The 230,686-nt window shown below is 71.6% G+C and carries 196 protein-coding genes and 1 pseudogene (2 of these 197 running past the window's edge); 100 read left to right on the top strand and 97 right to left on the bottom strand.

Going from position 1 to position 230,686, the window contains the following annotated elements; genetic code table 11:
• From HNR40_RS36200 to HNR40_RS36150, 11 genes are all read left to right on the top strand, one after another.
• On the top strand, positions 1-28 hold the final stretch of the coding sequence (locus HNR40_RS36200) for a helix-turn-helix transcriptional regulator (protein ID WP_184969498.1). Its footprint begins 1,448 nt before the window's first position; only the last 28 of its 1,476 coding nucleotides appear in the window; its start codon lies beyond the left edge, outside the window; its stop codon occupies positions 26-28.
• Positions 29-122: 94 nt separating this feature from the next.
• Entirely contained in the window at positions 123-7,967 is a 7,845-nt protein-coding gene (locus HNR40_RS55345) for a type I polyketide synthase (protein WP_184969497.1), read from the top strand.
• 11 nt (positions 7,968-7,978) lie between these two features.
• Positions 7,979-16,186 carry a type I polyketide synthase gene (locus HNR40_RS36190; RefSeq protein ID WP_184969495.1) on the top strand — a complete coding sequence of 2,736 codons (8,208 nt, stop codon included), beginning with the start codon at positions 7,979-7,981 and terminating at the stop codon, positions 16,184-16,186.
• Between the two features lie 21 nt (positions 16,187-16,207).
• A complete protein-coding gene (locus tag HNR40_RS36185) occupies positions 16,208-22,156 on the top strand; it encodes a type I polyketide synthase (RefSeq protein WP_184969493.1) in 5,949 nt (1,982 codons plus the stop codon).
• Complete coding sequence (locus HNR40_RS36180; protein ID WP_184969491.1) at positions 22,153-22,929, top strand: SDR family NAD(P)-dependent oxidoreductase; 777 nt, start codon at positions 22,153-22,155, stop codon at positions 22,927-22,929. The genes HNR40_RS36185 and HNR40_RS36180 overlap by 4 nt, the downstream gene beginning before the upstream one ends.
• Positions 22,930-22,939: 10 nt before the next feature.
• On the top strand, positions 22,940-23,341 hold the full coding sequence (locus HNR40_RS36175) for an ester cyclase (protein WP_184969488.1): 402 nt from the start codon (positions 22,940-22,942) through the stop codon (positions 23,339-23,341).
• Positions 23,342-23,357: 16 nt separating this feature from the next.
• Positions 23,358-23,750: a nuclear transport factor 2 family protein gene (locus tag HNR40_RS36170; protein WP_184969487.1), complete on the top strand. Its 393-nt coding sequence runs from the start codon at positions 23,358-23,360 to the stop codon at positions 23,748-23,750.
• Between the two features lie 130 nt (positions 23,751-23,880).
• Entirely contained in the window at positions 23,881-25,533 is a 1,653-nt protein-coding gene (locus HNR40_RS36165) for an ABC transporter substrate-binding protein (RefSeq protein ID WP_221341256.1), read from the top strand.
• Entirely contained in the window at positions 25,530-26,459 is a 930-nt protein-coding gene (locus HNR40_RS36160; RefSeq protein ID WP_312896649.1) for an ABC transporter permease, read from the top strand. The genes HNR40_RS36165 and HNR40_RS36160 overlap by 4 nt, the downstream gene beginning before the upstream one ends.
• On the top strand, positions 26,456-27,262 hold the full coding sequence (locus tag HNR40_RS55340) for an ABC transporter permease (RefSeq protein ID WP_312896648.1): 807 nt from the start codon (positions 26,456-26,458) through the stop codon (positions 27,260-27,262). The genes HNR40_RS36160 and HNR40_RS55340 overlap by 4 nt, the downstream gene beginning before the upstream one ends.
• On the top strand, positions 27,259-29,019 hold the full coding sequence (locus HNR40_RS36150) for a dipeptide ABC transporter ATP-binding protein (protein ID WP_312896647.1): 1,761 nt from the start codon (positions 27,259-27,261) through the stop codon (positions 29,017-29,019). The genes HNR40_RS55340 and HNR40_RS36150 overlap by 4 nt, the downstream gene beginning before the upstream one ends.
• Here HNR40_RS36150 and HNR40_RS36145 read toward each other — a convergent pair.
• From HNR40_RS36145 to HNR40_RS36100, 10 genes are all read right to left on the bottom strand, one after another.
• Positions 28,938-30,086: a Glu/Leu/Phe/Val dehydrogenase dimerization domain-containing protein gene (locus HNR40_RS36145; protein ID WP_184969481.1), complete on the bottom strand. Its 1,149-nt coding sequence runs from the start codon at positions 30,084-30,086 to the stop codon at positions 28,938-28,940. The two genes, HNR40_RS36150 and HNR40_RS36145, sit on opposite strands and share 82 nt — an antisense overlap.
• Positions 30,083-31,642 (bottom strand): 5-guanidino-2-oxopentanoate decarboxylase, encoded by a 1,560-nt coding sequence (locus HNR40_RS36140; RefSeq protein ID WP_184969479.1) that lies wholly within the window; start codon positions 31,640-31,642, stop codon positions 30,083-30,085. The genes HNR40_RS36145 and HNR40_RS36140 overlap by 4 nt, the downstream gene beginning before the upstream one ends.
• The gene (locus HNR40_RS36135; RefSeq protein ID WP_184969477.1) at positions 31,639-33,633 is read right to left on the bottom strand and encodes an acetate--CoA ligase family protein; all 1,995 of its coding nucleotides are present in this window, start codon (positions 33,631-33,633) and stop codon (positions 31,639-31,641) included. Before HNR40_RS36135 ends, HNR40_RS36140 begins: the two co-directional genes overlap by 4 nt.
• Positions 33,630-34,790: an acyl-CoA dehydrogenase family protein gene (locus HNR40_RS36130; RefSeq protein WP_184969475.1), complete on the bottom strand. Its 1,161-nt coding sequence runs from the start codon at positions 34,788-34,790 to the stop codon at positions 33,630-33,632. The genes HNR40_RS36135 and HNR40_RS36130 overlap by 4 nt, the downstream gene beginning before the upstream one ends.
• Before the next feature lie 7 nt (positions 34,791-34,797).
• On the bottom strand, positions 34,798-35,769 hold the full coding sequence (locus HNR40_RS36125) for an ABC transporter ATP-binding protein (protein WP_184969473.1): 972 nt from the start codon (positions 35,767-35,769) through the stop codon (positions 34,798-34,800).
• Positions 35,766-36,542, bottom strand: a complete 777-nt coding sequence (locus HNR40_RS36120; RefSeq protein WP_184969471.1) for an ABC transporter permease — start codon at positions 36,540-36,542, stop codon at positions 35,766-35,768. The genes HNR40_RS36125 and HNR40_RS36120 overlap by 4 nt, the downstream gene beginning before the upstream one ends.
• Positions 36,539-37,369: an ABC transporter permease gene (locus HNR40_RS36115; RefSeq protein ID WP_221341255.1), complete on the bottom strand. Its 831-nt coding sequence runs from the start codon at positions 37,367-37,369 to the stop codon at positions 36,539-36,541. Before HNR40_RS36115 ends, HNR40_RS36120 begins: the two co-directional genes overlap by 4 nt.
• Entirely contained in the window at positions 37,366-38,412 is a 1,047-nt protein-coding gene (locus HNR40_RS36110; protein ID WP_184969467.1) for an ABC transporter substrate-binding protein, read from the bottom strand. Before HNR40_RS36110 ends, HNR40_RS36115 begins: the two co-directional genes overlap by 4 nt.
• 75 nt (positions 38,413-38,487) lie before the next feature.
• The gene (locus tag HNR40_RS36105) at positions 38,488-39,078 is read right to left on the bottom strand and encodes a TetR/AcrR family transcriptional regulator (protein WP_184969465.1); all 591 of its coding nucleotides are present in this window, start codon (positions 39,076-39,078) and stop codon (positions 38,488-38,490) included.
• Between the two features lie 498 nt (positions 39,079-39,576).
• On the bottom strand, positions 39,577-40,503 hold the full coding sequence (locus HNR40_RS36100) for an SMP-30/gluconolactonase/LRE family protein (RefSeq protein ID WP_184969463.1): 927 nt from the start codon (positions 40,501-40,503) through the stop codon (positions 39,577-39,579).
• A 129-nt stretch (positions 40,504-40,632) separates the two neighbouring features.
• Between HNR40_RS36100 and HNR40_RS36095 the strand changes: the two genes are divergently transcribed.
• A complete protein-coding gene (locus HNR40_RS36095; protein ID WP_184969461.1) occupies positions 40,633-40,917 on the top strand; it encodes a hypothetical protein in 285 nt (94 codons plus the stop codon).
• Positions 40,918-40,967: 50 nt separating this feature from the next.
• Here the strand turns inward: HNR40_RS36095 and HNR40_RS36090 are convergent, their stop codons facing one another.
• The 3 genes from HNR40_RS36090 to HNR40_RS36080 form a co-directional block, all read right to left on the bottom strand.
• On the bottom strand, positions 40,968-41,462 hold the full coding sequence (locus HNR40_RS36090; RefSeq protein ID WP_184969459.1) for a hypothetical protein: 495 nt from the start codon (positions 41,460-41,462) through the stop codon (positions 40,968-40,970).
• 83 nt (positions 41,463-41,545) lie between these two features.
• On the bottom strand, positions 41,546-44,908 hold the full coding sequence (locus tag HNR40_RS36085) for an ATP-binding protein (RefSeq protein WP_184969457.1): 3,363 nt from the start codon (positions 44,906-44,908) through the stop codon (positions 41,546-41,548).
• Positions 44,909-44,980: 72 nt separating this feature from the next.
• Positions 44,981-45,343 carry a winged helix-turn-helix transcriptional regulator gene (locus HNR40_RS36080; RefSeq protein ID WP_184969455.1) on the bottom strand — a complete coding sequence of 121 codons (363 nt, stop codon included), beginning with the start codon at positions 45,341-45,343 and terminating at the stop codon, positions 44,981-44,983.
• Between the two features lie 26 nt (positions 45,344-45,369).
• On the opposite strand from HNR40_RS36080, the gene HNR40_RS36075 reads away from it, so the two are divergent.
• The 13 genes from HNR40_RS36075 (at position 45,370) to HNR40_RS36015 (ending at position 69,446) form a co-directional block, all read left to right on the top strand.
• Positions 45,370-46,095 carry an NADPH-dependent F420 reductase gene (locus tag HNR40_RS36075; RefSeq protein WP_184969453.1) on the top strand — a complete coding sequence of 242 codons (726 nt, stop codon included), beginning with the start codon at positions 45,370-45,372 and terminating at the stop codon, positions 46,093-46,095.
• 118 nt (positions 46,096-46,213) lie between these two features.
• The gene (locus HNR40_RS36070; protein WP_184969451.1) at positions 46,214-46,636 is read left to right on the top strand and encodes a hypothetical protein; all 423 of its coding nucleotides are present in this window, start codon (positions 46,214-46,216) and stop codon (positions 46,634-46,636) included.
• 146 nt (positions 46,637-46,782) lie between these two features.
• Positions 46,783-47,280: a BP74-related protein gene (locus HNR40_RS36065; RefSeq protein WP_246509796.1), complete on the top strand. Its 498-nt coding sequence runs from the start codon at positions 46,783-46,785 to the stop codon at positions 47,278-47,280.
• Between the two features lie 218 nt (positions 47,281-47,498).
• A complete protein-coding gene (locus HNR40_RS36060) occupies positions 47,499-48,833 on the top strand; it encodes a purine-cytosine permease family protein (protein ID WP_184969449.1) in 1,335 nt (444 codons plus the stop codon).
• A 46-nt stretch (positions 48,834-48,879) separates the two neighbouring features.
• Positions 48,880-50,466, top strand: coding sequence for a hydantoinase/oxoprolinase N-terminal domain-containing protein (locus tag HNR40_RS36055; RefSeq protein ID WP_184969447.1), 1,587 nt, complete (start codon positions 48,880-48,882; stop codon positions 50,464-50,466).
• Positions 50,451-51,542 carry an S-methyl thiohydantoin desulfurase family protein gene (locus HNR40_RS36050; RefSeq protein ID WP_184969445.1) on the top strand — a complete coding sequence of 364 codons (1,092 nt, stop codon included), beginning with the start codon at positions 50,451-50,453 and terminating at the stop codon, positions 51,540-51,542. The genes HNR40_RS36055 and HNR40_RS36050 overlap by 16 nt, the downstream gene beginning before the upstream one ends.
• A gap of 146 nt (positions 51,543-51,688) precedes the next feature.
• On the top strand, positions 51,689-52,231 hold the full coding sequence (locus tag HNR40_RS36045; protein ID WP_184969443.1) for a YbhB/YbcL family Raf kinase inhibitor-like protein: 543 nt from the start codon (positions 51,689-51,691) through the stop codon (positions 52,229-52,231).
• 114 nt (positions 52,232-52,345) lie between these two features.
• Positions 52,346-56,779 (top strand): LamG-like jellyroll fold domain-containing protein, encoded by a 4,434-nt coding sequence (locus HNR40_RS36040; protein ID WP_184969442.1) that lies wholly within the window; start codon positions 52,346-52,348, stop codon positions 56,777-56,779.
• Positions 56,780-56,848: 69 nt separating this feature from the next.
• The gene (locus HNR40_RS36035) at positions 56,849-63,667 is read left to right on the top strand and encodes a polymorphic toxin-type HINT domain-containing protein (RefSeq protein WP_184969440.1); all 6,819 of its coding nucleotides are present in this window, start codon (positions 56,849-56,851) and stop codon (positions 63,665-63,667) included.
• 17 nt (positions 63,668-63,684) lie between these two features.
• Positions 63,685-64,047, top strand: a complete 363-nt coding sequence (locus tag HNR40_RS36030) for a DUF6193 family natural product biosynthesis protein (RefSeq protein ID WP_184969438.1) — start codon at positions 63,685-63,687, stop codon at positions 64,045-64,047.
• 146 nt (positions 64,048-64,193) lie between these two features.
• On the top strand, positions 64,194-65,843 hold the full coding sequence (locus HNR40_RS36025; protein WP_184969436.1) for an AfsR/SARP family transcriptional regulator: 1,650 nt from the start codon (positions 64,194-64,196) through the stop codon (positions 65,841-65,843).
• A gap of 80 nt (positions 65,844-65,923) precedes the next feature.
• Entirely contained in the window at positions 65,924-68,290 is a 2,367-nt protein-coding gene (locus HNR40_RS53825; protein WP_221341254.1) for a S8 family peptidase, read from the top strand.
• Between the two features lie 16 nt (positions 68,291-68,306).
• Entirely contained in the window at positions 68,307-69,446 is a 1,140-nt protein-coding gene (locus HNR40_RS36015) for an XRE family transcriptional regulator (RefSeq protein ID WP_184969434.1), read from the top strand.
• Here the strand turns inward: HNR40_RS36015 and HNR40_RS36010 are convergent.
• Positions 69,434-69,997, bottom strand: a complete 564-nt coding sequence (locus HNR40_RS36010) for a VOC family protein (RefSeq protein WP_184969432.1) — start codon at positions 69,995-69,997, stop codon at positions 69,434-69,436. The genes HNR40_RS36015 and HNR40_RS36010 overlap by 13 nt on opposite strands.
• A gap of 114 nt (positions 69,998-70,111) precedes the next feature.
• The gene (locus tag HNR40_RS57955; protein ID WP_221341281.1) at positions 70,112-70,471 is read right to left on the bottom strand and encodes a pyridoxamine 5'-phosphate oxidase family protein; all 360 of its coding nucleotides are present in this window, start codon (positions 70,469-70,471) and stop codon (positions 70,112-70,114) included.
• Between the two features lie 44 nt (positions 70,472-70,515).
• Between HNR40_RS57955 and HNR40_RS53815 the strand changes: the two genes are divergently transcribed.
• Positions 70,516-71,043, top strand: coding sequence for a TetR/AcrR family transcriptional regulator (locus tag HNR40_RS53815; protein ID WP_184969628.1), 528 nt, complete (start codon positions 70,516-70,518; stop codon positions 71,041-71,043).
• 44 nt (positions 71,044-71,087) lie between these two features.
• On the opposite strand, the gene HNR40_RS35995 is transcribed toward HNR40_RS53815, so the two are convergent.
• The 4 genes from HNR40_RS35995 to HNR40_RS35980 form a co-directional block, all read right to left on the bottom strand.
• Positions 71,088-73,055: a hypothetical protein gene (locus tag HNR40_RS35995; protein WP_184969430.1), complete on the bottom strand. Its 1,968-nt coding sequence runs from the start codon at positions 73,053-73,055 to the stop codon at positions 71,088-71,090.
• Between the two features lie 131 nt (positions 73,056-73,186).
• A complete protein-coding gene (locus HNR40_RS35990; RefSeq protein WP_184969428.1) occupies positions 73,187-73,540 on the bottom strand; it encodes a hypothetical protein in 354 nt (117 codons plus the stop codon).
• A gap of 190 nt (positions 73,541-73,730) precedes the next feature.
• Positions 73,731-74,858: a 5'-methylthioadenosine/S-adenosylhomocysteine nucleosidase gene (locus HNR40_RS35985; RefSeq protein ID WP_184969426.1), complete on the bottom strand. Its 1,128-nt coding sequence runs from the start codon at positions 74,856-74,858 to the stop codon at positions 73,731-73,733.
• A complete protein-coding gene (locus tag HNR40_RS35980; RefSeq protein WP_184969424.1) occupies positions 74,855-75,601 on the bottom strand; it encodes an NUDIX hydrolase in 747 nt (248 codons plus the stop codon). The genes HNR40_RS35985 and HNR40_RS35980 overlap by 4 nt, the downstream gene beginning before the upstream one ends.
• 113 nt (positions 75,602-75,714) lie before the next feature.
• Here HNR40_RS35980 and HNR40_RS35975 point away from each other — a divergent pair, with 113 nt between their 5' ends.
• The 4 genes from HNR40_RS35975 to HNR40_RS35960 all read left to right on the top strand — a co-directional run bounded on the left by HNR40_RS35975 (position 75,715) and on the right by HNR40_RS35960 (position 77,305).
• The gene (locus tag HNR40_RS35975; protein WP_184969422.1) at positions 75,715-76,224 is read left to right on the top strand and encodes a PEP/pyruvate-binding domain-containing protein; all 510 of its coding nucleotides are present in this window, start codon (positions 75,715-75,717) and stop codon (positions 76,222-76,224) included.
• Between the two features lie 91 nt (positions 76,225-76,315).
• Positions 76,316-76,780 carry a hypothetical protein gene (locus HNR40_RS35970; RefSeq protein WP_184969420.1) on the top strand — a complete coding sequence of 155 codons (465 nt, stop codon included), beginning with the start codon at positions 76,316-76,318 and terminating at the stop codon, positions 76,778-76,780.
• Positions 76,741-76,911 (top strand): PEP-utilizing enzyme, encoded by a 171-nt coding sequence (locus tag HNR40_RS35965; RefSeq protein ID WP_184969418.1) that lies wholly within the window; start codon positions 76,741-76,743, stop codon positions 76,909-76,911. Before HNR40_RS35970 ends, HNR40_RS35965 begins: the two co-directional genes overlap by 40 nt.
• A gap of 34 nt (positions 76,912-76,945) precedes the next feature.
• The gene (locus tag HNR40_RS35960) at positions 76,946-77,305 is read left to right on the top strand and encodes a MerR family transcriptional regulator (protein ID WP_221341252.1); all 360 of its coding nucleotides are present in this window, start codon (positions 76,946-76,948) and stop codon (positions 77,303-77,305) included.
• Positions 77,306-77,336: 31 nt separating this feature from the next.
• Here the strand turns inward: HNR40_RS35960 and HNR40_RS35955 are convergent, their stop codons facing one another.
• Positions 77,337-78,293: a GlxA family transcriptional regulator gene (locus HNR40_RS35955; RefSeq protein WP_184969413.1), complete on the bottom strand. Its 957-nt coding sequence runs from the start codon at positions 78,291-78,293 to the stop codon at positions 77,337-77,339.
• Positions 78,294-78,408: 115 nt separating this feature from the next.
• Here HNR40_RS35955 and HNR40_RS35950 point away from each other — a divergent pair, with 115 nt between their 5' ends.
• Positions 78,409-79,344: an NADP-dependent oxidoreductase gene (locus HNR40_RS35950; protein ID WP_184969411.1), complete on the top strand. Its 936-nt coding sequence runs from the start codon at positions 78,409-78,411 to the stop codon at positions 79,342-79,344.
• Here HNR40_RS35950 and HNR40_RS35945 read toward each other — a convergent pair whose 3' ends face one another.
• The 6 genes from HNR40_RS35945 to HNR40_RS35920 form a co-directional block, all read right to left on the bottom strand.
• Positions 79,345-80,235: a hypothetical protein gene (locus tag HNR40_RS35945; RefSeq protein WP_312896646.1), complete on the bottom strand. Its 891-nt coding sequence runs from the start codon at positions 80,233-80,235 to the stop codon at positions 79,345-79,347.
• Positions 80,217-80,615 (bottom strand): hypothetical protein, encoded by a 399-nt coding sequence (locus HNR40_RS35940; protein WP_184969409.1) that lies wholly within the window; start codon positions 80,613-80,615, stop codon positions 80,217-80,219. Before HNR40_RS35940 ends, HNR40_RS35945 begins: the two co-directional genes overlap by 19 nt.
• 11 nt (positions 80,616-80,626) lie before the next feature.
• A complete protein-coding gene (locus HNR40_RS35935; RefSeq protein WP_184969407.1) occupies positions 80,627-81,310 on the bottom strand; it encodes a protein kinase family protein in 684 nt (227 codons plus the stop codon).
• Between the two features lie 177 nt (positions 81,311-81,487).
• On the bottom strand, positions 81,488-82,735 hold the full coding sequence (locus tag HNR40_RS35930; RefSeq protein WP_184969405.1) for an FAD-dependent oxidoreductase: 1,248 nt from the start codon (positions 82,733-82,735) through the stop codon (positions 81,488-81,490).
• Positions 82,732-83,109, bottom strand: coding sequence for a hypothetical protein (locus tag HNR40_RS35925; RefSeq protein ID WP_184969403.1), 378 nt, complete (start codon positions 83,107-83,109; stop codon positions 82,732-82,734). Before HNR40_RS35925 ends, HNR40_RS35930 begins: the two co-directional genes overlap by 4 nt.
• Positions 83,106-83,753 carry a sulfotransferase family protein gene (locus HNR40_RS35920; RefSeq protein ID WP_184969401.1) on the bottom strand — a complete coding sequence of 216 codons (648 nt, stop codon included), beginning with the start codon at positions 83,751-83,753 and terminating at the stop codon, positions 83,106-83,108. The genes HNR40_RS35925 and HNR40_RS35920 overlap by 4 nt, the downstream gene beginning before the upstream one ends.
• Positions 83,754-83,854: 101 nt before the next feature.
• On the opposite strand from HNR40_RS35920, the gene HNR40_RS35915 reads away from it, so the two are divergent.
• Positions 83,855-84,628 (top strand): TetR/AcrR family transcriptional regulator, encoded by a 774-nt coding sequence (locus tag HNR40_RS35915; RefSeq protein ID WP_184969400.1) that lies wholly within the window; start codon positions 83,855-83,857, stop codon positions 84,626-84,628.
• An 8-nt stretch (positions 84,629-84,636) separates the two neighbouring features.
• On the opposite strand, the gene HNR40_RS56685 is transcribed toward HNR40_RS35915, so the two are convergent.
• The gene (locus HNR40_RS56685; RefSeq protein ID WP_376773556.1) at positions 84,637-84,843 is read right to left on the bottom strand and encodes an Atu4866 domain-containing protein; all 207 of its coding nucleotides are present in this window, start codon (positions 84,841-84,843) and stop codon (positions 84,637-84,639) included.
• Between HNR40_RS56685 and HNR40_RS35905 the strand changes: the two genes are divergently transcribed.
• From HNR40_RS35905 to HNR40_RS35895, 3 genes are all read left to right on the top strand, one after another.
• Positions 84,781-84,999: an MmyB family transcriptional regulator gene (locus HNR40_RS35905; RefSeq protein WP_184969398.1), complete on the top strand. Its 219-nt coding sequence runs from the start codon at positions 84,781-84,783 to the stop codon at positions 84,997-84,999. The two genes, HNR40_RS56685 and HNR40_RS35905, sit on opposite strands and share 63 nt — an antisense overlap.
• Positions 85,000-85,145: 146 nt before the next feature.
• Positions 85,146-86,579, top strand: a complete 1,434-nt coding sequence (locus tag HNR40_RS35900; protein WP_184969396.1) for an FAD-binding oxidoreductase — start codon at positions 85,146-85,148, stop codon at positions 86,577-86,579.
• A 35-nt stretch (positions 86,580-86,614) separates the two neighbouring features.
• The gene (locus HNR40_RS35895; protein WP_221341251.1) at positions 86,615-88,180 is read left to right on the top strand and encodes a helix-turn-helix domain-containing protein; all 1,566 of its coding nucleotides are present in this window, start codon (positions 86,615-86,617) and stop codon (positions 88,178-88,180) included.
• Positions 88,181-88,302: 122 nt separating this feature from the next.
• Here the strand turns inward: HNR40_RS35895 and HNR40_RS35890 are convergent, their stop codons facing one another.
• On the bottom strand, positions 88,303-89,523 hold the full coding sequence (locus HNR40_RS35890; RefSeq protein WP_312896644.1) for an ROK family protein: 1,221 nt from the start codon (positions 89,521-89,523) through the stop codon (positions 88,303-88,305).
• Positions 89,524-89,806: 283 nt separating this feature from the next.
• Between HNR40_RS35890 and HNR40_RS35885 the strand changes: the two genes are divergently transcribed.
• Positions 89,807-92,593: a carbohydrate-binding protein gene (locus HNR40_RS35885; protein ID WP_184969392.1), complete on the top strand. Its 2,787-nt coding sequence runs from the start codon at positions 89,807-89,809 to the stop codon at positions 92,591-92,593.
• 1 nt (position 92,594) lies between these two features.
• A complete protein-coding gene (locus HNR40_RS35880; protein ID WP_221341250.1) occupies positions 92,595-94,610 on the top strand; it encodes a ThuA domain-containing protein in 2,016 nt (671 codons plus the stop codon).
• On the opposite strand, the gene HNR40_RS35875 is transcribed toward HNR40_RS35880, so the two are convergent.
• Entirely contained in the window at positions 94,597-96,063 is a 1,467-nt protein-coding gene (locus HNR40_RS35875; RefSeq protein WP_221341249.1) for a galactose-binding domain-containing protein, read from the bottom strand. The genes HNR40_RS35880 and HNR40_RS35875 overlap by 14 nt on opposite strands.
• Positions 96,064-96,206: 143 nt before the next feature.
• Between HNR40_RS35875 and HNR40_RS35870 the strand changes: the two genes are divergently transcribed.
• Positions 96,207-97,892 carry a substrate-binding domain-containing protein gene (locus tag HNR40_RS35870; protein ID WP_184969389.1) on the top strand — a complete coding sequence of 562 codons (1,686 nt, stop codon included), beginning with the start codon at positions 96,207-96,209 and terminating at the stop codon, positions 97,890-97,892.
• A 128-nt stretch (positions 97,893-98,020) separates the two neighbouring features.
• Positions 98,021-98,452 carry a hypothetical protein gene (locus tag HNR40_RS35865; protein WP_184969387.1) on the top strand — a complete coding sequence of 144 codons (432 nt, stop codon included), beginning with the start codon at positions 98,021-98,023 and terminating at the stop codon, positions 98,450-98,452.
• A 421-nt stretch (positions 98,453-98,873) separates the two neighbouring features.
• Here HNR40_RS35865 and HNR40_RS35860 read toward each other — a convergent pair whose 3' ends face one another.
• The gene (locus HNR40_RS35860; protein WP_184969385.1) at positions 98,874-99,449 is read right to left on the bottom strand and encodes a GNAT family N-acetyltransferase; all 576 of its coding nucleotides are present in this window, start codon (positions 99,447-99,449) and stop codon (positions 98,874-98,876) included.
• 164 nt (positions 99,450-99,613) lie between these two features.
• On the opposite strand from HNR40_RS35860, the gene HNR40_RS35855 reads away from it, so the two are divergent.
• The 4 genes from HNR40_RS35855 to HNR40_RS58125 all read left to right on the top strand — a co-directional run bounded on the left by HNR40_RS35855 (position 99,614) and on the right by HNR40_RS58125 (position 102,335).
• Positions 99,614-100,198 (top strand): CGNR zinc finger domain-containing protein, encoded by a 585-nt coding sequence (locus HNR40_RS35855; protein WP_184969383.1) that lies wholly within the window; start codon positions 99,614-99,616, stop codon positions 100,196-100,198.
• Between the two features lie 227 nt (positions 100,199-100,425).
• Positions 100,426-101,187 (top strand): quinone oxidoreductase-like protein 1, encoded by a 762-nt coding sequence (locus HNR40_RS35850; protein ID WP_184969380.1) that lies wholly within the window; start codon positions 100,426-100,428, stop codon positions 101,185-101,187.
• 39 nt (positions 101,188-101,226) lie between these two features.
• On the top strand, positions 101,227-101,361 hold the full coding sequence (locus HNR40_RS56680) for a hypothetical protein (protein WP_281395634.1): 135 nt from the start codon (positions 101,227-101,229) through the stop codon (positions 101,359-101,361).
• The gene (locus HNR40_RS58125; protein ID WP_184969378.1) at positions 101,358-102,335 is read left to right on the top strand and encodes a patatin-like phospholipase family protein; all 978 of its coding nucleotides are present in this window, start codon (positions 101,358-101,360) and stop codon (positions 102,333-102,335) included. The genes HNR40_RS56680 and HNR40_RS58125 overlap by 4 nt, the downstream gene beginning before the upstream one ends.
• On the opposite strand, the gene HNR40_RS35840 is transcribed toward HNR40_RS58125, so the two are convergent.
• Entirely contained in the window at positions 102,332-102,904 is a 573-nt protein-coding gene (locus HNR40_RS35840) for a TetR/AcrR family transcriptional regulator (RefSeq protein ID WP_184969375.1), read from the bottom strand. The genes HNR40_RS58125 and HNR40_RS35840 overlap by 4 nt on opposite strands.
• Before the next feature lie 86 nt (positions 102,905-102,990).
• On the opposite strand from HNR40_RS35840, the gene HNR40_RS35835 reads away from it, so the two are divergent.
• The gene (locus tag HNR40_RS35835) at positions 102,991-103,407 is read left to right on the top strand and encodes a hypothetical protein (RefSeq protein WP_184969373.1); all 417 of its coding nucleotides are present in this window, start codon (positions 102,991-102,993) and stop codon (positions 103,405-103,407) included.
• A 62-nt stretch (positions 103,408-103,469) separates the two neighbouring features.
• Here the strand turns inward: HNR40_RS35835 and HNR40_RS35830 are convergent, their stop codons facing one another.
• The 3 genes from HNR40_RS35830 to HNR40_RS35825 form a co-directional block, all read right to left on the bottom strand.
• Positions 103,470-103,871, bottom strand: coding sequence for an ATP-binding protein (locus tag HNR40_RS35830; protein WP_184969371.1), 402 nt, complete (start codon positions 103,869-103,871; stop codon positions 103,470-103,472).
• A complete protein-coding gene (locus tag HNR40_RS53805) occupies positions 103,868-104,062 on the bottom strand; it encodes a DUF5999 family protein (RefSeq protein WP_221341248.1) in 195 nt (64 codons plus the stop codon). Before HNR40_RS53805 ends, HNR40_RS35830 begins: the two co-directional genes overlap by 4 nt.
• 172 nt (positions 104,063-104,234) lie before the next feature.
• Positions 104,235-105,167 (bottom strand): GNAT family N-acetyltransferase, encoded by a 933-nt coding sequence (locus HNR40_RS35825; protein ID WP_246509794.1) that lies wholly within the window; start codon positions 105,165-105,167, stop codon positions 104,235-104,237.
• A 48-nt stretch (positions 105,168-105,215) separates the two neighbouring features.
• Between HNR40_RS35825 and HNR40_RS35820 the strand changes: the two genes are divergently transcribed.
• Positions 105,216-105,854 carry a TetR/AcrR family transcriptional regulator gene (locus HNR40_RS35820; RefSeq protein WP_184969369.1) on the top strand — a complete coding sequence of 213 codons (639 nt, stop codon included), beginning with the start codon at positions 105,216-105,218 and terminating at the stop codon, positions 105,852-105,854.
• Here HNR40_RS35820 and HNR40_RS35815 read toward each other — a convergent pair.
• The 4 genes from HNR40_RS35815 to HNR40_RS35800 form a co-directional block, all read right to left on the bottom strand.
• Complete coding sequence (locus tag HNR40_RS35815) at positions 105,848-108,280, bottom strand: collagenase (RefSeq protein WP_221341247.1); 2,433 nt, start codon at positions 108,278-108,280, stop codon at positions 105,848-105,850. The two genes, HNR40_RS35820 and HNR40_RS35815, sit on opposite strands and share 7 nt — an antisense overlap.
• A 90-nt stretch (positions 108,281-108,370) precedes the next feature.
• Positions 108,371-109,069 (bottom strand): MerR family transcriptional regulator, encoded by a 699-nt coding sequence (locus HNR40_RS35810; protein WP_184969365.1) that lies wholly within the window; start codon positions 109,067-109,069, stop codon positions 108,371-108,373.
• A 14-nt stretch (positions 109,070-109,083) separates the two neighbouring features.
• On the bottom strand, positions 109,084-109,968 hold the full coding sequence (locus tag HNR40_RS35805) for an alpha/beta fold hydrolase (RefSeq protein ID WP_184969363.1): 885 nt from the start codon (positions 109,966-109,968) through the stop codon (positions 109,084-109,086).
• A 67-nt stretch (positions 109,969-110,035) separates the two neighbouring features.
• Positions 110,036-111,142, bottom strand: a complete 1,107-nt coding sequence (locus HNR40_RS35800; RefSeq protein WP_184969361.1) for an epoxide hydrolase family protein — start codon at positions 111,140-111,142, stop codon at positions 110,036-110,038.
• Positions 111,143-111,326: 184 nt separating this feature from the next.
• On the opposite strand from HNR40_RS35800, the gene HNR40_RS35795 reads away from it, so the two are divergent.
• Positions 111,327-112,232, top strand: a complete 906-nt coding sequence (locus tag HNR40_RS35795) for an AraC family transcriptional regulator (protein ID WP_184969359.1) — start codon at positions 111,327-111,329, stop codon at positions 112,230-112,232.
• A gap of 3 nt (positions 112,233-112,235) precedes the next feature.
• Here HNR40_RS35795 and ybiA read toward each other — a convergent pair whose 3' ends face one another.
• From ybiA to HNR40_RS35780, 3 genes are all read right to left on the bottom strand, one after another.
• Positions 112,236-112,802 carry a riboflavin biosynthesis intermediates N-glycosidase gene (gene ybiA, locus HNR40_RS35790; protein ID WP_376773555.1) on the bottom strand — a complete coding sequence of 189 codons (567 nt, stop codon included), beginning with the start codon at positions 112,800-112,802 and terminating at the stop codon, positions 112,236-112,238.
• 118 nt (positions 112,803-112,920) lie between these two features.
• Positions 112,921-113,751 carry an alpha/beta hydrolase gene (locus tag HNR40_RS35785; protein ID WP_184969357.1) on the bottom strand — a complete coding sequence of 277 codons (831 nt, stop codon included), beginning with the start codon at positions 113,749-113,751 and terminating at the stop codon, positions 112,921-112,923.
• A 132-nt stretch (positions 113,752-113,883) separates the two neighbouring features.
• Positions 113,884-114,393 (bottom strand): GbsR/MarR family transcriptional regulator, encoded by a 510-nt coding sequence (locus HNR40_RS35780; RefSeq protein WP_184969355.1) that lies wholly within the window; start codon positions 114,391-114,393, stop codon positions 113,884-113,886.
• A 70-nt stretch (positions 114,394-114,463) separates the two neighbouring features.
• Between HNR40_RS35780 and HNR40_RS35775 the strand changes: the two genes are divergently transcribed.
• Positions 114,464-115,279: a class I SAM-dependent methyltransferase gene (locus HNR40_RS35775; RefSeq protein ID WP_184969353.1), complete on the top strand. Its 816-nt coding sequence runs from the start codon at positions 114,464-114,466 to the stop codon at positions 115,277-115,279.
• On the opposite strand, the gene HNR40_RS35770 is transcribed toward HNR40_RS35775, so the two are convergent.
• Together HNR40_RS35770 and HNR40_RS35765 are read right to left on the bottom strand one after the other, a co-directional pair.
• Complete coding sequence (locus HNR40_RS35770; protein ID WP_184969351.1) at positions 115,276-117,753, bottom strand: PEP/pyruvate-binding domain-containing protein; 2,478 nt, start codon at positions 117,751-117,753, stop codon at positions 115,276-115,278. The two genes, HNR40_RS35775 and HNR40_RS35770, sit on opposite strands and share 4 nt — an antisense overlap.
• A complete protein-coding gene (locus HNR40_RS35765) occupies positions 117,750-118,457 on the bottom strand; it encodes a TetR/AcrR family transcriptional regulator (RefSeq protein ID WP_184969349.1) in 708 nt (235 codons plus the stop codon). Before HNR40_RS35765 ends, HNR40_RS35770 begins: the two co-directional genes overlap by 4 nt.
• A 190-nt stretch (positions 118,458-118,647) precedes the next feature.
• Between HNR40_RS35765 and HNR40_RS35760 the strand changes: the two genes are divergently transcribed.
• The gene (locus HNR40_RS35760; RefSeq protein WP_184969347.1) at positions 118,648-119,175 is read left to right on the top strand and encodes a P-loop NTPase family protein; all 528 of its coding nucleotides are present in this window, start codon (positions 118,648-118,650) and stop codon (positions 119,173-119,175) included.
• A gap of 71 nt (positions 119,176-119,246) precedes the next feature.
• Here HNR40_RS35760 and HNR40_RS35755 read toward each other — a convergent pair whose 3' ends face one another.
• The 6 genes from HNR40_RS35755 to HNR40_RS35730 all read right to left on the bottom strand — a co-directional run bounded on the left by HNR40_RS35755 (position 119,247) and on the right by HNR40_RS35730 (position 124,470).
• A complete protein-coding gene (locus HNR40_RS35755; RefSeq protein ID WP_184969345.1) occupies positions 119,247-119,729 on the bottom strand; it encodes a Clp protease N-terminal domain-containing protein in 483 nt (160 codons plus the stop codon).
• Positions 119,726-119,959, bottom strand: a complete 234-nt coding sequence (locus HNR40_RS35750) for a winged helix-turn-helix domain-containing protein (RefSeq protein ID WP_184969343.1) — start codon at positions 119,957-119,959, stop codon at positions 119,726-119,728. The genes HNR40_RS35755 and HNR40_RS35750 overlap by 4 nt, the downstream gene beginning before the upstream one ends.
• A gap of 69 nt (positions 119,960-120,028) precedes the next feature.
• Positions 120,029-121,399 carry a GH1 family beta-glucosidase gene (locus HNR40_RS35745; protein WP_312896643.1) on the bottom strand — a complete coding sequence of 457 codons (1,371 nt, stop codon included), beginning with the start codon at positions 121,397-121,399 and terminating at the stop codon, positions 120,029-120,031.
• A 23-nt stretch (positions 121,400-121,422) separates the two neighbouring features.
• On the bottom strand, positions 121,423-122,256 hold the full coding sequence (locus tag HNR40_RS35740; protein ID WP_184969339.1) for a carbohydrate ABC transporter permease: 834 nt from the start codon (positions 122,254-122,256) through the stop codon (positions 121,423-121,425).
• Entirely contained in the window at positions 122,249-123,166 is a 918-nt protein-coding gene (locus HNR40_RS35735) for a carbohydrate ABC transporter permease (RefSeq protein WP_312896642.1), read from the bottom strand. The genes HNR40_RS35740 and HNR40_RS35735 overlap by 8 nt, the downstream gene beginning before the upstream one ends.
• Positions 123,163-124,470: an ABC transporter substrate-binding protein gene (locus tag HNR40_RS35730; RefSeq protein WP_184969336.1), complete on the bottom strand. Its 1,308-nt coding sequence runs from the start codon at positions 124,468-124,470 to the stop codon at positions 123,163-123,165. Before HNR40_RS35730 ends, HNR40_RS35735 begins: the two co-directional genes overlap by 4 nt.
• A 132-nt stretch (positions 124,471-124,602) precedes the next feature.
• On the opposite strand from HNR40_RS35730, the gene HNR40_RS35725 reads away from it, so the two are divergent.
• Entirely contained in the window at positions 124,603-125,928 is a 1,326-nt protein-coding gene (locus tag HNR40_RS35725; RefSeq protein ID WP_184969334.1) for an ROK family protein, read from the top strand.
• Here the strand turns inward: HNR40_RS35725 and HNR40_RS35720 are convergent.
• Both HNR40_RS35720 and HNR40_RS35715 read right to left on the bottom strand, forming a co-directional pair.
• Positions 125,919-128,042 (bottom strand): discoidin domain-containing protein, encoded by a 2,124-nt coding sequence (locus tag HNR40_RS35720; protein WP_184969332.1) that lies wholly within the window; start codon positions 128,040-128,042, stop codon positions 125,919-125,921. The two genes, HNR40_RS35725 and HNR40_RS35720, sit on opposite strands and share 10 nt — an antisense overlap.
• A gap of 15 nt (positions 128,043-128,057) precedes the next feature.
• Entirely contained in the window at positions 128,058-131,003 is a 2,946-nt protein-coding gene (locus HNR40_RS35715) for a discoidin domain-containing protein (RefSeq protein WP_312896641.1), read from the bottom strand.
• 207 nt (positions 131,004-131,210) lie between these two features.
• Here HNR40_RS35715 and HNR40_RS35710 point away from each other — a divergent pair, with 207 nt between their 5' ends.
• The 3 genes from HNR40_RS35710 to HNR40_RS35695 all read left to right on the top strand — a co-directional run bounded on the left by HNR40_RS35710 (position 131,211) and on the right by HNR40_RS35695 (position 135,417).
• Positions 131,211-132,536 carry a DUF1996 domain-containing protein gene (locus tag HNR40_RS35710; protein WP_184969330.1) on the top strand — a complete coding sequence of 442 codons (1,326 nt, stop codon included), beginning with the start codon at positions 131,211-131,213 and terminating at the stop codon, positions 132,534-132,536.
• Between the two features lie 695 nt (positions 132,537-133,231).
• Positions 133,232-133,762 (top strand): DUF305 domain-containing protein, encoded by a 531-nt coding sequence (locus HNR40_RS35705; RefSeq protein WP_184969328.1) that lies wholly within the window; start codon positions 133,232-133,234, stop codon positions 133,760-133,762.
• Positions 133,759-135,417: a LacI family DNA-binding transcriptional regulator gene (locus tag HNR40_RS35695; RefSeq protein ID WP_376773553.1), complete on the top strand. Its 1,659-nt coding sequence runs from the start codon at positions 133,759-133,761 to the stop codon at positions 135,415-135,417. Before HNR40_RS35705 ends, HNR40_RS35695 begins: the two co-directional genes overlap by 4 nt.
• Before the next feature lie 345 nt (positions 135,418-135,762).
• Here HNR40_RS35695 and HNR40_RS35690 read toward each other — a convergent pair whose 3' ends face one another.
• Entirely contained in the window at positions 135,763-137,163 is a 1,401-nt protein-coding gene (locus tag HNR40_RS35690) for an aminotransferase-like domain-containing protein (RefSeq protein WP_184969326.1), read from the bottom strand.
• On the opposite strand from HNR40_RS35690, the gene HNR40_RS35685 reads away from it, so the two are divergent.
• The gene (locus HNR40_RS35685; protein ID WP_184969324.1) at positions 137,162-138,382 is read left to right on the top strand and encodes an aminotransferase class V-fold PLP-dependent enzyme; all 1,221 of its coding nucleotides are present in this window, start codon (positions 137,162-137,164) and stop codon (positions 138,380-138,382) included. The genes HNR40_RS35690 and HNR40_RS35685 overlap by 2 nt on opposite strands.
• On the opposite strand, the gene HNR40_RS57500 is transcribed toward HNR40_RS35685, so the two are convergent.
• Positions 138,375-140,570 (bottom strand): RICIN domain-containing protein, encoded by a 2,196-nt coding sequence (locus tag HNR40_RS57500; RefSeq protein ID WP_221341243.1) that lies wholly within the window; start codon positions 140,568-140,570, stop codon positions 138,375-138,377. The genes HNR40_RS35685 and HNR40_RS57500 overlap by 8 nt on opposite strands.
• 124 nt (positions 140,571-140,694) lie before the next feature.
• Positions 140,695-140,949: an Ig domain-containing protein gene (locus HNR40_RS57940; protein WP_184969611.1), complete on the bottom strand. Its 255-nt coding sequence runs from the start codon at positions 140,947-140,949 to the stop codon at positions 140,695-140,697.
• Here HNR40_RS57940 and HNR40_RS35670 point away from each other — a divergent pair.
• Complete coding sequence (locus HNR40_RS35670; RefSeq protein WP_184969609.1) at positions 140,901-141,281, top strand: ROK family protein; 381 nt, start codon at positions 140,901-140,903, stop codon at positions 141,279-141,281. The genes HNR40_RS57940 and HNR40_RS35670 overlap by 49 nt on opposite strands.
• A gap of 65 nt (positions 141,282-141,346) precedes the next feature.
• Here the strand turns inward: HNR40_RS35670 and HNR40_RS35665 are convergent, their stop codons facing one another.
• Entirely contained in the window at positions 141,347-142,900 is a 1,554-nt protein-coding gene (locus HNR40_RS35665) for a S8 family serine peptidase (RefSeq protein ID WP_221341242.1), read from the bottom strand.
• Positions 142,901-143,162: 262 nt separating this feature from the next.
• Between HNR40_RS35665 and HNR40_RS35660 the strand changes: the two genes are divergently transcribed.
• Complete coding sequence (locus HNR40_RS35660) at positions 143,163-145,952, top strand: helix-turn-helix transcriptional regulator (RefSeq protein WP_184969320.1); 2,790 nt, start codon at positions 143,163-143,165, stop codon at positions 145,950-145,952.
• Positions 145,953-146,078: 126 nt separating this feature from the next.
• A complete protein-coding gene (locus HNR40_RS35655) occupies positions 146,079-147,554 on the top strand; it encodes a trypsin-like serine protease (protein ID WP_221341241.1) in 1,476 nt (491 codons plus the stop codon).
• A gap of 42 nt (positions 147,555-147,596) precedes the next feature.
• Here the strand turns inward: HNR40_RS35655 and HNR40_RS35650 are convergent, their stop codons facing one another.
• Positions 147,597-147,773, bottom strand: coding sequence for a hypothetical protein (locus HNR40_RS35650; RefSeq protein WP_184969318.1), 177 nt, complete (start codon positions 147,771-147,773; stop codon positions 147,597-147,599).
• Positions 147,774-147,861: 88 nt separating this feature from the next.
• Here HNR40_RS35650 and HNR40_RS35645 point away from each other — a divergent pair, with 88 nt between their 5' ends.
• From HNR40_RS35645 to HNR40_RS35635, 3 genes are all read left to right on the top strand, one after another.
• On the top strand, positions 147,862-148,329 hold the full coding sequence (locus HNR40_RS35645) for a MarR family winged helix-turn-helix transcriptional regulator (protein WP_184969316.1): 468 nt from the start codon (positions 147,862-147,864) through the stop codon (positions 148,327-148,329).
• Between the two features lie 114 nt (positions 148,330-148,443).
• Entirely contained in the window at positions 148,444-149,769 is a 1,326-nt protein-coding gene (locus HNR40_RS35640; RefSeq protein WP_184969314.1) for a flavin monoamine oxidase family protein, read from the top strand.
• Between the two features lie 182 nt (positions 149,770-149,951).
• On the top strand, positions 149,952-152,369 hold the full coding sequence (locus HNR40_RS35635; protein ID WP_184969312.1) for an ExeM/NucH family extracellular endonuclease: 2,418 nt from the start codon (positions 149,952-149,954) through the stop codon (positions 152,367-152,369).
• A gap of 64 nt (positions 152,370-152,433) precedes the next feature.
• On the opposite strand, the gene HNR40_RS35630 is transcribed toward HNR40_RS35635, so the two are convergent.
• From HNR40_RS35630 to HNR40_RS35615, 4 genes are all read right to left on the bottom strand, one after another.
• Complete coding sequence (locus HNR40_RS35630) at positions 152,434-153,240, bottom strand: NmrA family NAD(P)-binding protein (protein WP_184969310.1); 807 nt, start codon at positions 153,238-153,240, stop codon at positions 152,434-152,436.
• Between the two features lie 281 nt (positions 153,241-153,521).
• A complete protein-coding gene (locus HNR40_RS35625) occupies positions 153,522-154,730 on the bottom strand; it encodes a cytochrome P450 (RefSeq protein WP_184969308.1) in 1,209 nt (402 codons plus the stop codon).
• 329 nt (positions 154,731-155,059) lie between these two features.
• Positions 155,060-156,283, bottom strand: coding sequence for an FAD-dependent monooxygenase (locus tag HNR40_RS35620; RefSeq protein WP_184969306.1), 1,224 nt, complete (start codon positions 156,281-156,283; stop codon positions 155,060-155,062).
• Between the two features lie 238 nt (positions 156,284-156,521).
• Positions 156,522-157,718 (bottom strand): serine hydrolase domain-containing protein, encoded by a 1,197-nt coding sequence (locus HNR40_RS35615; protein WP_184969304.1) that lies wholly within the window; start codon positions 157,716-157,718, stop codon positions 156,522-156,524.
• Here HNR40_RS35615 and HNR40_RS35610 point away from each other — a divergent pair.
• Positions 157,717-157,875 (top strand): hypothetical protein, encoded by a 159-nt coding sequence (locus HNR40_RS35610; protein WP_184969302.1) that lies wholly within the window; start codon positions 157,717-157,719, stop codon positions 157,873-157,875. The genes HNR40_RS35615 and HNR40_RS35610 overlap by 2 nt on opposite strands.
• 472 nt (positions 157,876-158,347) lie before the next feature.
• Here HNR40_RS35610 and HNR40_RS35605 read toward each other — a convergent pair whose 3' ends face one another.
• The 3 genes from HNR40_RS35605 to HNR40_RS35595 all read right to left on the bottom strand — a co-directional run bounded on the left by HNR40_RS35605 (position 158,348) and on the right by HNR40_RS35595 (position 161,550).
• On the bottom strand, positions 158,348-158,485 hold the full coding sequence (locus HNR40_RS35605) for a hypothetical protein (RefSeq protein ID WP_184969300.1): 138 nt from the start codon (positions 158,483-158,485) through the stop codon (positions 158,348-158,350).
• Between the two features lie 126 nt (positions 158,486-158,611).
• Positions 158,612-159,016 (bottom strand): BP74-related protein, encoded by a 405-nt coding sequence (locus HNR40_RS35600; RefSeq protein WP_184969299.1) that lies wholly within the window; start codon positions 159,014-159,016, stop codon positions 158,612-158,614.
• A gap of 1,049 nt (positions 159,017-160,065) precedes the next feature.
• Complete coding sequence (locus HNR40_RS35595) at positions 160,066-161,550, bottom strand: MFS transporter (RefSeq protein ID WP_246509790.1); 1,485 nt, start codon at positions 161,548-161,550, stop codon at positions 160,066-160,068.
• Between the two features lie 183 nt (positions 161,551-161,733).
• Here HNR40_RS35595 and HNR40_RS35590 point away from each other — a divergent pair, with 183 nt between their 5' ends.
• The 3 genes from HNR40_RS35590 (at position 161,734) to HNR40_RS35580 (ending at position 166,417) form a co-directional block, all read left to right on the top strand.
• The gene (locus tag HNR40_RS35590) at positions 161,734-162,348 is read left to right on the top strand and encodes a TetR/AcrR family transcriptional regulator (protein WP_184969298.1); all 615 of its coding nucleotides are present in this window, start codon (positions 161,734-161,736) and stop codon (positions 162,346-162,348) included.
• Positions 162,349-162,547: 199 nt separating this feature from the next.
• The gene (locus HNR40_RS35585) at positions 162,548-162,877 is read left to right on the top strand and encodes an AraC-like ligand-binding domain-containing protein (RefSeq protein WP_312896639.1); all 330 of its coding nucleotides are present in this window, start codon (positions 162,548-162,550) and stop codon (positions 162,875-162,877) included.
• A gap of 120 nt (positions 162,878-162,997) precedes the next feature.
• Positions 162,998-166,417, top strand: coding sequence for a hypothetical protein (locus HNR40_RS35580; RefSeq protein ID WP_184969296.1), 3,420 nt, complete (start codon positions 162,998-163,000; stop codon positions 166,415-166,417).
• Between the two features lie 513 nt (positions 166,418-166,930).
• Here the strand turns inward: HNR40_RS35580 and HNR40_RS35575 are convergent.
• Together HNR40_RS35575 and HNR40_RS35570 are read right to left on the bottom strand one after the other, a co-directional pair.
• Positions 166,931-167,461 (bottom strand): hypothetical protein, encoded by a 531-nt coding sequence (locus HNR40_RS35575; protein ID WP_184969295.1) that lies wholly within the window; start codon positions 167,459-167,461, stop codon positions 166,931-166,933.
• A gap of 289 nt (positions 167,462-167,750) precedes the next feature.
• Positions 167,751-168,935: a hypothetical protein gene (locus HNR40_RS35570; RefSeq protein WP_184969294.1), complete on the bottom strand. Its 1,185-nt coding sequence runs from the start codon at positions 168,933-168,935 to the stop codon at positions 167,751-167,753.
• Positions 168,936-169,084: 149 nt separating this feature from the next.
• Here HNR40_RS35570 and HNR40_RS35565 point away from each other — a divergent pair, with 149 nt between their 5' ends.
• A complete protein-coding gene (locus HNR40_RS35565; protein ID WP_184969293.1) occupies positions 169,085-169,756 on the top strand; it encodes a formylglycine-generating enzyme family protein in 672 nt (223 codons plus the stop codon).
• A gap of 154 nt (positions 169,757-169,910) precedes the next feature.
• On the opposite strand, the gene HNR40_RS35560 is transcribed toward HNR40_RS35565, so the two are convergent.
• The 3 genes from HNR40_RS35560 to HNR40_RS35550 form a co-directional block, all read right to left on the bottom strand.
• Entirely contained in the window at positions 169,911-171,014 is a 1,104-nt protein-coding gene (locus HNR40_RS35560) for a glycoside hydrolase family 26 protein (RefSeq protein ID WP_184969291.1), read from the bottom strand.
• A 136-nt stretch (positions 171,015-171,150) separates the two neighbouring features.
• Positions 171,151-171,891 (bottom strand): GntR family transcriptional regulator, encoded by a 741-nt coding sequence (locus HNR40_RS35555; RefSeq protein ID WP_184969289.1) that lies wholly within the window; start codon positions 171,889-171,891, stop codon positions 171,151-171,153.
• A gap of 10 nt (positions 171,892-171,901) precedes the next feature.
• Positions 171,902-172,600: an HAD family hydrolase gene (locus HNR40_RS35550; protein WP_184969287.1), complete on the bottom strand. Its 699-nt coding sequence runs from the start codon at positions 172,598-172,600 to the stop codon at positions 171,902-171,904.
• 118 nt (positions 172,601-172,718) lie between these two features.
• Here HNR40_RS35550 and HNR40_RS35545 point away from each other — a divergent pair, with 118 nt between their 5' ends.
• Positions 172,719-172,964 (top strand): SCO4226 family nickel-binding protein, encoded by a 246-nt coding sequence (locus HNR40_RS35545; RefSeq protein ID WP_184969285.1) that lies wholly within the window; start codon positions 172,719-172,721, stop codon positions 172,962-172,964.
• Positions 172,965-172,978: 14 nt separating this feature from the next.
• Positions 172,979-173,341: a cupin domain-containing protein gene (locus HNR40_RS35540; RefSeq protein ID WP_184969283.1), complete on the top strand. Its 363-nt coding sequence runs from the start codon at positions 172,979-172,981 to the stop codon at positions 173,339-173,341.
• Positions 173,342-173,444: 103 nt separating this feature from the next.
• Here HNR40_RS35540 and HNR40_RS35535 read toward each other — a convergent pair whose 3' ends face one another.
• Positions 173,445-174,083, bottom strand: a complete 639-nt coding sequence (locus HNR40_RS35535; protein ID WP_246509789.1) for a TetR/AcrR family transcriptional regulator — start codon at positions 174,081-174,083, stop codon at positions 173,445-173,447.
• A gap of 130 nt (positions 174,084-174,213) precedes the next feature.
• Here HNR40_RS35535 and HNR40_RS35530 point away from each other — a divergent pair, with 130 nt between their 5' ends.
• From HNR40_RS35530 to HNR40_RS35520, 3 genes are read left to right on the top strand one after another with little or no spacing between them, the layout of a single operon-like run.
• A complete protein-coding gene (locus HNR40_RS35530) occupies positions 174,214-175,200 on the top strand; it encodes a sugar ABC transporter substrate-binding protein (RefSeq protein ID WP_184969281.1) in 987 nt (328 codons plus the stop codon).
• Entirely contained in the window at positions 175,197-176,231 is a 1,035-nt protein-coding gene (locus tag HNR40_RS35525) for an ABC transporter permease (RefSeq protein WP_184969279.1), read from the top strand. The genes HNR40_RS35530 and HNR40_RS35525 overlap by 4 nt, the downstream gene beginning before the upstream one ends.
• Positions 176,228-176,986: an ATP-binding cassette domain-containing protein gene (locus HNR40_RS35520; RefSeq protein ID WP_184969277.1), complete on the top strand. Its 759-nt coding sequence runs from the start codon at positions 176,228-176,230 to the stop codon at positions 176,984-176,986. Before HNR40_RS35525 ends, HNR40_RS35520 begins: the two co-directional genes overlap by 4 nt.
• A gap of 2 nt (positions 176,987-176,988) precedes the next feature.
• Here HNR40_RS35520 and HNR40_RS35515 read toward each other — a convergent pair whose 3' ends face one another.
• Positions 176,989-177,225 (bottom strand): hypothetical protein, encoded by a 237-nt coding sequence (locus tag HNR40_RS35515; RefSeq protein ID WP_184969275.1) that lies wholly within the window; start codon positions 177,223-177,225, stop codon positions 176,989-176,991.
• A 61-nt stretch (positions 177,226-177,286) separates the two neighbouring features.
• Positions 177,287-178,144: an LLM class flavin-dependent oxidoreductase gene (locus HNR40_RS35510; RefSeq protein ID WP_184969273.1), complete on the bottom strand. Its 858-nt coding sequence runs from the start codon at positions 178,142-178,144 to the stop codon at positions 177,287-177,289.
• A 50-nt stretch (positions 178,145-178,194) separates the two neighbouring features.
• On the opposite strand from HNR40_RS35510, the gene HNR40_RS35505 reads away from it, so the two are divergent.
• Positions 178,195-178,677 (top strand): MarR family winged helix-turn-helix transcriptional regulator, encoded by a 483-nt coding sequence (locus HNR40_RS35505; protein WP_184969271.1) that lies wholly within the window; start codon positions 178,195-178,197, stop codon positions 178,675-178,677.
• Positions 178,678-178,680: 3 nt separating this feature from the next.
• On the opposite strand, the gene HNR40_RS35500 is transcribed toward HNR40_RS35505, so the two are convergent.
• Positions 178,681-180,318 (bottom strand): serine/threonine-protein kinase, encoded by a 1,638-nt coding sequence (locus tag HNR40_RS35500; protein WP_312896637.1) that lies wholly within the window; start codon positions 180,316-180,318, stop codon positions 178,681-178,683.
• A 126-nt stretch (positions 180,319-180,444) separates the two neighbouring features.
• On the opposite strand from HNR40_RS35500, the gene HNR40_RS35495 reads away from it, so the two are divergent.
• From HNR40_RS35495 to HNR40_RS57495, 5 genes are all read left to right on the top strand, one after another.
• Complete coding sequence (locus HNR40_RS35495) at positions 180,445-180,807, top strand: nuclear transport factor 2 family protein (protein ID WP_184969269.1); 363 nt, start codon at positions 180,445-180,447, stop codon at positions 180,805-180,807.
• Positions 180,808-180,940: 133 nt separating this feature from the next.
• On the top strand, positions 180,941-182,248 hold the full coding sequence (locus HNR40_RS35490; RefSeq protein WP_184969267.1) for an MFS transporter: 1,308 nt from the start codon (positions 180,941-180,943) through the stop codon (positions 182,246-182,248).
• A complete protein-coding gene (locus tag HNR40_RS35485) occupies positions 182,245-183,216 on the top strand; it encodes a hypothetical protein (protein ID WP_184969265.1) in 972 nt (323 codons plus the stop codon). The genes HNR40_RS35490 and HNR40_RS35485 overlap by 4 nt, the downstream gene beginning before the upstream one ends.
• Entirely contained in the window at positions 183,213-184,238 is a 1,026-nt protein-coding gene (locus HNR40_RS35480) for a DUF917 domain-containing protein (protein ID WP_184969264.1), read from the top strand. The genes HNR40_RS35485 and HNR40_RS35480 overlap by 4 nt, the downstream gene beginning before the upstream one ends.
• Positions 184,235-185,845, top strand: a complete 1,611-nt coding sequence (locus tag HNR40_RS57495; RefSeq protein WP_184969262.1) for a PucR family transcriptional regulator — start codon at positions 184,235-184,237, stop codon at positions 185,843-185,845. The genes HNR40_RS35480 and HNR40_RS57495 overlap by 4 nt, the downstream gene beginning before the upstream one ends.
• A 20-nt stretch (positions 185,846-185,865) precedes the next feature.
• Here HNR40_RS57495 and HNR40_RS35470 read toward each other — a convergent pair whose 3' ends face one another.
• Entirely contained in the window at positions 185,866-186,723 is an 858-nt protein-coding gene (locus HNR40_RS35470) for a hypothetical protein (RefSeq protein WP_184969260.1), read from the bottom strand.
• A gap of 155 nt (positions 186,724-186,878) precedes the next feature.
• On the opposite strand from HNR40_RS35470, the gene HNR40_RS56675 reads away from it, so the two are divergent.
• The 5 genes from HNR40_RS56675 (at position 186,879) to HNR40_RS35445 (ending at position 194,532) form a co-directional block, all read left to right on the top strand.
• Positions 186,879-189,173 (top strand): ATP-binding protein, encoded by a 2,295-nt coding sequence (locus tag HNR40_RS56675; protein WP_281395632.1) that lies wholly within the window; start codon positions 186,879-186,881, stop codon positions 189,171-189,173.
• Positions 189,174-189,189: 16 nt separating this feature from the next.
• Positions 189,190-189,600 carry a hypothetical protein gene (locus HNR40_RS35460; protein ID WP_184969259.1) on the top strand — a complete coding sequence of 137 codons (411 nt, stop codon included), beginning with the start codon at positions 189,190-189,192 and terminating at the stop codon, positions 189,598-189,600.
• 88 nt (positions 189,601-189,688) lie between these two features.
• On the top strand, positions 189,689-190,804 hold the full coding sequence (locus tag HNR40_RS35455; protein ID WP_246509788.1) for an epoxide hydrolase family protein: 1,116 nt from the start codon (positions 189,689-189,691) through the stop codon (positions 190,802-190,804).
• A 72-nt stretch (positions 190,805-190,876) separates the two neighbouring features.
• A complete protein-coding gene (locus HNR40_RS35450) occupies positions 190,877-192,904 on the top strand; it encodes a hydantoinase/oxoprolinase family protein (RefSeq protein ID WP_184969255.1) in 2,028 nt (675 codons plus the stop codon).
• The gene (locus HNR40_RS35445) at positions 192,901-194,532 is read left to right on the top strand and encodes a hydantoinase B/oxoprolinase family protein (RefSeq protein WP_184969253.1); all 1,632 of its coding nucleotides are present in this window, start codon (positions 192,901-192,903) and stop codon (positions 194,530-194,532) included. The genes HNR40_RS35450 and HNR40_RS35445 overlap by 4 nt, the downstream gene beginning before the upstream one ends.
• A 16-nt stretch (positions 194,533-194,548) precedes the next feature.
• On the opposite strand, the gene HNR40_RS35440 is transcribed toward HNR40_RS35445, so the two are convergent.
• Positions 194,549-195,139: a TetR/AcrR family transcriptional regulator gene (locus HNR40_RS35440; protein ID WP_184969251.1), complete on the bottom strand. Its 591-nt coding sequence runs from the start codon at positions 195,137-195,139 to the stop codon at positions 194,549-194,551.
• Between the two features lie 155 nt (positions 195,140-195,294).
• On the opposite strand from HNR40_RS35440, the gene HNR40_RS35435 reads away from it, so the two are divergent.
• Positions 195,295-196,095, top strand: a complete 801-nt coding sequence (locus HNR40_RS35435) for a class I SAM-dependent methyltransferase (RefSeq protein WP_184969249.1) — start codon at positions 195,295-195,297, stop codon at positions 196,093-196,095.
• Positions 196,096-196,105: 10 nt separating this feature from the next.
• Here the strand turns inward: HNR40_RS35435 and HNR40_RS35430 are convergent, their stop codons facing one another.
• The gene (locus tag HNR40_RS35430; protein WP_184969247.1) at positions 196,106-197,323 is read right to left on the bottom strand and encodes an alpha/beta hydrolase; all 1,218 of its coding nucleotides are present in this window, start codon (positions 197,321-197,323) and stop codon (positions 196,106-196,108) included.
• A gap of 164 nt (positions 197,324-197,487) precedes the next feature.
• Here HNR40_RS35430 and HNR40_RS35425 point away from each other — a divergent pair, with 164 nt between their 5' ends.
• Together HNR40_RS35425 and HNR40_RS56670 are read left to right on the top strand one after the other, a co-directional pair.
• Positions 197,488-198,108, top strand: a complete 621-nt coding sequence (locus HNR40_RS35425) for a YigZ family protein (RefSeq protein ID WP_184969245.1) — start codon at positions 197,488-197,490, stop codon at positions 198,106-198,108.
• A gap of 101 nt (positions 198,109-198,209) precedes the next feature.
• Positions 198,210-199,187 (top strand): DUF4037 domain-containing protein, encoded by a 978-nt coding sequence (locus HNR40_RS56670; RefSeq protein ID WP_312896636.1) that lies wholly within the window; start codon positions 198,210-198,212, stop codon positions 199,185-199,187.
• A 21-nt stretch (positions 199,188-199,208) separates the two neighbouring features.
• Here HNR40_RS56670 and HNR40_RS56665 read toward each other — a convergent pair whose 3' ends face one another.
• Both HNR40_RS56665 and HNR40_RS35410 read right to left on the bottom strand, forming a co-directional pair.
• On the bottom strand, positions 199,209-199,745 hold the full coding sequence (locus HNR40_RS56665) for a GyrI-like domain-containing protein (protein ID WP_184969242.1): 537 nt from the start codon (positions 199,743-199,745) through the stop codon (positions 199,209-199,211).
• Complete coding sequence (locus tag HNR40_RS35410) at positions 199,742-200,542, bottom strand: MerR family transcriptional regulator (protein WP_312896635.1); 801 nt, start codon at positions 200,540-200,542, stop codon at positions 199,742-199,744. The genes HNR40_RS56665 and HNR40_RS35410 overlap by 4 nt, the downstream gene beginning before the upstream one ends.
• A 91-nt stretch (positions 200,543-200,633) precedes the next feature.
• Here HNR40_RS35410 and HNR40_RS35405 point away from each other — a divergent pair, with 91 nt between their 5' ends.
• Together HNR40_RS35405 and HNR40_RS35400 are read left to right on the top strand one after the other, a co-directional pair.
• The gene (locus HNR40_RS35405) at positions 200,634-200,957 is read left to right on the top strand and encodes an ArsR/SmtB family transcription factor (protein ID WP_184969238.1); all 324 of its coding nucleotides are present in this window, start codon (positions 200,634-200,636) and stop codon (positions 200,955-200,957) included.
• Entirely contained in the window at positions 200,935-201,720 is a 786-nt protein-coding gene (locus tag HNR40_RS35400; RefSeq protein ID WP_184969236.1) for an SRPBCC family protein, read from the top strand. Before HNR40_RS35405 ends, HNR40_RS35400 begins: the two co-directional genes overlap by 23 nt.
• 205 nt (positions 201,721-201,925) lie before the next feature.
• On the opposite strand, the gene HNR40_RS35395 is transcribed toward HNR40_RS35400, so the two are convergent.
• The gene (locus HNR40_RS35395; protein ID WP_184969234.1) at positions 201,926-203,086 is read right to left on the bottom strand and encodes an MFS transporter; all 1,161 of its coding nucleotides are present in this window, start codon (positions 203,084-203,086) and stop codon (positions 201,926-201,928) included.
• Positions 203,087-203,141: 55 nt separating this feature from the next.
• Between HNR40_RS35395 and HNR40_RS35390 the strand changes: the two genes are divergently transcribed.
• Together HNR40_RS35390 and HNR40_RS35385 are read left to right on the top strand one after the other, a co-directional pair.
• A complete protein-coding gene (locus HNR40_RS35390; RefSeq protein WP_184969232.1) occupies positions 203,142-203,501 on the top strand; it encodes a MerR family transcriptional regulator in 360 nt (119 codons plus the stop codon).
• A gap of 61 nt (positions 203,502-203,562) precedes the next feature.
• Positions 203,563-204,525, top strand: coding sequence for a nucleoside/nucleotide kinase family protein (locus HNR40_RS35385; protein WP_184969230.1), 963 nt, complete (start codon positions 203,563-203,565; stop codon positions 204,523-204,525).
• On the opposite strand, the gene HNR40_RS35380 is transcribed toward HNR40_RS35385, so the two are convergent.
• Together HNR40_RS35380 and HNR40_RS35375 are read right to left on the bottom strand one after the other, a co-directional pair.
• Positions 204,467-205,993 (bottom strand): PH domain-containing protein, encoded by a 1,527-nt coding sequence (locus HNR40_RS35380; protein ID WP_184969228.1) that lies wholly within the window; start codon positions 205,991-205,993, stop codon positions 204,467-204,469. The genes HNR40_RS35385 and HNR40_RS35380 overlap by 59 nt on opposite strands.
• Positions 205,990-206,469 (bottom strand): PH domain-containing protein, encoded by a 480-nt coding sequence (locus HNR40_RS35375; RefSeq protein WP_184969226.1) that lies wholly within the window; start codon positions 206,467-206,469, stop codon positions 205,990-205,992. Before HNR40_RS35375 ends, HNR40_RS35380 begins: the two co-directional genes overlap by 4 nt.
• A 135-nt stretch (positions 206,470-206,604) precedes the next feature.
• On the opposite strand from HNR40_RS35375, the gene HNR40_RS35370 reads away from it, so the two are divergent.
• Together HNR40_RS35370 and HNR40_RS35365 are read left to right on the top strand one after the other, a co-directional pair.
• On the top strand, positions 206,605-207,255 hold the full coding sequence (locus HNR40_RS35370; protein ID WP_184969224.1) for a TetR family transcriptional regulator: 651 nt from the start codon (positions 206,605-206,607) through the stop codon (positions 207,253-207,255).
• Positions 207,243-207,527, top strand: coding sequence for a DUF6204 family protein (locus HNR40_RS35365; protein ID WP_184969222.1), 285 nt, complete (start codon positions 207,243-207,245; stop codon positions 207,525-207,527). The genes HNR40_RS35370 and HNR40_RS35365 overlap by 13 nt, the downstream gene beginning before the upstream one ends.
• Here the strand turns inward: HNR40_RS35365 and HNR40_RS35360 are convergent.
• Positions 207,508-207,915 carry a hypothetical protein gene (locus HNR40_RS35360; protein WP_184969220.1) on the bottom strand — a complete coding sequence of 136 codons (408 nt, stop codon included), beginning with the start codon at positions 207,913-207,915 and terminating at the stop codon, positions 207,508-207,510. The two genes, HNR40_RS35365 and HNR40_RS35360, sit on opposite strands and share 20 nt — an antisense overlap.
• A gap of 119 nt (positions 207,916-208,034) precedes the next feature.
• On the opposite strand from HNR40_RS35360, the gene HNR40_RS35355 reads away from it, so the two are divergent.
• On the top strand, positions 208,035-208,832 hold the full coding sequence (locus HNR40_RS35355) for a helix-turn-helix domain-containing protein (RefSeq protein WP_184969218.1): 798 nt from the start codon (positions 208,035-208,037) through the stop codon (positions 208,830-208,832).
• A 224-nt stretch (positions 208,833-209,056) separates the two neighbouring features.
• Here the strand turns inward: HNR40_RS35355 and HNR40_RS35350 are convergent, their stop codons facing one another.
• Complete coding sequence (locus HNR40_RS35350) at positions 209,057-210,103, bottom strand: tyrosine-type recombinase/integrase (protein WP_184969216.1); 1,047 nt, start codon at positions 210,101-210,103, stop codon at positions 209,057-209,059.
• A 31-nt stretch (positions 210,104-210,134) separates the two neighbouring features.
• Here HNR40_RS35350 and HNR40_RS35345 point away from each other — a divergent pair, with 31 nt between their 5' ends.
• Complete coding sequence (locus HNR40_RS35345) at positions 210,135-211,367, top strand: macrolide family glycosyltransferase (protein WP_184969214.1); 1,233 nt, start codon at positions 210,135-210,137, stop codon at positions 211,365-211,367.
• A gap of 111 nt (positions 211,368-211,478) precedes the next feature.
• On the opposite strand, the gene HNR40_RS35340 is transcribed toward HNR40_RS35345, so the two are convergent.
• On the bottom strand, positions 211,479-211,835 hold the full coding sequence (locus HNR40_RS35340) for a 5-carboxymethyl-2-hydroxymuconate Delta-isomerase (RefSeq protein ID WP_184969212.1): 357 nt from the start codon (positions 211,833-211,835) through the stop codon (positions 211,479-211,481).
• 77 nt (positions 211,836-211,912) lie between these two features.
• Positions 211,913-212,509 carry a TetR/AcrR family transcriptional regulator gene (locus tag HNR40_RS35335; protein WP_184969210.1) on the bottom strand — a complete coding sequence of 199 codons (597 nt, stop codon included), beginning with the start codon at positions 212,507-212,509 and terminating at the stop codon, positions 211,913-211,915.
• Positions 212,510-212,564: 55 nt separating this feature from the next.
• Between HNR40_RS35335 and HNR40_RS35330 the strand changes: the two genes are divergently transcribed.
• From HNR40_RS35330 to HNR40_RS35320, 3 genes are all read left to right on the top strand, one after another.
• The gene (locus HNR40_RS35330; protein ID WP_184969208.1) at positions 212,565-213,362 is read left to right on the top strand and encodes an SDR family NAD(P)-dependent oxidoreductase; all 798 of its coding nucleotides are present in this window, start codon (positions 212,565-212,567) and stop codon (positions 213,360-213,362) included.
• 60 nt (positions 213,363-213,422) lie between these two features.
• Positions 213,423-213,560 (top strand): hypothetical protein, encoded by a 138-nt coding sequence (locus HNR40_RS35325; protein WP_184969207.1) that lies wholly within the window; start codon positions 213,423-213,425, stop codon positions 213,558-213,560.
• A gap of 117 nt (positions 213,561-213,677) precedes the next feature.
• Positions 213,678-214,520, top strand: coding sequence for an EamA family transporter (locus tag HNR40_RS35320; RefSeq protein WP_184969205.1), 843 nt, complete (start codon positions 213,678-213,680; stop codon positions 214,518-214,520).
• A gap of 32 nt (positions 214,521-214,552) precedes the next feature.
• Here HNR40_RS35320 and HNR40_RS35315 read toward each other — a convergent pair whose 3' ends face one another.
• Positions 214,553-216,082, bottom strand: coding sequence for a helix-turn-helix domain-containing protein (locus HNR40_RS35315; RefSeq protein ID WP_184969203.1), 1,530 nt, complete (start codon positions 216,080-216,082; stop codon positions 214,553-214,555).
• Between the two features lie 16 nt (positions 216,083-216,098).
• A complete protein-coding gene (locus tag HNR40_RS35310; RefSeq protein ID WP_312896634.1) occupies positions 216,099-217,823 on the bottom strand; it encodes an enoyl-CoA hydratase-related protein in 1,725 nt (574 codons plus the stop codon).
• Positions 217,824-218,099: 276 nt separating this feature from the next.
• Here HNR40_RS35310 and HNR40_RS35305 point away from each other — a divergent pair, with 276 nt between their 5' ends.
• Positions 218,100-218,561, top strand: a complete 462-nt coding sequence (locus HNR40_RS35305) for a hypothetical protein (RefSeq protein WP_184969201.1) — start codon at positions 218,100-218,102, stop codon at positions 218,559-218,561.
• 88 nt (positions 218,562-218,649) lie between these two features.
• Here HNR40_RS35305 and HNR40_RS35300 read toward each other — a convergent pair whose 3' ends face one another.
• The 4 genes and pseudogenes from HNR40_RS35300 to HNR40_RS35290 form a co-directional block, all read right to left on the bottom strand.
• On the bottom strand, positions 218,650-218,889 hold the full coding sequence (locus HNR40_RS35300) for a hypothetical protein (RefSeq protein WP_184969199.1): 240 nt from the start codon (positions 218,887-218,889) through the stop codon (positions 218,650-218,652).
• 1,478 nt (positions 218,890-220,367) lie between these two features.
• Positions 220,368-220,721 carry a nuclear transport factor 2 family protein gene (locus tag HNR40_RS35295; RefSeq protein WP_184969197.1) on the bottom strand — a complete coding sequence of 118 codons (354 nt, stop codon included), beginning with the start codon at positions 220,719-220,721 and terminating at the stop codon, positions 220,368-220,370.
• A 38-nt stretch (positions 220,722-220,759) separates the two neighbouring features.
• A pseudogene (locus HNR40_RS57935) lies at positions 220,760-220,918 on the bottom strand (class I SAM-dependent methyltransferase); the annotation flags it as partial.
• A gap of 52 nt (positions 220,919-220,970) precedes the next feature.
• Positions 220,971-221,489: a YceI family protein gene (locus tag HNR40_RS35290; RefSeq protein ID WP_184969195.1), complete on the bottom strand. Its 519-nt coding sequence runs from the start codon at positions 221,487-221,489 to the stop codon at positions 220,971-220,973.
• A gap of 114 nt (positions 221,490-221,603) precedes the next feature.
• Here HNR40_RS35290 and sigJ point away from each other — a divergent pair, with 114 nt between their 5' ends.
• Together sigJ and HNR40_RS35280 are read left to right on the top strand one after the other, a co-directional pair.
• Positions 221,604-222,518 carry an RNA polymerase sigma factor SigJ gene (gene sigJ, locus HNR40_RS35285; protein ID WP_184969193.1) on the top strand — a complete coding sequence of 305 codons (915 nt, stop codon included), beginning with the start codon at positions 221,604-221,606 and terminating at the stop codon, positions 222,516-222,518.
• On the top strand, positions 222,451-223,386 hold the full coding sequence (locus tag HNR40_RS35280; protein WP_312896633.1) for an NmrA family NAD(P)-binding protein: 936 nt from the start codon (positions 222,451-222,453) through the stop codon (positions 223,384-223,386). Before sigJ ends, HNR40_RS35280 begins: the two co-directional genes overlap by 68 nt.
• Before the next feature lie 383 nt (positions 223,387-223,769).
• Here the strand turns inward: HNR40_RS35280 and HNR40_RS35275 are convergent, their stop codons facing one another.
• Genes HNR40_RS35275 through HNR40_RS35255 form a run of 5 tightly spaced genes read right to left on the bottom strand, consistent with a single transcriptional unit; the run spans position 223,770 to position 226,508 of the window.
• On the bottom strand, positions 223,770-224,072 hold the full coding sequence (locus HNR40_RS35275) for a DUF952 domain-containing protein (protein ID WP_184969189.1): 303 nt from the start codon (positions 224,070-224,072) through the stop codon (positions 223,770-223,772).
• Positions 224,069-225,079 (bottom strand): aminotransferase class V-fold PLP-dependent enzyme, encoded by a 1,011-nt coding sequence (locus tag HNR40_RS35270; protein WP_184969187.1) that lies wholly within the window; start codon positions 225,077-225,079, stop codon positions 224,069-224,071. Before HNR40_RS35270 ends, HNR40_RS35275 begins: the two co-directional genes overlap by 4 nt.
• Complete coding sequence (locus HNR40_RS35265) at positions 225,076-225,633, bottom strand: GNAT family N-acetyltransferase (RefSeq protein ID WP_184969185.1); 558 nt, start codon at positions 225,631-225,633, stop codon at positions 225,076-225,078. Before HNR40_RS35265 ends, HNR40_RS35270 begins: the two co-directional genes overlap by 4 nt.
• A 21-nt stretch (positions 225,634-225,654) precedes the next feature.
• Entirely contained in the window at positions 225,655-226,188 is a 534-nt protein-coding gene (locus HNR40_RS56660) for a TetR/AcrR family transcriptional regulator (RefSeq protein WP_221341238.1), read from the bottom strand.
• Positions 226,185-226,508: a DMT family transporter gene (locus HNR40_RS35255; protein WP_184969183.1), complete on the bottom strand. Its 324-nt coding sequence runs from the start codon at positions 226,506-226,508 to the stop codon at positions 226,185-226,187. The genes HNR40_RS56660 and HNR40_RS35255 overlap by 4 nt, the downstream gene beginning before the upstream one ends.
• Before the next feature lie 77 nt (positions 226,509-226,585).
• Between HNR40_RS35255 and HNR40_RS35250 the strand changes: the two genes are divergently transcribed.
• On the top strand, positions 226,586-227,563 hold the full coding sequence (locus tag HNR40_RS35250) for a radical SAM protein (RefSeq protein WP_221341237.1): 978 nt from the start codon (positions 226,586-226,588) through the stop codon (positions 227,561-227,563).
• Between the two features lie 11 nt (positions 227,564-227,574).
• Here HNR40_RS35250 and HNR40_RS35245 read toward each other — a convergent pair whose 3' ends face one another.
• Together HNR40_RS35245 and HNR40_RS35240 are read right to left on the bottom strand one after the other, a co-directional pair.
• The gene (locus tag HNR40_RS35245) at positions 227,575-229,041 is read right to left on the bottom strand and encodes an AAA family ATPase (protein WP_221341236.1); all 1,467 of its coding nucleotides are present in this window, start codon (positions 229,039-229,041) and stop codon (positions 227,575-227,577) included.
• Positions 229,042-229,059: 18 nt separating this feature from the next.
• A complete protein-coding gene (locus tag HNR40_RS35240; RefSeq protein ID WP_221341235.1) occupies positions 229,060-229,983 on the bottom strand; it encodes a GNAT family N-acetyltransferase in 924 nt (307 codons plus the stop codon).
• A gap of 87 nt (positions 229,984-230,070) precedes the next feature.
• On the opposite strand from HNR40_RS35240, the gene HNR40_RS35235 reads away from it, so the two are divergent.
• Both HNR40_RS35235 and HNR40_RS35230 read left to right on the top strand, forming a co-directional pair.
• A complete protein-coding gene (locus HNR40_RS35235) occupies positions 230,071-230,583 on the top strand; it encodes a hypothetical protein (protein ID WP_184969179.1) in 513 nt (170 codons plus the stop codon).
• A 35-nt stretch (positions 230,584-230,618) separates the two neighbouring features.
• Positions 230,619-230,686: the 5' portion of a DUF4097 family beta strand repeat-containing protein gene (locus HNR40_RS35230; RefSeq protein WP_184969177.1), read on the top strand. The gene runs 841 nt beyond the window's last position; 68 of the gene's 909 nt are visible here — the first part of the coding sequence; it begins with the start codon at positions 230,619-230,621; its stop codon lies beyond the right edge, outside the window.

Raw genomic sequence — 230,686 nt, 5'->3', positions numbered from 1 at the left:
TCTCGACCTGCCCGCCCGCCTCGATTAGATTTCACGTTCTGGGGTCATTAGGGGTACCCCCCTATTTGTGGACTGGCGATGCTTGATCCAGCTTTATCGCCGGTCCACGATAGGGAGCGAAGATGGGTCGCGGCAATTCGCGTGAGTGGGATTATTCCAGCCCGGCGGGCGCGGTGGCCGTCATCGGAATATCCTGCCGGCTGCCCGCCGCCGGCGACCCGGCCGCCCTGTGGGAGTTGCTGCGTACCGGCCGGTCCGCGATCACCGATCCGCCTCCCGGCCGCTGGGCCGGGCTCGGGGGTTACGGCGGGTTCGTGGCGGACGTCGACCGGTTCGACCCCGAGTTCTTCGGCATCTCGCCCCGTGAGGCGGCCGCGATGGACCCGCAGCAACGGCTCGTGCTCGAACTGGCCTGGGAAGCGCTCGAACACGCCAGGATCGTGCCCGCCACCCTGTCAGACACGTCCACGGGCGTCTTCGTCGGCGCGATCGCCGCCGACTACGCCACCCTCACCGCCCAGGCGGGTCCCGAGGCGCTGAGCAGGCACACCATGCCCGGCCTCAACCGCGGCCTCATCGCCAACCGCGTCTCCTACGCCCTGGGCCTGCGCGGGCCGAGCCTGAGCGTCGACTCCGCCCAGTCCTCCTCGCTGGTATCGGTACACCTGGCCGTCGAGAGCCTGCGGCGCGGGGAGGCGGACCTGGCCCTGGCCGGCGGAGTCAACCTCAACCTCGCCCCCGGCGCGACCGAGCAGGCCGAGCGCTTCGGCGGGCTCTCGCCGGACGGGCGCTCCTTCACTTTCGACGCCCGCGCCAACGGCTACGTGCGGGGCGAGGGCGGCGGGCTGGTCGTGCTCAAACCGCTGGAACGTGCCGTGGCCGACGGCGACAGGGTCCTCGCGGTGATCCTCGGCAGCGCCCTGAACCACGACGGCAGGACCGACGGGCTCACCGTGCCCAGCGCGGCCGCGCAGGCCGAGGTGATCCGGCTGGCCACCCGGCGCGCGGGAGTGCCGCCGTCCGCCGTGCAGTACGTGGAACTCCACGGGACCGGCACCAAGGTCGGCGACCCCATCGAGGCCGAGGCGCTCGGTCAGGCCCTGGGCGAAGGCCGCGTGACCGGCCCGCTCGCCGTCGGGTCCGTCAAGACGAACGTCGGGCACCTCGAAGGCGCCGCCGGCATCGCCGGGCTGCTCAAGACCGTGCTGAGCATCGCGCACCGGCAGGTGCCCGCCAGCCTCAACTACGACTCGCCCAACCCGCGCATCCCGCTCGACCGGCTCAACCTGCGCGTCCAGACCACGCTCGGGCCGTGGCCCGCGCCGGAGCGTCCGCTCGTGGCCGGGGTCAGCTCGTTCGGGATGGGCGGCGCCAACTGCCACCTGATCCTGGCCGAACCACCACCGTCCCCCGCCGCGCAGGAGCACCGCCCCGCCGCCGCACGGGCATCATCCGCCGACACTCCAGACGTCGGGGCGCTGCCCGCGAGCGCTTCGGACGTTGTGGCACAGGCGTCGTCAGCGGACGCTTCCGACGTTGTGGAGCAGGCGCTGATCGCGGACGCATCAGGCGTCGTGGCGTGGGCGCCGTCCGCCGACGCACCGGGCGTCGTGGCGTGGGTGCTGTCCGCCGACTCGCAAACGGCGCTGGGCGAGCAGGCCGGGCGGCTGGACGAGGCGGTGGAGCGTGATGGGCTCGACGCCGCGGACGTGGCGTTGTCGCTGGCCACCACGCGGACGGCGTTCAAGCACCGGGCAGTGGTCGTCGGCGCGGCCGAGGAGGCGCGGGCCGCGCTGCGGGCGCTCGCCCAGGGAGGTCAGGCGGCGGGGCTCGTCCGGGGCACGGCCGGGCCGGGCGGGGGCACCGTCTTCGTCTTCCCCGGTCAGGGCTCGCAGTGGCCGGGCATGGCCGCCGGGCTGCTGCGTGAGTCGCCGGTGTTCGCCGCGCACCTGGAGGAGTGCGCCGAGGCCCTGCGGCTGGACTGGTCGCTGCTCGACGTGCTGGCCGGCCGTACCGGATCGCCGTCGCTCGAGCGGGTGGACGTGGTCCAGCCCGCGCTCTTCGCGGTCATGGTGTCGCTGGCGCGGCTGTGGGAGTCGGCGGGGGTGCGTCCGGACGCCGTCATCGGGCACTCTCAGGGCGAGATCGCCGCCGCGCACGTCGCCGGCGCGCTGACTCTCCACGACGCCGCCACCATCGTCGTACGGCGCAGCCGGGCCGTCGCCACGATAGGCGGCGGAGCGATGGCCGCCATCGCCGCACCCGCCACGGACGTCCGCCAGAGGCTCACCCCATGGTCCGACCGGCTAGCCGTGGCCGCCGTCAACGGCCCCTCGGCCACCGTCGTCTCCGGCGAGCCCGGCGCGCTGTCGGAACTCCTGGCCACCTACCGGGCACAGGACGTCCGGGTCCGCGAGATCCCCGTCGACTACGCCTCCCACTCGCCCCAGGTCGAGCCGCTCCGCCAGCGCGTCCTCGACGACCTCTCCGATGTACGCCCCCGTAGCACCGGCATCGCCTTCTACTCCACGGTCACCGGCGGCCCGCTCGACACGGCGGAGCTCACCGCGGACTACTGGTACCGCAACCTCCGCCAGACCGTCGAGCTGGAACGGGCGGTCGCGTCGGCGGCCGCCGACGGCCATCGCTTCTTCGTCGAGACCAGCCCGCATCCCCTGCTCGCCGAGGGCATCGAGCAGAGCGCCCCCGGCGTGCTCAGCGTCAGCACGCTCCGCCGAGACCAGGGCGGCCTGCGGCGCTTCCTCACCTCACTGGCCGGCCTCCACGTGGCCGGCGGCGCGGTGGACTGGCCCGCCACCGTCGCCCCCGGCGCGCGGCCCGTGGACCTGCCCACCTACGCCTTCCAACGCCGCAGACTCTGGCTCGACACCACCCAGGGAGCGACCCCGGACGCACCTGCGGCCCGCCCCGCCCCCACCGCCGCGAAAGCTGGGCTCGACATCCTGGAGGCCCGACGAGACGTCGGGGCGGCAGGGCCAGACGTCCGGGCGGCAGGGCGAGAGGTGCTGCGGGACGCCCGGGAGCTTGGGCGAGACGTCCAGGAATCCGGGCAAGACGCTCTCGACCTGGTCAAGGCCGCTCTCGCCATCGTCCTCGGCCACGCGAGCGGCGACGCGGTCGACGAGACCCGCACCTTCGGCGACCTCGGCCTGGACTCGGCCGGTGCGGTGGAGTTCCGCGACCGGCTGAGCGCCGCCGCGGGCCGGGCGCTGCCCGCCTCCCTCGTCTACGACCACCCGACCCCCTCGGCCGTGGGCGCCTTCCTCACCGGCAACGGCCACGCGCCTGACGCCCGGGCGGAGGCGGCAACCCCGGCGGCCGGGGAGCCCATCGCGATCGTCGCCATGAGCGGACGCTGGCCGGGCGGCGCCGGGACCCCGGAAGAGCTCTGGGACCTGCTGGTCTCCGGTCGCGACGCCATCGGCCCCTTCCCCGGCAACCGGGGCTGGGACCTGGAACGCCTGCGCACCGGCGACGGCCCTGGCGGCTCGGTCACCGGCGAAGGCGGCTTCCTGTACGACGCCGACCGCTTCGACGCCGCCTTCTTCGGGCTGAGCCCGCGCGAGTGCGCCGCCATGGACCCGCAGCAGCGGCTGCTCCTGGAGTCGGCCTGGGAGCTCCACGAACGCGCCGGGATCAACCCGGCGAGCGTGCGCGGCAGCCGTACCGGCACGTTCGTGGGGGTGATGCCGCAGGAGTACGGCCCGCCGCTGCACGAGGCGCCACCGGAGTACGAGGGCCACGTGCTCACCGGCACCCTGGCGAGCGTGGCCTCCGGTCGCCTCGCGTACACGCTGGGCCTGGAAGGGCCGGCCATCACCGTGGACACGGCCTGTTCCTCCTCGCTGGTCGCCCTGCACCTGGCCGTGCAGTCGCTGCGCCTGGGGGAGTGCGAGCGGGCCGTCGCCGGTGGGGCGACGGTGATGGCGGCGCCGGGGATGTTCACGGAGTTCAGCCGCCAGGGCGGGCTGGCCCCGGATGGGAGGTGCAAGCCGTTCGCCGCCTCCGCCGATGGCACGGCCTGGTCGGAGGCGGTCGGGCTGGTGCTGCTCATGCCGCTGACCGCCGCCCGGCGGGAGGGCCGTCCGGTGCTGGCCGTCATCCGGGGCAGCGCCGTCAACCAGGACGGCGCGTCCAACGGGCTGACCGCCCCGAACGGTCCCGCGCAGGAGCGGGTCATCAGGCGGGCGCTGGACAACGCCGGCCTGTCACCCGCCGACGTGGACGCCGTCGAGGCGCACGGGACGGGGACCGCGCTCGGCGACCCGATCGAGGCGCAGGCGGTACTGGCCACCTACGGCCGCGACCGGGAGCGTCCGGTGCTGCTCGGCTCCTCGAAGTCGCAACTCGGCCACACCCAGGCCGCCGCCGGTGTCACCGGTGTCATCGCCATGGTCCAGGCGCTACGCGCGGCGACGCTGCCCGGGACGCTTCACTTGGACCGGCCCACACCGCACGTCGACTGGACGGCAGGGGCCGTGGAACTGCTCGCACAGCCAACGCCGTGGCCGGCCGTCGCGCGCCCACGCCGAGCAGCCGTCTCCTCTTTCGGCATCAGCGGCACCAACGCCCACCTGATCCTCGAACAGGCGCAGGAAGAGGCAGAACCCCCGGCCCGGGGCGACGGCCCCGCCCCATGGGTGGTGACCGCCGTCGGCGAGGACGCACTGGCAGAGCAGGCGGCACGCCTGCGCGACCGGGCCGCCGACCCGTCGGTGCGTGTCAGCGACGTCGCCCACACACTGGCGACCGGCCGGGCCGCGCTGGAGCACCGCGCCGTCATCCTGGGCGACCACCGCGAAGCCCTGCTGGCAGGCCTGGACACGATCGCCGCCCACCAAGAAACGCCAACCGCGCTGGTCAGCGGCCTGGAAACGCCGTCCGCAGTGGTCAGCGGCCACGCAGGCCAGGAAGCGCCGGTGGTCAACGGCCGGGCCGACCAGAAAGTGCCACCTGCGGTGGTCAACGGCGGGGCCAGCCAGGTGGCGCCACCTGTGCGGGTCAACGGCGGGGCCAGCCAGGTGGCGCTGCCCGTGGTGGTCCAGGGGCGGGCTGGGCGGGCGGGGCGGCTGGCTGTGCTGTTCACCGGGCAGGGGAGTCAGCGGCCCGGCATGGGGAGCGGGCTCGGAGAGCGTTTCCCGGTGTTCGCCGACGCCCTCGCCGAAGTCGCCGGCCACCTGGACCCGTACCTCGCCCATCCCCTCCGCGAGGTGATGAGCGGCGCGCACACCGCACTGCTGGACGACACCGCCTACGCCCAGCCCGCGATCTTCGCCCACGAGGTCGCGCTCTTCCGCCTGGCGCAGTCGTTCGGGCTGCGTCCGAGCCACCTGATCGGCCACTCGATCGGCGAGCTGACCGCCGCCCACCTGGCCGGGGTGCTGTCCCTGGCCGACGCGTGCGCGCTGGTCGCCGCGCGCGGCCGGCTGATGGCCGCGGTGACGGCGCGCGGCGCGATGCTCGCCCTGGACGGCGGCGAGCGCGAGGTGCGCGAGCTCATCGCCCCGCACCTGGCCGAGGTGGACGTCGCCGCGGTCAACGGCCCCCGCTCGGTGGTGGTCTCCGGTGCCGCGGCGGTCGTGGACGACCTCGCCGAGACGTGGCGCGCCGCGGGCGGCCGGGCCAAGCGCCTGGCCGTCAGCCACGCCTTCCACTCACCGCACATGGACGAGGTCCTCGACGCCTTCCACCAGGTCGCCGCCGGGCTGGAGTTCGCCGATCCGCGCGTCCCGGTGGTCTCCAACGTGACCGGCCGCCTGGCGACGGCCGGGGAACTGCGCGACCCGGACTACTGGACCAGGCACATCCGCCGGCCGGTCAGGTTCCTGGACGGCGTGACGACCCTGCGTGAGCTGGGTGTTGACGACTACCTGGAACTGGGCCCGAGCGCCGTCCTGAGCGCGCTGGTCCTCGACGGGACGCCCCCGCGCACGGTCGCCGCCAGCGCCCAGCAGGACCGTCCCGAGGCGGAGTCGTTCCTCACCGCCCTGGCCCACCTGTACGTCAACGGGACGGACGTCGACTGGAGCGCCGCGACCGACGGCCAGCTGACCGAGCTGCCCACCTACGCCTTCCAACGGCAACGTCACTGGCTGGACGCCTCCCGCGCCGACACCTGGACCCACCAGCTCGTCTGGCGGCAGGTGCGCGGGCCGGGCGCCGTACTGCGGGGGAGGTGGGCGCTCGTCGCGCCCGAGCACGGCGCGTGGGCGGAGCCCGCCGCACGGGCGCTGCGCGAGCGGGGCGCCGAGGTCGTCACCCTCACGGTACGGCGGGCCGCCCGCGCCGACCTCGCAGCCCATCTGGCCGGGCAGGGCGAGCTCACCGGAGTCCTGTCCCTCCTGGCCGACCACGGCGCGAACGTCGCCCTGGCCCAGGCGCTGGACGACGCGGGCCGCGCCGTACCCCTGTGGCTGGTCACCCGCGAGGCCGTCTCCATCGGCGAGCGGGATCGCCCGCCCGTCCCCGCGCAGGCGCTCACCTGGGGGTTCGGCACGGTCGCCGCCGTCGAGAACCCCGCAGCGTGGGGCGGCCTCATCGACCTGCCCGCCGAGCCGGACGAGCGGCACTGGGAACGGCTGGCCGCCGCGCTCGGCGGCGACGAGCGGGAACTGGCCGTCCGGGAGAGCGGTCTCCACACGCGGCGGCTGGTCCGCGCGGAACCGCCCGCGCGCGCCCACCGCTGGGAGAGCGACGGCACCGTGCTGATCACCGGCGGCACCGGCGCGCTGGGCGGGCACGTGGCCACCTGGCTGGCCGAGCGCGGCGCCCGGCACCTGCTGCTGGTGAGCAGGAGCGGTGAGGCCGCGCCCGGCGCCGCCACGCTGCGGGCCAGGCTCTCGGCCGCGGGCGCGAAGGTGACGTTCGCCGCGGCCGACGCCGGCGACCGGGAGGCGCTGGCCGAGGTGGTCGCGTCGGTGCCGGCGGAGTACCCGCTGACCGCGGTGGTCCACACCGCCGCCGCCCTGGACGACGCCCTCATCGGCGACCTGACCCCGGAGCGGATCGACCGGGCCCTGCGGGCGAAGGCCGGCGGGGCCGAGCACCTGCACGAGCTGACGAAGGACCTCGGGCTGACGGCGTTCGTGCTCTTCTCCTCGGTCGCCGGGCTCTGCGGGGTGCCCGGTCAGGGCAACTACGCGCCCGGCAACGCCTACCTGGACGCGCTCGCCGTGCGCAGGAGGGCGCTCGGGCTGCCCGCCACCTCGATCGCCTGGGGCACCTGGGCGGGCGACGGCCTCATGTCCGCCGCGGCGGAACGCACGCTGGCCGGTCACGGCCTCCGGGCCATGTCGCCGGTCCGGGCGCTCGCCGCGCTGGGCGGGGCGCTGGAGCGCGGCGAGCCGTACCTCGTGATCGCCGACGCGGACTGGACGGCCATGGACGGCGAGCGCCCGCTGCTGCGTGAGCTGCTGCCCGCGAGCGCGCCCGCGGAGACGCGGCCGCTGGACGGCCTGGCGGGCATGACGGAGCCCGAGCGGCGGCGCGCCCTGCTCACCCTCGTCCGCGCCGACGTCGCGGCGGTGCTGGGACACCGCTCTCCCGAGGCGGTCGAGCCCGCCAGGGCCTTCAAGGAGCAGGGGTTCGACTCGCTCGGCGCGGTACGGCTGCGCAACCGGCTGGCCGCCGCGACGGGTCTGCGCCTCCCGCCCTCGGCCGTCTTCGACCATCCCACCCCCGCCGCACTCGCCGATCACCTGTACGCCGAGCTCACCCCCGAGCCGGAGGCGGTCACCATCGACGCGGTCCTGGCCGGGATCGAGGCGCTGGAGACCCTGCTGGCGGAGGCGAGCGAGAGCGTCACCGAAGCCGAACGCGACACCGCAGCCACCCGCCTGGCGCGCCTGGCCGGCGGCTGGCGCCCGGCCGCACCCGAGACCGACCCGCCCCCCGCCGACGACGAGGCGCTGCTCGCCTTCGTCAACAAGACCCTTGGCCTTTTGTGAAAGAGAAGTCGATGAGCGAGGACCAGATCAAGCAGTTGCTCCTGCGGGTCACCACCGAACTCCAGGACACGCGGCGCCAGCTCCAGCGCGTGCGTGACGACAAGACCGAGCCGATCGCCGTCGTCGCGATGTCCTGCCGCTTCCCCGGCGGAGTGCAGTCGCCCGAGGACCTGTGGCGGCTGGTCGCCGACGAGCGCGACGCCATCGCGCCCTTCCCCGATGACCGCGGATGGGACCTGGAGCGGCTCTTCCACCCCGACCCCGACCGGCGCGGCACCTCCACCACCGGGTACGGCGGCTTCCTGGACGGCGCGGCCGACTTCGACGCCGAGTTCTTCGGCATCTCCGCGCGCGAGGCGCTCGCCACCGACCCGCAGCACCGGCTGCTGCTGGAGACGGCGTGGGAGGCGTTCGAGCGGGCCGGGATCGACGTCACGACGCTGAAAGGCAGCAGAACCGGCGTCTTCGCCGGCATGAACGGCCAGGACTACGCCGCCGGGGCCGGCGAGGTTCCGCCCGCCGTGGACGGCTTCCTCATCGTCGGGACCGCGGCGAGCGTGGCCTCCGGCCGCATCGCCTACACCTTCGGGTTCGAGGGCCCGGCGGTGACCGTGGACACCGCGTGCTCCTCCTCGCTGGTCGCGCTGCACCTGGCGGCGCAGTCGCTGCGCGCGGGCGAGTGCGACCTGGCCCTGGCGGGCGGGGTGACCGTGATGACCTCTCCGTTCGGGTTCGTGGAGTTCTCCCGCCAGCGCGGGCTGGCCGCCGACGGGCGGATCAAGGCGTTCGCGGACGCCGCCGACGGCACCGGCTGGGCGGAGGGCGGAGGATTCCTGCTGCTGGAGCGGCTGTCGGAGGCGGTCAGGAACGGGCACCAGGTGCTCGCGGTCGTCAAGGGCTCCGCGGTGAACCAGGACGGCGCGTCCAACGGCCTGACCGCGCCGAACGGCCCCGCCCAGCGCCGCGTGATCCGCCAGGCGCTGAGCGCCGCCGGCCTGTCGGCCGCCGAGGTGGACCTGGTCGAGGCGCACGGCACCGGCACGACGCTGGGCGACCCCATCGAGGCGCACGCCCTGCTGGCCACCTACGGACAGGGCCGCCCGCACGGACGGCCGCTCTGGCTGGGATCGGTGAAGTCGAACATCGGCCACACGCAGGCGGCGGCCGGCCTGGCCGGGGTGATCAAAGCGGTCGAGGCGATCCGGCACGGCGTCCTGCCCAGGACGTTGCACGTGGACGCGCCCACCACGCACGTGGACTGGAGCGCGGGCGCCGTCAGGGTGCTCACCGAGGCCAGGCCATGGCCGGACGGCACCCGGCGGGCGGGCGTCTCCTCCTTCGGCATCAGCGGCACCAACGCCCACGTCATCCTCGAACAACCCCCGGCCGCGCCGGACCTGCTCGACGTGACCGGCGAGCCGGGGGAGGGGCGGGTCGTGCCCTGGGCGGTGTCGGGGCGGACCGAGGCGGGCCTGCGCGCGCAGGCCGCCCGGCTGGCGGCGTTCGCGGCCGGCGCGGCGGCGCCGGGCCCGTTCGACCTCGGCTTCTCCCTGGCCGCGGGCCGGGCGCGGCTGCCCGAGCGCGCCGTCGTGGTCGCCGACACCCGGGAGAGCCTGGTGGCCGGGCTGTCGTCCCTGGCCGCCGGTGAACCCTCAGCGCGGGTGATCCGCGGCGGCGCCGGCGGCGGGCTGGCCTTCCTGTTCACCGGCCAGGGCAGCCAGCGCGCCGGCATGGGCCGCGAGCTGCACGCGCGTTTTCCCGTGTTCGCCGAGGCGTTCGAGGCCGCTGCCGCCGCGCTCGACACGCACCTTCGGGGGCCGTCGGTGCGCGAGGTGGTGTTCGGCGGCCTCGGGCTGCTCGACCAGACCGTCTACACCCAGGCGGGACTGTTCGCGCTGCAGGTGGCGCTGTTCCGCCTGTTCGAGTCCTGGGGCGTGCGGCCCGACTTCGTGGCCGGCCACTCGATCGGCGAACTGGCCGCGGCCCACGTGGCCGGGCTGTGGTCGGCGGCCGACGCCGCGGCGGTCGTGGCGGCGCGCGGCCGGCTGATGCAGGAGCTTCCGCCGGGCGGCGCGATGTTCGCGATCGAGGCCGCCGAGCGGGAGATCACCCTGCCGCCCGGCGTCTCGCTGGCCGCGGTCAACGGCCCCGCCTCCGTGGTGATCTCCGGCGAGGAGGAACCGGCCGCGGCACTGGCCGCCGAGTTCGCCGCGCTCGGCAGGCGTACCCGGCGGCTGACCGTGAGCCACGCCTTCCACTCGGCCCGCATGGAGCCCATGCTCGACGCCTACCGCGAGGTTCTCGCCGACGTCGGCTTCTCCGCGCCGCGCATCCCGCTGATCTCGACGCTCACCGGCCGCGCGGCCACCCAGGACGAGCTGTCCGACCCGGGCTACTGGGTCAGGCAGGTACGCGCCCCCGTCCGCTTCGCCGACGCCGTGACCACCCTGGAGCAACAGGGCGCCACCACCTACCTCGAACTCGGCCCCGACGCCGTCCTGACCGCCCTGGCCCGCGAGTCGCTCACGATCGAGGCCCCGCTCCTGGCGTCCGCCCTGCGTAAGGACCGCCCGGAGGAGACGAGCGTGGTCACCGCGCTCGCCCACGCCCACATTCACGGCAGCCCCGTGGACTGGCCGGCGTTCTTCCCCGGAGCGCGACGGGCCGACCTGCCCACCTACGCGTTCCAGCGGCAGCGCCACTGGCTGGAGACGCGCCCGGCGGCCGCCGATCCAGGCAGGCTGGGCCTCGATTCCCCCGACCACCCGCTGCTCGGCGGCCTGGCCGAGCACGCGGAGACGGACGCCGTCCTGCTGACCGGCAGCCTGTCGGCCCGCTCGCACCCGTGGCTCGCCGACCACGTGATCGCCGGAACCGTCCTGGTGCCGGGCACCGCCTTCGTCGAACTCGCCGTCAGGGCGGGCGAGCAGGTGGGCGCCCCCGTCGTGGACGAGCTGGTCATCGAGACCCCCATGACGCTGGACGGCGCCGCCTACGTGCGGGTCGGCGTCGAACCCCCGGACGGGACCGGCGCACGCGCCGTCACCGTGCACTCCCGGCCCGCAGAAGGCGCCCACTGGACCAGACACGCCACCGGCCGCCTGCTCCCCGAGGTCTCCGAGCAGGGCCAGGAGGCCGGTTCGCTGGAGCTCTGGCCGCCGGTCGGTGCCGTCGCCGTGGACGTCGCGGACCTCTACGACACGCTGGCCCGCACAGGACTCCACTACGGCCCCGCCTTCCAGGGGACCGGCGCGGCCTGGCGGCACGGCGAGTCGCTGCTGGCCGAGGTGGCGCTGGCGCCGGACGAGCGGGAAGAGGCGGCCCGCTTCGGCCTGCACCCGGCCCTCCTGGACGCCGCCCTCCACCTGGCGGCGTACGAGACGCTGCCCGAGGAGGGCAACCGCCTGCCGTTCGCCTGGCGCGGCGTCCGGCTGCACGCCGCCGGCTCGGCCGCCGCCCGGGTACGGCTCACGCCCACCGCCCCGGAGGAGTGGCGCGTCGAGGTGTACGACACCGAAGGCGCCCCTGTCCTCACCGTCGAAGCCCTCCGCCTCCGCGTGGCCAAGCCCGCCGCCCGCCCGGAAGGCCTGTACAGCGTCGCCTGGCGCGAGACCCCCGCCACGGCCCACGACGGCGAGCTGACAGTGATCACCGCCACCCCCGGCTCCGAACCGGACGAGGCGGCCCGTCACGTTCTGGCCGAGCTAACCGCCGAACTCGACGGCACCGCCCGCCTCGTGGTGCTCACCCACCGAGCCGTCGCCGCCGTACCGGAAGACGAAGTGGAGCCGAGCGCCGCCGCAGTGTGGGGGCTGGTGCGCTCGGCGCAGGCCGAACACCCGGGCCGCATCGTCCTGATCGACGGCGAGGCGACGGCACACGAGGCCCGCGCCCTGGCAGGCGGAGAAGGACAGATCGCCGTGCGCGCCGGGCGACCCCTCACACCCCGCCTGACAACAAGGACAGGATCGGGCGCCACCCGCCCGCTGAACCCCGAGGGCACCATCTTGATCACGGGCGGCACCGGCACGCTCGGCACGCTGCTCGCCCGCCACCTGCTCACGACCTACAACGCCCGCCGCGTCCTCCTGCTGAGCCGCCGGGGCGACCAGGCGCCCGGCGCGGCTCAGTTGCGGGAGGAATGGGGCGAACGCGTTGACATCCGGGCCGGAGACGTGGCCGACCGCGCCTTCCTCAGGGAGCTGATCGAGGGCCTGCCCGCCGCGCACCCCCTGACGGCGGTCCTGCACACGGCGGGCGTCACCGACGACGGCGTACTGAGCGCGCTCACCCCCGACCGGCTGCGGACCGTGTTCCGCCCCAAGGCCGAGGGCGCCCGGCACCTGCACGAGCTCACCCAGGACCTGGACCTGGCCTGGTTCGTCCTGTTCTCCTCGGTCGCCGGCGTCCTGGGCAACGCCGGGCAGGCCGGCTACTCCGCCGCCAACGCCTACCTCGACGGCCTGGCCGAGCACCGGCACGCGGCCGGGCTGCCCGCGCTGTCGCTGGCCTGGGGCCTGTGGGAGGGCGGCAGCGGCATCACCGCCCGCCTCGGGGCGCTGGACCGGGCCCGGCTCGCGCGGGGCGGCATTCTGCCGCTGGGCGAGCGGGCGGGTCTGGAGCTGTTCGACGCCGCCCTGGGCGCGGGCCTGCCGGTGGTGGTGCCCGCGGCGCTCGACGCGCGAGCTGTACCGGATGGAGCCGGTGTTTCGCCGCTGCTGCGTGAGCTGGTCCGTCCGGCGCGCAGGACCGCGCGGCGGGCGGGCGGACCGACGGCGGCGCGCCCGGCCGCGCGGGTGGAGGAGGACCTGCTGGCCCTCGTGCGCGCGCAGGCCGCCGCGGTGCTCGGCACCGAGCCCGAGCAGATCCCGGTACGGCGGGCCTTCACCGACCTGGGCCTCGACTCCCTCACCGCCCTCGAACTCCGTAACCGGCTCAACGAGGCCACCGGCCTGAGGCTGCCCGCCACGCTGACCTTCGACCACCCGACCCCGCGCGCCGTGGCCGACCACCTGCGCGCCGAACTGCACGGCGACACCGGCCAGGCGGAAACGGTACGGGCGCCCGCCCCGGCCACGGACGACGACGCGATCGCCATCGTCGGCATGGCGTGCCGGCTGCCCGGCGGCGTGCGCTCGCCGGAGGACCTGTGGCGGCTGGTCGCGGAGGGCGGGGACGCCGTCTCCGAGTTCCCCGACAACAGGGGCTGGGACGTGGAGACGTTGTTCGACCCCGACCCGGCCCGCCCCGGCACCTCCTACACCAGGCACGGCGGCTTCCTGCACGACGCGGCCGACTTCGACGCCGAGTTCTTCGGCATCTCGCCGCGCGAGGCCCTCGCCACCGACCCTCAGCAACGCCTGCTGCTGGAGGCCACGTGGGAGGCGTTCGAGCACGCGGGCATCGACCCGGCCGGGCTGCGCGGCAGCAGGACGGGCGTGTTCGCGGGCGTGATGTACCACGACTACCAGCCTCGGGTGGGTGAGGCCCCGGTCCCGCTGGAAGGGTTCCTGGCCAACGGCAACGCGGGCAGCGTCGCCTCGGGCCGGATCGCCTACACGTTCGGGTTCGAGGGCCCGGCGGTGACCGTGGACACCGCGTGCTCCTCGTCGCTGGTGGCGTTGCACCTGGCCGTGCAGTCGCTGCGTACCGGCGAGTCGGACTTGGCGCTCGCGGGCGGGGTCGCGGTCATGGCGACGCCCACGGTGTTCGTGGAGTTCTCCCGCCAGCGGGGCCTGGCCCCGGACGGCCGGTGCAAGGCGTACGCGGCCTCGGCCGACGGCACCGGCTGGGCGGAGGGCGTGGGCCTGCTCCTGGTCGAACGCCTCGCCGACGCCCGGCGGCTCGGCCACAAGGTGCTGGCCGTGGTCCGCGGCACCGCGGTCAACCAGGACGGCGCCTCCAACGGCCTGACCGCGCCCAGCGGACCCTCGCAGCAGCGCGTGATCCGTCAGGCGCTGGCCGCGTCCGGCCTCGAACCGTCCCAGGTGGACGTGGTCGAGGGACACGGCACCGGCACCACGCTCGGCGACCCGATCGAGGCGCAGGCCATCCTCGCCACCTACGGCCGGGACCGCGAGCACGGCCGGCCGCTGTGGCTGGGCTCGCTAAAGTCCAACCTCGGGCACACCCAGGCCGCGGCCGGGGCGGCGGCGGTCATCAAGATGGTGCAGGCCATCAGGCACGGCGTGCTGCCCAAGACCCTGCACGTGGACGAGCCCAGCCCGCACGTGGACTGGTCGGCCGGAGCCGTCGAACTGCTGACCGAGGCCCGCCCCTGGCCCGAGACGGACGCGCCGCGCCGGGCCGGGATCTCGTCGTTCGGCGTCAGCGGCACCAACGCGCACGCGATCATCGAACAGGCCCGGGAGGAGTCGCCGAGCGAGGTCGAGCCGTCCGACGGGATCGTCCCGTGGCCGGTGAGCGCCCGTAGCCCCGGTGCGCTGCGCGGCCAGGGCGAACGGCTCGCCGCCTTTCTCGCCGAGCACCCCGGCGCGCCGGCCCGCGACGTGGGCCTCGCCCTGGCGGCCACCCGCGCCGCCCACGAGCACCGCGCCGTGCTCCTGCCCGATGAGAGCGGCGGGCACGAGCGCGCGCTGGCGGCACTGAGCGAGGGAACCTCGTCCAGCCGCGTGGTACGCGGCGTCGCGGACGCCGAGGGCAAGGTCGTCTTCGTCTTCCCCGGCCAGGGCTCGCAGTGGGCGGGGATGGCGGTGGAACTGCTGGAATCGGCGCCGGTCTTCGCCGAACGGTTCGCCGCCTGCGAGCGGGCGCTGGAGCCGTACGTGGAATGGTCGCCCTCAGGCGTGCTGCGCGGAGTGCCGGGCGCGCCCGATCCCGAGCGGGTCGACGTGGTGCAGCCGCTGCTGTGGGCGGTGATGGTCGCGCTGGCCGCGCTCTGGGAGTCCTACGGGGTACGCCCGGACGCGGTCGTCGGCCACAGCCAGGGGGAGATCGCCGCCGCCTGCGTCGCGGGCAATCTGTCGATCGAGGACGCCGCGCTGGTCGTGGCCCTGCGCAGCCGCGCCATCACCGGCCTGGCCGGAAGCGGCGCCATGGCCTCGATCGCGTTGCCGCCCGGCCAGGTGGCCGTCAGGGAGGGCCGGGTGGCGATCGCGGCGGTCAACGGCCCCGCCCAGGTCGTGATCTCCGGCGATCCCGAAGAGGTGGCCGCGCTGGTCGCCGGGCACAAGGCCGACGGGGCCCGCGCCCGGCTCATCCCGGTCGACTACGCCTCCCACTCGCCCCACGTCGAACGCATCCGGACCGGCCTGCTCGACGCGCTGGCCCCGGTCGAACCGCGCGCCGGCCGCATCCCGCTGTACTCGACCGTGACCGCCGGCTGGATCGGCGACGCGCCGATGGACGCCGGCTACTGGTACGCCAACCTGCGCGAGCCCGTCCGCTTCGAAGAGGCAGTACGCGGCCTGTCCGAGCAGGGCCACCAGGTGTTCATCGAGATCAGCCCGCACTCCGTGCTCACCTCCGGCATCCAGGAGACGCTCGCGGGCGCCGTCGTCGCCGGCACGCTGCGCAGGGACGAGGGCGGGCTCGACCGCTTCCTCACCTCGCTGGCCGAGGTCCACGTCAGAGGCGTCCAGGTGGACTGGACACCCTGCTTCCCCGGCGCCCGGCCGGCCGAGCTGCCGACCTACGCCTTCCAGCGCCGCAGCTACTGGCTCGACGTCGCGGCCCCCGCCCAGGGACGGGCCGACAGCCTCACCCCTGAGCCGTCAGCGCCGGACCGCTCGCTGGCCACCCTGTCGGGCGCCGACCTGGACGCGGCCCTGACCGAGCTCGTCCGCGTGGAGACCGCCGTCGTCCTGGGCCACGAGGAGCCGGACGCCATCGAGCTCCACAAGGCCTTCCGCGACCTGGGCCTCGACTCGCTGACCGCGGTGGACCTGCGCAACCGGCTGGGCGTCGCCGCCGACCTGAGCCTGCCCGCCACGCTGATCTTCGACTACCCGACACCCGGCGCGGTCGCCGGCTACCTCAGGGACGAGCTGTCCGCCTCGGTGGAGGCCGTGCGGTTCCCGTCCGCCTTCGCCTCGCTCGACTACCTGGAGGCCGCGCTCTCCTCGGGCGCCGGCGAACCGGGCCTGCTCGATCGCATGCGGCGGCTGCTCGACCAGTGGGGGAGCGCCGTGCCCGGCGTCGACCTCGACACCGCCACCGACGAGGAGCTCTTCCGGCTCCTGGACCACGACTCGCTGTGACGCCTCAGGGGAGCACTTGCCATGGCAGATGACGACAAGCTGCGTGAATATCTCAAGCGTGCGATCGCCGACGTGCAGACTCTGCGCGGCCGCCTGCACGAGGTGGAGTCCAGCCGCCGCGAACCCATCGCGATCGTGGGCATGGCCTGCCGGTTCCCGGGAGACGTGAACTCGCCGGAGGACCTCTGGCGGTTGGTGAGCGACGGGCGGGACGCGGTCAGTGAGTTCCCCGCCGACCGTGGGTGGGACCTGGAGCGGCTCTTCCACCCCGACCCCGACCATCGTGGCACCTCCTACACCCGGCACGGCGGCTTCCTGAGCGACGCGGCGGGCTTCGACGCCGAGTTCTTCGGCATCTCGCCGCGCGAGGCCCTGGCCATCGACCCGCAGCAGCGGCAGCTGCTCGAGGTCGCCTGGGAGGCGTTCGAACGGGCCGGCATCGACCCGGGCACGCTGCGCGGCAGCCGTACGGCGGTGTTCGCCGGGCTGGCCGGCGGCGACTACGGCGTCGGCCCCGGCACGCCGCGGGAGCTGGAGGGCCACCTGGGCGTGGGCACGCTGCGCAGCGTCGCCTCGGGCCGGATCGCCTACACCTTCGGGTTCGAGGGCCCGGCGGTGACCGTGGACACCGCCTGCTCCTCGTCGCTGGTGGCGTTGCACCTGGCCGTGCAGTCGCTGCGCTCGGGCGAGTCCGACCTCGCGCTGGCGGGCGGCGTGGCCGTGATGGCGACGCCGGTGGGCTTCGTGGAGTTCTCCCGCCAGCGCGGACTGTCCGTGGACGGCCGGTGCAAGGCGTTCGCCGCCTCGGCCGACGGCACCGGGTGGGCGGAGGGCGTGGGGTTCCTCCTGGTGGAACGCCTGTCGGACGCGCGGCGGCTCGGGCACGAGGTGCTGGCCGTCGTCCGCGGCACCGCGGTCAACCAGGACGGCGCCTCCAACGGCCTGACCGCCCCCAACGGGCCGGCGCAGCAGCGGGTGATCACGCAGGCCCTGGCCGCGGCACGGCTGCGCGGCGCCGACGTCGACCTGATGGAGGCCCACGGCACCGGCACCTCCCTGGGCGACCCGATCGAGGCCCAGGCCATCCTCGCCACCTACGGCCAGGACCGCGACGAGGGCCGGCCGCTGTGGCTGGGCTCGCTGAAGTCCAACCTCGGGCACGCCCAGGCCGCCGCCGGAGTCGGCGGAGTGATCAAGGTCGTGCAGGCGATCAGGAACGGCGTGCTGCCCAGGACCCTGCACGTGGACGAGCCGTCCCCGCACGTGAACTGGTCGGCGGGAGCCGTGGAACTGCTGACCGAGGCCCGCCCGTGGCCCGAGACGGACGGGCCGCGCCGGGCGGGCGTCTCGTCGTTCGGCGTCAGCGGGACCAACGCGCACGCGATCATCGAACAGGCTGAGGAAACCGAACAGCCAGGGGAAATCGCACAGGCCGGGGAAATCGGACGGGCCGGGGAACTCGCACAGGCCCGGGACGTCGCCGCGCCCTATGACGGGGTCGTCGTGTGGCCGTTGAGTGCCCGCTCCCCGGAGGCGCTGGGCGGACAGGCCGGGCGGCTCGCCGCCTTCCTCGCCGACCACCCCGCGACCAAGGCGGCCGACGTGGGCCTGTCGCTGGGCCGTACCCGCGCCCATCTGGACCACCGCGCGACGGTCGTGGCCGCAGACGCCGACGACCTGAAGGCGGGTCTTGCCGCGCTGGCGGCGGGCGAGCCCTCGGCGCACGTGGTCACCGGACGGCCCGGCCGGGCGCTGGCCTGGTTGTTCACCGGGCAGGGCAGCCAGCGCGAGGGCATGGGACGGGCGCTGTACGAGCGGCATCCGGTCTACGCCGCCGCCTTCGACGAGGCCGTCGCCGAGCTCGACCGCCACCTCGAAGGCCCGTCGGTACGGCAGGCCGTCTTCGGCGCCGAAGGCCTTCTCCACCAGACCACCTACACACAGGCGGGGCTGTTCGCGCTCCAGGTGGCCCAGGCCCGCCTCCTGGAGTCGTGGGGAGTGCGCCCCGACCACGTCGCCGGCCACTCGATCGGCGAGTTCGCCGCCGCCCACCTCGCCGGCCTGTGGTCGCTGGCCGACGCCGCGAAGGTGGTGGCCGCCCGGGGCAGGCTGATGGGCGAACTGCCGCCCGGAGGCGCGATGGCCGCCATCGAGGCCGGCGAACAGGACGTCCTCGCGGCGCTGCCCGGCGAGGAAGGCATCGGCGTGGCGGCGGTGAACGGCCCCCGCTCGGTGGTCGTCTCCGGGCAGGAAGAGCTGGTCGACCGACTGGTGGCGGACTTCGGGCGGCGGGGCACGCGTACCCGGCGGCTCCAGGTCAGCCACGCGTTCCACTCGGCCCTGATGGACCCCGTGCTCGACCAGTTCCGCGAGGTCCTGGAAGGCGTGCGGACCGCCGCGACGAAGATCCCGCTGGTGTCCACGCTCACCGGCCGGGTGATGGCGGACGGCGAACTGGCCGATCCCGGCTACTGGGTCAGGCAGCTGCGCGAGCCGGTCCGCTTCGCCGACGCGCTGGCCGTGCTGGAGGCCGCAGGCGTGACCGGCTTCCTGGAGCTGGGCCCGGACGCCGTGCTGTCGGTGCTGGCCGCCGAGGCGCTGCCCGACGCGCACGCCGTCGCCTCGGTGCTCCGCCGCGACCGGCCCGAGGAGCTGTCGGCCGCGCGGGCGCTCGCCCACGCCTACGTCCACGGCAGCCCCGTCGACTGGGACGCGGTGCTGCCGGGCGCGCGCCGCGTCGACCTGCCGACCTACGCCTTCCGCCACCGGCGCTACTGGCTCGACCCCGCCTCGGGCGTCGCGGCGGACGGGCACCCGCTGGCGGCCGCCCCCGTGGTGGCCGCCGACGGCGACCACGTCCTGCTGCCGGGACGGCTGTCGCTGCGCACCCACCCGTGGCTGGCCGACCACGCCGTCATGGGCACCGTGATCGTGCCGGGGGCCGCGCTGGTGGAGCTGGCCGTCAGGGCCGGTGACGAGGCCGGGACGGGCACGCTCGAAGAGCTGGTCCTGGAGGCGCCGTTCGTCGTGCCCGAGCAGGGAGAGGTGGAGTTCCAGGTCTCGGTGGGCGCGGCGGACTCCGGCCGCCGCTCCGTCGCCGTCCACTCGCGCTCCGGCGCGGCACCATGGGTCCGGCACGCCTCGGGGACGCTGACCGAGGACACCCCCGAGCCGCCCGCCCCGCTCGCGGTCTGGCCCCCCGACGGCGCCACACCGGTGGCCACCGAGGACGTCTACCCGGAGCTGGAGGCCGCCGGCCTGACCTACGGCCCCGCCTTCCAGGGCCTGCGGGCGGCCTGGCGCGCGGACGACGTGCTGTTCGCCGAGGTCGAACTGCCCGAGGCGCAGCGTGAACAGGCCGGCCGCTTCGGCGTGCATCCCGCACTGCTCGACGCCGCGCTGCACCTCGCCGCGCACGACGGCCTGCGCGACAGCCCGCCCGGCCACAACCGGCTGCCCTTCGCCTACCGCGGCGTCCGGCTGCACGCCTCCGGCGCCCACACCCTGCGGGTGCGGCTTGACCTGCGCGGCGAGGACGAACTGTCGCTGTACGCCGCCGACGCCTCGGGCGCGCCGGTCCTCACCGTCGGCTCGCTGCGCGCCCGCCTGATCTCCGCGGACCGGCTGCGCTCGGCTGAGCTCTACCACGTGACCTGGACGCCCGTCCCGACCGGCGCGGACTCCGCCGCCGAGGTGCTCCTGGTGCCGCCGACGCCGCAGCCTGTCGAGGAACGGCTGGCCTGGGTGCTGGCCAAACTCCAGGAACAGGGCCGGGAACGGCTGGCCGTCGTCACCACGAACGCCGTGTCCACGACCCAACCCGACCCCGCCATGGCAGCGGTGTGGGGCCTGGTCGGCTCGGCACAGGCCGAACACCCCGGCCGAATCGTCCTGGTGGACGTGACCGACAGCACGGAGACCATCCATGCGGCGGTCAGCGCCGGGGAGCCTCGGGTGGCGATCCGGGATGGACGGGTGCTCGCTCCACGGCTCGCCCGGCTGACATCGGAACCTCTCGACGAGCGGCCGTGGGACGAGCAGGGCACGGTCCTGATCACCGGCGGCACCGGGGTGCTGGCGGGCGAACTGGCCAAGCACCTGGTCGCCACCCGCGGCATCCGCCACCTGCTCCTGGTGAGCAGGAGCGGCGAGCGGGCGGCCGGCGCCGCCGTACTCCGGGAAGAGCTTGAGGCGGCCGGAGCGCACGTCACGGTGGCCGCGGCCGACGTCGCCGATAAAGAGGAGCTCGCGCGGGTGCTCGCCGCGATCCCCGCCGACCACCCGCTCACCGCCGTCGTGCACACCGCGGGCCTCGTCGACGACGGGGTGCTGACCTCGCTCACCCCCGAGCGGGTGGCCGCGGTGCTGCGCCCCAAGGTGCAGGGCGCCCTGAACCTGCACGAGCTGACGAAGGAGCACGACCTGGCCGCCTTCGTCCTGTACTCCTCCATCGCCGGCCTCCTCGGCGCGCCGGGCCAGGGCGCCTACGCGGCGGCCAACGCCTACCTCGACGCGCTGGCCGAGACCAGAAGGGCGGCGGGACTGCCCGCGACCTCGCTGGCCTGGGGCCTGTGGGCGCAGCCGAGCGGGATCACCGCCCACCTCACCGACCTGGACCGGGCGCGGGCGGCGCGCGGCGGCCTGCGCGCCCTGCCCACGCGGGAGGCACTCACCCTGTTCGACGCCGCGCTGGGCGCGGCACCGCCGGTCGTGGTCACCGCCGCGCTCGACCTGGCCGCGATCCAGGACCCGCCCCCCATCCTCCGCTCTCTGGTACGGCCCGCCCGCAGGACCGCCTCCGCCGCGGGACCGGACCTGGCCGCGTTGCCGGAGGACAGGCGGGCCACGGCCGTACTCGAAGCGATCACCGAGCACGTCGCCGCGGTGCTCGGCGTCGCGCCCGCGGCCGTCGCGCCCGACCTGCCCTTCGGCGACCTGGGCCTGGACTCGCTCACCGCGGTCGAGCTGCGCAACAGGCTCGACGCCCGCAGCGGCCTGCGGCTGCCCGCGACCGTCACCTTCGACCACCCCACGCCCGCCGCGCTCACCGCGTTCCTCCTGAAGCAGCTCGCCGCCTCGGGAAAGCCCGCCCCAGCAGACGGGCAGGGACCGCTCGCCGCCCTCTACCGGCGGCTGTGCGACAAGGAGGAGTTCGCCGCCGCCGCCGAGCTGCTCGGCGTCACCTCCCGCCTGCGCGCGAACTTCACCGCTGAAGAACGCGCGGACCAGACGCCCGCGCCGATCCAGCTCGCCTCCGGCGACGGGACCGCGCTGATCTGCTTCCCCGCCGTGAGCGCGATCTCGGGCCCGCACGAGTACGCCCGCTTCGGCCAGGCCATGACCGGGGAGCGGGACGTGCACGTGCTGCGTTCACCCGGCTACGACCCCGCCGACCTGCTGCCCGACAGCCTGGAGACGTACGTGCGGGCGCTGGCCGACGTCGTCGAGCCGCTGGCCGGATCGCGCCCGTACGTCGTGACCGGCCGCTCCATGGGCGGCTGCGTCGCCCACGCGGTCGCGACCGAGCTGGAGGACCGCGGCCTCCCGGCGTCGGGGCTGGTCCTGATCGACTCCTACCCGGTCGACAGCGCCTCGCTGGACGGCATGGCCGAGTGGTGGCTGGCGGCCATGATCAGCGGCATGCTGGAGCGCACCGAGCGCTACCGGATGGTCTGGAGCGACGCCAGCCTGACCACCATGGGCGCCTACGGCCGCCTGCTGGACGGCTGGCAGCCCAAGCCGGTCGCCGCGCCGACGCTGCTCGTCCGCGCCTCGGAGCCGCTGCCCAGAACCGTCGTCGACCCCACCGGCCGGCACGACTGGCGGGCGTTCTGGCCGCTGCCGCACGAGCGCGCCGACGTGCCCGGCGACCATTTCACCGTGCTCGAAGAGCACGCCGACACGACGGTCTCGGCGGTACGCGCCTGGATCGACGCACTGGTTCCCCACTCGGAAAGGAGTCAGGCATGACCGATCAGGTCGTCGCCGTCACCGGCGCCGCCTCCGGCATCGGCAGGGCCACGGTTGAGCTGTTCGCGGAACGCGGCCACAAGGTCGTCGCCGTGGACGTCGCCAAGCGCGGCCTGGACGAGCTCGCCGAACGCGACGGCGTCGTCTCCCTCGTCGGCGACGTGGCGGCGGAGGAGACCAACGCCGAACTCGCCGCGCTGGCCCTGCGCACGTTCGGCCGGCTGGACACCGTCGTCCTCAACGCGGGCATCGGCGGCGCCGGGCCGCTGGAGTCACCGGGCTCGGTCGAACGCTTCGACCGGATCCTCTCGGTCAACGTGCGCGGCGTGGTGCTCGGCATCCGCGCGGCGCTGCCCGCCCTGCGCGCCTCGGGCGGCGGCTCGATCGTGGTCACGTCCTCGGTCTCCGGCCTGCACGGCGACCCGGGCACCTGGGCCTACAACGTCTCCAAGGCCGCCGTCATCAACCTGGTGCGCGCCACCGCGATCGACTACGCCGTGGAGAACATCCGGGTCAACGCCATCGCGCCGGGAGGTACGGCTACCGCCCTGACCGCCGGCGTGATCGCCCATCCGACGCTCGGCCCGGCGGTGACCGAACGCATCCCGCAACGGCGCTGGGCCGATCCCCGCGAACAGGCGGAGGTCATCTGGTTCCTCGCCTCGCCGGCCGCCTCCTACGTCACCGGCGTCACCGTTCCCGTCGACGGGGGGCTGACGGCCAACAGCGGACTGCTGCTGCCGCCCGCCGTACCCGGCGGCGAGCCTCGATAAGGAGATCTCGATGAGCACGGACATCAACAAGAACGTCGCCATACGCCTCTACGAGGAAGTGATCACCCTGCGGCGCCCCGAGGTGCTGACGGAGATCGCCGCCGAGGACCTCGTGGACGAGGCCGTCGTCAACGGGACGGGAGGGAGGGCCGACCTCGTCGCCCACGTCCAGGGCGTATGGGACACCGTCGAGGACGTCAAGGCCACGGTCACGGACCTGGTGGCCGAGGGCGACCGGGTGGTCGTCTTCTGGCGCATCGAGGGCATTCAGCGCCAACCGCTCTTCGGCGCTCCGGCCAGCGGGCGGCACTTCGTCGGGAACAGCATCAGCACGATCACCTTCCGCGACGGCCAGATCATCCGGTACAAGGTCCTTCCCGACCGCCTCGGCATTCTCCAGCAAATTTCATGAAATGACGGTGGATAATATGACTGAGCTTTCGCGAGAGGATATTTCCGATATTCGGGGGACGCTGGCGCTTTTCTCCCACGCGTTCGACAACAAGGACCTCGACGGGCTCGGCCGGGTCTTCGCCGAGGACGGGGTGCTCGAACTGACCAAGGGGGCCGGCCGGGTGGTGCGCGGCCTGCGCGCCATCGGGGAGTTCGCGGTCGGTCTCGGGCCCGAGGCCCCCGACCACCAGACCCTCGACACCCACGTCTTCCTCGACGGCGACGGGGTGGTGCGGGCGCGCAGCCGCTACCTGGCGATTCTTCCGGACGGCAGCGTGCACAACGGCGACTACCTGGACGAGCTCCGGCACACCGGTGAGGGGTGGCGGATCGGGAAACGCGTCTCCATTCCCCGATATCCCCGGTAGGGGGTGTAGGGGTCACTAGGGGTGTCGGCTCGGTAGTGGCATACCTAGTCTTTTCCCGAAGGTCTTTTCACGAAATTTCATTTCTCGTTCGCCGGAGTGGTTCATGTTAATGCCCAGTAATTTCCGGTTTTTGCGTGACAAAGTGGTGACCGTCGCGCTTGCCGTACTTCTGCTGGCGGCCTGCGCCTCTCCGGCGGCGAGTCCGCCGGGCAGCGCCGCCCAGAGCCCGGCCGGACCCGCCAAGGGCGGGTCGCTGACGTTCGCCGCCGACACCGAACCCGTCACCTTCGACGCGCACGTCAGCGCGCAGGACATCACCGGCGCGATCCTGCGCAACGTCTTCGACTCGCTGATCGCCCAGGACGCCGAGGGCGCGTTCCACCCCTGGCTGGCCGAGTCGTGGGAGGTGGCGCCGGACCTGAAGAGCTACACGTTCAAGCTGCGCAAGGACGTCACCTTCCACGACGGCACCCCCTTCGACGCCAAGGCGGTGAAGGCCAACTTCGACCGCATCGCCGATCCGGCCACCAAGTCGCAGCTCGCCTCCAACCTGCTCGGCCCCTACACCGGGACCGAGATCGTGGACACGCACACGGTGAAGGTCGGGTTCTCGGCGCCCTTCGCGCCGTTCCTCCAGGCGGCCAGTACCGCTTACCTGGGCTTCTACTCGCCCAAGACGCTCGCGGCCAACGCCGCCACGCTCGGCTCCGGCGGCCCGGCGGCCGCCGGCACGGGTCCCTTCGTGTTCAGCGGCTACACCAAGGGCCAGCAGGCCACCTTCACCAGGAACGACGCCTACGCCTGGGCGCCGAAGACCAGCGCCCACCCCGGCGCCGCCTACCTCGACAAGCTGACCGTGCGCTTCCTGCCGGAGGCGTCGGTCCGGATCGGCGGGCTGACCAGCAGGCAGGTCGACGTCGCAGCGGCGATACCGTCGGCCCAGGTCAAGGCGGTCGAGGCCAACAAGGCGGTCACCGTGCTCAAGACGGACTACCCGGGCGGCAACTACAGCATCTACCTCAACACCTCCAAGGCCCCGCTGAACGACCCGAAGGTCCGCAAGGCGCTGCAGCGCGGCATCGACGTCGACACCAACGTCAAGGCGGTCTACTTCGGCCAGTTCAAGCGGGCGTGGAGCCCGCTCTCGCCCGCCACGCCCGGCTACCTCGCCGCGCTGGAGAACAGCTGGCCCTACGACCCGGCCCTGGCCGGAAAACTGCTCGACGAAGCCGGCTGGACCGGCCGGGACGCCGAGGGCTACCGCACCAAGGACGGCAAGCGCCTGGTCGTCGACTGGCCGCTGCTGCCCGCGCAGTACCTCAAGGACCAGCGCGACGTGCTCGGCCAGGCCTTCCAGGCCGACCTGAAGAAGCTCGGCGTCGAAGTGCTCCGCCCCCAGGCCGACATCGGCACCTACCTGGAGCGCGTCTACGGCGGCAAGGCCGACCTGGCCGACTACAGCTGGTCGCGCTTCGAGCCCGACGTCCTGTGGCTGCTCTTCAACGGCGCCAGCAAACTGGAGAAGGGCGGCCAGAACGGCACCTTCCTCGACGACCCCGACCTGACGAAGTGGACCGACCAGGGCCGCGCCACCCTCGACGAGGCCGTCAGGAAGGACGTGTACGCCAAGACCCAGCAGCGCGCGCTCGACCTGGCCATCGTCATCCCCGTCTACACCCAGTCGCAGGTGCTCGGCCTCGGCAGGAACGTGCACGGCCTCACGCTCGACGCCAACGCCTGGCCGCTCTTCCACGACGTCTGGCTCGATCGGCCGTCCCGGTGAGGACGCTGCTCAAGCGGCTGGTGGCAGGTCTCGCGGTGCTGTACGGCGCCGCGAGCCTCGCCTTCCTCTCGCTGCACCTCATCCCCGGCGACCCGGTCGCGATCCTGCTCGGCCCGGCCACCACCGCCTCACCCGAGGTCAGACGGCAGATCAGCGCGGAGCTCGGGTTCGACCGGCCGCTGCTCACCCAGTACCTCGGCCACCTCGGCCGGCTGGCCTCCGGCGACCTGGGCTCCTCCTACCAGCTCCAGCGCCCCGTCGGGTGGCTCATCGCCGACCAGCTCGGCCCCACCGTGCAACTGGCCGTCGCCGCGATCGTCGTGGCGCTGGCCCTCGCGCTGATCTCGGCGATCACCACGGCCGGCCGGCACCCGGCGGCCCGCGCGCTCGCCTCCGCGTGGGAGCTGACCGCGGTCTCCCTGCCCTCCTACTGGCTGGGCGTCCTCCTGCTGACCGCCTTCTCCTTCCACCTGCGGCTGTTCCCGATCATCGGCGGCGACGGCCCGGCCGCGCTGGTCCTGCCCGCGGTCACGCTCGCGCTGCCGATCGCCGGGGTGCTCGCGCAGGTCCTGCGCGAAGGGCTGGAGAGCGCGCTGGCGCAGCCGTTCGCGCTCACCGCCAGGGCCCGAGGGCTGAGCCAGACGGCGGTACGGCTGCGCCACGCGCTCAGGCACGCGGCCGGCTCCCTGGCCACGCTCGCGGGCTGGCTCGTGGGCACGCTGCTCGGCGGCGCCGTCCTGGTGGAGACCGTCTTCGGACGGCCGGGGCTCGGGGCGCTCACGCTGCAGGCCGTGCAGAACAGGGACATGCCCGTGGTCATGGGGGTGGTGCTCGTGTCGGCACTGACGTTCGTCGTCATCTCGGCGCTGGTCGACCTGCTCTACCTGGCCATCGACCCTCGGCTCAGGGGCGCGGTGGTCGCGTGAGGCGCTACTGGCCGCTGCTGGTGTCCTGCCTGGTGCTGGTGCCGTTCGGGGTGGCGGCAGCCGTACCGGAGCTGCTGAGTGACGCCTCGCCGATCGCCATCGATCCCGTCAACGCGCTGCTGCCTCCCGGTACGCGGCACTGGTTCGGCACCGACCAGCTCGGCCGCGACCTGTTCACCCGGGTCGTGCACGGCGCGCGGCCCTCGCTGCTGATCGGCGCCGGCGCCACCGCGGCGGCCGTCGTGGCCGGCGGCCTGCTCGGGCTCGCCGCCGCGCTCGGCGGGCGGGCGGCCGACCAGGTGGTCATGCGGGTGGCCGACGTCCTGATGTCGCTGCCACAGCTGCTCGTGGCCCTGGTGGTCATCGCCGTCCTCGGCGCCGGCACCACCAACCTCGTGCTGGCCATCGCCATCGCCTTCACCCCCGGGTACGCCCGCGTCGTGCGAGCGGAGGCGCTGGTCGTGCGCGGCTCCGGCTACGTCGAGTCGGCGAAGGGGCTGGGCCTGCGCCGTTCCGTCCTGATCGTCCGCCACATCCTGCCCAACGCCGTCGGCCCGCTGCTGGTCCTGGCCACCGTCGGCTTCGGCACCGCGCTCATCGCCGGATCCGGGCTCGGCTTCCTCGGCTTCGGCACCCAGCCGCCGGCGCCCGAATGGGGCGCCATGCTCGCCGAGGGCCGCGACTTCCTGGAGACGGCCTGGTGGCTCGGCGTCTTCCCCGGCGCGGCCATCACCGTCACCGTCATCGCCGTGAACGTGCTCGGCCGCGCCGCCCGCGGCCGCTTCGCCGGAGGGAAGCCGTGATCGAGGTCGAAGGGCTCACCGTGGCCTTCGGGCGGGTCCAGGTCGTGCGGGACGTGTCCTTCACCGTGGCTCCCGGCGAGTGCCTGGCCGTCGTCGGCGAATCGGGCTCGGGCAAGAGCGTCACCGCCCGCGCCCTCGTCGGCCTGGCCGGGCCGCGCGCCCACGTCACCGCCCGCCGCCTGGCCTTCGACGGCCAGGACCTGACCGGGCTGGCCGAACGGGACTGGCGGGCCGTGCGCGGCCGCCGTATCGGGCTGATCCTCCAGGACGCCCTGACCTCCCTCGACCCCCTCAGAACGGTCGGCGCGGAGATCGCCGAGTCGCTGCGCACCCATCGTGTCGTCCCCCGCGCCGAGACCGGCGCCCGCGTGCGGAGCCTCCTCACCGACGTCGGCGTCCCAGAACCGGAGCGCCGGGCACGCCAGCATCCGCACGAGCTGTCCGGGGGACTGCGGCAGCGGGCCCTCATCGCCTCCGTCCTCGCGGCCGGGCCGAGGCTGCTCGTGGCCGACGAGCCCACCACCGCGCTCGACGTGACCGTGCAGGCGCAGATCCTGGAGCTGCTGGGGGCGTTGAAGGAGCGGGGCGCCGGGCTCCTGCTGATCAGCCACGACCTCGCCGTCGTCGCCCGCCTGGCGGACCGGGTGGCGGTGATGAAGGAGGGCGCCGTCGTCGAGCAGGACACCACCGCCCAGGTCCTGTCCAACCCGCAGCACGCTTACACCAAGTCCCTGATCGCCGCCGTCCCGATGGAACCGGTGGCGATCCGCGTGTCCGTCCAGGCCACGGAAAGCCCGGCCACGGAAAGCTCGGCCACGGAAAGCTCGGCCGCAGAAGGCCCGGCCACGGCAAGCCTGTTCGCGGGAAGCCCCTCCGCGGCAAGCCTGTTCGTGGGAAGCCCGTTCGCGCTGCAGGCCGAGAATGTCTCCAAACGGTTCCGCGCCCCGGACGGCAGCCTGCGGCACGCGGTCGACGGCGTGTCGTTCCACGTCAGGATGGGTGAGACGCTCGGCATCGTCGGCGAGTCCGGCTCCGGCAAGACCACCGCAGCCCGCATCGCGCTCGGCCTCATCGAACCCGACCAGGGACGGGTCCTGCTGTCCGGCCGCCCGTGGAGCGGCATCCCCGAACGCGACCGCAGAGCCCGCCGCCGCACGATCCAGGCCGTTCACCAGGACCCGCTCAGCTCCTTCGACCCCCGCTACACCGTCGAACGCGTCGTCGCCGAGGCCGCCGCCCTGAGCGGCGTCCGAGGCCGCGACCGCACCCGCCGCGTCACCGAACTGCTCGACCAGGTCGGCCTTCCCGCCACGGTCCTCCGCCGGCACCCGCGCGAACTGTCCGGAGGACAGCGCCAGCGCGTGGCCATAGCCCGCGCACTGGCCCCGGGCCCGGACGTCCTGGTTTGCGACGAGCCCGTCTCCGCCCTGGACGTCTCCATCCAGGCCCAGATCCTCGACCTCCTGGCCGCTCTCCGCCGCGACCTGAACGTCGCCATGATCTTCATCTCGCACGACCTGGGCGTGATCCGGCAGGTCAGCGACCGGGTCGCGGTCATGAAGGACGCCCGCGTCGTGGAGACCGGGCCGGTCGGCGAGGTGTTCACCGCACCCGCGGAGCCGTACACCAAGGCGCTGCTGGCGGCGGTCCCCAGCTTTCCCGGGTACACCCCCGGTCACCCGGAGAAGCGTTCGGCGACCCGGGCGGCGTTGGACTCGGCCAGTCCCAGCGCCGCCTTGCGCAGTGGCAGGTCGTAGCGGGTGACCGAGGCGACCAGGTCCCGCATGACCACGTCGATCTTGGCGAAGGCGGCCTCGGCCGTCGGCTCGATGTCGCCGAACAGCACCCACCACCACCAGGCGTTGGTCATCACGTTGGCCAGGAAGTCGGGCACGACGGGTACGCCGCGACCCAGCAGGACCGACTCGGCCTCCGGCAGCGTGGGCAGGTTGGCCCCCTCGACCACGAGCCGGGCCAGAACCCGGGTGGCCTGCTCGGGCCCGATCACGTACGACATGGCGGCGGGCACCAGCAGGTCGGCCGGCACGTCGAGCCACTCCTCGCGCGCCCCGGTCTGGTCGTCGGGCCGCAGCGCGCGGCGGTCCACGGTGCCATGAAGGTCGCGGGCGGCGAGCATGCGTTCGACGTCCAGGCCGGCCGGGTTGCGCATGAGCCCGTCCCGGTCGGCGACGCCGACGACGGCCACCCCGGCCCGCGCGAGGTAGCGCGCCGCCGCGCCGCCGATCGAGCCGAATCCCTGCACCACCGCCGTCTCCACCCGGATGCCGCGCGCCCCGGCCACCTCCAGGGCGGCCCTGGCCACGCCGTACCCGCCGACCAGGTCCGGCAGCGGCACCCCGTCGACCGTCACCGCCATCGCGGCCCGCAGCCGTTCGCGCGCCTGGCCGGGCTCGTCGAGCAGCGCGAACGCCGCCTCGACCGTGGAGGCCAGGCCAAGGGAGCCGGCGATCTCGTCGAGGGTGTCCTGGCGCAGGCCGAAGTCCTCGCCGGTGTTCCACTGGGCGCGCACCACGGGCAGTACCGCGGTGAAGAAACGCTTCAGCACCGCGTGCGCCTGCGGATCGAGCGGGTCGACGTCGATGCCCCCCTTGGCGCCGCCCAGCGGGACGTACCGGTCGCCGGGCCTATAGACGAGCGCCTCCTTGAGCGACATGCCGCGCGCCAGCCCGCGTACCTCATCCAGCGTGCAGCCCTCGCGCAGCCGCAGCCCGCCGCTGGCCACGCCGCGCACGAGGCTGTCGATGACGACGTAGCCGCGCCGCCCGGTGACGGGGTCGGTCCAGGTGATCTCCAGCAGGCTCATGGGGACTCCTTCACGTGGATGAGCGTGGGCCGGTCGGCGGTGAGCGCCTCCTTGAGCGCCGAGGTCAGCGTCGTCTCGTCGTCGGCGCGCAGGCCGCGGGCGCCGAGCGCGCGGGCGAGCAGCGCGAAGTCGGGGGAGGGCAGGTCCACGGCCTGCCGGGGGTCGTCGCGGGCGGCCATCTCGGCGCGGATCTCGCCGTAGCCGCCGTTGTCGACGACCACGACCGGCAGCGGCAGCCCGAGCTGCACAGCGGCGGCCAGCTCGGCCACCGTGAACATCACCCCGCCGTCGCCCATCAGCGCCGCCACCTCTCGCCCCGGTGCCGCCACCGCCGCGCCGATGGCGGCGGGCAGGCCGTAGCCGAGCGTGCCGTACCCGGTGGGATAGAGGAAACGCGCCCGCAGCCCGGTCAGCGCGCCGTAGTAGCAGACCATGGCGCTGTCCCCGGCCACGACCGCCTCGGGGCCGAGCCCGGAGTTCAGCGCGCGCACGATCCACTCCCACCGCGCGCCCTCCGCCCGGCCCTGCCCGTCCTTGAGCACCCGCCACCGCGCCACTTCCTCATGCGGTACGGCCATGCCGTCCCCCAGCAGCCGGATCAGCCGGTCAAGCGTGACCGGAGCGTCTCCGGCCAGTGCGACGTCCGGAACGGCGTTCGTCACGATCTGGGCCGGGTCCACGTCCACCCTGACCACCGCCCCGGTGAACTCCAGCGGCCCGTTCCACAGATCCGACGGCGCCAGCTCGCACCCGACCACAAGCACCACGTCGGCCCAGGCGGCGAGATCCCGCACGGCGGGCAGATGCAGCCCGGCCCCGAGCGCCAGCGGATGGTCCTCGGACAGGACACCCTTGCCGTTGGCGCTGGTCACGACCGGAGCCCCCAGCCGCTCGGCGAGCTCGCGCACCGCCGCGCCCCGCGCGCCGCCACCCGCTATCACCAACGGCCGGGCGGCGCCCGCGAGCAGCCGGGCCGCCTCGGACAGCTCCGCCGCACCGGGCACCCGCACCGGCGGCAGCACCGGAGACACGTCCGCGACCACCGCCCGCGTGTCCAGGAGGTCCAGCGGGATCTCCAGGTGCACCGGGCGCGGCCGTCCCCCGGTCATCGCCGCGAACGCCGAGGCCACCGCGGCCGGGATCTCCGCCACGCCGCCGACCCGGTGGCTGTAGGCGGCCACGGAGTCCAGGGCGCGGCTCTGGTCACGGGTCTCGTGCAGGTACCCGCTGCCCGCCACGTGCCCGGACGGCATGCCGGGGGAGAGCAGCAGCACGGGCACCGAGTCGGAGTAGGCCTGCCCGATCGCCGCCGCCGCGTTGAGCGTGGCCGGTCCCGAGGTCACCAGCGCCACCCCGGGCCGCCCGCTCACCCGCGCGTACCCGTCCGCGGCATACCCGGCCCCCTGCTCATGCCTGGTCAGCACGTGCCGTACCCCGTAGGCGGGCAGGTGCCGGTAGATCTCCAGGTTGTGGGTGCCCGGAATGCCGAACACGACATCCACCCCGTGCAGGGCCAGCGCCCTGACCAAGGACTCCCCACCCGAGATGGCGGTCATCGGATCACCACCAGCGCGTCCACCGCGAGCACGCCGTCCGGTCCGGCGCGCAGCGGGTTGATCTCGCACTCGGCCACGTGCTCCTGCTCGGCGATCACCCGAGACACCGCCACGACGACCCGCGCCGCAGCCACCTCGTCCACCGGAGGCGCGCCCCGCCAGCCGCGCAGCAGCGGGTAGGCCCGGAGCCGGCGCAGCATCGCCAGCGCCTGCTCCTCGTCCACGGGCGCCAGCGCGACCACGACGTCCTCGTACAACTCGCTCAACGTCCCCCCGGCCCCCACCATCACCACCGGGCCGAACGAGGGGTCGCGCCGCCCGCCCGCGATCAGCTCGACGATCCCGGCCCGCGTGTCCATCTCCTCCAGCACGTACTCGCCCGCCCCCAGCCTCTCGCGCATCCCGGCCAGCGCCGCGCCCACCTGGTCAGGACCGCGCAGCCCCACGGCCACCCCGCCGGACTCGGTCTTGTGCGCGAGCCAACCCGCCTTCAACACGTACGGCCCCGCCACCTCAGCCGCCTCCCCGGAGACCGCGACGGCCCGCGGATACGGCACGCCGTACCACTCGAACAACGCCCGCGCCCCGAGATAGCCAGGCGCGACGGTCCGAGGCGCGGCCGGGACGGCGGCGGGAACCGCGACCGGCCGGGAAGCCAGCTCGGTGGCCAGCCCCAGCGAGCCCACGGCCTGGTCGATGGTCGCGTACGTCGGCACGTTGTGCTCGCGCAGCGCGCGGACGGCGGCCGAGTCGCGGCACATGCTGTGCACCACGACCGTGCGCCCGCGCTCGCGCACCAGCGTGCCGAGCGTGTCGACCACGGCCAGTTCGCGCGCGAGAAGGGACGGCGCGTCCGCGCCGTAGGAGCCGAAGTAGCCGGTGAGCAGCACGCTGTCCACCTCCCCGCTGTCCAGCAGCACTCCGACCAGCTTCGCGTAGGTGGACAGGTCGCGCTCACCCGCCCCCGCCAGGTCGATCGGGTTGCGCACGGCCGCGCCCGGCGGCAGCAACGCGGCGACCCGGGGGGCGGCGGCTTCGAGGGCGGGCACTTCGAGCCCGTGCGCGCTGAGCAGGTCGGCCGCCAGCGCGCCCTGCCCGCCGCTGTCGCCGACGACGGCCACCCGCCGCCCGACCGGCGCGGGCGCGTCGAGCAAGAGCTGGGCCAGGTCGACCGCCTGCGCGGGGGTGCGGGTCAGGATGGCGCCCGCGGCCCGGCAGGCGGCCTCGACCACGGCGGTCCCGGCGGTGAGCGAGCCGGTGTGCGAGCGGGCGGCCGCGCGCCCGGCGTCGCTGGCGCCGACGGTCAGCACGATCACCGGCTTGCCCGCCGAGCGCAGCGCCGCGAGCGTGCGCACCAGGGCCCGCCCGTCGCCGAAGCTCTCCAGGTAGACCACGACCACCCGGGTGGCCGCGTGCCCGGCCAGGTCGTCCAGGACCTCGACCGCGGTGACGTCGGCCTGGTTGCCGACCGAGACGAACCGCGACACCCCGATGCCCGCCTCCCCGGCCAGCCCGGCCAGTTCGAGCCCGAGCTGCCCCGACTGCGAGACGATGCCGAGCGCCCCCGGCGAGAACGTGCCCCAGGCCAGCTCCAGCGCCGCGGACGCGTCGTAGATGCCCAGGCAGTTGGGGCCGATGAGGCGCGCCCCCGCCCGCCGTACCCGCTCGGCCAGTTCCGCCTCCTCGGCGGGCGGCAGACCGGCGGTGATGCCGACGAACCCCTTCACGCCCAGCTCCAGCGCCTCGTCCACGAGCGCCGGCAGCGCCGCGGCCGGCGTGCACAGCACGGCCAGCTCCGGCGGCTCGGCCAGCGCGCGCAGCCCGGGTACGGCCCGCACCCCGTCCACCACCGCGCCCGACCGGCTGACCAGGTGGACCTTGCGCCGGTGTGAGCCGCGCAGCGCGCCTCTGGCCAGCCAGTACCCCCACTTGGCCGGGTCGGCGGAGGCGCCCACGACGGCGACGGAGGCCGGATCGGAGAAGACCCTCATCGGGCCAGCGACCGGGAGATGATGAGCCGCTGGATGTCGGAGGTGCCTTCCTCGATCTCCTCCAGCTTGGCGTCGCGCATCCACTTCTCCAGCAGGAACTCCCGCGAGTACCCCCAGCCGCCGTGCGTCTGCAGGGCGGCCCAGGTGCACCACATGGCGTTCTCCGAGGCGGTCAGCTTGGCGATGGCCGCCTCCTCGGCGCACGGCCGGCCGCTGTCGTGCACGCGGGCGGCCCGCCAGGTGAGCAGCCGGGAGGCGTCCACCTTGGCCGCCATGTCGGCCAGCCGGAAGGCGACCGCCTGGTGCTGGATGATCGGCACGCCGAACTGCTCACGCTCCTTCGCGTAGCCGAGCGCGGCGTCCAGGGCGGCCCGCGACAGGCCGGTGCAGGCCGCCGCGATCAGGATCCGGGAGGCGTCGAAGGTGCGCATCAGACCGTAGAAGCCCTGGCCCTCCTCGCCGAGGCGGTGCTCGGCCGGGACGCGCACGCCGTCCAGGAACACCTCGGCGCTGACGATCGCGCGCTGGCCCATCTTGGGCAGCGCCCGGCCGATGCGCAGGCCGGGCGTGTCACGCTCCACCACGAACGCGCTCACGCCGCGCGAGCGCGAACCCGGCGCGACCGTGGCGAACACGACGATCCAGCGGGCGTAGGGCGCGTTCGAGATCCACGTCTTCTGGCCGGTCAGCACGTAGTCCGAGCCGTCGCGCTCGGCCCTGGTCGTCAGCGCGGCGGCGTCGGAGCCCACGCCCGGCTCGGTCACCGCCAGCGCCGTCATGGGCGGATCGCCGCCGGTCAGCGGGCGCAGCCAGCGTTCCCTCTGCTCGGGGGTGCCGAGCGTCTCGACCGGGCCGGCGAAGAAGCCGTTGGAGGTCAGCAGGTTGCCGATGCCGATGTCGCCGTAACACAGCTCCTCGGTGACCAGCGCCTGGGTGACGAGATCGGTGACGCCGCCCCCGCCGTACTGCTCGGGCAGCATGAACGAGGTCAGCCCGAGCTTGGCCGCCTTCTCCCACAGGTCCAGCGGCGACTCGTGGTCGGCGTCGTCGACCTCGCGGGCCCGCGGCCGGATCTCGCGCAGCGCGAAGTCGCGGGCCAGCGCCACGAAGTCGCGCTGTTCGCCGGTCAGCTCGAAGCCGTCAGTGATGGCACGCATGGCTCTCCTATGCGGGGACGTTGACGCTGTCGTGCTCGCTCCAGTGCGCGACGACCTCGTCGCCTGGGCGTGGCAACTCTTCCGGCCGTACGGTGGTTCGGGCGACCAGGCGCTGCCCGCCGGGCCGTTCGACCTCGATGCGCAGCCCGCCGCCCACGTAGATCACCTCGCGGACCACGGCCCGCAGGCCGGGGCCGTCCGGCGGCCCGATCCGCAGGTGCTGCGGGCGCACCAGCAGCAGGCCGCCGTCCTCGTCCAGCAGGTTGGACTCGCCCAGGAACTCGGCCACGTACCGGGAGGCGGGCGTCTCATAAAGCTCCTGCGGCGTGCCGACCTGCACGATCCGGCCCTCGCGCAGCAGCGCGACCCGGTCGGACATGGTCAGCGCCTCCTCCTGGTCGTGGGTGACGAAGACGAAGGTGATGCCGAGCTCGCGGTGCAGCCGCTTGATCTCCAGCTGGAGCTGCTCGCGCAGGCGCTTGTCCAGCGCGCCGAGCGGCTCGTCCATGAGCAGCACCCGGGGCTGGAAGACGATCGCGCGGGCCAGCGCCACCCGCTGCTGCTGCCCGCCGGACAGCTGGGCGGGCCGCCGCTCGCCGAGCGCGCCCAGCTCGACCACCTCCAGCGCGTCGCCGACCCGGCGGCGCAGCTCCGCGCCCCTGACCTTGCGCCGGCGTAGCGGGAAGGCGACGTTCTCGAAGACGTTCATGTGCGGGAAGAGCGCGTAGTGCTGGAAGACCATGCCGAGCTCGCGCCGGTGCGGCGGCACGCCGGTGATGTCGGCGTCGTCCACGAGCACGCTGCCCGAGGTCGGCTCGGTGAACCCGGCGACCACGTTGAGCAGCGTCGACTTGCCCGACCCGCTGCTGCCCAGCAACGTCATGAACTCGCCCGCCGCCACGTGCAGCGACACCTCGTCCAGCGCGAGCGAGCCCGGATACCGCTTGGTCACGGCCCGCACGTCCACGGCGCCTGTCATGACTTCCTCCGTCTCAAGAGCCCGGCGGTGGCGAACACGGCCAGCGTCACCAGCAGCAACATGGTCGAGACCGCCGCCACCGTCGGATCGATCTGCACGCGCACGCCCGACCACATCTGCACCGGCAGCGTCGTCAGGTCCGGCCCCGACAGGAACACCCCGGTCACCACCTCGTCGAAGGAGGTGACGAAGGCGAACACCGCGCCACCGGCCAGCCCCGGCGCGATCAGCGGCAGCGTCACCCTGGCGAACGTGCTGACCGGCCCCGCGCCCAGGCTCATCGCCGCCTGCTCCAGCCGCCGGTCGAAGGAGACCAGCGACGAGGACACCGTGATCACCACGTACGGCACCGCCAGCGCCGTGTGCACGAGCACGAAGCCGAGCGTGGTCTGGGTCAGCCCCAGCTCCAGGAAGGTCGCGTAGACCGCCAGCCCGACGATCACGTACGGCACCAGCACCGGGGCCATCACCAGCCCGGAGACCAGCGCCCGCAGCCGGTAGCGGCCACGGACCATGCCGAGCGCGGCAGCCGTACCCAGGACCAGGGAGAGCAACGTCACCAGGACGGCCACGCGCAGGCTCGCCAGCGCGCTGTCCAGCCAGACCGGGTCGGTGAAGAAGTTCTCGTACCAGCGCCCCGACCACTCCTTGGGCGGGAACTCCAGGAAGGAGCTGGCCGAGAACGAGGTCGGGATCACGATGAAGACCGGCAGCACCAGGTAGACGGCGGTGAGCGCGGCCAGCACCCACAGCGCGATCCGGCCGGGCCTCACGAGCCGCTGCCGATCATCTTGCGCAGGTCGACGAGCCGCGAGGCGACCAGCAGCAGCGCCCCGGTCACCAGCAGCAGGATGACGGCCAGCGCGGAGGCGAAGCCCCAGCGCAGCACGCCGGACAGCTGTTGCACGATCAGCTCGCCGATCATCACGTCCTTGGGCCCGCCGAGCAGCGCGGGCGTGACGTAGAAGCCGAGCGTGGAGACGAACACCAGCAGCAGCGCGGCGGCCACGCCCGGCAGCGCGAGCGGCGCGTACACCCGCCAGAACGCGAAGACCGGCGTGGCGCCGAGCCCTTCGGCGGCCCGCAGCAGGCGGCGGTCGATGCCGCGCATCGTCGCGTACATCGGCAGCACCGCGAACGGCAGCATCACCTGGACCATGCCGATCGTGATGCCGGCGAGGTTGCGCAGCAGCGGCACCGGCTCGCCGGGGATGAGCGCGTTGACCACGCCGGTGTCGCGCAGTAGCAGCACCCACGCGAACGTGCGCACCAGCAGGCTGGTCCAGAACGGCACCAGCACCGCCGCCATCAGCACGCCCCGCCAGAACGGCCGCGCCACCGTCATCAGGTACGCGTACGGGAACCCGAGCAGCAACGTCACCAGCGTGACCAGCCCGGCGGTGACGAAGGTGTTGCCCAGCACGTCCAGGTAGACGGGCGAGTCGAAGAACGCGGCGTAGTTGCCGAGGCCGGGCTCCGGGTCGGTGAGGCTGCGCGCCAGCACCGAGGCGAGCGGGTAGACGAACACGACCAGCAGGAACGCCGCCAGCGGCAGGACCAGCATCCCCCACCCGTCACCGAGCCTGCGCAGTGCCGTCACCTGGCCATCCACTCGTTGAACCGCTCGGTGACCTTGTCGTAGTTGGCGGCCCAGTAGGTGTAATCGATGATCGCCGCCCGCTTCTTCGCGTTCGCCGGGTCGGTCGGCAGCTCCTTGCGCACCTGGGGATCGACCAGCGGCAGCGCCTTGTCGTTGACCGGCGCGTACGCGGCCTGGTTGGCGTACTGGGCCTGGCCCTTGGTGTCGGACAGGAAGTGGTTGAGCCACTCCATCGCCAGGTCGGCGCGCGGGTATCCGGCGGGGATGACGAGCTGGTCGTAGGACAGGAAGTGCTCGTTCCACTCGTTGGCGACCGGCTGGCCGTCCTTGGCGGCGGCGAAGATCCGGCCGTTCCACGCCTGGATGAGCGGGGTCTCGCCGCTGGAGATGAGCTGTTGCTGCTGCTCGCCGGTCTCGTAGAAGACGATGTCCTTCTTGATGGTGTCGAGCTTGCGGAAGGCGCGGTCGATGTCGAGCGGGTAGAGCTTGTCCCTGGGAACGCCGTCGGCCAGGAGGGCGGCCTCGAAGATGGCGCCGGTGGCGTACTTCCAGAAGCCGCGCTTGCCGGGGAACTTCGCGGTGTCGAAGAACTCGGCCCAGGTCTTGGGGTGGTTCTCGGCGGTGAACGCCTTGGTGTTGTAGGCGATGGTGAAGGCGTACTCCAGCACCGGGGCGGCGCAGTCGCCGACCAGCTCCGGCTTGACCATCGAGGTGTCGACCTTGGCCTTGTCGAGCTTGACCGCCCAGCCGTTCTGGCAGGCGGTGACGGCGAAGTTGGGCTCGACCTCGACCGCGCCCCAGCTGACCTTCTTCGACTCCACCTGCGCCCGGAACTTCGCGTAGTCGGTGGGGGAGTCCTGCTTGACCGTGACGCCCTTGCTCTTGGCCCACGGCTCGATCCACGCGGCGACGGACCTCTTCTGGTCGTCGCCGCCCCACATGACGACCGTGAGCTCCTTGGCGTCCGCACCGCCCGAGCCGCCACCGCACGCGGTGAGCGCCAGCAGGCCGGCCACCGCGGCCACCATAGTCCGACGCGACATGCCGCCTCCATAGTTGACTGGCGAGCCAGTTATTAATGGAGCACTGTGGCGCACGTCACCCGGGATGTCAACGGGTCAGGACTCCAGATCGCGCAGGAAGGCGTCGCAGACCTCGCTCATGCGCGCCACCGTCATGCTCCGCGAGCCCACCAGAACCTGGATCGCCAGGCCGTCGATCATGCCGATGAGCTGATTGGCCAGTTCGACCGCGTCACCGGCGCGCAGCATCCCCTGCGCCTGGCCGTCCCGGATCACCGCGGCCACGATGCGCCGCCACTCGCCGTAGACCCGCTCGTTGAGATCCTGGAGCTCCGGCTCCCGCAGCGCCTCGCTCCAGAGCTCCATCCACACCCGCCACGCCTGTACGGTCTCCGGACTGTCCGGCAGATACGACCGGACGAACGCCCGGAGCCGCGCCTTCGGATCCTCACCGCTGTCGAAGATCGGGCGGCGGCGTTCGATCGAGCGGGTGAAGTTGTCGTCGAAGGCGGCGTGCACCACCTCGCGCTTGTTGGCGAAGTAGTAGTGCACGGTGCCGTTGCTGGTGCCGGCCCGTTTCGCCACGTCGGAGACGCGCAGCGCCCGCAGGCCCACCTCTGCGAGCACCTCGCAGGTGGCCCGCAGGATCTGGGCGCGGCGCTCGGCCTCGACGCTGGGACGTGGCATGGGCATCTCCTGGGAACGTTACGGCGATCACCCGCACCCTAGCCGTTGGGGTGTCATCGCAAAGATAACTGGCCCACTAACCAGTTATTCCCAACCCCTCGTCCCCGGCCCGTTCCCCCGCAAGCCCGGCCCCCCGTTCCACACGCCCAGCACCCGGTTCCCTCGCACGTCCTGCCCCGGTTTCCTCGCACGTCCTGCCCTGGTTTCCCGCACGCCCAGTACCCGTTCCCTCGCACGCCCTGCTACGCCGTTCCCCTCCCGGCGGCGGCAGAGCCACGGTGACCAGCGCCCGCCATCATGGCCGCTTCGGCGCCCCCTCCGCCGAGCGCGGCACCGGGTCTGGCCAAGAGCGGCACGGGGCCCGGTCGAGCGCAGCACCGGGTCTGGCCAAGAGCGGCACCGGGTCCGGCCGAGCGCGGCGCCTCCGACCTCGCATGAGATCGGAGGCGCGTATGTGGACGTGGTGACGTGTGCCGGGGTGTGTTCGCGGTCGGTGGGTCAGGGGCGGGGGATGGAGACGGCGTTGTAGGTCGTGTCGGGGGCGGGCGGGGTGGTGAAGCGGGCGTTGGGCAGGTACAGGCGGGACCCGAACGAGGCCACCGTGGTAGGCACGTCGAACAGAGCGCTGGTCACCCGCTGGACCACCCGGCCCTCGGTCCCGGAAGCGTTTAGCCGCAGGACGGCCACGGTGTTGATCCGGTTCTGCACCGCGTACAGGGTCCGGCCGCGCAGCAGCAGGCCGTCGCCCTGCGGCAGCGCCTCGCCCTGAAGGTCGATCCTGGAGGTGACACCGGAGCCGTCCACGCGGAACAGGCCGCCGGTGTTCGACTGCACGATGATCAGGCCCCGGCCGTCGGGGGTGGCGGCGATGCCGTTGGCGTTGATGCCGGTGCCGTACACCAGATCTCCCGTGAGCGGGACCCGCACCACGTCGGCGGGCAGCCGTCCGCCACGCAGGGACAGCTTGTAGAGCACGGGGTTGGTGGAGTCGGTGAACCACGCGGCGTCGCGGGTGAGGACGACGTCGTTGACGAACGCGGGTGTGGTGGACAGCCGGTAGGAGGCCAGGACCCGGCCGGTGCGGGTGTCGATGACGCGGGCGTCTCCGGCCGTGCCGCCCGCCACGAACAGGCGTCCGCGCTCGTCGAGCTTCATGCCGACGGACGGGGTGCCGGGGCCCTCGCTGAGGATCGAGCCGAGGCCGGTACGCAGGTCGGCGCGGTAGATGGAACCGTTGGCCAGCGAGCCCAGGTAGGCGAACGGGCCGGAGCCGATGGCGATGCCCTCGGGCCGGAAGCCGTTGGGCAGGGAGATCGACTCGGGATACCTCCGGTCAGAAGAGGTCGCCCCGGCGGGACCACCCGTGGCGACGGCCAGGCCGAGCGTGGTGACAATCGCGCAAAGGAGCCTGATGGTTCGCAGCATCTGATGCCCTTTCCAATCGTCTGGGCACCCACGCTAGATCAACGACCGGCGCGCGCAAGTGAGGAACGCACCGGCGGTGATGCGGTACGCCTCTGGCCCGGCCGGGCGCGGCGGCCTAGCGTCCGGTCCATGGCTGCTCTGCAACGTCTCGCTGTGCTGCTCGTCGCCGTCGTGGTGCCGGCCGGGGGCCTGGCCGTCCCCGCCCGGGCGGACGTCTCGTACTTCTGCCTGTCGGTGGCGAGGTTCCCGCCGGTCGGGCTGCGGTACGAGGTGCGGGGCCTGATGTGCCACGGATCGGGCACCACCGACGTCACCATCACCGGGGGCGGCAGCCTGGTGACGCATCTGTGCCACACCGCCACGCTGGCGGGCACCACGCTGACGGGCAAGGACTGCCGCCAGGCGCCCGGCTGAGGTGCCACTGAGGTGCCGGAGGCCGGGGGGCGGCCTCCGGCACATCTGGCCTACTCGTCGGTCACCTTCAGCGTCCCCAGGAAGAGCGTCCGCCGGGTGTCGCTGCACTCGTCGGTGAAGTCCACGGTGACGCCGACGTTGAGCCCGCCGGCGAGGACGCTGGTGCCGAACAGCCTGATCTCGTCGTCGTGGTGGATGACGCCGTTCTTGCGCGCGACCTTGGTCGTCCAGGTCGTGGATGCAGTGCCGGTGAGCTGGTAGACCGCGTTGGTGCCCGGCTCCACGTCGCCGCCGAGGGCGATGTTGGCGAAGTCGGTGGCGAGATCGAACGCGCTGATGAAGATCTCGCCGCCCGGCGCCAGCGTGGTGAGCGAATGGCCGGGGCCGTGCCGGAGGCCGCCGGAGTCGTTGCTCTTCCACATGCCGACGTACGACGGCGCGGGGCAGTCGGCCAGGGCCGGCGAGGACACCGCGCCACCGGTCAGCAGGGCGGTGGTCGTGATCAACGCGAGAGCGGCGGTCCACCGAAGGCGGGTGGGGCGCATGGTTTCAGCTCCTTTGCTCCTCCGAACCCGGGTGGTTCGGTCACGGTCCGGACCGTAGGACGCGGGCGGAGACGGCCGATAGATCAGTGGGGGTGATCCATGCCGAGCAGGGCGGCGAGCTGGGCGCGGTTGCCGATGCCGAGCTTGCCGTACACGCGGGCGAGGTTGTTGTTGACCGTCGCGACCGTCAGTCCGAGGCGCTGGGCGATGGCGCGGCTGCTGTGGCGTGCGGCGAGCAGGGCCACCTCGCGCTCGCGGCGGGTGAGCACGGCGGCGATGCGCTCGTGGCCGAGCAGGGGAGTGACGGCGACGGGGCAGCGCCCGCGCAGGGCGGCGGCCCGCTCCTGGGCCAGCGCCGCCTTGCCGGCCAGGCCGGCGTCGCGGTGGGCGTGGACCGCGCGGGTCGCGGTCTCGGCGGCGAGCAGGCGGTGACCGAGCCGGGCGAAGGCGTCGGCGGCCTGCGAGAGCGCCTGGCCGTCCGCCTGTTTGAGCCCGCGCGCCGCGTCCGCCAGTGCGTGGCTCATTGGGGTGCCGAGGGCGGTGGCGAGCTCGTCGAGCCGGTGGCGTTCGCCGTCTCCGCCGAGGCGCAGCACGTCGTAGCGGGCGGCCGCCTCGACGGAGGGCAGTCCGGTGCCCCGCGCCAGGTCGGCGGCGTATCTCGCGGTGTTCACCGCATCGGTGAGCCGCCCTTCTGCGGCCAGCGTCCAGGCGTTGCCCAGCACGACCCACGGCGCGAACAGCCGGTTGGCCCCGTTGCCGGCCCGGTCCGCGCGGTCCATCCAGGTACGCGCGTCGCCCGCCGACCCACGCAACGCGGCGGAGGTGGCCAGCCCCGCCAGGAACAGATGCGTGAGCCGGAGGGTGTCGCGGCCGTCCAGCGCGTTGATCGCCTCCCGCAGCGACCGGTCGCCGTCGGCCGGTCGGCCCTGCGCACACTCGACCAGACCGCGGAAGCCGACATGCCCGGCCGACATCATCGGGCTCTGGCCGGACAGCACCTGCCGGTACCCCTCGTCCGCGACCTCCCAGGCGGCGTCCGGCTCGCCCAATGCCAGAAAGGCCAGCGACCGGGCGACGCCGAGCTGGACCAGGCCCCACGGCATCTCCGCCTGGTACGCCTCGGCCAGGGCCAGGCCGCGTTCGTAGTAGCCGGTCGCGGGCCGTCCGAGGAAGCCGGTGGCAGCGGTGGCAGCGGCGGCGACCCAGATGCGAGCTTGGGTGCTCGCCGAGGCCGGGTCCGAGCCGAGCAGCCGGTCCGCGCTCTCCAGCACCGCCGCGCAGCGCCCGTCGAACAGCAGGATCCACGACCGGATCCCCTCCGCCAGATCCGCGCCCGGCCGGCCCCGCAGCAGATCCAGCGCCTGCTCGGCGGCGGAGGCGTCGCCGTGGCCCCAATAGCTGGTCTCGGCGCGGGCGAGAGCCCACGGCAGCAGCTCGTCGCCGTCCGGGGGTTCCTCCTGCAGTACGGCCGCCGCCTCGCTGCTGCGCCCCCGGTACTCCAGCACCTCGGCCAGCAGGGCGTCGGCGTCCACGGACGGCTCGGCGTCCCGGGCGGCGCGGGCGAGCCGCTCGGCGAGGGCCAGATCCGCCCGGTTGACGGCTTGGCGGGCGCCGATCCTGACGACGTCGGGGCGTACCACCGCACTGCCTTCGACCTGCCAGAGCGCGGCCCGCAACAGGTCGTCCCTGCGGCGCATCGGGGTGTCCAGCAGCGCGCTCGCCAGCCGCCACCACAGCTGCCTGGCGCGTCCCGCCGGCAGCCGGGCGCGCAGCACCTCGCCGTAGAGCGGGTGCGCCAGCCGTACCTGAACACGGTCGCCCACCCGCTCCGACACGGCCAGCCCGTGGGCCTCGGCCTCGTCGATCGAGGCCGGATCGGCCAGCCGGGCCAGCAGCGTCAGGGGGAGCGGCTCGCCGCACGCCAGCAGTTCGAGCACGACCGGGGTCCGCGGGCCGAGCGGGCGCAGGCGCTCGGCGAGCAGCTGCTGGAGCGCGCCCTGGGGGCGGTAGTCGCCGGACAGGCGCCACACGCCGTGCCGTTGTCGCAGGGTACGGCCGGCGAGTGCGGTCGACAGCAGCTCGCGCAGCGCGAGGGGGTTGCCGTCGGCCAGGTCGCGCAGCCAGCGCCGGGTGACGCCGTCGATGTCCCCGTCGAGCGTGTGGTCGAGCAGCCGGTCCACGGCGGCCGCCGGCAGGCTCACCAGGTCGATCCACGGCGCCTGGCCGTCCTTCCACAGCGCGGTGATCGTGTCGGGCACGGGCGCTCCCGCGCGGCAGGTGACGATCGCGAACGCCAGCCGCTGGGCCACGAGATGCCCGATGAGCGCGGCCGAGCCCGGGTCGAGCAGGTGCGCGTCGTCGACGCCGATGACCACGCGCCGGGCCGGGCCGTGCTCGCGCAGCCGCGCGGCCGCCGCGGCCAGCACCGGCACTCCCCGGTCCTCGGGGACCTGCCCGGCGGGCAGGAGGCCGGCCACCGCGCCGAACGGGATCGAGGCCAGCGCGCCCGTCGCCGCCACCCACTCGGTACGGTGCCCCGAGGCCTGGGCCAGCGCCAGCATCTCCTGGGCCAGCCGGGTCTTGCCGATCCCGGCCGGGCCCGAGACGACCACGCCCCCGGCGGCCCCGAGCCGCAGGCACGCCTGGATGGTGTCCAGCTCGCCGTCCCGCCCCACGAACGGCCAGCGCCTCTGTTCGGCATACCCGGACGGCGCGGCCACGTCGTCGCTCATCAGGATCGCCTGCCGGAGCTCCCGCAGCCGCGGCCCCGGCTCGGACTCCAGGACGCGGCGGGCCCGCTCGTAGGTCTCCAGCGCTTCCGCCCGCCGCCCGCACCGGTCCAGGGCGGTCATCAGCAGGGCCCAGCGCCGTTCCCGCAGCGGGTTCTGCCGCACCAGGCGATCGAGTTCGTCGACGAGGTCGGTGTGGCGGCCCAGCCGTACCCGGGCGCCGGCATGGTCTTCCACGGCACATTGCCGCAGGTGTTCCAGCTCGCTCGCCCGCGCCTCGACCCACCGGGTGGGCGGCACGTCCGCCAGCACCGGCTCGGGGACCTGCCACATCGCCAGCGCCCGGCCGAGCCCCGCGACGGCGCTGTCGAGCCGCCCCGCCTCCAGCTCGCGCCGGCCCGAGGCCACGCCGCGTTCGAACACCAACGCGTCGATGTCGCCGTCGTCACCGACGATCAGCTCGTACCCGCGCCGCCGCCCGGCCAGGGCGTCACCGCCCACCAGCCGCCGCAACCGCGTGACGTAGGCGGCGATCGTGTTGACCGCCGTCCTCGGCGGCCGCTCGCCCCAGACGGCGTCCACCAGCCGGTCCGTGCTCACCACCCGACCGGCCTCGACCAGCAGGACCGCCAGGACCACCCGTTGCTGCTGGGCGGCCACCCGTACCCACCGGCTGTCGCTGCGGACCCGTAGCGGCCCCAGCATCCGAAAGCGCATCGCCGCGTGCCTCCCCATCCGACACCGTCGCGAACTCTTCGTCAGCAGGCGGCGTACGGATGACGGGCGGAGTCATGACCGCGTCATAGCGGACCTCTCCTGGGCGTCGAGAAGCCGGTCGCCGTGCTCGAGCGCCCACTGCCCGAGCGCCTGGATCGGGCCGTCGAACAGGCTCCGTCCCAGGTCGCTCAGGGCGTACTCGACCCTCGGCGGCGCTTCGGCGTGCGCCCGGCGGTCGATCAGCCCGTTGGCGAGCAGGCGATGCAGCGCGTCCGTGAGCACCTTGTCCCTGATGCCGCCGATGGTGAGGCGCAGATCGCGCCGGCGCAGCGGCCCGGAGGCCAGAGCCGCCATGACCACCGGGTCCCAGGTGTGGACGAACAGGTCGGTGACCGCACGCACCCGGCAATCCGCAAGGAACTCATCTTGATCCATGTCCGGACCCCTCCTCCCGCCCACGCATGATCGCCTGTCCATTACACACCCGGCGGTGCGTAACGGCTTCTCTACCGTGGACCTCGCTGAGAGACCGACAGGAGAGGAGTGCGCGGATGCGCATCGGAATTCTGGGCACCGGAACGATGGCGGCGGCGCTCGGCGAAGGCTGGGCACGCGCCGGGCACGAGCTGACCGTCGCGGGGCGATCGCCGTCCAAGGCGCGGGAGCTCGCCGAGCGGCTGGGCGGGGGAGCCCGCGCGGTCCCGCCCCGCCAGGCCGTCGAGGATCGTGACGCCGTGCTGCTCGCGGTGTCCTGGCAGGGCGCCGAGGAGATGCTGCGCGGCGCGGGCGCGGCCGACGGGTCGCTGGCCGGAACCCCGTTGATCGATCCGACGAACGCCGTCGAGCACGGCGTGGGTGTGCTGCTGCCGGGACCCGGCGAGTCGATGGCACAACGGATCGCCGGGCTGTCTCCCGGCGCGCACGTGGTGAAGGCCCTCAACGTCTTTCCCTCGGCCCAGTGGACTCACGCCGGTGGCGAACCCCCTGTCACGGTGGCGATGTGCGGGGACGATCCGGAGGCGCTGCGCGTGGTCGGCGACCTGGTCAGGGATGTCGGCGGAGTCCCGGCCGTGCTGGGGCCGCTGGAGCGTGCGCGCCAGCTTGAGGAGGTCGCGGGCTTCGTCATCGGGCTGGCCTTCGCGGGCACCGACCCCGGCTCCGCCATACCGCGCCTGCCCTCACCGTGAAGGCGCAAGGAAGTTCTCTCGCTATATGTGGATTTGTACGCGGATACCCTCCTGGATCCTTCCTAAGTTTTGCGTTGCCGGACAACACCGGCACCACCACTGATGGGAGTCAGGAATCATGCGTAAGCTTCTCGCCGCCACCGCCATCGCCGGTTCGATCGCCGCCGGTCTGGCCATGGCGCCCGCCGCCAACGCGCAGAGCACGGCCACCGCCACCGCCGCCCAGAGTCAGTCGGGCATCGTGGGCTGGAAGAACCTGTTCTCCAGCGACGGCAAGGCCTACACCCGCGGCGTCGTCCAGAAGACCGGCCCCGGCGCGTGGCGCGTCAGCTGGAAGGGCTTCGACAAGGTCGGCGGCAAGAAGGGCTACGCCTGGTTCCGCTACCAGAAGAACGGCCACTGGAAGAGCCGCGTCACCGCGTGGGACGGCACCACCGGCACCCGCCACTTCGAGCTGCGCGGCATCAAGAAGCTGTTCACCTACACCTGCTGGGCGGGCAAGACCGCCAACTGCGGCCAGAAGCTCTGGCTCATCAAGTAAGCGCCCATCCGAACGGCTACACTCTGTAGTCATTCAGGTGAGAACTGTTACCAAAGGTCTTGGGGATGACCTGGGGAAGAGAGAGGCTGTGCGGTGGTGGGCCCTCATCGTCGAGGGCCCTGATCTGCGAAGGAGCAGCATCCCCGATGACGAAGCTTCTCTCTGCGGCCCGCCGGGCCGGCGTGGCCGTCCTGGCCGCGATGATCGGACTGGCGGTCGTCGCCATCCCCACCACCGCGACGGCCGCGGCCGTGTGTGCCAAGACCCCCGTCCTCGCCAAGCAGTCTCAGGTACGCGCGGCCGCACCGGCCTACTTCGAGATGACGGACGTCACCGGCGCCAGGTTCGTCTTCCAGCTCACCGACCCCGCCAAGATCGCGCACGCCCGCAAGATCCTCAGCGGTGAGGAGACGCACCGGGTCCACGCCATAGGCCGGATCATCAAGCGGCCGGCGCCCTACAACCCGGGCTGGAGCTTCCACTACGACCCCGCCACGATCGACTTCTTCGAGGTGGCCATCGAGGTCTGCGACTCCACGATCCCCTTCACCGAGGACCACCTCGACGAGGCTTGCGGCGCGTTCCTGCCCGGCTGCGTGTGGTGCCCCTGGACCTCCCGGCTGGTCCGCGAACTGCGATCGTGAACCGCCCGGCCGGCCGATAGCCGGTGCGTAGCCCATCGGACGGGCCCGCCGCACACGACTCCGCGACGAGGGCGGCGCCGCGTGGGGCGGGCGTCCCGCACTTTTCCAAAGATCGCCGCCAATCCGGAACGCTCCCGGACGAAGTGCCTCTTTTGATATCGCGATCTCTTCTCTAGCGTCGGCATATCCGCTGGCACATCACCCGGAAGGGATCCCCGATGTCGCACCCCCCAACCGCTGAGGCGGCCTTACCCCCCGACACCGGCCTGGCCCGCGAGGACTACGCCCTCGAGCGCGTCCCCGCGTCGGCCCGCTACGGCTGGATGACCATCGCCGTCCAGCGCTTCGGCCTGCTCAGCGCCCTGTCGCAGTTCTTGCTGGGCGCCACCCTCGGTCTCGGCATGACGTTCTGGCAGGCCGTGCTGGCCGTCACCCTGGGCGCCGCCATCCTGGAACTGGTCGCGATCGCGCTCGGCATCGCCGGGATGCGCGAGGGCCTGTCGACCAGCCTGCTGGCGCGCTGGGCCGGTTTCGGCCGGTACGGCTCCGGCCTGGTCGGCCTGGTCATCGCCACCGCGCTGCTCGGCTGGTTCGGCGTGCAGACCGCCGTGCTCGCCCGGGGCGTCTCCGGCCTGCTCGGCGGCTCACCGGCGTGGATCTGGGCGATCGTCGGCGGCCTGGTCATCACCGCGATCGTGGTGCACGGCTTCGCCGGCATGGCCTGGACCGCCTGGATCACCGTCCCGGCGTTCCTGGCGCTGGCCGGCTGGGCGATCGCGGTCGAACTGGCCCAGCGGCCGCTCGGCGAGCTCATCGCCTCCAGCCCGGCGGGCCCGGCGATGAGCCTGGCCCAGGGCGCGACCCTGGTAGCGGGAGGCTTCATCGTCGGCGCGGTCATCTCGCCGGACATGTGCCGCTTCAACCGCAACGCCGCCGACGTCGTCAAGCAGACTGTGCTCGGCATCTCCCTCGGCGAGTACGTGCTCGCGCTCGTCGGCGTCCTGCTGGCGCACGCGCTGCGTACCGGCGACGTCGTCACCATCGTCACCACGACCTCCGGCACGGTCGGCGTCCTCGTGCTGATCACCGCGACGGCGAAGGTCAACGACTGGAACCTGTACGCCGCCAGTCTGGGCGTCACCAACACCCTCTACACCGCGTTCGGCCTCAAGGCCGGGCGGGCCGCGGTCACCGTCGGGCTCGGCGTGGTCGGCACCGCGCTGGCCGCCCTCGGCATGGCCGACCACCTGGTCGGCTTCCTCATCCTGCTCGGCGTGGCGATCCCGCCGATCGCCGGGATCATGGTGGCCGAGTACTACGTCGTCCGCACCTGGCGGGCCGCCCTCGACACCTCCCGCGAGCAGGGCGTCCTGCCCGCGCGCTCGCCCGGCTGGGTGCCCGCGGCGCTGGCCGTCTGGGTGGCCGCCGCCCTCATCGGCCACTACGTCACCTGGGGCATCCCGGCGCTCAACGCGCTGCTGGCCGCCTTCGTCCTGTACGCCCTGGCCGGCAAGGCAGGGCTGACCGGCTCCAACCGGGCATCCGCGGCATGATCGCGGCGCCGTACCCCGGCCTTCCCACAGACAGGAGCACCGCACCGTGCGCATAGGCATCGACGTGGGCGGCACCCACACCGACGCCGTCCTCCTCGATCCGGCCATGAACGTCGTGGCCACGATCAAGACGGCGACGACCGCCGACGTGACCCGCGGCGTCGTCACGGCCCTGACCGACCTGCTGGACAGCCACAACCTCGACCGCGGCCAGGTCACCGCCGTCATGATCGGCACCACCCACTTCACCAACGCGCTCGTCACCCGCCGCCGCCTGGCCCGCACCGGAGTGGTACGGCTGGCGCTGCCCGCGACCGCCGCGCTGCCACCCACCTCCGACTGGCCGGCCGAGCTGATCGCGGCCATCCGCCCGAGCGTGCACCTGTGTCACGGCGGGCACGAGGTCGACGGCCGGCCCATCTCCCCGCTGGACCCCGACGAGCTCAAGCGGGCCGCCGCCGACCTGGCCGCCCACGACATCACCACGGTGGCGATCAGCTCGGTCTTCTCGCCCGTCACCGCCGAGGCGGAACTGACCGCCGCGGACCTCCTGCGCGCCGAACTGCCGCACCTGCGGGTGAGCCTGTCGCACCAGATCGGCCGCATCCGGCTGCTGGAACGGGAGTCGGCCACGATCGTCAACGCCTGCCTGCTCGACCTGGCCGACGAGATCGTCGACGCCTTCACCGGCGCGCTCACCGCCGTCGGGGTGCGCGCGCCGCTGTTCCTGTCGCAGAACGACGGCACCCTCATGGACGCCGAGTACACGCGCAGATACCCGGTGCGGACCTTCGCCAGCGGCCCCACCAACAGCATGCGGGGCGCCGCCTTCCTGGCCGACGTCACCGACGCCGCCGTGGTCGACATCGGCGGCACCACCGCCGACGTCGGCGTGCTGACCGGCGGCTACCCACGTCAGGCCAGCACCGACGTGGACATCGCGGGGGTACGCACCAACTTCCGCATGCCCGACGTCGTCTCCGTCGGCCTGGGCGGCGGCAGCCGCGTCACCCTCGACCCCGGCCTGCGGATCGGCCCCGACTCGGTCGGCTACCGGCTCACCGAGGAGGCGCTGGTCTTCGGCGGCGGCACCCTCACCGCCACCGACCTGGCCGTCGCCGCGGGACTGGCGGACCTCGGCGACCCGGCGCTGGTCAGCCGGGTGGACCGGGATCTGGTCCGGCGCGGAGTGGCGTGGATGGCCGATCGGGTGGCGGGTCTCGTCGACCAGATGCGGCTGAGCGCCGAGCCGCTGCCCGTCGTGATCGTGGGCGGCGGCAGCATCCTCATGCCGCCGGAACTGCCCGGCGTGCCCGAAGTGCGCATCCCCGAGCACTACGGCGTCGCCAACGCCATCGGCGCCGCCATCGGCCAGATCGGCGGCGAGGTCGACCGCCTGTTCGTCACCGGCCCCCAGCTCACCCGCGAAGACGTTCTCGACCAGGCCCGTGCCGAGGCGATCGAACTGGCCGTCTCGGCCGGAGCCGCACCCGCCAGCGTCCAGGTCGTGCACGTGGACGAGATCCACGTCAACTACCTGCCGGGCAACGCCGTGCGCGTCATCGTCCGCGCCGTCGGCGACCTCGACCTCGGCCGCACCCCGAAGGAGGCGCCCCAGTGGGCTACGACCTGACCCCGCAGGGCCTGCACGACCTGGCCGAAGGCGCCGCCGTCCTGGGCACCGGCGGCGGTGGTGATCCCTACATCGGGCGGCTCCTGGTGGAGAAGGAAATGGCGGCGGGCCGTACCGTGCACATCATCGGCGCCGACGAGCTGCCCGACGGCGCGCTCGTGCTGCCGTCGTCGATGATGGGCGCGCCGACGGTGTTCGTGGAGAAGCTCCCGTCCGGCGACGGCAACGCGGCCGCGTTCCGCGCCCTGGAAGAGCATCTCGGGCGTACGGCGCACGCCGTCATGCCGACCGAGTGCGGCGGCCTGAACAGCATGATCCCGCTCATGCTCGCCGCCCAGCTCGGCCTGCCCGTCGTCGACGCCGACGGCATGGGACGCGCCTTCCCGGAGCTCCAGATGCAGACCTTCGGCGTGCTGGGCGTGTCCGGCTCGCCCATGGCCATCGCCTCCGACCACGGCGACACCGCCATCATCACCGCCGGCGACAACAAGCGCATGGAGCAGCTCGCCCGCGCGCTGACCATCCAGATGGGCGGCGCCTCCTACATCAGCGACTACCCGATGGACACGGCCGACGTCCGGCGTACCTCCGTGCACGGCACGCTGACGCTCTGCCGCCGCATCGGCGAGACGTTGCGCGAGGCCCGCGTCACCCACGCCGACCCCTTCGACGCCCTCACCAAGATGCTCGCCGGCACGATCTACAGCCTCGGCACCGTCCTGTTCCAGGGCAAGGTCGTCGACGTCGAACGCCGCACCGTGGACGGCTTCGCCCGCGGCAGGGCCAGGCTGGAGGCGACCGGCGACCCCGGCGACGTCCTGGAGATCACCTTCCAGAACGAACACCTCGTCGCCCGCCGCAACGGCACGATGGTGGCGATCGTCCCCGACCTCATCTGCACCCTCAACACCGAGTCCGGCGCGCCCATCCCCACCGAATCCCTCGCCTACGGCCAGCGCCTGACCGTCTACGGCATCTCCACCCCGCCGATCATGCGCACCCCGGAAGCCCTGGCCTGCTTCGGCCCGGCCGGATTCGGGCTGCCCGACGCGTACGTCCCGCTGGAAGACCTGTGATCAGCCGCCGGAGCCGCTCCCGCGCGGCTCCGGCGGCCATGCCTTTCATCTCACAAAAGGCGGCGTTATGGAAAAATGAATGGTGGCTGGTGAAAAATGCCATTCATACACTGTGGCGGACGAAAAACCTCCCTTAGGAGGCCTCCATGGCCGTCATCAGAATGGTGTTGTCCGCCCTGCTCGTCATCATGTCGCAGGGCAGTGCCGCGTTCACCTTGACGAGTAGCGCCTTCTCGCCCGGTGGCGTCATCCCGAAGGTCCACGAATGCACCAGCGGAGGCAGCGACCCACGCCAGCGGAACGAGTCCCCGCCGCTGTCCTGGGCCGGCGCGCCCGCCGCCGCCAGGAGCCACGCGATCGTGATGCGCGACCTCGACAACAACAATCTCATTCACTGGGTGATCTATGACATTCCGGTGAACGTGACCTCGCTTCCACAGAATGTCGATCACGCGTATAGACCGTCGATTCCCTCCGGAGCCAGACAGGTCTACTACCGGGGCAGCGCGAGCCTCTTCGGATATCAGGGCCCCTGCTCACCGCGCACGGTGAACACCTACGAGTTCGTGGTCTACGCGCTCAACCGGGCGACGCTGTCCGAGCTGACCTCCAGCTCGTCGACGCAGACCGCGGCGCGGGTCATCAGCGGCGCGTCCCTGGGGTCGGCGAGGCTGTCCGGAGAGTCCTGAACCAGTTCCCACGTTTTCCCAACCGGCGCCGCCGCTCTACCCACCACCCGAGCCCCCGATCGATGCTGAGGCGAATCACATGCCACGGGGAGATCGTGTACCAGGGGAGTACGCATGGGGCTACGAAGGTGGATGGCCGTCCTGACCGCGGCGGCGCTGGTCATGGCGGGCATGGTCGTCACGGTGTGGACGCCGCCCAGGGCGGACGCCAAGGCGCTGGACGTCGCGACCGCGTGGATGGTCAAGCCGCTGTACCGATTACGGGGCACCACCACGAACGACAACACGCTGTTCACCACCTGGGAGACGGAGTACGACAGCGCGGTGACCAAGTGGGGCTACACCCCCGAGGGCCAGGTGCTGCACGTCGCGCGTGAGGCGGTGACCGGCCTGTCTCCGGTGACCGGCATGCGGAAGTCGGGCGGCGACCGCATCTTCACCCTCGACCCGGCCGAGCGCGACCAGGCCGTGGCGCAGGGGTATGTGGACGAGGGCGTCCGCTTCCACGCGCAGGCGGCGGCCGGGGAGGGACTGCTCCCGGTCCATCAGCTCATCAAGGGCCCCTCCCACCGCTACGTCGTCGGCGAGACGGAGAAGGCCCGCGCCCTGGCCGAGGGCTGGACGTACCAGAAGGTCGCCTTCTACGGCCGTGGCTCGTTCAGCAAGAAGCTGCTGGTCAACGGGGAGTTCACCACTGACACCTCGTCCTGGCAGGCGGCCGGACCGACCACGCTCGCGGTCGAGAACGGCGCCGCGAAGATCACCGTGGCCGACGGCACCACCGAACCCGCGCAGGCGCACGTACGCCAGAGCGGCCGGACGTTGCAGGCCAAGCGGACCTACACGCTGTCCTTCGACGCCCACGCCACGGCCGAGGTGGCGATCAGGGCCGTGGTCTGCGAGGAGACCGAGTCCTGCCCGGAGATCTTCGCCACCGACGTGGAGCTGACAGACCAGCCGCAGCGCCACACCTTCACCTTCGACTCCACCGCCGACACCTCGCAGGGCGCGCTCACGTTCCAGTTCGGCGGCAAGGGCGCGCTGACGGCCTTCGTGGACAACGTGTCGCTGACGGAGCAGAAGTGGACCGTCTCGACCGATCCGCGGCCGACCGAGTCCGAGGCGCTGGCCGCCGCGGAGACCTCGGGTCAGCTGGTGGAGGTGCTCGCCGAGCGCGGTGAGGCGCGGGAGGTGTACGCCACCCCCGAGGGCACGATGTACGTCCAGGACCGGCTCACCCCGATCCGGATGAAGCAGGGTGACACGTGGGTCCCCTTGTACAACGCCCTGCGGTTCAAGGACGGGGCGCTCAAGCCGTACACCTCGCTGGTGGACCTGAAGTTGTCGACCGGCGGGACGGGACCGATGGCGACGCTCACCCGTTCCGGCCACACGATGTCGCTGACCTGGCCGAGCGCGCTGCCCGCGCCGACCCTGGACCACGACACCGCCGTGTACGCGGGGGTGATGGGCCCGGACGTGGACCTGCGGGTCAAGGCCACTCCGGACGGCTTCGCGCACACGCTGGTGGTCAAGACCCCGGCCGCGGCGCAGGATCCCCGGCTGGCCGGCCTGACCCTGACGCTGGCCGCGCCGACGCTGACCGTGAGCACGAACGCCGAGGGCACGCAGGAGGCGGTCGATCCGGCCAACGACGCGGTGATCTTCGAGGCGCCCAAGCCGATCATGTGGGACTCGGCGCCTGCCCCCGGAGGCGGCGCGGCCGCGCTGACGACCGGTGAGGACGGCCCGGTGGACCCGCCGACCACCCATGCGACGGACGCGGCGCCGGGCGACGCGTCGAAGATCGCCACGATCGGCACGGAGCTGTCCGGCGGACGGCTGACGCTGGTCCCGGACGCGGCGATGCTGAGCGCGGCCGACACCACGTTCCCGGTCTACATCGACCCGATGTACCGCACGCCGATGAGCTCGGCCAACCTCATGGTGGCCAGCAGCGGGTTCGAGATCTACAACTTCACCAAGGACCAGGGGATGGGCCGGTGCCCGATCGGCCTGCCGTCCAGCGGCCGCAGCTGCGGCTCCCCGCACAAGAAGCGGCTGTTCTACCGCATTCCCACCGGGTGGCTGGCCGGCAAGCAGGTCCTGTCCGCGGAGTTCCACGTGCGGGAGGTGTGGGCGGCCTCGGGCAGCAAGCGGCCGGTGAACATCCACCTGGCCAAGGCGTTCGGCAAGAACTCCACCTGGAACTCGACCTCCGACAACTGGCTGCGCAAGCTGGACAGCCGCAACGTGGCCAAGGGCTGGTCCGGGTGCGCCAACAGCACCTGCCCGGCCGGTGACGTGCTGTTCAACGTGACCTCGGGGGTCAGGGAAGCCGCGAGCAAGGGCTGGCGGGACACCACGTTCGGGCTGCGCGCCGCCGACGAGGGCGATCAGCTGGCCTGGAAGCGGTTCGAGTCGCGCGCCTTTCTGCGCGTGCACTACAACCGGCCGCCGCTGCAGCCGAGGATGAGCCAGCTGGAGATGGAGCCGGGCGGCCCGTGCAAGGGGCCGGGCAACCCGTCGGTGTTCAACTGGTCCACGCCGAAGCTGATCGCCAAGAACCTGCGCGACCCCGACACCTACAACCGCACCGCCGACAAGGTCCGCGCGGAGTTCCTGGTGTCCTGGAACAACGCCGCCGGGCAACCCCGGACCTGGCGTCACTTCACCGACCCGAAGAGCGCGAGGTCGGGCAAGGTGGCCAACAGCTTCATGGCGCACGTCCCGCGCGGGCTGCTGCCGGAGAACACCGTCATCAACTGGCAGGTCAGAGCCTGGGACAGCCGCAAGGGCAAGGGGCCGTGGAGCTCGAACGGCGCGGCGACCGCCTGCTACTTCGTCTTCGACACGAAGGCGCCACCGCTGCCGACGATCACCTCGCCGGGCCCCGAGGGGTACGTCGCGGAGAACCCCCTGGACCCGGCACAGGTGCCGCAGGACGGCATGGGCCGCTATGGCAAGTTCATCGTCACCTTCGACCCGTCGGTGACCGAGTGGGCGTACGCGGTGAACGAGGATCCCACCCAGTTCCGCCGCCGGACCGCGGGCAGCGCCACCGAGACGGTGCAGCTTCTCCCCAAGGTCATCGGCAGCAACAGCCTCTACGTACGCGTCAGGGACCAGGCGGGCAACTACTCCAAGGGCTCGGCCGTCTACCGGTTCCGGGTCGCCCCCGGCCGCGCGCCGAAGGCCCACTGGAAGCTCAACGACCCCGCGGGCTCGACCACCCTGGCCGACAAGCAGGGCCGCTTCCCCGCCCGGGTGTCCGGCACGCCGCAACTGGGCGTGGCCGGTTCGCGCGGCACCGCGATGGCCGGCAACGGCACGAACGCGTTCGCCCGTACCGACGGCGCGGTGCTGGACACCACGCAGAGCTTCACGGTGACCGCGTGGGCCAAGCTGCCTGACACCCTGCCTGCCGGGTACGCGACCGTGGCTGCCCAGGACGGCGTCAACGTGTCGGGCTTCTGCCTGCGCTACGACCCGCAGGCCAAGAAGTGGGTGTTCTGGCGGATGAACTCCGACTCGACGTCAGTCCCGTCCTCCAGCGCCTGGTCGGCGAAACAGGCCAAGCCCGGCGAGTGGACGCACCTGATGGGCGTGTACGACGCCGTCGCCAAGAAGGTGCGCATCTACGTCAACGGCGAGCCCGGCAGCGAGATGGACTACACCACCGCCTGGCGGGCCGGCGGGCCGTTCACGATCGGCCGGGTCCAGTGGGCGGCCACGCCGCTCGACTTCTTCCCCGGGAAGATCGACGACGTGCGCGTCTACGACCGGATCGTCACGGTCGAGGAGGCGGCGGCGCTGTCGAAGGAGATGCTGACGGTGGCGCACAAGTGGCACCTCAACCGCAATCCCGACGACACCGGCGAGGCGATCAGAACCCCGGTCCGCCTGTACGGCGCCGCCCGCTTCGTGCCCAAGACGCCGATGAGCAACAGCGCCGTGCCCGGTTCCCTGTACCTACCCGGTGCGGCGGCCGACTACGCCGGCGTCGCCGCGGCGATCCTGGACCCGAGGGAGAGCTTCACCCTCTCGGCCTGGGTGGAGACCAGCGGCAACGCGCGCAAGGCGATGACCGTGCTCGACCTGCCCACGGCCGGCGGCAGCGCGCTGCGGGTGAAGTTCGATCCCAGCCGCGGCGATCCCGACATGGGGGAGATCGGCCGCTACGTGGTGGAGATCCCGGGCGTCGGCAACGTCGAACACCCGGCCTTCCACACCGGGTTCGGCGACTGGGACCACCTCGCGATCGTCTACAACGCGCGGGAGAAGTCGCTGGAGTTCTGGGTGAACGGCACCCTCGAAGCGGCTCCGGAGGCGGAGGTCAAGTCCTACCGCCACGACGTCGCCCTCACCGGGCCCGTCACCTCGGCGCAGATCGGCCGCGGCGGCCCCTCGGCCAACTGGTCCGGCCACGTCGACGACATCTGGGTGCTGCGCGGCCCCGCCGACGAGACCCTGATCGACCTGCTGTCCCTGTGGTCGGAGATGTCAGTCGTCTCCGAAGACGCGCTCAACGACAACGACTCCGACTGACCTGCCGCGGGGTCGCCGCGCGCCGCCGCGGCGACCCCGTCACCCCCACTCTTCGTTTGGAGGTACGGCATGCGCGTCCATGCCGCACGCCGCCGTCGCGCGTCCTTGTCCCGGATGCTCCGGGCGGTGCTCACCCTGGTGCTCACGGCGGGATTGCTGTTCGTTCCCCCCACCTACCGCTCGGCCGCCGCCGACGCCGAGCGCGACCGGCCCAAGCCCGTGGACCGGGAATGGGTCGTGCCCGGCAAGTCCGCCGCGGTCAAACCCCGGATCAGCGAGCCGAAGGCGCCCGACCCGGTCGTGAACTGGCCCGCGCCGGCCACGGCCGAGGTCGACCTGGCGGCGGCCGCCGTCACGGCCCGCAAGGCGGGCGCGGTGGCTGCCGCACCGGCCGGCCCGTCGTCCACCGGCCGGGTGAAGATCCAGACCCACGACCGCGCCGCCTCACAGCGTGCCGGCGTCAGCGGCCCGGTCATCACCGCGGCCCGCACCGCCGGGCCACCCGGCAAGGTGACGATGACGGTGGACTACGCGCCCTTCGCCGAAGCCTTCGGAGGCGGCTTCGGCTCCCGCATGCGCCTGTCGGCGCTGCCCGCTTGTGCGCTGACCAGCCCGGATCGGGCCGAGTGCCGGCGTGCCGTACCGCTGAAGGGGCGCAACGACAGCGCGGCCAGGACGCTCAGCGCGGACGTGGACCTCGGCGCCGAGCCGATGGTGCTGGCCGTGACGTCCGCCGCGGCGGGCGACAAGGGCGACTTCGGCGTCACCTCGCTGTCGCCGTCCTCGACCTGGCAGGTCAGCGCCCAGTCGGGGGACTTCTCCTGGTCCTACCCGCTCCGGGTGCCGCCGGTGCCGGGCGGGCTGGTGCCGAACCTGGCGGTCAACTACTCCTCGGCGGCCATCGACGGCCGCACCGTGAGCAGCAACAACCAGGCTTCCTGGGTCGGCGACGGCTTCGAGCTGTCGCCCGGGTACATCGAGCGCAAGTACAAGTCCTGCAAGGACGACGGCGTCCCGAAGGACCCGACCTACCAGGTCGAGCCGATGGACCAGTGCTGGGCCTACGACAACGCCACGCTCTCCCTGGGCGGATCGGGCGGCGAGCTCATCCCGACCGGCGCCGACACCTGGGTCCTGGCCAAGGACAACGGGACGAAGGTCCAGCGCCTGACCGGCACCGACGCCGACACCGGCAACGGCGACGACAACAACGAGCACTGGCGGGTGACCACCCCCGACGGCACCCAGTACTACTTCGGCAAGAACCGGCTGCCTGGCTGGAGCTCCGGCAAGCCGCAGACCAACTCCGCCTGGGACGTGCCGGTCTTCGGCAACAACAGCGGCGAGCCGTGCCACAAGGACGCGTTCAAGGACTCCTGGTGCGCGCAGGGCTGGCGCTGGAACCTCGACTACATCGAGGACACCCGCGGCAACGCCGTCACCTTCTACTACGCCAAGGAGAAGAACCACTACGGCCGCAACCTGCGCGCCGCCGACGACACCCCCTACACCCGCGGCGGCTACCTGACCTCCATCCAGTACGGCCTGCGCGGCGGCAACCTCTTCCCGGCCACACCCCCGGCCGAGGTCGCCTTCACCAACGCCGAACGCTGCCTGGCCGGCGAGTGCGGCGACATCGGCGACCACCCGGCCCGCTGGCCGGACGTGCCCTGGGACATGAACTGCAACCCGGGCACCGAGTGCAAGGACGGCAAGGGCACGGCGACGCCGAGCTTCTGGACCCGCAAACGCCTGACGAAGATCACCACCAAGGTCGTCAACCAGGCGGGCAACGGCCACCGCGACGTGGACTCGTGGGAGTTCAAGCACCTGTGGGGCATCGCCGACGTGGACCGGCAGCTCAAACTCACCGACATCACCCACACCGGGCACGCCGGACCCGCGCCGATCACCACGCCGCCGGTCAGCTTCGTCTACCAGCAGCTGGCCAACCGGGTGGACAAGCTCGGCGACGACGTCGGCCCGTTCATCAAGGAACGCGTGGCCGCCATCCAGAACGAGACCGGCGGCAAGCTCGACATCACCTACTCCGAGATGGACTGCACCCCCTCCGACCTGCCGGAACCGGCGACCAATCGGCGTCGGTGCTTCCCCACGTTCTGGCAGAACGCCAACGGCGGGGCCGACCCGAGCCTGGACTGGTTCCACAAGTACGTGGTGCGCGCGCTGATCCAGACCGACCTGACCGGCGGCGGCTCGGACATGGTCACCCGCTACGACTACAGCATCGGCCGGCCCGCCTGGCACTACGCCGACGACGACGGCATCACCCCGCAGAAGTTCAAGACGTGGTCGAACTGGCGCGGCTACGACAAGGTCCGCGTGATCAGCGGCGCGACCAGCGCGGCCAGCGGCGGCACGCCGTCCCAGACCGACTACTGGTTCTTCCAGGGCATGCACGGCGACCGCGCCGGCCCCTCCGGCGGCACCAAGACCGTCACCCTCCCGGACGGCGAGGGCGGCAACCCCACCGACCACGAGTCGCTGCACGGCATGACCCTGCGCACCGTCACCTACGACAAGGTGGACGGCGCGCCGGTCAGCAAGTCCGTCACCAGCCCATGGCACCACCAGACGGCCAGCAAGTCCCGGCCGTGGGGCACGATGACGGCCAACCTCACCGGCACCAAGACGACCCGCACCTTCGCCCAGGCCGGCTCCCCCTGGCAGCAGACCCGCTCCACGGTGACCGACTTCGACCTCACCAACGGCACGGCGCTGGCCATCGACGACGAGGGCGAGGTCGGCGTACCCGGTGACGAGGAATGCACCAGGACCGAGCTGACCGCCGACGGGTCGCGGGTGCTGCGGCTGGCGGCCAGGGTGATCACCGTGGCCCGGCGCTGCGCCGACACGCCGAACCTGACCACCGACCTGGTCGCCGACGTACGCAGCTACTACGACGACAAGGCGTTCAAGGCCGCCCCCACGCACGGCGAGGTGACCAAGACCGAGCGGGCCGTCGCGGCCACCGCGACCGCGATCACCTCCTACCAGGTGATGGCCCGGTCGAGCTACGACGTCCTGGGCCGGCCCAAGACCGTCACCGACGCCGCCGGGCTGATCTCCTCCACCGACTACTCAGAACCGCACGGCGTCACCACCGAGGTGACCTCGACCACCCCGCGGGCCACGGCCAGTGACCCCGAATCGGCCATGAGCACCACACGGGTGCTGGATCCGGCGTGGGGCCTGGCGATCCGGGAGACCAATCCCAGCGGCAAGACGACCATCGCGGACCGCGACGCGCTGGGGCGCACCTCGAAGGTCTGGGGGCCGGGCCGTACGAAGAGCCAGGTTCCCGACAACGAGTACCAGTACCTGATGAACCCCGGCGCGATCGTGGCCGTGGGCGCCAAGACGCTGACCAACGACGGCGGCCAGCAGCTCTCCTACACGCTGTTCGACGGCTGGCTGCGGCCGCGGCAGTCGCAGGCTCCCGGCAAGAGCGGCGGCACCAAGGGCCGGATCATCTCCGACACCGTCTACAACGGCGCCGGGCAGGTCCACTACACCTTCGAGCCCTACTACGCCGACGGCGACCCGCAGCCCAAGCGCTTCGGCGCGGCCGTCGTGGGCGCGGTCGAGAGCCAGGTCTGGAACAACTACGACGGCCGCGGCCGGCTGCTCACCGAACGGCTGCTGTCCGGCAACAGCGACGGCGCGACCAACGAGCTGTGGAACACCCGCTACGAGTACGGCGACAACTGGTCCAAGGTCATCCCGCCGTCCGGCGGCACCCCGGTGACCACCTACACCGACGTGCACGGCCGTACCCGCGAAGTGCACCAGCACCGCGCGGCCGGGCCGGTCGTCACGAAGTTCGGCTACAACCACCGAGGCCAGCCGGATTCGGTGACCGGCCCCGGCAACCAGGTCTGGTCCTACACCTACGACCTGCTCGGCCGCCGGGTGCAGTCCGACGATCCCGACCGCGGCGTGGAAAAGGTCGCCTACGACAACCTCGACCGGCCGGTGCTCACCACCGACGCCCGCAACCACAAGATCGGCATCCAGTACGACGGCCTGGGCCGCCCGATCGCCAAGTACGACGCCACCACCGCCTCACCCGGCACCAAGATCGCCGAATGGGTGTACGACACCGTCCGCAAGGGCCAGCTGACCAGCTCGTCGCGCATCGTCGGCGGCGACAGTTACACCACGCAGGTGGAGGAGTACGACAACCTGGACCGCCCCCAGCGCACCCGGGTGACCCTGCCCGCAGGCGAAGGGGCCCTGGCGCCGGCCGGCGGCTACGTCTTCGACACCAGCTACAACCTCGACGGCAGCGTGGCCGCGAGCAGCAGCCCCGCCGTCGGCGGCCTGCCCGCCGAGAACATCGCCTACACCTACGACGACCTCGGCCGCCTGGTCTCCACCAAGTCGCAGCTGTCCACGTACCTGATCGGCACCGACTACACCAAGACCGGCAGGCTCATCGGCCTGCGCATGCAGTCCGGCGCCGCCGGAAAGCAGATCGACCAGACCTTCGACTACGAGTTCGGCACCGGCCGCCTGGCCAAGGCCACCACCTGGCACTTCGGCATGCCAGGCACCGACCGCAGCACCCAGTACACCTACCAGCCCGCCGGGAACATCACCCAGGTCAAGGACAGCTCCCGCGACGGCGTCGACAACCAGTGCTTCCGCTACGACGAACTGTCACGCCTGTCAGAGGCCTGGACCCAGCCCGACGACACACAATGCGCCGAAACCGGCGCGAACACCACCATCGGCGGCCCCGCCCCCTACCGGGCCACCTACACCTACGACGACACCGGCAACCGCCGCAGCGAATCCCTCTACGGCGCCGGCCCCTCCGGCGGCGCCCAGCAGTCCGACCGCACCTACGTCTACGACCCGGCCAAGGCCCACCGCCTCACCACCGTCTCCGGAGCCGCCTCCTACGCCTACGACGCCTCCGGCAACACCACGGAACGCCACACCCAGGGCAGCAACCAGACCCTGACCTGGGACGCCGAAGGCGAACTCACCAAGGTCACGGACGACAAGAAGGGCGAAACCCGCTTCCTCCACACCGCCGACGGCGAACGCCTCATCCGCCGCGACAAGGACGGCACCACCCTGTACCTGCCCGGCATGGAAGTCCACCTGGCCAAGGGCGCCACCGCCACCACCGCCCGCCGCTTCGTCGGCAACGCCATGCGCACCACCGCCGGGGTCACCTACCTCATCGGCGACCACCAGGGCAGCGCCGAACTGGCCATCAACGCCGAAACCGGAGCCCTGGGCCAGCGCCGCTACGCCCCCTTCGGCCGCCTACGCGGAGCCCAAGGCGAATGGCCCCAGGAACACCAGCGCGGCTTCGTCGGCGGCATCACCGACGCGAGCACGGACCTGACCACCCTCGGCGCCCGCAGCTACGACCCTGTCACCGGCCGCTTCATCTCCGTCGACTCCGTCATCCAGATGGGCGACTCCCAGCAGATGAACGGCTACAACTACGCCAACAACAACCCCGTCACCCTCGCCGACCCGACCGGCCTGGCCCCCTGCTGCAGCGGCATCGCCTGCACGAAGTCCCTGGATCCCCCCTGCACAAAGGACCAACTGGACGACGACGACTGCGAAGGCCCCTGCGACTTCAACACAGCTAAGAAGGGCCTGGAAGGTGGGCGCGACGCCGCGGAGAACGAGCGCCAGCAGCAACAGCAGATCGCCAAGCGGAACGCGGTACTCGAAGCCTTAAAGGCCGCGGGCATCGGCTTCATCAAAGACTTCCTCAAGATCGAAGACATCAAGGGCTGCTTCAGCGGCAGCGTGGGCAAATGCGTCAGCCTGCTCCTCGAAGTGGTGCCGGCCAAGAAGATCGGCGGCCTGATCTGGAAACTCTCCACCAGAGTCCGGATGGGCATCAAGATCTACAAGAAGGTCCAAGGCGCCGTTAAAGCTGCCCGGCAGGCCATCGAACAGCTCGACGCGAAAATCGACGACATCAACAAAAAGATCGCCGCCCTCGACGCGCTGATCGCCCGCGCCGCGAAACGCAGCAAGAATCCCAAGTCCGCAGGCACGTCCTGCAAACTGTCCAACAGCTTCACCCCGGATACCAAGGTCCTGCTCGCCAACGGCTCCGGAAAGCGCATCGACCAGCTGAAACCCGGTGACAAGGTCCTGGCCACCGACCCGGAAACCGGCCGAACCGCAGCCAAGGAGATCCTGGCCACCATCGTCGGTGACGGCACCAAGAACCTCGTCACCATCACCGTGGACACCGGAAAGGCCGCAGGCGACATCATCGCCACCGACGGCCACCCCTTCTGGATAGAAAGCGAAAAGGCCTGGCGCGACGCCAAGGACCTCCGCCCCGGCCAGCTCCTGCGCACCGCCGCGGGCACCTACGTCCAGGTCACCGCCGTCAAGTCCCACACCACCCAGGCCCGCGTCCACAACCTGACCGTCGCCGACATCCACACGTACTACGTGCTGGTGGGCGCCACCCCGGTTCTCGTCCACAACTGCGGCAAAGGCGCGGACGCCGACGACGCGGACAAACCCAAACCGATTCATCTGGCGATGGGCCGTCAAAAGAAGGGCGGTGTCGAACTGTTGGACAACTTCGCGGCCTCGGTAGAGGCTGTGACCTGGAGAGGCGAGCCGTTCCGGGACCTGTTCCCCGGCGTCGGCAGCCCGGCATCCAATCCGCAGCTGACCGCCATGATGGATCGGGTGCTGGAGCGCGGCGGACGCATCAGCTTCAACCTTGAGGAGATGGAGGACGTGCCAGGTGTCTTGGCGGGAAGGGTAGGTATCGGAGGGAGAACGACATTCGAGCTTCAATACGTGTGCGGGAACGCGGCGTTACGCGCCATCACGACATTCCACAATGGAGCCGCGCCATGCTGAATAGAGGCCCCTGACGCATGGAGCCGGAGAGTCACTGGGCGGGGCTGCTCGCGGACTATGCGCCGCCGCACCCGGAGCGGAGCTGGTTCGAACCCCGGCTCTGGCCCCTGCTGCGCGCCGCGGCCGGGCAGCCCGCCCTCCGCCGGGTGTATCCGATCATCTCCCTGAACCGTCTCACGGTGTTCCACAGTCCGGAGGTCTTTCGAAGGGCTCCCGAAGATCGGTGGCCGGCGGTGGTCGTGGGGTCCGACGGTTTGTACGCCGTCGTCTCGGATGTGTGGTCGGACGAGGCTACGATGGTTCTCACGACTGCCGATCCCGGCCTGGCGGCGGAGAAACTGGCGAGCTTGGTCGAGGAGATCCTGGATGACGGAATGTGACCTTCCTTATCGCCGGAAGCGCATTCATCTCGTTCGTATATCGGCTGTGCCTCGGACACGCTAAGGTTTTTTCGTGAAATAGCGGGATTCGTCTCGGTTGGATATCCGTTGACGCCACTCCTCGACGCCCGGTCAATCATGTACAGGTGATCAAGTCACCAAGTGACGGCGTCCGCCTGCTCGGTCCGGTCGAGTTCCGGTGGGCGGGGGCGCCGGTGGCGTTGCCCAGGCGGCAGCAGCGGCTGCTGCTCGGCGTGCTGGCGCTGTCGGCCAACCGCATGGTTCCGCTTCAGCGGCTGGCCGAGGTGTTCTGGCCGGACGGGGCGCCGCCGGGCGGGCGCAGGCAGGTGCAGGTGCTGGTGTCCCGGTTGCGCAGTCTGCTGGCGGGGAGTGATGTGGAGGTTCTTGCCAGCGGGTCCGGTTACGGGTTGCGCATCGATCCCATGGCGGTGGACGCGCACCGGTTCGCTGCCCTGAAGGAGCGGGCGGCGGGCAGCCTTGACGACGAGGAGAAGGCCGGGCTGCTGCGGCAGGCGCTGGATCTGTGGCGCGGGCCGGTCCTCGATGAGGCGGCGGTCGGTGGGGCGCGTGATCTGCTCTGCGTCCGGCTGGAGGAGGCGCGGCGCGAGGCGCTTGAGGAGCATGCCGAGGCGTCGTTGCGGCTCGGGCGGCACCGGCAGGTTCTCGGTGCGCTGGCCGAGGAGGTGGCGGCCGATCCGGCCAGGGAGCGGCTGGCGGGGCTGCTGATGCTGGCCTTGTATCGGTCTGGGCGCATCGCTGAGGCTCTGGATGTTTTCGAGAGGGTTCGTGCGCGGCTGTCGGGGGAGCTTGGGCTTGATCCCGGTCCTGCGCTGGTACGGCTGCGCCAGGACATTCTGCGCGGTGACCCTCGGCTTGGCGGGCGGTCCGGGGGCTCGGAGGTCGTCGGGCGGACGGGTGATCTTGAGGGCGAGGGGCTGGTGATGCTGGGGCTGGGGCGGATCCGGTTCGCCCAGGATCGGTTCGCCGAGTCCGTGGCCGCCTACGAAGAGGCTCGGCATGCCTTCCAGCGGCTTGGCGATCGGCGGCATCTGGCGGCCGCATTGTCCGGGCTGGGGACCGTACGGGCTGAGGGTGGGTGGTTCGGGGAGGGGGAGGCCGATCTGCTGGAGGCGGCGTCGATCTTCGCTTCGCTCGGTGACCTGGCCGGGCACGCGCACGCCATCTACATGCTCGGCTTCGTCGAACGCGAGCGGGGCGACGACGAACTGGCCCTGTGGCTGCTCGGGCGGGCGCTGGACGCGTACCAGAAGATCGGTGACCGGCGCGGTGAGGCCTTGCTGCAGCGCAGCGTCGGTCTTGTGCATCGGGCCAGGGGTGAGTACGCGCCCGCGGCGGCTCGGACGCGGGAGTCGCGCCGGCTGTTCACCGCGCTGGCCGATCCGCACGGCGCGGCCTACGCCGACCAGTCGCTGGCCAAGATCCGGATCCGCGTGGGCGACCTCCCGCAGGCGGAGCGGGCACTCCAGGCGAGCCTGCGCGTCTTCACCGGCCAAGGAGACCGCTTCGGCCGTGCGCTCGGCCTGCGCACGCTCGGCGAGCTCCGCCTGGAGCAGGGCGCGACGGCCGAGGCCAGGGTCGCGCTCTCCGCGTCGCTCAACCTCTGGGAGGCTCTGGAGCTCCCGCTGTGGCGCGCCCGCACGCTCACCGTCCTGGCTCACCTCGAGCACCGGTACGGCCAAGCCGCCCAAGCCGGCGCCGCCCGCCGGGAGTCGACCGCCATCTTCGGCCGGATCGGCAGCCGAGAAGGCCGCTGACGTCGCTGGCAAACGCGTGGCAACAGGGCCCGCTTACAGTGCGCACGGGCATCGTGCCCCGCGCCCGTAAGGAGAGGCTCATGAGGCGATTAGCCATCGTCGCGGTGGCGTTCCTGCTGTCCTCGATCACCGTGGTGGCCGGCAGGCCGGCCGCGGCGGCGGGACCCTGGGTGGAACCCGGACTGGCCGCGCAGCTCGCCACGGGAGCCGAGCTGCGCGTCAACGTGGTGACGAGGGAACGCGCCGACCTGGCCGCCGCGTCCGGCGCGGGGCAGGTGCTGCAGACGTTGTCGCGGCTGCCCGTGGTCACCCTGCGTACCGACCGGGCGGGCCTCCAGCGGCTGACCGGCCAGCCAGGCGTGGTCAGCGTGTCCGAGGACCGGCCGGTGCCTCCGGTTCTCGGGCGGAGCGTTCCGCTGATCGGCGGGGACCGTACCAGGGCGGCGGGGCTGACCGGCGCGGGCGGCGTCGTGGCCGTGCTGGACACCGGGGTCGCCGCCGGGCATCCGTTCCTGGGCGGCCGGGTCGTGGCGGAGGCGTGCTTCTCGCCCGCCGACTTCGACTACTCCGCCTCCAGCCTGTGCCCGAACGGCGCCGCCCGGCAGGAGGGCGCCGGGTCCGCCGACGCCGAGAGCGGCCAGTGCGCCGACGCACTGCTCGACTGCTCGCACGGCACCCACGTGGCCGGGATCATCGCCGGGGACGGCGAAGGGCTCGACGGCGACGACGGCAGCGGTGTCGCGCCCGGAGCCGGCATCGTGGCCATCCAGATCTTCAGCAGGTTCGACTCCGACGACTTCTGCGGCTCCGGCCGCGCGCCGTGCGTGCTGAGTTTCCCCAGCGCCCAGCTCGCCGGACTGGAGAAGGTCCAGGCGCTGAAGCAGACGCTGCCCATCGTGGCGGCCAACCTGAGCCTCGGCGCCGGCAGGCACACCGCGCCCTGCGACAGCGACCCCCGCAAGGCCGTCATCGACACCCTGCTCGCCGCGGGCGTCACCACGGTGGTCGCCGCGGGCAACGACGGCTACCCGGACGCGATCAGCGCTCCGGCCTGCGTGTCCTCGGCGATCGCCGTCGGCAGCACCACCGACGCCGACGCCCTGTCCTCCTTCAGCAACCGCGGCCCGCTGCTGGACCTTCTCGCCCCGGGCAGCGACATCATCTCCTCGGTGCCGGGGAACGGCTATGCGCCGATGAGCGGCACCTCCATGGCCGCCCCGCACGTCTCCGGCGCGCTCGCCGTCATGACCCAGGCCTTCCCCGGGCTCGGCCCCGCCGCGCTGGAGGCCAAGCTGGAGGAGAGCGGGCGGCCCATCAGTTACACGGGCGCGACCACGCCACGCCTCCAGCTCGACGCCGCCGCCCTGGACGCGACCCCCCGGCCCGGGCCCGACCAGTACTTCCACTCCCGCGGCAGGCTCCTGGACAACGTCCAGATCAGCGCGAACTCCGCCATGGCCGTCCAGGTCGCGGGCGTGGCCGGGCTGCCGGCCCAAGGACTGCGGGCCATCTCGCTCAACGTCAGCGCCAAGGGCGAGGGATTCGGGCCGGGGGCGCTGGCCGTACACGCGTCGAACGATCAGGAACCTGACGGAAAGGCCCTCGCCTACGACAACACCCGCTTCGCGTCCACGATGATCATCACCAAGGTCGGCGCGGACGGGAAGCTCAAGATCGTCAACCGCGGCGCGGACGCCGTCAGGGTGACGCTCGACGCGCACGGCCACACCCTCGGCCACGCGGCGGCCGTCGTGGGCGGCACCTACGTCCCGATCACGCCGGCGCGGGTGGCCGACCGCACCGTGATCCCCGCGTGGGGCAACCACCAGCTGTCCACCGCCGCCATGCCCGGCCTGCCCGCGACCGGCGTGGGCCAGGTCGCCCTCACGGTCATCCTGAAGAGCCCCTCGACGGGCACCATGCGCGTGTACGCGGCGGGCGACGTCTACCCGGCCGAGGCCAACGCCGATTACCCGGCGGGTGTCGCCACGCAGTTCCACACGATCGTCAAGCCCGGCCCGGACGGGAAGATCAACGTGCACAACCTCGGCTTCGACAACGCCGAGATCTCCGTGGACGTCACCGGCTACTTCACCGCCGGGCAGCGGGCAGCGGTCGTCAAGGCGATCCGCCCCGCGGCCGCGGCCAGAGCGCTGGTGATTCCGGCGGGCGGCACCAAGACGGTGCGGTTCACCGGCGTGCCCGCCACGGGCGTCACCGCGATCGGGTTCACCGTCGCCGCCAGGGGTGCGGCGGCCGGGGTCGTCTCGGTGCTGCCGCAGAGCGGGCCCACGACCGCGCGCGTGGTCGCGTATCCGGCGGGCAAGGACGCCGTCGGCTTCACCACCGCCGCCGTGCGCGCCGACGGGTCGGTGGTGCTGAAGAACGAGGGCACCGGACAGGTGAGCGTCGACGTCGATGCCTACGCCTACTTCGCGAGGGGCTAGAGGGGGAGGCGGGCACATGAGCGCTATGGCCTTGGACGGGTTGCACGCCCGGAGACTCGCGGCCGAACTGCGAGTTCTCAAGGCCGCCTCCGGATTGGGACTGGTCCAGATGGCGGCGCGTACACACTGCAGCAAGTCCTCGCTGGAGCGCTACCTGAACGGCAAGCTGCTGCCGTCCCGCCAGGCCGTCGAAGCCATCAGCAAGGCGTGCCGAGGGGACACCGCGCGGCTGGTGGCGCTGTGGGAGCTGGCCGTGGCCGATCCGCCCATGTGGCGGCGCCCGGCCCAGCTGCCGCATGACGTGGCCGGCTTCACCGGCCGTTCCGCCGAGCTCGCCCGCCTGGCCGCCCTGGTGCCGGACGCGGACCACGCCGTCGCGATCGCGGTGATCGACGGAGTGGCCGGCGTCGGCAAGAGCGCGCTGGCGGTGCACGTCGCGCACCGCGTGGCCGGCCGGTTCCCGGACGGCCAGCTCCACGTCGACCTGCGCGGCTCCGGCGCGGACCCGATGCCGCCCGCCGAAGCGCAGGCCCGCTTCCTGCGCGCGCTCGCCCCCGACCTCCGGCACCTGCCCGCCGAGGTGGGCGAGCGGGCCGCCCTGCTCCGCAGCCTGATCGGCGACCGGCGCATGCTCATCCTGCTGGACGACGCCGCCACCACCGACCAGGTCCGCGCACTGCTGCCCGGCAACGCCGGATGCCTCGTCCTGGTCACCGGCCGCCACCGCCTGGGCGGTCTGGTCGCCCGCGACGGCGCCCACCACCTCGCCTTGAGCCCCCTCACCCCCGCCGAATCCGCCGACCTGCTGGCCCGAGTCGCCGGTGCCGAACGCGTCGCCGCCGAACCCGAGGCCGCCGCCCGCCTGATCCGGCAGTGCGGATACCTTCCACTGGCCCTGCGCACGGCCGCCGAACGCCTCGTCCTGCACCCGTCGCTCACGCTCACCGACCTCATCGCCCGCGACACGGTACGCACCGAGTGCCGCCGGGCCCAGGCGGCATGGGCGTTCAACCTGCTGGGCCTGCGCGACGGCCCGGCCACCGGGCGCCCGCGCGAAGTCCTGGAAACCCTGGCCATCGCCTACCTGATCGAACACCAGGACCCGAACGTGCACGCGTTGCGAGGGGACCAGGGCTCCACGGGTCACGCCTGGTAGAGCCAGATCCAGTTGCCGCTCGGGTCGCGGACGGCCGAGCAGCGGGGCATGCCGTCGGGGTCGTGCGGGGCGACGGCCTCGGTCGCGCCCGCGGTGATGGCGCGGGCGTGGCGGGTGTCGATGTCGTCGGTCGGCAGGCCGAAGGTCGAGGCGCCGGGGCGGTCCATGTGGTCCGGGGCGGCGATGAGGTGGATCAGGAAGAAGTCGTCCTGGCCGTAGGCGCCGAAGAGGAAGGCGGAGTAGTCGGCTTCCTTGGTACGCCTGGCCACGTCGTACCGGAAGGCGAACGCCTCCACGTAGAACGCCACCGCCGCGTCGAGGTCGTCCACGGCCATCTTGAGCTGGACGGGCCGGCAACCGGTCTGGACCTCGGGCATCGTGAATCCCTCCTGGAGGAAGCGCTGGGTGTCGCCGATCCTGGCGGTCAGCAGGTCTCGCCGGCGTCGGAGAAGGCTCAGGTGCCCGGCCAGGATCTCCCTGGTCACCGCGCCGGTCTCGTCGTCGATGATCTGGCGGATCTGGTCGATGGGCAGGTCGTCCCAGCGCAGCATGCGGATCCGCCGGGCCCGACCGGCTTGCGAGTGGCGGTAGCGGCGGAGGTACGGCCCTGAACCAGCACCAGGCGGCCGTTGACACGCCCCCGCCCGGATCTTGCATTCCCGTTGTCAAACCCTTGTGGTCATGGCTCGATCGCGGTTCTCGGCGGCCTCCCTTCGCTGCGATCGAGGAGTCCTCATGAGTGTCAACAGGCGCGCCCTGCTCACCGCGGGCGTCACCACTGCGGCGACGTCCGGTTCGTCGGTGGGATAGGCGCGGCCGTTCACCCGCAACACCTCCCGCAGCCCGGGGATGACGAACATCAGCCCGATCCCGTCGTTCTCGGCGAGATTGCGGAAGGAGTCCGCGAGCTTGTTGCCCGGCCGGTCGGGGATCGCGAGCGTGCGCTCGTCGAGCACCTTGCCGAATCCCGGGTAGTCGCCCCGCGGCGAGCAGTCGGGCAGGCCGGTCGCGTCCGACGTGGCCATCGCCAGGAACGGGGAGTGGGCGATGAACCGGCGGAAGTGCTCACATTTTCGCCGAGTACGGCTACGCCGCGGGCACCACGAACCGCATCGCCGAGCGGGCGGGAACCTCGATCGGCTCGCTGTATCAGTACTACCCGAACAAGGACGCGATCCTGGCCGAGCTGCTGATCCGCCACCTCGACGGCGACAGGGCGGCCGCGACGCTCCGCCGGTACAAGGAGCTGCCCGAATCGCTCGACACCATCATGCGGGTGTTCGTGCGAACGGTGACCGACAAGCACCTCGACGACCCGCAACTGCTGCGCATCATGATCGAGCAGGCGCCCCGCTCCGGCGAGCTGCTGGAGCGGGTCACCCGGCAGGAGTGGGAGATCATCGGCGATCCGCGGGACCTGTTCGGCCGCCATCCCGAAGTCCGGGTCCAGGACAAGGACACGGCCGCCCGGCTCGTGGCCTCGGCGGTGGAGCTGTCCGTGCACCAGCTCATCGCCGCGCCCGGCTCCATCGACACCACCCGGCTGGAGAACGAGCTGGTGGCGATGCTCACCAGCTACCTCCGAGCCGCCGCCTGAGGCTGAGGCGGGCGACACGGACTACGACGGCGGCACCGGCGGGCTCAGGCTCTCGGCGGGTTGTTGTCCCAGGCGCCGGGCAGGGCCGCTGACGTGGCGTGGGAGCCGACGCCTCCGGGGAACCTCTGGCTCTCCCTGAAGTCGCGCAGCCTGCGGCGGCGGCGGGCGCGTTCGTGGGCGAGCCATTCCCGGCCCTCGGCGGACACCGCTTCCAGGATCCTGAGCGCGCCGGTCACGCCGGAGGTGTCGAGGGCGAGGGCCGTCAGGAACGTGATCGTCTCCCGCGCCCGGTCGAACACGCCTTCCTCGTAGTTGTCGACCAGGACGTCGATGTGCTGCCTGTTCACGAGCGAGAGCCGGAAGGCCCGGCTGTGCACGAGCTTCTGCAGGTCGAGGGGGTGGATGTCTTCGCGGGCCATCACATGCCTGCGGCCGTGGTCGAAGCGTACGCCCACCTCGGTGACTCTGGCCGAGGCGATCATCTCGTACCTGAAGGTGGTCCGCCGCTCGTGGCTGGTGAGGCCCTTGAAGAAGTCGAGGTCGACGGTGACCTGGCGGACGCCGCCCTCGGTGAGGAGGAAGAGCAGCACCACGTAGGCGGAGTAACGCAGCGGGCCGTAGAGGACGCGGGCGCGGCGGCAGCCGGGGGCGCCTTCGGTGAGGGAGAGGTGGGCGATGACGTCGCGATTGCTCAGCCCGTAGTGCTTGAGCGCCAGATTCTTGATCATCATCTTGTCGTAGTCGAGCCACGCGGCCATCTCGGCGTCGGTGGGACGGTCGGCGAGCGCCATGCTCCAGCGCTCGTACTCCTGCTGCTCGGCGGCGAACCGGCGCTGCGCCGCCGCGACGGTCCGCGCGTGCTCGAAGACGTTGGCGAGATGGTCGAGTGCGTCCTTCCACGCCAGCGCGGCGGCCAGGCCCAGCAGAAGCCCGGCGCCCAGCATGCCGAGGAAGCTCGTGGTCGCCGCGCTGACGAGCGCGATGAATCCGGCGATCGCGAGGGCCACGTTGCCCGCAAGGATGGCGCCGGGCAGGCTGTCGGTTCGCAGCGCCCTGCCCTCGGCGAACTGCTGTGCGGTGTCGGCGGCGTGCCATCTGACGAGCCACCTGATCGGGCCCACCCTGACGTGGTCGCCGCCGTACAAGTGGATCAGGTCGGCCTTGAGCTTCTGCCGTACCGGATCGCTGTCCCACTCCCACTGCCGCGCCGCGACGGGATCGCGCGGCGCCGCGCGCTGGAACCAGTGGTCGACGCTGGAGGAGACCGCCGCGGGGAAGCCTCCGGGCCACCAGGTCGGCGGTGCGTGCTTGTCGGCCAGGCGCCTCGGCAGGCCGGCCATGATGGTGGCGGCCAGCCAGGCGCCGACCAGCGCGAGGGCGAGGACTGTGGTGAGCAGATTCGCGCCGGCCATGAGGACCACCAGCCACACGGCGCCGCAGCCGCCGAGCAAGGCGCCGGAGACGAGCTTGACCGCCTTGCCGGTGTCCAGGACCGGTGCGGGCGGGCGGATCTGCCTGGGCGCGGTGGGGGTGGGTTCGAAGAACTTCCACACCCGGTTCTCCCGGTTGCTGCTGAGGCGCATGGTCTGCACATGGTGCGCCTCCAGCTCCTCGACCCGGTCCTGGATCCACCCGTTGAGGATCATTTCGAGGTGGCGGTGGATTTCGTCCCGGCGTTCCTTCGGCAGTGCCTGGTAGGCGGCGAAGGCCGCGGAGAAGCGGGCCAGGTTGGGTATGCCGTTCTCCTCCTCCTCGGTGATGCAGTGGATGAGCTCGATCACCACGTTCAGCGCCCGCCGCCACGCGTCGTGCGGGAACTCCGCGGCCATCGCCGACGCGGCCGACAGATGCGTGAACTCGTCCGGCCCGAGGTGGTCGAAGGAACGATCGCTCAGCGTCGCCAGGACCCAGTAGTAGGCCGCCTCGCTGGATCGGTAACCGGACATCGCCGCGTCCCTGATCAGGGTCTCGGCCCGTCGCGGCATGTCGCCCTTGAGATAGTTGAGCCCCACCTCGTATTTACGTTGCGGATGATCGCCCTCATGAACCGAGTAGATGGTGACGTTTCCATCTACGTATCCGATTTGCGCATCCACGTGTGCTTCATCCGAGGCGACATTGGTGAAGCCCGACCATGCTTCATTCATGAGCGCAGGCCTTCCGCTGCCGCCAGGGCGAGGGTCGCTATCGACGAGAGGGGGGCGACGTCACCCAGCAAGCCCTTGGCCTTCTTGAGGGCCATGAGCATTCCGGTGAATCGCTCCTTATCCTGGTCTATGAGCCAGGTGTCCACCTTGGCCAATTCGGCCTCTACCTCGGCGTGTATCGAGGGAGTGAGCGTTCCGGACTTGATCGCCGAACGTAATTCGGCCAGGTGGCCCCCGAGATCTTTCCGCCGTGAGTGCGCGGTTCCTATGGTGACGCCGCCGAATGCCTTGCCGATCTGTGCGTTGACGTGGGCATTGTCCTTGGCGACATTCGTAAACTTCTCCGGCATGGACTGTCTCCCCCGGGTCGGTGGTGGATGGAGTACGTCAATGAACCACTTCGCAAAGTGGCCCGTTGCGCATATTTCCAACTTGTTATAAATCCATGGACAACAACCGATAAGGTCACTTATCTTGCGCATTGTCCTGAAATAAGGCATGACTGTAGGAACGGCCTGTTCTTTTGCGTCGATAGAGCGCTCAGCGCAGGGCGGCGAGGATGGCGGACACCTGCGACGCGAGGTCGGTCTGGTCCGACAGCAGGCCGTAAGCCCTCTTGAGTGCGATCACCGCCGTGCTTCTGTCGTCCTCGGCGCTCTTCGGCAGGGTCTCCGCCGCGAGCGCGAGCTCCTGCTCAGCCGCGGAGAAGGTGACCTCGTCCACCTCCTGGGCGTTCGCGGCCTGTCTGAGCCGGTTCCGGAGCTCCGCCAGTCGTGCCGCCGGGTCGATCACGGTCACGGGCGGCTGCCCGATGGAGACGTTCCCGTAGAGATGTCCGACCTGTACGCCCACGTGGGCACGATCCCGGGCGATGTTCCGCACGGCTCCCGCCCGCTTGGCCGACCGGTCCGCCGACGGTCCGGACCCCATCTCCCGAGCCAGGTCCTGAGCCAGGGCCACGGCGAAGGCCGCCGCGTGCGCCGCCGCCTTCGACTGCCACCCGGCTCCGTCGCTGCTCACCTTGGTGCCGTCGGCCCGGTCGCTGATGCCGCGGACGACGGTCATGGGCATGGACCGGTTCAGGTGGGCGGCCTGCGCCACGCCGGCTGATTCCATCTCGATGGCGAGGGCGTCGTTGTAGGTCTGCCGCACCCACCGGGCGTGCGCGGAGATCGCGGAGTCCTGTACGACCTCGCCCGCCGCGATCGGCCCGAAACGTACCCGGGGCACCGTCGTCATCTCGGGCAGGCACCGGGTCCACTGCCCGCTCCGATACAGGTGGCGGGCGATCTGATCCGTCTCGTGTGACGCTTCCCAGACGCGCGGCCGGGCCTTGAAGCCGTCGTCCTCGCTGGTGCCGCCGTGGTAGGCGTACACGTGAGTGGCCACGACCACGTCGCCCAGGTCCACGCCGGCCTGCAGCGCCCCCGCCACCCCCACGAACAGCAGCGCGAACGGGGCGAACTCGGTGATCGCCCGCTCCGTGAGCACCGCCGCGGGCTGGTTGCCCTTGCCCACCAGCCCCAAGGCCACGTCGCAGCCACCGTTCGCCAGCCGGCCGACCTCGAAGCGGGTGCCGGCCCGATGGCGGTGCGTCCGGATGCCGGCCAGGTGCGAGCGGACGGCTTGGTACTCCAGATCCAGCGCGGTGAGGAACACAGCCTTCATGACCGCACCCCTCCTTCCCGCGTGACCTGAGCCTCCGGCGGGACCGAGGTCGAACGGGCCATGGGTGGATGCAGCACCCGCACGGGGCCGGCCTTGAACAGCCTGGCCGGCCGGCCGTTCTCCGGCCGCTGCAGCGAGCCGACCGGGATGATGAAGCCGCGCGCGCCCTTGACCTTGCGGTAGAAGTTCCGCGGGTCGAGCCGGACCCCCCACACCGCCTCGTACACCTGCTGGAGGTCGGAGATGGTGAAGGTCTCGCCGCAGAACGCGGTGGCGAGCGCCGTGTGCTCCAGCTTGACGCGGGCCCGCTCGATCCCGTCACCGATGATCCGGTGATGGTCGAACGCCAGCCCGACCCGGCCGGACAACAGGTCCTCCACCGACATCCAGCACGCGTCCGCGGCGTCCGTGCCGGCGATCGGCTCCGGCAGGGACGGCGCGATCGCCAGGTAGGCGACGGACACCACGCGGCCACGCGGGTCACGACCCGGCTCGCCGTAAACGCCCAGCTCCTCAAGGTGCACGTCGGCCAGCCCGGCTTCCTCTGACAGTTCGCGGCGGGCCGCCGCCTCGATGTCTTCGTGCTCGTCGAAGAGGAACCCGCCCGGCAGGGCGTACGCGCCGAGGTAGGGCTCGATGCCGCGTTTGACGAGCAAGACCTGGAGGCGCGTCTCACGGAGGGTAAGGATCACCAGATCGACGGCCAGCAAGATCTTCGGCGGCTCCCACTCATCATCTTCCATGGAGGCAACGTAGCTTTTTGTCAGATCGACAGGAAGGCCCAAACTTGCGCTCAACCCGGGTTGAGGAGACATCGTGATGCCTGCCTGTCGACCAGCGAAGGAGTGGTGACCAGTTGGCTGTCACCGATGCGCGCACCGTGGTGACGCTGCGCGAGCTGACGGCGCGGGACGCCGAACACGCCGGGAACAAGGCGGTGAACCTGGCCGCCATGCTCGGCCGGGGCTTCGATGTCCCCGACGGCTTGGTCATTACCACCACCGCCTACGACTCAGCCTGCGCCGAACCGCCCGGCGGCTCCTCGGCCGAGGAGACTCGCGAGGCGATCCTGGCGACGGAATTGCCCGAGGAGCTGACCCGGGCCGTCGTGCGCGCGTACCGGGAGATGGGGGAGGACGTCAGCGTCGCGGTGCGCTCGTCCTCGCCGAGCGAGGATCTGGCCGAGGCGAGCTTCGCCGGGCAGTACGACACGTTCCTGCACGTCCAAGGACCCGCTTCCCTCCGGCGGAAGCGGGGACCGCGCCGTCCGCGCCGAAGAGGCGCTGGGCGCCGATCGCCTGGCTGTTCCCCCGGTGGGCTCGCGTCCGCGCCCGGCGCCGGGCGGAACGGCACGTGCGGACGCTGACCGGCCCCGGACACGCGGCGCCCGCCGAGCGGCTGCGCTGGATCGAGGCGAACTACCGGACGGTCTGCCACATCGAGGCGGACCTCCCCGCTTGGCGAACACCGCCGGCGGCCTGGCCCAACGGCTGGCCGCCCGCCTGCTCGACGAGATCAACGCCTGCTTCCGTGGCCTGCCGGCCAACCCCACGACGGAGATGGACCTGAGTCTGTGGCGGCTGGCGATGACGGCCAAGGCCGACCCGGAGTCACGTGCCCTCATCTCCGGACGCGACGCCGGTCGGCTGGCGAAGGCGTACCAGGGTGAAGGGCTGCCCGAAGCCCTGCAGACGGGGACGCGCGCCCTTCTCGCACGGTACGGCTGCCGCGTGGCCGCCGAAATGGACCTCGGGCTGCCCCGCTGGGCCGACGACCCCACACCCGTCTTCAGCACGCTGATCAGCTATGCCGACGCGTCGGGACCGGCCAGGATCGTGCACGATCCCGACACCGCCCGGATCGAACCGGGCGAGGTCCTCGTGTGCCCTTCGACGACCCCGGCTGGACCCCGCTCTTCCTGAACGCCGCCGCCCTTGTCACCGAAACGGGTGGAATGATCTCCCACGGCGCGACCACCCGGATCCAGGACGGCCGGCTCATCACCGTGGACGGCTCCCGGGGAACGATCTCGCTGGGCGCGCAGGGCCGATGAACAAGGCGCCAGCCCGTCCCTGAAGATGGGGGTCGTGGATGGGCTGACATCGATCCGGACGGTGGCCGACCACTTCGGCCTGCCGATCTCGACGCTGCACTACTGGGAGCGGCGCGGGCTCGTGGTCCCGCACCGGCGGGCGAGACAGCGCTTCTACGACACCGCGCAGGTCTACCGGGTGGCGTTGATCCAGCCGTGGCGGCGGAGCGGGCTGATGGGGATCGACGAGATCGCGGCGCTGCTGTCGCGGACCGAGAACTGGCGCGACGTCGTGGACTCCCGGATGGCCGACATCGACGCGCAACAGGACCGGCCGGCCGCCGCCAGGCGGTATCTCGGCCACCTGAAGCAGTGCGACCATGGCCCGTCACTGGAGGACTGTCCCCGGTTCTGAGCCGGTATCCAGGTGCCCGAGCCGACGTAGCTCACCCATCGGAGGTGCGGAAGGTCCGCCGGTAGGCCAGAGGCGACACGCCGAGGGTGGCGTGCATGTGCTGGCGTAGCGAGGCCGCCGTGCCGAACCCGGCGCGGCGGGCGATCTGGTCGATGGACAGATCGCTGGCCTCCAGGAGGTGGCGGGCGAGTTCTATGCGCTGCCGGGTGAGCCAGTCGCCCGGGCTCATCCCGACCTCCTGCTGGAAGCGGCGGCTGAGGGTCCGCACGCTCATCCGGGCGTGCCCGGCGAGCTCGCTCAGCGGCAGCGGACGGTCCAGCCGCTCCAGCGCCCACGCCCGCGTGGCGGCGGTCGCGGTGGTGGACGGGCCCGGCACCGGACGTTCGATGTACTGCGCCTGCCCGCCGTCGCGCCAGGGCGGCGTGACGCAGTAGCGAGCCGCCCGGTTCGCGACCGCGCTGCCATGGTCGCGCCGGAGGATGTGCATGCACAGATCGACGCCGGCGGCCACTCCGGCGGAGGTGAGCACGTCGCCGTCGTCCACGAAGAGCACGTCGGCGTCCCACTTCACGTTGGGGAACAGCCGCTGGCAACGCTCGGCCTCGAACCAGTGCGTGGTCGCGGGGCGGCCGTCGAGCAGTCCGGCCGCGGCGAGGAGGACGGCGGCGGTGCAGATCGAGATGACGCGGGTGCCCGGCCGCAGCAGGGCGAAGACGCCGACCGGCAGCTCGCGCACGCCCTCGTCCACCGGATCCCACACGAACGGCGGGATGACCAGGGTGTCGGCGGTCTCGAGCGCTTCGGCGCCGTGTTCGACCATGACGGCGAAGTCGGCGGAGGTGGTGACGGGGCGGCCGTCGGGAGAGCAGGTGATCACCTCGTAGAGCCGCTCGTCAGCGGGCCCCCGGGCGGCGCCCAGGATCCGCCCCGGGATCCCCAGCTCGAACGGATAGACCCGGTCAACGGCGAGAACGACAACGCGGTGCATGACCAGATCCTTGCGCATGATGGCCAAGAGGTCACTTTTGGCCACCGGTTCACTCCGGCACGCTGGTCAAGGCCGTCGCCCGACGGCTCGTACCCGCAAGAAGGGAATGTCGCCGATGCGCGCGATCAGCCAAGAGGTCCTCGGCGGCCCGGAGGTCCTCACCCTCGTCGAGCTCGACCGGCCGGCGCCGGGGCCCTCCGACGTCCTGGTCCGGGTCCACGCCGCCGGCGTCAACCCGACCGACTGGATGCACCGCACGACCGGGCTCTACCTGGGCGCGCCGCCGTTCGTCGTGGGCTGGGACGTGTCCGGCGTCGTCGAGGCCGTCGGAGCGGGCGTGACGCTGTACAAGCCGGGCGACGAGGTCTTCGGCATGCTCGACTACCCGCGCGGCGCCGGCGCCTACGCCGAGTACGTGGCCGCCCCGTCCCGCAACTTCGCCCGCAAGCCGGAGGGCATCGACCACGTGCGGGCCGCGGCGCTGCCGGTCGCCGGGCTCACCGCCTGGCAGGCCCTGGTGGACACCGCGGATGTACGGCCCGGCCAGCGAGTCCTCATCCACGCCGCGGCCGGCGGAGTGGGCCACCTCGCCGTGCAGATCGCCAAGGCCCGCGGCGCGTACGTGATCGGCACCGCCAGCGCCCGCAAGCACGACTTCGTCCGCGGCCTGGGCGCCGACGAGGTCGTCGACTACACCCGGACCGACTTCGCGGAGGTGGTGTCGGACGTCGACGTCGTGCTCAACGCCGTCGGCGGCGACTACGGCCCGCGCTCGCTGCGCACCCTGCGCTCGGGCGGCATTCTCATCTCCATCCTCTTCTCGCACTCGGAGAACATGGAGCCCGCGGCCAAGGCCCGTGACATCCGGCTGGAAAACCTGACCGTCGAAGCCGACCACGCCGGCATGGCGGCGATCGCCGAACTGGCCGCCGAGGGCAGCCTCCGGGTCGAGATCGACGGCGTGCTGCCCTTGGAGCAGGCGGCAGAAGCACACCGGCGCGGCGAAACCGGCCGCACCACCGGCAAGCTCGTCCTCACGGTGGCCGAATAGTCAGCTTTCCAGGTGCCGGAACGCCTCGTGCGCCGAGCTGACACTGTCGCGCAGGGCCTGCTCCAGTCGGCCGGCGTCGTCGGCGAGCTCGGTCAGCTCGGGCACCGCCTGCCCGTCGGCGCCCGACTCGGCCAGCAGTTCCTCGTAGCGGGGCAGCTTGGCGGTGAACTGTTCGATCTGGCTGCGGGCGCGGTAGGCGCGCTCGGCGTCGCGCACGTGCCCCGCGTAACGTTCCAGCGCCTCGACCCGGTCGATCACCGCCCGCTCGCTGCTCTCCAGCACTCGGGACAGCGGCTCGGAGACCGCCAGCACCTCCGGCGTGACACCCTCCGACATCACCTCGCGATGTTCCGAACGCAACCCCGACAGTTTTGACAGCAGCCGGGCGATCTCCCACTCCTGCGCGGGCAACATGACCGCGTTACGCGCCCCGTCCAACAGCCCCTCGGCATTCACCCGCGACTCGGTGACAGTGTCGATCGCGCAGTGCGCCCGCGACATCAACGCCCTGGCCGCTTCGTCGAGATCCTCCCGCAGCACGAACCGGCCCTGATACTTCCGCGCGCACTCGTAGACGTCGAGCTGCTTTTCGGCCTCGGGGTCTCTCTCCGGCATGAGCAGACAAATCAGCATCAAGAGCATGACGCCGACGAAGAGGAAAGCGAACGCGCCATAGGAATAGGCCCGGAAGAGGGCCAGCGCGGCCACACTCACCGATGACCACATCACGACCTGGAAGATCGTGTAAGTGCGGCCCGCCCTGCGTCGCCTGCGCGGCGGAGCCCAGCCGCCGCGTACGCGCACGAGAAGCCTGCGATGAAGCCGTAACAGATCCGCCGCCTGGTCGGGAACGGTCGGGTCGACAACCACTCTTAACTGACGCCCGGACACAGCAATGATCCTATGTCGGCTCCTCGGAAGTGGACTGGAGGTCGGGTGTCCGCTTCGCGAGGTGTCCGTGCGTGCGCTGCCAGGCCGCCGGCCGCCCGGCCCCACGTCCGAAGGTCGGGGTCCCCGGCGAACCTCAGCAGGAACAGGAGCGCCAGGACGAGCCCGACGGCGGTGCCGAAGACCCCGACCGGCACCACCTGCCAGTCCGTGGTCACTCCGGGGATGCCGCTGGCAACCGGTTCCGACGGGTCGTCCAGGTTGAAGGACTCGGTCACCCGCGCCACCTGAGCGCCGGAGGACTTCTCCTTCCAGGTCTCCGACAGGATCGGCAGGGAGGTCGCCCAGGCGAGCGTTCCCGCTGCCAGAAGGATCTTTGTCACATGGGTGGCGATCACGCCGCCCACTGGCACCACGGTGGGCGACGCACGCAGCGTCTCGCCGGAACGCGGGGAATCGAGCTGATCGGGGGAGAGGGCGCGCAGTGCGCTGGTGCGCGCCTGGATCGCCGCGCGGGCACCGGTGATCCCATCCACGCGCCCGGACCGAGCGCGACACCCAGCTCATCCTCACAGCACGTCAGCACCTGTGCCGGCGCCGGGCGCCGGTCGGGGTCCTTGTGCAGGCAGGCGGTGATCAGCCGGCGCAGGGGTGGGGGGAGGGCCGACACGTCCGGGTCGTCCGCGACGACCCGGTGGGCGACGGCCCACTCGTTCTCCGCGGCGAACGCCTCCCGGCCGGTGGCGAGGAAGTACAGGGTGGAGCCGAGGGCGAAGACGTCGGAGGCCGGACCGACGGCGCGGCCCGCGGCCTGCTCGGCCACCAGGTCACGCAGGGTAGGCCCGGCCACGTAGGTCGTGGCCAGCCACGGCCGCTCAGCTTGGGGGTCGGCGTCCGGCAACGGCGCGAGGTGCGCCCCGCGTACCCTCCGCACGGCGCCCACCTCGCTTGCGAACCGCCGCCCGAACTCCGCGTCCCTGGCGAACTCCTGGCGGATCACCTTCACGGCCGCGGGCTGCCCGCCGGGGGAGAGGGCGAGGAACACCTGGCCCATCCCGCCCTCGCCGAGCCGCGCCATTAGCCGGAAGCCGGAAGCCGCCGAGACTGTCCGGATCGGCCGGCCGCAGTGCGGGAAACCGAAACGCGGCACTCGACACGAAGCGCCCCCTCCCCACCGCGCCCATCGCCTTCGCCTCACGAGCGTAGAACCCCGCCTGACGCACCGCCGGAGAAGCCGGAAGTCCGGGAGGCCGGGTCAGGCGTCTCCGGGGGTACGGCGGGCGAAGGCGGGAGCATGCTCAGGGCGAGGACCGAAGCCGACGAAGCGGGCAGGGATCATCCGGAGCCGGGGAAAGCGGCGGGTGAGGGTGAGCAGGACGGGCGGCGGCCCGGAACGTTTGCCGGCGAACTGCTTCTCGAACATCACCCGCTGCAGGATCCGCTGCCCGGTCTGGACGATCGCCGTGGGCCGGTAGCGTCGCCGGCGTACGGCGGCCAGGTCGGCGGGGGTGACCGAACCCCGGCGCAAGGGGCCGGCGAGGATGGTGGCGGCGGCGACGGCATCCTGGATGGCCAGGTTGATGCCCACGCCGCCGGCCGGTGACATGGCGTGCGCGGCGTCGCCGATGAGCAGGAGCCCGTCGCGGTGCCAGCGCTTGAGCCGGTTGAGTTTCACGTCGAGCATGAAGACCTCGTCCATGCTCGCCAGATGCCCGACCTTGTCCGCGAAGTCGGGACGCATGCCGGCGATCCGGGCGCGGAAACGTTCGATCCCCTCGGCGCGCAGCTGGGCGTCGGCGCCCTTGGTGGTGAAGTAGGCCACCTGGTAGAAGTGGTCGCGGGCCAGCGAGATCATCGCCTCGCGACCGCGCGCGACGGGCGTCACGGCGGCCGGCGCCTCGCGGTCGTGCTCGGAGCGGGGCAGCCGGAACCACCACACGTCGAACGGCACCCGGAACTCCTTGGGCACCAGCCGCGCCTCGCGGCGCAGCGTGGAGTGCCTGCCGTCGCAGCCCACGGTCAGCGCTGCCCGGATCTCCCCAGTACGCCCGTCCGCCGTGCGATACCGCACCCCGGTGACCTTGTCGGCTTCCCTGAGCAGCGCGGTCGCCTCGGTGTTCATGCGCAGCGAGAATCCCGGCTCCTGCTCGGCCGCCTTGGCGATGAAGGACAGCAGGTCCCACTGCGGCACCATCGCGATGTAGTTGTACGGCGGCGGCAGCGCCTCGAAGTCGCCCAGCGTGACGAGGCTGCCGTCGGGAGCCGGAAGGGACAGGTTGCCCAGGCGGCTCTGGGGCAGAGCGCGGAAGCCGTCGCCGAGCCCGAGCTCGTCCATGAGGCGTACGGTCGCCGGATGCACGGTGTCGCCCCGGAAGTCGCGCAGGAAGTCGCCGTGCTTCTCCAGCACGGTGACCTCGACGCCCGCTCTGGCCAGGAGCAGGCCCAGCATCATTCCGGCGGGTCCGCCGCCGCACACCAGGACGCCGGTGTTCTCCGTGGTCATGATGATTCCTTCCGGCGCAGGCCGTAGCGGGCGAACAGGGTGATGACGGCCAGGCGCAGGGCGACGTTGGCCCAGATCCCGGCGTGTACGCCGCCGGTGAAGGCGTAGACCTCGACGGCGGCGGTGCAGCCGTGGAACACGATCATGGTCTGGGCCACGAGGCGCGTACCCTCGGCGTGCTGGAGGTTTCTGGCCGCGAACGACAGGAACGACACGGCCAGTTCTGCGGCCCCGAGCAGGTAGCACACCAGGTAGGCGTCGGCGGGCAGGGTGATGCCGACGGCGCTCGGCACCAGGCCCGGCGCGACGACGAGCACGATGCCCGCCGCCAGCGTGACCAGGCCGTGCGCGATGAGCAGAATGCGGAGCTTCATCCCCGCGCCGTCCCGCGCAGCCTGGTCTGGGCGGACTGCCGGTCGTTGAGGCGCGGATAGGGCTCATCCGGTACGGCGACGCCGAGGAAGGCGCACAGCGGCTCCCACCCTTGGCCGCTTTCGTAGACCAGGACACGCTCGGCGGGCAGAGCCGCGGTGACCTCGGCGGTGTGCCGGTTGAAGACGTCGACGGCGTGCCGTTCGGCGGGCATCGGCTCGTCCAGCGTGGTGGCGAACGTGTCGTGCCAGATCCGGTTCAGCACCGGCCGCATGCCGATGACCACGGCCTTGAACTCCTCGGGCGCGGCGCCGGGATTGGACAGCAGCGCGAAGACGGTGTCGCGCATGCTGGCGTACCAGGTGTGCGGGTCGCGTACGGAGAGGATGACCTTGGCGTCGGGATGGGCCCGGGCGAGTGGCCGCCAGAAGTGCGCGCCCGGCCAGTCCACCGCGGCCCGGTAGCCCTCCAGTAACCCGCGCCAGTCCGCCTCGCCGTCGGCGGCCCGCGCCCAGAGCGCCGCTTGTTCGGGGTGGGCGCGCAGCTCCTGCATGTGGTGGCAGGGCCCGAAGCCGAGCCGTTCCAGCGCCGCCTTGAGCGACGTCGTGCCGGTGCGCGGCAGTCCCGCGCCGATGACCTGGATCATGTTCCCGCCTGTCCGCCGGAGATGAATTCATCACTCGATGAACCTCTATCGGAGACGATACACAGATGAGGTTCACCATGGAAGCGATACCATCCGAAGTCATGGACAAGTCCTTGGTGGAGGCCGCCCTGGCCGCCGCCGAACAGCTCGGCAAAGACGTGGCCGAGGTGCCCCTGGGCGCCATCGCGGCGGCGGCGGGCATCTCGCGCAGCACCCTGCTCAGACGGCTCGGCGGATCACGGGCCAAACTCGACGACGCGGTACGGCAGGCCGGCGTGGACCCCGGCGGCCGCCCCCCGGTCAGGGACCGCGCGATCGAGGCGGCGGCCACGCTGATCGCCCGCGACGGCCTGGCCACGATCACGATGGAGGCCGTCGCCACCGCCGCCCAGTGCTCCCCGACCAGCCTGCACGCCGTCTTCGGCAACCGCGACGGCCTGCTCGCCATCATGTTCGACCGCTACGTCCCCGTGCCGGACCTGGAGGCGCTGGCGGCCAACCCGCCGGAACGCCTCGAAGACACCGTCCACGCCGTCTACGCGGCACTCGCCGAAGCGTTCGCCCGCGAGCCCCGGGTGCTGCCCGCCATCTTCGGCGACCTGCTCACCCGCCCCAACGGCACCGCCGCCGGCATGCTGAAGGCCAACCTGCCCAGGATGTTCGCCAGCCTGAGCGCCCTGCTGATGGCCCAGGTCCAGGCCGGCCGTCTGCGCCCGCTCCCGCTGCCCCTGCTCATCCAGCTCATGATCGGCCCGATGGCCGGCCACATGCTGCTGCGCCCGGTCCTGCAGGACGCCCTGGGCGACGTCCTGCCTCCGGTGGAGGAGTCCGCCCGTACCTTCGCCGAGGCCTTCATCCGCGCCACCGCCCCCTGACCAGCCCCTCAGTTCTCGCGGTAGAGCACCAGGTGCTCGTGGTAGAGCACGCCGTCGCGAACGTCGCCGGTGGCGGTGAAGCCCAGGTCGTCGTGGTAGTCGATGTGGGTGCCCGTCACGGTGTAACGGCCGGCGAGCTGTCCATCGCCAGCATGGATTTCCGCAGGCTCTGGGCCGGGCCAGAACCACGCGGCGCGACCCCGTACGGCAGCCACTTCTTCCAGCCCGACGTCGGCGAGTTGCACCTGCGAACCGAGGTGTTCCCGATCGTCAGCAGCCCCGGCCAGCAGCTGATCGCCCAACCCGCCGCCCTGGGATCCCGTTCCGCCGAGGCCCTGGCGCTGCTGAGCACGCTGGCCGTCCGATCGTGAGAGGGACGCACGGAGTGTCACCACGGTGGCGGGAGTGACAGCTGCCTACTCTGGCGCAGCGGGGCGGGGGCCCTCGCGGATCACCAGGTAGCACAGGGGGCGGCATGACGGTCAGCCGACGGGCACTTCTGCGAGCAGGGGCCGCATTGATACCGGGATCCGTCGCCGTCTCGACGCTGCGGGCGGGGCCGGAACCGGAGCCCGCCGCCTGGCGGCACCTGCGACGGAGGCTGAGCCCGGCCGCTCGCCTGTATCGGCCGGGCGCGCCGGAGTACCCCTCCCAGGCAGCGGTGGACAACCAGCGCTACGCCGCCGTACGGCCGGCCGGCGTGCTGGCCTGCGCCACCGAAGCCGACGTGCGGGCCGCGCTGCGCTGGTGCGCCGAGCACCGGGTGCCGTTCGCGGCCCGCTCCGGCGGCCACAACTACGCCGGCTACTCGGCCACCGGAGGCCTGGTCATCAGCGTGCGGGCCCTCAACCGGGTGGAACCGCGCGGGCGGCGGCTCCACCTGGGCGGCGGCGCCACCAACTCCGACGTCTACGCCGCCCGCGCCGCCGGCCTGTACTTCCCCGGCGGCCGCTGCCCCGGCGTCGGCGTGGCCGGCCTCACGCTCGGCGGCGGACTCGGCTTCAACGACCGCAAATGGGGCCTGACCTGCGACCGGCTCGTCGAGACCCGCCTGGTCCTGGCCGACGGCAGCATCGTGCGGGCCGCCGAGGACGAGAACGCCGACCTGCTGTGGGCCTGCCGAGGCGGCGCGGGCGGCAACTTCGGCGTCAACACCGCCTTCGTCTTCGACGCCGTGCCGGTGAACCGCCAGCGCGTCACCGTCTTCGACCTGACCTTCCCTCTGGCCGCCGGGCCGCGCGTGGTCGACGAGCTCCAGCACATCCTGCACGCCGACCACACCGGCGAGTTCGACGCGCGCGTCGGCTTCAAGCACGCCGGCACCGGCGCCACCTCCGTCTGGGTGCTCGGCCAGCGCCTCGGCGACCAGGAAACCCTGCGCCGCCTGCTCGCCCCGCTGCTCCACCCGCACCCGGCCAAGACCCACATCGAGGAGGTCGGCTTCTGGGCCGGCCAGGACTACCTCATGGAACGCCCCGGCGCCAAGGACTGCTACGCCAGCAAATCCCTGGTCCCCGACCGGTGGCTGGGCGCCGAAACCGTCGAGCACATCACCGACTGGACCCGCGCATGGAAACCCGGCCCCGCCCGGGCCAACGGCTACCTCACCCTGTTCGCCATGGGCGCCACCAGCGCCGCGCCCCGCCCCGACGAGACCGCCTACCCGCACCGCGCGGGCACCTTCGTCATCGACATCGGCACCCACTGGCCACCCGGCACCCCCAACGCCCAGGTACGCCACCTCCTCGGCCAGACCCGCGCCCTCCACCACACCCTGCGCCGCCACCTGCACACCGACGCCGCCTACGTCAACTTCCCCGACCCCGACCTGCACGGCTGGCAACACGCCTACTACGGCGACAACTACACCCGCCTGACCGAGATCAAGCACCGCTACGACCCCACCGGCCACTTCCGCCACCCACAAGCCATCGTCCCTTCGGGGACCTGAGCCATCCGCCCCGCGACTCCGGGCGAACATCCTGCATGGGGCAGATGTGGCCGTTCGTCGGCCGTGAGCGCGAGATCCGTGCTCTCGAGGCGATCCATGACAACTCGAAGACCCTCGCCGGAGCCGCGGGCGTGGGCAAGACCCGGCCGGCCAGGGAGGCCGTGGCGCAGGCTGCGGGCCCGCAGCGACGCGCCGCCGACCGGTTGCTTGCCGAAGTCCTGGAGTTCCGTGGCAACAGCGCTGAGGCGGCCGGGGTACTGCCGGGCGTGCCGCCTGCCGCTTGGGCGTTGACCAGCGCCGGGATCAGCCATTGGGGCCTCGCCCAGGACGCCGAGCGGTCCGTGGACGAGATGGCTCACGGCCGGGACCTGGTTGAGGCGAGCCGCTCGTGGATCCTGCTGTTCGACGGCCGCTGTGAGGAGGCGCTCGCCGCGGCCGAGCGGGTGCTGGCGGCCCCCGGCGCCGAGCCGCAGGCGCGGATCTGGGCCGCTGCCTCGGGAGCGGCGGCCGCCGGGCTGCTCGGCCGGGCCGTACGAGCTGCACAGATTCACCAGGACGGACGGGCCTTGGTCGCGAGCACGGGCGACAGGTACCCGTGGGCTGCGGCGCAGGTCGGCTACGGCGGCTGCCTCGCGCTGCTCGCCCTCGGCATGCCCCGTCCGGCCGGGCGGATGGCGGAGGACGGCTACCGCGCGGCGGTGCGGGCCCAGGCGCCGTCCATGGCCGGGGTGTGGGCGGCGTTCATGGGCCTGGCCGCCAGGGCCGCGGGCAGGGTGACCGCCGCCCGGTCGGCGCTGCACGAGGCCGTTGTGCTAATGGAAGGCGAGGACGTCTACCGGCTGCGCCGGCCCTGGATGGCCGAACTCGCCACGACCACCGCGCTGCTCGGCGCCCCCGAGCCGGCCCGGCGCCGGCTGGCTCTGGCCGAGGGGTGCGAGCGGGGCGGCGGCCGGCTGTTCGAACCATGGCTGGAGCTGAGCCGGGCCTGGAACCACGCGGCATCCGGCGCCCTGTCCAAAGCCGCGCGATGCGCGGTGAACGCGGGATCGCTGGCCGAAGATCGCGGCCAGCCGACCTACGCGGCGGTCGCCCTGTATGACGCCGCCCGGCTCGGCGCCGCCGCGGCCGTGCACGAGCGCCTGTCGGAGCTCGCCACCCGGCTGGAGGGCGAACTCGTCCCGGCCATGGCCCTCGCCGCCAAGGGCCTGGCCACGGGCGACGGGTCGCTGATGGAGGAAGCGCTCCCCGTCTTCGCGGACCTGGGCCACAACCTGCTGGCCGCCGAGATCGCGTCGGCCGCCGCCGAAGCACATCGCAAGGCCGGGCTCTGGGCCAGGGCCGGACTTCTCGTGGAGCGCGCCGCCGCGTTCGCCGCCCGCTGCGAAGGGGCGCGGACCCCGCTGCTCGCACCCCGCCTCCTCCATTCCTCGCTCACCCCACGCGAGCGGGAGGTGGCGCTGATGGCGCTCACGCTGTCCAGCCGCGAGATCGCCAAACGGCTCGGCCTGTCACCGCGCACCGTGGACAACTACCTGCAGCGCGCGTACGGCAAGCTCGGCATCTCCGGCAGGCGAGACCTACGCGCCGGCCTGGAGCGGTAGGGCAAAGCTGTGGAGACCCGTCCGTCCGGCCAGGTCGGGGTGGCACCGCCGCCGCGACGCAGAGGTCGGCGCGAACGGCGTCGCGGCGGATTTCCGGAAGGCCGGACGGACGGGAGACGGTGTCAGCGGATCTGGATGAGGGTGGGGTCGGACAGGATGCGTTCGACCACCGTCCCGGCGCCGCCGCGTGAGGCGGCGCCGAAGCCGAGGCCGGAGGCGACGATGGTGCAGCGGCGGGCCGAGCCGGCCATGGCGAGCCGTTCGAGTTCCGCCTGGGCGAGGGGGATGAGCCGGCCGGCGAGCCGGGCGAAGTAGCCGCCGAAGACGATGACACGGGGGTTGAACAGGTTGACGAGCGTGGCCGCGCCCCGGCCCAGCCAGCGGCCGACCGTGGCGATCGCCTGGTCGACCAGCGGGTCTCCGATGGCCTGCTCGATCTGCGCCAGCCGTTCCTCGGGGTCGCGCAGGACGCCGTCGCGCAGGCCGTAGGGATGTTCGGGGGTGACGGTGCGGACCAGCGCCGCGAGACCGACCTTGGTCTCCCAGCAGCCGATACGCCCGCACCCGCAGCGTTCACCGGACGGATCGACCATGACGTGGCCCATCTCCCCGGCGAACCCGTCGGCGCCCTCCAGCAGCCGTCCCCCTGAGATGACGCCGCCGCCCACGCCGACCTCGCCGGTCAGGTAGACGAGGTCGGCGGTGCCGGCGGCGACGCCGGAGGTGTACTCGGCCAGCGCGGCGAGGTTGGCGTCGTTGCCGACGGCGATCGGCACGCCGGGAGCGGCGTCGGTCAGCCGGACGGCGACGGGGGTGCGGTGCCAGCCGAGGTTCGGGGCGACGTCCACGACCCCGCTGTGCGCGTCGATGAGCCCCGGCACGGCCACGGTGATCCCGGCGACCGTCACGCCCGTCGCGCCGAGTTCGGTGACCGCGCGCCGGGTGACCGCGGCCAGTTCGCCGAGGGAGCGCTCGACGCCCGAGCCCATCGCGTCGAAGGTGACCCTGCGGTCGATGAGTACACGGCCGGCCAGGTCGGTGGCGAAGGCGGCGATGTAGTCGACGTTGACCTCCAGCCCCAGCGCGCCGACCCGGGATCCGTCCAGGGCGAGCGCGAGGCCGGGCCGGCCCACCGCGCCGGCGTGTTGCGGGCCGATCTCCCTGACCAGGCCGCGGGCCTGTAACTCGCCGACCAGGCTGGTGACCGTGGTCTTGCTCAGCCCGGTCTCGACCGCCACCACCGCCCTCGACCTGGCCCCGTTCTCGCTCAGGTGGCGCAGCACGAGGGAGAGGTTGGAGCGGCGCACCGAGGCCTGGTCCGCGGGGAGCCGCTGCTGGAGCACGCCGCCCTCCCTCGATTAATTCGCATGGCTGGCCGAATTAAATCCCGCCCGCCCCGACACGGCAAGTAACTTTTCCGACATGACGCTGAAATATCAGGGTGTACGGCAAGCCGGATCTGTGTTAGAAATCAGGAAATTTCTTAACAAATCCCTGTAAGGCGGCGATCTCCCCGGGCCGCCTGAAGGTGGCACCCCTTCTGGCCCGGGACGCCGATGTACTTCGGCAATCAGCGCGGCGGCGCGCGCCTTGCCTGACTGACAGACGAGTCAGGGAAGGAACCCCATGTACCGAAGGCTCTTGTCCGTCCTCCTCTTAGCGGTCGCGACCACCGGCCTGACCGGCGCGGCCATCCCACCGGCCGACTACCAGCACGTGACGCTGGCCGGCGGCTCCGCCGAACTCGGCGAGCCGATGTCGCTGGCCGTACTGCCCAATCGCTCGGTGCTCCACACGGCACGCGACGGCACGATCCGCGTGACCGACGCGTCCGGCGCCACCAAGCAGGCGGCCAAGCTCGACGTCTACACCCACGACGAAGAAGGCCTGCAGGGCATCGCGGCCGATCCGAACTTCGCCGCCAACCGCCACGTCTGGGTGTATTACTCGCCCAAACTCACCACCCCGGCGGGCGACGCTCCGGTCACCGGAACGGCGGCCGACTTCGAGCCCTGGAAGGGGCATCTCAGGCTCTCCCGCTTCACCCTCAAGGCCGACGAGACGCTCGACCTGCCCAGCGAGAAGATCGTCCTCCAGGTGCCCAACGACCGAGGGCAGTGCTGCCACGTGGGCGGTGACATCGACTTCGACGCGGCCGGGAACCTCTACCTGACCACGGGCGACGACACCAACCCGTTCGACTCCAGCGCCTACGCGCCGATCGACGAGCGCACCAACCGCAACCCGCAGTTCGACGCCCAGCGCAGCAGCGCCAACACCAACGACCTACGCGGCAAGGTGCTGCGGATCAAGCCGCAGGCGGACGGCACCTACACCATCCCGTCGGGCAACCTCTTCCCGTCCGGCACCGCGCAGACCAAGCCGGAGATCTGGGCGATGGGGCTGCGCAACCCCTTCCGCATGGCCGTGGACAAGCCCACCGGCATCGTCTACCTCGGCGACTACGGGCCCGACGCGGGTGTCACCGACCCCAACCGGGGGCCGAACGGGCAGGTGGAGTTCAACCGGATGACGGCGCCCGGCAATTACGGCTGGCCGTACTGCACCGGAACGAACACCACCGTCGAGACCTACAACGAGTACACCTTCCCCAGCGGTCCCTCCGGCGCCAAGTACAACTGCGCCGGCGGCCCGGCCAACAACTCCTTCCGCAACACCGGCCTTGCCACGCTGCCCCCGGCCAAGCCGAGCTGGATCAGGTACGGCGGCGACCAGGGCTCGCCGCCCGAGTTCGGCGGCGGCTCGGAGTCGCCGATGGGCGGACCGGTCTACCGCTTCGACCCCAACCTCAGCTCCAGCGTCAAGTTCCCCGCCTCCCTCGACGGCCGCTACTTCGCCGCCGAGTTCGGCCGCCAGTGGATCAAGGCCATCGAGGTGAAGCAGGACGGCACGCCGGGCATCATCGAGGACTTCCCCTGGGACGGCACCCAGATCATCGACCTCACCTTCGGCCCGGACGGCGCCCTCTACGTGCTCGACTACGGCACCGGCGGCAACAACCAGGCGCTCTACCGGATCGAGTACATCGGCGCCGCCAACCGCAACCCGATCGCCAAGGCCGCGGCGGACAGGACCTCGGGACCCAGCCCGCTGACCGTCGCGTTCTCCTCGGCCGGCAGCTCCGACCCCGAGGGCGGCGCGCTCACCTACGCGTGGACCTTCGGCGACGGCGGCACCTCCACCCAGGCCAACCCCACCCACACCTACACCACCAACGGCACCTACACCGCGACCCTGACCGTCCGTGACCCGCAAGGACTGCCGGGCAGCGCGAACGTGATCGTGAGCGTCGGCAACACCGCGCCCTCCGTCACGCTCGCCACCCCGCTGCACGGCCAGCTGTTCTCCTTCGGCGACACCGTGTCCTTCCAGGTCAACGTCAGCGACCCGGAGGACGGCGCCATCGACTGCGCCAAGGTCAAGGTCACCTACCTGCTCGGCCACGACAGCCACACCCACGCCATCACCTCCAAGAACGGCTGCACCGGCTCGATCGCCATTCCCACCGACGGCGAGCACGACGCGGCCGCCAACATCTACGGCGTCTTCGACGCCGAGTACACCGACGCGGGCGGCCTCACCACGCACAGCCTCCGCACCCTGCAGCCCAGGCACCGCCAGGCCGAGCACTTCGGCGCCCAGTCCGGCATCCAGCTGGCCGACCACGCCCCGGCCGAAGGCGGCAAGACCGTGGGCTTCACCGACAACGGCGACTGGATCTCCTTCCAGCCCTACGCGCTGGGGAACGCGACCGGCTTCACCGCCCGCGTCTCCTCGGGCGGCATCGGCGGCACCATCGAGATCCGCGCGGGCTCGGCCACCGGCACCGTGCTCGGCACCGTGGCCGTGCCCAACACCGGCAGCTGGGACACCTTCGTCAACGTCTCGACCGGGCTGAGCGGCGCGCCCGCCGGCACGACCACGCTCGCCCTCGTCTTCAAGGGCCCCACCGGGCAGGGGAACCTCTTCGACGTCGACGCCTTCACCGTCTCCACCTCCGGCGCCGGCACCACGGTCGAGGGCGAGGCCTACACCAGCACCGGCGGTGTGCAGCCGGCCGACCACGCCCCGGCCAGCGGCGGCAGGACCGCCGGCTACATCAACAACGGCGACTGGGCGGGCTACTCATCGGTCAGTACGGCGGGCCGTACCGGCTTCAGCGCCAGGGTCTCCTCCGCCGGCTCGGGCGGCGCCATCCAGATCCGCTCGGGCTCGCAGACCGGCACCCTCCTCGGAACGGTGAACGTCCCGGTCACCGGCAGCTGGGACACCTTCACCACGGTCTCCACCACCCTCAGCGGCTCCGCCGCCGGCCCCGTCTTCCTGGCCTTCACCGGCGGGTCCGGCTTCCTGTTCGACGTCGACACCTTCACCCTCACCGGGGGGCAATGACATGCGCCTGCTCGCGTCCCTCCTCATGCTGATCCCGATGCTGGTCGCGGCCGACCCGGCGTACCAGGTGCTGGTCTTCTCCAAGACCGCCGGCTTCCGCCACGACTCGATCCCGGCCGGCGTCCAGGCCATCCGCGACCTCGGCGCGGCCAACAACTTCACCGTCACCGCCACGGAGACGTGGCCATCCTCCCTGTCCGGCTACCGCGCGGTGATCTTCCTCAACACCACCGGCGACGTGCTCGACAACGCCCAGCAGTCCGCCTTCGAGAGCTACATCAACGGCGGAGGCGGCTACGTGGGCGTTCACGCGGCCGCCGACACCGAGTACAACTGGCCCTTCTACGGCCAGACGGTCGGCGCCTACTTCAGCAGCCATCCGGCGATCCAGCAGGCCACGGTCAGGAACGAGGACCGGGCGCACGCGGCCACCGCCCATCTGGGCGCCACGTGGACCAGAACCGACGAGTGGTACAACTACCGGGCCAACCCCCGCTCCGCCGTACGTGTGCTGCAAAACCTGGACGAAGGCACCTACAGCGGCGGCGACATGGGCGACCACCCCATCACCTGGTGCCACACCCGGGGCTCGGGCCGGGCCTTCTACACCGGGCTCGGGCACACCCAGGAGTCGTACTCCGACCCGGCTTTCCGCGCGCTGCTGCTGGGCGGGATCCGGTACGCCGCGGGCATGGTCAAGGCCGACTGCCGCCCGGAGAGCGGTTACACCCCGCTGATGGGCTCCGGCTGGTCGCAGGCCGGGCCCGGCGGCTTCACCATCGCCGACGGCACGTGGTCGTCCTTCGGCGGGATGGGCCTGCGCTGGCATTCGGCCAAGGAGTTCAGCTCCTACTCGCTGAAGCTCGACTGGCGCATGGCCGGTGACGACAACTCCGGCGTCTTCGTCGGCTTCCCACCCTCCGGAGACCCCAACTCCGCGGTGAACAACGGCTACGAGGTGCAGATCGACGCCACCGACACGCCGGACCGCACCACCGGCTCCATCTACGGCTTCAAGGCGCCCGACACCGCGGCCAGGGACGCGGCGCTCAACCCGCCGGGCGCGTGGAACGCCTTCGAGCTCCTGGTCGAAGGCGAACGCCTGCAGGTCTTCCTCAACGGCGTGAAGGTCAACGACTTCACCAACACCGACCCCAGCCGCTCGCTCCTGCAGGGCCACATCGGGCTGCAGAACCACGGCGAAGGCGACGACGTCGCCTTCCGCAACATCCGCATCAAGGAGCTCGGCGGCGGCGCCGTCGAGGGAGAGTCCTACACCTCCCAGTCGGGCGTGCAGCCCGCCAGCCACGCCGGAGCCAGCGGCGGCCGCACGGTGGGCTACATCGACAACGGCGACTGGGCGGGTTACTCCTCAGTGAGTACGGCCGGCGCCACCGGCTTCACCGCCCGCGTCTCCTCCGGGGGAGCCGGAGGCACCGTCACGGTCAGGTCAGGTTCGCAGACCGGCCCCGTCCTGGGCAGCGTCACGGTGCCCGGCACCGGCGGCTGGGACAACTTCCAGACCGTCTCCACCACGCTCAACGGCTCGGGCACCGGCCCGGTGTTCCTCACCTTCTCCGGCGGATCCGGGTCGTTGTTCGACGTCGACACCTTCTCCCTGACCAGGTCGAACGCGACGACGGCCGAGGGGGAGTCCTGCAGCTCCCAGTCGGGCGTGCAGCCGGCCGACCACGCGAACGCGAGCGCCGGCCGCACGCTCGGCTACATCGAGAACGGCGACTGGGCCGGATACTCCTCAGTGAGCACGGCAGGCGCCACCGGCTTCTCCGCCCGGATCTCCTCGGGCGGTTCCGGTGGCGCCATCCAGATCCGGTCCGGCTCGCAGACGGGAACCCTGCTGGGTCAGGTGACCGTCCCGGTGACCGGCGGCTGGGAGAACTTCCAGACCGTCTCCACCACGCTGACCGGGCCGGCCACCGGGCCGCTGTTCCTGGTGTTCACCGGCGGCGCAGGATTCCTGTTCGACCTCGACACCCTCACGCTCACGCGGGGCTGACGCCGTGGACCTCCAGGTCGTAGACGCGGGCGGCGAAGTCGCCGCTGCTCGTCGGCGTCAGCACCCTGAGCCGGACATACCGGGCCTGGATCTGGTTGACGTCATGGCTGGTCACGCCTGCGGTGTTGCCGCGGGCCGTGACGGCCGTGGTCCAGGCGGAGCCGTCCGTGCTGACCTGGAGGTCGAAGTCGCGGGTGTTCCAGAGGGAGTTCTCCCCGCCCGCCCCCGCGTGCCGCACGACGAACCTGCTGATGACGGAGGTGGCCCGCAGGTCGACCTGGAGCCACCAGCCGCCTTGTTGCACCGAGCACCACTTGTCGGTGTTGCCGCCGGTCCAGCTGCCGTTGACGGCCTTGGCCGGGCCTTCGTCGCTCGCGCACTGGCTGTCGGCGGTGGCCGGCTTGTTCAGCGCCAGGTTGGTCGGCGTCGTGCCGCCGCGCCGCCGCTCGAACTCGGCCGCCCAGAACTGCGTGCGATCCAGGTACGCGCTCTCCGCCGCCGCGCCCGTCTTGCCGTACGCGCCGTCGAAGGACAGGTAGCCCGGCCTGTTCGTCGCCGGCTCGATCGTGCTGCCCTCGTGCCACTCGTTGAAGGAGGTGATGGAGACCCAGCTCGGCAGGCCGCCGGTGGCCGGGTCGAGCGCATTCGACCACTCCTTGTCGTACGTGGCGCCGTTCGCGCGGTCCAGGGTCGGCGTGGTGTTGCCGGGGACGGCCCGGTCGTCGAGGTACCCGGGGCCGACCGAGGGCGCCCAGATCAGGCCGTGCTGTTTGGCGTAGGCGCCGGCCTGCCGCCAGCCGGGGGCGGTCGCGCCGGCGATGGCGTCGTAGGTGTACATCCCGGAGAAGTGGGCGATCTTCGTGGTGTCCGTGGTCTGGGCGAGCACGATGTTCTGCCCGGTCACCTGGTCCAGCGCCGTCCAGTCGGTGATCCGCAGGCTCTCGAAGACGTAGAACGCCGCCTTGCCGCCTTCGCGGAAGAAGGCCGGGTGGTTGCCGTAGGTGGCGTTGATGTACCTGATGTCCTCCACCGTGGAGGCGGCGGTACGGCCCGCGTACGGCTCCAGATGCCAGGCGACCTTGATGCCCTGCTGGGCGGCGGCGTCCATGACGCCCCTGGCCAGCGTGTCCTCGTAGCCGCCCCTGCCCCACCAGCTGTAGACGAGCACACCGGTGCCGGCCTGGCGCAGCCAGGTCATGTGCTGGGCCACAGTGCCCGCGAAGTCGCCGGAGTCGTAGGCGCCGAGCTTGGGGTAGAGGTCCGCGCCGATGTCGGCCGGCGGGGTGTGGCCGCCCTGCTGCCAGTGGCGCCAGTCGCCGCCTCCCTGCGGGCTGCCGTACCAGGAGTAGTAGAAGGCGTGCACGTTGGTGGACAGGACGGGGGCCGCGGCCTGGGCCGGCGGAGCGACGAGACAGGTCAGTAAGAGCAGGAGGGTCGAGAAGATGCTCCTCATGGGCGTCTCCCTTCGGGGAGTGAGGGAGGTGCAAATCGTTAAGACTGAGCCGAAATCTAATCGTGACAGCCGCGTTGTCAAGGCATTATCTTGACCAGAAGTTTTCAGCGAGTGAAATGTCGGCTGTCGCGTAAGATCTGGCCATGCCCCCGGCGAGACGCGAGCGGAAGAAGGCGGACACGCGGCAGGCCATCGTGCGGGAAGCGTGGCGGCTGTTCGCGGAGCGAGGCTTCGACGTGGTCCGCGTCACGGAGATCGCCGAGGCGGCCGACGTTTCGGCCAAGACGGTCTTCAACCATTTCGCGACCAAGGAGCAGCTCTTCTTCCACGGCTTCCCCCTGCTGACCGAAGCCCTGCGCGAGCGCCCGGCCGGCGAGCCGATCGCTCGCGCGATACACCGGGTGATGCCTTCCCTCCTGCTCGACGCCGACCGGGCCCGGCTCTACCTGGGCAGCCGTGCGCTGCGTACGCATGCGCTGGAACTCTTCGCCGCGCAGGAACCCGAACTGGCCGTCATGATCGCCGCCGAGACCCGAGGCTCCGCGAGCTCATCTGCGACCAGGGCTCGGCACTCCGCTAGCTCCGCGAGCCCGGCGGCGCGTCTTGCCGCCGCTGCCCTCCTGGCTCGGCTGCGGACTGTCTGGGAGTCCGCGCTCGAGACGGCGGCAGCCGGGGCGGCGCCGCGTTTCGGCGCCGAACTCGACCTCGCCCTGGAGCCCCTCACCTCGCTCGGCGCCCACAGGGGAGCGGGCGCGTCGGCGAGGCACAAGGGTGCGGAACGGCAGCGCGAAGGCGCACCGGAGCAGCCACAGCCCGACGGTGAGACCCGGGCGGTGGGGCGGCCGAGCATCTCCCGGGTCGCCGCGCTGGCCGGAGTGAGCGCCACGACCGTGTCGCACACGTTGAACGGCCGCCGCCCGGTCGCCGAGCGCACCCGCGGCCGGGTCCTGGCCGCCATCGAAGAACTGGGCTACCGGCCCAACGTCCTGGCCAGGGGCCTGCGCACGAGCAGGAGCCAGACGGTCGGCCTGGTCATCCCGGACCTCACCAACCCCTTCTACCCGGCCCTGGCCAGAGGAGTGCAGGACGTGCTCGGGGCGGCGGGTTACGACCAGATCATCAGCAACACCGACGGCGAACGCGCGATGGAACGCGCTGCGCTGGAGCAGATGATCGCCCGGCAGGTCGACGCCCTGGCCTTCGCGGTGTTCAACACGCACCCGGAAGACCTGCTGCCGGTGCTGGACGCGGGCATCCCGGTGGTACGCCTGGGCGGCCGGCTCACCCAGCCCGGCGTCGACATCGTGCGCAGCGACGACGAGGGCGCCGCCGCCACTGCCACCCGCTACCTGCTGGAACGCGGCCATCGCCGGATAGCCTTCGTCTGCGGACCGGCGGGGGAGGGCCCCGCGGCGGAACGCGTGGCAGGCCACCTGGCAGCACTGGCCGAAGCCGGCCTGCCCGGGGATCCAAAGCTGGTGATCCACACCCAGTTCAGCAGAACCGGCGGCGAGCAGGGCACGGCCCTGCTGCTGGACTCGCCGCAGCCACCCGACGCCGTGCTGTGCGCGAACGACATCATGGCCATCGGCGCACTCGACGCCGCCGCCGCACGAGGCCTGCGAGTTCCGGAAGACCTGGCGGTCATGGGCTTCGACGACATAGAGGCGGCCGGCCTGGTATCTCCCGGTCTGACCACCATGGCCAACCCGGCCAGGGAGATCGGCATGGCGTGCGCCCGTCTCCTGCTCAACCGCCTCTCCGGTACGGCGGAGCCGTACACCGAGATAGTGGTCCCCGCACGCCTGGTACGCCGGACATCCGCCTAGCCAGTCCGGCGGTCTGCGCTCCTGGCCAAGAGGTTCTGCGCTCAGTGCCAACGACATGGGGCGTCCGGCGTCGCGAGAATGCCTGAGCGTCACCTGCTGAACCGCGGCCACTCTCGGAGAAGAGGATCATGAGGCTCGAGAAGACGACGATCAAGGCGGCCGTCGCGGTCACGTTCGGTGTGGCGGTGGTCTCCTTCTCCGCCACCGCGTCGGCCACCGTTTCGGCCGCTCACCGGGCGCCCGAAACGCCGGCCGTCGTCTGCGGCCCGGGCTACAAGGTCCAGCGTCAGGCCGCGTTCAGCGGTGGCGTCGCCTACCTGCTCTACAACGCCGGCAAGCAGAACGCCTGCGCGGTGACGTTCAAGACCACGAAGGTCGGCACGCGCACCCTGGTCTGGTCGGCCGTGGACGTGAAGGGAGCGGGCGTGATGAAGAACGAGGAGATCACCCCCCTGCACACCGTCCCCGTCTACCACGCGGCGCCGACCGGCTCGTGGGTGAAGTTCTCCGGCGGCACCAAGACCGCGGACTCCGGCGGCGGGTACGAGCAGATCAAGTAACAGCTCCGTACCTGCGATCTGCCGTGCGACATCGCCTTGGACAGCCTGCGCCCGGGCGATGTCGCACAGCCAGGCGAAACCAATCCGACCGCCCGCACTAATGCGCCGACTTGTCGCATTTAGTCGGCAGGGTGGCTTGTCGCGGCCAGATGTCAGGAGCCGCCGCGGCCGGGTGGCAGGACGGCCCGCGTGGGGCAGGCGACCATCGCCTCACTGGGTGAGGGCGAGGGCGTCGGCATCGTCCTGGCCGGACCGATCGTGGACATGTCCGGCTATCCGTGGCTGTTCTGGATCCCCGCGCTGGCCGGCGCACTGGCCACGCTCACCGACCACCCGAGTAGCCGTCACCCGCGTGACTCCTACGCCCACCGTCCGAGTAGCCGTCGCTCGCGTGACCCTACGCCGACCACCCGGAGGGCCGTCATGTGTCGGCTACGGTGTGGCGCATCGCCGGGCGGTCCCTCTTGCGGCGCGCCACCTCGGTGAACCCGGCCTCCCGGAAGGCCGATGCGATGCCGGTCATCGCGTTGTCCGAGCCCGCGACCTGTCCCGGCACGGGGTCGACGGGGAAGCCCTCGACGGTGTGTTGCCCGTTCTCGGCGGCGAAGTCGCACGCGGCGGCGATCATCTTCGTCTGCAGCCGCTGGTGGCGGTGGTCGCGCCGGACGAACAAGCAGGTGATCACCCAGGTCGGCGTGTCGTCGAGGGCTTTGGTGACCGGTGAACGCTGCAGCCGCGGGTACTCGGAGCGTTCGCCGATCCCGACCCAGCCCACGGGCTCGTCGCCCAGGTAACACACCAGCCCGGGTGGCGGCTGCTGTTTCGAGCGTTCACGCAGCGCCTTACGGTTGCCGTCGCCCGCCCCGGCGTCCCATTCCTTGAACGAGAGCCGCCAGTGCATGCACCAGCATCCGCGGGCGCCGCCGTTCGAGCCCATGACCTGCTCGAAGTCCTTCCACGTCTCGGGTGTGAGCGGTGCCGTCGTGAAGTCCGTCATGTCGGCGCTTCCTCCTCGCGTGTCGTCACCTTGGGTCAACGATGCCCGCAACACCCCAAGTCATCACCTTCAAAAGGCTTACGATGGTAACGCTAGGCGAGGTTGGCCGTCACCGTCAAGACGCATACGATGGTGGTGAGGGCGCGACCAAGGAGGCTTCAACGGTGAGTAACGACCCCAGTAACGCGGCGCCCGGCGCGCTGGAAGTGGTGCGCAGGTTCGTCGACACGCACGACATCTACAACAGCCATGACGTGCTGAGCGACGTGGAAGCCGCCGTCGCGTGGCTGACCGCCGAGGGGTTGATGGGCAAGGGTCGGCCTATGGCCGCACGTGACCTGTCGGCGCTCCGCGACCTGCGCGGCGCCCTGCGCGAGATGGCGGCGGCCAACACCAGGGGCGAGCAGCCGCCTCGCGCGGTCGTCGATGCGTTCAACGATCTCACCGCGTCGCACGCCGCCTCGGTCCGTCTCGACGTGTCGCACGGCTCCATGGTCGCCTCCGTCCAGCCACGGGAGGACGGGGCCGGGGGCGTTGTGGCGGCGCTCGCGGCAGCCGTACACGAGGCTGTGCTGACGCAGACGTGGACGCGGCTGAAGTCGTGCGACAACCCCGAGTGCCGATGGTTGTTCTACGACGAGTCGCGCAACCGCACGGCCCGCTGGTGCAGCATGCGGGGCTGCGGCAGCATCGTGAAGGCCCGCCGCTACCGGGACAGGCAGCGCCAACGCGCCGCGAATCCCCTCTAGCCACCAGCTCGGGCGCTCGATCCTGGACGTGCCCGCCCTGTCCCGTGTCATGGCCGGAGCGCTGGGACGGCTTTGGGGATGGGTTCTGCTCGTGGCGCCCGCCCTCGGCGGGCTCCGCACCAGAGACCTCGACTCGGCATGGAGAAAATGCAAAGAGTAAACAATCGACACGCTGGGTAATCGTTGGGTGGCAGGTACGAGTCAGCAGGGAGCTGGCCGAGGCGGCGGTGACCGTGCCGATCCCCGCCGGCCTGGGGTTCACCGAGGCCGCGGCCATCCCGCTGGTCTACAGCACCGCCCACTACGCCCTGTACACCCTGGCGGGCCTGACGGAAGGCGAGACGGTCCTGGTGTCGGGTGGCGTCGGCGGGGTGGGGCTGGCGGCGCTGGAACTGGCCCGGCTGCGCGGCGCGCACGTCATCGCGCTGGCCGGCACCGAGGCCAAACGCGCCTACCTGCGCGAACGGGGTGCCCAGCACGTCTTCGACTCCCGTTCGCCCGCCTTCGCCGACGAGGTCCGTGAGGTCACCGGCGGGCGCGGCGTCGACGTCGTGCTCAACTCCCTCACCGCGGCCGCCGCCACCGCCGCCCTGGACCTGCTCGCCCCCGACGGGCGCTTCGTCGACCTGGGCAAGCGCGACCTGTATGGCGATGCCACGATGCGGCTGCGACCCTTTCTGCGAACCCTGTCCTACTTCGCCGTCGACCTCGCGCAGCTCATCCAGCGCCGGCCCGCGATGGCCCGCGACACCCTGAACGCCGTCGCCGGTCTCATCACCACCGGTGCCGTCAGCCCGCCGCCCCATCGCGGCCTGCCCGCCGCGGACGTGCAGGAGGCGCTGGCCGTGCTCAAACGCTCCACCCACATCGGCAAGCTCGTCATCGACCTCGCCACCCCGCCGCCGCCCGGCCGGATCGCCTTCGATCCCGATGCCGGCTACCTGGTGACCGGCGGTACCCGCGGCTTCGGAGCCGCCACCGCGCGCTGACGGGGGTTAGCGAGTTCAGGACTGGCCAGTCTGATCTCCATGACGGAAAAGGTCTGGCTGGTCACAGGGGCTGCGCGCGGTCTCGTGCGCGCCGCCGCCCGGCGTGGCCACCGGGTGGCGGCGACCGAGCCCGAGGACGTCCTCGGGCAACTCGATCAAGGGAGCACGAGATGAAGATCGGTCTCATCCTCGGTGGCGGCGGCGAGGTCGGCATCGCCCGGGAGCTCGGGGTCCTGGCCGCGATCAAGGCCGACACCGGTTTCGGCGCGACCGACTGCGCCGTCGTGGTGGGCACGTCGGCAGGCGCGTACGTCGGGGCACTGACGTCCCATGGCGCCGACCTGGACCAGCTCATGGCCGCAGCCACCACGGGGATGGGGTTGTCGCCCACCCCGGTGGATCCCGGCCGGGGGAGCAGCGTCATCCCCGACGACATCGCGGCGCTGCTGGTCTCCTTCCCGGGGACCGTCAAGGAGCGCGCGGTCGCGATCGGGAAGCTCGCGCTCACGGCTCCGACCGCGCTGGACCGCGCCCAGTTCGTCGGCCTGGCCGGAGCCACGCTCGGCGTCGACACGTGGCCGGAGGTCGACTTCCGCCCGACCTCCGTCAACGCGGAGACCGGCGCCACGGTGCTGTGGAGCCGGCGGTCGGGGGCGGGCCTGGTGCCGGCGGTGGCCTCCTCCTTCGCCATCCCCGGCTTCTTCCCGCCGGTGGAGATCAACGGCGGGCACTACATCGACGTGCCCCGCGCCGCCGGACTCGGTCAGGACGACGGCCACCGGGCCGCCGCCCGCGTGCGCGAACTCCTGGGCGGTCAAGGCAGGGAGTTCAGCGCGTCGCGCAGCGCGTCACGATGCGCCGCGGCCAGATGGCCGATCTCCCCGGAGATCGGCAGAAGCAGCCGATTCAGCGCCGAGAAGCTCAGATCGGTCTCGAACTCCACGCCTGCCGCCGACAGCACCCGGGCGCCGGCTCTCACGGCATGGTCACAGGCGGCCCGCAGCAACGCCGACTTCCCCACTCCCGGCTCACCGGACAGCAGCAGCGATCCGCCCGACTCCATCGCGCCGGCGACGAACGACCGCAGCCGAGCGAGCTCGTCATCACGCCCGAGCAGACGCACGGACCACCACCTCCTGACCTGCTAGGAACCCATCAGCCGCCGCACGGCCTCGACCACCGTCGCCCGGCGCCGGTCCAGGTCGGCCGGATCCGCGGCGTGCGCGGTGATCTCGTCGGGCAGGAAGAACCAGGACAGGGCCACGCTCTGGGTCAGATAGACCACCTGGGCGGCGTCGAAGTGCCCGGGGAGCACTCCGCGGCACTGGGCCTCCCGGACCTGCTCGATCTTCCGGCGGCCGCTCTCGTCGGAACCGACGTCACGCACCGCCGGCCCGCGCCGTTCCAGCTGATTCCAGGCCACCACCCGGGCCACCTCGGGATGGGCGGCGTGGCTGTCGAACAGCCGCGCCGCGTACCCGGGGAGGTCCTCGGGGGTGAACGGCACCTGCGCGACCTTGTCCGCGACGATCCGCTCGAAGACGGCGTCGAACAGGCCGTCCTCGCTCCCGAAGTAGGCGTAGATCAGCCCGGCGCTGCGTCCTGCCCGCTCGGCGATCGCGTCGGTGCGGGTGGCGGCGATGCCGTTCGCGGCGAACTCGGCGAACGCCGCGTCCAGCAGACGGGTCTTCTTGTCGTCGGGGTCGCGCGCCGCCATATCGGCAAGGCAATCGACTGAGCGCTCGTTCACCACGCGCTTCTGGCATACCTGGGATATACCGCCGATCCTTAGGGTCTGGCGACATGAGAACCCTGCGAACCGCGGCCACCATCGGCGCCCTGGGCCTGGCCCTCTCGCTCTCGGCCACTCCGGCCTCGGCTTCCTCCGTCCTCAGTGGACGCTGCAGCAAGGGCGCCTACCAGCTCGCGGCGTCGGTCACGTACGGCACCCCCGGAGGCCAGCACATCTTCACGAAGCTCAGCTGGAACATCATCGGCGACGTGGGCGGCAACAACGACGTCTACTTCGAGTTCTGGAAGAACGGCAGCCCGGACAGCCTGCTCAAGGTCTTCAAGATGAACAACGTCGCCAAGTCCGGCTCCATGAACATCTCGCTCCGCCGGCCGGCCGGTGACGCGATCTACGTGCACGGCGGCGCCGTCTTCGACACGAACCGGGCCACCGACCCGGTCTGCAAGTACTTCACCCGCACGATCTGACTCGTCCGGGGCGCACGGGAAAGGGCCTCCGCCGGGGGCGGGGCCCTTTTCGCGGGCGGACCCTAAGAATGCGTGTGCACCGGCAGTTCGAACCAGATGGCCTTGCCCGCCGACGTGCGGGTGCTTCCCCAGCAGCACGACAGCTGGGCGACCAGGTAGAGCTCCTGCTCACTGCCTCCTTGCGGGGCGTCGTCTTCGACCGCGCAGCGGAGCAGTCCCTCCTCATAGAAGAGCGTGAGCCGGATCGTTCCCCTGGCGTGGGTGACGAGTTCGCCGACGAGGACCTCGAAGACCCGGCCGTGGGATCCCAGGTTCCACTCGAGCAGGCAGTGGCGGGTCAGGTAGAGCGCTCTGTCGGCGGAGATCGCACTGCGGGTGAGCCGCCAGGATCCGGTCCTGGCGATGGCCGGCTTGGTGAGCGACCGGAGGATTCTGCTGAGCCGGCGCCATTGGCGCGCGTTCATGCCGCTTGCTGGGAGGGGCCACGGCGGGCCGGTACGCTCCGTCCATCGGGCAGCAGCTCGCCGGTGTCGTCGAAGATCACCATGCCGTTACAGAGCAGCCACCATCCCTGTTCCGGGTGGAAGGCGACGACCAGCGCCGCTTCGCGATCTCGAGCGTCGGCGGATGGGCACTGCGGCCGATGCGGACACATGATTCCTACCTCCTACAGTAGGCCGTGCCACGAAGTCTGAGCTTCGATTTCCGTTGGATTATGATGATTCGTCCATGATCACTTAGTGGCATCCATCACAATCAAACGTCTTTCATCACATGAAAGTTCGATTGTGTTTAAAAGTCAAGGCTTTTGACACTTAAAGTCGGATTTATCCTGAAGTGTCCTTCTCGTTCTGGTCGTCTGTCCAGGACAGGGCGGAGATCCGCCACCCCTGCGGCGTCCGCAGGAACTGAAGGCACTTCGTCCCCTGCCCCGTGAACGGCACGCCGCCGCGCACACCGCGTTTGCGGTAGCGGCCCGTCCGCAGCGCGATGTCACCGAAGATCTCGGTGTGGTGGGAGGTCTCCTCCTCGGCGAAATCCGTCAGCTCGCCGGAGGTCAGCAGCTCCTGCCGCGGCCGGGCGAAGGAGTCGAGGTCGTAGACCTCCTGCCGGGCGCCGCCCTGGACGATGAGCCCGCCGGGCACGAAGAGCCGATGGACTCCCCAGGCGTCCGGGCGGGCGCCGCCCTCGTTGCCGAACAAGCCGAAGAAGGCGGCGGTGAGCCGGTCGATCTCGGCCGAGTCCGCCGGGACCTCCCGCTCGCGCCAATCCTCGCCCCGCAGCGACCAGAGCTCCACGTCCTCGCGGCGCAGGCCCAGCCGCTCGGCGACGCTGATGCTGCGGGCGTTCGCGGCCTTGGTCCGCCACTCCACCCGCTCGATGCCCCGCTCGTCCACGGCCCACCGGACGAGCCGCTCGACCGCGCGGGTGATCAGCCCGCGTCCCTGCGCGCCCGGTTCCAGCCAGCAGCCCACCTCGCAGACGCCCCGTTCGGTGTCGAACGACACGAACAGGACGCCGCCCACCAGCGTGCCCTCCAGCCAGATGCCCCAGATCCCGCCGGTGTCTGCTGCCCGTTTGTCGGCGTAGCGCTGCAGTACGGCACGCGCCTCGGCGAGGTCGGCGGCGACGAAGGACGGCGACACCCACGGCGCGATGTGCGCGCGTGCCCGATCGAGATGGACCAGGAACTCCTCGGCCAGCCAGGGATCGAGCGAGCGCAGCTCGGAGCCGGCGGTGAGGGGAACGGTGAGCATCATGCCTCCACGAAGTACATAACAAACGTTCGGTATGTACGCTAACAGGCTATGAGCCCCGCTCGCACCGATCACGACGCCCGCCGCCACGACGTCTCCGAGGCCGTCTGGCGGGTCCTGGCCGAACACGGCTTCGCCGGCCTCACCCTGCGCGCGGTCGCCGGGGCCATGGGTGCGTCCACGGGGCTGGTGACCCACTACTTCGGCGGCAAACGCGAGCTCGTGGCCCACGCGCTGGACATCCTGGAAACCCGCACGCAGCGGCGGCCGCGCCTGAAGGCGCCCGCCCCCGGGCTGGCCGCCCTGCGCACGCACGTGCTCAACATCCTCCCGCTGACCCCCGAGGGCATGGCGACGAACCGCGTCTGGGTCTGCTCCTGGGACATCGCGCTGTCCGACCCCGTGCTCTTCGCCGCCCAGACCTCACGGTACGAACGCATCCGCGCCGACCTGCGAGCGGCGATCGACGACGCCCGGCGGCTCGGCGAGCTGGTCACCGGTGCGGACGCCGACGACCTGGCGGCCACCACGCTGTCGTTCACCCACGGCCTGGTCGTCCAGGCGTTGTTCGCGCCCGAGACCTTCCCGCCCGCGCGCCTGACCCGGCTCGCCGACGACTTCCTGGCCGCGACCTTCGGGGGTTCGTGCCCGGGAAGCGCGCCCGGGCACGAACCCCGGTCAGGTCAGTAGGTGGTGGTGACGGTTACGCCGGAGGCGGCGGCGACGCCGTACAGCGAGATGTAGCGATATCCCGCGGCGGGGTTGGCGACGGTGAGGGTGTGCGCGTTGCCGGAGCCCGTCGCGCGCTGGGTGTACGACGAGGTGGTCGCCCACGTGCTCGCGTTGTAGTAGAGGTCGACGTCACCGGTGCCGCCGGAGCTGGCGACGGTCAGGGTGCCGACTCCCGCCGGCAGGTAGATGAACAGGTAGGCGTACTGGCCCTGGCCGACCGAGAGGTTGCCGCGTTTGCAGTTCTTGCCCAGTGCCCTGGTGTCGCCGGTGCACTCGGGGACGGTGCCACCGGCGGCTGGCACGGTCACGGGCTTGAACACGCCCCAGGGCGCGCCCTTGTCGTCGAGCACGACCAGTTTGACCGTGTACGCGCCGGGCGAGCTGTAGCTCTTGACCGGGTTGGCGGTGGTGGAGGTGGTGCCGTCGCCGAAGTCCCAGTAATACTGCGCGAGCGTGCCGTCGGGGTCGGCCGCCGTGCTGGTGAAGGAGAGCGCCGTGCCGCTGGCGGTGACGGTGAAGTCGGCCGTGGGGAGCATGTTCTCGTCGCTCGCCTTGCACGCGCCCGCGGCGCAGGCGGTCAGCCAGGCGTCGAAGTCGGCGTCGTAGTCGAGACCCTTCAGGAAGGTGCGGGCGGCGTTCCAGTCGCCCGTGCGGTAGTAGCCGAGCACTCTGGCGACGTCGGCGGGGTGTTTGTCGAGCATGTAGCGGACCGCGAGGTAGCCCCAGTTGTAGGTGCGGGCGTTGTCGCCGTACACGGTGTCGAAGAGCTGGCTGAGCTTGTACGTGTGCTGTCCCGCCGCGTTGATCGCGGCCGTGTAGGCGAACTTGCGGTAGCCGTAGGAGATGTACTCGGCCAGCCCCTCGACCCACCAGACGGTCGGTGTGGACATGCCCTCGTCGAAGTCGCCGTGCATGTTGTACTTGGCGTCGAGGTAGTGCGTGTACTCGTGGTTGAGGTTCCAGATCTCCCAGTACAGCGGCTTCTCACGGTCCTGCTCGTAGCAGATGAAGCGGGCGACGTTGCCCGGCTGGGAGGGGTCGTACTCCAGCGACATGCCGCCGTTGTCGGTGTCGATGCCGTAGATCCCCCAGGCGTAGAAGGAGTAGTCCCGCTTGGTGTCGAACACCGATATCTCCAGGCGGACCGTGTGGTCGTCGGGCACCGGCTGGCCGTTGTCCTTGACGATGGAGTGGAAGGCGGCGTCCTGGTTGAGAAGGCTCGTGCAGGTGCTGGACAACTGCGCCGGGGTGAGCTCCTGGGCTCTGATCGTCAGCGTCGGCGAGCAGGGGTGACTGATGGGCAGGGCGGCGTCCGTGAGCCTGTTGGTCAGGTCGCAGGTGCCGTAGGAGGAGCAGGCGCCGCCGTCGTACTCGTTGGTGACGAGCGCGGTGGACACCCACAGCGCGGCGGTCGGTCCGGTGATCCGCGAACGGTTCAGCAGGTCTCGGACCAGGGGCGTTACCGTGTTCCTGAGCTGGCCGTACCTCAGGAAGCCGGCCAGTTCCTTGCCCGCGTTCACGACGAGGAAGTAGTTGTCGCCGTTCAGCAGGCCGAAGTTCCTGACGGCGAAGTCGCGGAGGGCCGTGCGGATCGCCGGGTCGCTCTGCGCCATGCTGCCCCGGGTGTGGGAGCGCCAGTACAGCTCGAAGGCCCGGTTGACCGCGTCGCGCATGTTCACGCCGTAGGCAGTGCTGTAGGCGTTGAGCAGGCGGGTGGCCACGCCGATGTTGCGGATCTCGTCCTGGGCGTTGACGATCAGCCAGACGGCTTCCTTCAGCACCGCGCCGTTCTCGTCGGTGTTGGTGTAGGCCCTGGAGCTGGAGAAGAAGGTGTCGAAGACGCCCCGGACCTCGGACAACAGCGTGGGGCCGTAGGGGTTCGCCTGCGTGTAGTAGCCGGCGCGGAGGAACACGATCAGCTGCTGGACGCTGGTGCTGTTGTCGCCGGGGTAGGAGCCGGCGGTGGCGCGGAGGTCCCGGGCGATGGTCAGCATCTGGGATTCGGTGAACGTACGCCGCGCGTCGGCGGGGGTCAGGTCGAACAGCGGGTTCAGGCAGGTCCTGATGTCCGCGGCCTTGACGGCGGTGACGAGCGCGGCGCCGGTCTTGCCGACGATGTCGTCACTGCACGCGGACGCCTTGAGGCTCGGCGTGTCCTTGGGCCGGTGCGCCTCGGCTAAGTCGTCGTCGCCGGTCCCGGTTAACGGCGGATATTGGCTGGGGGACAGGCGCTTGTGCCCGGGGTGGTGGCCCGCGGGCGCCTCGGTGGCGGCGGGGGCGGGTGGGGGCGGCGCGACGCGCTGCCGAGCCTGGGCACCGGGAGCGGTGATCAGGCTGCTGACCATGAGCGCGCCGGCGATGACGCCGGCGAGGGGGATGCGCACGGGCGGGCTCCAGATTGGAGGGAATCTGACATGTGACATGTAAAATTGCATACTTCCTCCAGGGGTACAAGAGCGGTTTGCCCACCGGCTTCACTGCAGTTGCAGGAGTCGTCGCCAGGCCGGGGAGAACTCCAGGGAGCGGGAGAGCATCAGGCTCACCGTGTCGGCCGAGATGGCGTCCTCCTGAGGCCTGCCGGCGGCCCACGCCGCCACGTCGGCGGCGAGCGCGGGCAGACGAGGGTCGCGCGGGTCCCAGTCGATGGCCTCGTCGAGGGCGTGGTAGACGCGGACGAACTCGGGGTCGTCGAGCGCGGCGTTCTTCGTGGCGACGACCGCGGGGATCGACTCCGGGGACAGGGCTTCGATGATGATGAGCACGTCGCGCTCGATGCGTATCATCTGCTCGCTGAAGTTCATGGCGCGTTGCCGGTCGAGGATCTGGGCCATCTCATCGGAGATGAACAGCCGGTCGCCCGCCGCCAGGGCGGCGATGCGCCGGCGGTGCCGGTTGAGCTCGCGGGCCTTCTTCGCCAGCGCCCTGTCGATGTCGGCGACGGCCTGGGCGAACTCCTCGGGTTCCGCGCCGAGCAACTGGTCGATGCGAGCCAGGGGTACGCCCGCGTCGGCCAGCGTCTTGATCCGGATGAGATCCACCACGGCCTGGGCGGTGTAGCGCCGGTAGCCTGAGGCGTCGCGCTCAGGTTCGGCCAGCAGACCGCGCTGGTGATAGTGGCGCACGGCGCGGACCGTCACCCCCGCACGCGCGGCCAGCTGGCCAATGGTGAGCACCGGCCACCCCCTTTTCACGACACGCGCCGCCACAGGTCGTCGATCGCCTGGAGGACGGCGTCCGGAGCGTCGACGCCGATCGTACTGTGGCGCGCGCCGGGCAGAACGCGCGTCTCGCCATCCTTGACGGAGGCGCCGAGAGCCTGGTAGAGACGGCTCTTGCCCTCGGTCATCTCGCGCAGGGCCCGCCTGGACATCAGGAACTTGGCGCCGGTGTCGATGCCGAGCGCCGCCAGTGCGATCAGCGGCTTGTCCGGGACCTCGCCCGCCGCCTTGAGCTCGTCGCGCAGCTCCGGCAGGTTGCCGCGCTCCAGCGCGCCGGCCCGCTGCCACCCGACGGTGGCGTGCCTGGCGATGAGCGCCTGCCCGATCTCCCTCGGCCACGTGGCGAACATCTTCTTGTACAGGCCGCGAGACAGGAAGGCGACGAGGCGCAGCATCAGATCGCCCGGCACCGGTTGCGGCAGGAGCCGCGTCTTCGCGCCGGTCAGGTGGGTGTCCCACTCCTCGTAGAAGGCGTCGAGGTAGACCACGCCCGACACCTCCTCCGGAAACAACTGGAGGAAGCGCCGGGCGTAGGCGCCGCCGAGCGAGTGCGGCACGAGCACGTACGGAGCCGGCACGCCCGCCGCCTTCAGCAGCTCGCGCAGCTCGGTGGCGACTTCGCCTGCGGTACGCGGCAGCGTCACCGGGTCGCTCCAGCCGGTGCCCGCGCGGTCGTACAGGACGGAGGTGGTGAATCCCGCGACCCGCTGGTGCAGGTTCAGATAGTCGAGTCCGACGGCGCCGGCACCGGGCAGGAACACCACGGCGGGACCGCCGGTGCCCGACTTGTGGAGGAAGAGGCGATGGCCCTGAACCGCGTAATGGCGGCCGAGCGGAGGGCTGAGTGAAGTCATGTCCTGATGGTGCGACCCTGACCCTGCGTCAGTGTCAACCCCTGCTGTTCGCCCAGGTCAGGACGGGTTACCTGAGCCCGTCGAAGAAGCCCGACAGGTCCTCGGCGAGCTGCTCGGGCGCCTCCATGGCGGGGAAGTGGCGTCCGCGCTCGTGCTCGACCCAGTGCACACCCTCGGCGGGCTCCAGCAGGCGGGCCACGGTCGGGTCGGCGCCGAAGACCGAGTAGCCCAGCGGCACCGTGGGCGGCGTGCCCCAGTCCGAGGCGTGGTACTGCTCGTACAGGAACCGGGCGGCCGACGGGCCCGTGCCGGTGAACCAGTAGATGCTGACGTTGGTGATCAGCTGCTCGACGTCGATCGGCAGGTCGGTCCAGGCGTCGAAGCTCTCGGCGATCCACGCGAGCTGGAGCACCGGCGAGTCGTTCAGTCCGAAGCCCAGCGTCAGCGGGCGCGTGTTCTGGATGGCCAGATAGCCGGAGTCCTCCTTCCTGAACTCCTCCATGCGGCTCAGAGCCAGCTTGTCGATCTCGTCGTCCGGGTTCAGCCGCTGGGCGACCCACGGCAGGAACGTCGCGGTCGCCGCCGCCGTGTACGGGTCGGTGACCAGATGGATGCCCACCACGTGCTCGCCGTCCAGCGCGCCGAGGGCTCCGGAGATCCCCGCGCCCACGTCTCCGCCGTGCACGCCGTACCGGAAATGGCCGAGTTCGGCCATCAGCGACGCCCACGCTCGCGCGGTGCGGCCCATCGCCCAGCCCGGCCCGCGCACCGGACCCGAGAAGCCGAACCCGGGCAACGACGGGATGACCAGGTCGAAGCCGCGCTCCAGCAGGAGCGGAATGAGCTTCTCGAACTCGGCGAACGAACTCGGATACCCGTGGGTGATCAGCAGCGGCAGCGCGTCGTCGCGGCTGGAGCGCACGTGCGCGTAGTGGATGCGCTGCCCGTCGATCTCCGTGACGAACTGCGGCAACCGGTTCAGCCGCGCCTCGGCCGCCCGCCAGTCGAAGCCGAAGCGCCAGTACTCGGCCAGCTCCCTGACCCGCTCCTGGGCGATGCCGTGCCCCAGTCCCGGCATCGCTTCAGGCCATCGGGTACGGCCGAGCCGTTCGATCAGGTCGTCGACGGCGGCGTCCGGGATGTCGAGGTGGAAGGTCTGAATGTGCGCGCTCATGGCTTTCTCCGTGATGGTCGGTGCGCGAGAGCCCCCGCTTCCCCGCGTGAACCACCCTGCCCGAGCACGACGCGGCGGGGTATCCGCCGCCCGCGTGCGTGTTCGCGCATTCCGGATAGACAACCGGCTTCCCCTCGTGTTCCGGAAACGGCAAGATATGCGCCATCGGCATAAGGGGGGCCACGTGCTGGTCGACGAGATGCATGACCTGGTCACGCGGCATTTCGCGCCGCATCAGCTGAAAGTGCGCGAACTCAGCCCGGACGGCGCGCGCTACCGCCCGCTGCACCGGGGCACGCTCACCATGCAGACACTCGCCTACGGGGCGGAGATCAGCGTGAGCGTGCGCGACCTGGAGGACTTCTACATCCACGTGCCGCTGCGTGGCCACGGGCGGCTGAGCGTGGATCGGCGCGAGCTCTGCACCCCGGTCACCGTCATCGGCCCCGGGCAGCGGCCCGTCATGAACTGGAGCGTCAACCACGAGGTCCTCATCGTCCAGGTCCCGCAGACACAGGTCGAACGGACCCTGGCGGACTACCTCACCGGCCCGTCCCCGCGGGTGCCCGTCTTCGAGCCGGAGATCGGGCTCGACGGCCCGTTCGGCAGCGCGCTGCGCGGACTGGCCGAGGGGGCGCTGTCGTTCACGGCCTCGCCGCTGGCCGCCCACCACATGGAGCAGTTCCTCCTGCACACGATGGTCTCCTCGCACGCCGGCAACTTCGCCGCCGACGTCGCCGAACCCGCCCCGCCCGCCGGCCAGGCGGCCCTTCGGCGAGCCCGTCGTTACTGCGAAGACCACGCGGGGGAGCTCGTGTCGCTGCGTGACATCGCCGCCGCGGCCCGGGTGAGTGTACGCACCCTGCAGACGAGTTTCCGTGAACACCTGCAGACGACCCCGATGGCGTACCTGCGTGAGGTCCGCCTGGCCAAGGCCCACGCCGACCTGCGGACGATCGCCGAGACCGGCGCCCCGACGACCGTCACGGACGTGGCGTTACGGTGGGGCTTCCCCCACCTGAGCCGCTTCGCCGCCCACTACCACCACAGGTACGGCGAGCTGCCCTCCGCCACCCGCCGCGCCTCCTGAGAGTTACGTGGCGGCGGCCGCCAGCCGGCCCCGGGCCTCCATGAGCGCGAACCCGAGCAGGTTGAGCCCCAGCCACTGCGACGGCGAGGCCGCCCGGTCGTCGTCGGCGGCCAGCCCGATACCCCAGATCCGATCCCGGGGACTGGCCTCCACCAAGACCCGCGAGCCGGTGCCGAGCAAGTACTCCCGCAGCGTGGAATCCTGCCCGAACTTGGCGACGTTGCCCGCGGTGACGATCTCGAACCGATGATCGACCCACGTGGCCTCATCGAAGCCGCGCACCTTCTGGCCCAGATCCTTGGCGGCCTTCGGGTGCGGGGCGGCGAGGATCCGGGTGAAGGCCTCCTCGTCGCCGAACAGGCGGGCCTTCTGCGCCATCATCCAGTGCTCAGCCGTGCGAAACGTCACGTCATCGACCGTGAACGGGCTTTCCCACCACTGACTCAGGCAGGCCTGGCCGCCCGGTCCCGGCTGATGCCCCCAGAAGTAGACGTACTTGAGGTGGTGGCCACGCTCCTCAAGAGCGCGGACCTCCTCCACACTGCGCGGCTCGCCGACTGATCCAGACACAGCAGGCACTCTGCCCAGCCCGATGCCCAACGCGCAAGCCGAATTCGCCGTCCGGCCGCCGCCGAGATGGTCGACGGATGGCCCTCGATCGGTCTGATCTGCCGAGGAGCCACGGGCGTCAGCCGGTCTTCGGACAGCTGATGCCGGGGGCGGGGATCTTGTTGCGGAGCAGGTAGTCCTCGACCCGGTCGGTCACGCAAGGGCCGCCGATCGGGTAGGAGCCGTGGTTGTCGCCCTCGTAGGTCAGGGTGACGGCGTCGCCGAGCTTGCGGGCGAGCCGTGCGGCTCCGGCGGGCGGTGCCGCGGTGTCGTTCGTGGCCGTGATCACCAGGATGGGGGCGGGGCCGGTGTAGTGGATCGTGGGCCCGGCGGCCGGCTCGCACCCGGCCTTGACGCATGCCGCCAGAAAACGGTCATAGGAGTCCTGGCTGATGCGGGTGAGCAATGTCCCCACGTCCCGCAGGGACAGGTCGGGGTTGACGCCCGCGTCGAGCACCATCCGTCCGACACCGGGACCGAGGGCCAGGAAACGATCCGCCGCCCGATCGGTTCCACACCGCGGCGGCGCCGACCCGCCGGAGCCGCGCCGGTCGAAGCTGACGAGGTCGTAGCGGGTGCGCAGGGCCGCGTACTGCGGCGCCTGAGCGGCGAAGTCGAGCACGTCGTGGCCGCCGCCACCGAAGTTGAACACCATCGAGCCCGCCCGGCCGCCCGTCGCTCTGGCGCGGATCAACGCGAGCTCGATCGTGCCGCTTCCGGGCTCGGCATAGTCGAGGGGTACGGTCAACGTTCCGCACTCCAGATCCCTGACCGGCTCCGGCAGGCCTGTACATCTTCCCCAGGAGACCGCCGGCGCGGCGGCGGCGACCGGGCTGAGCGCCGTGCCGAGAACGGCGGCGGTGCAGGCCACGACCAGCACGCGACGCCGGAAAAGGGAAGGAAAAGTCATGAACCGACCCTTCCGAACCGGCCCCCGGCCCGTCGTCCTCCTGGTGGAGGACCCGCGCGGTTCCAAGGGGGGATACGATCCTGGCCGAAAGACGCTGGCCGGGGAGTGGCGTTACCGCCCCGGCACGAGCGGTTACGTCGGCGAGGTTCTGCTGGCCGGCTGGGGGGTTTCGCGTTCGGCTGCCTGGAGGCGCCACCACTTCGCCATCGACTGGCTGATTTCCTCGCGGACGAACGCGAAGAACCGGCGGGTCTCGTCCAGGCGTTGCCCGGCGGGGGTGTCGAGGCCCAGCACCGCGACGCCGTCGTCGGCGCCGCCCTGCACCCGGGCCAGCATCGGGTCGGACCGGCTGACGAAGTGGCTCCAGGTGTGCTCGTGGATCCGGCAGAAGTCGTGGCGGGTGCCGGGTTCGCGGCCGCGTTCGACCAGCCGCACCTGCACCAGGTACTTGACCGCTCCCGAGATCGCCGGCGCGCCGGCCTCCAGCCGTTCGGCGAGCTCGGCGGCCGACAGCTTGCCGGAGTCGCTGACCAGCAGTGCGGCGTATACGCGGGCGGCCATCCGCGGCATGCCGTACTCGACCATGATCTGCGCGAACCGTTCGCGGAAGCCCGCGATGTCGCCCTCGTCCGCTCGCGTCACCGAAAGCTGCCTTTCTCGTAGCAATTCCCATACTTCACGAAATTTGTGAAACAAGCGTAGCATCGAGGTCGTGAAGGACACTGAACTCGTCGGTGTGCAGAAGACCCTCAGCCCCGTCCTCAGGGCCAAGGCACTGGACAACCGGCTGCCAGACCCGATCCTCGGTGACGAGTACGCCGAGCAGGCGATGCGCCGCCTCGTCCCCGACTACGACACGCGCAGGTTCGGCACCAGCCAGATGGGCCTCGCCGCCGTGGTGCGCGCCAAGGCCCACGACGACTGGGCCCGGAGCTTCCTCGCCGGCCATCCCGACGCGGTGGTGCTGCATCTCGGCTGCGGCCTTGATGCGCGGGTGTACCGGATCGACCCGCCGGGCACCGTGGACTGGTACGACCTGGACTATCCATCCGTCATCGAGTTGCGGAAGCGGTTCCTGCCGGCGCGCGAGCACTACACGCTGATCGCCTCCAGCGTCACCGACCTGGCCTGGCTGGACGGCATTCCCCGCGGCCGGCCGGTGCTGATGATCGCCGAGGGGCTGGTGCCCTATCTGACCGAGGCCGCCGTCCGGGAGCTGGTGACCAGCGTCGTCGATGCCTTTCCCACCGGCCGGCTACAGTTCGAGACGGTGCCGGTCTGGGCGTGGCGTACCTCGAAATGGGACCCCTCGCTGCGCCACTACGACGCTCAGTTCCACTGCGGGTTCAACGACCCGGCCGCGCTGGCCGACTGGCATCCGAGGCTCGAATTCGTCGACGAGGCGCCCATGTTCGACGCGCCGGAGCTGATGGCCAAGGCGCCCGCGAGAATACGCCGCCTGTATCGCTTCATGCTCCTGCTGCCGGGATTGAAGCGGTCCACCCGTATCGTGCGGTTCCGGTTCTAGCCGCCGGAGGTCAGCACCTCGACCGTGCCGCGCTCGCCGTCCACCCGGATGCGGTCGCCGTCGTGCAGCCGCATCGTGGCGTTGCCGGTGCCGACCACGGCCGGGATGCCCAGCTCGCGCGCCACGATCGAGGCGTGCGACAGCGGCGCGCCCAGGTCGGTGACGACGGCGGCGGCGCGCGGGAACATCGGCGTCCAGCCCACGTTCGTCAGCGTCGTGACCAGGATCTCGCCCGGTTTGAGGCGGTCCCCGTCCTCGGGGCAGGCCAGCACGCGGGCCACGCCCTCCACGACGCCGGGCGCCCCGGGGAAGCCGGTCACGGTGTCGCTCACCGGGACGCCGGCGCCGCGGGCGTGGTAGAGGTCTGATCGCCGGTCGGGGTCCGCGGCCCAGCGCACCGGGTCGAACCGGCCGACGATCAGTGCGGGGTACGGCGGCAGCGCGGCGTAAAGCTCGTAGGTGGCCCGCCGGACCGGCACCCGCTCCAGCGCCGACGCGTTCCCGCGCAGCAGGTCGAGCAGCTCCTCCAGATGGAGGTGGAACACATCGTCGCCGTGCCCGGTCAGCCGCCCCGCGCGGACGACGAACGCGCGCAGCACCCAGAACGCGCGCACGGCCTCCGAACGCGTGCGTTCACGGTCGCGGACGACGGCGCCCCAGCGCCGCACCCGCTCCCGCATCCCCGCCTGTTTACCGGGATAGCGCCGGGCGAACCGGTCCCAGGCCGCCTCCCCGGCCCGCTCCTGCCGGGCGAGTAGTTCCTCGGTGCCAGTAAGCAGGCCGGTGAGCTGGGCATCGATCCAGGCCGGATCCTCGCCGGGCCGGGGGATGGACACCTCGAACTCGTGAGGGCCGCGATGCCCGTACAGACGAGCGAACTCCTCACGGCTGATCTCACCGCGGGCCAGCTGCGACAGGCCCACGACCAGGCCCATGCTGGCCAGGTCGCCGGCCGCGGTGACGCCGGTGAGCATGGCCTCGGCGTCGACGTCGCCCATCATCTTGCGCAGCTTGGAGCGGGTGAGCAGCAGGCTGGTGCCGCCCTGGCGGCCACCGGCCTCCAGCATGCGCCACGCGGTGACGGCGTGCGGCCGGATCTCGCGCTCGTACAGCTCGGCCAGCTCGGCTGCCGAGGTGGTGGCGTCGATCGCGGCGCGCAGGTCCTCGCAGCGTTGCCGGGCCGTGGCCAGGAAGGGGCGCATGCCCTTCAGGTTCTTCCGCGCCCGGAGCCGGACCCGGATCGCCGTCGGCACGCTCTGTTTGACGACCTCCCAGCGCAGGAGCTTCACCGTCGGCACGTCGAGGCCGGGCGGGATCCTGCCGAAGACGTCCTCCATCGTGCCGGACAGGCTCTTCAGCCGGAGGGCCTTGATCACGGAGTACATCGGGGAGAGGTTCATGTAGAAGCGGCCGCCGATGTTGCCCACCATGTCGAGACCCGGCGTGGCCGAGGCGGACATGGCCTCATGGATGAACAGGCGCACGAACGACCAGGTGATCGGGGTCATCACGTCGGGGATGGCCTCGCCGAAGTTGCCCGCCGTCCACAGGTAGTCGCCCTTCAGGCTGTCGTTCCACTCCTCGGTCCGCCGGAGGCCGGTGATCGGGCGGGCCTGGAGGATGGCGTACGCGCCGTCGTGGCGGGCCCACTCGACGTCCATCGGGACGCCGTAAAGCTCTCGCACGCGGGCGCCGAGCGCGGCCAGCTCGACCGCCTCCCGGTGGGTGAGGACGGGGGCGCGGCGAAGCTCGTCGGGTACCGGGCGGTCCCCGGTGCCGGTCGGGGTGCGTACCGTCATCACCGTTTTTTCGGCGGTCGTGGCCCGGGTGACCGCGCCGTGCGTGATCGTGAACGTGTCGGGGGTGACGTGGCCGCCGACGACCGCCTCGCCCAGCCCCCAGGAGGCGTTGATCACCGTCGTGTCGCGGTCGCCGGTGATCGGGTCGGCGGTGAACATGATCCCGGACGCCTCCGCGTCCACGAGCTCCTGCACCACCACCGCCAGCGCCACGTCGTCGTGGGGCACGCCGTGCTGGTCGCGGTAGGCGATCGCGCGGGCGTTCCACAACGAGGCCCAGCAGCGTTTGACCGCCTCCAGCAGGGCATCGCCGCGGACGTTGAGGTAGGAGTCCTGCTGACCCGCGAACGACATGTCCGGCAGGTCCTCCGCGGTGGCCGACGAGCGCACCGCCACCGGCACGTCCTCCCCGAGCGCCGCGTAGGCCTCCCGGACCTCCGCCGCGATCTCCTCCGGTACGGCATGCCGGGCGAACACGCCCGCGACGCGCTCGGGATCGGCCGGATCGAGCTCGTCACGGAAGCCCGCGACGAAGGCGCGGTAGGCGCCGGTCGAGATGTGGAACCCGCCCGGCACCGGCAGCCCGGCCCGGGCCATCCGGGCCAGCGACGCGCCCTTGCCGCCCGCGCTCGCCAGATCGGCCCCGACATCATCGAACGGCAGCACCAGCTTCACCGCGCACGCTCCCCAGCTCCCAGCGAGACCGCCAGCTTGCCGCGGGCGGTCTCGGCCATGGCGTCAAGAAGGTCCAAGGTCGCCTGCGCCACGGCGCGCGCGTCGTCATCCGGCAGGTTCCGGCCGGTGCCGAGGGTGCGCTCGATGGTGTCGGTCACCAGTTCGGCGATGCGCTCGTCGGGCACCTTCTCCGGGAGCATGTCCGACAGGGACACGAACCCGTGCACGATGGCGGCGATCGCGATCATGTTGTCGCCGGCCTGCTCACGTACCGCGCCGTGCTCGATGAGGCGCTCGATGTACGCGTCGAACGCCGGGCCCAGCTCCAGGCCGGTCGTGCTCTGCCGCCGCATGCGCGAGAACTTGCCCAGCACCTCCGAGTCGCCGACCAGGACCGCCCGCATCAGCGGCCGGCCCAGCGCCGCACCCACGAACCCCCCGAACAACTCGCCCGGCGTGGCCGGCCCGCTCGCCCGCATCTCCTCCATCACGCGCAGCCGCTCGCGGCGCAGCAGCGCGACGAACAGGTCGTCACGGGTCTTCCAGTGCAGGTAGATCGTGCCCTTGGCGACACCGGCGCGCTTGGCCACGTCGTCGATGGTCGTCTTGTCGTAGCCCCACCGCACGACCAGCTCCGCGGCGGCGTCGAGGATCCGGTGCGCCCGCTGAACCGGATCCTGCGGCGGCCGTCCAACCCTGGCCATCTACCTCACCCCACAAGTTTCTGACCAGATTAGCCCATTAATTGAAAAATTTCAGATGGGCCATCTCGGGAACAGCCCAGGTAGTGCCCGACCGTGCAGTGCCCGGCCGCCGGACCCCCTCGGCGCTCGCCCACGCCCCCGCCGCCCCCGCACCATGATCCCGTCGCTCCTGGGGGCCTAACCTGTACGGATGCGACGCATCCTCGTGGTCGGCATCAGCGGAGCCGGCAAGTCCACCATGGCTCGGGCGCTGAGTGCCCGGTTCGCCGCGCCGTACCACGAGATGGATGCCTTGTACTTCAACGGTCCCGGGTGGGCCGTCAATGATGACTTCGCCGATCAGGTCGCCGAGATCACCGCCTCGCCGGCGTGGATCTTCGATTCGTTCGGTTACCCGGCGGTCCGGGATCTGCTGTGGGAGCGTGCGGACACGGTGGTCTGGCTGGACTATCGCCGGCGGGTCATCATGCCCAGGATTCTGCGACGGTCACTGCGGAGGACCATTCTGCGCGAGTCGATCTTCGGTGGGAATCGCGAGACTGTGATGGACTGGTTTCGTCGGGATCACCCCGCCTGGTGGGCGTGGTCGCAGCACGCGGCGCGGCGGGCGGATATCCAGCGGCGCGCCGACGACCCACGCTTCGCCCCTTTGCGGGTGCTCCGTTTCGGTACGCCGCGTTCGGCCGCCGAATGGCTCAATGAGCGACCCGCGTCGTAGGCCAGGAGGCTCGAACGGCCCGCGACAACCCGCTCAGGCCGACGTTGGTCATCCAGCCGAGGACACGGGAGCTACCAGGTCTCGTGGGGGAGCGTCCCGCGGACGTGTGCCATCAGCTCTGCCCGGTCGACGCCTGCCAGGGCGAGCGCGCGGGGCACGGTGCCGATCTCGGTGTCCAGCACCCCGAGCAGCAGGTGTGCGGGGCGCAGGTCCTTCTTGCCGGTGGAGGTGGCGAAGCCGCGTTCGATGGCGAGCCGGGCCGAGGCGCCCATCGCCGCCGTGCGCTCGGGGTCGCGGCTGGGGCGGGGGAGGCGGTAGGAGGACAGGGAGACGCCGACGGCGTTCAGGCTGTGCTCGAACTCCCTGTCCAGCGCCTCTCTGATCGCCTGCCGACCAAGGCCGGCCGCGGTCAGGACGCGGTGCGCGGCGGTGTCCTCGAAGGTGGCGAGCGCCAGCAGGAGGTGGTGGGCCTCCGTCGCCGCGGAGCCGTCCTCCAGCGCTTCGGCCCCTCCACGCACGATGATGTCGTTGATGTAGTGGTCGATCGCGCTCACTGTCGTCTCCTCAGCGTCACGCCGGCGGCGATGAGCCGCTTGACGTGCTTCTTGTGGACGGCCTGGCGGGTGACGCCGAGGGCCTCGGCGACATCCGGCCAGCTCCAGCCCGCGCGCATGGCCTGCTCCACGGCCGCGTCCTCCAACTGGTCGGCCAGACGCCGCAGCGCCACCACGGCGGCCAGCGCGTCGGCGGGATCCTGAGGTACGGATAGGTCTTCTGCCGACATGCGAGCAAACCTAGTTGACTCCATCGCGATAGTCAACTGCAGTTGCTTGGAGCCCTCCCGTGTTGGCGGCTAGTCCCGCTCCACAGGGACATGGGTCATCTGGTGGGTGCGGATGATGTCGGCGTAACACCTGCCGCTCTTCTTGATCGTCCGCCGCTGGGTCGCGTAATCCACGTGGACGAGCCCGAAACGTTTGTCGTAGCCGTAGGCCCACTCGAAGTTGTCCAGCAGGGACCAGGCGTAGTACCCGGCCAGCGGAGCGCCGCGGCGCACCGCGCGGGCGCACGCCTCCAGGTGGCGCAGCAGGTAGTCGGCGCGCTGGATGTCGTCGACGCTGCCGTCCGGGCCGACGGTGTCGGGGTAGGCGGAGCCGTTCTCGGTGACGTGGATCCTGCGGGCGCCGTACTCGCCGGTCAGCCGCAGCAGCAGGGTCTCCAGGCCGCCGGCGTCCACTTCCCAGTCCATGCCGGTCCGTGGCACGTCGGCGCGGCGGACCTCGCGGGCGAACGGCGGCGGGCCGGACGGGTCGGCGGTCACCGCGCTCGGGAAGTAGTAGTTGAGGCCGAGCCAGTCGAGCGGCTCGGCGAGGACCGCGTGGTCCCCGGGCCGCTCGGGCAGGGCCACGCCGTACACCTCGATCATGTCGGCGGGGAAGCCGCGGCCGTGGATGGGGTCGAGCCACCAGCGGTTGACGTGCCCGTCCACGCGGACGGCCGCGGCGGCGTCGGCCTCGGACGGGGTGGCGGGCTCGATGGTGGACAGGTTGTTCACGATGCCGATCTCGGCGTACGGCGCGGCCTGCCGTACCGCCTGGACGGCGTGGCCGTGCGCGAGCAGCAGGTGGTAGGAGGCGCGGACGGCGGCGGTGATGTCGGTGTCACCGGGGGCCATCCGGCCTTCGAGGTGGCCGATCCAGGCGCAGCACAGCGGCTCGTTGATGGTGGCCCACTGGTGCACGCGGTCGCCGAGGGCGCCGGCGACGACCGCGGCGTAGTCGGCGAAGTGGCCAGCGGTGTCGCGGGCGGGCCAGCCGCCCCGGTCCTGGAGCGTCTGCGGCAGGTCCCAGTGGTAGAGCGTCACGTTGGGGGTGATCCCGGCCTCCAGCAGGGCATCGACGAGGCGGGAGTAGAAATCGAGCCCCTCGTGGTTGACCGAGCCGCCGCCGTCCGGCATGACGCGGGACCAGGCGATCGAGAACCGGTAGGCGGTGACGCCGAGCTCCTTCATGAGGGCGATGTCACCCGGCCAGCGGTGGTAGTGGTCGCAGGCGACGTCTCCGGTGTCACCGTTGTCGATCGCGCCGGGGGTGTGGCTGAAGGTGTCCCAGATCGACGGCGACCGGCCGCCTTCCGCCACGGCGCCCTCGATCTGGTACGCCGACGTGGCGACGCCCCAGGCGAAGTCCGCGGGCAGGGCGGCGAGATCGATGGGTTGGGTCACGGATGTCCTTTCCGCGGGGAGAGTCATTTGACGGCTCCGGCGGTCAGGCCGGCGACCAGGTAGCGCTGGAGCAGGAGGAACCCGGCGACGATCGGCACGCTGACGACGAGCGAGGCGGCCATGACCTGGTTCCAGTAGACGTCGTTCTGCGTGGCGTACCCCTGCAGGCCGACCGAGAGTGTCCGGGTGCCGTCGTTGGTCATGATGGAGGCGAACAGCACCTCACCCCACGCGGTCATGAAGGCGTAGACGGCGACGGCGACGATGCCGGGCACGGCCGCGGGGATGACGATGCGGAACAACGTGTTCAGGGGTCCGCAGCCGTCCACCCAGGCGGCCTCGTCGAGGGCGCGGGGGATGGAGGCGAAGTACCCGGCCAGCATCCAGATGGAGAACGGCAGCGAGAAGGTCAGATAGGTGAGGATGAGGCCGCCGCGCGAGCCGTACAGGGCGACGCCGGTGGCGTTGCCGATGTTGACGTAGATGAGGAACAACGGCAGCAGGAACAGGATGCCGGGAAACATCTGCGTGGACAGCACGGTCACGGTGAAGACCCGCCGTCCGCGGAAGCGGTACCGGCTGACCGCATACGCGGCGAAGACCGCGATCACCACCGAGCAGACCGTCGCCGCGCCCGCCACGATCACCGAGTTCACGAAGTAGCGCGCCAGCGGGACGGTCTGCCAGATGTCGAGGTACGGCCGGAGCGTCAGCTCGCTCGGCAGCCAGCGAAACTTCCCGGAGACGTCCTGCAACGGCTTCAGCGAACTGCTGATCATCACGTAGATCGGCGTCAGCACGAACAACGTCAGCAGGGTCAGGAAGACGCGCCTGGCCCACACGAAGGATCTAGGCATCGGCGGACCTCCTTCCCCGGGAGGTGACGATCAGGTAGACGGCCGTCACCACGAGCAGGAAGAGCAGCAGCAGGACCGACATGGCCGATCCGGTGCCGAAGTTCCAGGTGACGAAGGAGGCCTGGTAGATGTGGATCGAGATCAGGTCAGCCGGCTCCGGCGCCGACTTGCCGAACAGCACGTAGGGCGTGTTGAAGTCGTTGAACGTCCACAGGAACAGCACGAGGACCAGGACCTGGTTGATCGGCCGCAGCGACGGCAGGGTGATCTTCCGGATCTGCTGCCAGACGCCCGCGCCGTCGATGGCGGCGGCCTCGTAGAGCTCCTTCGGGATGTTCTGCAGGGCCGCCATGACGACCAGGAACGCGAACGGCCACGTCTTCCAGACCGACACCACGACCAGCGCGGTGAAGCTGTTGCCGCCCAGCAGCCAGAAGGGCCGCTCGCCGGTGAGTCCGAGCTGGTCGTGCAGGATGTGGTTCACCATGCCGTTGTCGTGCTGGAACATGAAGGCCCAGGTGATGACGGCGGCGTACACGGGCAGCGCGTAGGGCGTCAGGAAGATGGCCCGCAGCACGGCGCGCCCGCGAAAGCCGTCCTGCATGAAGATCGCCGCGGCCACGCCGATGAGCCAGCACAGCGCGACCGTCAGCACGCTGAACACGCACGTCACGGCGAAGGAGTGCAGCAGGTCCTTGCCCACGGGGGCGCTGAGGTCGACCGAGACGCGGTAGTTGTCCAGGCCGGTCCAGGGGGCGCTGTTCCAGTCGCGGATGTAGAACTGGGTCAGTTCCTTGAAGCTCATCGCGATGCCCACGAGCATCGGCACCAGATGGACGAGGAGCTCCATGACCACGGCGGGAAGCAGCAGCAGGTACGGCAGGCCCGCGCGGCGCAACCGCCCGGTCACTGGGCCGGCATCTGCTGCTGGGCCTTGGTCAGCCGCTCCTTGACGGACTCGGTGGTGACCGGGCGCCCGGCGGCGGCCTCGGCGAACAGGTCCTTGACGGCGGTGCCGACGGCGGTCTCGAACTGCGACTCGCCGGGCACCTGCGGGAGCGGGGCGGCGCTGCCGGCCAGGGTGTCGCGCAGGACCGCGAGGTCGGGAGAGTTGAAGGCGGGATCCTGCTGGGCGGCCTTGACCGGCGGGATGGAGCCGTAGGCCTTGTTGAGGATCTTCTGTTCCTCGTCACCGGTCATGAAACCGACGAACTTCATCGCGCCGTCGAGGTTGTCGCTGTTCTTGAAGACGGCCATGTTGATGCCAGCCACCATGGAGTTGACGGTCGCGCCCCCGCCGGCGGGGAGGGGCACCGGCGCCACGCCCCAGTCGTCGGGGCTCATGCCGTGGGCCTTGAAGGTGTTGGCTGCGGTCTGCCAGAGCACCATCGCGGTCTTGCCCTTGGCGAAGTCCTCCAGCGACTGGTTCTGCGCGTACTCGGCGTTGCCCGGAGCGACGATCTTGTCCTTGGCCATGAAGTCGACGTACTGCTGCACTCCCGCCACCGCGCCGTCGGAGGTGAAGGTCGGCTTGCCGGCGGCGTCGAAGAAGTCGGCGCCGTGCTGTTTGGCCAGCACGAAGATCTGGTGGATGTTGTTGGACAGGTTGGAGCCCTCGACACCGAGTGCCCACTTGCCGTCCTTGGAGAGCTTCTTGCCGTCGGCCACGAGCTGCTCCCAGGTCGCGGGCGGCTTGTCGATGCCCGCGTCGCGCAGCGCCTTCTTGTTGTAGTAGAGGGCGTAGGCCATGGAGTACAGCGGCACGGCGGACGGGTCCTTGCCGGGCGCTCCGGCCGAGCCGAGGGCGGAGTCGACGAAGCGGTCCCGGCCGCCGATCTTGCCGAAGTTCTCCTGGGTCCACGGTACGAGCGCACCGGTGGCCTGGAGCGAGGCCGACCAGGTGTTGCCGATGTTGAGCACGTCGGGCCCCTGGCCGGAGGTGGTGGCGGCGAGGATGCGGTTGAGCAGGTCGGACCAGGGCACCACTTCGAGCTCGACCTTGATCCCGGTCTGCTGCTCGAACTTCTTCAGCTCGGCGCCGAGGATCTGCTTGTCGGCCTCGATGCTGGGCCCCTGGTTGGAGGCCCAGTAGGTCAGCGTTTTCGGGTTCCCGCTCGCGGCGGGGCCGGTCGGGGCGCCTCCGCCACAGGCCGTGGCGGCGAGGGTGAGCGCGGTGAGGGTGGTGACGGCGGTCGCGGCGCGCAGTGTGATCATGGCGGGGTCGTCCCTTTCCGGGGGTCCCATGGGGGGGTGGGAGAGACGCGGCTTCATGACTTAATTTAGAGCTTGAGTTAATACATAAGAGAAGTGCGCGTCAAGATAGGTTGGGCGCTGGAAAGGATCCGCATGCCCGCATCGAACCGGCAGACCATCCGAGACCTGCGGCGAAACAGCCGCAGCGCCGTACTGCAACGGTTGTATTTCGACGGCCCCATGAGCAGGCAGGCGCTGGGGACGGCGACCGGGCTGAGTTCGGGCTCCATCAGCACGATCACCGCCGAGCTGGTCGCCGAAGGGCTGATCGAGGAGGCCGGCACGGTCGGCTCGGACGGCGGCCGCCCCCGCAACCTCCTGCGCGTCCGCGCCGGCTGCGCCTACCTGGTCGGCGTCGACGTGGGCGAGACCCGCGTCCGGGTGGAGCTGTTCGACCTCGACCTGACCGAGCTGGCGCGTTGCGAGCATCCGCTGGAACGCGACGGCCACGACGTCGACACCGTCGTGCGGCACATCAGCGAGGGCGTCGCCGACGTGCTCGGGCAGGCGAGCATCCCGCTGGAGCTGCTGCTCGGCGTGGGCGTCGGCGTGCCGGGCATCGTGGAGCGGCGCTCCCCGGACGGCGCGCTGGTGCACGGGCAGACCATCGGCTGGGACGCGGTCCCGCTGGAGGCCAGGTTGCGCGGTACGGCCGGCCTGCCCGAGGAGACCCCCTTCTTCATCGAGAACGGCGCCCAGACCCTCGGCCGGGCCGAGATGTGGTTCGGCGGCGGCCGGGGGACCGCCGACGCGGCCATCGTCCTGTTCGGCTCCGGCGTCGGCGCCTGCGTCGTCACCGGCGGCACGATCCTGGAGGGCACCCGCAGCAGCGCCTCCGAGTGGGGGCACATGACGGTCCGGGTCGGCGGCCGCCGCTGCCGGTGCGGCTCGCGCGGCTGCCTGGAGGCGTACGCCGGGGCCGAGGCCCTGGTCGAGCGCTGGCGCGAGCAGGGGGCGGCGATCTCGCCCGACACCGACGAGGAGAGCGCGATCGCCGCCCTGATCGCCGCCGCCCATCCCCGTGACCCCGGCACGGCGCCCGACCCGGCGGCGGTCGCCGTGCTCGCCGAGACGGCCGAATACCTGGGCGCCGGCCTGTCCAACCTGATCAACCTCTACAACCCGGAGCGGATCCTGCTCGGCGGCTGGGCCGGGCTGCAGCTCGCGCCGTACATCCTGGAGGAGGTACGGCGGCACGCCGACGCCTACTCCCTTCGCTATCCGGCCGAGCGCGTCACCATCGACGTGGGGCGGCTCGGCCCCGACGCCGTCACGGTCGGCGCCGCGACGCTGCCGCTGGCCCGGTTCTTCGCCAGCGGCGGGCGGCGCAGCGAGCCGGCCGGCGAGGCCGGCCTCACCCCCGGACAGGCGGGCTGGCGGGCCTCGCTCCTGCTTCGCGCCCCGGCGAGTCAGGGGTAGGTCGTGACGGTGGCCGGGATCGTCTCGGGGCCGTGCGCCGGGCCGCCGGTGTCGTTGACGACGTGGTTGTAGCGGCCCTTGCCGCCGAGCGAGACGACCAGGAGGCTGTGGAAGCGCACCCCGGGCTTCACCGGGGTCTCGAAGCCGCGATCCACCTGGATGCTCGCGTCGGTGGTGAAGACGCAGTAGCTGCCCATGCCCCATCCCTCGTGGACGTTCACCGAATCGGCCACCTTGTAGGCCGCGTAACCCTTGACCGTGCCGTTCATCCACGCGGCCTGGCTGGGCGGGTCGTAGGGCAGCTCGTTCTGGAAGAAGATCGTCCGGCCGCGCTCGCCGTACCACTCCACGTTGTACTTCTTGAAGTGCTCGACGAACAGGCCGGTGGCCAGGACGTCGTCACCGTTCACGCGCAGGCCGACGTCGGCCGGGTTGACGTCCCAGCCGACGCCCTCGCCGTGGTCGGCCCGCCAAATCCAGGTGTGGTCGATGAGCGTGTCGTCGGCGTGGACGGCCATGCCGGTGCCCGCCTTGCCGGCGAACTGGCCGCCGACGCGCACGAACACGTCCTGCAGGGAGATGGGGTTGGCGGCGTGGTCGGTGTGGGTGCCCGGCCGGCCGATCTCCAGGAGCACCGGTGAGCTGACCGGGCCGGCGTCGATGAGGATTCCGGCCAGCCGTACGCCGTCCACGTCGGCGACCCGCATCGCGGTGACGCCACCGGTCGGCACCAGCGTCGCCAGTCCGAGGCCCATGACGACGGTGTCGGGCCGGTTGACGTCGATCGTCCGGTCGAGGTGGTAGACGCCAGGCGTGAACAGCAGGTTCAGGCCCTGGGCGAGCGCCTGGTTGAGGGTGGCGGCGGTGACGCCGGGCTTGGCGACGTAGAAGCCGGTCAGGGGGAGTGAGGTGCCGGGGGTCGGGCCGTTGGCCCAGGTGGTGCCGCGGGCGTTCGTCCGCTTGGCCGGTACGAACACGCGGTAACCGGTGCCGTCGAGATAGAGGTAGGGCTTCTCGCGGCTGATCGGGGTGGTGGCCAGCGTGGTGTAGCGCGGCTCGGGGAAGCTGTTGGCCGGGGCGCCCTCGACGCCGGAGAACGTCATGTTCCAGACGCCGTTGGTCCAGCCGCCGACCGTGCTGTCGCGGGTGTACCACTGCTGCTGGGAGTAGGGGCCGACCGTGCCGTCGATCTTGCTGTCGGCGATGTAGCCGCCGGAGGCCCAGCCGTACCCGGTCGGGGCCAGGTTGAGGCCGCCGCGGATGTGCATGCGGCGGAACGGCGCCGCCTGGGCGACCGCCCACCGGTTGGTGCCGTCATAGGGGTCCACGGCCAGGTTCTCGGTGGAGCGCCAGAAGTTCTGCGTCGCGTTGCCGCCGAACCAGCCCGCGTCGACGCTCACCCCCTTGACGGTGACGTCGTCCGGGTTACGCCCGAGGCCGTGCACCGAGGTGTAGAAGCCGGTGTTGACGTTGACCGGGTAGCTGCCCGGCTTGAACATCAGCGCGTAGCGGCCGGTGCCGAACTGGGCCGCCTCCTGCTGCCGGAAAATCTGGTCGATCTCGGCCTGGACCGCCGAGGCCGGCATGGACGGGTCGAACACCTTCACGTTCGGCCCGAGGTCGCCGCCGCCGGGCAGATCGCCGCCCTCGGTGTGCACCGCCACCTCCCACAGGGAGTAGCCCCAGACCGTCCCGCGCGCCGTACCGTGGACGCGCAGGTAGCGGCCGGAACCGCTCACCTCGTAGGAGGCCGTGCCACCGGTGGCGCCGGTGACGGACTTCAGCACGCTCCAGGTGTCGCCGTCGGGCGAGGCCTGGATCGTGAAGTCCCTGCCGTAGGCGGCCTCCCAGGTGAGGTCGACCTTGCAGATGGCCTGGGGCGCGTCGAGGTCGACCCGCAGCCACTGCGGATCGGCGAAGGCGCTGGACCAGCGGGTTCCGGCATTGCCATCGAAGGCGTTGCCGGCGGGCGTGCCGCCGTTCTCCGTCGTCGAGGCGGTGGCGGGCCGGTTCAGCGCGGCGTTGGCGCTCTGGCACGCCGCGGCGTGCGCGGGGACGGCCGGAGCGACCAGCAGCGCGGCCAGGACCGCGAGCGCGGTGGAGAGATGTCTCATGTCTGTTCGCTTTCGTCAGCTGTAGACGCCGAACTCCCACAGGGAGTAGCCGTAGGGCGTGCCGCGCTGGCTGAGGTTCAGCCGGACATAGCGGGCGGAGGTGCTGATGGGGATCTCGTCGAAGCCGCCGTCACCGGCCGTGGTGCCGAAGACGGTCGACCAGCCGGCGCCGTCGGCCGAGACCTGGACCTGGTAGGCCTTGCCGTGGGCGGCCTCCCAGCCGAGCTGGACGTGCTTGAGCGCGGTGACCTGCCCGAGGTCGACCTGGATCCACTGGGCGTCGGACCATTCGCTGGCCCACCGGGTGGTGAAGCTGCCGTCGGCCGCGCGGTCGGGAGTGAACGGGCCGCCGTCGCCGGTCGGCTGGAAGCTGGAGGCCGTGGCCGGCTTGCCGCGCGCCACGTTGGTCCCGTCGACGACCGGCGGCACCACCCGGAGCGAGCGCTGCTCGATGCCGGCGTTGCCCTGGCCGTCGAAGGCGTAGACGTACACCTTCCAGACGCCGAGCTGCTGCGGCGCCGTCACCGTGAACCTGCCGGGGCCGGTCTGGGTGAACACCGCGTGGCGCAGGCCGCGGTTGCCGGTGACGTGCTTGTCGCCGACCATCACGTTGTAGCGGATCGTGTCCCCATCGGGGTCGCTCGCCGCCGTCTCCACCGTGAACGTACGGCCGGCCTGGACCGCCGCCTGCCCGCCCACGGTCATCGAGGTGATCTCCGGCGGGGTGTTGCCGGAGGGCTGACCGGTGTAGGCGCGCTTGAGCGCGTGGTAGCCGTGCCGTCGCCAGCCGCCGGTGAAGGTGTTCAGCCAGACGCCGCCGAAATCGTTCTCCAGCCCGTAGTGGAACATGGTCGCGCCGAGCGCCACGCCCGTGTGGCCCTGGACGGCGTTCCAGCTGGCCGTGTACATGTCACGTTTGGCCAGGTCGGTGGGTTCGGCGGGCACTCCGTTGACGTCGTTGGGAACCTCCCACTCGCCGTCCGGGCCGGCCTCCGTCACGATGTACGGCTTGCCGTACCCGCCGGCGATCCAGTCGCCCCTGATGGTGGCGATGGCTCCGTAGGAGTTGACGGCCAGCAGGTCCAGCGCCGGACTGTGCGCCTTGTAGTAGGACCAGGCGTGGGTGTAGGCGTCGGTGGAGGTCACCGGGTGGTTGGGGTCGGCGGCGTGCACGGCCTCGGCGATCCCGTTGACGAACCGGGCGTAGGCCACCCGCCGCTGCTCCACGACGTCAGCGGGCAGGCCGTGGTCCTGCATGGTGAGGATGACCTCGTTGCCGACGTCCCACATCAGCACGCCCTGCCGGCCCTTCAGCGCGTTGACCCTGGCGACGATCTCGCTCTTCGCCGCGCTCTTGTACGCGCTGTCGTTGACGTAGTCGGCACCCTGGTTGAGCCAGTGGCCGACGATCACCTTGATGCCGTGCCGGGCAGCGGTGTCGAGCAGGACCGGGGTCGCGTCGTCCACCCCCCACGTGCGGATCGTGTTGACGCCCATCGCCGCCAGGTCCCGCATGTACCCGTCGGCCGCGCCCTGCGGCGGGCCGTAGGTCAACCCCTTGATCAGGTACGGCCGGCCGTTCACCTGGAGCTCCCAGGCGCCCGGGAAACCGCTCACCCGCACGACGCTCGGACCGGCGGGGACCGGCGGGTCGGTCATGGGCGCGGGCACGGCGGCCGTCCGGCGTTCGACCGTGACCTGGTCGACGCTGAGCACGCCGCCGGACGTTGTGGTGGCCAGCGGCGTTTTGTATCCGGCGATGGCGTCCGGGAGCGAGCCTCCGATGGCCAGGTCTAGGCGCAGGTAGAAGCCGTGGTGGACCGCTGCCTTCCAGGCGGCCACGCCGACCTGGCTCTCGCGCACCACCCACGTCTGCCTGCCGTCGAGGTAGAAGCGGATCTCCTCGTCGGTCTTGGTCCTGTCGATGACCTGGGCGTATTCGTGGTAGCCCGTCCTGCATCCGCCGCAGGTGGCGAAGCCGCTGGTGCGGCCGTTGTACTCGGCGCAGACGCCGTCCGGGGCGGTGCCGCAGTGCAGGGTGTTGCCCAGTTGGTCGCGGCCGTTGACGTCGGTCATGACGTCGGTCTCGCCGATCGACGGCCAGTTGGTGTGGTTGCCGCGGAAGGCGGCGCCGGTGGCGCGGAAACCCGGCCAGTAGCCTGCGGCGACGGGGATGTCGGGCTGCTTCAGGCGGGCGGTGAAGCGCAGCATCTCGCCCGGTCTCGGTTGGAAGTCCGTGCGCTGGGTTTCGACGCGGCCTGATGTCCAGTTGCCGGCGCCGTCCTTGATCGCCTTGATGTTCAGGTGACCGGTGCCGTCTAGGGAGACGTTGGCCGTCGACGCGCTCATGGTCTCGACCTCGCCGGTGCCCCAGTTCGCCGGGCCGCCCGGGTACTGGGTGCCGGTGCGCAGGATCCAGTCGGCGGACGAGGGTGAGGTGCCCGCCGGGCCGGTGAAGTCGTCCTTCCAGATCGGGGTCCAGGTGTCTTCCGCCTCGCCGGTGCGTACGCGCATCTCCCAGAGGGAGTAGCCGTAGCCGGTGCCCCGGGCGGTGCCGTGCATGCGGACGTACCGGCCAGTGCCGGAGACGTCGAGTGTCTGGGTGCCGCCGGTTCCGGTGGTGGTGGAGTAGAGGTCGGTCCAGGTGCCGCCGTCGGTGGAGGCCTGGATCTTGAACGCCTTGCCGTACGCGGTCTCCCAGACCAGCTCGACCTGGCACAGACGCTGGGCGGAGCCGAGATCCACCTGCAGCCACTGCGGGTCGGCGAAGACGCTGGACCAGCGGGTCGTGGTGGCGTCGCCGTCGAACGCGGCGGTGGCGGGGGTGCCCGCGCCCTCGGCGGACGAGGCGGTGGCCGGCCTGCCCTGGGCGGCGTTGGCGGTGGAGCAGCCCTCGGCCGCCTCCGCCGGCCCGAGGGCGACCAGCAGGGGGAGAAGCAAGGCCGCGATGGGAAATAACACGATCTCTCCTTGACAGGGGAGTGAGGTGGGAGAGCGCTCTCCATCGCGTCTCCAGCGTGCAATCCGAACGGGACGCCGTCAAGACCCATCTTTGACAGCCCGAAAATGGCTGCTCATCAGCCTGCAACATTTCTTGACAAGTCAGCCCCTCCTCGTCAACTCTGTGGGAGAGCGCTCTCCTTGCCGACACCCCCACAAGGAGAGATCATGAAACAGTCCCTGGGCGCGGCCGCTTTGCTGGCCGTCGCCCTCCTCGCCGCGCTGGCGATCGTCGTGCCCGCGAGCGCGGCCAACACACTGCTGTCGATCGGCCGTCCCGCCACCGCCTCCTCCATCGAGGGTGGCGGCTACGGCGCCGGCGCCGCCTTCGACGGTGACGCCGGCACCCGCTGGTCCAGCCAGGCCGCCGACCCGCAATGGGTGCAGGTCGACCTGGGCGGCCCGGCCGCCATCGCCCAGGTCGAGCTGGCCTGGGAAGGGGCGTACGCCCGCGCGTTCAAGATCCAGGCCTCCATCGACGGCGGCACCTGGACCGACCTCTACTCCACCACCACCGGAACCGGCGGCACCCAGACACTCGATGTCTCCGGCACTGGCCGGTACGTCCGCATGCACGGCACCGCCCGGGGCACCGGCTACGGCTACTCGCTGTGGGAGTTCAAGGTCTACGGCACCGGCGGCGCCGGAGGCACACCCCGGCCCCGGCCCACCTTCACCGACCCGGTGACCCACCGGGAGTTCCAGGCCAACTGCTCCCTGACCGCCAACCGGCCTGACGACCCGATCGTCTACCCCGGGCTGCCGGGCGCGTCCCACATGCACACCTTTGTCGGGAACCGGACGACGAACGCGTACAGCACCCCCGCCTCCCTGCTGGCCGGCGGCACCTCCTGCACCAACCCGCACGACCGCTCGGCGTACTGGTTCCCCAGCTTCTACAAGGGTGACCAGCTCATCCCGACGACCGGCCACCAGGTCATCTACTACAAGTCCGGCATCCTGGAGTACTGGCGCGTCCAGCCCTTCCCGCAGGGACTCCGCTTCGTCGTCGGCAGCCCGACCGCGACGCTGCAGCAGTTCCGCGACTCTCCCGGTACGGTCGAGGGCTTCGAATGCGGCGACTCCACCCGCAACTGGGACCTTCCCGCCTCCTGCCCCGCCGGGACCCAGGTGAACGTGCGCTACCAGGCGCCCAGCTGCTGGAACGGCGTCAACCTGGACAGCCCCGACCACAAGAGCCACATGTCCTACCCCGCCGCCGGATACTGCCCGGCCAGCCACCCGGTGGCGGTGCCGATGCTGGAGTTCAAGATCGCCTTCCCGGCTGACGGAGACCTGTCGCAGGCCCGCCTGTCGAGTGGGCGTGGGTACACGTGGCACTACGACTTCTTCAACGCCTGGGACAACGACGCCATCCTCGACGCCCTCGTCACCCACTGCATCAACGGCGGGCTGCAGTGCAACGACCGGGGCTACGACCAGTACAAGCCGCACCGCGGCGCCGCGCTCACCGAGAACTACGAGCTGCCTTGACCCCCACCCGACCGGCTCCGCCTCCCCGGGGGCGGAGCCTCCCAGCAAAGGCCCGCACAGCCCTGGCCTGGTCACTCCTGCTTTGCTCCGCGGCCCTGATCGCCCAATGCCAAGCCCACCCCACCACCCCAGCCCACCACCAAGACCACGCCACCCAAGCCGCGAACAACAAGCTCACCCCACCCCAAGCCCAGCCACCCACCCAACCCGCCCCCACAACCCAGCCACCCACCGAACCCGCCTCCACGACCCAGCCACCCAGCCAAACAACCCCCACAACCCAGCCACCCAGCCAAACAACCCCCACAACCCAGCCACCCAGCCAAACAACCCCCACAACCCTGTCGCCCAGCCAAACAACCCCCACAACCCTGTCGCCCACCCAACCGACCCCCACAACCCAGCCATCCGGCCAACCGACCCCCACGACCCGGCCGTTCAGCCACCCCGGGCACCAGTTGCCTGGCCAACCGGGACCCGCGGACAAGGACCAGCTGTCGGGCCTGCCTGGACCCGTGCGCCAGGGCGAGGTGTCCGGCCAGCCCGAACCCGCGAGCCGGTCGCCGGGCCCGCCCGCGACCCAGCCTGTCGGCCGGCCCGCGACCCAGCCTGCTGGGCCGCCCGGGAAGCGGCCCGTCGGGCAGGCGGATGGCCAGCCGCTCGGTCCACCCGGGAACCGGCCCGTCGGCCCATCCGTGACCCAGCCCGTCGACCAACCCGGGAACCGGCCCGTCGGTCAGACGGGGGGACAGCTGACAGGCCCGCGTGCGGCCGCCGGGTTCAACGCCACCGACATCGCCTGGTTGCAGCTCATGATCGCGATGGACGAGCGGGCGCTGCCCTTGCTTCGGCTCGGCGGGGAGCGCGGGCACGATCCCGCGGTGCGGCGGCTGGCCGGCCGGATGCTGGTCGCCCACCAGGCAGAGCTGGAGCGCCTGCGGGCAGTGCTGCATCGCACCGGGCTGCCTGCGGCGAACGTCCATGCAGGTCATGACATGCCGGGAATGACGACCGCCGTCCAGTTGGCGGCGCTGGAGAGCGCTTCCGGCCCAGCGTTCGACCGGATCCTCAACGCCCGTCTGCGTGAGCACGTCGCGCAGACGGCGCACCTTGCCCGCTCGGCCCGCCTCTCGGGCGCCGACCCCGCGACCAAGGACCTGGCCGCCAGCACCGAGCGCGGCCGGGCAGCGGACCTACTTGTGCTCGGCGGCAAGCCGCGTGGATGACATCCAACCGCTCGGCCTTCCGCCCAGCGCTTTCCAACGCTGGGCGGTGGGACACGGCACACGGAACCGGGCGCCTTTGGCGGTCCTCGCCGGCCGTTCATGCACCGACCGCCCTTTGTCGGTGGGGATCTCTGGAGAGCGCTCTCCAATCCTGCTATAAAGGCGATATGGCCCTCGAAGGAGCTTCCCCGACCCTGGAGGACGTGGCTCGTACGGCGGGTGTCTCCCGCGCCACCGTCTCCCGGGTGATCAACGGCATCCGCAACGTGGACCCGGTGATCCAGCAGACGGTCAGGAAAGCCATCGCCGACATCGGCTACGTCCCCAACTCGGCGGCACGATCCCTCGTCACACGGCGGACCGGATTGATCGCCCTGATCGTCTCCGGCGCAGGTGAGGACGTCAGCGAGGACAGCGGCGAGGACAGCGGCGAGGACCTCGGTGGGGGCTTCGGTGAGGACGACGAGGGTGAAGGCGAAGGTCTTGGCACGTGTGGCCGCGGGGATCAGAGCGACGGCGGAGGCCTTGGCAGGCGTGGCCGCGAGGACCGGAGCGAGGGCGGAGGCCTTGGCAGGCGTGGCCGCGAGGACCGGAGCGAGGGCGGAGGCCTTGGCAGGCGTGGCCGCGGGGAACAGAGCGACGGCGGAAGCCTGGGCAGGCGTGGGGGCGGCGGCCTGGGTGAACGCCGAGACCCGGGTGAACGTGGAGACTTTTTCGAGGTAGGTGGCGGCTCCGAGGTAGGTGGCGGCGGATACCTGGGCGAAGGTGGAGACCTTGACGAGGTCGGCGGCAGGCTGCCGGGTGTAGGCGCCGATGGGCGTATTGGCGAGGGCGTTGGCGGGGGTGTCAGTAGGGGTGCTGGCGGTGGTGGGTCGTTCTTTTCCGACCCCTTCTTCGGGCGCGTGGTGGCGGGTGTTGTCGGGTTCCTGGGCAGGCGTGGCGCGCATCCGACGCTGATGTTCGCCGAGACCGACGCGACCCGCGCGCAGATCGTCACGTACCTGCGCCAGGGCAACGCCGACGGCGCCGTGCTCGTCTCCACCCACGCCGCCGATCCGCTGCCGGCTCTCCTGGTGGAGGCGCGGGTCCCGGCCGTCCTGTTCGCCAGGCCCGCCCAGGCGCTGCCCATCAGCTACATCGACGTCGACCACCGAGCCGGCGCCAAGCTGGCGGCCAGCCGTCTCGTCGCGCTCGGCAGGCAAAACATCGCGACGATCTCCGGCCCGCTCGGCGTGCACGCCAGCCAGGAGCGCCTGGCCGGATTCCGCGACGCCATGGCCGCGTACGGCCGGCCGTACATCCCGAGCGCCGAAGGCGGCTTCACCTACGACAGCGGCGAGGCCGCCATGGAACGGCTCCTGGCCGAGCACCCCGGCCTGGACGGCGTCTTCGTGGCCAACGACCTGATGGCCCAGGGCGCCCTGTACGTCCTGCGCCACCACGGCCGCCGGGTGCCGGACGACGTGGCGGTCATCGGCTTCGACGACAGCAGCGCGGCCACCGCCTGCCGCCCTCCGCTCACCACCGTCCGCCACCCCGTGGAGGACATGGCCGCCGAGGCCGTCCGCCTGCTCCTGAACCGGATCGAGCAGCCGGACCAGCCGCCGACCTCGGTCATCTTCGCCCCAACCCTTGTCGTCCGCCGATCAGCCTGAGCCGCACCAGCCCTCCACCTGGCGCCCACACGGCCACCTGCGCCGAGCTCATGAGCCATCGTGCTGTCAGCTGTCTTGATCGCGACCCTCAGCGTTCCGATGGAGAACGTGGCCGGCGGGCTTCTTGAGGAGGCGTCGCCGAACGGCGGGGATCCCAAAGATCACGCTCATGACGATGATCCACGCCAACATCGAAATTTCCGGGGCCCCTGCCCCCGGAAGGGTGATCATCAAGACCACCCAGGCGACGCGGAGGGCGCGCATGATCCCCGCCTCCAGAGCAGAACTTGCCGCATACCGCTCCGATGTCGCGAAATCGCACAGGCGTCACCAGCGGCAGAAGCGTCAGCTGAGGGCGTGGACGGTCGCGAGCCGGCGGGTGGCTTCGGTGAGTTCGCTCAGGTCGCCGGTGGCGGCGAAGCCGAGGCGGAGGTAGGCGGCCGGGAGTTCGGTGGCGAAGTAGCGGCTCCCGGCGCTGACGGCGACCCCGTGCTGACGGGCCGTGGCGGCGATCACGGTGTCGTCGGCGCCGTACGGCAGCCGGACCCACAGATGGAGCCCGCCCGCGGCGACACGCGTGAGGGTCCAGCCGGGAAGATCGCGCGCGACGGCGCCAGCCAATACAGCGCACCGCTCCCGCAACGCCCCGGCCAGCGAACGCAGATGCCGCTCCCACCCCGGAGAGCTCAGCAGTTCGAGCGCTGTCTCCTGCAGCGGCCGGGTGACGAAGAAGTCGTCGACCAGCCGGATGGCGCGCAGCCGTTCCATCACCGGACCTCGGGCGGTCAGGGCGCCGATGCGCAGGCTGGGCGCCGCGGGCTTGGTGAGCGAGGTCAGGTAGACCACGGTGCCGTCGCGGTCGTCGGTCAGCAGGGGCGGCGGCACCGGCGGGCCGTGGCCGAGGTGACGAGCGAAGTCGTCCTCGATCACGAACGCGCCCGCGGCTCTGGCAGCGTCGATGATCTGCCGGCGGCGTTGCGGGGCCAGGACGGTGCCGGTGGGGTTGTGGTAGGTCGGCTGGCAGTACAGCAGGCGTGCGCGGGTCATGGCGAAGGCGTCGGCCAGGAGTTCGGGTTGCAGGCCGTCGGCGTCCATCGGCACCGGCACCGGGCGCAGGCCGGCCGCCCTGGCGGCGGCGATCGCGCCCGGATAGGTCGGTGATTCCATCAGGACGGGGTCACCCGGCGCGGCGATGGCGCGGAACGCCATGGACAGGGCGCTCTGCCCGCCGGCGGTGATCAGGATGTCGTCCGCGCTGACGCCGTCACGGGCCATGGCGGCGAACACGCTGCGCAGCGCCGCCAGACCGCCGGCGGGAGCGCGGTCCCAGGCGTCGGGGCGGCGTGCCGCGCGGGCCAGCGCCGCGGTCAGGATCTTGCCGGGCTGCAGCGATCGGTGCAGGTAGCCGCCGTCCAGCATGATCGTCCCCTCGGGTGGCGCGCCGAGGGTGTCGGTGAGGACGCGGGTGTCCACGCTCCGGTCGGCGAGGGTGACGGTCTGCCAGGCGGTGTCGGCCACGGCGGTGCGCCGCTGGTGGCGGGCCGCGACGTACGTGCCGCTGCCCGGACGGGTGATCACCACGCCCTCGGCGGCCAGCGTGGCGATCGCCTGCGACACGGTGGCCGGGCCGACCCGGTAGCGCTGGATCAGCTCCCGGCTGCTGGGCAGGCGGTCGCCAGGCGACAGCCGTTCGATCATCGCGCGCATGCTGGTCGCCAGCTCCGCCGAACTGCTACTGTCTGACATGAGAGCCAATAGTAGCGCTTCCATAACTCCGGCAGAATCGCTTCTGGACGTCGCGGCCCTGCGCGCGGACACCCCCGGCGCCGCCGGCGTCGTGCACTTCAACAACGCCGGTTGCGGCCTGCTGGCCACGCCGGTGCTGGCCGCGATGGTCGACCACCTGCACCTGGAGGCGAACATCGGCGGCTACGAGGCCTCCGCCGCCCGCGCCGGCCAGGTCCGCGACTTCTACGCCGAGACCGCCGCATTGATCAACTGCGCTCCCGAGAACATCGCGTTCGCCGGTAGCGCCACCCACGCGTTCTCCACCGCGCTGTCGGCGATCCCGTTCGAGGCCGGTGACGTCATCCTCACCACCCGCAACGACTTCATCTCCAACCAGATCGCCTTCCTGTCGTTGCGCAAGAGGTTCGGGGTTCAGGTCGTGCACGCGCCCGACCTGCCCGAAGGCGGCGTGGACGTGGGCGCGATGGCCGAACTGATGCGCGGCCGCCGCCCGCGGCTCGTGGCCGCCACCCACATCCCCACCAACTCCGGCCTGGTCCAGCCGGTCGCCGAGATCGGCCGGCACTGCCGCGAACTGGACCTCCTGTACCTGGTCGACGCCTGCCAGTCCGTCGGCCAGTACACGATCGACGTCGCGGAGATCGGCTGCGACCTGCTCACCGCCACCTGCCGCAAGTTCCTGCGCGGTCCGCGCGGCTCCGGCTTCCTGTACGTCTCCGACCGGGTGCTGCGCGCGGGCTACGAGCCGCTTTTCATCGACATGTACGGCGCGCGCTGGGTCGAGCCGGGCCGCTACCAGCCCGTCGAGACGGCGGCCAGGTTCGAGGACTGGGAGTTCCCCTACTCCATCGTCCTCGGCTGCGCCGCCGCCGCACGTTATGCCCGCGAGGTCGGCCTGGAGGCCATCGCCCGCCGTACCCCCGCCCTGGCCGCAGACCTGCGCGGCAGGCTCGCCGAGCTGCCCGGAGTCCGGGTGCTGGACCATGGCCGGGAACTGGGCGCCCTGGTCACCTTCGCCGTCGACGGGTGGCGGCCGGAGCCGTTCAAGGCGGCCTTGGACGCACGCCGTATCAACTCGGCGCTCAGCTTCCGCCACTTCGCGCAGTTCGACTTCGGCGACAAGGACGTCGACTGGTGCCTGCGCCTGTCACCGCACTACTACAACACCGAGCAAGAGGTGGACCAGGTCGTCGCGGCCGTCGCCGACCTCAGTTGACGGTCCAGCGCTGCAGGGCCGAGCCGCTGTCGGTTTGCTGCGTGACCAGCGCGCCGTCGGCGGTCGACGCCGTGGTGAGCAGCAGCCCGCTGTGCCGTGCGGCGATCGTGTGGCCGCCGCCGGAGGCCGGGGTGGCGACCCAGCGCTGGTTGCCGGCGCCCGTGCAGGTCCACTGGATCACCTTGGCGCCCGCGGTGGCCGAGCCGCCGCTGACGTCCAGGCACAGCTGGGAGTGGCCGTTGACGATCTGGTAGGAGCCGTCGGGCTGCTGGGTGAAGACCCAGTTCTGGTTGGCTCCGCCGTTCGGTGTCCAGGTGGCCATCTGGGTGCCGGTGCCGGTGGAGTGGTCCGGGTTGTCCAGCGCCTTGCCCGAGGCGACCAGCGTGCGGGTGCCGTTGAGGTTGCCCGGCGGCGCGCCCGTGTCGGTGAAGGTGAGGGTCTGCTCGGCGGCGGTGCGGGTGCCGCCGACCGGGTTGCCGGTCGTGTTCGTCCAGTGGCGGGTCGGCGTGGTCTCGGCCGAGCGGCCGGTGTCGGCCGACAGGCCGAGCACCAGGTTGCTGTGCCGGTTGACCAGGCGGAACGAGTTCGCCGGCGAGCTGTTGCGCACGATGAACCACTGCTGCCCGACCGTGGGGCCGGCGCCGAGCGCGGTGGCGGTGGGCTTGGTGCCCCACGCGCGGGTTGACGTGGCGTTGAAGTCGACGCCGAGCGCCTGCCCGGTGGCGGCGTTGGTGACGCGGTAGGAGCCGTCGCCGTTGCCGGTGAAGCGCCAGCCTTCGCGGGCCGAGCCGGTCGGGGCGACGGCCGCGGTGCCCGTGCCGCTCGCGGCCTGCGCGAGCACGCGTCCCGCGCCGCTGGAGACGGTGTACGTCCTGGACGGGTCGACCGGTGACGTCACCGGCGCGGAAGACGTCATGGTGACGTTGACGTACTCGCCGGAGCGGCCGCCCGAGCAGGCGATCGAGCAGTAGTTACGGAAGGACTTACCCACGATCGTGGAGCTGGTCCTGTTCGCGCCGTCGAGGAACCAGCGGTACCAGGAGGCGGTGCGATAGCCGCCGGTGTTCCCGGCCAGCTGCCACTTCGCGGTGGACAGGTCGTCGGTGACGTAGATTTCCTGCGCCGCGTCGCCGGACTGGTCGACCGCCTGCGGGGTGCCCATGTACAGGCCCAGGTAGGCGTTGTACGTGATGTTCATGACGAACAGCGGCGAGGTCGGCGGGGTCTTCCCGGCGGCGATCTGCTGGCTGACGGTCCCGGTGTTGTTCGGGTTGTACTCCTTGTCCGCCGGGGTGTACCCGTTCGGGTTGGCGGCGGTGACGGGCACCAGGTTGCTCTCCCGGCCACCGACGCCGGCCTGCGACCAGGAGCCGTTGAACCACTTCTGCCACGAGCCGGGAGCCATCTTCGCCGACATCGGCGCCCGCGCCACGTGCGAGTAGAACGCGACCCAACCGCCGCCTTTGTTCACCAGGCGCGAGCCGTAATAGACGTAGAAGTACCCCGAGGCGGTGTCGGCGTAGAGCCGCTGGTCGCCGTCGCCGTAGTGGTAGGTCTGCTGGGGGAAGGCGGTGGTGTCACCGCGCCTGGTGCTGAACGGCGAGGTGATCGCGTGGCCGGTGATCGACCACGTCCTACCCTGGTTGGCCGACACGGCGTAGTCGATCGCGTCGTAGTGCAGGCCGTCGCCGAACGGCTGCGGGGTGAACTCGTTGTGCACCAGGCCGTGCCAGTGGCCGGTGTCCGGATCGACCCACAGGCCGATCAGCCCGCAGAAGTTCTTCTGCGAGTATCCCGAACCGGACGGCGCGGAGGTGGACTCGACGCCGGTGGGGCTGTTGTTGCAGCGCCACGTCGTGTCGTTGTTGCGATCGGCGGAGTTGTTCGGGTTGACCGCGTTGCTGATGGCCGCGGACCGGCCGGCGTTGTCGAAGTTGGCGCCGGTGTAGAAGTCCCAGTATCTCGGCTGCGTCGCGCCGTACAGCGCGGCGGACTGCTGGAAGTAGAACGTGCCGTTCTTGTCGATGTACGGCGTGGCCGGTGTGTCGGTCGGATGCGACCAGGCGCCGGTGCTTCCCACCGAGATCGAGTAGGTGGCCGCCGATGCCGGTGTGGCACCTCCGACCACCGATGCCACGGCCAGCAGGAGCGCGACGGCGCCGAGGCGCCAAGTCCGGGACGGTAACACGGATGTCCTCCTCGCGAGGGCCCGAACAAGCTCTTGATCAGTCACCGTGCCCCATCCGCACCCGGGACTCCATGGACTTTGCGCCCCGCGCTGTTGCACTTTCCGGGCCGCCCGCGAGGACGCTCTAGCGGCGGACCGTCAGTTCGTAGGTGGCCTTCGCTTCGGGAAGCCCGGCGGTGCTGTGGGCGGTGATGGTGAAGGTGGCCTTCCCGGCGTGCCGGGGAGTGCCGATGATGCCGCCCGTGTCCTGGTTGAGGGAGAGCCCCTGGGGCAGGGCGCCGCCGCTGAGCTCGTACCTGATCGTGGCCGGGGTGTTGGTGGTGAGTCTGGCTGCATAGAGCTGGTGACGGGTGGCGGCGGGCAGGCCGGCGGTGGTCAGGCTCGGCCAGGAGCGCCGCCGAGCGGGTCTTCGAGGCCGTCCGCCAGGGTGACCGGGAGGCGGCGACGATCGTCCGCGCCTTCGCCCGGGACCTGGCCAAGGGCATCGGCGCCGCGGTGCTCACCGTCGATCCCGAGCTGGTGGTGGTGGGTGGCGGCATGTCGGGCGCGGGGGAGTTGCTGGCGGCGCCGCTGCGGGCGGAACTGGCCGAGATCTGCCTGTTCCCCCTCCGGGTGGAGGCCTCGACGCTGGGCGCCGAGTCGGTCGCCCTGGGCGCCGTACGGCTGGCCCTTGACCACGTGGAGGACGAACTCTTCGGCGTCCGGGCTTGAGGTCGCGATGGGCCTGAAGACCGCCGCCGAGACGCCACGGGCGTGGTCGATCGGCGGCGGCTGGGTCAGAAGGTGAGGGTCCAGGCGTCGATGGCGCCGGCGTCGTAGGTGTAGACGTCACGGACCCGCAGGTTCCAGGTGCCGTTCTTGGTCTCGGCGGAGGTGTTGACCGCGAACGTCTCGTGCACGCCCCCGGCCGAGCCGACGCCCCCCGGCCTCTTGAGGTTGTAGACCGCCCCGCTGGGCCCGACCAGGTCGATGACGAGGTCGGCCGAATAGGTGTGCACGATGTCCACCCGCACCGAGGTCGCGCTCGTCCCCGCGCCGTCGCAGCCGGTGACCGTCACCGGGCTGCTCACGGCGGCCCCCGCGTCGGGAACGGCCACGTCCGCGCTGTTGCCGCCACCGGCGCAGGTCGGCGGGCCGCCGAGGAAGCCGGTGTAGAGCAGCTTGTTGGGGGAGCCCGCGCCGGGACCGCGCACCACGTCCGGCGTCGCGTTGTCCACGAGCGCCCTGACCACCTGGTCGGGACTGGCCGACGGGTACGCCGACAGGTACAGGGCGGCGGCCCCGGCGATGTGCGGCGCGGCCATCGAGGTGCCGCTCATGGTCGTGGAGCCGCCGGAGCTGGAGGTGGAGGTGACGCCCTCGCCGGGCGCGAACAGGTCCAGGCAGGAACCGTGGTTGGACAACGAGTACTTGTTGTCGGAGCTGTTGGTCGCCCCCGCGGTGATCGCCGTGGGCTCCGAGGCCGGGCTGGTGTCGCAGGCGTTGCCGTTGTTGTTGCCGGCCGCGATGGTGGCGGGGATGCCGGCCGCGACCAGGCGGCGTACCGCCTCGTTCACCGAGGTGTCCTTGGAGCCGGCCAGGCTGAGGTTGGCCACGGCAGGCTTGCGGGCGTTGGCGATCACCCAGTCCAGGCCGGCGATGACGCCGGACCAGGGGCCGTTGCCGGAGCAGTCCAGCACGCGCACGCCCACCAGCGCGACGCCCTTGGCCACGCCGTACGTGGCGCTTCCGACGGTGCCGGAGACGTGGGTGCCGTGCCCGTGGCAGTCCTGGGCGACGGCGTCGTCGTCGATGAAGTCGTAGCCGTCGGCGGCCCGCCCGCCGAAGTCGGTGTGTCCCTTGAAGATGCCGGTGTCCAGGACGTACGCGGTGACGTTCTCGGCCTTGCCGGGGTAGGTGTAGCCGCGGTCCAGGGGGAGGGCGCGCTGGTCGATGCGGTCCAGGCCCCACGTGGGGTTGGGCTGGCGGTCGGCGACGCGGGCCATGCCGTCCTGCTCGACGTAGGCGACGCCGGGTTCGGCGGCCAGGCGCGCGGCGGCCCGCTCGTCCATCCGGGCGGCGAAGCCGCGCAGTCCTGCCGTGTAGACGTGGCTGATCCGGCCGCCGTACTTGCCGGCCAGGGCGTCCGCCCGGTCCCTGGTCGTCCTGGCGACGGCGGTGGCGTCGCGGAAGACGACGATGTAGCTGCCGGGGATCGAGCCGGGGGCGTCGGCGTTGCGGATCGGGTTCTGGAGGGCCTGCGCTGGGGTGACGTCCAGTCCCAGCGCGGCCGTCGCCACCGCCAGGAGTAAGGCCACCGCGCGGCGGCGCGAGGAGGTGCGGTCTGTCACGGGGGGTCTCCGTTTCCTGCGGCCGGGCAGCGCCCGGCTCGGGAACTTGGCCGCCATGGTGAGGCGGCCCCCGGACGCCGGTCATCCGTAGGAGGGTGGGTAGGGGTACGCGACGCACGGTTCCCCGTAGGGCCACCAACCCCTAAACTCGGCATTTCACGGCCTGTTATCCGGCGTTGTCCAACCGAGCACGTGAACGGGACACGACATGACCGCAGCCTTAGGACAGTCGGCGGTAACACGGATACGGACGAGGTCGCCCGTGCTCGTCGGGCGGGAGCAGGAGCTGGGCGACCTGCTCGCGGTCCTGTCGGCCCGGCCCGCGGTGGCGATGATCGAGGGCGAGGCGGGCGTCGGCAAGAGCCGCCTGGCCGGGGAGCTGATCGCCCAGCCGGACCTCGCCGGCTTACGGATCCTGACGGGCTACTGCCAGCCGCTGCGCGAGCCGTTCCCGTTCGGTCCCGTGCTGGAGGCCGTGGACGGCCTGCGCGGCTACACCCACCCCTTCCAGCGCGCCCGGCTCAGCCCCGTCACCGGCATGCTGCGCGACCTGCTGCCCGAGCTGTCGGAGCACCTGCCGCAGTCGCCCGCCCCCACCGGCGACCCCCAGGCCGAGCGCCACCGGCTGTTCCGCGCGGTCCGCGAGGTGCTCGCCGCCGCGGGACCGGCCCTGCTGCTCATCGAGGACCTGCACTGGAGCGACGAAGGCACCCGCAACCTGCTGTCGTTCCTGCTGTCGAACCCGCCGGCCAACCTGGCCGTCGTGCTGAGCTACCGGCGCGAGGAGGTCGCGGGCGGCGTGCCGCTCGGCCGCGCCTACCGCCCGCCGCCCCGCGCAGGCAGCATCGTGGTACGGCTGCGCCCCCTGACCCTGGACCACGTCCGCACCCTGGCCACCTGCATCCTCGGCGGCTCCGTCCCCCTGGACTTCGCCACCCGGCTCTACGAGCGCACGGCCGGCCTGCCGTTCGTCATCGAGGAGACCCTGAGGGCGGTCCGCTCATCGGCGGGCGGTGTGCCCCTGGACGGCGCGGCCGCCCGCCGCCTCCTGGAGAACGCCGAGGTCCCCGTGCTGCTGCGCGAGGCCATGGCCGAGCGGCTGGCGAGCCTGTCCGGCGACGCGATCGCGCTGGCGCAGGCCGTGGCGGTCCTGGGCACCCCCGCGACGCTGGAGCACCTGCGCGAGGTGTCCGGCCTTGGCGACGAGCGCTGCCGGACCGCGCTCGGCGCCGCACTCGACCGGGGAGTCCTGCACGAGCTCGACGAGTGCGTGTACGGCTACCGCCACGCCCTGGCCCGGCAGGCTGTCTACGCGACCATGGCCGGCTACGAACGCCGCCGCCTGCACGTCCGGGTGATCGAGGTGCTGCGCCGCCTCGACCCGCCGCCGCTGGTCCGCCTGGCCGACCACAGCCGTCAGGCCGGCCTGACCGAGGACGCGCTGCGCTACGGCGAAGCCGCGGCCGACGCCGCCGTGCAGGTCGGGGACACCGCCACCGCGACCCACCTGCTCCAGCGCCTGCTCAACGACCCCGGACTGCCCGCCGGAGACGTCGACAGGCTGGCCATCAAGCTCGGCGAGATCGCGCACACCGGCCTGGACCAGCGCGACCCGTCCACCACGCTCAAACGGCTGCTGGACGACCCGCGCCTGTCGGCCGCGGCCAGAGGCGAGGTGCGGCTGTTCCTCGGCTGGATGCTGATCCGCCAGGCCGAAGGGCTGGACGAGGGCCGGGCGGCGATCGCCAAGGCGGTGGACGAGCTGGAGGACCGGCCCGACCTGGTCGCCAGGGCGATCGCCTCGCTCGCCCTGCCCTACCTCGGCACCACGCCGCTGGCGCGGCTGCACCCCTGGACGCAGCGGCTGAAGGTGGCGCTGAAGAGCGTCCCGGAGGGTGAGCTGCGCATGTCGCTCCTGGCCAACTACCTGCCGTCGCTGGTGACCGTCGGCGACCCGGGCCCGCTGCGGGTGCCGGACCAGGCCTCCGGGCCCGGCGCCCAGCGGCACCTGGCCCGGCTGCGCTGCAACCTCGCCGACTCCTGCGTCTGCACCGGCCGCTACGAGCAGGCCGGGCACCTGCTGCGCGACGGGCTGCACCTGGCCGCGCAGGTCGGCGCGACGTTCGTGACCAGCACCGGGCAGGCCACGCAGGCCCGGCTGGACTGGGTGCTCGGCCACTGGGACGGCCTGGACGAGCGCACGCTGCGGCTGCTGGAGGAATACCGCGATTTGCTGCCGGTCGCCAGCGAGCTGTCGCTGGTGCTGGGCTGGCTGGCCACCGCCCGGGGAGAGTGGGAGGAGGCGGAGAGCTGGCTGGCCGGCACCGGCATCGCCGTACCCCAGGAGTCGATCATCCCCGTCGCGCTCAGCGCGTTCGCGGCGCGCGCCAGGGCGCGCCTGGCCAGAGGCGAGCGGGAACTGGCCGTCACCGACGTCGAGCGCGGGCTGCACGTCGCGCGGACCAAGGGCGTGTGGGCGTGGACGGGCGAGCTGGTCCCGGTGGCGGTCGAGGCCCTGCTGGAGAGCGGGCGGGCCGAGGAGGCGCGCAGGCTCCTCGCGGAGCTCGAACGCGGGCTCGCCGGGCGGCACGCGCCGCTGGCCGCCGCGGCCGTGCGGATGGCCGGAGGGCAACTCGCCCAGGCCGACGGCGAACCGGCCGCGGCGCACTTCGAGGAGGCCAGGCGGCTGTATGAGGAGCTGCCCGCGCCCTACTACGCCGCGCTGGCCGCGGAACGGCTCATGCTGTCCGGCGGCGCCGTGGAGGAACTGGCCGAGCTCGGCGACACCTTCGCCGCCCTGGGCGCCACCTACGACGCCGAGCGGTGCCGCCACCACCTGCGCACCCTTGGAGTCTCCGTGCGCCGCGGGCGGCGGGGCTACGGCGACACGCTCTCGCCCCGCGAGCAGGACGTCGCGCGGCTGCTGGCCACCGGCCGCACCAACCGGGAGATCGCCGGCATGCTGTTCCTGTCGCCGCGCACGGTGGAGACGCATGTCGCCCGCATCCTGCAGAAGCTCGGCAAACACTCCAGGACCGAGTTGCTGAAGTAGGTAGCCGCGGGCAAAGGTCGGTACCCCTACCCACCCCGTCCCCGATTGTCAGCCGCACCGGCCCCGGCTGACCGTGGTCCGCAGTATCCCCACCTCCTCCCCCCAGGAGTGCGGAAAGGACCACACGTGACATTTCCCCACCTGCGGGCTCTGCTGCCGCTGGCCGTCGCGGCGGCGCTGATCCCCCTCGGCCAGCCCGCCGCCCACGCCGACCCCGCCACCCCACCGGCCGCCAACTACGAGTCCGACACGGTCCCCACCCCCGGCTCCGGCGGGCAGGTGGCCTTTTACAACGGCCAGAACGCCACCGTCCAGGAGTTCCCCGCCATCATCGCCGGGCTGCGCGAGGGCGGCTCGCGCCCGCAGGGCCAGTCGTGCACCGGCTCGGCGATCGCCCCCCGCAAGATCCTCATCGCCGCCCACTGCGCCGACGCCGCGGGCGAGAAGAGCTTCCTGTACGGCCTGGACGACCTCAACGCCGGCGGCGGCTTCCGCACCCGGGTGATCGAATACAAGAAGCATCCCCGGTACGTCAACTTCGACCAGGGCTACGACGTGGCCGTCGTGACCGTCGCCGACGACATCCCGGTGCCCGGCGGGGTCTACGCCACGGTCGCCACCTCCGCCGACGAGCGGCTGGCCGTACCCGGGCGGGACGGGCTCGGCTTCGGCTACGGCAAGAAGGACTTCAACGACACCGCCCGCGACGTCACCCTCGACAAGGCCACGCTGCCCGTCGTGGACGGCGAACGGCTCTGCCAGGGCGTGGGCGCCGGCTTCAAGACGGCCACCATGATCTGCGCCGGGTACGGCGACGGCCGGGTCACCATCCTGCCCGGCGACAGCGGCGGCCCCCTGATCATCGACGGCAAGATCGTCGGCGTCGCGTCGTGGAGCCGCGCCGACTTCAAGTGGTACAGCGTCTACGGCCGCCTCACCAACGACATGGGCGACTGGGTCAAGGAGCAGATCGGCGGCCAGCAGCCGGGCGAGTTCGGCCTGTCGCTCAATCCGGCGACGGTCAGGACGACCCCCGGCAAGTACGTCTCGACCACCGTCGTCTCGACCGCCACCGGCGCCCCCGAGTCCGTCACCCTGACCGCCGCCGGGCTGCCGGCCGGGGCCAGGGCCGTCTTCCAGCCCACCTCGATCATGACCGGCGACACCGCCAAGCTGACCGTCGAGACCTCGGCCTCGACCCCCGCCGGGACCTCACCGATCACGGTCACCGCCACCAACGCCGCGGGCAAGACCGCCACCGCGACCCTCACGCTCACCGTCGAGGGCGATCCGCCGACGGGCGAGGTGAAGGTGACGCTCAACCCGCCCGCCGCCTCGGTCCGCTCCGGCATGATGGCCACGACCTCCGCCACCGCGACCGGCGGCACGGGGAACCTGACCCTGTCGCTGTCCGGACTGCCCGCGGGGGTTCACCCGCTGATGACGCCTGCGACCATCCCGCAGGGCGGCCGGAGCTCGATCACCCTCCTGACCGGCTTCGGCCAGGCGACCCCGCCCGGCACCTACCCGGTCGTGGTCAGGGCGCGCTCCGCCGACGGCAAGACCGGCACGGCGACCTTCACGCTGACCGTGACAAGGTAGCCGTCCCCGCCGCCCACGCCTCCGGCCCCCGGGGGCGTGGGCTCAGGCGAAGTGCATGACGATGGCCAGGCCGACGACGTGCATGAGCACCACGGCGACCAGCAGCGAGATGAACACGAACTTGGCCGGGCCGTGCTCGAAGTGCTTGCCCTCCTTGAGCGGAGGCAGCTTGGCCTGCCGCTCGGCGATGCGCTCCTCCAGCGGCTTGCGGTGAAACATGCGGGCGTCCCTTTGTGCGGCATTGGTTGGTAGGCTATTAATTTGTACACCAACTAATCTAGCGGCCGTCACCCGGAGGCGTACACACATGGAGTCTGTGACAGACACAACAGATCTCCTGGCCCTGGACCGCCAGGTCTGCTTCGCCCTGAGCATCGCCTCGCGCAGCGTCATCGGCCTGTACCGTCCGCTGCTGCAGCCCATGGGGCTGACCCATCCGCAATACCTGGTCATGCTGGCGCTCTGGCAGCACGAGCCGCTGTCGGTCAAGGAACTGGGCGAACTGCTCCGCCTCGACCCGGGCACCCTGTCGCCCCTGCTCAAGCGGCTCCAGGCCCTCGGCTACCTCAGCCGCGAACGCAACACCAAGGACGAACGCGCCCTGGCGGTGACGCTCACCCCCGCCGGCCGCGCGCTCAGGGCCGAAGCCGAGAAGATCCCCCCGGCCATCGTCGAACGGCTCGGCATGGAGCTCGCCGAGCTCCAGCACCTCCACGGGGCGCTCATGCGGGTGATCGCGGCGACCGACCGCGACCCCGGGAGCCGTAAGGTGTGATCAGTAGGTCGGCGCCATGGTGGTGGTGGGTGCGCTGACGTGTTCGCCGTGCCGTGAACGCGTCCGCTTCCCGCGACGCGTCCGTGGCATGGCATGACGCACCCAAGGAGTGCCATGACCGACCACCACACCCCCGATCGCGCAGACGTTGTCGTCGTCGGCGCCGGAATGGCCGGGCTGACCTGTGCGAACGTCCTGCTCGGGCGGGGCGCCGACGTCCTCGTGCTGGAAGCGCGCGACCATGTCGGCGGGCGTACGCGCACCGTCGAGGCCGGCGGCGAAAGCGTCGATCTCGGCGGCCAGTTCATCGGCCCCGGCCAGGATCGCGCCTATGCCCTCGCCGCGGAGCTCGGCATCGAGGTCTTCGCCACCTACAACGCCGGTGACCACCTGATGGAGACGGCCGCCGGGCGCGTACGGCCCTGGCGGGGGACCGTGCCCCGGCTGAGCGTGCCCGAGACGCTGGATCTGGCGCAGGCGATGGCCAGGTTCGAACGGCTCGCCCGGACGATCGACCCGAGTTCTCCCTGGACCGGGTCCGGCGCCGCCGGGCTCGACGGCCAGACGCTGGGCGGCTGGCTGCGCCGTACCCTCTGGACGACGGGGGGACGCGAGCTGTTCACGGCGGCGAGCAGGCTGCTGTGGGCCTGTGAGCCCGGCGAACTGTCGCTCCTGCACGCGCTGTTCTACGCCAGGGCGGCCGGTGGCCTGCGCGCGGTGATGGCCACCGAGGGCGGCGCGCAGCAGGACCGGCTCGACGGCGGCGCGGGCGAGATGGCGCGGCGGCTGGCCGCCCGGCTCGGAGACCGCGTCCGCCTGGCCACGCCGGTGCGCGCGATCACGCGCGACGCCTCCCACGTCGTCGTCACGACCGGTTCCGGGCGCAGCGTGCGGGCAGGTCAGGTGGTGGTGGCGATCCCGCCGACCCTGGCCGGGCGCATCCATTACGACCCGCCGCTGCCCGCCGCCCGCGACCGCCTGACGCAGCGCCTGCCCATGGGCGGGGCGATCAAATGCGTCCTGGTGTACGGCGGGCCGTTCTGGCGCGCTGCCGGCTTCAGCGGGCAGGCGCTCAGCCTGCGCGGACCCGTCGACGGCGTCGCCGACAGCAGCCCGCGATCAGGCGGACGCGGCGTCCTGGTCGCCGTCATGCACAGGCCCGCGCCGCAGGAGGCGGTCCTGAACCAGCTCACCCGGCTGTTCGGCGCCGAGGCGGCGCGGCCTCTCGCCGCGGTCCGGCACGACTGGAGCGCCGACCCGTTCAGCCGAGGCGGGTACGCGGCGCTCTTCCCCCCGTACACCTGGACCCGGTACGGCCCGGCGGTACGCGAACCGGTGGGCCGCATCCACTGGGCGGGCAGCGAGACGGCGACCCGCTGGTACGGCTACATCGACGGCGCGATCCGCTCCGGCGAAGCCGCCGCCGAGGCGGTCCTGTGAAATAGGGTTCGGCGGTCGCGTCGATTCACGCGGCCGCCGTTCGACCTGGGTCTCGCCCCCACCTGAGCCTGGCCGACAACCTCCAGCCGGAGGCCGCCATGCTCGGCACATCGTGTCAAAGACATAAACAACGATCTACCTGTAGAAATGCTGCGAATCGCTTTTCTACGAGGAGATCTCACATGACCAGACGTGCCAAGGCGGCACTCGTGGCCGCCACGCTGGCGGCCGGAGCCATCACCGGGGCCGCCCCGGCAGGAGCGGTGTCGACCAATGTCGTCATCGCCGAGGTCTACGGCGGCGGAGGCAACTCCGGCGCCACTTGGAGCAACGACTTCATCGAGCTGTACAACCTGGGTTCGGACCCGGTGAGCCTGAGCGGCTGGAGCGTGCAGTACGCCTCGGCCGCGGGCACGACCTGGCAGGTGACGCCGCTCAGCGGCAGTCTGCCTCCCGGCAGACGCCTGCTCGTCCAGGAGGCCGCCGGAACCACCGTCACCGACAAGCCTCTACCGCCCGCCGACGCCACCGGGACCATCCCGATGAGCGCCACCGCGGGCAAGGTCGCCCTGGTCTCCAGCACCACCGCGCTGGTCGGCTCCGACGTGGTCACCGCCCCGGGCGTGATCGACTTCATCGGGTACGGCACGAGCGCCAACGCCTTCGAGGGAGCCCCGGCCCCGGCGCCGTCCAACAGCAACTCCATCAGCCGCGCGGCCACCCCGGTCGACACCGACAACAACGCCGCCGACTTAGCCGCCGGCGCCCCGACGCCCACCAACCTGGCCGGCCAGACCGGCCCCGGCGGCGGAGAACCCACCCCGACGCCGACCCCGACACCGACGACCAACCCGTGCGACACCGCCCCCACACACCAGATCGCCGACGTACAGGGTGCCGCCGCCGCGACCCCGCTGTCCGGCCAGCAGGTCCGCGTCGAAGGCGTCGTCACCCGTACCTTCACCAGCGCCACCGCGCGCTCGGGCTTCTTCGTCCAGGACGACACACCCGACGCGGACCCGGCCACCTCCGACGGCCTGTTCGTCTTCGCCCCGAACTTCGCCTCCACCGCGCTGAGCGTGGGCACGCGGGTGAAGGTCTCCGGCACCGCCACCGAGTTCGGCGGCGCCACCCAGCTGTCCACCGTCACCGCGGTCGACGCCTGCGGCACCGGCACCATCGCCGCCGCCACCCTCACCCTGCCGATCGCCGCAGCCGACACCTTCGAACGCCTGGAAGGCGTCCTGGTGACGGTGCCCGGCAAGCTGACCATCAGCGAGAACTACTGGCACGCCCGCTACGGCCAGCTCCTCGCGGCCACCGGCGGACGCCTCTACATCCCGACCGACCGCCCCGGCGTCGACCCCGCCGCCGACCTGCGCCGCTCCGTCGTCATCGACGACGGCTCCTCCGGCCAGAACCCCAACCCCATGCCGCACTACCCGGCCGGCGACCAGCTCGCCCGCTCCGGTGACGGCGTCAGCGGCCTGACCGGCGTGCTCAACCAGGGCGCGTACGGCTCCACCAGCACGAACGTCAAGTACCTCGTGCACCCGACCGGCTCGCTCACCTTCACCCGCGACAACGCCCGCACCACGGCGCCCGCCAAGGTGGGCGGCGACGTGCGGATCGCCAGCTTCAACACCCTGAACTGGTTCACCACGCTGAACGCCGCGGGCTACCCGAACCCGCCGTACAACCCCGACTTCACCCCGCGCGGCGCCAACACGCTCACCGAGCGCGACCGCCAGCTGGCCAAGGAGGTGGCCACGCTGAAGGCGCTCAACGCCGACGTCGTCAGCCTCATGGAAGTCGAGAACCCCAGGCCCGACCTGGCAGGCACCGGCTTCCAGCCGGCCGCCCTGGAGGCCCTGGTCGACGCGCTCAACACGGCGGTCGGCGCGGGCACGTACAAGCTCATCACCCACCCCGGCCCCGGCACCGACGCCATCGCGGTCGCGATGATCTACAAGCCGGCCGTCGTGAAGCCCGTCGGCTCGCCCAAGACCATCTCCGACCCCCGCTTCTTCAACGCCCGCCCGCCGCTGGCCCAGACCTTCCGCTCCACCAAGCTCCTGCTGTCACTGCGCCCGTTCACCGTGATCGCCAACCACTTCAAGTCCAAGAGCTGCGGCGACGCCAGCGGTGACAACGCCGACCTCGGCCAGGGCTGCTGGAACGCCCAGCGCGTCCTCCAGGCACAGGCCATCCTTGAGATGATCAAGAAGCAGAAGCTCGTCAACCCGCTCATCGTCGGCGACCTCAACGCCTACAGCGAAGAGGACCCGATCCAAACCTTCGCCTCCGCCGGGCTGCGCAGTGTCAGCAAGCAGTTCGTCCCGCTCGCCGGCCGCTACAGCTACGTCTTCGGCGGCGCTTCCGGCGAACTCGACCACATCCTCACCACCAAGCAGGTGATGCGCCGCATCGCCGGAGCCACCATCTGGCACGTCAACGCCGACGAAGACGTTTACTACGACTACAACACCGAGTTCAGGACCGCGGGCGACCTGTACAGCCCCGGCCCGTACCGCGCCTCGGACCACGACCCGCTCCTGCTCGGCCTGGACCTGTTCGGCCTGGTGAGGGACAAGCACTAGCCCCTGGGCGGGCCTCCTTGAGGCCCGCCCTTTTTTGGGGATACGGCGAGCCGCGCTCATGGGCCTAGAAGCGGTCCGCGTGTTCGTCCACCCACTGTGTGAACGTACGCGCCGGACGGCCGGTCACCCGGGTCACCGTGTCGTCCACGGTCGTGGAGGATGCATCGGGCGCCGCATACCAGCCGACGACATACTCGGCATCCGCCCGTGACACACCGGTGGCTGTCAGCCGGTCGATGGCCTGTTCGTGCGTTATCGACTGGAAGGCGATGTCCCGGCCGACAGCCCGGGACAGGATCGCGATCCGCTCACTCGGGGTCAGCGACTCGGGTCCGGTGAGGTTGTACGACCGCCCTGAATGACCGTCATCGAGCAACGCGACCGCCGCCACGGCCGCGATGTCGGCCTCGTGCACCAGGGCGCTGGGAAAGTCGTACGGTTCCCTGACCACACCCTCGGCTCGGATCGAGTCGGCCCAGGTCAACGTGTTGGACATGAACTCCTGTGCTTCCAGCCGTGTCCATTCCACCCCCGAGCCCGCCACCGCCTCCTCAACCGGCCCCACCGCGCCACCCCACACCACGGTGATGCGCCGAACACCCGCACCGACCGCCCGCTCCACCAACTCAGGCCCCACCTCCGCCAGCCCAGCCGTCACCGTGATGTGCAGCCGGCTGACGCCCCGCAGCGGGGCGCCCAGCTTCTCCGGTGCGTTGTGCGTGCCTTGCACCAGTTCCACCTCAGCCGGAAACCTCCCCGCGGTCGCCGCCGGATCCCGCGTCAGCGCCCGGACCCGCTCGCCTCGCCGGACCAGCTCTGCCACAACGTGCCGGCCGGTGTTCCCGGTAGCGCCCGTTACCAAGGTCGTCACAGTCGAGTTCCTTAGATCGTCCTGCTTGGATGAGTCGCCGACGAGCCTAGAATCTCAACCGCACTTAAGGTCAAGAAGCCCGATCGCCCACCCACCCGCGCTCCCCGTCTGCGCGGTCTGGACCGATCGCGTCGTACGTATCTCGGCCTCTCAAGGCGCGTCCGTGTATTGCCGCGTGAGAATTCGACCTGGTTGACCCTGGCGTGGTGCGGGTGTCGTACTGGCGCTGGACGGGGTTGGGAGCGGGCCCTGTGCGGAACGTTCGGCCAGCTCCTCGTCGGCTAGTGGGTTGGGTCTGCTGCGCGGCGGCCTCGGGGTTTGACTGTGGTGGGAAGGGTCACCAGTCCGCGGATGCTGGGGCTGCCCGCCCACCGGACGCCCGCTGGGTCGATGTCGTAGTTGACCTCTACGGCTGAGACGAGCTCCTCCAGCACAACAGCTGCCTCCAGCCGGGCCAGGGAGGCGCCCAGGCAGAAGTGCGGGCCCAGGCCGAACGCCAGTGTCTGGCTGGTGTCCCTGCGCGGGTCATAGCGGTCGGCGTCGGGGAACGCGCGGTCGTCGCGGTTGGCCGCCGCGATCACCAGCAGCACCCGGGCGTCCTGGGGGATCGTGACCCCGTGTAAGGTCAGGGATCTGGTCGTGCGCCGCATGGTGTACTGCGAGGGGCCCTCGAAGCGCAGTGTCTCCTCCGCCCATGCGCGCACCGGGATTCGGCCGGTCCAGATCTGTTCGCGTAGGTCGGGATGTGTCCAGGCCAAGCGCCATGCCGTTCCGATCAACTTGATGGTGGTCTCGTTGCCCGCGACGCCCAGCAGCATGAGCGTGGCCGCTACGTCGGCGTCCTGGAGCCGACGGCCGTCGAGCTCGGCCTCCAGCAGCGCGGTGGCGAGGTCGTCCTGCGGCTGCCGGCGGCGTTCGGTGATGAGCTGCCGATAGTAGGTGTGGAGTTCAAGGTTGGCCTGCCGTACCCCTGCGGTGAGCCGGCCGGTCAGGTCGTCACGCTGGATGATCTGCTGGCTGAGCCGTAGCAGCATCGGCCGGTCGGCGGCCGGGACGCCGATGAGCTCGCTGATCACGTCGACGGGTACGCGGGCTGCGAAGCCGGTGATGAAGTCGAATGAGCCCTGCTCGATCGCGGTGGTCGCGTAGGTGCGGGCCAGTTCGCGGATGCGTGGTTCGAGACGGTGGATGCGTCCGGGGGTGAAGGCTCGGGAGATGAGGCCGCGTACCGCGGTGTGATCGGGCGGGTCCATGGCCAGGAAGCTCATCGACCGGCGGGCGTCGGGGCTCCATTGCTCCAGGGTGACGCCGTGGTCGGAGGAGTAGACGCCTTGGCTGTCGCGCCAGACGGCGGCCACGTCCGCGTGCCGCGACAGCGCGTAGAAGTCCAGGTCGGGGTTGTGGTAGACGGGCTGTTCGTTCCGCAGCGCCTCGTATGTCGGGTACGGGTCGCGCTGCAGCGTGGCGTCGTTCGGGTTGTAGACGACCATGCAGGAACCGCCTCTCCCTGGAAGCAGTCGCCGGGATCCAGCGTGGTCTGGAACCCGCTTTGATCGCGATTCTGGCCGGGTTTCCCCATGAGGCCAATGCGATCGCCGATTTCGAGGGGGATCACTCCTCGACGTCGCTGCCCGGACCCGTTCCGCCACCGGGAGCAACTCGGCGTACAGGCGATGTGCCTTCGTGGCTGGCGTTTATCGCTACGCCACACACCTACAAACCGGGCACGCGCGAAGTGGCTCGCGAAAGTCCGAGCCGGTGGAGCAGGTCGCCACCGACTCGGTCGGGCCCGCGGGTTCACCGCGGCCACGGCGGTGGCCTACGGGTTGGCCGACGAGATCATCGGTTGTCCGGCCGACTCCCCGGAGTCCGGCACCCCTGCGTAGTCGGGCAGCTCGACGCCGTTGAGCGCACGTTCGACCAGTTCGGTGAACCATTCGCCGGCGAAATCGGGGCTCGGCTCGGCATCCGGCCCCGGAACCCCGAGGCTGTGCACGTGCAACCGGCCGATCTCCTGGTTGGCCTCCACGTACGGGCGCATCCGGGCCTCGTAGCCGGCGAACCCGGCCTCCGGGTCCCACCCGGCGGCGGCCAGCTCTCCGGCCAGCAGGTAGGCGCCGACCAGGGCCAGCCCGGTGCCCGCCCCGGACATCGGCGACGCGCTGCACGCCGCGTCCCCGAGCAGCGCCACCCGTCCGCTCGACCAGCGGTCCATCACCACCTGAGCGACCTGGTCCAGATAGAAGTCCGGGGTGTCGTCCACGTGCGCGAGGATGCGCGGGGTCAACCAGCCGAAACCGTCCATCCGCTCGCACAGCAGGCGCTTCTGCGCCGCGACGTCGCGGTAGTCGACGTCGAAGTCGGCCGCGGGGAAGGAGAACATGGCCATCGCCCGGGTGGCGTCCGGGATGGGCCGCAGGCCGGCGGACCGTCCGGCCTCCTGATAGTCGATCATCCAGCGGTCCACGCCGAACTCGTTGGGCACGCTGTAGAAGGCCAGCACGAGCCCGAGATGGCGGATGAGGTGCTCGCGCGGCTCGAAGACCATCGCTCGCAACTGCGAGTGCAGCCCGTCGGCCCCGATCACCAGATCGAAGCGCCGCCGGTCGCCGCCGGCGAAGACCACGTCAACCCCGTCCGCGTCCTGGCTGAGCTCGGCGATCCGGTCACCGAAGACGTACTCGACACCGTCCCGGGTGTCGTCGTAGAGCACTCGGGACAGATCCCCGCGCAGGATCTCGATATCCGCGATGAACCCGTCGCCGTCGTGGTCGTCCGCGCGGTGGGTCTCCAGCACGTTCCCGTCCGTGTCCACGATGTACGCGCCGGCGGTATCGGTGCAGGCGGCGCGTACCGCCGAGTCCAGCCTCATCCGCCGGATGACCTCCTTGGCCACCCCGCGCGCGTCCACCGCCTGCCCTCCGGGGCGCAGCGCCGGGGCGCGCTCCACCACGGTCACCTCGGCCCCCCGCCGGCGCAGCCAGTGGGCCAGCGCCGGCCCCGCGATGCCGGCCCCCGCCACCAATACCCTGATGCCGCTCATATCGCCTCCTGCTTGTCCGATTCGTGTCGATGACGTGAGTGGCCCAGTCCTCGGTCCGCCTCCATCGACAGTCAGACTCGGGCGCGAACAGGAAATCATCGCTGCGCGGTCATCGAATTCAGCGCTGGTGGATCATCGCGGTCCACGGTGCGCGGCCGACGCGATCAGGGTGGACCGCGCTGCGGGGTCATTCGTCCTCGTCGGGTTCGTCTGGGTCACGCGGCGGGCTTGCCGTCGTTCATCGCAGGGCGGCCAGTGCCACGGCCAGGCCGCGCTGGTTCTGGCCGGAGGACTTGGCGTCGGTGGAGTTGATGGAGTACACGAGGGTCCTGCTCAGGTCGCGGGTGGCGCCCACTCCTGCCGAGTAGCCGTAGCGGGCGCCGGTCTTGCCGTAGGCGACGAGGCCGCCGGGCAGGACCATTCTGCTCATGCCTGAGGTGTACGCGGCGGGCTCGCACGTGCCGTAGGTCGTCACGCGGGGGACCGTGAACATCGGCTCCAGCTGCGCTGAGGGCACGATCTTGCCCGAGAACAGCGCGCGGACGAACTTCTCCAGGTCGGCGGTGGTCGAGATGAGGTCGCCCGAGGCCCAGGTGGAGGTGACGCTCATCTTGGTCATGTTCACCACGAAGGCCGCGCCGTAGCGGGTGGAGTCGGGGAAGCCTTCGGGGACGAGCTGGTAGCCCTGGTGGTGGCGGCCGTGGATGCGGACCGAGTCGCCGGGCAGGTAGCTGTCGCGCATGCCGTACGGGCGCAGGATGCGGTTGGTGACCTCGCGCTCGTAAGAGCGGCCGGTGATCTTCTCGATGAGCAGGCCCGCGACGAAGGTGTTGATGTTGGTGTACTGCTGTTTGGTGCCGGGATCGAACTGCACGGGGTTCTCGGTGGCCAGCGCCACGTACTCCCGCGGGGTCCACTTCTTGAATCTGGTCTTGTAGACCTCCGCGAAGGAGGGGTCGATCTTCGGTGCGGGCAGGCCGCTGGTGTGGTTGAGCAGCTGACCGATCTGGATCGGGGGATAGTCGGCGGGGAGCAGGCCGGGCAGGTGGTCCTGGACCGTGTCGTGGAGGGCCAGTTCGCCCTCGGCGTTCAGTTGGAGGACGACCGCGGTGGTGAACATCTTGGTGACGCTGCCCGCGCGGAAGCGCGCGTTCGCGGTGGCGGGTCGTTGGGTGCGCAGGTCGGCGATCCCGCTCACGCCGCGCCACGATCCCCGCGTGCCGCCCACGCGGACGATCGCGGCCGTGGCGTCGGCGGCGGGCAGCCCGGCGATGCTCTTGGCGAGTGCCTGGTCGTTGATCGGCGGTACCTGGATCGGCGGGTCGACGACGGGCGCGGGGACCGGGCAGTCGTCGACGGCGGCCGCGTGGGCGGGGGCGGAGACCGCGAGGGTGGTGACAACGGCGAGGCACAGGGCCGAGGAGAGCTTCTTCATGCCGACCAGCCTGTCGATCACCGTGAAGATCCGGATCGCCGAGGCGAGCGAGTTTCTCCCTCCCTCTGACGAGGGAGTTCCCGGTGCCCTGCTGGCCTCGAACACCCGAAAGCCGATCGCAGCCAGCAGCGGCTCGGTGAGGCCCCATACCGCTTGACCAGCTCGGCCCGCCCTTCAGGGGCCACGTCATTGCCGCTGACCGGCACGACCACCAGCTTCTCCCGCCAGCCAGCGTACCGGGGGTGGGCGGGATCCGGGTCTTGGCCTGCCGGTGGCCGCCTCACCAAGCATCACGGCGGAGTCGACGAGCGAGCATTCGGGTACGCCGGCGTCGCTGGGCAGGCGGCACCGTAGGTTCGGCGGATCGCGTGTAATGCGATAAAGCGGATCGAAAGCAAAGACAAATCGATGCGCTATACCGTAGCCATGAGAACAAGGAGGGTCTGTCACACGGAGCACGGGGGAAGGACCTGACGGAAGCAGTAAGCGGCCAGCGTTAGCGGGGGTCCGCTGAGTGGAGCGTTGGGAACCGGCGCGGGTCACACGTGACCACCTATTCGAACTGCACGCAATGCGCCCCAGCGGCTACGGCAGTGCGCTCTTCGAAAGTCAGGGTAGCGCGCAACATGTCATGCCGGGGCGACAATCTCTTCGCCCGCATCGCCGAGGCTGAACGCGAAGGATGGCTCGGCGAGATCGAAGGACTTCGCCTGAGCCTTGACGGCGCCGGAGACAGACAACCTCGCCCAGCCGGTCGCGTTGACCATTCCAAAGTCTCGCGCATAAGTCCTGCACGACAGACAGGTGCAGGCCGTCATTCACTAGTAACGGCCGGCACCTGCCGCTAGAGCCCTACGCTCCTGCCATGACCTGATAGGTCAATCGTGACGCGGTCAAAGGGGCTGGATATCGACCACCTGCGTTCCCCACGGACAGAAGCGATCTCCGGACAACGTACCGTTCTCCACATCGGACGGTTTGCCGTCGCACAGCTCCATCGACACATCGACGAACTCCAGATCGCCGGGATCCAGGTGCCAGCTCCACCCCGTGTTGACATCGGTCCCCGGCAGGATCTTTCCGTTGATGTGCTGCCGATTTCCTACGCCGGACATGTTGCGGTATGCCGCGTCGACGTCATTGGACTCGACGAGACGCACGCGGAAAGTCTCCCCGCCCGTGTTGATGGTCGCGACGTACTCCGCGGCCGCGGTTCCGGCCTGAACCGGACTTCCCGCGGCAATGAGTCCGATGGCGCTGACCGTGACTGCGGTGGCCATACGAAGAGCGTTGAACACGAGTTCTCCTATCTCTCGGCTCGCCCGTGAGCAAATGGATATCGCCTGTCCATCTAACGGTGATCTTGACGTGATGTGAATGCCTGACGGCATGACAAAGATCACAACACGCAGAGGGTATTCGAGAGCACGAACAGCGATCATGACGGAATGTCACTTGCCCGTTGGCGGCCTGTTTCAGAAGACGCAATGAGTCGGCCGCGCATCCATCAGAAGGAATTCGGGCAGGTTGGTGCGTTCAATGTCAAGCCGCCCACGCCCTTCTCCGTGGTCGTGACCTGGACGCGATACCGCTCCTATGGTCGAACGGCAGGTCGTGGTCGGAAGCGGCGACGATGCTGCGATCAGCCATGCCAGGGATCTAACAGGTGAGGCACTGCCACGACACCGGGTATTGGCCGCCAGGCGTAACTCACCAGGCTCAGTTGATAACCGGACCTGCTGAGCGGGATGACTCCGTCGCATCTGGCGCTTCCGGTTCGCCGGTTGAAAGGCAGAGCTTCCTGAGTTGCGCTCCTCTTCGGAGATGCGGGACTACCCTGTCCGCCAGTTGAATTCGGCACTGCGCCGCCCAGGAATGTATGGCGGAGAACTGAGCATTCGGCTCGTCATCGATCACCTGCTCCACCTCGAGCGCGGCGATGAAGCCTGGGCCGAAGAAGAGCTATCCCTGGAGTCGCGCGGGGCCTGGACTTCGATCGGCGTGTCCGGGGCTTTCCGGGACCTGATCCCCGGCCCATATGAGTCCGGCACTGCCTCCGTCTACTCCGAGTTCGCCCGAGCTCGCGGCTGGCTGGAGGCCGACCGAACACTGACAAGTAGCGAGTACGACCAGATGCGAACACACATCCCCACCTGGGCCACACACGACCACTTCCTCAGTGAGGTGCTCAACACCTTCGGGCCACCTGCTGGGCGGCGGCCACCCCTACTTCGGCAAGACCCTCAGCTACTTCACCGACGCCGCAGACACATCGATGATCTTCTTTCACCTGTGGAACGGCGCCTTCCCCGGCCAACGTCTGCCGGACACAGTGGTGGGTGGTGGGTCAGGCGGTGTGCTCCATGTCGTGGTTGACGGGGGTGGCCGCCCGGACGCCGGCGGTGCGTCGGGTGCGGGCGAAGCCCCAGGTGACGAAGGCGGCCGCGACGAGGGTGAGGGTGAGGCCCGCGATGGTGACGGCCTGGTGGAATTCGCCGGTCTGCCGCGGGCTCCAGGGGGACGCGGTGATGTCGCCGGTGAACAGGAGGGCGAGGATGGTGCCGGTGACGGCGATGCCGGTGCCTGTGGTGACCTGACTGGCGGTGTCGACGAGCGCGGTGCCGATGGTGGTCCGGTTCGCGGGCAGGCCGCGGACCACGTTCAGCCCGGCGACGACGCCTACCACGCGCATTCCGGCCGCCACCAGGATCAGCGCGAGCGCGATCCACGGGTAGCCGAACCGGCCGAGCAGGCCGTAGACGGCGAGGCCGGACACGACGGCCGCGGCGCTGGTCCATGCGGCCCGGTCCAGGCCGACGCGCTGTACGAACGGGTTGACGAAGGGGCTGGCCCCGATGAGGACGACGACCTGCGGCAACATCCCGAGGGCGGCCAGTGCGGGCGGCCAGCCCCAGTCGAGCTGTAGTTGCAGCGTCACCAGGTACGTGAGCCCGGCGGTCGCCAGCCCGGCGGCGGCCTTGTAGGCCAGGCCGCTGGAGACCAGGGGGAGGGCGAGGAGCTTCAGGTCGAGCAGCGGATGGCGGGCCAGGCGCTGGCGCAGGACGAAGCAGGTCAGCGACGCTACGGCCGCGGCGGTGACCGCCCAGGGCGCCCAGGATCCGGCGCCCTGATCCACGAACAGCGTCGGGGCGAGGAGCGTGAGCACGATCGCCGCCGTGCCCAGCAGCATTCCGGGGACGTCGAGGGGGTCGTGGTGGAGGCCTGCCGGGTCGTCGGCGGCGATGCCGTACCGCACGCAGAAGAAGGCGAGCGCGGCGATCGGGACGTTCACCAGCAGCAGGACCTGCCACGGCGCGATCGCCAGCACCAGGCCGCTCGCGGTCGGGCCGATCGCGAGCCCGACCAGGCCGACGGTCGAGATGAGGGTCAGCGCGCGCACCCGCAGGCCGTCCTCGTCGAACAGCCGGAAGGCCAGCGCCATCGACCCCGGGGTCGTCATCGCGGCGGCGACCCCTATCGTCGCCCGGACGGCGATCAGTTGCTCGGCGGTGGTGACCACTGCGGTCGCCAGGCTCGCCAGCCCGAGCAATGCCAGGCCGATCAGCATGATCCGGCGCCGGCCGAACCGGTCGGCGATCGCGCCGAAGGACAGCATCAATCCGCCGAACACGACCGCGTAGGCGCCCGTCACCCACTGCAGCGCGGTGGTCGAGGCGTGCAGCTCGCGTCCGATGACGGGCAGCGCGACGTTCAGGATCGAGTTGTCCAGCATCTCGAAGAGGAACACCGCCGACAGTCCCGCCAGCGCGACCCAGGCCTCCCGCAGCGATCGGGGGCCGCGGCCGGGCATGGCCGCACCTGGCTCATTCATGGAGGTCTCCCGTCAGGTCGTGATCCTGGCGGGGGACAGTGATCCGCCCGGATGGCAGGCGGTGGCGCGCGGCCCGCTGGGGGCCGCTCCGGGGACAATGACACGTGACAGTGGTGGTCTGTTCGAAGGGCATGCCACTAGGCTATGTGACTAAGTTAAGTTGCACAAGGAAGTGAGGTCGGGATGCCCAGGACCAGTGCGCGAGGCGGGCCGCAGACGCGCGCGAAGATTTCGCAGGTCGCTACCCGGCTGTTCCTGGAACGCGGGTTCGACACGGTCACGGTCACCGAGGTCGCGCGGGAGGCCGGGGTCTCGGCCGTGACGGTCTTCAAGCACTTTCCGCGCAAGGAGGACCTTCTGCTGGATCGCCAGGTCGACGCCGTCGAACTTCTGCGTTCGGCGGTACGCGAGCGTGCCCCGGGCACCGGGGTGCTCCAGTCCTTGGGCGACATGGCGTTCGGTCTTCTTGAGGAACGGCATGCCCTGTCCGGGCTCAAGGACGGGTCCGTTCCCTTTTTCCGGACCGTCGTGGCCTCGCCGGCGCTGGTCGCCCGTGCCAGGGAGATCGCTTTCGATCTCCAGGAGACTCTCGCCGGCGAGCTCGAACACGACCCGGCGTTCGATGGCGACGGCCCGCTGCTCGCGGCCTTCTTCGTCGCCGGCTACTCCACCGTGCTGGTGGAGACTGCCCGGCGGATGGTCGCCGGAGAAGCGGCTGACACCGTCGCGGACGACCACCGCGCCCGGCTGGAGCGGCTGTTCGACGCCCTCGGTAGCGGAGTCGTGCCCCGGTCTTGAGGCTCGTCGCCGCGTGTGGCGGGGGCCGTGGGGTAACCGACGCCGAGGCGAGATGTCCACGTCCACATGCGCCGAGTGGATGACACCGGTTGCCGGGGATATGGTCGAGACGCCTGTCAGCACCGGGGAGGCGTTGTGGAGACGGTCAGTACGGCTGAGCTTCCGGCGAAGGAACGGTTCGCCGTCTGGCGCGAGGTGAGTGCGACGCGGTGGCTGCCGGTCGTGGCCGGTCGTGGCCGGTTGTGACCCGCATCCTGAGAGTGCGTTCCAGGTTCGGGCGGACTTCAGCGAGCTCGGCCCGGTGCAGGTGGTTTTGATGACCGCGACGCCGCAGTGGATTCACCGCACGCCCAAGCTGATCCGCCGATCCGATCCCGAGACGTTCCTGGTGACCTGCGCCCTGCATGGCCGGGTATGGACCGAGCAGGACGGCCGGCACGCCGAGCTCCGTGTCTCATCGGCGGGCCTCCATCCGATCTGCGGGTCCTGGTCTGCCACGGATCTGACGAGCATCTCCTGTACGGGCTGATCCTCGGCACGTGCGAGCGGCTGCCGGAGATGAGCGGAGTTGCGCGGCAAGGGGATCTTGGGCCACCATCGTCGGCATGACTAGTGGAAAGGGCGTTCTCCGCCCCGGCCGTTGAGGCCCATGGAGCCGGTCGAAGAGCCGGCCCTCGAGATCGATCTTCCCGCGACCGCGCTGCTGACGCGTCTCGCACCCCTTCCCCACCCGCGACGCGCGCGGGCACTGGCGCTGCATGCGCGCCGCCTGGCCGGGACCTCCCACCTGCGCGTTCTCCTGGACGAACTGTCGGCGCAGGACCACTACGCCCGGCACACGGCACTGCATCTCGCCATGGCCGCCCGCGACCTCGGCTTCATTGAACAGGTTCTCGCCGGACCCGACATGAGGGTGCGGCGCTCGGCCCTGCGCGCCGTACGTACGCTGCCCGTACCGGATCCGGCGGTGCGGGCCGCGCTCGACGACGCGCCCGCCGACCTGCGGCGCGCGCTGTACCGCACGCTGGCGCACAGCCGCCGCCACGCGTTGGCCGAGGCGCTGTTGCCGGACGTCCGCGCCCGATGGGGCGACCGCGAGGCGGCCGCGCTGCTGCCGGCCTGCGGTTCCGCGGCGGTCAAGCGATGGTTGCCGGAACTGGCCCACGCGTCCTGGACGACGATGGCCAAACGGCATGCGGGCGCGATCATGGCGGTGGCCGAGCAAGAACTGTCCACCGGCGTACACCCGTGGACCTGGTGGCGCCGCCGGGGCAAGGGCGTGGAACTCGCCGCGCTCTCCGAACCGGACCGGATGCTGGCCCTTCTGGAACGGTATGACCTACGTGGGGTTCTCGCGCGGCTTCCGGGTGCGGTCGCCAACGCGCTGTTCAGGGCGGACGCCGTTCGCGCCAGAAGGCTGTTCATCGCCCAAGCCTCCCCCTTCTGGGACGAACCGCCGAAAGCATTGCTCCGCCACCTGAGCTCGGCGTCGGACGCCGAGCTGGTGCGGCTCGCCTCGGTCGATCACCGCGTCGACACGATGCTGCGGTGGTTGCCGCCCGCCCGCCGGCCCACGATCTTCGAGGCCGCCGTGCGGGCGCAGGGCAGAGCCGGCCGCGTGTGGACGATGCGGCTGCTGCGATGGCTGCCACCCGAATCGGCGGCGGCCGAGGCCAGGCGCACACTCGACTGGCACGCCTCGGTGTGGCACTCGACCCGCTCCCGCCTGGACAATCCAGACATCCCGCTTGAGCTCGCCAGCCATCTGCCGTACCAGGAAGCGCTCGGCCCGCTACGCGAGGCGGCCGTCGGAGGGGACCCACGGCGGCGCGGCCTGGCCAGGACGCTGCTGATACGGAGCGCGGCGCGCACGCGGAACCGGGCGTTGCTCCGTGACCTCCTGGCCGAGTTGGTCCTGCGCACCGTGAACGAACGGGACCCGCTCCGCCGGGACCTGCTGACCGCGCTGCTGGAGGTCCCGCCCGCGCTGCTCGACGACTCCTTCGCCGCCACGCTGGGCCGCATCGCCACCGCCGTGGCCGGGGCCCAGGACACCTCCTGTGACACCCGGGAGGCGCTGCGCGGCCTGGCCGGCCGGGTGTTGCGGCACCACGATCCGTCCCTCGCGCCCGCGCTGGTCTCGTGGGGGATGGGCGTGTACGCGTCGCTGGTGGCCCGGTACGGCGCGGCGGGGCTCCCAGCGCCCGTGCCCGACCCCGACGCCCATCGGCGATATCGCGCTTTTCCCGATACACCCACGGCTCCGCAACGGCTGGACCGGGTGCTGCGCCTGGGGCAGGAGCACGATCTGCTCGCGCTGCTGCGGCCGCACCTGCGGGCGGCGCGCGGGCGAGGGGACTTCAGCCTGGCCGTGGCCCTCGCCCGCACGCTCGGCCGACGCGCCTGGGCGCTGGCCGAACTGCAGGACGACCTGCGCGCCGCCATCCGCCAGGCGCCGCAGCCACTCGCCCGCGAGGCCGCCGGCCTCTGGTTGTCCCGCCGCCCCGGCCGCCGCCGAAGGCCCCCGGAGCGAGCGGATGAGCGGATGGAGCGGATTGTCGGGCTCGTTCTGGAGGAGCCGTCCGCCGTCACGCTTCCCGCCGTGTGGCGTGCCGTGGCGCGGGTCCGTACCGATCTCCTCCTTCCACTGCTCGACCACGACCCGTCCTGGGTGCCGCCGGTCGCCGCGGGTGAGGCCCGCCGCTGGACCCCGGACCAGCGTGATCGCGTACGCGCCAAGCTGGCCGCCACCGCCGGCGACGAGAGGTTGCCCGCCTCCGTCCGGGCGACGGCGATCCAAGCCGTCGGAAGGGTCGGCGGCGGGCTCGACCACCTCGCCGCCTGGGCGGACCACGAGAACACGGTGCTGGCCGAGGCCGCCGTCATGGCGATGGCGGGCGCCGACGCGATGCCCCTGCTCCTGCGGCACGCCGGCGGCCCGGCCTCCCGTACCGCGGTATACGCCCTGGCACGCGCCTGCCGGTCCAGCCCACCGTCCCGGCTGGGCCCGTTCCTGGAGCAGGCGCTGACCGCCCCAACAAGCAAGATCACCCTGCGTAAGCTGGCCGCCCGCCGCCTCCACCACGACCGCCCGCCCGGCGCGGTGGAGGTGTTGCTGCGGGCATGGGCGGATCCCGGCCTGCATCGGGACGTACGCGCGACCGTGGCCACGGCGCTGCGCGGCATGCCAGAGGATCCACGCGCCCTGGCCGCTGTGATGGAGACCCCCGGCCGGTATGCCGACGAAGTGCTCCTGCGCACGCTCTTCCAAGCCCATCCCCTGGAGTACGCCCCCGCCGCCCGCCCCGGCTACGCGGACCTCGTACGGCGGCTGCTCATGTCCGCCGACCTGCCCGGGCTGCGTTTCCGCGGGTCGAAGGCGTTCAGGGTGTGGGCGCACTGGTACCGCGGCGACCTTGAGGAGATCCTCGAGGCCGTGGGCGACCCGGAGGCCGACGGGCCGATCATGGAGGTGTTCCTGGCGCTGCTGCGGACAGGGACGATCCGGTCCCGGACGCTCGACGTGCTCGCCCGGCTGGCCGCCGCCGTCCCCGGCGAGGACCTGCGGACGCCGGCGCGAAAGCGCGTAAGGGCCATCACCGAAAGCCTGGCCACGATGCTGGACGAGGAGCGGTCATGGGAGCGGCAGCTCGCCCAGGACACGATGGACCTGCTCGCCACCCGGCCGCTGCTGCTCACCGAGGCGGTACGGCTGGCGATAGCCCTGCTCCCCACATCGGAGGCCGACCTGGGCGATGCCCTGCGTACGCTGGCCGACCTTCTGGGGAATCGCCCGATCCTGGCGTCGCAGACAGCCGAGCGGGTAGCTGACGAGCTGTACGACAGCTACCGGAGTCGTCCGCAGGTGCCGCCCGCCGTCACGCTGCCCGCGATCCGGCGGTTGATGGCCGGCGGAGATCTGGCCGGGAGCCTGTTCGCGATCACGCTCACCCAGCGAGGCGGCGTACACACCGACTGGGCGCCCCCATGGAGGGAGATCATCCGAGACCTGCGTGAATCCCCCCACCTCGAGGTACGCCAGCAAGCCTGGGGCATCACCGTCGACTGAAGATCGGCACCGCCCCTGCGGATGGCCTGATCGTTTCTCATGATGCGCTCGATGCTCAGGCGCAGGGGAGAATGCCTCGCCTGACCTGTTCGGGGTTTATCGGCTCGAAGGTGCCGTCGGTGTAGGGCCCTTGCGTGAGCCACGTCTCGGCACCGATAGGTCCGCCGCTGCGTTCCCGCACCCACATTTGAGCAGAAACCGAACGGCGCTATGAGTGGCTGGCCTGGATGATCTGCAATGTCGGGGAACGCCGCCACGACCTGTGCACCAAACCCAAGCTCATGGGCGGGCCGGCCCAGCTCCACCCGGACTACGACCCGATCTCTCTCTGCCTGGAAACCACCGCCAGCGGACATGGCGAAACACAAGGACGCCGTCTCTGAGGAAACCCGCATGTTGCGTTATGTCGTGGTGCGTCACGATCAGAGGCATGTAGTGGATGGCGTGGCCGTGTTCTGCGGTCCGAAAGGTGTGATGACCGACTCCCCAGATGCCTACAGTCCTGGCGAGGAATCACATGCAGGTGGGCAGGTTGCGGCTCGTGGATGGATCGTCGCTGATGCTAATGGAATCGACCGCAGCCAGCCTCGCCGCCTTCTCCGCGGTGAGTGGTGTCGCGCTGGGTCCCGTTGACCAGAGGCGGGAGCGTTTGTCGAGTGGGTTGGTGGTCGCGACGAGAGTACTCCACGAGCTAGCCTTGTTGAACGTCTGCGCGTGCTGGTCATTGCGTTGAATGTCGTAGACCATCTGGCTGCATGCGGGAGCGTCGAACATGACGTAGTAGTCAGGCCCCGGGGTGTCATTGTTATACGTATATCCAATATGGATATGGACGGTGACTGGGAGGGTGTTCCCGTTTCTGACGGTGATTGTTCCGCCGGATCTGAACGGGTCGACGATGAAGAATTCTTCCGGCTTGACGGTGACGCGCTGTGCGAACGCACGCTGATTCGCCCTACTGGACTCCTTTTTCGCCTGCAGTGCATCCGCTTGCTGCCGTTCACTGACTCGCAAAGCGTTCATGGAAACGATGAACGCGGGCACGGACATGAGACTCCCGGTGATTCCCGCGATGGCAGTCCATAGCTGGACCGAGGTGAGCTTACGGCGGAGACGCCGGCCTTTCCGGCGGCGGGCGGCGAGTCGTCTGGTGGTCCGCGCGGGAAGGCGGGGAGCACGGTTGCGTCCAGGCACGTGTCCAGCGTGATGGAGATGCTCTGGGAGTGGAGGTGGATCGGCGCGTTGCGGTGTTCTGCCCTCTATGCCGTGACGTGGGAGGTGAGGTGCCGGACTGCGAATGCGCTTTGACTTCTGATTGGGGGCACCGGTGAGCTCAGAGTCCCTTGGTCAGGAGCAGTAGTTTCGTGTTCGCCGCTTCGTGAATTTCTGGTGTCAGGGGGTCGTCGGCCAGTTCTTGGAGACGGGAGCGGACCGCGGTAGTATCCGGTACTCCTTCACATGCGCGCCGCTGAACTGTCGGTTCGCAATCGTCAAGGGCTTCGGCTGCGACGGCGTCGGCGTTGTGTGGTGCGCATCCCTGGAGCGCTTCCAGGAATGCCTCTCGGGCCGGTGAATGGACAGTGTCTTCCCATGCGGCCATGAGGTCGGTGGCGGCTTCGGGGATTTTCAAGCGGCCCAGGCCTCGGGCCGGGATTTCGGCGGCGCACCAGTTTCCCGCGGTGGTTGCGCGGCGTAGTGCGGACAGCAACTGCGAGGCGTCGCTTCGGTCTCCGACCTCTGCCAGTACGCGCTCGCCTAGCGCGACCAGGGTGTTGTCGTCGCCGGCGATCCAGATGCGGGCGCGGGGTAACGCGGCGGGGCCGAGGTGGTGCAGCGCCTGTGCGATACCGGGGGTCCACCCAGTCGCGTTGCGTAGCGCGGAGTCTTCGGCGAGGTCGAGGACGGTGCGATCTCCGCGCCTGCCCAATTCCTCCAGTGCCTGCCGCCGCTCAGGGCCGCCGGCGGCGACGAGCCTCATCAAGTCTTCGGTCTCGTAGGTGGTGGATTTCTGGCTGTGGTGCGGCCTTGCCTGGCTGGATTTGCGCTGGTCGACGATTCGGCGGATTCGCGGCTGGGATCGTGCGAACGTCGTCCATGGCTCCGTGTCGCACCAGATCGCTGGGAGTTTCATGGCTCCGCTGGTGCTGATCGCCTCCAGCGCCGTGGCCCAGTGGGGGCCCTCGGTCGCGTACCTGCGCAGGACGGCCACCGCGTCGAGGCGGCCGATCATCGGAAGCAGTGCGAGGACCTGCAGGGCGAGCTCGACTGGTTCGTCGTCCTCGTCGTTGTGGCTGGACAGGTGTTGTTCGATGGGTGCCAGGGGGAGGGCGAGCCGGGTGATGAGGCGGGCGAGGTAGCTGTCGCGTTGTTCTACCTGCCGGTCCCAGCGCGTGTCCGTGACCACGCACTCGTATACCGCGTCGGCGGCTCCGGGCTCGGTGGGCGCGCGGCGGGCTGCGGCGCCGCGACCACGCTGGAGCTGGCCGCGGAACGAGGCGGGGTCGTCATATTCGATCATTGACATGCAGTATCGCCGTGGTGGAGGCGCTGAACGAGTGATTAACGGCCGGGAGGTGGTGTTCGCGGACCTTGATCTACGACGCGACCGCACCTGCTCGGATTCCCTATGATGGCCTGGTATGAGGAGGTATAGGGAAGGGGTGGTGGATGGGTGGGGTGGCGCTGCAGAAGATCGCGGCGGGTGAGGTTGTTCTGCGGAACGAGGCGACGCGGGTTGCCTGGACGGTGCGGGTGCCTGCGTTCGAGTTGGGGGTGCATGCGGTTACGCGGGATTTGTACGCGTCCGTTGTTGGCGGTCCGTCGGGGGAGGAGCCGGTGACCGATGTGTCGTGGCGGGACGCTCTGCGCTTCTGCAACCTGCTCTCGGCTGAGGTGGGGTTTACGCCCTGCTATGTCATCGGTGATGACCTTGACGCCTTTGACGTGGTCCGCGACGAGGCCGCCGATGGGTATCGGCTGCCTAGCGAGGCGGAGTGGGAGTACGGCTGCCGCGCCGGCACCACCGGCGAGCGCTATGGCGACCTCGACGCCATCGCCTGGCATCGGGGCAACTCCGGAGGTACGGCCCGCGAGGTGGCCACCCGGCAGCCGAACGCCTGGGGGCTGCACGACACGATCGGCAACGTGTGGGAATGGTGCTGGGACCTGTTCGACCCGGCGGTCTACGGGCCGTATCGGGTGTTCAGGGGCGGCGGCTGGCAGGACACCCCTCGGGGCTGCCGCGCCTCCGCCCGCCGCAAGTCGCACCCGTCCTTCCGCATCGACGACCTCGGCTTCCGTCTGGCCCGTAGCCCCGAAGCCGCCATCACCGCCTCATGACGCGCCGCAGGCCGCCCCGCCGCCGACTGGGTTCAGGGCTCCGTCCGGCCCGTAGCCCGGAAGGCGAACTGGAAAGCGCCGCGGGCGGCACCGCCCGTCCCGCCGCCGCCCGGGTTTGGGGCTTCCGCTCCGCCCACGCCCCCGAACCGGGTCCTCAGCTGGGGGTGCGCTGGTTGAGGTAGGGGTCGCGGCCTACCTCGGCGAACGACTCCACCACCCCCGGCCCCTCCAGCCGGAAATCGCACCCGTCGGGCGACTCGGGGTTCAATACAGCGTTCCATTGCAGCAGTGCCTTGATGTTCGGCATCGTCTTGAGCGCCGCGGGAATGCCGCGGAACCAGTCGGCCTTGGCCGAGGGCTTGCGGGGGTCCACCTCGGTGCCGTACTCGCCGATGATGATCGGTTTGTCGGCGAACCCGTTGGCCTGGAACCAGTCGTAGGTGGGCTTGAGGGTTTCCTCGAAGCTCTTCCACGCCGCCCCACGGCAGGTCGCGAAGTTGTACGGGTCGTAGCTGATCCAGTCCACGTACTGGTGGCCCGGATACAGGCCCTTCCACTGGTCCTTGTACTCCATGAACCCGGTCACGGCCCACACCCAGATCACGTTGGTGACGCCGAGCTTCTGGAAGCGGTCGTGGATGTGCCGGTAGGCGGCCACGTACTCCTGGGGGGTGCCGCTGGTGGTGCGCCGGTCCATCTCGCCGTCGAAACCGATCATGACGGGCTTGCCGTACTTCTTGATGCGCTGGGCCTGTTTGTCGATGACGGAGGCGTCCATGGTGCCGGAGGCGATGTCGCGCCAGAGCAGGGTGCGCTCGGGGCTGCCCCAGATCTTGGCTTCCCAGCTGAGCAGCAGGATGCGGTCGCGGCCGAGGGCGACCTCGTCCTCGCGCATGAACGTTCCATTGTGGCCGGTGGACATGTCGTGGTAGCTGAAGACGATGTCGAGCTTGCGGCCGAGCTGCGACTCCATGTTGCCGACGGCCTGGCCGACGGGGGTGCGGTTGCCCGGCGGGGCGATGTACATGCCCCAGTACGCGCCGCACGGCGGCACCAGCTTGTCGGTGGCGGCGCAGGTGGAGGCCGGGGAGGCGGGTGCGCTCGTGCTCGGAACGGCGGGGGCCGTGCCGGCCGTGCTCGGGGCGGCGGTGGGTGGTGGGGTGGTGCTGCAGCTCGCGGCGAGCAGTACCAGAAGGCTTGCGGAAGCCGTCCATCCGGCTCTCGCGAGGCCGCGCCGTCCCGCGGAAATAGGCGACAAGACCAGCCGCTCCTACTCATCGTAGTAGTTTATTATTCAAGCAAATTGCAGGACTTCAACCCCGTGATGACGACTATAGGAGCGCGCCGGTCCGGACGTACCTGCAGATTTGCTGTGAATCTACGATGATCAACAGTCAGCGCTCGATCAGCGTGACCTCGAGGGAGTAGAGCGAGGCCCGGTAGACGTGCGAGCCGTGCTCGACGGCGCGGCCCTGGTCGTCGTAGGTGGTGCGGACCATCGTCAGCAACGGCGCGCCCCGCCGCTCGTCGAGGAGCTTGGCCTCGGCCGGGTTGGCCGCCCGTGCTCCTATGCGCTGGTTGGCCACCCGCATGCGTACCCCGGCGCCGCGCAGCAGCTCATACAGCCCTCGGCCCTCCAGATCGGCGGCGGTGAGCCGGGCCAGGCCGATCGGCAGCCAGTTGTGCAGGACGGCCAGCGGCTCGCCGGAGGCGAAGCGCAGGCGTTCCAGGTAGAGGACCTCGGTGCCGGCCTCGACGCCGAGGATGGGCGCGATCTCCTCGGCGACCGGCCGTGGCTCCAGGGCCAGGACCTGCGTGGCGGGCTCCTGCCCGGACCTGCGCAGGTCGTCGTAGAGGCTGGTGAGCTCGACCGAGCGCTTGACCTGGCCGTGCACGACCTGGGTGCCGACGCCGCGCTTACGCACCAGCAGGCCCTTGTCGACCAAATACTGGATCGCCTGCCGGATCGTCGGGCGCGACAGGCCGAGCCGGTCGGCGAGCAGGATCTCGTTGTCCAGCCGCGATCCGGGCGCCAGATCCCCGCGCCGGATGGCCTCGGCGATCTGCTCGGCCACCTGGAAATACAGGGGGACGGGGCTGGACCGGTCCAGATCGATCGCCAAGGGTGCGGGCATGCTGATCAGATTATCCGAGGTCAGAATGTCCTGACAAATAGCCGGGAAGCTCGCTCAGTGTGGTGATCCTGGCGAACCCCTCCGGAGCGGTCTCCACGCCCAGGCGATCCAGCCACAGCGAGCGCATCCCGGCCGCCGCCGGGCCGGTGACGTCGTTGACGAGGTCGTCGCCGACGAGCAGGATCGCGCCGGGCTCCAGCCCCAGGCGCTCCGCGGCGGCCAGGTAGGAGGCGGGGGCCGGCTTGAAGTGCCCGTCGAGCACGTCGCCGCTCAGCACCGGCCCGAGCTCGCCGAGCCCGATCGCGCCCATCTTGGCGATCTGCACGGGACTGCTGCCGTTGGTGAGCACGCCGAGCCGGTAGCCGCCGAGGTGCGCGAGGGCCGCGTGCGCGTCGGGGTAGGCGCTCCAGCCCGCGCGATAGTGCCGGGTGAACGCGGCGAACGCCGCGTCGATATCGTCCGGTACGGCCAGCCGCAGCGCCTGGCAGATCCCGCGGATCCGGCGCCGCCGCTGCTCCAGTAGATCGCATTCCCCGGCGTGCCAGGCCGACAGGTGCACGTCCTCCAGCTCCGCCCACACCCGCGCCGCCCGCTCGGGAAGCGGTAAGCCGGGTGAATGGTCGGCGATCCAGGCGGCGATCCCCGCGTCGGCGGCGGCGCGATGGTCCATCAGGGTGCCGTCGAGGTCGAAAAGGATGCCTTTGATCACCCGCCCATCCTTGCGCAGGCACCAGGACCGGTCTCTACCGGGCTTCTTTGGCAAACCATGAGGAACCGGTGCCACGGGTCAGACCTACGCTGGGATGGATCCGTACTCAGGAGGAACCATGAAATTCATGGACGTCCACCACGGTATGCAGGGCATCACGGCAGATCAGCTGCGCGAGGCCCATGACGCCGACCTGGCCATCCAATCGGAGGAGAGGGTCACCTTCGAGCAGGCCTGGGCCGACCCCGACTCGGGGCTCGTCTACTGCCTGTCGGACGCGCCGGACGCCGCCGCCGTTCAGCGGATCCACCAGCGCGCGGGCCATCCGGCCGACGAGATCCACCCCGTGCCGCTGATGATCTGAGGGGGCGAAGGAACATGATCGAAGTCAAGAACGTCGACAAGCCCGACGAGCGCCGGGACTTCCCGCGCGGCCACCTGGAGGTGTGCAACCTCAGCGGGCTCGTCTTCGGCATCGCGACCATGGAGCCCGGGTGGAGGTGGTCGGAGTCCGTCAAGCCGATCGCCGGCACGGAGCTGTGCGAGGTCCACCACAACGGCTACGTCGTCCAGGGCCGCCTGCGCCTGCGCATGGACGACGGGACCGAGGCCGAGGTGGGGCCCGGCGACGTGTTCGTCTGCCCGCCCGGCCACGACGCCTGGGTGGTCGGCGACGAGCAGTTCATCGTCTACGACTTCGCGGGCGGTGCCGCGGAGTACGCCAAACGCGAAGGGAGCTAGTCCGGCCACGGCTGCGGCGGGGCACGGGCCCCGCCGTACCGGCGTGAAAAGGGCCGCCGAGCCCGCCGTATAGGCGCGTAAAAGACAGGCGGGTGAAGGGGGCTCAGGTTTTGGGAACCCAGCGTTCGCGCAGTTCCGGCGGGGTGGGCGGGTTGCCCGGCAGCGGGCGTGCGGCGGAGGGCAGGCGGATGGCGTCCAGCACGAGGGCGAGGTAGCGGCGGCGCAGCTCGGCGGTGCGGGCCTCGTCGCCCAGCCGGACCGAGGCGAGCTGCTCGAACAGCAGGGCCACGTCGGAGTTGGTCACGTCGGGGCGCAGCGCGCCGGCCTCGCGGGCGCGGTCGGGCACGGCGTGGGACAGTTCGCCCCCGCGCACCGACAGTTCGAACAGCTCGGGGGTGGGCTGGAAGGTGCCGGCCAGCGAGATCGTCAGCGAGTGCGTGTCGGCGTCGACCACCTCCTCCATGAAGCGGGCGAAGGCGTCCCACGGGTCGAGGGCCGGGTCGAGGGCGCGCTCGCCGGCCTCGTTGTAGGCGCGCATGCCGTCGGCGCAGAGTTTCTGCAGCAGCGCGTCCTTGCTGGGGTAGCGCCGATAGAGTGCGCTGATGCCCACGCCGGCGCGCTCGGCCACGGCGGCGATCGGAGCGGACGGGTTCGCGGTGAAGACCTCCTTGGCCGCCTGGAGGATCACCTCGTCGTTGCGCGCGGCCTGCTTCTTGCGGCCGCTCATCGGTGTGCTCGTCATCTCTTCACCATAGCATTGGAACGGAGAATTCCGTTCTATCTTATAGGTCTTAATGTCACGACAAATGGTTGACAGTGGAGCGTGGTGGGACTAAAACCGGGGCAAGCCGTTGGTCTTGGAGGTTGAAGCCATGAAGCGAACCCGGATCGTGGTGGCCGTGCTCGGCGCCCTGGCGCTGGCCGGATGTTCCAGTGGAGGCGGGGCGGAGCAGAGCGCCGCGAGCTCACCGGCGGCCGAGGCCCCGGCGGCCGGCGGCGCCGCGGGCACGTACGCGGTGATCACCCATGCCGCCGCCGGCGACAAGTTCTGGGACGTGGTCAAGAAGGGCGCCGAGGCCGCCGGCAAGCAGTACGGCGCGAGCGTCACCTACCAGGGCGACGGCGACGCGGGCAAGCAGTCCCAGCTCATCGACCAGGCGGTCTCGCAGAAGGTCGACGGCATCGTGGTCTCCATGGCCAACCCGGACGCGCTGAAGGAGTCGATCGGCAAGGCGGTCGCCGCGAAGATCCCCGTGGTGACCATCAACTCCGGCGCCGAATCCTCCAAGGCGTTCGGCGCGCTCACCCACATCGGCCAGTCGGAGGACGTGGCCGGGCGCGGCGCGGGCGAGCAGCTGAAGACGGCCGGGGTCTCCAAGCTGCTGTGCGTGATCCACGAGGCCGGCAACGTCGGGCTGGAGCAGCGGTGCAAGGGCGCCGAGCAGAGCCTCGGCGGCACCGTCGAACGCCTGCAGGTGGACGTCAGCAACCTCGCCGACGTCACCTCCAAGGTGGCGGCCAAGCTGCAGTCCGACACCTCCGTCAACGGCGTGCTCGCGCTCAACCCGGCCGTGGCCGTCGCCGCCCGCGACGCGATCAAGGACGCCGGCTCGCAGGCCAAGCTGGCCACCTTCGACCTGTCGCCCGATGTGATCGCCGCGATCAACGCCGGGGAGGTGCTGTTCGCCGTGGACCAGCAGCAATATCTGCAGGGCTGGCTGCCGATCACCTTCCTCAAGCTCTACAAGGACAACCTCAACACCGTGGGCGGCGGGCTGCCGGTCAACACCGGTCCCGGCTTCGTCACCAAGGACAACGCGGCGCAGGTCGAGAAGCTGGCCGGCGAAGGCACCCGATGACCGCGGTCAAGGCCGACGAGCGGCTGGCCGACGTCGGCCGGCTGCGGCGGACGCTGATCCGCCCCGAGCTCGGCGCGGTCGTCGGCGCGATCATCGTCTTCGCCTTCTTCGCCGCGCAGTCGCCGGTCTTCCGCTCGCCCGCCGGCATCGCCAACTGGCTCGATCCCGCCGCCACGCTCGGCATCATGGCGGTCGCGATCGCGCTGCTGATGATCGGCGGCGAGTTCGACCTGTCGGCGGGTGTGCTGACCGGCACCACCGGGCTCATCCTGGTCACGCTGGCCACCGAGTACGGCGTCAACGTCTGGCTGGCCATGCTCATCAGCCTGGCGGTGGCGCTCGGGATCGGCTCACTCAACGGGATCGTGGTGACCCGCACCAAGCTGCCCAGCTTCATCGTGACGCTCGGCTCCTTCCTCATGCTGCAGGGCATCAACCTCGGCGTCACCAAGCTGATCACCGGCACCGTGCAGGTCAGCGGGCTGCGCACGGCCCCGGGCTTCGAGTCGGCGCGGGTGATCTTCGCGGGCACGATCCAGATCGGGCAGGTGCACTTCCGGGTGGCGATCCTGTGGTGGCTGACGGCGACGGCGCTGGCCACGTGGGTGCTCATGCGTACCCGCGCCGGAAACTGGATCTTCGCGGCGGGCGGCAACGAGCAGGCGGCCCGCGCGGTCGGCGTGCCCGCCGCGCGCACGAAGATCGCGCTGTTCATGACGACGGCGTTCGCGGCGTGGCTGGTCGGCTCGATCATGGCGCTGCGCTACACGTCCGTGCAGGCCAACATCGGCATCGGGCAGGAGTTCATCTACATCATCGCCGCCGTCATCGGCGGCTGCCTGCTCACCGGCGGGTACGGCTCGGCCATCGGAGCCGCGATCGGCGCCGTCATCTTCGGCATGGCCGACAAGGGCATCGTGTTCCTCGGCTGGGACGCCGACTGGTTCAAGTTCTTCCTGGGCGCGATGCTGCTGCTGGCCACCCTCGCCAACCGCCTGGTACGGCGCTACGCGGAAGAGGTGAAGCGGTGATCCTGCAGACCAGGGCGATCGGCAAGGCGTTCGGCTCGGTGCTGGCGCTGCGCGAGGTGTCCATGGGCGTGGCCGCGGGCCAGGTCACGTGTGTGCTGGGAGACAACGGCGCGGGCAAGTCCACGCTCATCAAGATCCTTTCGGGGGTGCACCGGCACGACGCGGGCGAACTGCTGCTGGACGGCGTGCCGGTCAGCTTCGCCAGCCCGCGCGCGGCGCTGGACCACGGCATCGCCACCGTCTACCAGGACCTGGCGATGATCCCGCTCATGTCGGTGTGGCGGAACTTCTTCCTCGGCTCCGAGCCGCGCAAGAGCTTCGGCCGCTTCGACGTGGCCACGGCCAGACGCGTGGCCCGCGAGGAGCTGCACGCGATGGGCATCGACATCCGCGACGTCGACCAGCCGGTCGGCACGCTGTCGGGCGGCGAGCGGCAGTCGGTGGCGATCGCGCGGGCGGTCCACCTGGGCGCCCGCGTGCTCATCCTCGACGAGCCGACCTCGGCGCTGGGCGTCAAGCAGGCCGGCGTGGTGCTGCGCTACATCGCCCGCGCCCGCGACCGGGGGCTGGGCGTGGTGTTCATCACCCACAACCCCCACCACGCCTACCCGGTGGGCGACCGTTTCCTGCTGCTCAACCGCGGCACCAGCCTCGGCGAGTACGCCAAGGCCGACATCACCCGCGAGCGGCTGACCTCGCTCATGGCCGGCGGCGCCGAACTGGAGCAACTGGAGCACGAACTGCGCCGCGAGTGAGCTCAGTCCTCGTGGGGCAGGTCCCGGTCCAGGCGCGAGATGGACAGGTCGGAGCCCCACAGCAGCTCGCGGCGGACGGCGCGTTCCGCGTCGCCGGTGTCGTGGACGGGCCGCGGCGGCTCGGGCGCGCTCTCGGCGTCGGCCACGCGGGTGGCGTCGGCGTGGTCGGCCTGTTCCGGCGCACCGCCCGACCTGGCCGTCTTCTCCATCCGCTCGGCGGCCTCGTTCGCATCGCTCATAAGGGCAACGCTAGGGTGCGGCGGTTCAGCGCCAGGCCAACGGCGTGCCAAGAAGAGCGGGTCAGCGCAGGGCGGGGACGACCTCGCGGCCCAGGCGTTCGACCTGCTCGGCCCGGTCGGCGCCGGCGGGCGAGAGGTTGAACGAGGTGAAACCGGCCCGCTCGAAGCCGCGCAGGGCGTCGATGAGGTACGCCGGTGAGCCGGCCAGCGTGCCCGGTTCGTCGCCGGCCTTCTCCTGGACGCGGATGGCGATGTTGTAGGCGCAGGTGATCTCCTCGGGGGCGCGTCCCGCCTCGTGCGCGGCGGCCAGCAGGCGCGTACGCATCGCGGTGACCTCCTCGGGGCCGGCGAAGCCGTAGGAGGGGATCCATCCGTCGGCCAGGCGGCCGGTGACGGCCAGCGCGCGGGGGCCGAAGGTGCCGAGCCAGATGGGGATGGGCCGGGCCGGCTTGGGTTCGAGGTCGGCGGCCTCGGTGTGGTGGTAGCGGCCCCTGAAGGTGAAGCTCGGTTCGCTCCACAGGCCGCGGATGATTTGGACGGCCTCGGCCAGCCCGTCGACCTTCTCGCGGGGGGCGGGGACCCGCATGCCGTACGCGCGGAACTCCTCGTCGGAGTAGCCGCCGCCGAGGCCGAGGATGAGCCGGCCGCCGGACAGGCGGTCGAAGGTCTCGGCCATCTTGGCGACCATGGCGACGTTGCGGTACGGGACGCCGAGCACCCGGGTGGCGACCTTGATCCGCGTGGTGGCGGCGGCGATCCAGGACAGCATCGTCCAGGTCTCGAAGCTGTCGTGGGTGGTGCAGGGGTGGTCGGAGGAGGAGACGTAGTCGAAGCCGAGCTCCTCGGCGCGACGGGCCTCGGCGACCGGGTCGGCGCCGGGCGCGGCCGAGGTGGGGATGTTCAAGCCGAAGGTTGACATGACAACAACCGTAGGCGGGGAGATGGTGACGTGTCAACTACACTGGTGGCATGACGGACGACGCGCGATGGCTCGACGAGACGGAGGCACGGGCGTGGCTCGGCTACCGGAGGATGTTCCTGCTGCTCAACCGGGAGGTCGCGCGCGACCTGGCGCAGGAGTGCGGGCTGTCGGAGGCCGACTACGACGTGCTGTCCAACCTGTCGGGCGCGCCCGGGGACAGCATCCGGCTGACCAAGCTGGCCGCGCACCTGAAGTGGTCGAAGAGCAGGCTGTCGCACCAGCTGACCCGCATGCAGCAGCGTGGCCTGATCTCAAGGGAGGAGCATCCCTCCGACGCGCGCGGCGCGGTCATCGTGCTGACCGAAGAGGGCCGGCGGACCATCGAGGAGGCCGCCCCCAACCACGTCGCCTCGGTGCGCCGGAACTTCATCGACCTGCTGACCCCGCAACAGCTCGCGGCGTTCGGCGACATCGCCTGGTCGGTGGTCGAGCGGCTGAACGAGGCCGCCGCCCCGCAGAAGACCTCCTGAGCCTCAGCGCTGCCAGACGGTGAGGTCCATGGTGAGGTACTGGGCCGAGTCCTCGACGATGTCGGTCACCTTGACCAGGCCGATCGTGGTCTGGGCGAAGACGCACACCAGGCGGCCCTTGGCCGCTTCCGCGCGGATGGAACTGGTGTAGCGGGTGTTGTCGAGACAGGCCTGGTGGGATCCGGACTGGCCGGGTTCGAGCATCGCCATGCGCTCGGCGCACAGCCCGATGGAGCAGTAGGTGACGTCCTCGTCGTCGCCCTCCTTGGGGTGCTTCGGGTCCTCGGTGAAGTTGACCGAGTAGTTGTAGGTGACGTCGATGCCCTTGTACTCGCCGAGCTGGGTGCCGGGCGGCTTGGATCCGGCCACGGCGTCGCCGGTGGGGGTGGCCGTGGGGAAGGGGCTTTCGTCGGCGGTCGGGGGCGTCGCGGCGGTGGGGGCGCTGGTCTGGGTGACGGTCACGGTCGCGGCCGAGGCGGCGGTGTTGCCCGCGGGGCCGGTGGGCCGCATGACCAGCGCGGTGGCGGTGGCCGCGGCGGCGGCCGACACCGCGACGGCGACGGCGGTGGTGACCAGCAGCGCCTTCAGCCGTACGCGGCGCGGGCCGCGCAGGGGCGGCGGGCTCGGGGGCGCGGCGTAGGCGGGCAGCGCCTGGCCGACGGCGGGCGGCAGCCATCCCGCCTGCGGGCCGGCCGCCGCACCGGCCCCGGCCTGGTTCATCCCGGGGTTCGAGCCGGGGTTGGAGCCGGGGTTCATCCCGGGGTGCGTGGCGGGGGCCACACCGGGGGCCACGCCAGGGTTCGCGCTGGGGTGTGTGGCGGGGTTTCTCGCGTACGCGCGCAGCCGGGCGACCAGGTCGCGCGGGGTGGGCCGCTGAACCGGGTCCTTGGCCATGCAGTGGGCGACCAGCTCGCGCACCTGGGGCGGGCAGCCGTCCAGGTGGGGTTCGTCGTGCACGACCCGGTAGAGCACGGCGGCGTCCGGGCCCTCGCCGTAGGCGGTGCGGCCGGTGGCGGCGAAGAAGACCAGGCCGCCCAGGGCGAAGACGTCGACGGCCGGCGTGCTCGGGTGGCCGAGCGCCTGCTCGGGCGCCATGAAGACCGGTGTGCCGACGCGTACGCCGGTGCCGGTCAGCGGGGTGGCGTCGATGGCCTTGGCGATGCCGAAGTCGATGACGCACGGGCCGTCGGCGGCCAGCAGCACGTTGGACGGCTTGAGGTCGCGGTGGATCACCCCGGCGGCGTGGATGGCCTGCAGCGCCTCGGCCACGCCGCAGGCCAGGGTGAGCGCGGTGGCGGGCGGCAGCGGCCCGTGGGCGGCCACGACCCGGTCCAGGGAGGGCCCCGGCACGTACGCGGTGGCCAGCCAGGGCCGCGGCGCGCCGGTGTCGGCGTCGATGACCGGGGCGGTGTAGAGGCTCTGCACCCGCTGGACCGCGGCCACCTCCTGCTGGAAGCGGCGGCGGAACTCGGCGTTGCCCGCGTACTCGGCGTGCACCACCTTGACGGCCAGCCGCCGTCCGCTCTGGGTGGCGGCGAGGTAGACCTGGCCCATGCCGCCGGAGCCGAGCTGGGCGATCAGGCGGTAGCCGCCGATCTCGGGCGGGTCGCCGGGTTCCAGGGGGGTGAAGGGGGAGACCACGACTGCGGATCTTACTGCCAGCACTGACCCCCGGCCATAGAAATCTACAATGTAAAGGCGTCCGCGCGGTGCTTCCGCGTGCTCTAACGTGACAAAGCACGCAAAACTCAACCAAGGAGCTGCATCGTGGCACGCGACGCCGTCTGGGCGGTCATCACCGGCATGTACGACGCCTACACCCGAGGCGACCGGGACGGCATCGACCGCCGCCTGCACCCGGAGGCCACGATCTTCGACTCCGACCACGCCGGCCTGATCACCACCCGCGAGCAGCTCGACAAGGTCCGCGACGCCCGCCCCGACGAGGGCCGGGTCACGCTCTCCGCCTACGACGAGGTCGTCGACGTGTGGGGCGAGACCGCGCTGGCCCGCTACGTGCTGCGCGTCGCCTTCGAGACCGGCGCGCCGCAGATCGTGCGCACCACCTCGGTGCTGCGCCGCGAGGGCGGTGAATGGCGCATCGTGCACGTGCACGAGAACACGCTCTGACCTGCGGGTATGCTAGGGCTCCAGGGCAGGGTGCACACCGCCGGCCGTACCTGACGTGCGGTGTGCACACCGACGCGGACAGGGGGCGTGCCTAAGGTGCGGCAAACGTCGCGCCCCCTTCCGAGGAGCATCCATGACCGCTACCTCCGCGCGAACGCTCCCCATCGGGGCGGCGTTCGACCGGATGCCGTTCACACGCCGGCACGTGCTGATCGCGCTGGCGCTGTTCGTCGCGTTCGTCATCGAGTCGTGGGAGCAGCTCGCGCTGATCTACGTCGCGGGCGATCTGGGCAGCGCCTTCGGCATCGACGAGGCGGGCATCGGCATCGTGCTGTCGGCGGTGGCGTTCGGCATGATCCCCGGCGTGCTCATCTGGGGCCCCGTCGCCGACCGCGTCGGCCGCAAGCCCGCCGCCTTCTGGTCGCTGCTGGCCTACGGCGTCATCGCCTTCGCCTCGGCCTTCGCGCCGAACCTGCCCACGCTCGTCACCCTGCGGGTGGCCTCCGGCCTGGCGCTGGCCGGCGTCTACACCATCACCTTCCCCTACTTCCTGGAACTGCTGCCCACCCGCCACCGCGGCCGCGCCGCCGTCTACCTGTCGATCGGCTGGCCCATCGGCATCCTGGCCGCGATCGGCGCCTCCATCGCCTTCGGCGACATGGGCTGGCACGTGGTCGTCATCGCCAGCGCGGTGGCCGGGCTGTGGGCGTTCGCGATCCGCGCGTGGGTTCCGGAGTCGCCGTACTGGCTGGCCGCCCGCGGCCGCCAGGACGAGGCGCGCGCGGTGCTGCGCCAGCTGTCCAGCCCCGACGCCGACGCCGAGTTCACCGTCGCGGCCCGCCGCCCAGGCAACCCTCTCGACCTGTTCCGCGGCAAGCTGGCGAAGATCACGATCGTCATGCTGCTGCTGAACTTCGCCTTCAACTGGGGCTACTGGGGCCTGCAGACGTGGCTGCCGACCCTGCTGCAGCAGCGCGGCCTCACCCTCGACGCCTCGCTCGGCTTCGCGGCGCTGAGCGCGCTCATGATGATCCCCGGATACGTGAGCGCCTCGCTGCTGACCGGCCGGTTCGGCCGCAAGAAGGTCTTCCTGGTGTACGTCGTGGCCGCCGCGCTGGGCGGGCTGTGGTTCGCGCTGGCCGACAGCACGTGGGAGCTGTATGCGGGCAACTTCGTGCTGTCGTTCTTCAGCCTCGGCGCGTGGGGGGTGTGGAACACCTGGAACGGTGAGTTCTACCCGACCGCGCTGCGCGGAACCGGCTACTCGTGGGCGACCGCCGCCCAGCTCGTCGCCACCACGGCGGCGCCGTCGGCCGTGGGCGCGCTGCTGGCCGGGGCGACCGGGTTCACCACGACCATCCTGATCATCAACGCGTTCATGGTGGTCACGGCGCTGCTGGCCGTACCGCTGCCGGAGACCGAAGGCCGCGAGCTGGAGTGATCGTCGGCGTCGCACCCGGGCGGCCCGCGACCACGGTCGCGGCCGTGCGCGACGGCGCTCTGGTGTTCTCCCGGCAGCTGCCCGCCGCGGCCGGGCCGCCGTTCGGCGGGCTGGCGAAGCTGGCCGGCGGGCTCGGGGCGCGGGCGGTGTGCGTGGCGCTGGACCTGGAGGACGCCGAGCTCGCGCCGGTCGCGGCGATCCGGGTGGGCGGGCCCTGCCCCGAGGTGCTCGCGCCGCACCCGGCCCACCCCGGCGGGGCGACCACGATCGTGCGCGGCGGGCACAGCCTGACCGGCCGCCCGCTGGCGCCGCTGGATGTCGACGCGGTACGCCGCTTCGCCGGTTCGTGCGGGCTGAGCGACTTCGCGGTGACGGCGACCGGCTCGCCCGTGCTGGCCGACCACGAGCTGGCGGTGGCGGAGATCGTGGCCGCCGAGGTGCCGGGGGCGCGGATCACGCTGTCGTATGAGTTCGGGCGGGCGGGGCTGCGCGAACGCGAGGAGGACGCCATGCTCAACGCCGGCCTGGGACCGGCGGCCGTGCGGGTGGCCCGCGAGGTGGGGCAGGCGCTGGAGGGGCTGCCGCCGTACTTCGCCAGGACCGGGCACGGGCTGGTGTCGGCGCACTACTTCCGCCGCTATCCGCTGATCTGCCGGTTCGGGGCGACGGCGAGCCTGGCGCGCGGACTGGCCGTGCTCGGGGGCGAGAGTGAGGAGGGGGCGGCGCGGGCGTTCGGGGCGGCGCTGGGCCAGCCGGTGGCCGAGGTGGAGCGGATCGTGCAGGCGCGGGGGCGGGCGGAGCTGGACCGGGTCCTGCGCGACGCGCGTGACGAGGCGCTGACGCGGGTGGTGAGCGCGGGCGCCGCGCCCGGGTCGGCGTCGATCGCGTCGCTGACGGTCAACCCGCTGTCGTACCTGCCGCACGGGCTCTACCGGGTGCGGGCCTCGGCCGGGGGAGCGACGCCGTGATCGGGGCCGGGGAGCTGGCGCGGTTCGCGGCCGGGTCGCGGTTGTTCGCGACGGGCGCCGCCGAGTCGTCCTACCGGCTGGTGCTGGACTGGGCGGGGTCGGTGATCGGGCCGGGCGTGCCGGTCGTGGCGGCCGAAGCGCTGGCGCCGGAGACGGTGTGCGTGGCGGTCTCGCTGGTGGGCTCGACGACGGCGCTGGGCGAGCAGTTGCCGGCCGGGGACGAGCCGGTGCGTGCGGTGCGGGCCCTGGAGCGGCGGCTGGGCGGCCGGGTGGGCGCGGTGGTGGCGCTGAACCTGGCGGCGGAGAACGCGCTGCTGCCGCTGGTGGCCGCGGCGCTTTTGGAGGTGCCGCTGGTGGACGGCGACGGGACGGGGCGGGTGTTTCCGCTGGTGGAGCAGACCACGTACACGCTGGGCGGGGTGAGCGCGACGCCGCTGGCGCTGGCGGGGGGCGGCGGGGAGCTGGTGGTGCTGGAGACGGCGCCGGACCGGGTGGAGGCGGTGGTGCGTCCCTTGGTGCTGGCGATGGGCGGGTGGGCGGTGGGCGCCTGCTATCCGATGAGCGCGCGGGAGCTGGCCGGGGCGCTGGTGCCGGGGACCGTGGGGCGGCTGCTGGAGGCCGGGGCGCCGGGGGCCGATCGGGCGGTGGCGGCGCCGTACGGGATGAAGACCTTGTGCCGCGGCGTGATCGCCGCGGTGGAGGGGAGCAGCGGGCACGGCGCGGACCTGGAGCTGCCGTCGCTGCCGTCGAGCATCGTGGTGGAGGAGACCGGCGGGCTGCGGCGGCTGGTGCGGCTGGAGGCGCACAACGAGATCGTGCTGGCGCTGGCCGACGGCGCGCCGGTGGCGATGGCGCCCGACCTGATCTGCCTGGTGTCGGCGGCGGATCAGCTGGTGGTGGACGTGGACAAGGCGGCGCCCGGCATGGAGGTCGAGGTCATGGTGGTGCGGGCGGCTCCGGTGTGGCACACCGAGCGGGGGCAGGAGCTGGGCGGGGTGCGGGCGTTCGGGGTGCCGCTGTGAGGGCGCGGGGGTGGGAGTCGCCGGTGACGGTGGCCGAGCTGGTGGACGCGGGTCCGCTGGCTGGGGCGCACATGTACGGCAGTGGCGCCAACCCGGTGCATCAGGTGCGGATCGTGGACGAGCTGGGCGTGTTCGCCGATGTGGTGCCGCACACCGCGGTCGTCCTGATCGGGGCGGCGGCCTCGGGCGGGTGGGCGGTGGAGATGGCGATGCGGCGGGCGTGGGAGCAGGCGGCGGCGTGCGTGATCGCGCCCTCCAGTGCGCTGAGCGCGGGGTCGGGGGAGGTGCTGGCGGAGCGGCTGGGCGTGACGCTGATCTTCGTGGACGGCGATCCGCTGGTGACGGCGGTGGAGGTGGCCTCGGCGGCCTCGCGTCCCGAGGCGGCGCGCACGCAGCTGGTGGCGCGCTGCGCCACGCGGATCGCCGAGGCGGGGGCCTCGGCGCGGCGGGTGCTGGGGGTGCTGAACGCGGAGCTGCCCGGCACGTCCGTCGCTTTTCTCGATCGGTACGGCACGCGTCTGGCAGGCCGGGCGGCCGCCGAGGGTGACTCGGCTTCCGGTGGGGAGCGGGTGCTGGTGGACATGGATCTGCCCGATGGGCTGGGGCGGCTGGTGGCGTCCGGGGCGGTGCGCTCGCCCGGGTGGCCGTCGGTGGTGCGGACCGTGCTGGGGCTGGCGGTGGCGGCGCTGAGCGCGTGGGCGGCGGGGGAGCGGCTGGTGGCCGGGCGGGAGTTCGCGGTGCAGGAGGCGCTGGCCGAGCGGCTGCTGGCGATGCCGGAGGCGCTGCTGGACGCCGAGCCGCTGGACACGGTGCCTGAGCAGGACGTGCCGGGCGGCGTGGGGGCGGGCGCGATGCCGGACGTGAGGGCCGGCGTGGGGGCCGGAGTGGTGGCGGGCGCGGGCACTGAGGCGTTTCCCGGGGCGTTTCCCGGGGCGGTTCCCGGTGTGGTGGGGGATGTGCGGGAGGCGCTGGGGCGGGCGGCGGCGCTGGGGTGGGCGGTGCACGGGCCGGTGAGCGGGTTCGTGGTCAGGCCGGTGGGGTGGCAGCCGGATCCGGCCGAGCACGCGATGGTCAGGGAGCTGCTGGTGGGGGCGCTGGGGGCGGTGCCGGTGATGCGGCGGGGGGAGGGGTGGGCCGGTTGGGCGGAGCTGGGGCCGGGGGCGCTGGCCGTACGGCTGCAGGAGTGCGCTCGGTTGCTGCCGCGGGCGGTCGCGGCGGGGGCGGGGCGGCAGGTGGAGCGGCTCGGCGCGGTGGGGGAGTCGCTGCTGGGTGCCGAGGCCGCGGCGTTCACCGCGCGGGCCGGGGCGGTGGCGCGGGCGGATCGGATGGGTCCGGCGGAGCTACTGGCGGCGCTGCCCGCTGGGGTGCTGCGGGCGCCGGCGGAGGTGGTGCTGGGGCCGTTGCGGGCGGCGGACAAGGACGGGAGCCTGCTGGCGACGCTGGCCGCCGTGCTGGATGGCGGCGGGGCGCTGCGGGCGGCCGAGCGGCTGGGGGTGCACCGCAACACGGTGACGACCCGGCTGGAACGGGTCCGGGCTGCGGGCTACGACCTGGAGGACCCGGCGACGCGCTTGGCCCTGCATCTGGCGGTGCACGTGAGCCGGTGAGAACCGGCCACGCCAGTGATCTACTTTGTAAAGGCGCGGAGGTGGAACGGCATACGGTACCAGCGACCGTCCACCGCGGCCGAGTCGACGAGGACGATGGAACGCTCCACCAGCCTTGCCACCGCCTCGGCGGCGTCGGCGGTGCGGTGGCCGGTCAGCGCGCGTTCGGCCTCCTCCAGGCCGAAGGGGGTGTCGAAGGCGGCCAGCCGTTCCCAGGCCTGCGTGTCGAGCGGGTGGCACTGGCGGTGGCTCCAGGCGGCGGCCGCGCGCATGCTGGCGTGCCGGGCCGGGTGCGCGGGGCCCGCGGGCAGGGTGTGGAAGGCGCCGTTGTCGAGCATCTCGGCGAGCTTGCCGGACTCCAGCAGGTGCTCGGCGGCGATCTCGATGGCCAGGGGCACGCCTTCGAGGCGGGCCAGGACGTCGGGGTCGGCGCGCAGGCCGCCGGAGCGCACGTGGAAGAGGGTGGCGGCGTCGGGTGCCGACAGGGGGGCGGCGACGGTGACGTGCTCGCCGGGGATGCCCAGGACCTCGCGGCCGGTGACCAGGACGCGCAGGCCGGGCAGGCCGCGCAGCAGGCGTTCGACGAGGGCGACGCAGCGGTCGACGACGTGGTCGCAGGTGTCCAGGACGAGCAGGCGGGGTGGTTCGCCGCCGTCCCACGGCAGGCGCTCGCCGCTGAGGATCGTCTCGTGGACGTTGGAGGGGTCGAGGTCGATCAGGCGGGCGGCCGGGTCGAAGCCGGCGGCCACCGCGCGGGCCAGTGCGCTCTTGCCGACGCCTCCGGCTCCGGTGATGGTCACCAGCCGTTCGCGGCCGAGCAGGTGGAGGATCTTGTCCCGGTGTTGATCACGCCCGACGAGGGCGTCGCCCGCACTCACGCTTCGAGTGTTGTGGACGCGGGGGGCGTGGCGCCTCGGGCGGGGGTACCTATCCGCATACCTAAAATCGCGGCTGGATCTTCTAGGTATACCCCCTTACGAATTGTCATCCGGCGCGTACGCTGAGGCAATCGAGGCGGATCCGGGAGGGGTCGATGGCACCGGCGATGGACATGCGGCGCGGGGGCCTTCCCGTGCAGGTGACCGGGTTCGTCGGCCGGCCGCGAGAGCTGGCGATGGTGGCCAGGCTGCTGGATGAGGCCCGGCTGGTGACGCTGGTGGGCCCGGGTGGCGTGGGCAAGACGCGGATCGCGTTACAGGGCGCGCACGAGGCGCGTGAGCGGTTCGCCGACGGGGTGTGCCTGGTGGAGCTGTCGGCGCTGGTGGACGCGGGGCTGCTGGCGCACACGGTGGCGGCGGCGCTGGGGCTGCCGGAGCAGGACGCGCGGCCGGCGCTGGAGCATCTGGTCGACTGTCTGGCGGGGCGGCAGGTGCTGCTGGTGCTGGACACGTGTGAGCATCTGGTCGAGGCGTGCGCGATGCTGGCGGAGGTGCTGCTGCGGGAGGCGCCGGCGGTGACGATCCTGGCCACGACGCGCCAGCCGCTGGACGTGGCGGGGGAGCACACGCTGGCGATCCCGCCGCTGCCGGTGCTCGATCTGGGTTCGGGTGAGGACGCGGTGGCGTTGTTCGCGCAGCGGGCGGCGGCGGTGGTGCCGGGTTTCACGGTGAATGAGGACAATCACGCGTCGGTGGCGGCTCTGTGCCGGCGGCTGGACGGGATTCCGCTGGCGATCGAGCTGGCGACGGTGCGGTTGCGGGCGATTCCGCTGGAGGGGTTGCTGGCGCGGCTGGAGGACCGGTTCAGCCTGCTGACGGCGCGGCGCAGCTCGTTGCCGCGGCATCAGACGCTGCGCACGACGATCACGTGGAGCCATGATCTGTGCGACGGCGACGAGCGGCTGTTGTGGGCGCGGCTGTCGGTGTTCGCGGGGTCGTTCGACCTGGCGGCGGCCGAGGCGGTGTGCCAGGACGAGCAGTTGCCGGTGGGGCGGATCATCGAGCATCTGGTCGGGCTGGTGGACAAGTCGGTGCTGCTGCGGATGGAGGGGCGTCAGGACCGTTACCGGCTGCTGGACACGTTGCGGGAGTTCGGGGCCGAGCAACTGGCGCTGATGGGGCAGCAGGAGAGGGTGCGGCGGCGGCATCTGGACTATTACCGGTCGATGGCGGAGCGGTTCTCGGTGCGGGCGTTCACGGGGGATCAGCTGGCGCTGTATCACGGGCTGGACCGGGAGCGGCCGAACGTGCGGGCGGCGCTGGAGTTCGCGCTGGGTCAGTCGGGCGGGGAGCGGGAGGCTCTGCGGTTCGCGGTGTCGCTGTGGCCGTACTGGTTGTGCGGGGCGCGGCTGGCCGAGGGGCGGGTGTGGCTGGAGCGGGCGCTGGGCCGGGTGCCGGCGTGGGTTCCCGAGCGGGCCGAGGGGCTGGGGCATCTGGGGTTCTTCGCGTTGCAGCAGGGGGCGCAGCGGGTGGCGCTGCCGTGGATCGAGGAGTCGCTGGCGATCGCCAAGGAGCTGGACGATGAGCGGCTGCGGGCGTTGGCGATCCAGCATCTGGCGGTGCACCGGCTGCTGAGCGGGCGGCCGGATGAGGGGTTTCCGCTGTTCGACGACGCGTGTGCGCGGTTGACTGCGCTGGGGGACCGTACGGGGCTGGCGATCGCGCTGATGGAGAAGGGGGCGCTGTACGCGCTGTCGGGTGACGGGCAGACGGCGCTGGCGGTGACCGGCGAGGTGCTGGAGCTGCTGGGCGAGGGGTCGGGGGAGTGCTGGTTGCAGGGGTATGTGCTGTTCCTGCGGGCGCTGGCGCGCTGGACGCTGGGTGATCTGGCGGGTTCGGTGCGGGAGGCGCGGCTGGCGGTGCGGATGAAGTACGCGCTGGGTGATCATCTGGCGGTGGCCGACTGCCTGGAGCTTTTGGCGTGGCAGGCGGCCGATCAGGAGCGGATGGTGCGGGCGTGCTGGCTGCTGGGGGCGGCCGATCGGGTGTGGCAGCAGTTCGCGGCCCCGCTGGCGGGTGCGCCGTCGCTGCTGCGCCATCACGATCGGGCGATCGCGCTGGTGTCGAAGAGCCTGGGTTCCGAGCGGTATGCGGCGATCTTCCGGCAGGGGTCGGGGTTGTCGCTGGGGGACGCGGTGGAGCTGGCGGACATGGACGTGGACGCGATCCCGGTGCAGGCGCCGCGGCGGGCGGCGATGGAGTTGCTGTCGCCGCGTGAGCGTGAGGTGGCGGGGCTGGTGGAGGAGGGGCTGACGAACCGGGAGATCGCCGAGCGGCTGGTGATCTCCAAGCGGACGGCGGACGCGCACGTGGAGCACATCCTGGCGAAGCTGGGGGTGTCGTCGCGGGTGGAGATCGCGGAGCTGGTGGCGGCGGGCAGTGGTTCCTGAAGGGTGGAGGGGTCGGATGGACGTGGCGGCGCTCGCGGGTGACGTGATGCCGTATGTGAGTGCGGCGGTCAGCGCGTACGGCGGGGCGGTGCTGGCCAAGACGCAGGAGGCGGCGGCGCAGTCGACGGTGGGGCTGGGCACGAGGATCTTGCGGCGGCTGTTCGGCGGCGCCGATGCCGTGGGGGCGGGTCCTGCGGCGATCGAGGAGCTGGCGGCGCATCCGGGTGACGCCGACTATGTGGCGGCGTTGCGGCTGGTGATCCGGCGGGCGCTGGAGGCCGAGCCGGGGCTGGCGGCGGAGATCGCGGCGATGGTGCCGGCGGCGCCGTCGGTGACGGCGTCGGGGGAGCGTTCGGTGGCGGTCGGCGGCACGAACGCGGGCCTGATCATCACGGGTGACGAGGCGAAGGTGGAATACCCCCGCTGAAGCAGGTGAAGGCCGGAGATTTCCTTCTTGCGCCCTCCGAACCGTATGGTGTACGGTACAGCGTACCGAAACTATGGAGGATTACGCCTTGACCCTCATCCAGCCCTTCACCCTCGCCGTCCCCGCCGCCGACCTGGACGATCTGCGCACGCGGCTCGACCTGGCCCGCTGGCCCGACGAGGTGCCCGGCCAGGGCTGGCGCCTCGGAGTGCCTTTGGCCGAGCTGAAGGACCTCGTCGCGTACTGGCGTACCGGCTATGACTGGCGCGCCGCCGAGGCCGAACTCAACGCCCACCCGCAGTTCACCACCGAGATCGACGGCCAGAACGTGCACTTCCTGCACGTGCGCTCCCCGCGCCCCGACGCGCTGCCACTGCTGATCACCCACGGCTGGCCCAGCTCGCCGGTGGAGTACCTGGACGTCATCGCGCCGCTGGCGCGCGAGTTCCACCTGGTCATCCCGTCGCTGCCGGGATACGGCCTGTCCGGTCCGACCCGGGAGATGGGCTGGGGCGCCACCCGCATCGCCGGAGCGTGGCTGGAGCTGATGTCGCGCCTGGGCTATGAGAAGTTCGGCGTGCAGGGCGGCGACTGGGGCACGTGGATCTCGCGCGAGGTCGGCGTGCTGGCGCCCGAGAGGGTCGTCGGGATGCACGGCAACGGCCTGATCTGCTTCCCGCTGGGCCTGCCCGGCGAGATGGACGACCTCACCGCGACCGAGACCGAGCGCATGGCCTTCCGCGAGGCCTACCAGCACGAGCAGTACGGCTACAAGCTCATCCAGTCCACCCGCCCGCAGGCGTTCGCCTACGGCATGGCCGACTCCCCCGTGGCGCTGCTGGCCTGGTTCGCCAGCGTCTACCACGAGTGGAGCGACGGCGGCGTCGACCGCGACCGGCTGCTGACCACGACCATGATCTACTGGCTGACGAACACGGCGGGCTCTGCGGCCCGCTCGTTCGTCGAGACGCCCGACACCGAGCAGGACACCACGGTGGAGTGGGAGCTGAAGCCCGCCACGGTGCCGACGGCGATCTCGGTCTTCCCGCGCGACATCCTGCGCCCGATCCGCCGCTTCGCCGAGCGCGACAACAACGTCGTGGCGTGGATCGAGCACGAGCGGGGCGGCACGTTCGCCGCGCTGGAGCAGCCGCAGGCCTACGTCAGCGACGTGCGGGAGTTCTTCACCCAGCTCAGGGCATGACGCCCGGAACCCGGCCCTTCGCTGTGCACCCCGCACAGCGCGCGGGTCCGGGTTCCGCATACGGTGCGGGGCATGACGTATCGAGTCGCGATGGACATCGGCGGCACCTTCACCGACGTTGTCTGCTATGACGAGCGCAGTGGCGCCGTCGTGGCGGCCAAGGCCCCCTCCACCCCCGGCGACCTGGCCGAGGGCGTGTTCAACGCCCTCGGCCGCGTCGTCGCCGAGCCCGCGCGCATCTCCTTCTTCGTCCACGGCACCACGCAGGGCCTGAACGCCCTGCTGGAGCGCAAGGGCGCCCGCGTGCTGCTGCTGACCTCCGGCGGCGCCCGCGACGTCTACCAGATCGCCCGCGGTAACCGCGAGCGCATGTTCGACCTGCGCTACCGCAAGCCCGTCCCGCTGGTGCCGCGCGCCGACATCATGGAGGCCGCCGGCCGGCTGGACTGGCGCGGCGAGGAGCTCACGCCCCTGGACGAGCCCGCGGTACGGCACGCCGCCCGCCGGGCCCGCGAGGAGGGCTTCGACGCGGTGGCGGTGAGCCTGCTGTTCTCCTACGCCAACCCCGCCCACGAGATCCGCGCGGGCCAGATCCTGCGCGAGGAGCTCGGCCCGGACGTGCTGGTCGTGCTCAGCCACGAGGTGGCGCGCGAGTGGCGCGAGTACGAGCGCACCTCCAGCGCCGTTCTGGAGGCCTACACCGGCCCGGTCGTGCGCCGCTACCTGGCCGGCATCCAGGAGCGCTTCGCCGGGCGCGGGCTCGGCGTGCCGGTGCACGTCATGCAGTCCTCCGGCGGGCTGGTCAACGCCGGGTACGCGATGCGCCGCCCGCTGCAGACGCTGCTGTCGGGCCCGGTCGGCGGCACGATGGGCGGGGTGGCGGCGGCGCGGCTGCTGGGCGGCGGGAACGCCATCTGCGTGGACATGGGCGGCACCTCCTTCGACGTCTCCCTGGTGGTGGGCGGGCGGCCCGACGTCAGCGCCGAGGCGCGCATCGAGGGCTACCCGGTGCTGATGCCGATCGTGAACCTGCACACCATCGGCGCGGGCGGCGGTTCGCTGGCCTACGCCGAGGCGGGGGCGCTGCGGGTGGGCCCGGAGTCGGCGGGAGCCGTACCCGGTCCGGCCTGTTACGGCCGTGGCGGCACCCGGGCCACCGTCACCGACGCCAACCTGGTGCTCGGCCGGGTCGATCCGGCCTGGTTCGCGGGCGGCCTGATGACGCTGGACACCGGCGCGGCCGAAAGGGCGATCGCGGACCTGGCCGGTGAGCTCGGCATGGAGCCGCTGCGGCTGGCCGAGGGCGTGTGCGAGGTGGCCAACGCCAAGATGGCCCAGGCGATCCGCACGCTGACGGTCGAGCACGGGGTGGAGCCGAGGGAGTTCACCCTGGTGGCCTTCGGCGGGGCCGGGGCCATGCACGCGGCGTTCATCGCCCGGGAACTGGGCATCACCGACGTGGTGGTGCCGCGCTTTCCGGGGGCGTTCTCGGCGTGGGGGATGTTGGAGGCCGACGTGCGCCGCGACCTCACCCACCCGTTCTTCCGGCCGCAGGCCGGCGTGGACGGCGGCGAGATGGCGGCGCGGCTGCGGGAGCTGGAAGAGCAGGCGCTGACGGCGCTGGCCGGGCAGGGCGTGCCCGAGGACCGGCGGCGGGTCGAGCACGCGGTCGACATGCGCTACGAGGGCCAGGACTACACGCTGACCATCCCCCTGCGCGACGCCGCCGAGCCGGGCGAGCCCGGCTTTCTCGCCGCGCTGGCCGCGCGTTACGCCGAGGCGCACACCGGGCGCTACGGCCATGCCACGCCGGAGGCGCCGGTGGAGCTGGTCATGCTGCGCAGCACCGGGTTCGGCACCTTTCCCAAGACCTCGGCCGCGCCTCAGGTGGCCGGCCGGGCGCAGGCGCCGGCCGTACGAGATGTGATCTTCAACGGCGAGGCGCACCGCACGCCGGTGCTGCGCCGCGCGGACCTGGACGGCGAGCTGGCGGGGCCGGCGATCGTGGTCGAGGAGACCGCGACCACGGTCATCCCGCCCGGCTGCCGGGCCACCGTCGACGTCAACGGCTTCCTCCTGATCAAGGTGAACTCTCTGTGATCGACCCCGTCACCACCGAAATCATCCGCTGCGCCCTGCTGCAGGCGGCTGAGGACATGAACACCACCCTCATCCGCTCCTCCTACACCCCCGTCATCTACGAGGCCAAGGACTGCGCGGTCGCGTTGCTGGACCGCGAGCACCAGGTGCTCGGCCAGTCGTCCGGGCTGCCGATCTTCCTGGGCAACCTGGAGGTGTGCACGCGCGAGACCGAGCGCCTGTATGGGCGGCAGGTGTGGCGCGAGGGCGATGTGTGGGTGCTCAACGACTCCTACATCGGCGGCACCCACCTCAACGACGTCACCGTCTACGGGCCGATCTTCGCCGACGGGGAGCTGGCCGGGTTCGCCGCGTCGCGGGCGCACTGGCTGGACGTGGGCTCGAAGGACCCGGGTGGCAGCATGGACTCCACCTCGATCTTCCAGGAGGGGCTGCGGCTGGGCCCGGTGAAGATCTACGAGGGCGGGCGGCCGTGCCGTGACCTGCACGAGGTCATCGCCCGCAACGTACGCTTCCCGCACGCGACACTCGGCGATATGCGCGCCCAGGTCGCGTGCGCGATGACCGGTCAGCGGCGGCTGTCGGAGATCGTGGCGCGCTGGGGGGTGGAGACGGTGATGGCCGCGCGCGATGAGATCTTCGCCCAGACCGAGCGGCTGGAACGGCAGGCGATCGCCGCCATCCCCGACGGCGTCTACACCGCCGGCGGCCATCTGGACAACGACGGGATCACGCTGGAGCGTCCGCTGCCGGTCAACGTCACCGTGACGGTGGCGGGTGAGCGGATCGCGGTCGACCTGACCGACTGCGCCGACCAGGCGAGCGGCCCGGTCAACTGCGGCGCGGCCCAGGCGGTGGCGGCGGTGCGGGTGGCGTACAAGCTGCTGGTCAGCGGCGAGGTGCCGCTGAACGGCGGCTCGTTCCGCCCGCTGGAGGTGGTGACGCGGCCGGGCAGCATGCTGGCCGCCCGCTCCCCTGCGGCCTGCCAGTACTACTACTCCCATCTGGGGCTGCTCATCGACCTGGTGGTCAAGGCGCTGGCGCCGGTGCTGCCGGAGCGGGCCGCGGCCGCCTCCTACGGCGACTCGCTCATCGTGCAGTTCACCGGGACCGATCCGCGCACCGGCACGATGTACGTCTCGCAGGAGGCGACCGTCGGCGGCTGGGGCGCGTGGGAGGGCGGCGACGGTGAGTCGGCGCTGATCAACAACGTCAACGGGTCGCTGCGGGACATGCCGATCGAGGTGCTGGAGACGTTGTTCCCGGTGCGGGTCACCCGCTACGCGATGCGGCCGGGCACCGGGGGCGCGGGGCAGTGGCGGGGCGGCAACGGCGTGGTGCGCGAGTACGAGTTCCTCGGCGACACCTCGCTGTCGCTGTGGTTCGAGCGCTCGGTCACGCCGGCGTGGGGTCTGGCGGGCGGCGGCGCGGGCGCTCCCCCGCGCGTGGTCCTCAATCCGGGTACGGCCGGCGAGCGTGCCATGCTGAAGGTCAACGCCCTGCCGGTGGCGGCCGGAGACGTGCTGCGGTGCGAGTCGGGTGGTGGCGGCGGCTACGGCCCGCCCGAGCGGCGCGCTCCCTCGGCGCACGCCGAGGACGTGGCCCAGGGCATGGTCGGCGACTCCTGACCGTTTTGCCGCGGGGTTACTCGGTGGTGGCGCCGGTCAGGACGGAGGCCACCATGGCGTGCACGGTCTCGGTCGTGGGCGGGGGGCCGGTGCGGTCGGCGTAGAGCAGGTGGCCGGCGCCGACGAGAGTGGGCGCGAGCGTGCCGGGGTCGGCGCCTTCGGCGATGCGGCCCTGGTCGCGTTCGGCGGCGAGGTAGCCGGCGAGCATGGCGGTGGCCTCGCTGAGCAGCGGCAGCCCGTGCGGGGTGCTCTGGCGCAGGCGGGCGCGCAGGTCGTCGCGGAAGGTGACGAGGCCGACGACGGCGACCGCGACCGGGCCGAACAGCTCGGTGAGCGCGGCGGCGAGGTTGCCGGTGACGGTCGCGGTGCCCGCTGCCGCGCGCAGGGCGGCGGCCTGGGCGTCGAGGCGGGCGATGCGGTCCTGGACGAGGGCGGCCAGGAAGTCGTCGAAGTCGGCGAAGTGACGGTGCAGGACGCCCTTGGCGCAGCCGGCTTCGGTGGTGACGGCGCGGCTGGTCAGCCCGTGCGGGCCGGTGCGCAGCAGGATGCGCTCGGCGGCCTCGAACAGCTGCTCGCGCGCGTCGCGCAGGGCCACTCCGGTGGGCATCGCGGGTCTCCTCTGATGGTGGCGCTGACATCTCTTCGTGGCGCCGGCGTCCCTGGGGTGCCGGCGTCCCTGGGGTGCCGGCGTCCCTGGGGTGCCGGCATCGCTGTGAGTGAACGACGTTGCTTGAGTGGGCGAGCGCCCACTAGTGTGGGCGCATGCCCACTATATCGCCGGGGCGGGAGCCCCATGAGCATCGTGAGATCGCCGAGTCGTTCGGCAACGACGCCGAGCGCTACGACCGCGCCCGGCCCCGCTACCCCGAGGCCCTGGTCGAGCGCGTCGCCGCCGCCGGGCCGGCCGTCCTGGACGTCGGCTGTGGCACCGGGATCGCCTCCCGCCAGTTCCAGGCGGCCGGGCGCCGGGTGCTGGGCGTCGAGCCGGACGCCCGCATGGCCGCCATGGCGCGGCGGCTCGGCGTGGAGGTCGAGGTGGCCACGTTCGAGGACTGGCAGGCCGATGGGCGGGTGTTCGACGCGGTCGCCGCCGCCCAGGCCTGGCACTGGGTCGACCCGGTCGCCGGTGCGGCCAAGGCGGCCGGTGTGCTGCGGCCGGGGGGTGTGCTGGCCGTGTTCTGGAACGTCGCCCAGCCGCCGGCCGAGCTGTCGGAGGCGCTGGCCGACCTGCACGTGCGGCTGGTGCCCGACTCGCCGTTCGACCCTCGGGCCTGGGCCGGCCGGGGCGAGCCGTACGCGCCGATGCTGGCCACCGCGGCCGGGGGCATCGCCGAGGCGGGCGGCTTCGGCGAGCCCGAGCGGTGGCGTCAGGACTGGCAGGCGCCGTGCACCCGCGAGCAGTGGCTGGACCAGTTGCCCACCTCCGGCATGTTCACCCGCCTGCGGCCGGAGCTGGTGGCCGAGCTGCTGGAGGGCGCCGGGGCCGCGGTCGACCGGCTGGGCGGCACGTTCACCATGCGCTACACGAGCGTCGCCGTGCTGGCCACGCGCCTCACCGGGTGAGGGAGCCGCTCTATGGGGTGAGGAAGCCGCGCAGGAGGCGGACGTAGACGGCGGGTTGTTCGTGGGCGATGCCGTGCCCGGCGTTCTGGACCTCGACCAGGCGGGCGGCGGGCAGGGTGTCGCGGTAGGCGGCGGCGATGTGCGGGTGCACGTAGTCGCAGGTGCCGCGCAGGATGAGCGCGGGCACGCGGACCTGGCGCAGGCGCGGCCGGGGGTCGGGCACCCGCAGGGTGTCGGCGACGGTGAACTGGTTGGCGTAGAAGCCGGGCGCGTTGCCGTGCGCGGGGGCGGGCGGGGCGCCGGGGCAGGTGGTGGCGTCCTTGCCGGTCAGGAGTAGTTCGCGCATCCGGGTGTCGGCCTCGCGGTCGGGGACCAGGGCGTGCGCGGCGGCCGGGGAGTTCTCCAGCAGCAGGGACAGGGCGATCATGCGGGGGTCGCCGAGCAGGTCGTCGCGGCGGCGGGCCTGCTCGGGGGTCAGGCGGTTCCACGGCTCGCCGATCTCCCCCGCGGCCGGCGCCCACAGCGCGCCCGGGGAGACGAACACGGCCTTGGCGACCCGGCCGGGGTGGGCGGCCAGGTAGGCGGCGCTCAGCGTGGCGCCCCAGGAACGGCCGACGAGGATCAGCTTCGGCGCGCCGAGCAGGTTCCTGATCGCCTCCAGGTCGGCGACCTGGCGGCCGACGGTGTAGCCGGTGACGTCGGCCAGGCGGCTGGAGCGGCCCGCGCCGAGCTGGTCGTAGGCGTAGACGTCGAAGCCGTCGGCGGCCAGGTCGGCGGCGCCTTCGGGCAGGCCTTCGCCGGCCGTTCCCGGCCCGCCGTGCAGGAAGATCACCGGGTACGGCCGCGCCCCGCCGCGCTGGTGGGCGTAGGCGATGCGGGAGCCGGTGGGCAGGTCCCAGTAGCGCACGTGCGCCGGATCGGCGGCGGCCGGCGGCACCGGCCACGGCCGCAGGACCAGCGCCCAGGCCCCGGCCGCCGACAGGGCGGTGACGGCCAGGGCGAACCAGGCCGCCGCCCGCCAGGCCTTGCGGGTCAGCGGGCGCAGGGCCAGGCGGCCGAGCAGGAACGCGGTGAGCAGGCAGACGGTGGCGGCAGCCGCGTACAGCAGGGGCAGGGACGCGGTGACGGAGGCCGCGGCCAGGAAGGCGAAGGCGGCGGCCGCGACGGCCAGGACGGACGCCAGCAGGGCGGCCAGGACGCCCGCCGCGCGGCGCAGGAAGATGAGCATGGCGACAAAGATCCTCGTCGCGGGGGTGGCGGGGCATCGGGAGCGACCCCGGCCTTGGCCCTGAGAGCGCGCCCGGCGGCTCCTCCGCCAGGACCGGCGTGGTCCCCGCCGTGCGGCGGGGTTCCGGTAGTTGATCTACTTTGTAAAGGCGATAGACTGGGGTGATGGCTCAGCCGTACCTCACCCTCAAAACCCTCATCGAGCATGAGAACGAGGTGCGGCGCTCGCGCTTCCTCTGCGCGATCAGTCCCGCGGCGAGTGTGGAGCAGGCGCAGGCGTTCATCGCCGGGCGGCGGCGGCTGCATCCGTCGGCCACGCACAACTGCACCGCCTATGTGATCGGGCAGAGCGTGCAGAAGGGCGACGACGACGGCGAACCGGGCGGCACGGCGGGCACGCCGATGGTGCAGGCGCTCGTCGGGCGGGGTTTCAGCGACGTGGTGGCGGTGGTGACGCGCTACTTCGGCGGGGTGCTGCTCGGGGCGGGCGGCCTGGTGCGCGCTTACGGTTCGGCGGTGACCGAGACGCTCGACCGCGCCGAGCCGGTGCGGATGGTGCCGGCCCGGCTGATGCGGGTGTCGGTGGCGCACGACCAGGCGGGCCGGGTGGAGAACGATCTGCGTGCTTCGCGGTATGCGGTGGGCGAGGTGGCCTATGGGGCGTCGGTGGTGTTCTCGGTGGCGGTGGGCGCCGATGAGGTGGCGGCGTTCGGCGACTGGGTGGCGGCGCTGACGGCCGGGCGGGCGCTGGTGGAGGCCGGGCAGGCCGTCCACGTGCCGGGCTGAAATATTGGGGTGAGCTTTGGCAGCGGGTCAGGCAGAGTTGACGAATGATGTCCGATTTCGTGCCTGGTCTTGAGTTGTCCCGTGCCTTCTATGGCGAGGTCGTGGCTCCGTTGGTCGGGGCCGTTCCGCACAGTGCCGCGCTGATCGGCCCCGGTTCCGAGGTGCTGGCGTTCGACACCGAACGTTCGGCCGACCATGACTGGGGGCCGAGGGTGCTGGTGTTCGTCGCGGGCGGGGATGTGGCGGCAGTGCGGGCCGCGGTGGCGGCGGGGCTGCCGGAGCGCTTCGGCGGGTATCCGACGGTGTTCGGCTATCGGGGGCGGTCGGGGCCGGGGGTGCGGGTGTGTGAGCTGGGCGGCTGGCTGGAGGAGGTGCTGGGGTTCGATCCGCGTGGCGGGGTGTCGGTGATGGACTGGTTGTCGGTGCCGTGGCAGAGCCTGGCGGAGGTGACGGGCGGGGAGGTCTTCCATGACGGGCTGGGGGAGCTGGAGGCGGCGCGGGCGGCGTTGAGCTGGTATCCGCGGGATGTGTGGCGGTATGTGCTGGCGTGTCAGTGGATGCGGATCGCGCAGGAGGAGCCGTTTCCCGGGCGGTGTGGTGAGGTGGGGGACGAGCTGGGTTCGGCGGTGGTGGGGGCCGGGCTGGTGCGTGAGGTGATGCGGCTGGCGTTGTTGCTGCGGCGGCGGTATCCGCCGTATGCGAAGTGGCTGGGTAGTGCGCTGGCGCGGGTGCCGGGGTCGGCGGAGCTGGGTGAGGCGCTGGCGGTGGCGGTGGGGGCGCGTTCGTGGCGGGAGCGGGAGGCGGGGCTGGCGCGGGCCTATAGCCGGGTGGCGGCGGTGCAGAACCGGATGGGGCTGGCCGAGCCGTTGGACGCGCGGGTGCGGGGGTTTCACGACCGGCCGTTCCTGGTGATCGGCGGGGAGCGGTTCGCGGGGGCGTTGCTCGCGGCGGTGTCGGATCCGCAGGTGGCGGCGTTGCCGGTGGTGGGGTGTGTGGATCAGTTGTCGGATGGGGTGGCGGTGGTGCGTCGTCCCGGGGTGGCGCGGGCGGTGACGGAGGCGGCGTTGCGGGCTGCTTGAGCTTGTCGCGCCTTCAGGCCTTCAGGCTTGGCTGATGGCTGGGTTGTGGGCTGGGCGGACGGGCTGGCGCAGGAGGGTGCGGGGGTGGGGGTGGTCGTGCGGGGTCAGGTAGATCTCGTGGTGGGGGCCGTTGGGGTGGAGGTGGTGTTCGCGCATGTAGGCGGTGATGTGCTGGAGGGTGCGGGGTTCGTCGCTGTAGGGGCCTTCGTGGAGCATTTCGACGCAGTCGCCTTCGGTGTGGGTGGCCAGCCGTACGCGGTCGACGGGGGCGCCTGAGGGGCGGGCGGCTTCGCGGGCGCGTTCGAGTTCTCCCGGTTGTGGTACGGCGGGCAGGCTGATGAGCAGGTGCCAGCGCCACTGGTCGCGGGGGACGGTGAGCGGGGGCCGGTCGTCTTCGACCCACCATTGGCCTTCGAGGGGGCCGTGGCCGGTGGCGAGGGTGATGGCGAGGGTGTGCAGGGCGTGGATGGCGCTGATGTGTTCGGGGCCGCCGGGTGCGCCGATGCCGGTGACGTTGAGGCAGGTGACGGGGCCGTGGGTGGTGCGGGTGGGGGTCATGGGTGCTCCTCGGGGTCGATGGGGATCATGAGGTGGGTCAGGAGGCGGTCGGGCGGGGTGGTGGCGGGGTCGGAGATGTAGACCTCGCGGATGGGGCCGGTCAGGGGGTGTCCGCGTTCGGCGCACCAGGCCAGGACGGCGTGGGCGGTGAGGGAGATCTGGTCGTAGGGGCCGGTGTGGGTGGCGCTGGCGAAGGTGCCGCCGGGCAGGAGGGCGCGTTCGAGTCCGGGGGCGGGTGATGGGGCCTCGCCGGGGGTGAGGGCGAGGGTGGCGGTGATGTCGATGTGGTCGTCGAGGTCGATGGGGAACAGGGCGGTGAGTTCGGGCGGGCGCTGGGTGGGGGCGGCGGTCAGCAGGCGGGCGATGGCGGCGCTGGTGGCGCGCGGGATGTCGTTGGGGCCTGCGGCGTGTTCGCGGGTGAGCAGGACGGTGCGGCTGGGTTCGGTGGTGAGGCGGACGGGGGCGCCGGGCAGGCCGTCGGTGATGAGGCGTTCGAGGGAGGCGAGGGTGCGGCGGCGGCGGTCGAGTTCGGCTTCGAGGTCGTGGCGTACGTGGTCGAGTGCGGTGGTGGCTCCGGTCAGGACGTCGGCGACGGTGGCCAGGGGGACGTCGAGGGAGCGCAGCAGGCCGATGGTGAGGGCGTGGCGGGCTTGGGCGGGGTGGTAGTAGCGGTAGCCGGTGTCGGGGTCGACGTGGGCCGGGGGGAGAAGGCCGAGTTCGGCGTAGTGCCGGAGTTGTTTGATGCTCAGGCGGCTCAGGCGGGCGAACTGCCCGATCGGCATGAGGTCTGCGTCCACGTGTTCCAGGATGGTCTCTCCGGTGGGGGGAGAGTCCACCGGCCTTGAATATGCCGGTTGCGTTATATAACTGTCGGCGTATACTCGTGGCATGTTCGAGGTGCTCGCCGAGCCGGTCAGGAGGCAGATTCTCGACCTGCTGCGCGAGCGGCCGCGGCTGGTGGGGGAGCTGGCCGAGCGGACCGGTCTGAGTCAGCCCGGCACCTCCAAACACCTGCGGGTGCTGCGGGAGGCGGGCCTGGTCGTGGTCCGCAAGGACGCCCAGCGCCGCTGGTATGAGCTGCGCGCGCAGCCGCTGGCCGAGATCGACGCGTGGCTGGCCCCGTACCGGGGCTTGTGGACGGCGCGGCTGGACGCGCTCGAAGCCCACCTGGAGACGATGGAGGACCGTGATGCACGATCGCCTGAGCAGTGACGGCGCCCGCACCAGCCTGCACATGGAACGCCGCCTGCCGCATCCGCCCGAGCGGGTGTGGCGCGCGTTGACCGAGCCCGGGGAGGTGCGGCAGTGGTTTCCGGCGGAGATGCGGGTGGAGGGCGAGAGGGTCGTCTACGACGTCGGTCCCGAGGGGCGCGTGCTGGCGTTCGACCCGCCGCGCCTGTTCGTGCACACCTGGGGTGAGGACGAGCTGCGCTGGGAGATCCGCCCCGACGGTGAGGCCAGTGTGCTGACGCTCACGCATACGTTCGGGGACCGGTTCGGGGCGGCCAGTTTCGCCGCCGGGTGGCACACCTGCGTGCGGGCGATGGCGGCGGTTCTGGACGGCCGTCCGGTGGCCGCCGAGCGTGACAGCGCGCACCTGCACGAGGACTTCGTGGCGCTGCTGGGCCTCGACGGCGTGCGCCCGCACCGGCCGGGCGTGCGCTATGAGCGCCAGCTCACCCGTCCCGCCGCCCAGGCGTGGCGGTATCTGTCGGGTGACGGCGCCCGTCTGGGGGCGCCGCCGCCGGCCGCGTTCGTGCCGGGCGGGGTGAGTGCGGGCGTGGTGAGCGCGCTGGAGGGCGACAAGCTTCTGGAGTACGGCACGGCGGCCGGCACCGTCCGCTGGGAGCTGGCCGAGGGCACCGGGCAGGGCCCGCGCCTCGTCGTCACCGACACCGGGGCGGCCGGCGCCGCGGTCTGGCGCAGCCACATCGAACACCTGGCTAACGACCTGTCGGACCTGCCTCCTGCCTGAGGAGCCTGGACCTGCCTGGCCGCTTCAGGGGTGGTCCGGGTGGGGGTGCCGGTCCGGGTGGTGGCCGGGCGCCGTTGCGGCGCCCGGCCCGTGCGACGTGAGCAGCGATCCCCCCGATCTGCGCGCGCCGGCGTCGGCGGGTGGGGTGGGGGCGGCTTGCCGTAAGGGATAGGCAGGTCTGTGACGGACGGGTCGCCCGAGGGGCTCAGCACGTCAGGAGAGTGGTTCGCTCGCGGCCGAGGACCGTTATCGCGGCCAGCGCCGCAGCCACCAGGGCCAGCGCGGTCCACGGCAGCGCCCACGCGCCCGCGGACTCCAGCAGCAGCCCGCCGGTCAGTGATCCGGCGGCGATGCCGGCGTTGTAGACGGTGGTCTGCAGGGCGGTGGCGACGTCGGCGTTGGGGGCGCGGGTGCGTTCGATGAGGGCGCTTTGCAGCAGCGTCGGCACCCCGCCGAACGCCAGCCCCCACACCGCGGCCGCCACCAGCACCACCGCGGGCGAGGTGCCGGCGGCGCCGAGTCCGGCCATCGCCGCGCCCACCCCCACGAGCGCGGCGACCAGCGCCGCCCGCAGCCGCCCGTCGATGAACACCCCCGTCAGCCACACCCCGGCCACCGTCGCCGCCCCGAACACCAGCAGCACCCCGCCCGCCTCCATCGCGGCCCGCCGGGCGAGCGGCGCGAGGTAGGTGTAGACGGCCTGGTGGGCGAGCAGCACGACGAGCGTCACCGACAGCCAGCCCCGCACCCCCGGCAACGCGGCCACCGACCGCAGCGGCAGCCGCCGGGCCGCGGCCTGGCCGGGCACCGGCGGCACCGCCCGCGCCACCCAGATCGCCAGCAGCGCCGCCGCGACGGCCAGCGCCCCGAACGCGGCCCGCCACCCGGCCACCTGTGCCAGCGCGCTGCCGGCCGGCAGTCCCGCGCACAAGGCCACCGTGATTCCCGCCGAGACGATCGCGATGGCCCGCCCGCGCCGTTCGGCCGGCACCAGGCGGGCCGCGTAGCCGACGAGCATGGCCCACAGCGTGCCGCCCGCCACCCCGGCCAGCAATCGCAGCACGAACGTCAGCGGATACGACGACGACAGCGCGGTCGCGGCGTTCAGCAGCGCGAAGCAGCCCAGCACCACGAGCAGCACGGGCCGGCGTGGTAGTGAGCGGACCGCCGCGGTGATCGGGATCGCCGACAGGAACGAGGTGAGCGCGTAGCCGGTGACCAGGAAGCCCGCCTGGCCGGGCGATACCGACAGCTCCCCGCTGAGCTGGGGCAGCAGGCCGGCGGGCAGGAGTTCGGTGACGACGGCGGTGAAGGCCGCGCACGACAGCGCCGCCAGCGCCCCCGCGGGAAGCCGCGTGGTGGACATGCGGCTATCGTGAAACCTTCACATCAGTGTGAAGGCAAACGGGCGGGGGGACGGCATGCGGATCGGCGAGCTGTCGCGGCGCACCGGGGTGCCGGCCCGGATGCTGCGCTACTACGAGGAGCAGGGCCTGCTGGAGCCCGAGCGGGCCGGCAACGGCTACCGCCTGTATGGCGGGGCGGCGGTCTACCGGGTGCAGCAGATCCGCGGCCTGCTCGACTCCGGCCTCACCACGGAGATCATCCGGCGTATTCTGCCGTTCCTGGACGCCGGTGACATCCACCTGCGTCCGCAGTGCCTCACTCCGGAGCTGGCTGAGCTCCTGCAGGCCGAGGCCGACCGCATCACGGCCCGTATCGACTGCCTGGCCCGCAACCGCGACGCGCTCCTGCGTTACCTGTCCACCGTCCGCGGCTGACCCCCCTTTGGTGCTGAAAACCGGTGGAAGGTGTCCCGGCCGTCTGGCTACGGTCGGCCGGATGCGCGTGGTGTGGTTGTGCGGGCCGTCGGGGGTGGGTAAGTCGGCGGCCGGGTTCGAGATCTTCGCCCGGTTGGGCCGTGCCGGTGTGCGGGCGGCGTACCTGGACACCGATCAGATCAGCTTGGTCCATCCTCCGCCGCCGGATGGCACCCATCATGCGCGGGCGCGGGCGCTGGCGGCGTTGTGGCCGGTCTTCGAGGCGGCCGGGGCGGGGTGGCTGGTGGTGTCGGGTTACGTGGACACCGCTGATGATGTGCTCCCCTACGGGCCCGCTCTGCCGGCGGGGGTGGTGCGGGTGCGGTTGCGGGTGGGTGTGGCCGACCGCGTGCTCCACCTGGCCACGACACCATCCGGGCCTCGGGCCATCGCCGGAGGCCCGGCAGGCGCCCATGCCCATGGCGAAGGTGGCGAGGTGGTGTGGCTGTGCGGGGCGCGCGGGGCCGGGGTCTCGACCGCCGGGTATGAGGTCTTCCGCCGGGTGCTGGCCTCCGGTGTCCGGGCCGCCTACGTCGATCTGCGGCAGATCAGCTTCCTGGGTCCCGGGACGGGTGTCGATCCGGCCGTCGCCGGTCAGACGCTGGCGGCTCTGTGGTCGGTTCATCGCAGTGCCGGGGCCGAGTGCCTGGTCGTCGCGGGTCCCGCTGATGATCGTGACACCCTGGCCCGCTACGCCGCAGCGCTGCCGGGCACAGCCGTCACGGTGTGCCGTCTGGACGCCGGGCCCGCCGCCCTGGCCGAACGGCTGCGGCTGCGCGCCCTGGGTCAGGGGCCCGCGATCCCGGGTGACGATCTTGCGGGCCGTACCCCGGAAGAGGTGCGGGGGTGGGCCGGGCGGGCCGCGCGGCAGGCGCGGGACCTGCGGCGGGCCGGTGTGGGGGACGTGCACGTGGACACCGACGGGCTCACCCCGTCGCGGGTGGCAGAACTGGTGCTGCAGGCCGCGTGGCGGGGGAGCCGGTGAGGAAGGGGGTCAGCAGGCCGGGCAGGGCCTGTTCGGCGAAGCGCACGCCCTCGCCCATGAACACGTCCTTGACGTGGTAGACGCCGCGCCCGCCCGGGGTGGTGGCGCTGAGCCGGCACAGGGTGGAGCGGCGGTGCCAGGACCATTGGGTGAACGTCCAGCCGATCACCCCGTCGCGGCGCAGGGCGATCGTGCGGCGTTTGAGGGTGCCGTGGCGGGTCACCAGGTAGCGGCCGGTCAGGCCGTGGCCGAGGTTGCGGTAGGCGTCGCGGGCCAGGAGCAGTCCGCTCGCGCCGGCGATGAGTGCGGCGATCCAGGCGAGCGTGAGCAGGGGCGTCCACAGCCATGCGCCGAGGGCCGCCGGGAGGGCGCCCGGGGCGGCGGCGGCCAGGAGTGCCCAGCGCACGCGCCGCGTCAGCGCGAGCCTCGGGTGTGGCAGGAGGCGGACGGTGCGGGCGGGGTTGTCGGGTTCGCGCAGGACGTTGGCGGCGACGTGGTGGGCGTGGGCGATCGGGGCGGGCGGGAGCAGGGCGGCGGCGTTGAAGGCGCGCATCTCCTCTTCCGCGCTGCCGGAGCCGGTGATGACGGCGTAGGTGTAGGCGGCGCCGGCGGAGCGCAGCAGCAGCGGTTCGGCGATCTCGACGCCCTGCAGGCGATCCTCCTGCAGGGTGGCCGAGCGGGTGACGAACAGGCCGCGGGTGGCGCGCAGGCCGCCGTCGGATTCGCGGACCAGGCGGAAGTTCCACCAGGTCTCGGTGGCCAGCGCGAGGGTGGCGGCGATGCCGATCAGCAGGAGCCCGAGGGCGGTGAGGGAGGCGAGGGCCGGCAGGTCGGGGCGGGCGCCGAGCCATTCGATGAGACGGGGGATCAGGACGGTGTCGGGGTCGTAGCCGAGCATGTCCAGGCCCTGGTAGGTGGCGCCGAGCGCGCCGAGGCCGAGCGCCGGGGTGGCGAACGTCAGCGGCGCGAGCCGCAGCCAGCGGCGCTGACCGAGCGCGATCACCTGGTCCTGGCCGGCGCCGTCGCGGCGGACCAGGGCCGCGCGCAGCGCCTGGGCCTCGGTGCGGGGCAGGGCGTTGAGGGTGAGGGCGGCCTGCTGGTCGGAGGAGGTACGGTGGCCGGTCTCGACCTTGACCACCGCCAGGGAGAACACGCGGTGCAGCGGGTTGGCGCTCAGTTCGACGCTGCGCACGCGGGCGCGGGGGATGGCGCGGTGGCGGCGCAGCAGGACCCCGGTGCGCACTTCGATGTGCTCGGCCGTCAGCCGGTAGCGGGTCTTGGCCCACAGCAGCGCTTCGTAGCCGACGCCGGCCAGCACCAGCGGGACCGGCGCGCTCAGCCACCAGGGCGCCTCGCGCCACCACAGCACCGCCAGCGCGGCCGCCATCGCGCCGACGCACCAGGCGGCCGCGACCCAGATGATGCGCACGTCCAGCCGCCGCCAGGGCGGGCCGGTTTCGGGGTTCATGCGGCGTCTCCGCCCCGGGCGCGGGCGGCCAGGTCCTCGGCCAGCAGCCGCGCGTCCTCGTGGTCGAGGCCGTCGATCGTCAGTGCCCCGGCGGCCGAGGCGGTGGTCACCACCACGCTGGACAGCCCGAACAGCTGCTGCAGCGGCCCGCGTAGCGTGTCGACGGTCTGGATGCGTTCCATGGGCGCGATCCGCCACTGCTCGCGCACCCATCCGGCGCGGGTGAACACCGCTTCCTGCGCCACCTCCCACCGGTGCACGCGCATCCGCCACGGGGGCATCGCCACGATGTAGATCAGGCCGGGGATGGCCAGGATGGCGGCGGCCAGCAGCAGCCAGCGGCGGGCGGGTGTGATCAGCACGGCGAGGAGCACCAGCAGCAGCACGGGCGGCAGCACGCTCACCAGGGCCTGGGCCAGCCACCAGCCGAACGCGCGCTCGTCGGGGCTTCGGCTGGGCGGTCGCAGAGTGTCCATGACGGCAACGGTAGAGATCCGGGCAGGTGGGGCGGAATCCGGCTGAACGCACAGCGGGGGTGGAGCTAGGTACACCCCCACGGCAGAAAATATTGGAGTGCATGGCAAAAAGAGAGTGTGGTTAGATTTTCTTTCGTGAGTGAAGGCCTGCGTGAACGCAAGAAGCAGCGCACCCGCCGCCATCTGTCGCAGGTGGCCATGGCGTTGTTCGTCGAGCGCGGCTTCGACGCGGTCACCGTCGCCGAGGTCGCCGCGGCGGCCGAGGTGGCGGTCAACACCGTCTACAACTACTTCCCGGCCAAGGAGGACCTCGTCCTGCCGCCGGAACAGGCCTCGCCGGGCCGGCTGGCCGCGATCGTGGCCGCCCGCCCGGCCGGGGTGAGCGCCGCCCGCGCCGTGCTCGACCACCTGCGTGATGAGGTACGGCGGCGCGATCGGAGCCTGGGCCTGAGCGAGGGGTTCGGCCCGGTCTTCCTCATGATGCGCGCCGCGCCCACCCTGACCGCCCGGCTGGAGGAGCTGGGCCGTCAGATGAACGAGAAACTGGCCGCCCAGCTGGCCGGCGAACAGCCCGGTGACCGGCTGGGCGCACGGGTCGTGGCCTGGCAGCTCGGAGCGGTGCACGCGCTGGTCTACACCGAGATCGGCGCCCGCGTGGCCGCCGGTCAGCCGCCCGGCCAGATCGCCGGCGCCGTGCTCGACCTCCTGGACGCGGCCGAGTCCGCGCTGGCGGAGCCGGTGCTCGGCTATGCCGGACGAAAGGACGAACCATCATGTTCCGTGTGACCGTGCGAGGCAGCTTCGGGCCCCTCGACGAGCGGGCCAGGGCGGCGGTCGAGGCCGCGGCCGGGCCCGCCTACACCCGCGAGGGGACCTTCACCCACGACGCCACCATGGCCGCCTTCACCTTCCGCTGCCAGGTGGCCGCCGAAGACGACGACGGCGAGGCCGAGGCCGGGCAGGCGGCCCTGGAGGCGCTGGCCGCGCACGGCCTGCCGTACCGGGTGCTGAAACTCGCCGTGACCGACCTGCGGCAGGTCAGGATCCGGCGGCGGTGAGCGGGCGCGCCCGGCGCAGCCCCGCGAACTCCAGCACCGCGTAGACGGCGACCACGAGCGCGCCCACCAGCATGAACGCCACCCCCAGTGCGGTCAGCGGCAGCAGCGGCGAGGCCACCAGGGCCAGCATCGCCACCGCCGACATCCCGTTGCCGGCCACCGCCATCGCCGCCAGCCGGGCGGGGATGCGCGGATAGCCGGCGATCAGCCCCAGCGCGGCCGCCCCGCCCAGCATCGCCACCCCGAACGGCACCGCCCACGTCACCGGCAGCCCCAGCGGCCCGCTGAGCGGTCCCGCCAGCGCCAGCATGACCATCCCGAACACCGCCGTGCTCCACCCGTCGACGCGCAGCACGGTCCGCAGCAACTCCTGGCCTCGTCCATCCATCACGGCGCTCCTTCCGCGGGCTCCCGCACGCCGGGGCCCGCTGCCGAGGCTGCCAGCCGGCACGTCATGACCTCAATAACCTCCCAGGTCATGTCCGGGCGCTGGCTATCCTCCACAGCATGAACGACTCCCACACCGGAGCGCTGCTGCGCCAGTGGCGGCGCCGGCGCAAGGTCAGCCAGCTGGAACTGTCGCTGCTGGCCGAGACCTCCGCCCGCCACGTGTCGTATGTGGAGACGGGCCGCTCGCGGCCGAGCCGGGCCATGGTGCTGCGCCTGGCCGAGGCCCTGGAGGTGCCGCTGCGCGAGCGCAACACGCTGCTGCTGGCCGCCGGGTACGCGCCCGCCTACCGGGAGAGCCGCCTGGGGGAGGAGGGCATGGCGGCCATCAGCGCCGCGTTGCAGACGATGCTGAGCGCGCACGAGCCGTATCCGGCGGTGGTGGTGGACCGGCTGTGGAACGTCGTGGCGGGCAACACCGCCATGGGCGTGCTCATGGACGGCGTCGACCCCGACCTGGCTGCCGGGGCTCCGAACGTGTTCCGGCTGACCCTGCACCCCGGCGGCCTGGCGGGGCGGCTGGTCAACTACGGGCAGGTGCGGTCGTTGTTCCTGCGGCGGCTGCGCCGTCAGGCCGATGCCGGGGACGCGGAGCTGCGGGAGCTGTATGAGGAGGTCAGCCGCTACCCGGCGCCCGAAGGCCACCACGACGACGATGGGCAGGAGGAGCTCGCTGCCGGGCCGATCCAGGTGCCGCTGCGGGTGCGCACGCCGCTGGGGGAGTTGTCGATGTTCAGCACCATGGCCACGTTCGGCTCCCCGGCCGACGTGACGCTCTCGGAATTGGCGATCGAGCTGTTCTACCCCCTCGACGAAACCACCGCCGCCGCCCTACGCCACCTGGCCGGCCACCCCTGAGCCACGACCGCGCCCCAGCCCTCTCTACGACGCGGCCTTCTGCGGCGCGGTCAGGATCACCGGCCGGGCTCGTCTTCGCCTGCGTCATCGCCGCGCGCGCAACAGCAGCCCCCGGCCCGGCCGTCGCCCGGTTCGCCCTCTCAGCCGGGCGACTCTGAGCGCGCAGCCCCCAGGCGGAGTCCTCGTGCGTGTGCCTTGTCCCGGCAAGCCGGATCGCCACCCCCTCAGCCCGGCGGCTTGGGAGCGCGCAGCAGCGGGTGGGCGCGCATGGCCACCTCCAGCTCACCCGGCAGCTCATCGCGGTAGCGGCCCAGCGTCGACAGGTCACTGTGGCCCAGCACCCGGCGTACCGCGTCCATGTCGACCGCGTCGGCCAGCAGATGCGTGGCCGTGGTGTGGCGCAGTCCGTGCGGTGTCACCGACCGTCGCCGTTCCGGATCGACGCGGGCCTGCACCCGGTCGATCACCGCCTGCACGTCCCCGCGCGCCAGCCGCCGCCCCCGCCACGACAACAGCAGCGCCTTCTCCTGCGCGGGCCCCGCCCCCCGCTCACCGAGCAGGTACGCCTCCAGTGCCGCCGCCACCCCTTCCGGCAACGGCACGTCCCGGGTACGCCCGCCCTTGCCGAAGATCCGCCAGTAGCGCACCCCGTCATTGGTGTAGAAGTCTTCGACGTTGGCCCGCACCAGCTCCGACACCCGCGGCCCCACTGCCGCCAGCAGCAGCACGATCAGCCCGTCGCGTAGCGGCATGCGCTGATCCCGCCGCCCCTCGGCCTCCTGCCCGCCCAGCTCCCGCGCCGCCCCGATCAGCCCTTGGGCCTGCTCACGGGTCAGGGCCCGCCGCTCGGCCCGCAGCCCGCCGCGTTCGCGGGCGCTGACCGTCACTGCGGCCATCGGGTTGATCTGCACCCACCCGGCCAGCGTCGCATGCTTGAACAACGCCGAGATCGACCGGCGAAACCGCGCCTGCGAGGAGGCGCTCTGCAGCGACGTGCCCGGCGCCGCCCGCACCGCCTGCCCGCCCTCGGGTGAGCGCCGCCCGTCCGGCTTGCGGGCGAACGCCAGCAGGACCGCGTCGACGTCCTCGCCGCTCAGATCGTCGAGCACGGCCCCGTCTCCGGCCAGCGCCACCAGCGTCGCCACGTCGCGGGCGTAGACCTCCGCCGTGGCCGGTGACAGCGCCCCGGTCACCGTCTTGGCCCGCACGAGCTCCACATAGCGGTCCGCCGCCTCCGCCACCGTCAACCGGTTGAGCTCCGCCGGCCGCACCCGCCCACCTCCGCCTCGATAGCACGCCCGTATGGAAAGATCCACAGCCGACGGTAGCGACCGGCACCGACAAAATCGATCAGCGCTCTTCCACCGGGGGAACACCACCTTGCCGCACATCGCCATGGTCAGCATCCCGGCACCCGGGCACGTCAATCCGAGCCTGGAGGTCATCCGCGAACTCGCCGCCCGCGGCCACCACGTCACCTACGCCAACGCCCCCTCCTACCGCGACACCGTCGAAGCCGCCGGCGCCACCCACGTCCCCTACACCTCGCTGCTGCCTCGGGACACGGCCTGGCCCGAGGACACCATCGCCCAGCTCGACCTGTTCCTGCGCGACGCCGTCTCCATGACCCCGCAACTGCGCGCCGCCTACGAAGGCCGGCGCCCCGACCTGTTCCTGTACGACATCGGCGCCGCACCCGCCCGCGTCCTGGCCGAACAGTGGGCCGTCCCCGCCATCCAGCTCTCACCCACCTACGTCGCCTGGGACGGCTACGAGACCGACATGGCCCCCGTGATCGAACAGCTGTATGCCACCCCCGAGGGCGCCGGCTACCAGCGCCGCGCCGAGCAGTGGCTGCGCCAGGAGGGCATCGCCACCCCGCACGCCGACTTCGTCGGCCGCCCGCCCCGCTGCCTCGTCCTCATCCCGCGCGCCCTGCAACCCCACGCCGACCGGGTCAACCCCGACGTCTACACCTTCATCGGCCCCTGCCTGGGCGAACGCGGCACCTGGACCCCACCCGCCGGCGGCGGCAAGATCCTGCTCATCTCCCTCGGCTCGGCCTTCACCGACCAGCCCGCCTTCTACCGCACCTGCCTGCGCGCCTTCGGCGACCTGCCCGGCTGGCACGTCATCCTGCAGATCGGCCGCCGCCTGTCGGCCGCCGACCTCGGCCCCATCCCCGCCAACGTCGAGGTCCACCCCTGGGTCGAGCAGCTGGCCATCCTGCGCCACGCCGGCGCCTTCCTCACCCACGCCGGCATGGGCGGCGCCAGCGAGGGCCTGGCCTGCGGCGTCCCCATGATCGCGGTGCCGCAGGGCGTGGATCAGTTCGCCAACGCCGACCATCTCGTCGCGCTCGGCGTGGCCCGCCGCATCGACACCGACGCCGCCACCCCCGGCCTGCTGCGCGCCGCCCTGCACGAGCTCACCACCGACCCGCGGGTCGCCGCCCGGCTGTCCGCCGCCCGCCACGAACTCACCGTCGAAGGCGGCGCCCACCGCGCCGCCGACCTCATCGAAGCCGCCCTCTGACGCCGCGGCGGGGCCGTACCCCACCATGAGGTACGGCCCGCCCACACGCCCGGTCCACGCACACGCCTGGCCCGCGGAACCCGCGGGCCTTCGCGCAGATCGTCTACCGGCCTACTCCAGGACCACCTTGTGGTAGACCTCCAGCTCGCGCACCTCCGCCGTCAGCTGCACCCGGATCCCCGCCACCGGCCGCACATGCCGCCCGAGCAACTCCACGACCACCTGGGCCAGCCGCCGCCGCACCTCCTCCTCGCGCCCCGGCAAGATCGCCACTGCGGCGTGCACCATCGCCTCCCGGGCGTCCCCGCCCGCGATGACCCCGTCGTCGATCCGGTAGAAGCGCGACTTGAACGCCTCCACCTGCCCCCCGACGACCGCCGCGCCCTCCTCGTGCAGGGCCAGCGCGAAGGCCCGCCGGTCGAACGCCTCCCGCAACACGGCCGAATACTCCACAGTGACCTGCGGCACCCCTGCTCACTCCCTTTCACCCGAATGACGCCCGCAGGCTAACCCATGCGCCGGCGGCCACGGGCGGCCAAAGGGGCTCAGCACTCCCGCATCGCGGCCCGGGTCTGCTCGGTGGACATGGGCGGCACCGGCAGGGGCCGGGCGGCGGCCGGGCGCAGGCCGTCCAGGGCGAGGGCGAGGTGGCGCCGCCAGACTCCCGGCGCCACCTTGGACGTGGCCTTGACGGTCGCCGCCACCCCCCACACCACGAACGCCATGTCGGTGAGGGTGACGTCGCCGCGCAGGTGCCCGGATCGCCGGGCGCGTTCGAGGATCTGTCCCATCAGGCCGAATCCGCGATCCCCGTCCACCGTGACGGTCCGCGCGGCGAGGTCGTTGTAGCCGAGGTCGGCGGCCTGCAGTTCGCACACTCCGGTGAGGAACGCGGCGAACCCCTCCCCGGCGTCGTCCATCGCCAGCGCCCTCTCGGCCAGTTCGGTCACGGTCGCCGCACGATCCGCGAACACCGCCTCCACCAGGGCGTCGCGGGTGGGGAAGCGGTTGTAGAGCGTTCCGATGCTGACGCCGGCCGAGCGGGCGATCTCCTCAAGCGGCACGTCGAGGCCCCGGTCCGCGAACAGCTCCCGGGCCGCTCGCAGCAGGCGCTCGCGGTTGTGTACGGCGTCCTTGCGCATGCCCGCGATCCTAGCTAAGTTGAGGCCCATCTCAAGTTGAGGAGAACCTCAAGTTATGGCGCGGACCATCGTGATCACCGGCGGCACGAACGGCATCGGCAGAGCCCTCGCCCGCCACTACACCGAGCGCGGCGATCACGTCGTGGCCGTGGGCGGCAGCCGGGAGGGCGGGCGGCGCCTGCGCGAGGCCGCCCCGCAGGCCCGGTTCGTCAGAGCCGACCTCAGCTCCCTGCGCCGGACCCGCGCCCTGATCGAGCGGCTCGCGACCGAGTACCCCGTGATCGACGCGCTGGTGCTGGCCGCGTTCCGGTTCAACCCGGTCCGCGTGGAAACGGAGGAGGGTGTCGAGCACACCTTCGCCCTCTACGTGCTCAACCGCTGGCTCATGGCCGAGGGGCTGCGTGAGCCGTTGGAGAGGGCGCCGGCGCCGGTGATCGTCAACCTGTGCGGGGCCGGTCAGGGCGGCCGGGTCCACTGGGATGACCTGCAGCTGAAGGACAACTACCGGGGGCTGACCGCGACCCTGCAGGGAGCGGCCGCCAGCGAACTGCTGGGCACGGCCTACCTCTCCGGGCGGACGAGGTATGTGCTGTACAACCCGGTGTTCGTGGCGACCGGGTTGCACGAGCCGTTCAGGCAGCCGCTGCGCGGCCTCATGCGGGTGGCGTCGGCGGTGTTCGCCCAGCCGGTGGCCAGGGCCGTGCCGCCGATCGCCGCGCTCATCGACCACCCGCCGGCCGAGCCGCTCACGGCCTGGAAGAAGGGCAAGCCCCTCCCGCTGGCCGTGGACCGGGACCAGGCGCGGCGTTTCGCCGAAATCCTCCGCACGGTGACCCGGTCCGCCCTCCCTTAACACCCCACGGAGAGCTCAGGTGATCTTCGGGGTGGCGCGCATGCCGTACCGTCGGACAGGGTGGAGAAGATCACGGGCATGAAGGCGTCGCTGAACGAGGGGCCCGCGCCGCTGCCCGCGAACACCGTCGGCGTGACGGCGGTGAGCTCGATCTCCAAGGGCGTGGTACGCGACCTCGGCACCATGGCCCTCCCGTAGCGATCGAAAGCAGATCAACAGCCGCTCTCCGTAGGACGACGGAAACCTCGGTTACGTGTAACGGAAATCCGTGCTAGCTTTCCGGTTACATGTAACGGAAGTTGTGAAGGGTCCGCCATGCTCGCCATCGTCCTCGCCCTGGGTGCCAGCCTCGGCTGGGGAGTCTCCGACTTCCTCGGCGGCCTCAAAAGCCGCACCCTGCCCGTCCTGTCCGTGCTGCTGATCTCCCAGGGCACCGCACTCATCCTGCTCACCCTCATCGCCGCCACCAGGGGAGTGGCCCTACCCGACGCCTCCACCCTCGGCCACGCCGCCATCGCCGGACTCGGCGAACTCGCCGGCATCGCCGCCCTCTACCGAGGCCTGTCGGTCGGCAAGATGTCCATCGTCGCCCCCGTCGCCGCCACCGCCCCCGCCGTCCCGCTCCTCATCGGACTGGCCGGCGGCCAGATCCCCGGCCCCCTGCAGTTCACCGGCCTCGCCCTGGCCCTGCTCGGACTGGCAGCCACCTCCTACCGGCCCGGCACAACCACCGGCGCCGCCTCAAGCACCCTGCCCAGCATCCTGTACGGCCTGCTCGCCGCCGCCGGATTCGGCATCTTCTTCCACACCATGCACAACGCCGGCGAAGGCGACGTCGGCTGGGCCCTGCTGACCGCCCGCCTCACCTCGGTCCTCGCCCTGGCCACCGTCATCATCGTCAAACGCCACCGCGTCCGCGTCCCCAAAGCCGACCTGCCCGTCCTGGCGGCCATCGGCGCCCTCGTCATCGTCGCCGACTTCCTCTACACCACCGCCTCCACCCTCGGCCTGGTGAGCGTCGCCGCCGTCCTCGCCTCCCTGCACACCATCGTCACCATCGCCCTGGCCCGCATCGTGCTCAAAGAACGACTCGAACGCCCCCAGCAGATCGGCATCGCCATCTCCCTCATCGGCGTCCTGGCCATCTCCGCCGGCTGACACCACGCGCGGCCGTACAGCGAGAAAACGGCTCAGATGTCGCGGAACGTCTCGATCTGCGCGCCCACCGCGTTCAGCCGCTCCGCCAGCTCCTCATACCCCCGATTGATCACATACACGTTCCGCAGCACCGACGTGCCCTCGGCCGCCAGCATCGCCAGCAGCACCACCACCGCCGGACGCAACGCCGGCGGGCACATCATCTCCGACCCCCGCCACCGCGTCGGACCCTCCACCAGCACCCGATGCGGATCCAGCAACTTCACCGACGCCCCCAGCCGCGTCAGCTCCGTCAGATAGATCGCCCGATTGTCATACACCCAGTCATGAATGAGCGTCGACCCCTGCGCCACCGCCGCGATGGCCGCAAAGAACGGCACATTGTCGATGTTCAGCCCCGGAAACGGCATCGGATGAATCTTGTCGATGGGGGAGACCAGCTTCGACGGCCGCACCGTCAGATCCACCAGCCGCGTACGCCCGTTCGCCGCCGCGTACTCACCGCCCCGATCGTGATCGAGGCCCATCTCCTCCAGCACCGCCAGCTCGATCTCCAAGAACTCCACCGGCACCCGCCGGATCGTCAGCTCCGACGACGTCACCACCGCCGCCGCCAGCAGACTCATCGCCTCCACCGGATCCTCACTGGGGGAGTAGTCGACATCACGATCGATGACCGGCACCCCGTGCACCGTCAACGTCGTCGTCCCCACACCCTCGACCTTCACCCCCAGCTCCTCCAGGAAGAAGCACAGGTCCTGCACCATGTAGTTCGACGACGCGTTGCGGATCACCGTCACCCCGTCATGCCGCGCCGCCGCCATCAGCGCGTTCTCCGTCACCGTGTCCCCGCGCTCGGTCAGCACGATCGCCCGCTTCGGCGACACCCCGCCATCCACCTGCGCGTGATAGAACCCGCCCGTCGCCGTGATATCCAACCCAAAATGCCGCAACGCCGACATATGCGGCTGCACCGTGCGCGTCCCCAGATCACACCCACCCGCATACGGAATCCGGAACCGCCCCGTCCGATGCATCAACGGCCCCAAAAACATGATCACACTCCGCGTACGGCGCGCCGCCTCCGTATCCATCGCCTCCAACTCCAACCGGCCCGGCGGCACAATCTCCAGATCACTACCCTCATTGATCCACCGCGCCCGCACCCCGATCGACGCCAGCACCTCCAAAATCCGATAGACCTCCTCGATCCGCGCCACCTTCCGCAAAATCGTCCGCCCCGCATTCAGCAACGACGCACACAACAACGCCACACACGCGTTCTTCGACGTCTTCACATCGATGCTGCCCGACAACCGCCGCCCACCGACCACCCGCAAATGCATCGGCCCCGCATACCCCAGCGACACAATCTCACTGTCCAACGCCTCACCGATCCGAGCGATCATCTCAAGACTGATGTTCTGATTACCCCGCTCAATCCGGTTCACCGCACTCTGACTCGTCGCCAACGCATCCGCCAACTGCAACTGCGTCCAACCACGATGCTGACGCGCATCCCGAATCAACCGACCGATCCGCGCAAGATAGTCATCCGCCATAGCGCCACAACCTATCTCACATATGAGATCCGCCCGCCCCCCACCCATCCCGATGCACCGCCAAATACCCCGGCGTCACCTCCGCCCGCACCTTCCGCACAAACGCCGACCGCGCCCCCCGAAAACCCCGCCGGTCATCGAACATGTCCCGGCTCATCTCCGCCAGCTCCTCCACCCGATACGCATCCAACGGCTTACGCCGCTCATCGTCAGCCCGAGCCACCCCCTTCGCCGCCACCAGCGCCTCCCACTCACCCCCCGACGCCAACCGCTCCGCGAACTCCAAAACCGACCGCTCGAACTCCAGCCGCCCCCCACCCAGCACATGATCAGCCAACCCCAGCTCCACCGCCTCCACCGCACCCACCGGCAACGCCCCCTCCGTCAACCGCTCCGCCGCAGCCACCCCCACCCGCCGCGCCAGCACATACGTCCAAAACTCACTACCGAACAACCCCATCGTCCGATAATGCGGATTCAACACCACCCCCTCCCGCACCAGCACCCGATCCGCACCCAGCGCCATCATCACCCCACCCGCGCCCGCACTACCCCCCACCGACGCCACCACCACCTGCCCACGACACTCGATGATCTCCCGGCACACCGCATTGATCGCATTGATGTTCATCCACGCCTCCAACTCCGGATGCGCCGCCGCCTCGATCACATTCAGATGAATCCCATTCGAAAACGTCTCCCCACCCCGCACCACCAGCACCCGCGTATCCTGCTCACCCGCATACCGCAACGCCGCCGCCAACCTCCGGCACTGATCCGTCGCCATCGCCCCGTTGTAGAAATCAAAACTCACCACCCCCACACCCGCACTGCGCTCATACGTGATCTCCGTATAACCCGCACGCTCCTCCAGATGACCCACCCGATCACCCAGCACCATCACCGCCGGCAACTTCACCCCATCCGCACGATCCAGCCGCAGATGCCCCACCCACACCGTCCCATCACCCGTATGCACCAGCACCGCCCCCTCACGCCGCGCCACCACCGAACCCGGCCGCCCCACCAACGCCGGACCCCGATACACGTCAAACACCCGCACCGCCAACCCGCACAACTCCGCCCGGCCACCCGGCGCCCCATCCGCCGCCCGCACCCGCCGCACGATCGCCTCCGTCGGCTCCGACCACGACACCACCCGATCCACATGCCGCATCGCCGGACGCAACCGCCCCACCACCTCAGGCCGCCCATAATCCAGCGGCACCGGCACGAACCCCGCATCACCCGCCTTCTCCGCCACCTCCACCACCAACTCCACCGCCGCATCCGCCACCGGCCCGTTATACAAAGCCGACTTCCGCGGCGCCTCCACCGGCAGCGCGAACATCCGATACCCCCAGATCGGCCCCGCGTCCATCTCCTCCACCGCCTGCAACGCCGTCACCCCCCACTCCCGCTCCGCATCCGCGATCGCCCAATCCAGCGACGACGGCCCCCGATCCCCGGGCGGACCCGGGTGAATGATCACCACCCGATGCCGCTGCCACAACAGCCCCGGCACCTTCTCCTTCAAAAACGGACAGATCACCAAATCCGGCTTCGCCAGCTCCGCCGCCTCGAGCATCACCCGCTCCGACAGCGCCAACTCCACGCTCACGTCATGACCGGCACGCCGCAACTCCAGCCACGCACGCTGGGTCAGGCCGTTGAAGGACGAGCAAAGCAGCAGGATGCGCAACGGAAACAGCCTCCGGACGATCGCGATGAAGGACGACACCCCGCAAACGACGGGGGAGCGGACGGGCGGGGGACACCACTCAGATGGCCGCACCCGGGCGGCGGACCTCAGTGGTTTCGGCAGCCCCAAATGACCCGTACATGCCACAAGATGTTGACACGAACCGGCACTCCCCGCTGACAATTCACGCAAAATCACCAACTATCCGGTACGGCGACGCCAGGGGAGCGGCCCCCACCCTGCGAAAAAGCCCAACAAAAGCCCCCTCCGACACGATGGGCCCCGGATCTGACCCCCACACGGAAGGTCGATGACATGCGTCTACGCGTCCCGCTCCTGCTCGCCGCCGTCGCCGCCACGGGCCTGCTCACCGCCCAGCCGGCCACCGCCACCACGGCGGCGACGGTGCCTTACGCGGCCGACTCCGGCGACTCGTGCAAGCGCGGTTCCACCGAGGGAAGCCTGGAATGGGTCACCGGCCCCGTCATCAAGCCCACGGTGAAGGTGACGGGCACCCTGTCGGACGAGCGCGAGTTCTCCACCTGCGCGCCCGACGCCCTGTACAGCCGGGCGAGCTTCAGCGCGTACCACGGATCGGACAAGGTGGCCGGTGGGCAGGTCAAGGCCGACGACGCCACCGTCCCGGTCGCGCTGACGCTGGCCGACGCCTCGGGTGTGCGGACGATCGACCGCGTCGTGGTGCAGGTGTGCCGCTACAGCAACAGCCCGGTCGGCATCAGTTACTGCGGGCCCGCGAAGGAATACAAAGCCCCGTGACGACGGCCTTCTGAGCGCATGAGCTATACCGGACAGAATTCACCTTCTGTCCGGTATAGCGTATTTTGGGGTGATTAGCGGCGGGTGGCTAGAGGCGGCGGACGAAGCGTGCGGCGGCGCGATGGCTCATCCCGGTCTCGCCGCGGACGAGGAAGACCGCCTCCTGTACCTGTCCGAGCGCCTTCATCTCCAGCGCCTGGCCGACGAGGTCGGGGCTGGGGGCGGGGCGGTTGCGGGGGTGACGGGTGAGCCGGGCGGCCAGCACGATGAGCCAGATGGCACCGGCCGCCACGACGCCGGTGAGTGCGACGAGGGCCGTTGTTGACATGGCCTGCGTGCTGCCCGCGCTGAGCGAGATCATGCACACGCGCCCGCTGCAACTTGCCGTGGACGCGTGTTGTCTGTGGCGTGGCCCGGTGCGGACGGGTCTGTGTGGGCGGCTCTGGGCGCGCTGCGGGGTTCGTGATGCGTGTGGTGCGTTGCGGCAGGATGGCTTGTGTGGCGTTTTCCCGGGTTGAGCCGATCATTCGCGTTTGCTCGATAATGTACATTATGTCAAGTTAACGTGATCTTGACCCCCTCTCGGTGTGTCCGCCTTGCCTGCGCCCGCCGTCGCGTGTGTACACCGGCCGGCGTCTCCGCGCGTCCAGGATGGCGGCGCCTGCTGCCGGGCCGTCCGTGTCGCGCTGCTGACGTGCGGCGGCGTCCCGGGGGCTTATGGCGGTCTTGCCGTAGACCGGTTGCCCCTCGTGGCGGCGCTCTCGCCTGGATGCGTCGGCGTTGGTGTGGCGGGCTTTCGGTCGGTGGTTCTGGCGTCCGGGGTGAAGGGGTGTCGGTGGTGGTGACTCATGGTGTCGGTCCCCCGGGGCGCGCTTGCGGGCGATCGTGAACGTGGGGGTAATGCGGTGTGGCAGGAGAGTTGGGCTCCGCTCCCCCGCGGGTGGCCGGCAGCGGACGGCTGTCATCCCATTTCTTTGCGTGCCTGCCATATTCCTGTGTGAATTTCCGGAAAGTGATTGCCCGTGAAGCGTTAAAGCGGTTGACCGCAATCCGGATAATCGCGCCAGGACCTGGGTGGCCTGGGGATTCATACGATCAACTGTCGAAATTTGCACCATCTCAAGTGTTGGTCGGGAATTGACACGGGTGGGCTTCTGGCGTGATGATCCATCGGTGGGCAAGGCCGTAAAAGATGGCCTTGTTCGGACATTCACGGAAATGTCCTTTGTGTGCTCCGAGCCCGGTGGGGGCGCTGGGGGGTGGTCCCCCGGACTCGGCTGCCGCATGCCCGCGCCGCTCCGGTGCGCGGGCATGCGGCCTCACTCTTTGTGCCCGGCGGGTGGTTCCTCCCCCTGTGGCGGCTTCTCCCCCGCGCCGGGTGGGCCCGTTGGACGCTTCTGCGGGGGCCGGTGACCCTCCACGAGCACCCGGCATCCCTCGCCGGCCCCGGCCCGGTTGCCGCCTGGTGGAGGGTGCTCGGGTTGACGCGTTTCTTGACGAGTCGTTGAAATGCCGCCTTGGATGGTTTTGGTGCGCTTACTCTGGATATCTGGTACGCGTCCGGAAGGGGACCCGCATGGGGAACGAAGTGTTGTGCCAGGTGTGTCAGGGGGTGCTGCCGGCGTCGGGTCGTGAGTCGTATACGGCGGCGCGTGGGCGGTTGATCGTGTCGAACGGGTATTGCCAGGGTGGGTGCGCGGAGCGTGCCGAGCCGGCGGTGCGTCAGGTTCGGGTGGGTTCGGCGCCGGGGCCTGTGGCTCCTGCTCCGGCTCCGGTGGGTGCTCCCCCGGTGGCGCGGGTGCGGGGTTAGGCCTCGTGCCAGTAGTCCCTGGTGTGTAGGGCGCGGCCGTCGCTGTCGAAGGTGATGAAGACGCAGCCGGCCAGGGTGTTGTCGCCGTCGGTGACGTGGTATTCGATGGCGGCGTTGTTGCCGTCCACCAGGGGTGGGCTGAAGTGTGCGCGGGGTGTGTGTTCTTCGGCGAAGGACCGGTGGATGTATTCGGCGATCTCTGCTTTTCCGCGGTGGGGTGGGCGGAAGGGCATCGAGGTGTGGACGGCGTCGTCGGCGTAGAGGGTGAGGATGGCGTCGGCGTCGTGGTGGGTCCAACCGTGTTGCCAGGTGTCGGCGAAGTGCTGGGCGTGGGCGCGGGTGTCGGGCATGGGGTGATCGTAGGGGGCCGTGTGGTGATGGCGATGCGGCCGCCGGGTTTGAGCAGGGTGCGCAGGTCGGCCAGGCGCTGGGTGGGGTGGGGCCACATGCCGAGGGTGTTGATGGTGAGGATGGCGTCGAGGGGCCGGTCGTAGGCGGGCGGGTGCTCGACGGTGGCTTGCTGGAGGGTGACGCGGTGGGCGTGGATGGCGGCGCGGCTGGAGGGGGTGCCGTGGGAGCGGGCGCACGCGCATTGAGGGTCAGGGGCGGCGGGTGGCGATGGCGTCGAGTTCGAGGATGACGGTGGGGCTGACCATGAGGGTGGTGGCGGTGTTCCAGTTGACGTGCCAGTCGTGGCGGTTGACGGTGAGGGCGGCTTTGAGGTGGGGGCCGTCGGTGGTGGGGCGGTAGTGGACGTCGAGGGTGATGGGGCGGATGGTGCCGCGGATGGTGAGGTCCGCGGTGAGGGTGTAGGTGGTGGGGGTGCGCTGGCGTAGGCCGGTGGAGGTGAGGGTGATGGCGGAGTGGTCGGCGAGGCCCAGGAAGTGGGTGAGGAGTTGCCGGTCGCGCTGGGGGTTGTGGGTGGTGAGGCTGTGGGTGTGGATGGTGAGGTCGATGGTGGAGTTGGCGGGGGTTTCGGGGTCGAGGTAGGCGTGGGCGTCGTATGAGGTGAAGTGTCCGTGGACGCGGCTGGCCATGGTGTGGCGGGCGGTGAAGCCGATGCGGGTGCGGGCGGGGTCGAGGGTGTAGGCGCCGGTGAGGTCGCTGAGCTTGGTCATGGTCGTCCGACGAGGTGGCGGGGCGGAATGTGAGGTGCCGGTGTGACCTCACATGTGGTGGTGGTGTTTCGTCGTAGGGGTGACGGCATGTCCATCTGAGGAAGTCGGGACCCCATGAGCAGCCCTATCGATCCGAGCCTGAGCGCGATCATGAGTGAGCGGCGGCAGTTGATCAATCTGGCGTATCGGCTGCTGGGGTCGCTGGCTGATGCCGAGGATGTGGTGCAGGAGACGTACGCGCGCTGGTATGCGATGTCGGCTGAGCAGCAGGAGGCGATCGCGTCTCCGGGGGCGTGGCTGACGAAGGTGGCCAGCCGTATCTGCCTGGATGTGCTCGGTTCGGCGCGGGCGCGGCGGGAGAGCTATGTGGGTGAGTGGATTCCGGAGCCGTTGCCCGGTCGTACGGATTGGGCGGCGGGGCGGCTGGGTGGGGCTGCGGTGGATCCGGCGGACCGGGTGACGTTGGATGAGTCGCTGAACATGGCGTTTCTGGTGGTGCTGGAGGCGATGACGCCGGCGGAGCGGGTGGCGTTCATCTTGCACGATGTGTTCCGGTATTCGTTCGCCGAGGTGGGCGAGATCGTCGGGCGGAGTCCGGCGGCGTGCCGTCAGCTGGCTTCTTCGGCGCGGCGGCGGGTGCGGGAGGCACAGGTGCCGCGTGCGGCGGTGGCGCGGCAGGCGGGTGTGGTGCGGGACTTCAAGCGGGCGTGGGAGGCCCGGGACATCGAGGCGCTGGTGGGGCTGCTGGCTCCGGACGCGACGGCGGTGGGTGATGGCGGCGGTGTGGTGAGTGCGGCGTTGCGTCCGGTGGAGGGCGCGCCGGCGATCGCGCGTTACATCGTGGAGATCACGCGGCTGGTGCCGGGCATGGCGATCGTGGAGCGTACGGTCAACGGCCAGCCGGGTCTGGTGGCGGTGCATGACGGGGTCACGGTGGTGGTGATGGCGTTCGACGTCGCCGGTGACCGGATTCAGCGCATCTGGGGTGTGCGTAATCCTCACAAGCTTCGCTCGTGGACGACGGACTGAAGGTGTCTGTCGATATTCGGAAAGAAAGGTTCTGCTGTTGATTTTGGTGACGGGTGCCAGTGGCAATGTGGGCGCTTGCGTGGTGCGTGAGCTGGTGGAGGCCGGTGAGAAGGTACGCGTGCTGACGCGTGAGCCGGCCGCGCACGTCTTCCCCGATGGGGTCGAGGTCGTGGCGGGTGATCTGCGGCGGCCGGAGTCGTTTCCGGCGGCGTTGACCGGGGTGGTGCGGGTGTTTCTGTTCCCGGTGTTCGACGCGGCCGGTGCCTTTTGCGCGGCGGCGCGGGAGGCGGGGGTGGCCCACGTGGTGGTGCTGTCGTCGTCGGCTGTGACGTTCGAGCGGCCGGGGTGGGTGGGTGAGCAGCATCTGCGGGTGGAGAAGGCGGTGGAGGCGTCGGGGCTGGCGTGGACGTTCGTGCGGCCGGACGCGTTCATGACCAATGATCTGGCGTGGGCGCCGCAGATCGCCGCGGGCGATGTGGTGCGGGGGGTGTGCGGCGGGGCGGCGCTGGCGCCGGTGGATCCGCGTGACATCGCGGCGGTGGCGGTGTGGGCGTTGGTGGATCGGCTGGTGGGTGAGGCGTTCGTGCTGACGGGGCCGCAGTCGCTGACGCAGGTGGAGCGGGTGCGGATCATCGGGGAGACGGTGGGGCGGCCGTTGCGGTTCGAGGAGGTGGCGCGGGAGGTGTTCGTGGAGCAGGCGGTGGGGCATGGGATGCCGGCGCCGGTGGTGGCTGAGCTGGTGGAGGGGCTGGCTGCGCGGGTGGGCAGGGTGGCGGAGGTGTCGCCGGCGGTGGAGCGGGTGACGGGGCGTGCGGCGTTGACGTATGCGCGGTGGGTGGCGGATCGGGCGGCCGCTTTCGGCGGGTGATCGGTACGGCCTGACTGCTGGTGGTCGGTACGGCCCGGCCGTGGGTGGGCGGTGTCAGGGGGTGCTGGGTGTGGCCGGGTCGGGGGCGTGGTTGTGGGGGCGGGCGAGGGCGGTGCCGAGGGCGGCGCCGCCGATGGTGCCGGCCGCCCAGAAGACGATCATGGCGATGAGGAATTCCGGGCGTATGACGTCGAGGACGGCCGCCTGCCAGGTGGGTGGCAGGGCGTCGCCGGTGCTCAGGTATCCCGCTCGCCGGCTGGCCCAGACGGCGGCTTCGGGGATGCCGACGGCGAGTACCGCGATCAGGGTGGCGAGGCCGGCCAGAGTGCCGGTGCGCAGGCCGGTACCGAAGGATCGGGTCCGCCGGGCGGTGGTGAAGTGGGTTACGCCGGCCGTACCGGGGAGTAGGGGTGGGCGGCGGTGACGCTGGCGGTGGGCAGGGGGCCGTACAGGTGGGGGAAGCCGTTCTCTTCGCGTACGTCCAGGCCGGTGGGGTCGATGTGCAGGACGAGCATTGGCTCGGTGACGCCGGCGTAGAAGGTGGCGGCGACCTGGTCGAGCTGGGCGCGGTCGTGGCTGCAGTGGATGAAGCCGACTTCCTGCAGGGTTTTGCCGAGGGTGGAGACCTGGTAGCCGCCGGGTCCGGTGGCGTGCCAGTCGGCGGCCAGGGCCAGGTGCAGGATCATGTCAGGGCCTCCAGGGCGCGTTCGGCGTCGGCGAGGGTGTTGTAGGCGTGGAAGGACAGGCGGGCGCGGCCGGCGCGGGTGGCGGCGGTGATGCCGGCGGCGGTCAGGCGGGCGGGGTCGGCGGCCAGGGACAGGATGGGGCTGTCGCCCGGGGGCAGGCCGAGTCCGGCGCGTACGTGGTTGGCCAGGGCGAGGTTGTGGGCGCCGACGGCGTCCACGCCGAGGGTGGTGAGCAGTTCGAGGGCGGGGGCGGCGCCGACGTAGCAGAACCAGGCCGGTGACAGGTCGAAGGCGCGGGCGTCGGCGGCCACGCGCAGCGGCATGCCGTAGAAGGCGGTGGTGGGGTCGGGGGCGCTGTACCAGTTGGCGGCCAGCGGGCGCATGCGCTCGCGCAGGCGGGGCGACAGGTAGCCGAAGGCGGCGCCGCGGGGGGCCATGAGCCATTTGTAGGCTGCGCAGACCAGCGCGTCGATGCCGTCGGGGGTGATCGGCAGCCATCCGCAGGCCTGGCTGGCGTCGGCGATGACGAGGGTGTCGTGTTCGCGGGCGGCGGCGATGATGTCGGCCAGGGGGGCGCGTTCGCCGGTGGCCGACTGGATGAGGCTGAAGGCGACGGCGGTGGTGGCGGGGGTGATGTGCTCGGCCAGGCGGGCCAGGGGGACGGTTTCCACGTCGGCGGCCACGGCCCAGGGGAAGACGTTGCTGGTGAACTCGATGTCGGGGACCAGGACGCGGGCGCGTTCGGGCAGGGCGGTGGCGATGGTGGAGTTGATCTGGGAGGCGGTGGAGCTGACGGTGACGTCGGCCGCGGGGGCGCCGATGAGGCGGGCGAAGGCGGTGCGGGCGCGGGCGACGCTGTCGTCCCAGGGTTTCCAGTCGCTGCTGCCGTGGCGCCATTGGTCCAGGACGGTTTGCAGTTCGGTGTAGGCCTGGCGTGGTGGCAGGCCGTAGCTGGCGGTGTTGAGCCAGCCGGGGCGGGCGTCCCACAGGGTGTGCCAGGTGGTCATGGGTTCTGCCATTCGCGGGCGAGCATGGCGTAGACGACTTCGGAGGCCCATTGTCCCTTGACGTACTCGCTGTCGATGAGGTGGGCCTCGCGGCGCATGCCGAGTTTTTCCAGGACGCGGGCCGAGGCGGTGTTGCGGGCGTCCAGGCGGCCGACGATGCGGTGCAGGCCGAGGTCGTCGAAGCCGAGGCCGAGCAGGGGGCGGGTGGCTTCGGCGGCGTAGCCGCGGCCGTGGAAGCGGGGGTGCAGGACGTAGCCGATCTCGCCTTGGCGGTGTTGTTTGCTGGTCCAGATCAGGACGCAGTTGCCGGCCAGTTCGCCGGTGTCGGTGAGGGTGATGGCCACGTCGATCGCTTCGCCTTCGTCGAGCAGGGCGGTGCGGGCGATCTTCTTGTCGAGGAAGGCGCGGCTGGTGTCGAGGTCGCGGGGCTCCCAGTAGAGGTAGCGGGCGACTTCGGGCAGGGATTCGTAGGCGTGCAGGTCGTGGAGGTCTTCGGGGGTGAAGGGGCGCAGGGTGAGGCGGTCGGTGGTGATCGGATAGGTGGGTTTGAGCACGCAGGGAAGTGTAGGCATCGGTCATTCGGGGCGCGAGGCGTTTTCCACGGCGAGGGCCAGCAGGGTGCGCAGGTCGTCGAGGGGGCGTTGCTCGACGACGTGTTCCAGCCACAGGGCGCAGACGGTGGCGTAGAGCAGGCGGGCGCGGGGGTGGGCGGGGGGCAGGGCGAGGTGGTCGGCGGTGACCGCGAGGCAGCCGTCGCTCCAGCGGCGGGCGATGGCCTGCAGGGCGGGGTCGCGGCCGGCGTGCACGTACAGCTCCCACAGGCCGAGCTGGTGCAGGCGGTCGGTGGCGGCGAGGTCGTCGGCGAGGCCGGCCAGGCCGTGCCGGCGTAGGTGGTGGAGTTCGCGTTCGACGAGGTGGGTGAAGGCTTCGGCGAGCAGGTCGTCGCGGGAGGCGAAGTAGTAGGTGGTGGCCGCCAGGGGCAGTGCGGCGCGGTGGGCGACGGCGCGGTGGGTCAGGGCGGCGAAGCCGTTTTCGGTGAGCAGGTCGACGGCGGCGTTGAGCAGGGCGGTGCGGCGCTGGGTGGCGCGGGCCTGGGGTTTTTTGGTCAATGCGTTCCCGCGAGGTTGAGGACGATGACGCCGGCGATGATGAGCACGATACCGCCGATCTTGAGCGGGGACAGGCTCTCGCCCATGAAGGCGAAGCCGATGAGGGCGATGGCGGCGGTGCCGGCGCCGGACCAGATGGCGTAGGCGGTGCCCATCTCGAGCTGGAGTTGCAGGGCCTTGCCGAGCAGGGCGAAGGAGGTGGCGTAGCCGGCGATGACCAGGATGCTCCAGCCGAGGTGGGTGAAGCCGTTGGCGAGTTTGAGCGCGGAGGTCGCGGCGATTTCGCTGACGATGGCGAGGGCGAGCAGGAGCCAGGCCATGGGGGTGGAGCCTTTCCCAAAAAGTGGTACGTGCGTGCCAGTTTAGATGCGGCGGATCCGCTTGCCAACACAGTCGAATGCGTGTTCCACTTGGGCTCGTGGAGTGGGACGCGCTTTCGCTAGTCGAGGCCGGCGAGCACAGGCCGCTGATCGAACGGCGTGCGGTGCTGCGCGGCGGCTTCTACGAGACCCAGGCCCGCACCATGATCGAGCGGGTGCCGCCGGTCGCGGGCATCGCCCAGCAGTGGGGCATCTCCCCCTATCGCGGCTGCGCCCATGCCTGCCGCGGCTGCGGCGCCCGCGCCGGGCACCGCAGGCTCGGCCTGGACGCCGGGCGCGACTTCGACACCCGGATCGTGGTCAAGGCCAACGCCGTGCCGCGGCTGCGGGCCGAGCTGGAGCGCTTCGACGGCGCGCCGGTCGCGGTGGGACTGAGCGGCGACTGCTATCAGGAGGCCGAGCGCACCTACCGGCTGATGCCGGGCGTCGTGGCCGCGCTGCGTGATGCGGGCGTGCCGTTCACCGTCTACACCAAGAGCTCGCTGGTCTTGCGCGACGCCGAGCTGCTGGCGGCGGCCGGCGCCCGGGTGGCGGTCTCGATCGCGTTCGTCGACGAGCGCATCCGGCGGGCCGTCGAGCCGGGCGCGCCCGGCGCGCAGGCCCGCCTGGAGCTGGTCGCGGCGCTGGTGGAGGCGGGGGTGGCGTGCCGGGTGCTGATGGCGCCCGTGCTGCCGCTGCTGAGCGATGCCGCCGACCAGCTGGGCGCGACCGTGCGGCGCATCGCCGCCAGCGGCGCGGGCGGGGTGGAGGCGATCGTGCTGCGCCTGCCGCCCGCCACCCGCGCCTGGTACCTGACGTGGCTGCGGCGGGCCCACCCCGCCCTGGCCGAACGCTACGAGGAGCTGTACGACCCGGCCGGGCTGCCCTCGCCCGGCTACGAGCAGCGCATCCTCGGCCAGATCGAGCAGCTGTGCCGCGACTACCACCTGGCCTTCGGCGCCCCCGCTCCCCCGCCCCCGCCCGCGCCCAAGGCGGCGCAGCTCGCGCTGGTGTAGCCCCGCGGGTTTCAGGGGCCGTGCAGGTGCATGCCGGGCCCGAACATCGGGGCCGGCGTGTCGAACAGATCGACCTCCTCGCCCTCGTGCACCCGTTCGCCGGAGCCGAGCAGCGCCCGGGTCAGCGTCTGGCGCTCATCCAGCATCTCCTCCAGCGCCCGGCCCAGGTGCTCGCCGGACAGCGTGGTCACGGTCTCGGCCCGCCGCAGCGCGATCAGGACCGCGCGGCGCAGCAGTTCCTTGAAGAACGAGGCGGTCGCGCCGTCGGTGCGCTCCACGATCGGCTCCAGGTCGGCCTCCAGCCGCATGTCGCGCGCGTACAGGCGCAGCAGCTCGCGCCGTCCGGCCGCGTCCGGCTTGGGGATGCGCACCGCCAGGTCCACCCGGCCGGGACGGTCGGCCAGCGCCCGCTCGAGCACGTCGGCGCGGTTGGTGGTGAGCACGAAGGTGACGTCGGCGTCGGCGCCCACGCCGTCCATCGCATCCAGCAGCGCGAACAGTAGCGGGTTGCCGTCCTCGGTGTAGGAGCGGTCGCGGGCGACCAGGTCGACGTCCTCCAGGATGACGATCGCCGGCTGCAGCCGCCGCGCCAGGCCGGCCGCCTGGGTGACGAACCTGATCGCCGAGCCGGTCATCACGATGACCGTGGACTGGCGCATGCGGCCCATCAGGTAGCGGGCGGTGTGGGTCTTGCCGGTGCCGGGCGGCCCGTGCAGCAGCAGGCCGCGCTTGAGGTGCTGGCCGTGCTCGCGCAGCCGTACGGCGTGCTCGCCGATCCCGATGATGTGCCGCTCGATGCTGTCCAGCACGCCCTCGGGCAGGACGACCTGCTCGGCGCTGACCTGGGGGCGGGGCAGGAAGGTGACCAGGTCGTTGCCGCGGTGCTCGCTCCATTCGAACGACAGGATCTGGCCCCGGTAGATGTCGTGGGCGCGCATGTGCCCCTCGATCGCCTCCCGGGTGCGGGTGGCGATGGTGCGGTCGGTGGCCAGCACGACGACGTGGCTCTGGGGCGGGCCGTGCTGCTGCGGGCCGCGCAGCCCGATGACGACGGGCTCGCCGCCGGGCGCGTGGGCCAGGATCAGGCCCAGCGCGATGACCTCGACCGTCTCGTCCGGCCCGATCGGCGCGGTGGTGTAGTCGACCGCGCCCGGCTCGAAACGCTCATAGCCGCGCGCGGCGCTGGCCAGCATGTTGACGAAGTCCTCGTGCTCACGCCCCTGCCCGGCGATGCCGAACCACTGGGCGTCGGGGGCGTGCTCGGCCAGGTAGGCGTCGATGCCGCGCTGCAGGTTGACGTGCTCCCAGGTGGGGAAGGTGGCGATGACGTTGGCGATGTGCTGCAGCGGGCTGCCCAGGTGACCGGTGACGCGGGCGACCAGCTCGGGGGTCGGCTTGGACTGGTTGATCTCGTCGTGGGCGTCCCGGAGAAGCTCTTGCAGGGCACGGGCCAGCTTCGTGGCGTCGCTGAGATCCATGGACCCCACAGTGGCAGGTCAGTTGGCGAGATTCAGCCGGATTTCGGTGACCTGGTAGCCCGCCCGCCGGAAGGCCGCCGCCATGGGCGCGTTGGCCAGGTCGGTGGTGGCGGTGATGCGCGGCGCGCCGTTGGCGGCGTGCAGGCGGGTGATCTCGCCGAGGATCTCATCGACGTAGCCGCGCCCGCGCCACTGTGGCACCACGCCGAGATACCCCACATTGACGTGGTACGGCGTGGCCGACGGGATCGCCATGCCCGCCACCTGCCCGCCGGGGGTGTGGGCCAGGCGCCACCAGTGCCGCTCCCCCGGCGCGTTCAGATAGAAGTCCATCTCCTCGCGGGCGCTCTGGCGCGGGCCCTTGGCCGCGACGCTCGCTCGGGTCTGCGCGTCCAGGCTGCCCTCGGCGATGCGCTCGAACACGGCCAGGAACTCCTCATCGCCCGCCTCGGCGAACCGCAGCGCGCCGGTGGCGGCGGGCACGCCCGCCTCGGGGGTCCAGGCGAACTGCAGGCGTTCCACCTCGCGACTCAGCCCGGCGGCGTGCGCGGCCGCGCGCCGCCAGCCCACCGCGGCGGCGGTGGGCGGGTCCTCGCGCCAGCCGCCGGCGGCCTTGATGGTGTACTGCGCCGAGCCCGGGATGCCGGCCAGCGCGGCGCCGATCAGGGCGGCGGCGATCGCCTGACGGTCTGGTTCCAGCGGGTCGATGTCCAGGCAGTCGAGCGCGACCGGGTGCGCGGCGGCGGCCCGCCCCCACCACAGCGCCCGGCCCACCATGCGGCCGTCGCCGTCCTCGGCGATCCACGTCCATTGCGGGCGGTACATGCCCTCGGCCAGGTCTTTGCGGAATTGGCCGGCGTCGATCCAGCCGATGGGCTCGCGCACGGTCCAGGCGGTGACGCGGTCGAGGTCGGCGGGGGTGGCGGGGCGGTAGGAAATCACCTGGGCAGGGTAACGCCCTCTTTGTCCTGATGCCATTATGGCGCCAACTGGCTTGCGATGGCGCATGGTTGGCGTCATAGTGGTGCCATGGATCTCACGTCGTACGCCGACCGGCTCCGCCGGGAGCTGGCCGCCGCCGCGCAGGGCGGCGGCGATGAGGCGGTCGCGCTGGCCGAGCGGCTCGCCGCGCCCCTGGAGTCCTCCGTGCGGCTCATCTTGCTGGAGGCGCTGTCGGAGGCCGCCGACGAGATCACCCGCGAGATGGCGCCCGGCTCGGTGGAGGTGCGCCTGCGCCGCGGCGACCCGGCCTTCGTCCTGACGCGCTCGCCCGCCGAGCACCCCCACGACCAGTCCTCCTACGACCAGTCCTCCTACGAGGAGGCGGATCCGCCCGCCGCCGCGGGCAAGGACGGCGGCACCGCGCGGATCAACTTCCGCCTGCCCGAGCAGCTCAAGGGCCTCATCGAGGAGGCCGCGCGCCAGGAGGGCCTGTCGGTCAACACCTGGCTCGTGCGCGCCGTCGCGGCCACGTTCGATTCCGCCCGCCGTACCCGCCGGCCCGCAGCCGACGGCCGCCGCTACAGCGGCTGGGTCGGCTGAGCGGTCCACACCAGCAATCTTTGAGGAGGGTTCCCATGCCGACGTTCGACACGCCCGAGCCGATCACGGTCAGGATCGACCTGCCCGGCGGCGAGGTCAGGAT

Origin of the sequence: Nonomuraea endophytica (assembly GCF_014203235.1) — a bacterium.
GTDB classification, from domain to species: Bacteria; Actinomycetota; Actinomycetes; order Streptosporangiales; family Streptosporangiaceae; genus Nonomuraea; species Nonomuraea endophytica.
This window is presented reverse-complemented; position numbering and strand designations above follow the sequence as displayed.

Excerpts from the sequence above, each read along its gene's own strand:
- HNR40_RS55345 (WP_184969497.1), top strand. The coding sequence starts at position 123 with ATGGGTCGCGGCAATTCGCGTGAGTGGGATTATTCCAGCCCGGCGGGC.
- HNR40_RS36190 (WP_184969495.1), top strand. The coding sequence starts at position 7,979 with ATGAGCGAGGACCAGATCAAGCAGTTGCTCCTGCGGGTCACCACCGAA.
- HNR40_RS36185 (WP_184969493.1), top strand. The coding sequence starts at position 16,208 with ATGGCAGATGACGACAAGCTGCGTGAATATCTCAAGCGTGCGATCGCC.
- HNR40_RS36180 (WP_184969491.1), top strand. The coding sequence starts at position 22,153 with ATGACCGATCAGGTCGTCGCCGTCACCGGCGCCGCCTCCGGCATCGGC.
- HNR40_RS36175 (WP_184969488.1), top strand. The coding sequence starts at position 22,940 with ATGAGCACGGACATCAACAAGAACGTCGCCATACGCCTCTACGAGGAA.
- HNR40_RS36170 (WP_184969487.1), top strand. The coding sequence starts at position 23,358 with ATGACTGAGCTTTCGCGAGAGGATATTTCCGATATTCGGGGGACGCTG.
- HNR40_RS36145 (WP_184969481.1), bottom strand. The coding sequence starts at position 30,086 with ATGAGCCTGCTGGAGATCACCTGGACCGACCCCGTCACCGGGCGGCGC.
- HNR40_RS36140 (WP_184969479.1), bottom strand. The coding sequence starts at position 31,642 with ATGACCGCCATCTCGGGTGGGGAGTCCTTGGTCAGGGCGCTGGCCCTG.
- HNR40_RS36135 (WP_184969477.1), bottom strand. The coding sequence starts at position 33,633 with ATGAGGGTCTTCTCCGATCCGGCCTCCGTCGCCGTCGTGGGCGCCTCC.
- HNR40_RS36130 (WP_184969475.1), bottom strand. The coding sequence starts at position 34,790 with ATGCGTGCCATCACTGACGGCTTCGAGCTGACCGGCGAACAGCGCGAC.
- HNR40_RS36125 (WP_184969473.1), bottom strand. The coding sequence starts at position 35,769 with ATGACAGGCGCCGTGGACGTGCGGGCCGTGACCAAGCGGTATCCGGGC.
- HNR40_RS36110 (WP_184969467.1), bottom strand. The coding sequence starts at position 38,412 with ATGTCGCGTCGGACTATGGTGGCCGCGGTGGCCGGCCTGCTGGCGCTC.
- HNR40_RS36105 (WP_184969465.1), bottom strand. The coding sequence starts at position 39,078 with ATGCCACGTCCCAGCGTCGAGGCCGAGCGCCGCGCCCAGATCCTGCGG.
- HNR40_RS36100 (WP_184969463.1), bottom strand. The coding sequence starts at position 40,503 with ATGCTGCGAACCATCAGGCTCCTTTGCGCGATTGTCACCACGCTCGGC.
- HNR40_RS36095 (WP_184969461.1), top strand. The coding sequence starts at position 40,633 with ATGGCTGCTCTGCAACGTCTCGCTGTGCTGCTCGTCGCCGTCGTGGTG.
- HNR40_RS36090 (WP_184969459.1), bottom strand. The coding sequence starts at position 41,462 with ATGCGCCCCACCCGCCTTCGGTGGACCGCCGCTCTCGCGTTGATCACG.
- HNR40_RS36085 (WP_184969457.1), bottom strand. The coding sequence starts at position 44,908 with ATGCGCTTTCGGATGCTGGGGCCGCTACGGGTCCGCAGCGACAGCCGG.
- HNR40_RS36080 (WP_184969455.1), bottom strand. The coding sequence starts at position 45,343 with ATGGATCAAGATGAGTTCCTTGCGGATTGCCGGGTGCGTGCGGTCACC.
- HNR40_RS36075 (WP_184969453.1), top strand. The coding sequence starts at position 45,370 with ATGATCGCCTGTCCATTACACACCCGGCGGTGCGTAACGGCTTCTCTA.
- HNR40_RS36070 (WP_184969451.1), top strand. The coding sequence starts at position 46,214 with ATGCGTAAGCTTCTCGCCGCCACCGCCATCGCCGGTTCGATCGCCGCC.
- HNR40_RS36065 (WP_246509796.1), top strand. The coding sequence starts at position 46,783 with ATGACGAAGCTTCTCTCTGCGGCCCGCCGGGCCGGCGTGGCCGTCCTG.
- HNR40_RS36060 (WP_184969449.1), top strand. The coding sequence starts at position 47,499 with ATGTCGCACCCCCCAACCGCTGAGGCGGCCTTACCCCCCGACACCGGC.
- HNR40_RS36045 (WP_184969443.1), top strand. The coding sequence starts at position 51,689 with ATGGCCGTCATCAGAATGGTGTTGTCCGCCCTGCTCGTCATCATGTCG.
- HNR40_RS36040 (WP_184969442.1), top strand. The coding sequence starts at position 52,346 with ATGGGGCTACGAAGGTGGATGGCCGTCCTGACCGCGGCGGCGCTGGTC.
- HNR40_RS36035 (WP_184969440.1), top strand. The coding sequence starts at position 56,849 with ATGCGCGTCCATGCCGCACGCCGCCGTCGCGCGTCCTTGTCCCGGATG.
- HNR40_RS36030 (WP_184969438.1), top strand. The coding sequence starts at position 63,685 with ATGGAGCCGGAGAGTCACTGGGCGGGGCTGCTCGCGGACTATGCGCCG.
- HNR40_RS53825 (WP_221341254.1), top strand. The coding sequence starts at position 65,924 with ATGAGGCGATTAGCCATCGTCGCGGTGGCGTTCCTGCTGTCCTCGATC.
- HNR40_RS36015 (WP_184969434.1), top strand. The coding sequence starts at position 68,307 with ATGAGCGCTATGGCCTTGGACGGGTTGCACGCCCGGAGACTCGCGGCC.
- HNR40_RS36010 (WP_184969432.1), bottom strand. The coding sequence starts at position 69,997 with ATGCTGCGCTGGGACGACCTGCCCATCGACCAGATCCGCCAGATCATC.
- HNR40_RS57955 (WP_221341281.1), bottom strand. The coding sequence starts at position 70,471 with ATGGCCACGTCGGACGCGACCGGCCTGCCCGACTGCTCGCCGCGGGGC.
- HNR40_RS35990 (WP_184969428.1), bottom strand. The coding sequence starts at position 73,540 with ATGCCGGAGAAGTTTACGAATGTCGCCAAGGACAATGCCCACGTCAAC.
- HNR40_RS35985 (WP_184969426.1), bottom strand. The coding sequence starts at position 74,858 with ATGAAGGCTGTGTTCCTCACCGCGCTGGATCTGGAGTACCAAGCCGTC.
- HNR40_RS35980 (WP_184969424.1), bottom strand. The coding sequence starts at position 75,601 with ATGGAAGATGATGAGTGGGAGCCGCCGAAGATCTTGCTGGCCGTCGAT.
- HNR40_RS35955 (WP_184969413.1), bottom strand. The coding sequence starts at position 78,293 with ATGCACCGCGTTGTCGTTCTCGCCGTTGACCGGGTCTATCCGTTCGAG.
- HNR40_RS35950 (WP_184969411.1), top strand. The coding sequence starts at position 78,409 with ATGCGCGCGATCAGCCAAGAGGTCCTCGGCGGCCCGGAGGTCCTCACC.
- HNR40_RS35935 (WP_184969407.1), bottom strand. The coding sequence starts at position 81,310 with ATGGCGCGGCTCGGCGAGGGCGGGATGGGCCAGGTGTTCCTCGCCCTC.
- HNR40_RS35930 (WP_184969405.1), bottom strand. The coding sequence starts at position 82,735 with ATGACCACGGAGAACACCGGCGTCCTGGTGTGCGGCGGCGGACCCGCC.
- HNR40_RS35925 (WP_184969403.1), bottom strand. The coding sequence starts at position 83,109 with ATGAAGCTCCGCATTCTGCTCATCGCGCACGGCCTGGTCACGCTGGCG.
- HNR40_RS35920 (WP_184969401.1), bottom strand. The coding sequence starts at position 83,753 with ATGATCCAGGTCATCGGCGCGGGACTGCCGCGCACCGGCACGACGTCG.
- HNR40_RS35915 (WP_184969400.1), top strand. The coding sequence starts at position 83,855 with ATGGACAAGTCCTTGGTGGAGGCCGCCCTGGCCGCCGCCGAACAGCTC.
- HNR40_RS35905 (WP_184969398.1), top strand. The coding sequence starts at position 84,781 with ATGGATTTCCGCAGGCTCTGGGCCGGGCCAGAACCACGCGGCGCGACC.
- HNR40_RS35895 (WP_221341251.1), top strand. The coding sequence starts at position 86,615 with ATGGGGCAGATGTGGCCGTTCGTCGGCCGTGAGCGCGAGATCCGTGCT.
- HNR40_RS35885 (WP_184969392.1), top strand. The coding sequence starts at position 89,807 with ATGTACCGAAGGCTCTTGTCCGTCCTCCTCTTAGCGGTCGCGACCACC.
- HNR40_RS35880 (WP_221341250.1), top strand. The coding sequence starts at position 92,595 with ATGCGCCTGCTCGCGTCCCTCCTCATGCTGATCCCGATGCTGGTCGCG.
- HNR40_RS35875 (WP_221341249.1), bottom strand. The coding sequence starts at position 96,063 with ATGAGGAGCATCTTCTCGACCCTCCTGCTCTTACTGACCTGTCTCGTC.
- HNR40_RS35870 (WP_184969389.1), top strand. The coding sequence starts at position 96,207 with ATGCCCCCGGCGAGACGCGAGCGGAAGAAGGCGGACACGCGGCAGGCC.
- HNR40_RS35865 (WP_184969387.1), top strand. The coding sequence starts at position 98,021 with ATGAGGCTCGAGAAGACGACGATCAAGGCGGCCGTCGCGGTCACGTTC.
- HNR40_RS35860 (WP_184969385.1), bottom strand. The coding sequence starts at position 99,449 with ATGACGGACTTCACGACGGCACCGCTCACACCCGAGACGTGGAAGGAC.
- HNR40_RS56680 (WP_281395634.1), top strand. The coding sequence starts at position 101,227 with ATGACGGAAAAGGTCTGGCTGGTCACAGGGGCTGCGCGCGGTCTCGTG.
- HNR40_RS58125 (WP_184969378.1), top strand. The coding sequence starts at position 101,358 with ATGAAGATCGGTCTCATCCTCGGTGGCGGCGGCGAGGTCGGCATCGCC.
- HNR40_RS35840 (WP_184969375.1), bottom strand. The coding sequence starts at position 102,904 with ATGGCGGCGCGCGACCCCGACGACAAGAAGACCCGTCTGCTGGACGCG.
- HNR40_RS35835 (WP_184969373.1), top strand. The coding sequence starts at position 102,991 with ATGAGAACCCTGCGAACCGCGGCCACCATCGGCGCCCTGGGCCTGGCC.
- HNR40_RS35830 (WP_184969371.1), bottom strand. The coding sequence starts at position 103,871 with ATGAACGCGCGCCAATGGCGCCGGCTCAGCAGAATCCTCCGGTCGCTC.
- HNR40_RS53805 (WP_221341248.1), bottom strand. The coding sequence starts at position 104,062 with ATGTGTCCGCATCGGCCGCAGTGCCCATCCGCCGACGCTCGAGATCGC.
- HNR40_RS35825 (WP_246509794.1), bottom strand. The coding sequence starts at position 105,167 with ATGATGCTCACCGTTCCCCTCACCGCCGGCTCCGAGCTGCGCTCGCTC.
- HNR40_RS35820 (WP_184969369.1), top strand. The coding sequence starts at position 105,216 with ATGAGCCCCGCTCGCACCGATCACGACGCCCGCCGCCACGACGTCTCC.
- HNR40_RS35805 (WP_184969363.1), bottom strand. The coding sequence starts at position 109,968 with ATGACTTCACTCAGCCCTCCGCTCGGCCGCCATTACGCGGTTCAGGGC.
- HNR40_RS35800 (WP_184969361.1), bottom strand. The coding sequence starts at position 111,142 with ATGAGCGCGCACATTCAGACCTTCCACCTCGACATCCCGGACGCCGCC.
- HNR40_RS35785 (WP_184969357.1), bottom strand. The coding sequence starts at position 113,751 with ATGACTTTTCCTTCCCTTTTCCGGCGTCGCGTGCTGGTCGTGGCCTGC.
- HNR40_RS35765 (WP_184969349.1), bottom strand. The coding sequence starts at position 118,457 with ATGGCCAGGGTTGGACGGCCGCCGCAGGATCCGGTTCAGCGGGCGCAC.
- HNR40_RS35760 (WP_184969347.1), top strand. The coding sequence starts at position 118,648 with ATGCGACGCATCCTCGTGGTCGGCATCAGCGGAGCCGGCAAGTCCACC.
- HNR40_RS35750 (WP_184969343.1), bottom strand. The coding sequence starts at position 119,959 with ATGTCGGCAGAAGACCTATCCGTACCTCAGGATCCCGCCGACGCGCTG.
- HNR40_RS35740 (WP_184969339.1), bottom strand. The coding sequence starts at position 122,256 with ATGCCTAGATCCTTCGTGTGGGCCAGGCGCGTCTTCCTGACCCTGCTG.
- HNR40_RS35730 (WP_184969336.1), bottom strand. The coding sequence starts at position 124,470 with ATGATCACACTGCGCGCCGCGACCGCCGTCACCACCCTCACCGCGCTC.
- HNR40_RS35725 (WP_184969334.1), top strand. The coding sequence starts at position 124,603 with ATGCCCGCATCGAACCGGCAGACCATCCGAGACCTGCGGCGAAACAGC.
- HNR40_RS35720 (WP_184969332.1), bottom strand. The coding sequence starts at position 128,042 with ATGAGACATCTCTCCACCGCGCTCGCGGTCCTGGCCGCGCTGCTGGTC.
- HNR40_RS35710 (WP_184969330.1), top strand. The coding sequence starts at position 131,211 with ATGAAACAGTCCCTGGGCGCGGCCGCTTTGCTGGCCGTCGCCCTCCTC.
- HNR40_RS35695 (WP_376773553.1), top strand. The coding sequence starts at position 133,759 with ATGACATCCAACCGCTCGGCCTTCCGCCCAGCGCTTTCCAACGCTGGG.
- HNR40_RS35685 (WP_184969324.1), top strand. The coding sequence starts at position 137,162 with ATGAGAGCCAATAGTAGCGCTTCCATAACTCCGGCAGAATCGCTTCTG.
- HNR40_RS35690 (WP_184969326.1), bottom strand. The coding sequence starts at position 137,163 with ATGTCAGACAGTAGCAGTTCGGCGGAGCTGGCGACCAGCATGCGCGCG.
- HNR40_RS35650 (WP_184969318.1), bottom strand. The coding sequence starts at position 147,773 with ATGTTTCACCGCAAGCCGCTGGAGGAGCGCATCGCCGAGCGGCAGGCC.
- HNR40_RS35645 (WP_184969316.1), top strand. The coding sequence starts at position 147,862 with ATGGAGTCTGTGACAGACACAACAGATCTCCTGGCCCTGGACCGCCAG.
- HNR40_RS35640 (WP_184969314.1), top strand. The coding sequence starts at position 148,444 with ATGACCGACCACCACACCCCCGATCGCGCAGACGTTGTCGTCGTCGGC.
- HNR40_RS35635 (WP_184969312.1), top strand. The coding sequence starts at position 149,952 with ATGACCAGACGTGCCAAGGCGGCACTCGTGGCCGCCACGCTGGCGGCC.
- HNR40_RS35625 (WP_184969308.1), bottom strand. The coding sequence starts at position 154,730 with ATGGTCGTCTACAACCCGAACGACGCCACGCTGCAGCGCGACCCGTAC.
- HNR40_RS35620 (WP_184969306.1), bottom strand. The coding sequence starts at position 156,283 with ATGAGCGGCATCAGGGTATTGGTGGCGGGGGCCGGCATCGCGGGGCCG.
- HNR40_RS35610 (WP_184969302.1), top strand. The coding sequence starts at position 157,717 with ATGCCGACCAGCCTGTCGATCACCGTGAAGATCCGGATCGCCGAGGCG.
- HNR40_RS35615 (WP_184969304.1), bottom strand. The coding sequence starts at position 157,718 with ATGAAGAAGCTCTCCTCGGCCCTGTGCCTCGCCGTTGTCACCACCCTC.
- HNR40_RS35605 (WP_184969300.1), bottom strand. The coding sequence starts at position 158,485 with ATGGTCAACGCGACCGGCTGGGCGAGGTTGTCTGTCTCCGGCGCCGTC.
- HNR40_RS35595 (WP_246509790.1), bottom strand. The coding sequence starts at position 161,550 with ATGAATGAGCCAGGTGCGGCCATGCCCGGCCGCGGCCCCCGATCGCTG.
- HNR40_RS35590 (WP_184969298.1), top strand. The coding sequence starts at position 161,734 with ATGCCCAGGACCAGTGCGCGAGGCGGGCCGCAGACGCGCGCGAAGATT.
- HNR40_RS35580 (WP_184969296.1), top strand. The coding sequence starts at position 162,998 with ATGGAGCCGGTCGAAGAGCCGGCCCTCGAGATCGATCTTCCCGCGACC.
- HNR40_RS35570 (WP_184969294.1), bottom strand. The coding sequence starts at position 168,935 with ATGATCGAATATGACGACCCCGCCTCGTTCCGCGGCCAGCTCCAGCGT.
- HNR40_RS35565 (WP_184969293.1), top strand. The coding sequence starts at position 169,085 with ATGGGTGGGGTGGCGCTGCAGAAGATCGCGGCGGGTGAGGTTGTTCTG.
- HNR40_RS35555 (WP_184969289.1), bottom strand. The coding sequence starts at position 171,891 with ATGCCCGCACCCTTGGCGATCGATCTGGACCGGTCCAGCCCCGTCCCC.
- HNR40_RS35545 (WP_184969285.1), top strand. The coding sequence starts at position 172,719 with ATGAAATTCATGGACGTCCACCACGGTATGCAGGGCATCACGGCAGAT.
- HNR40_RS35540 (WP_184969283.1), top strand. The coding sequence starts at position 172,979 with ATGATCGAAGTCAAGAACGTCGACAAGCCCGACGAGCGCCGGGACTTC.
- HNR40_RS35535 (WP_246509789.1), bottom strand. The coding sequence starts at position 174,083 with ATGACGAGCACACCGATGAGCGGCCGCAAGAAGCAGGCCGCGCGCAAC.
- HNR40_RS35530 (WP_184969281.1), top strand. The coding sequence starts at position 174,214 with ATGAAGCGAACCCGGATCGTGGTGGCCGTGCTCGGCGCCCTGGCGCTG.
- HNR40_RS35525 (WP_184969279.1), top strand. The coding sequence starts at position 175,197 with ATGACCGCGGTCAAGGCCGACGAGCGGCTGGCCGACGTCGGCCGGCTG.
- HNR40_RS35515 (WP_184969275.1), bottom strand. The coding sequence starts at position 177,225 with ATGAGCGATGCGAACGAGGCCGCCGAGCGGATGGAGAAGACGGCCAGG.
- HNR40_RS35510 (WP_184969273.1), bottom strand. The coding sequence starts at position 178,144 with ATGTCAACCTTCGGCTTGAACATCCCCACCTCGGCCGCGCCCGGCGCC.
- HNR40_RS35505 (WP_184969271.1), top strand. The coding sequence starts at position 178,195 with ATGACGGACGACGCGCGATGGCTCGACGAGACGGAGGCACGGGCGTGG.
- HNR40_RS35490 (WP_184969267.1), top strand. The coding sequence starts at position 180,941 with ATGACCGCTACCTCCGCGCGAACGCTCCCCATCGGGGCGGCGTTCGAC.
- HNR40_RS56675 (WP_281395632.1), top strand. The coding sequence starts at position 186,879 with ATGGCACCGGCGATGGACATGCGGCGCGGGGGCCTTCCCGTGCAGGTG.
- HNR40_RS35460 (WP_184969259.1), top strand. The coding sequence starts at position 189,190 with ATGGACGTGGCGGCGCTCGCGGGTGACGTGATGCCGTATGTGAGTGCG.
- HNR40_RS35450 (WP_184969255.1), top strand. The coding sequence starts at position 190,877 with ATGACGTATCGAGTCGCGATGGACATCGGCGGCACCTTCACCGACGTT.
- HNR40_RS35440 (WP_184969251.1), bottom strand. The coding sequence starts at position 195,139 with ATGCCCACCGGAGTGGCCCTGCGCGACGCGCGCGAGCAGCTGTTCGAG.
- HNR40_RS35435 (WP_184969249.1), top strand. The coding sequence starts at position 195,295 with ATGCCCACTATATCGCCGGGGCGGGAGCCCCATGAGCATCGTGAGATC.
- HNR40_RS35430 (WP_184969247.1), bottom strand. The coding sequence starts at position 197,323 with ATGCTCATCTTCCTGCGCCGCGCGGCGGGCGTCCTGGCCGCCCTGCTG.
- HNR40_RS35425 (WP_184969245.1), top strand. The coding sequence starts at position 197,488 with ATGGCTCAGCCGTACCTCACCCTCAAAACCCTCATCGAGCATGAGAAC.
- HNR40_RS56665 (WP_184969242.1), bottom strand. The coding sequence starts at position 199,745 with ATGACCCCCACCCGCACCACCCACGGCCCCGTCACCTGCCTCAACGTC.
- HNR40_RS35405 (WP_184969238.1), top strand. The coding sequence starts at position 200,634 with ATGTTCGAGGTGCTCGCCGAGCCGGTCAGGAGGCAGATTCTCGACCTG.
- HNR40_RS35400 (WP_184969236.1), top strand. The coding sequence starts at position 200,935 with ATGCACGATCGCCTGAGCAGTGACGGCGCCCGCACCAGCCTGCACATG.
- HNR40_RS35395 (WP_184969234.1), bottom strand. The coding sequence starts at position 203,086 with ATGTCCACCACGCGGCTTCCCGCGGGGGCGCTGGCGGCGCTGTCGTGC.
- HNR40_RS35390 (WP_184969232.1), top strand. The coding sequence starts at position 203,142 with ATGCGGATCGGCGAGCTGTCGCGGCGCACCGGGGTGCCGGCCCGGATG.
- HNR40_RS35385 (WP_184969230.1), top strand. The coding sequence starts at position 203,563 with ATGCGCGTGGTGTGGTTGTGCGGGCCGTCGGGGGTGGGTAAGTCGGCG.
- HNR40_RS35380 (WP_184969228.1), bottom strand. The coding sequence starts at position 205,993 with ATGAACCCCGAAACCGGCCCGCCCTGGCGGCGGCTGGACGTGCGCATC.
- HNR40_RS35375 (WP_184969226.1), bottom strand. The coding sequence starts at position 206,469 with ATGGACACTCTGCGACCGCCCAGCCGAAGCCCCGACGAGCGCGCGTTC.
- HNR40_RS35365 (WP_184969222.1), top strand. The coding sequence starts at position 207,243 with ATGTTCCGTGTGACCGTGCGAGGCAGCTTCGGGCCCCTCGACGAGCGG.
- HNR40_RS35360 (WP_184969220.1), bottom strand. The coding sequence starts at position 207,915 with ATGGATGGACGAGGCCAGGAGTTGCTGCGGACCGTGCTGCGCGTCGAC.
- HNR40_RS35355 (WP_184969218.1), top strand. The coding sequence starts at position 208,035 with ATGAACGACTCCCACACCGGAGCGCTGCTGCGCCAGTGGCGGCGCCGG.
- HNR40_RS35345 (WP_184969214.1), top strand. The coding sequence starts at position 210,135 with ATGGAAAGATCCACAGCCGACGGTAGCGACCGGCACCGACAAAATCGA.
- HNR40_RS35335 (WP_184969210.1), bottom strand. The coding sequence starts at position 212,509 with ATGCGCAAGGACGCCGTACACAACCGCGAGCGCCTGCTGCGAGCGGCC.
- HNR40_RS35330 (WP_184969208.1), top strand. The coding sequence starts at position 212,565 with ATGGCGCGGACCATCGTGATCACCGGCGGCACGAACGGCATCGGCAGA.
- HNR40_RS35320 (WP_184969205.1), top strand. The coding sequence starts at position 213,678 with ATGCTCGCCATCGTCCTCGCCCTGGGTGCCAGCCTCGGCTGGGGAGTC.
- HNR40_RS35315 (WP_184969203.1), bottom strand. The coding sequence starts at position 216,082 with ATGGCGGATGACTATCTTGCGCGGATCGGTCGGTTGATTCGGGATGCG.
- HNR40_RS35305 (WP_184969201.1), top strand. The coding sequence starts at position 218,100 with ATGCGTCTACGCGTCCCGCTCCTGCTCGCCGCCGTCGCCGCCACGGGC.
- HNR40_RS35300 (WP_184969199.1), bottom strand. The coding sequence starts at position 218,889 with ATGTCAACAACGGCCCTCGTCGCACTCACCGGCGTCGTGGCGGCCGGT.
- HNR40_RS35295 (WP_184969197.1), bottom strand. The coding sequence starts at position 220,721 with ATGCCCGACACCCGCGCCCACGCCCAGCACTTCGCCGACACCTGGCAA.
- HNR40_RS35290 (WP_184969195.1), bottom strand. The coding sequence starts at position 221,489 with ATGACCAAGCTCAGCGACCTCACCGGCGCCTACACCCTCGACCCCGCC.
- sigJ (WP_184969193.1), top strand. The coding sequence starts at position 221,604 with ATGAGCAGCCCTATCGATCCGAGCCTGAGCGCGATCATGAGTGAGCGG.
- HNR40_RS35275 (WP_184969189.1), bottom strand. The coding sequence starts at position 224,072 with ATGATCCTGCACCTGGCCCTGGCCGCCGACTGGCACGCCACCGGACCC.
- HNR40_RS35270 (WP_184969187.1), bottom strand. The coding sequence starts at position 225,079 with ATGACCACCTGGCACACCCTGTGGGACGCCCGCCCCGGCTGGCTCAAC.
- HNR40_RS35255 (WP_184969183.1), bottom strand. The coding sequence starts at position 226,508 with ATGGCCTGGCTCCTGCTCGCCCTCGCCATCGTCAGCGAAATCGCCGCG.
- HNR40_RS35250 (WP_221341237.1), top strand. The coding sequence starts at position 226,586 with ATGCGTGTTCCACTTGGGCTCGTGGAGTGGGACGCGCTTTCGCTAGTC.
- HNR40_RS35245 (WP_221341236.1), bottom strand. The coding sequence starts at position 229,041 with ATGGATCTCAGCGACGCCACGAAGCTGGCCCGTGCCCTGCAAGAGCTT.
- HNR40_RS35235 (WP_184969179.1), top strand. The coding sequence starts at position 230,071 with ATGGATCTCACGTCGTACGCCGACCGGCTCCGCCGGGAGCTGGCCGCC.